Source organism: Neobacillus terrisolis, assembly GCF_051233475.1.
Taxonomy (GTDB): Bacteria; Bacillota; Bacilli; order Bacillales; family Cytobacillaceae; genus Bacillus_BU.
In genome coordinates this window covers 1-230,686 of record NZ_JBKFGH010000004.1, presented here as the reverse complement: position 1 = coordinate 230,686, position 230,686 = coordinate 1, and the positions used below count along the sequence as shown (strand labels likewise).

The 230,686-nt window shown below is 37.8% G+C and carries 218 protein-coding genes and 1 riboswitch (1 of these 219 cut by a window edge); of the genes, 61 read left to right on the top strand and 157 right to left on the bottom strand.

Features of this window, described 5'->3' with window-relative positions:
* A protein-coding gene (locus ACI48O_RS03185; protein ID WP_435560262.1) for an alpha-amylase family glycosyl hydrolase crosses the window boundary here: on the bottom strand, positions 1-1,040 show its 5' portion. It extends 415 nt beyond the left edge of the window; 1,040 of the gene's 1,455 nt are visible here — the first part of the coding sequence; the start codon lies at positions 1,038-1,040; its stop codon lies off the left edge, out of view.
* 459 nt (positions 1,041-1,499) lie between these two features.
* Between ACI48O_RS03185 and ACI48O_RS03180 the strand changes: the two genes are divergently transcribed.
* The gene (locus tag ACI48O_RS03180; RefSeq protein WP_435560410.1) at positions 1,500-2,459 is read left to right on the top strand and encodes a nuclease-related domain-containing protein; all 960 of its coding nucleotides are present in this window, start codon (positions 1,500-1,502) and stop codon (positions 2,457-2,459) included.
* A gap of 265 nt (positions 2,460-2,724) precedes the next feature.
* Here the strand turns inward: ACI48O_RS03180 and asnB are convergent, their stop codons facing one another.
* Positions 2,725-4,578: an asparagine synthase (glutamine-hydrolyzing) gene (gene asnB, locus ACI48O_RS03175; RefSeq protein WP_435560261.1), complete on the bottom strand. Its 1,854-nt coding sequence runs from the start codon at positions 4,576-4,578 to the stop codon at positions 2,725-2,727.
* Positions 4,579-4,735: 157 nt separating this feature from the next.
* Between asnB and ACI48O_RS03170 the strand changes: the two genes are divergently transcribed.
* Complete coding sequence (locus ACI48O_RS03170; RefSeq protein WP_435560260.1) at positions 4,736-5,296, top strand: DUF2777 domain-containing protein; 561 nt, start codon at positions 4,736-4,738, stop codon at positions 5,294-5,296.
* Between the two features lie 59 nt (positions 5,297-5,355).
* Here the strand turns inward: ACI48O_RS03170 and ACI48O_RS03165 are convergent, their stop codons facing one another.
* From ACI48O_RS03165 to ACI48O_RS03150, 4 genes are all read right to left on the bottom strand, one after another.
* Positions 5,356-5,700, bottom strand: a complete 345-nt coding sequence (locus ACI48O_RS03165) for a YisL family protein (RefSeq protein WP_435560259.1) — start codon at positions 5,698-5,700, stop codon at positions 5,356-5,358.
* Between the two features lie 87 nt (positions 5,701-5,787).
* Complete coding sequence (locus ACI48O_RS03160; protein ID WP_435560258.1) at positions 5,788-6,690, bottom strand: fumarylacetoacetate hydrolase family protein; 903 nt, start codon at positions 6,688-6,690, stop codon at positions 5,788-5,790.
* An 85-nt stretch (positions 6,691-6,775) separates the two neighbouring features.
* On the bottom strand, positions 6,776-7,966 hold the full coding sequence (locus ACI48O_RS03155) for a DUF418 domain-containing protein (protein ID WP_435560257.1): 1,191 nt from the start codon (positions 7,964-7,966) through the stop codon (positions 6,776-6,778).
* A gap of 88 nt (positions 7,967-8,054) precedes the next feature.
* Positions 8,055-9,653: a long-chain-fatty-acid--CoA ligase gene (locus tag ACI48O_RS03150; RefSeq protein WP_435560256.1), complete on the bottom strand. Its 1,599-nt coding sequence runs from the start codon at positions 9,651-9,653 to the stop codon at positions 8,055-8,057.
* A gap of 271 nt (positions 9,654-9,924) precedes the next feature.
* On the opposite strand from ACI48O_RS03150, the gene ACI48O_RS03145 reads away from it, so the two are divergent.
* From ACI48O_RS03145 to ACI48O_RS03120, 6 genes are all read left to right on the top strand, one after another.
* Positions 9,925-10,146, top strand: a complete 222-nt coding sequence (locus tag ACI48O_RS03145) for a spore germination protein (RefSeq protein ID WP_435560255.1) — start codon at positions 9,925-9,927, stop codon at positions 10,144-10,146.
* Between the two features lie 8 nt (positions 10,147-10,154).
* A complete protein-coding gene (locus ACI48O_RS03140; protein ID WP_435560254.1) occupies positions 10,155-10,364 on the top strand; it encodes a spore germination protein GerPB in 210 nt (69 codons plus the stop codon).
* A gap of 57 nt (positions 10,365-10,421) precedes the next feature.
* Positions 10,422-11,045, top strand: coding sequence for a spore germination protein GerPC (gene gerPC, locus ACI48O_RS03135; protein ID WP_435560253.1), 624 nt, complete (start codon positions 10,422-10,424; stop codon positions 11,043-11,045).
* Positions 11,042-11,215, top strand: a complete 174-nt coding sequence (locus tag ACI48O_RS03130) for a spore gernimation protein GerPD (protein ID WP_435560252.1) — start codon at positions 11,042-11,044, stop codon at positions 11,213-11,215. The genes gerPC and ACI48O_RS03130 overlap by 4 nt, the downstream gene beginning before the upstream one ends.
* 10 nt (positions 11,216-11,225) lie before the next feature.
* Positions 11,226-11,615, top strand: a complete 390-nt coding sequence (locus ACI48O_RS03125; RefSeq protein ID WP_435560251.1) for a spore germination protein GerPE — start codon at positions 11,226-11,228, stop codon at positions 11,613-11,615.
* Positions 11,616-11,678: 63 nt separating this feature from the next.
* On the top strand, positions 11,679-11,897 hold the full coding sequence (locus ACI48O_RS03120; RefSeq protein WP_435560250.1) for a spore germination protein: 219 nt from the start codon (positions 11,679-11,681) through the stop codon (positions 11,895-11,897).
* Positions 11,898-12,075: 178 nt separating this feature from the next.
* Here ACI48O_RS03120 and addA read toward each other — a convergent pair whose 3' ends face one another.
* Entirely contained in the window at positions 12,076-15,873 is a 3,798-nt protein-coding gene (gene addA, locus ACI48O_RS03115; protein WP_435560249.1) for a helicase-exonuclease AddAB subunit AddA, read from the bottom strand.
* A complete protein-coding gene (gene addB / locus ACI48O_RS03110; protein WP_435560248.1) occupies positions 15,839-19,351 on the bottom strand; it encodes a helicase-exonuclease AddAB subunit AddB in 3,513 nt (1,170 codons plus the stop codon). The genes addA and addB overlap by 35 nt, the downstream gene beginning before the upstream one ends.
* Before the next feature lie 241 nt (positions 19,352-19,592).
* Between addB and ACI48O_RS03105 the strand changes: the two genes are divergently transcribed.
* A complete protein-coding gene (locus ACI48O_RS03105) occupies positions 19,593-19,718 on the top strand; it encodes a hypothetical protein (protein WP_435560247.1) in 126 nt (41 codons plus the stop codon).
* Positions 19,719-19,874: 156 nt separating this feature from the next.
* On the opposite strand, the gene ACI48O_RS03100 is transcribed toward ACI48O_RS03105, so the two are convergent.
* The 41 genes from ACI48O_RS03100 to menE all read right to left on the bottom strand — a co-directional run bounded on the left by ACI48O_RS03100 (position 19,875) and on the right by menE (position 63,911).
* The gene (locus ACI48O_RS03100; protein WP_435560246.1) at positions 19,875-20,498 is read right to left on the bottom strand and encodes an acetyltransferase; all 624 of its coding nucleotides are present in this window, start codon (positions 20,496-20,498) and stop codon (positions 19,875-19,877) included.
* A 39-nt stretch (positions 20,499-20,537) separates the two neighbouring features.
* Entirely contained in the window at positions 20,538-20,780 is a 243-nt protein-coding gene (locus ACI48O_RS03095) for a hypothetical protein (protein ID WP_435560245.1), read from the bottom strand.
* Positions 20,781-20,882: 102 nt separating this feature from the next.
* Entirely contained in the window at positions 20,883-21,983 is a 1,101-nt protein-coding gene (locus tag ACI48O_RS03090; RefSeq protein WP_435560244.1) for a lipid II:glycine glycyltransferase FemX, read from the bottom strand.
* Between the two features lie 38 nt (positions 21,984-22,021).
* Positions 22,022-23,005, bottom strand: coding sequence for an ATP-grasp domain-containing protein (locus ACI48O_RS03085; RefSeq protein ID WP_435560243.1), 984 nt, complete (start codon positions 23,003-23,005; stop codon positions 22,022-22,024).
* Positions 23,002-24,279, bottom strand: coding sequence for a type III PLP-dependent enzyme domain-containing protein (locus ACI48O_RS03080; protein ID WP_435560242.1), 1,278 nt, complete (start codon positions 24,277-24,279; stop codon positions 23,002-23,004). The genes ACI48O_RS03085 and ACI48O_RS03080 overlap by 4 nt, the downstream gene beginning before the upstream one ends.
* Before the next feature lie 17 nt (positions 24,280-24,296).
* The gene (locus ACI48O_RS03075; protein ID WP_435560241.1) at positions 24,297-25,238 is read right to left on the bottom strand and encodes a beta-1,6-N-acetylglucosaminyltransferase; all 942 of its coding nucleotides are present in this window, start codon (positions 25,236-25,238) and stop codon (positions 24,297-24,299) included.
* A 111-nt stretch (positions 25,239-25,349) separates the two neighbouring features.
* Positions 25,350-26,336: a metallophosphoesterase gene (locus ACI48O_RS03070; protein ID WP_435560240.1), complete on the bottom strand. Its 987-nt coding sequence runs from the start codon at positions 26,334-26,336 to the stop codon at positions 25,350-25,352.
* 62 nt (positions 26,337-26,398) lie between these two features.
* Complete coding sequence (locus tag ACI48O_RS03065) at positions 26,399-28,387, bottom strand: right-handed parallel beta-helix repeat-containing protein (RefSeq protein WP_435560239.1); 1,989 nt, start codon at positions 28,385-28,387, stop codon at positions 26,399-26,401.
* 57 nt (positions 28,388-28,444) lie between these two features.
* The gene (locus tag ACI48O_RS03060; protein ID WP_435560238.1) at positions 28,445-29,788 is read right to left on the bottom strand and encodes an ANL family adenylate-forming protein; all 1,344 of its coding nucleotides are present in this window, start codon (positions 29,786-29,788) and stop codon (positions 28,445-28,447) included.
* Positions 29,788-30,486 carry an SDR family NAD(P)-dependent oxidoreductase gene (locus tag ACI48O_RS03055; protein ID WP_435560237.1) on the bottom strand — a complete coding sequence of 233 codons (699 nt, stop codon included), beginning with the start codon at positions 30,484-30,486 and terminating at the stop codon, positions 29,788-29,790. The genes ACI48O_RS03060 and ACI48O_RS03055 overlap by 1 nt, the downstream gene beginning before the upstream one ends.
* Complete coding sequence (locus tag ACI48O_RS03050) at positions 30,471-30,785, bottom strand: acyl carrier protein (protein ID WP_435560236.1); 315 nt, start codon at positions 30,783-30,785, stop codon at positions 30,471-30,473. The genes ACI48O_RS03055 and ACI48O_RS03050 overlap by 16 nt, the downstream gene beginning before the upstream one ends.
* Before the next feature lie 27 nt (positions 30,786-30,812).
* A complete protein-coding gene (locus tag ACI48O_RS03045) occupies positions 30,813-31,865 on the bottom strand; it encodes a 3-oxoacyl-ACP synthase III family protein (protein ID WP_435560235.1) in 1,053 nt (350 codons plus the stop codon).
* A 145-nt stretch (positions 31,866-32,010) separates the two neighbouring features.
* Positions 32,011-32,559 (bottom strand): GNAT family N-acetyltransferase, encoded by a 549-nt coding sequence (locus ACI48O_RS03040; protein ID WP_435560234.1) that lies wholly within the window; start codon positions 32,557-32,559, stop codon positions 32,011-32,013.
* A gap of 65 nt (positions 32,560-32,624) precedes the next feature.
* Positions 32,625-33,674 (bottom strand): ATP-grasp domain-containing protein, encoded by a 1,050-nt coding sequence (locus tag ACI48O_RS03035; protein WP_435560233.1) that lies wholly within the window; start codon positions 33,672-33,674, stop codon positions 32,625-32,627.
* Between the two features lie 29 nt (positions 33,675-33,703).
* Entirely contained in the window at positions 33,704-34,861 is a 1,158-nt protein-coding gene (locus tag ACI48O_RS03030; protein ID WP_435560232.1) for a DegT/DnrJ/EryC1/StrS family aminotransferase, read from the bottom strand.
* A gap of 110 nt (positions 34,862-34,971) precedes the next feature.
* A complete protein-coding gene (locus tag ACI48O_RS03025; RefSeq protein ID WP_435560231.1) occupies positions 34,972-35,592 on the bottom strand; it encodes a sugar transferase in 621 nt (206 codons plus the stop codon).
* Positions 35,593-35,633: 41 nt separating this feature from the next.
* Positions 35,634-35,792, bottom strand: a complete 159-nt coding sequence (locus ACI48O_RS22765; protein ID WP_472850863.1) for a hypothetical protein — start codon at positions 35,790-35,792, stop codon at positions 35,634-35,636.
* Positions 35,793-35,810: 18 nt separating this feature from the next.
* Positions 35,811-36,842, bottom strand: a complete 1,032-nt coding sequence (gene galE, locus ACI48O_RS03020) for a UDP-glucose 4-epimerase GalE (RefSeq protein ID WP_435560230.1) — start codon at positions 36,840-36,842, stop codon at positions 35,811-35,813.
* An 88-nt stretch (positions 36,843-36,930) separates the two neighbouring features.
* Complete coding sequence (locus ACI48O_RS03015) at positions 36,931-38,481, bottom strand: lipopolysaccharide biosynthesis protein (protein ID WP_435560229.1); 1,551 nt, start codon at positions 38,479-38,481, stop codon at positions 36,931-36,933.
* Positions 38,482-38,522: 41 nt separating this feature from the next.
* Positions 38,523-39,626: a polysaccharide pyruvyl transferase family protein gene (locus ACI48O_RS03010; RefSeq protein ID WP_435560228.1), complete on the bottom strand. Its 1,104-nt coding sequence runs from the start codon at positions 39,624-39,626 to the stop codon at positions 38,523-38,525.
* Positions 39,627-39,756: 130 nt separating this feature from the next.
* A complete protein-coding gene (locus tag ACI48O_RS03005) occupies positions 39,757-40,767 on the bottom strand; it encodes a glycosyltransferase family 2 protein (RefSeq protein WP_435560227.1) in 1,011 nt (336 codons plus the stop codon).
* Between the two features lie 99 nt (positions 40,768-40,866).
* Entirely contained in the window at positions 40,867-41,889 is a 1,023-nt protein-coding gene (locus tag ACI48O_RS03000; RefSeq protein ID WP_435560225.1) for a glycosyltransferase family 2 protein, read from the bottom strand.
* Complete coding sequence (locus ACI48O_RS02995; RefSeq protein ID WP_435560223.1) at positions 41,846-42,994, bottom strand: glycosyltransferase; 1,149 nt, start codon at positions 42,992-42,994, stop codon at positions 41,846-41,848. Before ACI48O_RS02995 ends, ACI48O_RS03000 begins: the two co-directional genes overlap by 44 nt.
* Before the next feature lie 12 nt (positions 42,995-43,006).
* Positions 43,007-44,011 carry a glycosyltransferase family 2 protein gene (locus ACI48O_RS02990; protein ID WP_435560221.1) on the bottom strand — a complete coding sequence of 335 codons (1,005 nt, stop codon included), beginning with the start codon at positions 44,009-44,011 and terminating at the stop codon, positions 43,007-43,009.
* Complete coding sequence (locus tag ACI48O_RS02985; RefSeq protein WP_435560220.1) at positions 44,008-45,027, bottom strand: glycosyltransferase family 2 protein; 1,020 nt, start codon at positions 45,025-45,027, stop codon at positions 44,008-44,010. Before ACI48O_RS02985 ends, ACI48O_RS02990 begins: the two co-directional genes overlap by 4 nt.
* Positions 45,027-46,226, bottom strand: a complete 1,200-nt coding sequence (locus ACI48O_RS02980) for an O-antigen ligase family protein (RefSeq protein WP_435560218.1) — start codon at positions 46,224-46,226, stop codon at positions 45,027-45,029. The genes ACI48O_RS02985 and ACI48O_RS02980 overlap by 1 nt, the downstream gene beginning before the upstream one ends.
* Positions 46,227-46,304: 78 nt before the next feature.
* A complete protein-coding gene (locus ACI48O_RS02975; protein ID WP_435560217.1) occupies positions 46,305-47,411 on the bottom strand; it encodes a glycosyltransferase family 4 protein in 1,107 nt (368 codons plus the stop codon).
* A gap of 81 nt (positions 47,412-47,492) precedes the next feature.
* The gene (gene galU / locus ACI48O_RS02970; protein WP_435560215.1) at positions 47,493-48,395 is read right to left on the bottom strand and encodes a UTP--glucose-1-phosphate uridylyltransferase GalU; all 903 of its coding nucleotides are present in this window, start codon (positions 48,393-48,395) and stop codon (positions 47,493-47,495) included.
* A gap of 14 nt (positions 48,396-48,409) precedes the next feature.
* Positions 48,410-50,230 (bottom strand): polysaccharide biosynthesis protein, encoded by a 1,821-nt coding sequence (locus tag ACI48O_RS02965; RefSeq protein ID WP_435560409.1) that lies wholly within the window; start codon positions 50,228-50,230, stop codon positions 48,410-48,412.
* 428 nt (positions 50,231-50,658) lie between these two features.
* A complete protein-coding gene (locus ACI48O_RS02960) occupies positions 50,659-51,324 on the bottom strand; it encodes a YveK family protein (protein ID WP_435560214.1) in 666 nt (221 codons plus the stop codon).
* A 181-nt stretch (positions 51,325-51,505) separates the two neighbouring features.
* The gene (locus ACI48O_RS02955) at positions 51,506-51,847 is read right to left on the bottom strand and encodes a helix-turn-helix domain-containing protein (RefSeq protein WP_435560212.1); all 342 of its coding nucleotides are present in this window, start codon (positions 51,845-51,847) and stop codon (positions 51,506-51,508) included.
* 475 nt (positions 51,848-52,322) lie between these two features.
* Complete coding sequence (locus tag ACI48O_RS02950) at positions 52,323-53,015, bottom strand: ECF transporter S component (protein ID WP_435560210.1); 693 nt, start codon at positions 53,013-53,015, stop codon at positions 52,323-52,325.
* Positions 53,003-54,646, bottom strand: coding sequence for an ABC transporter ATP-binding protein (locus tag ACI48O_RS02945; protein ID WP_435560209.1), 1,644 nt, complete (start codon positions 54,644-54,646; stop codon positions 53,003-53,005). Before ACI48O_RS02945 ends, ACI48O_RS02950 begins: the two co-directional genes overlap by 13 nt.
* Positions 54,628-55,506, bottom strand: coding sequence for an energy-coupling factor transporter transmembrane component T (locus tag ACI48O_RS02940; protein ID WP_435560207.1), 879 nt, complete (start codon positions 55,504-55,506; stop codon positions 54,628-54,630). Before ACI48O_RS02940 ends, ACI48O_RS02945 begins: the two co-directional genes overlap by 19 nt.
* A 16-nt stretch (positions 55,507-55,522) precedes the next feature.
* The gene (locus ACI48O_RS02935) at positions 55,523-56,278 is read right to left on the bottom strand and encodes a DUF4430 domain-containing protein (RefSeq protein ID WP_435560206.1); all 756 of its coding nucleotides are present in this window, start codon (positions 56,276-56,278) and stop codon (positions 55,523-55,525) included.
* A gap of 99 nt (positions 56,279-56,377) precedes the next feature.
* Positions 56,378-57,625: a prenyltransferase/squalene oxidase repeat-containing protein gene (locus tag ACI48O_RS02930; RefSeq protein ID WP_435560205.1), complete on the bottom strand. Its 1,248-nt coding sequence runs from the start codon at positions 57,623-57,625 to the stop codon at positions 56,378-56,380.
* A 139-nt stretch (positions 57,626-57,764) separates the two neighbouring features.
* Positions 57,765-57,962, bottom strand: a riboswitch (cobalamin riboswitch).
* Between the two features lie 252 nt (positions 57,963-58,214).
* On the bottom strand, positions 58,215-59,087 hold the full coding sequence (locus tag ACI48O_RS02925; protein WP_435560204.1) for a transglutaminase family protein: 873 nt from the start codon (positions 59,085-59,087) through the stop codon (positions 58,215-58,217).
* A complete protein-coding gene (locus ACI48O_RS02920; protein ID WP_435560203.1) occupies positions 59,084-60,079 on the bottom strand; it encodes an alpha-E domain-containing protein in 996 nt (331 codons plus the stop codon). Before ACI48O_RS02920 ends, ACI48O_RS02925 begins: the two co-directional genes overlap by 4 nt.
* A gap of 23 nt (positions 60,080-60,102) precedes the next feature.
* Positions 60,103-61,539, bottom strand: a complete 1,437-nt coding sequence (locus tag ACI48O_RS02915) for a circularly permuted type 2 ATP-grasp protein (RefSeq protein WP_435560202.1) — start codon at positions 61,537-61,539, stop codon at positions 60,103-60,105.
* A gap of 375 nt (positions 61,540-61,914) precedes the next feature.
* Positions 61,915-62,277 carry a group I truncated hemoglobin gene (locus ACI48O_RS02910; protein WP_435560201.1) on the bottom strand — a complete coding sequence of 121 codons (363 nt, stop codon included), beginning with the start codon at positions 62,275-62,277 and terminating at the stop codon, positions 61,915-61,917.
* A gap of 104 nt (positions 62,278-62,381) precedes the next feature.
* Complete coding sequence (menE, locus tag ACI48O_RS02905; protein WP_435560200.1) at positions 62,382-63,911, bottom strand: o-succinylbenzoate--CoA ligase; 1,530 nt, start codon at positions 63,909-63,911, stop codon at positions 62,382-62,384.
* A 174-nt stretch (positions 63,912-64,085) separates the two neighbouring features.
* Between menE and ACI48O_RS02900 the strand changes: the two genes are divergently transcribed.
* The gene (locus tag ACI48O_RS02900) at positions 64,086-65,945 is read left to right on the top strand and encodes an electron transport protein (RefSeq protein WP_435560199.1); all 1,860 of its coding nucleotides are present in this window, start codon (positions 64,086-64,088) and stop codon (positions 65,943-65,945) included.
* A 38-nt stretch (positions 65,946-65,983) separates the two neighbouring features.
* Here ACI48O_RS02900 and alr read toward each other — a convergent pair whose 3' ends face one another.
* The 3 genes from alr to ACI48O_RS02885 form a co-directional block, all read right to left on the bottom strand.
* Positions 65,984-67,165, bottom strand: a complete 1,182-nt coding sequence (alr, locus tag ACI48O_RS02895) for an alanine racemase (protein ID WP_435560198.1) — start codon at positions 67,163-67,165, stop codon at positions 65,984-65,986.
* A 77-nt stretch (positions 67,166-67,242) separates the two neighbouring features.
* Positions 67,243-68,379, bottom strand: coding sequence for an alanine dehydrogenase (gene ald, locus ACI48O_RS02890; protein ID WP_435560197.1), 1,137 nt, complete (start codon positions 68,377-68,379; stop codon positions 67,243-67,245).
* Between the two features lie 147 nt (positions 68,380-68,526).
* Positions 68,527-69,486, bottom strand: a complete 960-nt coding sequence (locus ACI48O_RS02885) for a PucR family transcriptional regulator (RefSeq protein ID WP_435560408.1) — start codon at positions 69,484-69,486, stop codon at positions 68,527-68,529.
* A gap of 670 nt (positions 69,487-70,156) precedes the next feature.
* Here ACI48O_RS02885 and ACI48O_RS02880 point away from each other — a divergent pair.
* The 4 genes from ACI48O_RS02880 (at position 70,157) to ACI48O_RS02865 (ending at position 73,580) form a co-directional block, all read left to right on the top strand.
* Positions 70,157-71,542, top strand: a complete 1,386-nt coding sequence (locus ACI48O_RS02880) for an amino acid permease (RefSeq protein ID WP_435560195.1) — start codon at positions 70,157-70,159, stop codon at positions 71,540-71,542.
* Positions 71,543-71,691: 149 nt separating this feature from the next.
* Positions 71,692-71,922, top strand: a complete 231-nt coding sequence (locus ACI48O_RS02875; RefSeq protein ID WP_435560194.1) for a hypothetical protein — start codon at positions 71,692-71,694, stop codon at positions 71,920-71,922.
* A gap of 96 nt (positions 71,923-72,018) precedes the next feature.
* Positions 72,019-72,978, top strand: a complete 960-nt coding sequence (locus tag ACI48O_RS02870) for a processed acidic surface protein (protein ID WP_435560193.1) — start codon at positions 72,019-72,021, stop codon at positions 72,976-72,978.
* 8 nt (positions 72,979-72,986) lie between these two features.
* The gene (locus ACI48O_RS02865; protein WP_435560192.1) at positions 72,987-73,580 is read left to right on the top strand and encodes a class D sortase; all 594 of its coding nucleotides are present in this window, start codon (positions 72,987-72,989) and stop codon (positions 73,578-73,580) included.
* 83 nt (positions 73,581-73,663) lie between these two features.
* Here ACI48O_RS02865 and fabG read toward each other — a convergent pair whose 3' ends face one another.
* The 8 genes from fabG to ACI48O_RS02825 all read right to left on the bottom strand — a co-directional run bounded on the left by fabG (position 73,664) and on the right by ACI48O_RS02825 (position 81,174).
* On the bottom strand, positions 73,664-74,404 hold the full coding sequence (gene fabG, locus ACI48O_RS02860; protein ID WP_435560191.1) for a 3-oxoacyl-ACP reductase FabG: 741 nt from the start codon (positions 74,402-74,404) through the stop codon (positions 73,664-73,666).
* A gap of 11 nt (positions 74,405-74,415) precedes the next feature.
* Positions 74,416-75,312, bottom strand: coding sequence for an intracellular short-chain-length polyhydroxyalkanoate depolymerase (gene phaZ / locus ACI48O_RS02855; RefSeq protein ID WP_435560190.1), 897 nt, complete (start codon positions 75,310-75,312; stop codon positions 74,416-74,418).
* Positions 75,309-76,325 carry a 3-oxoacyl-ACP synthase gene (locus tag ACI48O_RS02850; protein ID WP_435560189.1) on the bottom strand — a complete coding sequence of 339 codons (1,017 nt, stop codon included), beginning with the start codon at positions 76,323-76,325 and terminating at the stop codon, positions 75,309-75,311. The genes phaZ and ACI48O_RS02850 overlap by 4 nt, the downstream gene beginning before the upstream one ends.
* A 31-nt stretch (positions 76,326-76,356) precedes the next feature.
* Positions 76,357-77,376 (bottom strand): branched-chain amino acid ABC transporter permease, encoded by a 1,020-nt coding sequence (locus ACI48O_RS02845; RefSeq protein ID WP_435560188.1) that lies wholly within the window; start codon positions 77,374-77,376, stop codon positions 76,357-76,359.
* A gap of 6 nt (positions 77,377-77,382) precedes the next feature.
* Positions 77,383-78,243 (bottom strand): branched-chain amino acid ABC transporter permease, encoded by an 861-nt coding sequence (locus ACI48O_RS02840; protein WP_435560187.1) that lies wholly within the window; start codon positions 78,241-78,243, stop codon positions 77,383-77,385.
* 16 nt (positions 78,244-78,259) lie between these two features.
* Positions 78,260-78,967 carry an ABC transporter ATP-binding protein gene (locus ACI48O_RS02835; RefSeq protein ID WP_435560186.1) on the bottom strand — a complete coding sequence of 236 codons (708 nt, stop codon included), beginning with the start codon at positions 78,965-78,967 and terminating at the stop codon, positions 78,260-78,262.
* Positions 78,942-79,718, bottom strand: a complete 777-nt coding sequence (locus ACI48O_RS02830) for an ABC transporter ATP-binding protein (protein ID WP_435560407.1) — start codon at positions 79,716-79,718, stop codon at positions 78,942-78,944. The genes ACI48O_RS02835 and ACI48O_RS02830 overlap by 26 nt, the downstream gene beginning before the upstream one ends.
* Before the next feature lie 256 nt (positions 79,719-79,974).
* Positions 79,975-81,174, bottom strand: coding sequence for a substrate-binding domain-containing protein (locus ACI48O_RS02825; RefSeq protein ID WP_435560406.1), 1,200 nt, complete (start codon positions 81,172-81,174; stop codon positions 79,975-79,977).
* Positions 81,175-81,363: 189 nt separating this feature from the next.
* On the opposite strand from ACI48O_RS02825, the gene ACI48O_RS02820 reads away from it, so the two are divergent.
* Positions 81,364-82,008: a spore coat protein gene (locus ACI48O_RS02820; RefSeq protein WP_435560405.1), complete on the top strand. Its 645-nt coding sequence runs from the start codon at positions 81,364-81,366 to the stop codon at positions 82,006-82,008.
* A 37-nt stretch (positions 82,009-82,045) separates the two neighbouring features.
* On the opposite strand, the gene ACI48O_RS02815 is transcribed toward ACI48O_RS02820, so the two are convergent.
* The 5 genes from ACI48O_RS02815 to ACI48O_RS02795 form a co-directional block, all read right to left on the bottom strand.
* Positions 82,046-85,279 carry a winged helix-turn-helix domain-containing protein gene (locus ACI48O_RS02815; RefSeq protein WP_435560185.1) on the bottom strand — a complete coding sequence of 1,078 codons (3,234 nt, stop codon included), beginning with the start codon at positions 85,277-85,279 and terminating at the stop codon, positions 82,046-82,048.
* Positions 85,280-85,467: 188 nt separating this feature from the next.
* Positions 85,468-86,517, bottom strand: coding sequence for a 3D domain-containing protein (locus ACI48O_RS02810; protein ID WP_435560184.1), 1,050 nt, complete (start codon positions 86,515-86,517; stop codon positions 85,468-85,470).
* Between the two features lie 175 nt (positions 86,518-86,692).
* On the bottom strand, positions 86,693-87,247 hold the full coding sequence (gene lepB / locus ACI48O_RS02805) for a signal peptidase I (protein WP_435560183.1): 555 nt from the start codon (positions 87,245-87,247) through the stop codon (positions 86,693-86,695).
* A 36-nt stretch (positions 87,248-87,283) separates the two neighbouring features.
* The gene (locus ACI48O_RS02800) at positions 87,284-87,901 is read right to left on the bottom strand and encodes a TVP38/TMEM64 family protein (RefSeq protein WP_435560182.1); all 618 of its coding nucleotides are present in this window, start codon (positions 87,899-87,901) and stop codon (positions 87,284-87,286) included.
* 123 nt (positions 87,902-88,024) lie between these two features.
* Positions 88,025-88,960 carry an LCP family protein gene (locus ACI48O_RS02795; protein ID WP_435560181.1) on the bottom strand — a complete coding sequence of 312 codons (936 nt, stop codon included), beginning with the start codon at positions 88,958-88,960 and terminating at the stop codon, positions 88,025-88,027.
* A 206-nt stretch (positions 88,961-89,166) separates the two neighbouring features.
* On the opposite strand from ACI48O_RS02795, the gene ACI48O_RS02790 reads away from it, so the two are divergent.
* On the top strand, positions 89,167-89,541 hold the full coding sequence (locus ACI48O_RS02790; protein ID WP_435560180.1) for a YhjD family protein: 375 nt from the start codon (positions 89,167-89,169) through the stop codon (positions 89,539-89,541).
* A gap of 67 nt (positions 89,542-89,608) precedes the next feature.
* Here ACI48O_RS02790 and ACI48O_RS02785 read toward each other — a convergent pair whose 3' ends face one another.
* Positions 89,609-90,175: a competence protein ComK gene (locus ACI48O_RS02785; RefSeq protein ID WP_435560178.1), complete on the bottom strand. Its 567-nt coding sequence runs from the start codon at positions 90,173-90,175 to the stop codon at positions 89,609-89,611.
* 186 nt (positions 90,176-90,361) lie between these two features.
* On the opposite strand from ACI48O_RS02785, the gene ACI48O_RS02780 reads away from it, so the two are divergent.
* On the top strand, positions 90,362-90,598 hold the full coding sequence (locus ACI48O_RS02780; protein WP_435560177.1) for an IDEAL domain-containing protein: 237 nt from the start codon (positions 90,362-90,364) through the stop codon (positions 90,596-90,598).
* Positions 90,599-90,638: 40 nt separating this feature from the next.
* Here the strand turns inward: ACI48O_RS02780 and ACI48O_RS02775 are convergent, their stop codons facing one another.
* From ACI48O_RS02775 to ACI48O_RS02765, 3 genes are all read right to left on the bottom strand, one after another.
* Positions 90,639-91,916, bottom strand: coding sequence for a M48 family metallopeptidase (locus ACI48O_RS02775; RefSeq protein ID WP_435560176.1), 1,278 nt, complete (start codon positions 91,914-91,916; stop codon positions 90,639-90,641).
* 178 nt (positions 91,917-92,094) lie between these two features.
* Positions 92,095-92,379, bottom strand: coding sequence for an AzlD domain-containing protein (locus ACI48O_RS02770; protein WP_435560404.1), 285 nt, complete (start codon positions 92,377-92,379; stop codon positions 92,095-92,097).
* Positions 92,380-92,392: 13 nt separating this feature from the next.
* Complete coding sequence (locus tag ACI48O_RS02765; protein ID WP_435560175.1) at positions 92,393-93,121, bottom strand: AzlC family ABC transporter permease; 729 nt, start codon at positions 93,119-93,121, stop codon at positions 92,393-92,395.
* A gap of 247 nt (positions 93,122-93,368) precedes the next feature.
* On the opposite strand from ACI48O_RS02765, the gene ACI48O_RS02760 reads away from it, so the two are divergent.
* Complete coding sequence (locus ACI48O_RS02760) at positions 93,369-94,271, top strand: DMT family transporter (protein WP_435560174.1); 903 nt, start codon at positions 93,369-93,371, stop codon at positions 94,269-94,271.
* Between the two features lie 33 nt (positions 94,272-94,304).
* Here ACI48O_RS02760 and ACI48O_RS02755 read toward each other — a convergent pair whose 3' ends face one another.
* Positions 94,305-95,012 (bottom strand): DNA alkylation repair protein, encoded by a 708-nt coding sequence (locus ACI48O_RS02755; RefSeq protein ID WP_435560173.1) that lies wholly within the window; start codon positions 95,010-95,012, stop codon positions 94,305-94,307.
* Between the two features lie 334 nt (positions 95,013-95,346).
* A complete protein-coding gene (locus tag ACI48O_RS02750) occupies positions 95,347-96,345 on the bottom strand; it encodes a zinc-binding dehydrogenase (protein WP_435560172.1) in 999 nt (332 codons plus the stop codon).
* Positions 96,346-96,558: 213 nt separating this feature from the next.
* Here ACI48O_RS02750 and ACI48O_RS02745 point away from each other — a divergent pair, with 213 nt between their 5' ends.
* The 4 genes from ACI48O_RS02745 to ACI48O_RS02730 are packed head-to-tail and all read left to right on the top strand — an operon-like array spanning position 96,559 to position 100,716.
* A complete protein-coding gene (locus tag ACI48O_RS02745) occupies positions 96,559-98,118 on the top strand; it encodes a spore germination protein (protein WP_435560171.1) in 1,560 nt (519 codons plus the stop codon).
* Entirely contained in the window at positions 98,115-99,368 is a 1,254-nt protein-coding gene (locus ACI48O_RS02740) for a Ger(x)C family spore germination protein (protein ID WP_435560170.1), read from the top strand. The genes ACI48O_RS02745 and ACI48O_RS02740 overlap by 4 nt, the downstream gene beginning before the upstream one ends.
* A 3-nt stretch (positions 99,369-99,371) precedes the next feature.
* Positions 99,372-99,587: a hypothetical protein gene (locus ACI48O_RS02735; RefSeq protein ID WP_435560169.1), complete on the top strand. Its 216-nt coding sequence runs from the start codon at positions 99,372-99,374 to the stop codon at positions 99,585-99,587.
* Between the two features lie 16 nt (positions 99,588-99,603).
* Positions 99,604-100,716: a GerAB/ArcD/ProY family transporter gene (locus ACI48O_RS02730; protein ID WP_435560168.1), complete on the top strand. Its 1,113-nt coding sequence runs from the start codon at positions 99,604-99,606 to the stop codon at positions 100,714-100,716.
* 49 nt (positions 100,717-100,765) lie between these two features.
* Here the strand turns inward: ACI48O_RS02730 and ACI48O_RS02725 are convergent, their stop codons facing one another.
* The 3 genes from ACI48O_RS02725 to garR all read right to left on the bottom strand — a co-directional run bounded on the left by ACI48O_RS02725 (position 100,766) and on the right by garR (position 104,524).
* Positions 100,766-102,130, bottom strand: coding sequence for a GntP family permease (locus ACI48O_RS02725; protein WP_435560167.1), 1,365 nt, complete (start codon positions 102,128-102,130; stop codon positions 100,766-100,768).
* A 66-nt stretch (positions 102,131-102,196) separates the two neighbouring features.
* Positions 102,197-103,630 carry a four-carbon acid sugar kinase family protein gene (locus ACI48O_RS02720; protein WP_435560166.1) on the bottom strand — a complete coding sequence of 478 codons (1,434 nt, stop codon included), beginning with the start codon at positions 103,628-103,630 and terminating at the stop codon, positions 102,197-102,199.
* A gap of 3 nt (positions 103,631-103,633) precedes the next feature.
* Positions 103,634-104,524, bottom strand: coding sequence for a 2-hydroxy-3-oxopropionate reductase (gene garR / locus ACI48O_RS02715; RefSeq protein ID WP_435560165.1), 891 nt, complete (start codon positions 104,522-104,524; stop codon positions 103,634-103,636).
* Positions 104,525-104,807: 283 nt separating this feature from the next.
* Between garR and ACI48O_RS02710 the strand changes: the two genes are divergently transcribed.
* Positions 104,808-105,443: a GntR family transcriptional regulator gene (locus ACI48O_RS02710; RefSeq protein ID WP_435560164.1), complete on the top strand. Its 636-nt coding sequence runs from the start codon at positions 104,808-104,810 to the stop codon at positions 105,441-105,443.
* Between the two features lie 108 nt (positions 105,444-105,551).
* Positions 105,552-105,962, top strand: a complete 411-nt coding sequence (locus ACI48O_RS02705; protein WP_435560163.1) for a DUF1259 domain-containing protein — start codon at positions 105,552-105,554, stop codon at positions 105,960-105,962.
* 53 nt (positions 105,963-106,015) lie between these two features.
* On the opposite strand, the gene ACI48O_RS02700 is transcribed toward ACI48O_RS02705, so the two are convergent.
* The 6 genes from ACI48O_RS02700 to ACI48O_RS02675 all read right to left on the bottom strand — a co-directional run bounded on the left by ACI48O_RS02700 (position 106,016) and on the right by ACI48O_RS02675 (position 113,253).
* Entirely contained in the window at positions 106,016-106,810 is a 795-nt protein-coding gene (locus ACI48O_RS02700) for an ABC transporter ATP-binding protein (protein WP_435560162.1), read from the bottom strand.
* Complete coding sequence (locus ACI48O_RS02695) at positions 106,785-107,813, bottom strand: ABC transporter permease (RefSeq protein WP_435560161.1); 1,029 nt, start codon at positions 107,811-107,813, stop codon at positions 106,785-106,787. The genes ACI48O_RS02700 and ACI48O_RS02695 overlap by 26 nt, the downstream gene beginning before the upstream one ends.
* 126 nt (positions 107,814-107,939) lie before the next feature.
* Positions 107,940-108,941 (bottom strand): ABC transporter substrate-binding protein, encoded by a 1,002-nt coding sequence (locus ACI48O_RS02690; RefSeq protein WP_435560160.1) that lies wholly within the window; start codon positions 108,939-108,941, stop codon positions 107,940-107,942.
* Between the two features lie 261 nt (positions 108,942-109,202).
* Positions 109,203-110,738, bottom strand: coding sequence for a fatty acid--CoA ligase family protein (locus tag ACI48O_RS02685; RefSeq protein ID WP_435560159.1), 1,536 nt, complete (start codon positions 110,736-110,738; stop codon positions 109,203-109,205).
* A gap of 760 nt (positions 110,739-111,498) precedes the next feature.
* Positions 111,499-112,488, bottom strand: a complete 990-nt coding sequence (locus ACI48O_RS02680) for a lipoate--protein ligase (protein WP_435560158.1) — start codon at positions 112,486-112,488, stop codon at positions 111,499-111,501.
* Positions 112,489-112,515: 27 nt separating this feature from the next.
* Positions 112,516-113,253: an MBL fold metallo-hydrolase gene (locus tag ACI48O_RS02675; RefSeq protein WP_435560157.1), complete on the bottom strand. Its 738-nt coding sequence runs from the start codon at positions 113,251-113,253 to the stop codon at positions 112,516-112,518.
* 178 nt (positions 113,254-113,431) lie between these two features.
* On the opposite strand from ACI48O_RS02675, the gene yhfH reads away from it, so the two are divergent.
* The gene (yhfH, locus tag ACI48O_RS02670) at positions 113,432-113,566 is read left to right on the top strand and encodes a protein YhfH (protein ID WP_435560156.1); all 135 of its coding nucleotides are present in this window, start codon (positions 113,432-113,434) and stop codon (positions 113,564-113,566) included.
* Positions 113,567-113,633: 67 nt separating this feature from the next.
* Here yhfH and ACI48O_RS02665 read toward each other — a convergent pair whose 3' ends face one another.
* The 5 genes from ACI48O_RS02665 to hemE all read right to left on the bottom strand — a co-directional run bounded on the left by ACI48O_RS02665 (position 113,634) and on the right by hemE (position 120,244).
* Positions 113,634-115,832 carry a YhgE/Pip family protein gene (locus tag ACI48O_RS02665; RefSeq protein ID WP_435560155.1) on the bottom strand — a complete coding sequence of 733 codons (2,199 nt, stop codon included), beginning with the start codon at positions 115,830-115,832 and terminating at the stop codon, positions 113,634-113,636.
* A 70-nt stretch (positions 115,833-115,902) separates the two neighbouring features.
* Positions 115,903-116,475: a TetR/AcrR family transcriptional regulator gene (locus ACI48O_RS02660; protein WP_435560154.1), complete on the bottom strand. Its 573-nt coding sequence runs from the start codon at positions 116,473-116,475 to the stop codon at positions 115,903-115,905.
* 157 nt (positions 116,476-116,632) lie between these two features.
* Positions 116,633-118,048 carry a protoporphyrinogen oxidase gene (gene hemY / locus ACI48O_RS02655; protein ID WP_435560153.1) on the bottom strand — a complete coding sequence of 472 codons (1,416 nt, stop codon included), beginning with the start codon at positions 118,046-118,048 and terminating at the stop codon, positions 116,633-116,635.
* A 29-nt stretch (positions 118,049-118,077) separates the two neighbouring features.
* Entirely contained in the window at positions 118,078-119,013 is a 936-nt protein-coding gene (gene hemH / locus ACI48O_RS02650; protein WP_435560152.1) for a ferrochelatase, read from the bottom strand.
* A gap of 184 nt (positions 119,014-119,197) precedes the next feature.
* Complete coding sequence (hemE, locus tag ACI48O_RS02645; RefSeq protein ID WP_435560151.1) at positions 119,198-120,244, bottom strand: uroporphyrinogen decarboxylase; 1,047 nt, start codon at positions 120,242-120,244, stop codon at positions 119,198-119,200.
* A gap of 469 nt (positions 120,245-120,713) precedes the next feature.
* On the opposite strand from hemE, the gene ACI48O_RS02640 reads away from it, so the two are divergent.
* From ACI48O_RS02640 to ACI48O_RS02620, 5 genes are all read left to right on the top strand, one after another.
* Positions 120,714-121,232 carry an antibiotic biosynthesis monooxygenase family protein gene (locus tag ACI48O_RS02640; protein ID WP_435560150.1) on the top strand — a complete coding sequence of 173 codons (519 nt, stop codon included), beginning with the start codon at positions 120,714-120,716 and terminating at the stop codon, positions 121,230-121,232.
* A 150-nt stretch (positions 121,233-121,382) separates the two neighbouring features.
* A complete protein-coding gene (locus ACI48O_RS02635) occupies positions 121,383-122,783 on the top strand; it encodes a hypothetical protein (protein WP_435560149.1) in 1,401 nt (466 codons plus the stop codon).
* Positions 122,784-123,037: 254 nt separating this feature from the next.
* A complete protein-coding gene (locus ACI48O_RS02630) occupies positions 123,038-124,033 on the top strand; it encodes a LysM peptidoglycan-binding domain-containing protein (RefSeq protein WP_435560148.1) in 996 nt (331 codons plus the stop codon).
* Positions 124,034-124,775: 742 nt separating this feature from the next.
* A complete protein-coding gene (locus tag ACI48O_RS02625; protein ID WP_435560147.1) occupies positions 124,776-125,507 on the top strand; it encodes a response regulator in 732 nt (243 codons plus the stop codon).
* Positions 125,485-126,858, top strand: a complete 1,374-nt coding sequence (locus ACI48O_RS02620) for a HAMP domain-containing sensor histidine kinase (RefSeq protein WP_435560146.1) — start codon at positions 125,485-125,487, stop codon at positions 126,856-126,858. Before ACI48O_RS02625 ends, ACI48O_RS02620 begins: the two co-directional genes overlap by 23 nt.
* 116 nt (positions 126,859-126,974) lie before the next feature.
* Here the strand turns inward: ACI48O_RS02620 and ACI48O_RS02615 are convergent, their stop codons facing one another.
* From ACI48O_RS02615 to ACI48O_RS02590, 6 genes are all read right to left on the bottom strand, one after another.
* Complete coding sequence (locus ACI48O_RS02615) at positions 126,975-127,799, bottom strand: GNAT family N-acetyltransferase (protein ID WP_435560145.1); 825 nt, start codon at positions 127,797-127,799, stop codon at positions 126,975-126,977.
* Between the two features lie 77 nt (positions 127,800-127,876).
* Positions 127,877-128,773, bottom strand: coding sequence for an ABC transporter permease (locus ACI48O_RS02610; protein ID WP_435560144.1), 897 nt, complete (start codon positions 128,771-128,773; stop codon positions 127,877-127,879).
* Positions 128,774-128,786: 13 nt separating this feature from the next.
* On the bottom strand, positions 128,787-129,794 hold the full coding sequence (locus ACI48O_RS02605; RefSeq protein WP_435560143.1) for an ABC transporter permease: 1,008 nt from the start codon (positions 129,792-129,794) through the stop codon (positions 128,787-128,789).
* Between the two features lie 171 nt (positions 129,795-129,965).
* Positions 129,966-131,576: an ABC transporter substrate-binding protein gene (locus ACI48O_RS02600; RefSeq protein ID WP_435560142.1), complete on the bottom strand. Its 1,611-nt coding sequence runs from the start codon at positions 131,574-131,576 to the stop codon at positions 129,966-129,968.
* 48 nt (positions 131,577-131,624) lie between these two features.
* On the bottom strand, positions 131,625-132,593 hold the full coding sequence (locus ACI48O_RS02595; protein WP_435560141.1) for an ABC transporter ATP-binding protein: 969 nt from the start codon (positions 132,591-132,593) through the stop codon (positions 131,625-131,627).
* Positions 132,574-133,587 carry an ABC transporter ATP-binding protein gene (locus ACI48O_RS02590; RefSeq protein WP_435560140.1) on the bottom strand — a complete coding sequence of 338 codons (1,014 nt, stop codon included), beginning with the start codon at positions 133,585-133,587 and terminating at the stop codon, positions 132,574-132,576. Before ACI48O_RS02590 ends, ACI48O_RS02595 begins: the two co-directional genes overlap by 20 nt.
* A 354-nt stretch (positions 133,588-133,941) precedes the next feature.
* Here ACI48O_RS02590 and ACI48O_RS02585 point away from each other — a divergent pair, with 354 nt between their 5' ends.
* Positions 133,942-135,105 carry a M20 family metallopeptidase gene (locus tag ACI48O_RS02585; RefSeq protein ID WP_435560139.1) on the top strand — a complete coding sequence of 388 codons (1,164 nt, stop codon included), beginning with the start codon at positions 133,942-133,944 and terminating at the stop codon, positions 135,103-135,105.
* 26 nt (positions 135,106-135,131) lie between these two features.
* Here ACI48O_RS02585 and ACI48O_RS02580 read toward each other — a convergent pair whose 3' ends face one another.
* From ACI48O_RS02580 to ACI48O_RS02570, 3 genes are all read right to left on the bottom strand, one after another.
* A complete protein-coding gene (locus ACI48O_RS02580) occupies positions 135,132-135,857 on the bottom strand; it encodes an EcsC family protein (protein WP_435560138.1) in 726 nt (241 codons plus the stop codon).
* Between the two features lie 86 nt (positions 135,858-135,943).
* The gene (locus ACI48O_RS02575; protein ID WP_435560137.1) at positions 135,944-137,155 is read right to left on the bottom strand and encodes an ABC transporter permease; all 1,212 of its coding nucleotides are present in this window, start codon (positions 137,153-137,155) and stop codon (positions 135,944-135,946) included.
* Complete coding sequence (locus ACI48O_RS02570; RefSeq protein ID WP_435560136.1) at positions 137,148-137,888, bottom strand: ABC transporter ATP-binding protein; 741 nt, start codon at positions 137,886-137,888, stop codon at positions 137,148-137,150. Before ACI48O_RS02570 ends, ACI48O_RS02575 begins: the two co-directional genes overlap by 8 nt.
* 622 nt (positions 137,889-138,510) lie before the next feature.
* On the opposite strand from ACI48O_RS02570, the gene ACI48O_RS02565 reads away from it, so the two are divergent.
* The 4 genes from ACI48O_RS02565 (at position 138,511) to ACI48O_RS02550 (ending at position 141,761) form a co-directional block, all read left to right on the top strand.
* Complete coding sequence (locus tag ACI48O_RS02565) at positions 138,511-138,930, top strand: HIT family protein (protein ID WP_435560135.1); 420 nt, start codon at positions 138,511-138,513, stop codon at positions 138,928-138,930.
* A 200-nt stretch (positions 138,931-139,130) separates the two neighbouring features.
* Positions 139,131-140,213: a 3-phosphoserine/phosphohydroxythreonine transaminase gene (gene serC, locus ACI48O_RS02560; protein ID WP_435560134.1), complete on the top strand. Its 1,083-nt coding sequence runs from the start codon at positions 139,131-139,133 to the stop codon at positions 140,211-140,213.
* 134 nt (positions 140,214-140,347) lie between these two features.
* Positions 140,348-140,878 carry a tryptophan transporter gene (locus ACI48O_RS02555; protein ID WP_435560133.1) on the top strand — a complete coding sequence of 177 codons (531 nt, stop codon included), beginning with the start codon at positions 140,348-140,350 and terminating at the stop codon, positions 140,876-140,878.
* A gap of 304 nt (positions 140,879-141,182) precedes the next feature.
* On the top strand, positions 141,183-141,761 hold the full coding sequence (locus ACI48O_RS02550; RefSeq protein WP_435560132.1) for an HTH-type transcriptional regulator Hpr: 579 nt from the start codon (positions 141,183-141,185) through the stop codon (positions 141,759-141,761).
* On the opposite strand, the gene ACI48O_RS02545 is transcribed toward ACI48O_RS02550, so the two are convergent.
* Positions 141,758-142,096 carry a DUF1878 family protein gene (locus ACI48O_RS02545; protein WP_435560131.1) on the bottom strand — a complete coding sequence of 113 codons (339 nt, stop codon included), beginning with the start codon at positions 142,094-142,096 and terminating at the stop codon, positions 141,758-141,760. The genes ACI48O_RS02550 and ACI48O_RS02545 overlap by 4 nt on opposite strands.
* 213 nt (positions 142,097-142,309) lie before the next feature.
* Here ACI48O_RS02545 and ACI48O_RS02540 point away from each other — a divergent pair, with 213 nt between their 5' ends.
* Positions 142,310-142,489, top strand: coding sequence for a hypothetical protein (locus ACI48O_RS02540; RefSeq protein WP_435560130.1), 180 nt, complete (start codon positions 142,310-142,312; stop codon positions 142,487-142,489).
* 59 nt (positions 142,490-142,548) lie between these two features.
* Here ACI48O_RS02540 and ACI48O_RS02535 read toward each other — a convergent pair whose 3' ends face one another.
* Positions 142,549-142,641, bottom strand: coding sequence for a YjcZ family sporulation protein (locus tag ACI48O_RS02535; RefSeq protein WP_435560129.1), 93 nt, complete (start codon positions 142,639-142,641; stop codon positions 142,549-142,551).
* Positions 142,642-142,702: 61 nt separating this feature from the next.
* Positions 142,703-142,786 carry a YjcZ family sporulation protein gene (locus ACI48O_RS02530; RefSeq protein WP_435560403.1) on the bottom strand — a complete coding sequence of 28 codons (84 nt, stop codon included), beginning with the start codon at positions 142,784-142,786 and terminating at the stop codon, positions 142,703-142,705.
* Between the two features lie 347 nt (positions 142,787-143,133).
* On the opposite strand from ACI48O_RS02530, the gene ACI48O_RS02525 reads away from it, so the two are divergent.
* Positions 143,134-144,000, top strand: a complete 867-nt coding sequence (locus tag ACI48O_RS02525) for a peptidylprolyl isomerase (protein WP_435560128.1) — start codon at positions 143,134-143,136, stop codon at positions 143,998-144,000.
* Between the two features lie 43 nt (positions 144,001-144,043).
* On the opposite strand, the gene ACI48O_RS02520 is transcribed toward ACI48O_RS02525, so the two are convergent.
* From ACI48O_RS02520 to ACI48O_RS02495, 6 genes are all read right to left on the bottom strand, one after another.
* Positions 144,044-144,235 carry a sporulation YhaL family protein gene (locus ACI48O_RS02520; protein WP_435560127.1) on the bottom strand — a complete coding sequence of 64 codons (192 nt, stop codon included), beginning with the start codon at positions 144,233-144,235 and terminating at the stop codon, positions 144,044-144,046.
* 101 nt (positions 144,236-144,336) lie between these two features.
* Positions 144,337-145,281, bottom strand: coding sequence for a 3'-5' exoribonuclease YhaM (yhaM, locus tag ACI48O_RS02515; protein ID WP_435560402.1), 945 nt, complete (start codon positions 145,279-145,281; stop codon positions 144,337-144,339).
* A gap of 22 nt (positions 145,282-145,303) precedes the next feature.
* Complete coding sequence (locus tag ACI48O_RS02510) at positions 145,304-148,288, bottom strand: ATP-binding protein (RefSeq protein ID WP_435560401.1); 2,985 nt, start codon at positions 148,286-148,288, stop codon at positions 145,304-145,306.
* Between the two features lie 216 nt (positions 148,289-148,504).
* Positions 148,505-149,722, bottom strand: coding sequence for a metallophosphoesterase family protein (locus tag ACI48O_RS02505; protein WP_435560126.1), 1,218 nt, complete (start codon positions 149,720-149,722; stop codon positions 148,505-148,507).
* 159 nt (positions 149,723-149,881) lie between these two features.
* A complete protein-coding gene (locus tag ACI48O_RS02500) occupies positions 149,882-151,135 on the bottom strand; it encodes an ABC transporter permease (protein WP_435560125.1) in 1,254 nt (417 codons plus the stop codon).
* The gene (locus ACI48O_RS02495) at positions 151,128-152,027 is read right to left on the bottom strand and encodes an ABC transporter ATP-binding protein (RefSeq protein ID WP_435560124.1); all 900 of its coding nucleotides are present in this window, start codon (positions 152,025-152,027) and stop codon (positions 151,128-151,130) included. The genes ACI48O_RS02500 and ACI48O_RS02495 overlap by 8 nt, the downstream gene beginning before the upstream one ends.
* Positions 152,028-152,167: 140 nt before the next feature.
* Here ACI48O_RS02495 and ACI48O_RS02490 point away from each other — a divergent pair, with 140 nt between their 5' ends.
* Positions 152,168-152,353 (top strand): YhzD family protein, encoded by a 186-nt coding sequence (locus ACI48O_RS02490; protein ID WP_435560123.1) that lies wholly within the window; start codon positions 152,168-152,170, stop codon positions 152,351-152,353.
* A 32-nt stretch (positions 152,354-152,385) separates the two neighbouring features.
* On the opposite strand, the gene ACI48O_RS02485 is transcribed toward ACI48O_RS02490, so the two are convergent.
* The 4 genes from ACI48O_RS02485 to ACI48O_RS02470 all read right to left on the bottom strand — a co-directional run bounded on the left by ACI48O_RS02485 (position 152,386) and on the right by ACI48O_RS02470 (position 156,283).
* On the bottom strand, positions 152,386-153,177 hold the full coding sequence (locus tag ACI48O_RS02485) for an enoyl-CoA hydratase (protein ID WP_435560122.1): 792 nt from the start codon (positions 153,175-153,177) through the stop codon (positions 152,386-152,388).
* Positions 153,178-153,289: 112 nt separating this feature from the next.
* Positions 153,290-154,798, bottom strand: coding sequence for a coproporphyrinogen III oxidase (locus ACI48O_RS02480; protein ID WP_435560121.1), 1,509 nt, complete (start codon positions 154,796-154,798; stop codon positions 153,290-153,292).
* Positions 154,799-154,942: 144 nt separating this feature from the next.
* Complete coding sequence (locus ACI48O_RS02475) at positions 154,943-155,809, bottom strand: Cof-type HAD-IIB family hydrolase (RefSeq protein WP_435560120.1); 867 nt, start codon at positions 155,807-155,809, stop codon at positions 154,943-154,945.
* Between the two features lie 123 nt (positions 155,810-155,932).
* Positions 155,933-156,283, bottom strand: coding sequence for a YlbF/YmcA family competence regulator (locus ACI48O_RS02470; RefSeq protein ID WP_435560119.1), 351 nt, complete (start codon positions 156,281-156,283; stop codon positions 155,933-155,935).
* 183 nt (positions 156,284-156,466) lie between these two features.
* Between ACI48O_RS02470 and ACI48O_RS02465 the strand changes: the two genes are divergently transcribed.
* On the top strand, positions 156,467-156,679 hold the full coding sequence (locus ACI48O_RS02465) for a YheE family protein (protein WP_435560118.1): 213 nt from the start codon (positions 156,467-156,469) through the stop codon (positions 156,677-156,679).
* Between the two features lie 81 nt (positions 156,680-156,760).
* Positions 156,761-157,855: an ABC transporter ATP-binding protein gene (locus ACI48O_RS02460; protein ID WP_435560117.1), complete on the top strand. Its 1,095-nt coding sequence runs from the start codon at positions 156,761-156,763 to the stop codon at positions 157,853-157,855.
* A gap of 83 nt (positions 157,856-157,938) precedes the next feature.
* On the opposite strand, the gene ACI48O_RS02455 is transcribed toward ACI48O_RS02460, so the two are convergent.
* On the bottom strand, positions 157,939-158,112 hold the full coding sequence (locus ACI48O_RS02455) for a hypothetical protein (RefSeq protein WP_435560116.1): 174 nt from the start codon (positions 158,110-158,112) through the stop codon (positions 157,939-157,941).
* Positions 158,113-158,445: 333 nt separating this feature from the next.
* On the opposite strand from ACI48O_RS02455, the gene ACI48O_RS02450 reads away from it, so the two are divergent.
* Positions 158,446-158,646, top strand: a complete 201-nt coding sequence (locus ACI48O_RS02450; RefSeq protein WP_435560115.1) for a small, acid-soluble spore protein, alpha/beta type — start codon at positions 158,446-158,448, stop codon at positions 158,644-158,646.
* 303 nt (positions 158,647-158,949) lie between these two features.
* Entirely contained in the window at positions 158,950-159,570 is a 621-nt protein-coding gene (locus ACI48O_RS02445) for an NAD(P)-dependent oxidoreductase (protein ID WP_435560114.1), read from the top strand.
* A 42-nt stretch (positions 159,571-159,612) separates the two neighbouring features.
* Here the strand turns inward: ACI48O_RS02445 and ACI48O_RS02440 are convergent, their stop codons facing one another.
* From ACI48O_RS02440 to ACI48O_RS02425, 4 genes are all read right to left on the bottom strand, one after another.
* Entirely contained in the window at positions 159,613-160,065 is a 453-nt protein-coding gene (locus tag ACI48O_RS02440) for a helix-turn-helix transcriptional regulator (protein ID WP_435560113.1), read from the bottom strand.
* A 102-nt stretch (positions 160,066-160,167) separates the two neighbouring features.
* Entirely contained in the window at positions 160,168-160,317 is a 150-nt protein-coding gene (locus ACI48O_RS02435) for a FeoB-associated Cys-rich membrane protein (protein ID WP_435560112.1), read from the bottom strand.
* A 60-nt stretch (positions 160,318-160,377) separates the two neighbouring features.
* Complete coding sequence (feoB, locus tag ACI48O_RS02430) at positions 160,378-162,369, bottom strand: ferrous iron transport protein B (RefSeq protein ID WP_435560111.1); 1,992 nt, start codon at positions 162,367-162,369, stop codon at positions 160,378-160,380.
* A complete protein-coding gene (locus tag ACI48O_RS02425; protein ID WP_435560110.1) occupies positions 162,370-162,597 on the bottom strand; it encodes a FeoA family protein in 228 nt (75 codons plus the stop codon).
* Positions 162,598-162,905: 308 nt separating this feature from the next.
* Between ACI48O_RS02425 and ACI48O_RS02420 the strand changes: the two genes are divergently transcribed.
* The 4 genes from ACI48O_RS02420 (at position 162,906) to ACI48O_RS02405 (ending at position 166,670) form a co-directional block, all read left to right on the top strand.
* On the top strand, positions 162,906-164,036 hold the full coding sequence (locus ACI48O_RS02420; RefSeq protein ID WP_435560109.1) for a histidine kinase N-terminal domain-containing protein: 1,131 nt from the start codon (positions 162,906-162,908) through the stop codon (positions 164,034-164,036).
* Between the two features lie 59 nt (positions 164,037-164,095).
* On the top strand, positions 164,096-164,653 hold the full coding sequence (locus ACI48O_RS02415) for a GNAT family N-acetyltransferase (RefSeq protein ID WP_435560108.1): 558 nt from the start codon (positions 164,096-164,098) through the stop codon (positions 164,651-164,653).
* Positions 164,654-164,857: 204 nt separating this feature from the next.
* The gene (locus ACI48O_RS02410) at positions 164,858-165,259 is read left to right on the top strand and encodes a MerR family transcriptional regulator (protein WP_435560400.1); all 402 of its coding nucleotides are present in this window, start codon (positions 164,858-164,860) and stop codon (positions 165,257-165,259) included.
* A 61-nt stretch (positions 165,260-165,320) separates the two neighbouring features.
* Complete coding sequence (locus ACI48O_RS02405) at positions 165,321-166,670, top strand: hemolysin family protein (protein ID WP_435560107.1); 1,350 nt, start codon at positions 165,321-165,323, stop codon at positions 166,668-166,670.
* A 43-nt stretch (positions 166,671-166,713) separates the two neighbouring features.
* Here ACI48O_RS02405 and ACI48O_RS02400 read toward each other — a convergent pair whose 3' ends face one another.
* Genes ACI48O_RS02400 through ACI48O_RS02385 form a run of 4 tightly spaced genes read right to left on the bottom strand, consistent with a single transcriptional unit; the run spans position 166,714 to position 169,132 of the window.
* Entirely contained in the window at positions 166,714-167,529 is an 816-nt protein-coding gene (locus tag ACI48O_RS02400; RefSeq protein WP_435560106.1) for an energy-coupling factor ABC transporter ATP-binding protein, read from the bottom strand.
* A 1-nt stretch (position 167,530) separates the two neighbouring features.
* Positions 167,531-168,232: an energy-coupling factor transporter transmembrane component T family protein gene (locus ACI48O_RS02395; protein ID WP_435560105.1), complete on the bottom strand. Its 702-nt coding sequence runs from the start codon at positions 168,230-168,232 to the stop codon at positions 167,531-167,533.
* A complete protein-coding gene (locus ACI48O_RS02390; RefSeq protein WP_435560104.1) occupies positions 168,229-168,504 on the bottom strand; it encodes a PDGLE domain-containing protein in 276 nt (91 codons plus the stop codon). Before ACI48O_RS02390 ends, ACI48O_RS02395 begins: the two co-directional genes overlap by 4 nt.
* Entirely contained in the window at positions 168,488-169,132 is a 645-nt protein-coding gene (locus ACI48O_RS02385; RefSeq protein ID WP_435560103.1) for an energy-coupling factor ABC transporter permease, read from the bottom strand. Before ACI48O_RS02385 ends, ACI48O_RS02390 begins: the two co-directional genes overlap by 17 nt.
* Positions 169,133-169,362: 230 nt before the next feature.
* On the opposite strand from ACI48O_RS02385, the gene ACI48O_RS02380 reads away from it, so the two are divergent.
* Positions 169,363-169,986, top strand: a complete 624-nt coding sequence (locus tag ACI48O_RS02380) for a sensor histidine kinase (protein WP_435560102.1) — start codon at positions 169,363-169,365, stop codon at positions 169,984-169,986.
* A 64-nt stretch (positions 169,987-170,050) separates the two neighbouring features.
* On the opposite strand, the gene uptA is transcribed toward ACI48O_RS02380, so the two are convergent.
* From uptA to ACI48O_RS02355, 5 genes are all read right to left on the bottom strand, one after another.
* Positions 170,051-170,665: an undecaprenyl phosphate transporter UptA gene (gene uptA, locus ACI48O_RS02375; RefSeq protein ID WP_435560101.1), complete on the bottom strand. Its 615-nt coding sequence runs from the start codon at positions 170,663-170,665 to the stop codon at positions 170,051-170,053.
* A gap of 326 nt (positions 170,666-170,991) precedes the next feature.
* Positions 170,992-173,130 (bottom strand): heavy metal translocating P-type ATPase, encoded by a 2,139-nt coding sequence (locus ACI48O_RS02370; RefSeq protein WP_435560100.1) that lies wholly within the window; start codon positions 173,128-173,130, stop codon positions 170,992-170,994.
* Complete coding sequence (locus ACI48O_RS02365; protein WP_435560099.1) at positions 173,123-173,491, bottom strand: ArsR/SmtB family transcription factor; 369 nt, start codon at positions 173,489-173,491, stop codon at positions 173,123-173,125. The genes ACI48O_RS02370 and ACI48O_RS02365 overlap by 8 nt, the downstream gene beginning before the upstream one ends.
* 219 nt (positions 173,492-173,710) lie before the next feature.
* Positions 173,711-175,126, bottom strand: a complete 1,416-nt coding sequence (locus ACI48O_RS02360; RefSeq protein ID WP_435560098.1) for a SpoVR family protein — start codon at positions 175,124-175,126, stop codon at positions 173,711-173,713.
* A 114-nt stretch (positions 175,127-175,240) separates the two neighbouring features.
* Positions 175,241-176,245 (bottom strand): M14 family zinc carboxypeptidase, encoded by a 1,005-nt coding sequence (locus tag ACI48O_RS02355; RefSeq protein WP_435560097.1) that lies wholly within the window; start codon positions 176,243-176,245, stop codon positions 175,241-175,243.
* Between the two features lie 149 nt (positions 176,246-176,394).
* On the opposite strand from ACI48O_RS02355, the gene ACI48O_RS02350 reads away from it, so the two are divergent.
* Entirely contained in the window at positions 176,395-176,649 is a 255-nt protein-coding gene (locus ACI48O_RS02350) for a YhdB family protein (RefSeq protein ID WP_435560096.1), read from the top strand.
* Positions 176,650-176,723: 74 nt separating this feature from the next.
* On the opposite strand, the gene ACI48O_RS02345 is transcribed toward ACI48O_RS02350, so the two are convergent.
* Positions 176,724-178,469 carry a phospho-sugar mutase gene (locus tag ACI48O_RS02345; protein ID WP_435560095.1) on the bottom strand — a complete coding sequence of 582 codons (1,746 nt, stop codon included), beginning with the start codon at positions 178,467-178,469 and terminating at the stop codon, positions 176,724-176,726.
* 270 nt (positions 178,470-178,739) lie between these two features.
* Between ACI48O_RS02345 and ACI48O_RS02340 the strand changes: the two genes are divergently transcribed.
* Complete coding sequence (locus ACI48O_RS02340; protein WP_435560094.1) at positions 178,740-179,171, top strand: disulfide oxidoreductase; 432 nt, start codon at positions 178,740-178,742, stop codon at positions 179,169-179,171.
* Between the two features lie 7 nt (positions 179,172-179,178).
* Positions 179,179-179,649, top strand: a complete 471-nt coding sequence (locus tag ACI48O_RS02335; RefSeq protein WP_435560093.1) for a thioredoxin family protein — start codon at positions 179,179-179,181, stop codon at positions 179,647-179,649.
* A 216-nt stretch (positions 179,650-179,865) separates the two neighbouring features.
* Here ACI48O_RS02335 and ACI48O_RS02330 read toward each other — a convergent pair whose 3' ends face one another.
* Positions 179,866-180,261, bottom strand: coding sequence for a YhcU family protein (locus tag ACI48O_RS02330; RefSeq protein WP_435560092.1), 396 nt, complete (start codon positions 180,259-180,261; stop codon positions 179,866-179,868).
* Positions 180,262-180,407: 146 nt separating this feature from the next.
* Here ACI48O_RS02330 and ACI48O_RS02325 point away from each other — a divergent pair, with 146 nt between their 5' ends.
* A complete protein-coding gene (locus tag ACI48O_RS02325) occupies positions 180,408-181,331 on the top strand; it encodes an RluA family pseudouridine synthase (RefSeq protein WP_435560091.1) in 924 nt (307 codons plus the stop codon).
* A 105-nt stretch (positions 181,332-181,436) separates the two neighbouring features.
* Here the strand turns inward: ACI48O_RS02325 and ACI48O_RS02320 are convergent, their stop codons facing one another.
* Entirely contained in the window at positions 181,437-182,264 is an 828-nt protein-coding gene (locus tag ACI48O_RS02320; RefSeq protein WP_435560090.1) for an aldo/keto reductase, read from the bottom strand.
* 273 nt (positions 182,265-182,537) lie between these two features.
* Here ACI48O_RS02320 and ACI48O_RS02315 point away from each other — a divergent pair, with 273 nt between their 5' ends.
* Positions 182,538-183,155 carry a DUF47 domain-containing protein gene (locus ACI48O_RS02315; protein ID WP_435560089.1) on the top strand — a complete coding sequence of 206 codons (618 nt, stop codon included), beginning with the start codon at positions 182,538-182,540 and terminating at the stop codon, positions 183,153-183,155.
* A gap of 13 nt (positions 183,156-183,168) precedes the next feature.
* Positions 183,169-184,167: an inorganic phosphate transporter gene (locus tag ACI48O_RS02310; RefSeq protein WP_435560088.1), complete on the top strand. Its 999-nt coding sequence runs from the start codon at positions 183,169-183,171 to the stop codon at positions 184,165-184,167.
* A gap of 41 nt (positions 184,168-184,208) precedes the next feature.
* Here ACI48O_RS02310 and ACI48O_RS02305 read toward each other — a convergent pair whose 3' ends face one another.
* Positions 184,209-184,772: an FAD-dependent oxidoreductase gene (locus ACI48O_RS02305; RefSeq protein ID WP_435560399.1), complete on the bottom strand. Its 564-nt coding sequence runs from the start codon at positions 184,770-184,772 to the stop codon at positions 184,209-184,211.
* 149 nt (positions 184,773-184,921) lie between these two features.
* Between ACI48O_RS02305 and ACI48O_RS02300 the strand changes: the two genes are divergently transcribed.
* A complete protein-coding gene (locus ACI48O_RS02300) occupies positions 184,922-185,506 on the top strand; it encodes a YitT family protein (protein ID WP_435560087.1) in 585 nt (194 codons plus the stop codon).
* A 72-nt stretch (positions 185,507-185,578) separates the two neighbouring features.
* On the opposite strand, the gene ytvI is transcribed toward ACI48O_RS02300, so the two are convergent.
* Positions 185,579-186,610 (bottom strand): sporulation integral membrane protein YtvI, encoded by a 1,032-nt coding sequence (gene ytvI, locus ACI48O_RS02295; RefSeq protein ID WP_435560398.1) that lies wholly within the window; start codon positions 186,608-186,610, stop codon positions 185,579-185,581.
* Between the two features lie 339 nt (positions 186,611-186,949).
* On the opposite strand from ytvI, the gene ACI48O_RS02290 reads away from it, so the two are divergent.
* From ACI48O_RS02290 to ACI48O_RS02275, 4 genes are all read left to right on the top strand, one after another.
* Entirely contained in the window at positions 186,950-188,806 is a 1,857-nt protein-coding gene (locus tag ACI48O_RS02290; RefSeq protein ID WP_435560086.1) for an MASE3 domain-containing protein, read from the top strand.
* Positions 188,807-189,405: 599 nt separating this feature from the next.
* The gene (locus tag ACI48O_RS02285; protein ID WP_435560085.1) at positions 189,406-191,091 is read left to right on the top strand and encodes a spore germination protein; all 1,686 of its coding nucleotides are present in this window, start codon (positions 189,406-189,408) and stop codon (positions 191,089-191,091) included.
* The gene (locus tag ACI48O_RS02280) at positions 191,081-192,277 is read left to right on the top strand and encodes a Ger(x)C family spore germination protein (RefSeq protein WP_435560084.1); all 1,197 of its coding nucleotides are present in this window, start codon (positions 191,081-191,083) and stop codon (positions 192,275-192,277) included. The genes ACI48O_RS02285 and ACI48O_RS02280 overlap by 11 nt, the downstream gene beginning before the upstream one ends.
* Positions 192,278-192,288: 11 nt before the next feature.
* Entirely contained in the window at positions 192,289-193,401 is a 1,113-nt protein-coding gene (locus tag ACI48O_RS02275) for a GerAB/ArcD/ProY family transporter (RefSeq protein WP_435560083.1), read from the top strand.
* Positions 193,402-193,449: 48 nt separating this feature from the next.
* On the opposite strand, the gene ACI48O_RS02270 is transcribed toward ACI48O_RS02275, so the two are convergent.
* From ACI48O_RS02270 to yhbH, 25 genes are all read right to left on the bottom strand, one after another.
* Entirely contained in the window at positions 193,450-194,208 is a 759-nt protein-coding gene (locus ACI48O_RS02270; protein WP_435560082.1) for a sensor histidine kinase, read from the bottom strand.
* 82 nt (positions 194,209-194,290) lie between these two features.
* Positions 194,291-194,740: a GAF domain-containing protein gene (locus ACI48O_RS02265; RefSeq protein WP_435560081.1), complete on the bottom strand. Its 450-nt coding sequence runs from the start codon at positions 194,738-194,740 to the stop codon at positions 194,291-194,293.
* A gap of 15 nt (positions 194,741-194,755) precedes the next feature.
* The gene (locus ACI48O_RS02260; protein WP_435560080.1) at positions 194,756-195,409 is read right to left on the bottom strand and encodes a response regulator; all 654 of its coding nucleotides are present in this window, start codon (positions 195,407-195,409) and stop codon (positions 194,756-194,758) included.
* A gap of 41 nt (positions 195,410-195,450) precedes the next feature.
* Positions 195,451-196,095, bottom strand: a complete 645-nt coding sequence (locus ACI48O_RS02255) for a sensor histidine kinase (protein ID WP_435560079.1) — start codon at positions 196,093-196,095, stop codon at positions 195,451-195,453.
* A 100-nt stretch (positions 196,096-196,195) separates the two neighbouring features.
* Complete coding sequence (locus ACI48O_RS02250; RefSeq protein WP_435560078.1) at positions 196,196-197,497, bottom strand: NarK family nitrate/nitrite MFS transporter; 1,302 nt, start codon at positions 197,495-197,497, stop codon at positions 196,196-196,198.
* A complete protein-coding gene (locus ACI48O_RS02245) occupies positions 197,490-197,774 on the bottom strand; it encodes a hypothetical protein (RefSeq protein WP_435560077.1) in 285 nt (94 codons plus the stop codon). Before ACI48O_RS02245 ends, ACI48O_RS02250 begins: the two co-directional genes overlap by 8 nt.
* Positions 197,761-198,075: a hypothetical protein gene (locus ACI48O_RS02240; protein ID WP_435560076.1), complete on the bottom strand. Its 315-nt coding sequence runs from the start codon at positions 198,073-198,075 to the stop codon at positions 197,761-197,763. Before ACI48O_RS02240 ends, ACI48O_RS02245 begins: the two co-directional genes overlap by 14 nt.
* A 6-nt stretch (positions 198,076-198,081) precedes the next feature.
* Positions 198,082-198,273 carry a hypothetical protein gene (locus ACI48O_RS02235; protein WP_435560075.1) on the bottom strand — a complete coding sequence of 64 codons (192 nt, stop codon included), beginning with the start codon at positions 198,271-198,273 and terminating at the stop codon, positions 198,082-198,084.
* Positions 198,263-198,787 (bottom strand): Rieske (2Fe-2S) protein, encoded by a 525-nt coding sequence (locus tag ACI48O_RS02230; protein ID WP_435560074.1) that lies wholly within the window; start codon positions 198,785-198,787, stop codon positions 198,263-198,265. The genes ACI48O_RS02235 and ACI48O_RS02230 overlap by 11 nt, the downstream gene beginning before the upstream one ends.
* Positions 198,788-198,798: 11 nt before the next feature.
* Complete coding sequence (locus ACI48O_RS02225; protein WP_435560073.1) at positions 198,799-199,359, bottom strand: 4Fe-4S dicluster domain-containing protein; 561 nt, start codon at positions 199,357-199,359, stop codon at positions 198,799-198,801.
* Positions 199,360-201,528, bottom strand: a complete 2,169-nt coding sequence (locus tag ACI48O_RS02220; protein WP_435560072.1) for a molybdopterin oxidoreductase family protein — start codon at positions 201,526-201,528, stop codon at positions 199,360-199,362. It lies immediately after the preceding gene.
* A complete protein-coding gene (locus ACI48O_RS02215; RefSeq protein WP_435560071.1) occupies positions 201,515-202,597 on the bottom strand; it encodes a hypothetical protein in 1,083 nt (360 codons plus the stop codon). Before ACI48O_RS02215 ends, ACI48O_RS02220 begins: the two co-directional genes overlap by 14 nt.
* A gap of 480 nt (positions 202,598-203,077) precedes the next feature.
* Positions 203,078-206,188: an MMPL family transporter gene (locus tag ACI48O_RS02210; RefSeq protein ID WP_435560070.1), complete on the bottom strand. Its 3,111-nt coding sequence runs from the start codon at positions 206,186-206,188 to the stop codon at positions 203,078-203,080.
* On the bottom strand, positions 206,185-206,652 hold the full coding sequence (locus tag ACI48O_RS02205) for a MarR family winged helix-turn-helix transcriptional regulator (protein WP_435560069.1): 468 nt from the start codon (positions 206,650-206,652) through the stop codon (positions 206,185-206,187). The genes ACI48O_RS02210 and ACI48O_RS02205 overlap by 4 nt, the downstream gene beginning before the upstream one ends.
* A gap of 224 nt (positions 206,653-206,876) precedes the next feature.
* Entirely contained in the window at positions 206,877-207,584 is a 708-nt protein-coding gene (locus tag ACI48O_RS02200) for an ABC transporter ATP-binding protein (RefSeq protein WP_435560068.1), read from the bottom strand.
* Positions 207,577-208,359 (bottom strand): ABC transporter ATP-binding protein, encoded by a 783-nt coding sequence (locus ACI48O_RS02195; protein ID WP_435560067.1) that lies wholly within the window; start codon positions 208,357-208,359, stop codon positions 207,577-207,579. The genes ACI48O_RS02200 and ACI48O_RS02195 overlap by 8 nt, the downstream gene beginning before the upstream one ends.
* Complete coding sequence (locus ACI48O_RS02190; RefSeq protein WP_435560066.1) at positions 208,356-209,309, bottom strand: branched-chain amino acid ABC transporter permease; 954 nt, start codon at positions 209,307-209,309, stop codon at positions 208,356-208,358. The genes ACI48O_RS02195 and ACI48O_RS02190 overlap by 4 nt, the downstream gene beginning before the upstream one ends.
* 15 nt (positions 209,310-209,324) lie before the next feature.
* Complete coding sequence (locus ACI48O_RS02185; protein WP_435560065.1) at positions 209,325-210,203, bottom strand: branched-chain amino acid ABC transporter permease; 879 nt, start codon at positions 210,201-210,203, stop codon at positions 209,325-209,327.
* Positions 210,204-210,288: 85 nt separating this feature from the next.
* The gene (locus ACI48O_RS02180) at positions 210,289-211,482 is read right to left on the bottom strand and encodes an ABC transporter substrate-binding protein (RefSeq protein ID WP_435560064.1); all 1,194 of its coding nucleotides are present in this window, start codon (positions 211,480-211,482) and stop codon (positions 210,289-210,291) included.
* 911 nt (positions 211,483-212,393) lie between these two features.
* On the bottom strand, positions 212,394-216,320 hold the full coding sequence (locus ACI48O_RS02175) for a cytochrome c3 family protein (RefSeq protein WP_435560063.1): 3,927 nt from the start codon (positions 216,318-216,320) through the stop codon (positions 212,394-212,396).
* Between the two features lies 1 nt (position 216,321).
* On the bottom strand, positions 216,322-217,200 hold the full coding sequence (locus ACI48O_RS02170; protein ID WP_435560062.1) for an NHL repeat-containing protein: 879 nt from the start codon (positions 217,198-217,200) through the stop codon (positions 216,322-216,324).
* A 9-nt stretch (positions 217,201-217,209) separates the two neighbouring features.
* Positions 217,210-218,499 carry a cytochrome c3 family protein gene (locus ACI48O_RS02165; protein WP_435560061.1) on the bottom strand — a complete coding sequence of 430 codons (1,290 nt, stop codon included), beginning with the start codon at positions 218,497-218,499 and terminating at the stop codon, positions 217,210-217,212.
* 34 nt (positions 218,500-218,533) lie between these two features.
* A complete protein-coding gene (locus ACI48O_RS02160) occupies positions 218,534-219,460 on the bottom strand; it encodes an NHL repeat-containing protein (protein WP_435560060.1) in 927 nt (308 codons plus the stop codon).
* A 3-nt stretch (positions 219,461-219,463) separates the two neighbouring features.
* Complete coding sequence (locus tag ACI48O_RS02155) at positions 219,464-220,102, bottom strand: tetratricopeptide repeat protein (RefSeq protein ID WP_435560059.1); 639 nt, start codon at positions 220,100-220,102, stop codon at positions 219,464-219,466.
* A gap of 239 nt (positions 220,103-220,341) precedes the next feature.
* Positions 220,342-221,517 carry a sporulation protein YhbH gene (gene yhbH, locus ACI48O_RS02150; protein ID WP_435560058.1) on the bottom strand — a complete coding sequence of 392 codons (1,176 nt, stop codon included), beginning with the start codon at positions 221,515-221,517 and terminating at the stop codon, positions 220,342-220,344.
* Positions 221,518-221,833: 316 nt separating this feature from the next.
* On the opposite strand from yhbH, the gene ACI48O_RS02145 reads away from it, so the two are divergent.
* Positions 221,834-222,454, top strand: a complete 621-nt coding sequence (locus tag ACI48O_RS02145; RefSeq protein WP_435560057.1) for a YitT family protein — start codon at positions 221,834-221,836, stop codon at positions 222,452-222,454.
* A 22-nt stretch (positions 222,455-222,476) separates the two neighbouring features.
* On the opposite strand, the gene cysC is transcribed toward ACI48O_RS02145, so the two are convergent.
* From cysC to ACI48O_RS02120, 5 genes are read right to left on the bottom strand one after another with little or no spacing between them, the layout of a single operon-like run.
* Entirely contained in the window at positions 222,477-223,076 is a 600-nt protein-coding gene (gene cysC, locus ACI48O_RS02140; protein WP_435560056.1) for an adenylyl-sulfate kinase, read from the bottom strand.
* Between the two features lie 3 nt (positions 223,077-223,079).
* On the bottom strand, positions 223,080-224,237 hold the full coding sequence (sat, locus tag ACI48O_RS02135) for a sulfate adenylyltransferase (RefSeq protein ID WP_435560055.1): 1,158 nt from the start codon (positions 224,235-224,237) through the stop codon (positions 223,080-223,082).
* Between the two features lie 35 nt (positions 224,238-224,272).
* Entirely contained in the window at positions 224,273-224,989 is a 717-nt protein-coding gene (locus tag ACI48O_RS02130) for a phosphoadenylyl-sulfate reductase (RefSeq protein WP_435560054.1), read from the bottom strand.
* Positions 224,990-225,026: 37 nt separating this feature from the next.
* Positions 225,027-225,554, bottom strand: coding sequence for a histidine phosphatase family protein (locus ACI48O_RS02125; RefSeq protein WP_435560053.1), 528 nt, complete (start codon positions 225,552-225,554; stop codon positions 225,027-225,029).
* Positions 225,539-226,306 (bottom strand): phosphosulfolactate synthase, encoded by a 768-nt coding sequence (locus tag ACI48O_RS02120; RefSeq protein WP_435560052.1) that lies wholly within the window; start codon positions 226,304-226,306, stop codon positions 225,539-225,541. The genes ACI48O_RS02125 and ACI48O_RS02120 overlap by 16 nt, the downstream gene beginning before the upstream one ends.
* Before the next feature lie 220 nt (positions 226,307-226,526).
* On the opposite strand from ACI48O_RS02120, the gene ACI48O_RS02115 reads away from it, so the two are divergent.
* A complete protein-coding gene (locus ACI48O_RS02115) occupies positions 226,527-227,717 on the top strand; it encodes an MFS transporter (RefSeq protein WP_435560397.1) in 1,191 nt (396 codons plus the stop codon).
* A gap of 14 nt (positions 227,718-227,731) precedes the next feature.
* Positions 227,732-228,010 (top strand): hypothetical protein, encoded by a 279-nt coding sequence (locus ACI48O_RS02110; RefSeq protein ID WP_435560051.1) that lies wholly within the window; start codon positions 227,732-227,734, stop codon positions 228,008-228,010.
* A gap of 51 nt (positions 228,011-228,061) precedes the next feature.
* On the opposite strand, the gene ACI48O_RS02105 is transcribed toward ACI48O_RS02110, so the two are convergent.
* Positions 228,062-229,957 (bottom strand): PrkA family serine protein kinase, encoded by a 1,896-nt coding sequence (locus tag ACI48O_RS02105; protein ID WP_435560050.1) that lies wholly within the window; start codon positions 229,955-229,957, stop codon positions 228,062-228,064.
* Positions 229,958-230,686 lie beyond the last annotated feature (729 nt).

Sequence of the window (230,686 nt, the reverse complement as noted above, 5' to 3'; positions counted from 1 at the left end):
TCCTTGTCGGTCCGAAAATCCATTTGCTTATGATTTTCTTCCCCTTCACCACCCTCAAGCGCAATTTCGGTGCCATAATAGACCATTGGAATTCCAGGTGTGGTGTACAGGTAGGTCAAAGCCAACTTCCAGCGTGAGCCTGGGTGAAGATTGTTTACCACTGCCTCATGAGTAAACCTTTTAACGAGCGGATGGTCCATGAACGTTACTCGTGGGAAGTCTTCAGTGCTTACGAGCGGGAAAAGTTTATCGGTCGGTTGGTCAGGCTTGGCAAAAGCTGATCGCAGGGCATTTGCAGCAGGATAATTAAGGTAAGCATTGATCCCTGTGTTTTTGGTTTCGTTCGTGTATGCGCCTTCATCATCACCAAGTAAGAAAATGTCCGCTTTCGTCTCGTTTAACTGTTTTGAAAATTGGCTCCAAAAGTTAGTGGACGCTTGATTTATTTGATTGACCTTATAGCCATCGATATTTGTTTCTTTGACCCACCATTTTGCAGCATCGATTAAGTAAGCTTGTACCTCGGGATTTTCAAGGTTTAAGGTTGCTTCTTCGTTTCGGGTAATCCAGTTTTGTTTATTTGTATCCTCGAGCCATGGATGGTTAGGCCCGATTGAGCTGGCCGGGAATTCGACGATAATTTTCATATCGCGTTTATGTGCTTCCTTAACCAAATTTTTAAAATCTGCTTCGGAGCCAAAATGCTCATCTAATTTATTGAAATCCTTCGTCCAATAGCCATGATAGCCATTTTCTTCATTATCAAAAATCGGTGTTAGAAGAATGGTTGAAAATCCCATGTCCTTTAAGTAATCAAGCTGCAGTGTTACCCCTTTAAAATCACCGCCATGATATGCTTTCGGATCATTGGCATCTACATCAAAATCATTGCTGGAATCCCCATTATTAAAACGGTCGATCATCAAGTAATAAATCGATTCATCCTGCCAGCTCTTGTCTTTTTGTTCTGCAGCCGCAACATTTAGGCCTGATACGAAAAGAAACAAGATGGTTATGAATGGTAATAATTTTTTTATCAATATTCCGCTCCCCCTTGCGATGAGCCGATCCCTTTTTTGGATTCCAACTGTCATATTTCAACAAAATTTACCCAAAACAGAGAATCTTCTCACTTTTTTGCATATGCTTTAAGATTATCTGTTTGTCGTAAGAAGGTCAAACAAGATGCAATGGATTGGATGTTCACTATTTTTATAAAAAAAATGACAATTTTGTGGAAAGGCAGGGAGCGCGGCCATTAATGGAGAAACTTTTAAAAATAAGGCTGTGTTAAAGACGAATGTTGATTTTGAGCACTCTGTTGATTGGAGCGGAAGGTGCGAGACTCCTGCGGGAGAAGGTGTCACGGGAGACCCCACAGGCGCTATGGCGCCGAGGAGGCTCCCGGACTCCCCCGCGGAAAGCGAGCACCTGGAGCGGAAATCAACAGCAAAATTTAACACAGCCAAAAATAAAGAAAGGAGTTGTTGCGCTTGATTATGTTAAAAAGACTGAGGCCCAGGAAACTGGAATTTAATGAGGCCTTGTTAAGCAGGATTTGTGCCAATCACCCGAAAATCCCTGTAATTGAAGCAGATAGCAGGAAAAGAGAAGCTGGCTACTATGGCGAGGTTATTCTTGATTCCTACCTCAACTATCTCCCCGAAAAAGATTACTTCATTTTTCAAGGCATCCGCTTAGCCAACGATCGAGGCACCCATTTTCAAATTGATTGTCTTATCCTTCACTCAACCCATATCCCGTTTATTGAATCCAAGAATCTATCAGGCAGTGTTGAAATTGATGAGCACCGTGATCAGCTTATCCAAAATGAGGACATAGTCTTCGAAAACCCCATGCTTCAAGCTCAGTTTCAGTATGGCGAGCTAAGAAATTGGCTGAGGCGACATAAATTTCCTTGTAGAAATCTAGAGTATTTGGTTGGAATGATGAACAAAAATTGTTTGTTGAAAGTCGAGCCGGGTTCTGAAGCTGCGTTCCGGGTGTGCCGCGGTCGTCGCGTCATTTATCGACTTACTGGTTTTCGTGAAAAATATAGGGAGGTTGTTTACCCGCCTGATGTGTTACGGAAGCTGTGTAAGCTTTTGATAAAAAGTCATGTTGAGCCTAGTTATGACCTTCAAAAATGTTATGGGATTTCTAGACCTGAGATTTTGCCAGGGGTCCATTGTCCACCATGCGGGCGTCTTGGCATGAAATATCGGGGCGGTTCGTGGCATTGTGACGGGTGCGGGTGCAAATCGAAGGATGCCCATCTAAAAGCGTTAAAAGATTATTACCTTCTTTTTGGTCCAGAGATCACTAATCAGCAGTTTCGGGAGTTTTTACAGATAGATTCCAGTGATATTGCAAATAAAATGTTACGAAAACTTAAATTGGCTTATTCAGGGGTAAATAGACATCGAGTTTACCTGCTTTCATTAGAAAAATTAAGGTAGATCGGCATCCTATCCGCCAAAATATGGGGTCTATCCGCCAAAAAGATGAGTCTATCCGCCGGAATAGGATTCTATCCGCTACTTTTCGCAGTCTATCCGCCAAAATCACCATCCTATCCGCCAAAACGTCTTCCCACGCACCCAAATGACCAAAAATCCCAAACAAAAAGTGCTCCAATACAAATTCAATGAAACCAAACCACCTCATGACAACACAATAAAGGGGCCCGCGAGTACAAACACTACAGCGGACCCATCCAACAACTCAACTTTCCACAATATTAATCTGATAATCTCGGAACCACACATGAATTTGATACAGATGAGCCAAAAGTTGGGGTCCTGTCATGAGCTGGCCATACCATGGAACGGTGAAAGCAGCGCCACCTGAATCAATAATCCGCCCAAGCTCGCCCGCATCAAAAAACTCATGCAAAGCGGAATTCTTATCACGCAGTACATCCGCAAGCAACCCGATAACACGCTTCGTATACTCGGGATTATGCGTTTTCGGATACGGGCTCTTTTTCCGGTACAACACTTCATCCGGAAGCACCCCTTCCAGCGCCTTCCGCAAGATTCCCTTTTCACGATGCCCGTAAATTTTCAAATCCCACGGAATATTCCATACATACTCAACTAAGCGGTGGTCAGCAAACGGAACACGAACCTCGAGGCTCGCTCCCATACTCATCCGGTCTTTCCGATCCAAGAGTGTTGACATAAACCAAACCTGGTTTAAATAAAACAATTCGCGCCGTCGTGCTGCATCTCCAGACTCTCCATCCAACCTTGGTGTTTCAGCAATCGTATCGGAATAACGATCCATAATATACTCCGGCAAACGTAACCGCGACGCCCAATGGTCCTTTAAAATTCCCTGCCTAGCATCCACCGATCGCATCCACGGGAATCCAACACGATTTAAATCGTCCTCGCGGTAAAACCATGGATAGCCGCCAAAAATTTCATCGGCACACTCCCCACTCAAACTCACTACAAAATCCTTTTTAATTTCCCGGCAAAACCACAACAAAGATGAATCCACATCGGCCATCCCCGGCAAATCGCGGACATGAACTGCCTCCGTCAAATGATCGGCCAAATCCGCCTGGGTAATTTCACAACTGTGATGCACCGTATTAAATTCGGAAACCATCTTCTGAATAAATGCCCCATCCGCATTCGGCTGAAACTCATTTTCCTTGAAGTATTGAGCATTCCCCTCATAATCAATCGAATACGTATGCAGTTGCCCCTTGCCCTCACGCTCAAACTCTCGTGCCGCGATCGCCGTGATCGCACTTGAATCGACCCCGCCTGATAAAAACGTACACAATGGCACATCCGATACAAGCTGCCTCTTCACCGCATCCGTCACCAAAAACCGAACCTTATCAATCGTATCCTCCACACTATCGCGATGCTCTTCACTCTTCACATTCCAATAGCGCCAAATCTTCAGTCCACCGCTTGCATTCAAACGCAGCGCATGCCCCGGCCGCAACTCCTTCACACCCTTAAACACTCCAATACCCGGAGAACGTGATGGGCCTAAACCGAATACCTCAGAAAGCCCCTCCCGGTCTACCTCAACGGCAACGTCAGGATGAGCCAACACCGCCTTTAACTCCGAACCAAACACAAGCCCGCTGCCAACTTCCGTATAAAACAGCGGTTTTACCCCTAACCGGTCCCGCCCAATAAACAATTGCTCCTTAGCATGATCCCATACCGCAAACGCAAAGATTCCGTTTAAGTATTTAACACACTCTTCCTGCCATTCAATATAAGAAGTCAGCAAAACTTCTGTATCGGAATGACCGTTAAAAGAATATCCTTTTATAAGAAGCTCTTTCCGGATATCCTCTGTATTGTACAACTCTCCGTTATAGCAAATCGTATACTGGTTTCCGGGCTGCCCTTTGGTCATTGGCTGTCTTCCGCCCACAGGATCGACGACAACTAATCTTTTATGACCAAAGCCTACATGGGTATCGGTCCATACATTCGTATCATCTGGGCCACGTAATGCAAGCGTTTCAGCCATTTTCGAAATGGTTTTTGCTTCATTTCGAAGATTTTTTTGATAGTCAATCCAACCTGAAATTCCGCACATCTGCCTATCTCCTCTCTATCGCTAAATCGTTTTGGGAATGTTTTATCTTATGCAAACCTAGAAAAATGGTTATTTTTCTAAAAATAAAATGGATGGTTATAAAAAGTGGGTAAAGTGTCTAGAAAGAAAAGTGAGGGACTATCCACGGAGGTAAATCATGAATCGACAACATCGGATGCGTTTATTAGAAAGCCAAGTTCGGGCTTTTACAACAGGAAATATTGAATATATAAATAACCAGTGGGTTTTCTTTGATGATGAAACAGAGGAAGCCGCTTCACTTGACGAATATCTTCACCATGAAATTGAAGTATTCCAAAATAAAAGCTGGAAAAAAGGAATTCTATTTGAGGACGGCAAGCTCGGTTTTGCCGATGACATTTATTTTTTAAAAAATCAAGATTTGATCCGAATCCGGAGACATCTTGTCTACTCTTTAGAAAGATTGATTGAGGACCTTCAAGATGATGCTTTAATCCATTTCATCACAACCTTAAATTCACTAAAATTCTCTATTTATGATTGTATTTATTGCTACAACCATTTGACCTTTCTTAATAAAAATCAGCCAAACAGCGGTGTGAACTTTATTGTGTTTGATAATCAGGAGTTAATCTGTACCGTCCAGCACCATTTTACTTACTACGAAAAAAATAGTGATCGATTTGAATTCACCTTAAACAGCGGCAAACGATTAATAATCGAAAAGATATCATAATGGAAAAGAGGAGGCGCCCAAACCATTCGGGCTGCCTCCTCTTTTTGTCGTGATGGTGATTAAAACCAATCGAAACCAAGGGGTAAAGAAAATCCTAGGTACAAAACAAGAAGTAATGAAATCACTAACTGAATCCAAGCTCCGGTTGCATTTTTTTGCTTGGCTGCCTTGATAAGGACTTGCTCCATGGATCCAATAACCCAAAGCCCTACTGCGGCTTTAAGTAAGTGCATGCTGTACATCGTTAAAATCATGCCACCTGTCAATAAAACAAGAATATAGAACAATCTTAATGCCATATGGACAATTTTTGCACCCTTTTGGTTTCCCTTTTTATAAAGCGCTGCTGCAATAAAAAATAAAACTATGGCCAAAAACCATGCTGTAATATGTGCGTGAATCAATTATGTTGCCCCCTTACTACAATTTATGACAACATAATATCACATAAAAAACAAAAACACTAAAAATAAGTTGCCAAACTTAAAAATCTATAACTCTACCTTATTACGTAGGGTGCCAATTCCTTCTATTACAATTTCAATTTCATCCCCAGGATGGAGGAGCCGTGGTGGCTTAAACCCTTTGCCAACTCCTGCTGGAGTACCTGTTGCAATAATATCGCCGGGCTCTAATGTCATTCCCTTTGAAAGGACCGAAATAACTTCTTCAATCGGGAAGATAAAGTTTTCGGTATTAGAGTTTTGTCTTAACTCACCGTTTACTCGCGTTTGAATCTGTAGATGATTAGGATTTTCCATTGCTGAGGAATGGACGATCCACGGACCGATTGGGCACGTGTTATCCAAGCTTTTTCCTAAGAAAAATTGTTTATGGCGGGATTGTAAGTCCCGTGCTGTCATATCATTTAGAATCGTATAGCCAAACACATAATCAAAAGCTTGTTCCTTAGGAATTCCCTTTCCTTTTTTCCCAATGATGACAGCCAGTTCTCCTTCATAATCGAGTTCAGAAGTCACATCTTGATAGTTTGGAACGACAGCATTTGGCGCTGTAACGGTCGTTGGCGCTTTCGTGAAAACCATGACGTGCTCTGGAATATCATCCTTGCTCCCCAATTCGATAGCGTGCTCAACATAATTTTTTCCAACACAAAAAATATTCTTCTTTGGCCGGGGAATGGGAGCCAACAAGGTAAGCTCTTCGATTGGTATGTATAATTCGTCTTCAAGCTGGGCGTTCTCGACCCAAGTAGCGAGCGATTGGGCTGTTTCAATAAACTTTTCACCGAGCTCAATACATTCCAGCATCGTTTCAGGAATATTCACTTCCTGTGATTTCTTCTGCTCAGCTCTTCTCAATGGAAGAACTTTTGAATTGGTGACAAGACCTACAAATACTTCTTGGTTGTCTGTAGCAGTAACAAATTTCATCCAAAACACCCCTCTATTCTTTTTTTAGGATCCGTCTGTTGATTTCAGCTCCAGGTGCTCCAATCAACACAGCTTTTTTAAATCATTATACTCCAGGTTTCCGCAGCTTTACCGGCTTCATATAGGTAAGTACGCGCCAGAGCCACTCAACAGGCCCATACGAAAATCGGCTTAACCATAATCGGCTCACCAATATTTGAAACGAAAAGATCACAAAGACGAGAATCGTTCCCGTAAAAAGTGATACGTTCCCATAAAGACCCAAACCATATTGATAAAAAATAAAACTTGATAACAGCGATTGAAATAAATAATTGCTAATCGACATTCTACCAACAGCAGCTAGGGGGCTTAGCCATTTTTTCAGCCTAGGCCTCTCGATTATTTTAACGATAAACGCCCCGAAAAAAATAGCCAAGCAAACTCCCCCAATACTGTCTTGAACGTATTGGGCAAATAAAGCTCCCTTCAATAAATAAGGCATACTTTTTAAAAATAGACCAAGGACGAACATTATGATTACAAGCAGTGTCAATCGGTGGCGATGCTTGTCTGGTTGTTCGAGCCACTTAAGCTTGGCAATCCCAGCACCGATTAAAAACAAAGGAAAAATCGAAATAAACAAAAACGGCACATTTCCAAGATCATTGGTAGATTGCCAATCGTTGACTCGTTGCTCTGTTATGTCCATAAACGTACCTTGTGAGTATACATGTATGGACTGTTTTGCAGCTTCATTATCGAAAACTGCCAATTCCTCACTTGGGATCCCGGTAGCCATAATAAATAATATTAGGCTGAGAAAAACAACTGGAATTACGTATAAACTCAGACCGATAGCCATCAAATTTCGTCCTGACAAAGCCAAAAAGAACAGCAAAATAAACCCTAACATCGCATATTGAATTAAAATATCCCCATGCCAAACGAAAAAAGCGTGAATGAGTCCGAAAATGAGCAGGACAATCAACCTTCGAACTACCAGCATCGTTTGGTTTAAGCCACGACTTTTTACTTTTTCCAGTAACAAAACGATACTAAAACCAAACATAATTGAAAACAAAGGATAAAAACTTGCTTGAGCCATTAGGTCGATTACGATATATGTGGTATGGTCGAGTGGATTCGACCACCACGTTAATGGTTCTACATATAACAGCGGAGAGTGAAAGTCCATCATATTTACCAGGAAGATCCCGAATATGGAAAAACCTCTGATGATATCAATCGAGATGATCCTCTCGGTTCCCTTCCCAGCTCCTTCTTCTTGAGCCATATCCATCATCCTTGTTGGAATTGACATAACAATTTGATTATAACAAAAAAGAATGGAACAGCGTACGCCGCTCCATTCTCTATTAAGATTAGTTTACAAAGCGTGTCGGACTTTCATTACCGCTCTTTTTCCAATAATCATTTCTTAAATGAACCTTTTGGATTTTACCTGAAGCAGTTTTAGGCAATTCCTCTACAAAAGTAACGCCTGTAACGGCTTTAAAGTGAGCAAGCTTTTCTCTTGAGAAGGCAATAACCTCTTGTTCTGTTAAACTTTGACCCTCTTTTGTCACAACAAAAGCATGAGGTGTTTCGCCCCATTTCTCATGTGGGACTGCCACTACTGCAGCTTCTAGAATAGCAGGATGCTCATAAAGAACACCTTCCACTTCAATAGAAGAAATATTTTCACCACCGCTGATGATAATGTCTTTCTTTCGGTCGACGATATCAATATAACCATATTCATCAATGGTTCCCATGTCACCAGTATGAAGATAGCCGTTCTTGATTGTTTTCATCGTTTCCTCTTCATTCCGCCAATACCCAAGCATGACTCCATGGCTTTTTACGACCACTTCGCCTATTTCCTGACCATCATGGGACACTTCTTCACCCATATCATTGACCACTTTCACCTCGACACCTATTTGTGGATATCCAGCCTTCGCTTTTAAACGATAGCGATCTTTCTTTGGAAGATTCTCCAGATGTGAATGAACGGTGGATACAGAAACAAACGGTGAAAGCTCCGTCATCCCATACACTTGGATGAATTCCCAGCCAAGCTCTTCTTCTACTCTTGTCACGAAAGCAGGTGGTGGTGCAGAGCCTGCAATCACAACACGAACATCCTGTTCCACTTCCGGCACATTTTTTTCATAGTATTGCATTAATGCGTTAAGAACAGTTGGAGCCATGTGCATAACGGTTACTTTATGTTTAAGCAATTCACCCCAGATGGAATCAGCTGTTGCCTTTTTCAAGAATACTTGAGTTGCCCCATTGCCTGTGTAATAAAAAGGAGATCCCCATCCATTTACATGGAACATCGGCAAAATATGTAAGAGAACATCATTGTCATAAACACGCAAATGATGCTGAGCGCTTAATGCATGTAAATAATTGTTACGGTGAGTTAGCATAACCCCTTTTGGATTACCTGTCGTACCGCTTGTGTATAGTAAGCTGCATACATCGTTTTCATCCAATTCTTCTCTTTCAAACGGAAGCTCTGATTGATTAGCCAACCATGCGTCATAATCAAGCTCAGGCGTATCTTTTTCTTTGTACTGAACAACGATGGCTTCAACCGATGTAAGCTTGTCCTTAATAGGAACAATTAGCGGATAAAGGTCTTGGTCGACAAATAGCACTTTAGACTCACTGTGATTTAAAATAAATAAATAGTCTTCAGGCTTTAGACGGGTATTTAATGGAACCATGATCGCTCCTAATTGAAAAACTCCGTAAAACCCTTCAAACATTTCAACCGTATTCGGCGCTAAATAAGCAACACGATCTCCTTTTTTAACTCCTAAATCTTTTAGTCCGTGTGATAAACGATTTACCCTTCCGTTGATTTCTTCATATGTAAATACGCGATCATCACATATTATCGCTGGTTTTTTTCCGTATAAAAAAACAGCACGATCAAGGAATTGTGTTAATACTAATGGTACATTCATCCGTTTCACCTCTAAATTGATTTGAATTTTCAAAATATAATTTATCTTAACATAATTCTGTCTTTATCCGACAAAATGATTTACGTTAAATTTCACTGTTATACATCAATATTCGACAGGTTTAGTAGGTTTTCGTGCTGAAAAACAAGGTCTGTAGAATTTGGCTGTTGAGTTCCGCTTCAGGTGCTCCAGTCAACAAATTGGGCTTTTTAATCACCTTTTCTTGCCTCGCACATACGATATAAAAGAAAAATAATGAGGGGGTTTATTTATGCCAGCAATCGTTGGAGTTGTTCAAGTGATCTCAATCGGAAGCAGTTCCGTATTAAATATTGGCGATGTCTATAAAATTATGCCGTTAGCTAATGCAAAAACCTTCTCAGGCGCCGGCTCTTTTAATACAGGTGATGGCCTTTATGTCAACAATCATTACAGTTCTACTAATACGTACGATCAGGATTACCTTGACCAGGGTAATTTCTTGAATGTTTAGGTGATAACATGAACTTCTACATTCAACAGTCCATTCATATTAATCTGTTAAAAGTAAATTCCGTTTCCAACTCCTCTGTCCTGCAAATTGGCAGCTCGGGGATTATTAAACCAGCTTCGTATCTATACAATACTGGCGGCTTCACTGGGCCGGCTCCGCAAGTCTCAAAGGCTGGGGGAACTACTTTTGAAGGCCCCTCAGTCCCATTAAGTTCTTAGTTCAATAGCACGCTCATTTTGCCGAAACGATGAATTTGGTAAATGCGAGGTGGTTACATGTATCACGATTTCCAATATTATTTAGGTGAACTCCATGCAAATATGATGAGACAGGAACAAAGAATTCAGACCCTTGAAAAATTGGTCTCACAGCTAACAACTGAATTAGATGAATTGAAGAAAAAACCGCCGATTAATGTGGAAAAAATCGAATATAAATTCGATCAATTAAAAGTAGAAACATTGGACGGAACGTTAAATATTGGCTTAAATCCTTCTGATTTACAAGGCATTGATAGTCTAGAAGTGAATAACTCCGGGGCTGGACCACATGTTGATCCCGTCGATCCTAAAGGTATTTTTCGGAATACTATGGAGATAGAAGAAGAAGTATTTGCCCACTTAGAGACAGACTTGCCCCAGCTCATAAACAATGCAGAAGCAAGGGTAAACCAAAAGCTGGATGATCAATATCTGGATTTTATTAAGGAAGATATAAAAATGCAGGTTCCTTCCAGGGTCCAACATCATTTACAACAAACTCCTTTTCAAGGCAGCGATCATGATAGAGAAGGCTGGAAACAAAGCATTATCCAAAAGCTTCTTAAGGAAATGGAAAATGGGATTTGTACGTTTATTACTAACATGCCTAACCATATGAAAGGAATGAAAGGTGAATGAACTTTCACGTATACAACCGAGACATTTGTGTTGGACAAATTAGAATCATCGGGGTCTCAAGTTCTTCCCTGTTAATGATTGGCGATACTGAAACAATTCAGTTAGCCTCAACCTTCGATACCCCAGCGGAATCCCTGATCGTCGGACCCCTAGTTCCGCTCGCGCCTTAAGGTGAATAAAATGTTAAAACGGACATCATTCGTTGATTCAATTAAGGTTGATTCTGTGCTATTCTCCTCAATAATACAGCTTGGCGATTCCACATATATCCAAGGGGGCAACCGAGCAATAGCGGTCCAACGCCAGCAAGAAATTTTTTGGGGACAAGAAGGAAACTTCAGGCAATTTCGTGTATTCTCCGAACCGATCCCACTACCTTTGATTACCGAGTCATTTGCGATGCAAATCGTTAATCCCCCTGTGGTGTGCATAAAGGTGAGAAATATTGATATTATCGGGGTTTCCTCTTCTTCTATCGTTCATGTAGGGAACAACAAAAGCATTCAAATGGAAGCGCGGATTAAGCATATTAGGCAATTGTCAGATGTGGATAAAAGTGAAAACAAGTAAAAGTGATATTCATTATCATCGATTTTTTAAAAGATTTATGTTTTTTGATTAAGGAGGTTGGGTATGCCATCTTTCGTTGGACCAGTACACATTGTTAATGTAAGTGGAGGGGTTGTTCAATTTGGGGATACAGCGTTTATTTCTCCGAAAAGTAGTTCTAAATCGTTTTCCGGCTCTGGTGGAGGAAACACGGGCGGGGCGATTATTACCAATAATGGAGTAAGCGGTACAAACGTCCTCGATTCAAACCTAGTTGATCAGCCGACAATTGGGAATTCCTAAAATAAAGCTGATAACCTTGGTGTTAATATACCACGTTGTTTTCGGATAAACTGCCATCAATAGCCCTTATTGGTATCAATTTAACTCGATGTTCTCAGAGAAACTGTAACCAATAACCCTTAACCTAAAAAAGAGGACGATCCACAATCTGGATTCGTCCTCTTTGCCAATTAAACTACTACTCCATTTTTAACATATGCCCGCCGTCAAAGAAGAACAAGTACTTCTCATTTACAGGCTTCTTCAATATTCGTTCAATCGCCTTAGCATAAAGATCGATTTGAACTTTATACCGTTCTTCAAGGGTCGGCATGGCTTCCTCAAAGCCACCTTTAAAACGTTCCGTGATCGAATCCGTTTTATAATCAAGTAAAACCGTACCGTTCCCATCCTCAAACAGACAGTCAATGATCCCTTGTACGAGGACAGGTTCATCCTCACCGTTCCAATCCGCATATACTTCCTTAGCGGAAAGGGACACACTGAACGGAACCTCACGGCTGATTTTATCAGCAGAAAGTAATCGTCTTCCCAATTCTGAATCGAAAAAAGCAACGATAGGTTCTGCAGCAATCACTTCCCTCTGCTCGTTTGACAGAAGTTCTTTTTCCACCATTTCACCTAATAAAGTATCGAGATATACCTCATTAATATTTCTCGTTAAATCCACATGCTGCATGACCATGTGCATGGCTGTCCCACGTTCAGCAGGAGTTAATGCTTTTTCCTGCATAAACCTTGGCCGTTTGAACAGTGGTTTCGTAAATTTTTGCTTTAATTCAGTACCGCCGCTTTCTGGATCAAACAACTCCAGCTGCCGCTTAATTTCTGATACTGATTGTTTCGAGCGATGCATAGAAGCTTCAAAATTTCCATATTGCCATGACAGCTGGTCCTTAACGATTTCCGCAGCATCCGTCGAAATAGGTGCTGGAATTCCTTGTTGTACATAATCCATTACAGCCAATTCTGTTTCGGCAGATTCTTCTGCAAAAGTAGCAACTTCATCAGCCGAAACAGTTAACACTCTCCAATTAGAAGGATGCATGCTAATCTCCTCCGGAACTCGGCCCACACAGCTTTCTTTCCCCGCCGAAAGTGCCTCACAGCAGTCATGATGGCGGACAAGTGCTGGTCCGACCCAGTCTAAGAAGGTTGAGGCAGATGCCCGGTCATATTCAGGCAAAAGCCAGCTCTGGTACTGGGCTACCCGCGACCATTTATCGAAAGATTTTTGCAATTCCTTGGCTGAACCGAGCAAATACAGCTTTTCCTTCGCCCGCGTCAATGCAACATAAAGAACGCGCATTTCCTCAGCGAGCATTTCCTTTTTCTTTTTCCGCTTAAAAGCAAGCTGGGGCAGGGATGGATACGTTATTCGCTTTTCTGCATTCACATATTTAGCGGCAAAACCAAATTCTTTATCCAGCATATACGGTTTTCTTACATCCATTAAGTTAAAATTTCGATTTAAGCCGGCCATGAACACAACCGGAAACTCAAGGCCTTTACTGCTATGGATCGTCATAATCCGGACTACATCCTCTTGTTCACCAAGGGCTCGTGCAGCGCCTAAATCATCGCCACGCTCCCTCATTCGCTCGACAAAGCGCAAAAATCGAAATAGCCCCCTAAATGTGGTTGCCTCATAGGCTCGAGCCCGATCAAATAAAGCCCGAAGATTGGCTTGACGCTGTTTCCCGCCCGGCATGCCACCGACAAACTCATAGAATCTCGTTTCCCGCAGCAGCTGCCAAATGAATGCAGACAGCGAGCCTTGTCGTGCCCGGGTCCGCCAATCAGTCAGCTGATCGTAGAATACCCGCACCTTTTCGTACATGCTTTCATGGTTCGCAGCTGGTGCTTGCTTACAAAACGAAGCTAGCGCTTCATAAAATGTTCCGCTCTTTTGCTGAATTCGGATTTGTGCTAATTCCGCTTCCGTTAAGGCAACGATTGGTGAACGTAATACTGCAGCTAGCGGTATATCCTGATATGGATTGTCAATGACCTTTAAAAGCGAAAGGATGATGGCCACTTCGGTTGCTTCAAAATATCCTGATGACAGATTGGCATAAACCGGAATCCCTTGTTGTTTAAACTCTTCGATGATTTGCGGTGCCCAAGTCATCGAACGCAGCAAAATTACAATGTCACGGTACTTGATTGGGCTTGAACTTTTCAGCTTAGGATTGAATACCTGCTTTCGCTCCTCAATCATCTCCTTAATTTTTCGCGCCATCAGCCTTGCCTCAAGCTGGGATTGCTGCAAATCATTAAGGTCAAACATCGCTTCTGCAGAATCCGCCTCTTCTGTTGTCTCCGAAGTCCCTTCATCTTCTTCTGCAGCTTTGTGATCTGCTTGATCAATTAAGATCACATCAACAGGATAGCCATCTTCAAGTGGGTAACTTGCCCCAAGCTTCAGCTCAGCTGCTTCATCATACTGGATTTCGCCTACTCGTTCACCCATGATCTGTTTGAATAAATAGTTCGTTCCATCAAGAATTTCCTTTCGGCTTCGGAAGTTTTGCGAAAGATCAATTCGGAACCCGGAAGCTTCCCCGTCCGTAGCAAAGCGTTGATATTTACCAAGGAATAAATTCGGTTCTGCTAACCGGAAGCGGTAAATCGATTGCTTCACATCGCCAACCATAAATAAATTACCGGTTTCTTCATCCCCGCTTTTCACGAGCTGCAAAATCGCTTCCTGGACCATGTTCGTATCCTGATACTCGTCGACCAGTACCTCTTTAAACTTCTTTTGGAAAAATAAAGCAGCTTCAGAGGGGAGAAGTCTCCCAGCTTCCTCCACCTTTTCAGTCAGAATTTGCAAGCAATAATGCTCCAAATCAGAAAAATCAACGAGACCCTTCTCTTTTTTTACATTAGAAAACCGGATTGAAAATTCACTTACAAGCTTTACAATGGTTTCGATATGAGGGTTTAATTCTTTCATATCGTTCAAAAAGCTTTGCGGTTTTCTTGAAAAGAGCTCTTTTTGAATATCGGTAATAATCTTCTTCGCTCGATCCCGTAATTTCTTTGCCTTCTCGATGAGCTCTGGGTCGTATTCATCACCTTTACACGTCTTCGCGCGCGAAAAAGGAACGGTTTGAATTAGTTCGTAAAGAGTGTCCCAAGAATCCCTTGCCGAAAGCAGAGCCTCAACATACTGAAGGTCGCCAATAAAATTTTCCGCCCTTGGCGCAGGTCCCCCCGGTTGCTTCGTTAACTCCAGTCCTTCTTCAAGCAATTGTTTTGCCCCCTCAAGCTGCAACTCAATATCCTCGAGCAGCAGTTGGGCAAATGGAAGCTCAGCAATCACGGTATCATCATTCACATCATACATGTCGAGCATCGAGTTTAAGTAAACTTTAGGTGATGGATTGGCAACCGCAAAATTGTATACATCACGAATAATCGTCTGTAAGGCATCATCACTTCGGTCATTGGTAAACGAATCGACTAGAGCAAAGAACGGCTCATTGTTGGTTTTGGCATACTCTTCCTCAAATAATTCATCAATCACTTCATCACGAAGCAATTGTACTTCCGTTTCATCACCAATTCTGAACCCGGGATCTATGTCAATTAAATAGTAATATTTGCGGATGACCTCTAAACAAAAGGAATGCAGGGTTGAAATAGAAGCCCGATTCAGTAATGTTAATTGTTTTCTGAGATTGATTGATTTAGGATCCGCTTGAATCGCTTTTTCTAGAGCTTCCCCAATTCGATGTCTCATCTCAGCTGCGGAGGCATTTGTAAACGTCACGACCAGTAACTCGTCGACATTTATTGGGTCCTCTACAGCGAGAATTCGTTGAATCATCCGCTCTACTAAGACGGCTGTTTTCCCGGAGCCAGCTGCTGCGGCTACGAGGATATCCTGGTTTTTTGCATAAATTGCATTCCACTGGTCTTTTGTCCAGTTAACATCATTCGGTTTTGGAGGTATGATCGAACGAACCAATTGATGAATCCTCCTTTTGAATCGATTCGAGAATTTCTTCTTTCGATAAGATCGGCAAATTTCGATACTCATTATTTTTTAATGATGGGTCAAACTGACAAATCGACTTAAATGAACAAAACGTGCAAGACGTTTTATTTTTCATTTTATATGGTGAAATATCAACGACCCCATCTAACATGCGGTTCCCAGTTTTGACATACGTGTCTCTAACGTAATGAGTGAACTGGGCAAACTCATCCTTCGTCACAACCCTCGACCTTTTTTTCAAGCTGCCATCTTTATTGATCCCGGCAGGAATCAATTGTGAATCCCCTGTTTCTAATGTTTTGTCCATTAATTGAATCACGCTCTGTTCGCCGAGGATCAAACCATTCATCTTAAATTGCTTTAATATGGCTTGCTCAATTTCATCTAGTGAGAGCATTTTCGTCGCTTGAATAATCGGGTTATGGACATGGAAATACAAAACCCCGGCCGGATCGGCATTACGCCCTACTAACGCTTTTGAATGAGTAATAATAATATCAAGGTATGTTAGCATTTGCAGCGACAAGCCATAATACACTTCACTCAAATTTAAATCCCGTTCACTCGATTTATAATCAATGACTCTTAGGAAAACGTTGTCGCCTTCCTCCGCTTTATCGACACGGTCAATTCGACCCACTAACTCCATCCTCGTTCCGTTTTTTAATGAAAACTGGATTGGAGGGAGTTCTGCTTTTGGTCCGAAGCCGAGTTCAAGCCCAATTGGTGAAAAGCCGCTCGCTTTGGCATGTTCACTCAATACATAAGTAGCCCGACTGATAATCTTCTCTAGCTTCCGTTTTAAATAAGCGTGTCGATTAGAGCTAAGCAAGATTTCATTTTGCAGTCTTGGTGCGAGTATTTCTACAGCTTTTCCGGCTAACATTTCACATTGTTCCCTGGACATTTTCGCCCACGACAAGTTTTGCTCGTTGACCGTATCAGCAATTTGCTTTAATGCAGCATGAAACAGCTCCCCAATATCGGGTGCTTCCAAGCGGAATATTTGCCGGTCACGCAGCTTTAATCCATGATGGGCAAAGTGCGAAAATGGACAGCTATGAAACAATTCCATCCGCGACACGCTGGCCTGTATGCTATCACCGTATAGCTCCTGACTAACCTCTTCAGGTAGCATTTTCGTCTTATTTTCATAAAAAAGGCTTGATAACACCTTTGCTGCAATCCCGTGCCATTTATCACTTTCCATATAGTAGTTATAAACATCCCACCAAAAATCATAAATCGGGTAACGCTGCTTCTTAAGCTGAAGCTGTGCTGTCAAATAAGCAAGCGTTGTATTGTCATTGCAGACATATTCGAGCTGCTCTTCTTCTGTCAAATCGGCAGGGTCCGCTACAAATGTATGCTCCTGTGCATGTGGAAACAGCTCCTGCATCCTTTTGACAAAAGGAGATGGAATCAATGCCTTTCCTTCTTCATTTGCTAACGGATAGGTTAAAAACAACATCTCTGAAGGGATCGTAAAGGCCTTATAGGCAAGAAAATTCTCATCAAGCAGTCGCGTCCGGCTAGATGGAGCCATTTTCAACCCCTTCGCAAGTAATGACTCACGGTCCTCGTCTGCAAAAATTCCTTCATCACTCAGCTTTGCTGGCATAACCCCTTCATTTAAACCGATCACAAATGCCACCTTGATTTCCTCAAGTCTGGATTTCTCTAAATCAGCTGCGACAACTTGGTCCATGGCAGGTGGAACGAGAGAAAAGCGGAGTGATTCAATTCCTGATTCCATAATCGTCGCAAATTGTTTCACTTGGATTTTTTCTGCCCCCAGCATCTCTTCAAATTGATCAAGGAGGTCAATGACCCCATCCCATACTTGGTCATGCTCACGGGCTTTAACTAGGTTCCCTTTCTCCTCTTCTATTTGTTTCCAACGCTCAAGCTTTCTTGGAATCTCTAATTCTTCTAAAAATAAATAGAGGGCTTCGGCAAGCTCCTGACCATTCCCCGCTTTTTTCATTCGACGTGCAAAGCGAAGCAGCGGTGCTGTGATCATTTGCCTTAATTCATTTAGCTCTTCCTCCACCCTCTTTTCAGAATCAGTTTGTGGGAGGCTTTCAAGTTCTAATCCTCTTATTCTTCGATAAACCCAAGGCTGTTTTCTCGTCCATTTGTCCCCCTGAATTCCGAAGGCTAAAACATAATTCTCCAATCGATCCATCTGCTCACGAAGCTTAAGTGGATTGCTGTCATGAGGAAAAAGAAGCTCTGTTTTTACCGCACGAAAGATTGGTTCATAACGCCAATTTCCATTAATGATTTCCAAGCTTGACCGCAGCAACTCGATTAGTGGATGATGCTGCATCGACGACTTTTGATCAATATAAAATGGAATTTGATAGTCTTCAAAAACGGCCTCGAGAACATCTCGATACTCATGGCTGTTTCTTGATAAAATCGCGATCTCGCGATATCGATAACCGTCTTTCCGAACTAGAGCTGTTATAGATCGTGCAATCCCTTCGATTTCCGCTCTGCGATTGGCCGCTTGAGCAATATGGATCGCTGTCGTTTCATCATGAAAGGGTTGCACAGGCAAAAAGTCAAAGAATTTTTCAAGATGGAGAAAAGAAGGATTTGTCCATCTAAATGCCTCACCTAATACAAGAGGTTCTTCCAAGGAAATTCCTTCTGAATGAATCATGTCATTCAGAGTCTGGCATGTATCCCCTGTCATTCGGAAAAGATGAAGCTCCTCTGGACTTGTATTGGTAAAAGGCTGATCGAGAGTTAATGAGAGGGTGACCCGCTTGCAATGCTTCATTAATTGCTGAATTACCAGATACTCAATCGGGGTAAAACTATAAAATCCATCTATATACACTTCCGCTTCTTTCAAAAAGGAAGAAGCTGCTGCCTTTTCGGCTAAGAGGCGAAAGTAATCTTCAGAATCAATATATTTATCATGTAAAGCTTCTTCAAATCGTTGATAAATGAGTTCAAGATCGTGGAGTTTATCATGAAGCGATTTTTGATTGGTTGTTTGTTTCGATTTTTCAGCTAGTTCCTCCGGATGAATACAATATCGCTTAAATTCAGTTAATACTTGCTCCATTTGTTCGATAAAGCCATTTTTATCTGCTGCTCTTTTAAATAGTGTAAGCTCGTCCTTTTGATCCTCGATAATTTTCCGAATCAGCATGCTGATCCCGGTGCTGTTTAAGTGATAGCGGTTGAATCCACCAGTTTCTTGGAGAACGCGCCAGGCCAAACGAGTGAAGCTATAGACTTGTGCACGGATCATTCCACCAAGTCCGGGTGTTGTTGCAAGTCTTTGTTCGGATAGAAACGTCATTTGCTCTGGCACCAAGTAAATAATTGGGGCCCCGCCGGGATTTTCTATAAGCCTTTCCCGTATTTCGTTTAGGCAGTTTTGAGTCTTTCCGCTTCCAGACCGCCCAATGATGAATCGAACAGACATGTTTTGTACCTCCTTGTCTGAGCGGAATTTTTGCATATCCATACTATTTTATCATAATCTGACTCGAGTTTTGCCGAGGATCATTGAGTTGCTGGCGTTAAATATTTACAAATAGAACTTGGTAAAGTATAAATTGCGAAGATACTGAACTTGTCTCAAAAGTGGCTATTCTTTTAATGGATTTATTTATTTATTTATTTATTTCATTGCTAATGAAAGGGGAAGGAAGGGGGAATTTGGGATGAACAGTATAAAACCAATACCTAATATTGGATTGTTTTTAAAAAAATTGAAAGTAGAAAAATCAAGCCTTGAAAACAAAATAAAAGTAGGCAATGAGGCATTAAGAAAAAACGAAAACCAATGAATCATAGTTACACACTCCTTATAGTTTACCTTCCGAAAATTGGATAGGCTATCTTCTGAGTCTTAATTCTTGTTAGTTTTAAAGTAACTACCTACCAAATTAACCGTCGTGTAATAAAAGAATATTAATTATAAATCATTGGTTCTTCAAATAAAATCATACTTGCTTAGCTGGGATTCCAAATACCGTTGTAGCAGAGCTTACTTGTTTAATAACAACACTTCCAGCACCAATCTTTGCGAAATCCTTCACCTTTACACCTGGCATTACTACTGCGTGACTACCTAGAAATACCCCTGTACTAAGTTTCGCACTTCCCGTTACATCTGAATGGGAATTAATTGTGCAACCATCACCTATTTGGACATCATGACCAATTGTTACACCTAAATTAAGCAAAACGTAGTCGCCTATTTTTATATCACATGTCAAAATGGCACGTGGACAAACTACACTTCCTTTACCAATTTCAACATTTTTACCTACTAAAGCAGTGGGATGAATTAAACTTTTAAAACTAGCTCCTCGGTCCTCAAGATCTTTTGCGATTTCTAGCTTATCTATCGGATTAGCGATTGCCATCACTAAAACATGATCATCTTGCGGTTGATACTCCTTTATTGTACTCAATATGGGAATGTCATAGTTATAACCTTCAAGAAGATCTAATCTGTCACTAATAAACCCAATAGGCTCTAAATCTTCATCTGAAAAATCTGGAAGCCAACTATATATCATTCTTCCAAGTCCACCAGCACCAACTATAATCACTTTTTTCATTTTTTATCTTCCTTTATTATTCAATGGTTGAAAAGGATACTAAATTTCTGTTAACTGCAATTTGTCATTTACAAGTTTTAATAAATCTCCTACTACAATGCACTCCCTTATTGCCTCATTTGAAACTGTTTGTTGAAAATGCTCATCAAACATTACAATAACCGAAATAAGAGCTAAGGAATCCCAGTTCTCATTATCTTCTAAATAATAGTTATTGGTTAACTCTGCCCTCTCTACTTCCAATAAATGGCCTAATTCTTCTAAAAATTTTTCTTTTTTCACTTTGATCATCCTCTCTAAAATGTATAAACAACTATACATTCACATGAATAATTACACCTAATCAATTCTTTATAAAGAACGATGAACTAAAAAAAATATTCCTTACCCCTGTACTAGTTCAGTTTTCTTTGGTTTGTTACGATATATTGGAAAGAAATTTTTTTGAGACTCTTGATCATAATATTCTTCCCATTTATCAACTAACTTTTTGTATTTCTGCGGATTATGAACTTTTTTACCAATATAAAAATCAAGGGTTCCATAAGGATTGAAACGATATTTGAATTGAAACAAAGAATCTCTTCCTACATGCCCCCCTCCTAAATGAAATACATTTAAGCCGTTTTGTTTTCCCCAAATAGCAATATTATGAAGTAGAAAAACATTCCCACCTAAGTGTAAATATTCTTTCTTAGAACAACCAAGGTGATAATGTAATAGACCTCCTTCGTACATACACAAAGCAGCTCCAATAATCTTGTTATTAAAAAAGACTGCTCCTATCATTGATTTATCGTATAAACTTGACAACAAATTTTTCAAATAATCTGTTGAAAAATATGAATGGGCGGAAGCATTTAATTTATCCATTGTTTCTTTGTAAAGCTGATAAAACTCTTCAATTCTTTGAAAAGCTTCTTCCTTCATAAAAACCTTAAACTCTAGTTGGTTTTTTATTCCTTTATTTACATTTCTTTTATGATTTTTATGATAACTTTTAAAAATATCTTCTTCACTTTTTGTCAAATCAATATAAATAGTCTCCCTATCATATGAAACTTCCATTAAATCCTCCATAAATTTAGCATTTTGGAGTAAGGGATGAAATCTTATAAATTCACAAATAACATTTTCTTTTTGACAATATTCCTCAAATTCCTGTCTGAATTGTTTTATCACCAGTTTATCTTCTACATCGGAAATAGGACCTCCATAGCCATAGGTTGGAGTAATAATGTCATAAAAGTTTTCTTCCATCACGTCATCTCGAAGGAACGACAAAAGATTTATTTTTCTTTTAAAAAATGAATAGCAAATTTTATTCCCTCTTTCATCTTCATAAAAAAACAAATGAGGGTCACCATCTCCCAAACTTTGATACAAATGGTTATAAGAGTGCTCATAAAAGATATCTTTTTTCGTAAGTTGATTTAATACTTCTTCCCATCGGTTCCTCTGCTGATAAGAAATTACCTCATACAAATTACCCACTCCTTTTTACAGTAATATATAAAGTCCAACTATCGCTTAAGCTTACCCAACGAGTTAAGTACCATAACCTCATCAAACTTTATCATTACCGACCCTTCAGAATAATTCCCTATATCTCTTTGATTAGAAAAACCTGATAGATTATTAATTATATTTCTAACGAAGTTTTGTCCCATTTCGTGAGCATGTAAATATCCTCCACCAAATCTTGGGTTTATTTCTGAAATGATAAATCCTCCATCAGTTTTAAAACAATCAATATCAATCGGACCGATTGGATTAAGCACTTGAATTACTTTATCAATTAATTCGAATAGCATCGGATTATACACAGCTACAGACTTGTCAGTCTCTCCAGCCCGCATCTTAATTTTTCTTTTACAAAAAATATTAGTGGTCTTATAATTTATCAAATCAATATAACAATCAACACCATATTCTTCTCCCTCAATAAATGGTTGCATAATTAATTCATTATTATCTTTCCAAATAGCATAAAGTTCTTCAACTGAATTAATAATTGAAATTCCAATGCTAGCACTGCCATTTCTTGGTTTAACAATGATTGGGAACTTAATCCAATTCCTTTCAATATCAGTTATTATTTCATTAATGTTTTTATATGTTGGGACTACAGGTAAGTCATATTCGTGTAAATATTTATAGGTTAAGTATTTATCAAAGCAAATATTTACCACTTCTCTGTTGGACACAATGATTTTAATATTATTTTTTTCAAATTCTTCTTTATGTTCTGCAAATAAACTTAATTCAGGGTCAATCAGACTCAACACTGCGGTTATTTTGTATTTTTCACATAATTGCATAATATGCTTTATATAGTTTGGGTTAGTAATAGGGGGAACTATCTCTGATTTATCTGCCAGATATAAAGCTGGTGCTGAAGAATCACAATCTACTGCGATAACTTCTCCCCCAATTTTACTTAACTCCTCTTTAAAATATTGAATTAACTTCGCTCGTCTACCTACACTGCATACTAAAATATTCATACAAATTTTCCCTCAAATTCATTATTGAACACGTAAAGATTTTCATTAAAAAATTCAGTAAGGCTTTCTTTTTTTCTAACTAAGAAAATTTCTTTATCATCTAAAGCAATAATACTTGGTCTTTCTTTAATAAATGGCGGGTTAAATACAATCGTGTAGGCGCCAACATTATCGAAAATAACGTAATCATTTTTATTTGGTAATTCCCCCTCCACTCCATAAGCTAAGTAATCTTTTTCCATACATGTGTATCCAACAATGTTGTACGAGACATATTTTTGGGTTTCACTTCGTTCTCTCATAACTTTCATTGGTAGATTTTTTTTATGCATTGTAGGCTTAATATTATGTACACTACCATCAATAAGCACAAAATATTGATCTTGAATTTTTTTGGCTTCAATAACCTTTGCAAAAAATGAAAATACATTCGCTACCATGGAGATACCAGGTTCTAATATTAAATAAGGTCTTTTATCTTTATGGCTAAATTCAGAATTCATAATATAACAAACCTCTTCTGCATAATCATCAAAATTTGGGGTTTGAAGGTTAAAGGATGAAGGCACTTCACCATAAATTCCTCCTCCTATATCAATGTATTCTACTGAATCCCCAATATATTGCTTAGCTAACTCACATAGTTTTTTTGTAATCGTACCGTATGTTTTAACCTTTCTCTCACTGGTGGAGAAATGACCATGTAAACCAACAATTTTAACGTTATCTAACTTTTTGAGTTCATTAACTGCGTATTGAAAATTCCCGTTTGAAACACAAATTCCAAATCTGCTTATTTCAAATCCTTCTTGAAGAATACCTCTTTCATCATTTGAAATATCGAAATTAACTCTTATTCCAACTTTCACTTGTTTTTCATGGTTATTTATACAAAAAGTTGTTATATAATCTATTTCGTAAAGTGAATCAATATTTACAATACTATCTTTCTCCAAAGCAGTTTCTATATCATCTGATGTTTTTAATGGACCATTAAAAATAATTTTTCTAGGATCGACACCTATTTTTAAAGCTAAATCATATTCTAATCTTGATACTACTTCTGCATAGGCACCTAACCTGGACATCTCCTTACACAAATAAGGTAAATAGTTGGTTTTATATGAATAACCTATAATAAAATTTGTATATCTGTTTTTAAATGCATTATTAATTTTTTGGTAATTTAATCTTAATTTATTAACATCTAGTAAATAAAATGAAGTTCCAAACTTCCGTTCTAATTCATTAATTTTATGAAAATTTATATTCATTGCTAAGATCATCTCACTTAAATATTAATTAATTGATGGTTATTTTTTTTCATAATTGAACTACTACAAAATCTTACCTTGTTAGCAAAATATTCAATCACATCATTATCGATATCCTCATCAAATTTTCTTGCAAAATACTGGTTTGATTCCTCAATTATCTGAATATCGTTAACAGTTAAATTCTGTGGAGAATTTCGATCATTAAAATTTTCTCCCCACTTTAAAAACAATAAGTTATTATCCATCACATTGGATTTATATGGTGAATTCATGATTAATGTATGAAAAAACCATTCATCAGGGGTATAGGTATTTTCAAAAAAATTTTTATACCATTTATTTTCTTCTAGAAACTTAATAATGTATCTTGCTACATCAAAAGGTAAAGTAAACCACTGTGAACCACTATAAAATGTATAATCTTGAGGCCAATATTTTAAATTAGGAAAAATATTAATACCATTATGAAATAAATCTTGGATTAATCTCCTAAAAACTCTATAAGGGTGTGCAGTAGTAAATCTTCTACGCGTAATTTTAGGCCAATTAATTTTCATTAATCCTAGATCTTGACTGCTTATATCTTTAAATGACATAAATATTTTCCCTGTATTCTCAACCAAAAAGTCTTTAAAACCATCTTTAACTAGTAAATCTTGACCACTTCTAAAACAAACAAAATCATAATTTTGCTTTGAAGCTACCACTTCTTGCAACAGAAGAATCGTTGTAGTTACCTGGCTTACATCACCCCAGTCGCAGATAATACTTTTTTCTAAAATTTTCACATTTGGGCTTTTAACTATTTTCTCTTGTACTTTTTCATAACTTCTTTTATCAATATGAACATAAATATCTGCTTGTTCTTCTGAAATTAGCTGATTAATAAACAGGTTTACCTGATCCGGATTTTTATGAATTTGTAAAATATACGCAGTCCTAAGATTAGAATCCATCTTTATTTCCCCTTTTTAAAAATAGTGGCAAAAAACAGTTCACTATAAAGAACACTTAACCTAAAAAAATTTTTGTATTAATTTAACCCTGACCTTGGTTTCATTTAATGTTTATTTAGCATCCCTTAATGTTAACAAATTAATTTCAGGGGTATTAAATAACCTAAATTTTAATAATGGAAGTGCCTCACTACTACCTAATCCAGTACTTACGTATTGTTTTATATCTTTATATCCCCATAAACCTTTTACCCTGTCCTGCGGAGGAAGTAGCCCTTTTCGAGGGTACCAGCCTTCAGGAATAAAAATTGCACCCAAAAAGGGAAGTCGAATTTGTCCACCATGGTAATGCCCTGCTATGACCAGATCGTAATCTCTGATTATAAAATTCGAATTTGAAATTAAGTAATCAAGTCTTTCATCAACAATTGGGAAATGAGTCAATCCAATTAAAACATCTGAATCAAACTTGTGATCAAGTGATGAAAACTCATCAAATAATTGTTTTTGGTGGTTTAAATATTTAGTTGAGCTATTTTCTGTTTCCAAAGTATCTTCAATTGATTTTATGGCACTATCCTTATCCTGGATAGAAAACTCAAAATCAATGAAATGTACTTTTGTACTGCCTTTCCTTATTGTATGCAAAGATTCAAGAAGCTTAACTCCTCTTTTCTCCATACCTGAAATAAGATCCGTTTCCTTATAGAGCGTATCTTTATTTAATGAGTAAATATCTGGATCGGAATTACCAGGCACAAACAAAGCCTCATCTTTATTATCAATCCCTTCCAACAAAGTGAAAAAAGGTTTATAATTAGTACTTTCACTGTTTACTAACATATCCCCTGTAAACACAATTACATCGAATGATATTGAATTTATCTTCTCAATTAATCTAACTTGATTTTGACCAAATTCTTTTTCATGTAAATCTGTAACCTGAAGAATCGTAAATCCTTTCAACTCATCTGGTAAATTGTCAATCCTCACTTCTTGTTCAACTATCTTAATTCGATTATTGTCAAGTATTGTGTAAATAACTAGTATAGATATTATTAGTATTGTAATAATTAGGATCGTTTTATTTTTTTCCATTGGTCAATTCCTTTTTTTCATTTTATCACCCCCTGGATAATAAATTTCTTCGATCCCGCGAACTACCTCCCAACAATATTATTTTGAACAGACCTTGATAGTGAATCAGGTACAGTTATAAAGTTTTGTGCGTTATCCGTTAACACATTATTTCTTATTAAAACATTTGTAGGTGGTTCAGAATTACGATCTAATTCAATTGCAGCACCTGTTAAATAATTATCACCTTTATCGGTTGTATTTGAAATCTTATTTTCTGAAATAATTAATCCTTTCAAAGCACCATTACTGTATTGTCTTTGAATAATCCCCCTTTTTCCTCCTAAAATTATGTTATTAGTTATCTTAATATTAGACATTAGACGATCCTCTACAGAAATATATACACCCGAAGCTTTTTTTACAATATTGTTATCAAAGGTAATATTCCGAGTAGTTCCCTTTATGAAAAGCGCGTATTCTCTTAGGTTTGTAAATTTATTCCCCCGAATCAATAAACCATTAATACGCATATCATTATATACATCGTAGTCCGTAAAAACACCGTACTCAAAATTATTAAACGTATTATCCGCTACTGTAGTATTGGTAATATCCTTAACTGATGCAAAGAATGAGATCCCATTAACTCCAGAACCGGTAAATTTATTTCGAATAATCTTAGTATCCCGCGCACCAGCTATAATGTGAACGCCATAACCTGAAGTGTTGATAATATTATCAGAAATATGGGTTCTTTTAGAAAGCATCCCCCATGTCCCTTCAATTACAATGCCATTTTTTGAGTCTATCTTATTTTTACTAATTTTAAGGTCTTCATTTTTAATCCAAACAAATACGGATGAAACATCAAGCGTATTATGATGAATATTTGCATCTTTTGTTTCCATAACAAGAAATTGGCCATTAGGACAGTTTACCGTATTGTCATAAAAATCAACATTATGGTAGAAATTCCCTGAATCCTTTCCACCTTCAAGTTGAACACAATATCCCTCTGTATTAGAAATAAACGAATTATCATGAATTTCTGCGTTATAGAAAGACATTTCTTCCCATGGCTCAAAATGCAGGGCCGGACGTCCTATATTTGATGTGCTAATATTATTAAAGATTTCAAGATTATTAACTTGTTCCAACACAATATTTGAGCGCCGATTATTTTTTAAAATATTGTTTGAAATTATGACGTAATTACTTGTTTTTGATGATCCTGAAATAGAGATTCCGTCCCCGACAGCATTAATTAGTCGATTATTATCAATTAATATCTTTTTGCTATCCCAAGCAAAGATACAGTGCATGTGTTCTATTCCATTAGGATGGTTTTTATTATTCCCATCACATGTTATGTTCTGAATCTTTGTATTACTTGTATTTATCAAGTTTATGACACGAGTATAGTCATCTGGTGCATGATCAGATAGTTTTATAATGACGTTATCACGATTTTCACCTACAAGATTAACCTTGGATTTAAGGAAGATAGGTTGTAAAATATAGGTTCCTATCGGAATAATGACATCCCCTCCACCTTTTTTCGATAAATTGTCTATTGCATCTTGGAAGGCATCCGTATCATCATGAATTCCGTCCCCCTTAGCACCAAAATCTTTTACATTTACCTGTTTACCATTCCTGGATACTGACACAGGAATTGTTTTGGTTTCACCTTCATATTTGACTGTAATACTAGCAAATCCTGAACCTACTGCAGAAATTACACCAGAAGTATTTACCATAGCAACTTTCTTGTTTGATGTAGAAAAAAGGCTTTCATTTGTGACTTTTTTACTAGATCCATTTGAATAATTAGCAGTTACAACTAACCGATAGTTTTCCTTAGGTTTTAAGTCATAACTTGTTCCATTTAAAGTTAACGAAGAAGGAGATCCAGATGGGGTTTCACCTTCCAAATTTTGTAGTAAAAAATCAAATACATGTTGATTCGGTATTTTTATTATTTTGTTGAACCCCCAATAAATAAGGATAGTAATAATAAATAATTTCAAAATGAAAACGATCCATCGACTATTATTACCTTTTTCCAAAAAATCACCTCCATATTCCACCCTATATGGCCTCGTCGTCCATTTTGCTTTTAAATATTAAACAGTCCTCGTTTTTTTAAATCGATCATTATGCATCCATTTATCAACTAATATAAGTTTCTGAGGAATTTTATATCTAGGCAATTTATCATTACAAAAATTAAGTAAACGTACTCTGAAATCCTTTATACTTTCAGATGTTGATAGTTTGATAGAAGCTTTAACCATTTGACCCGTGATTGGGTTAGCTTCACAGCTAACAACAACCTCCTGAACACCTTCCATCAACTGGATAATACTCTCCACCTCCGCCGGAAATACCTTTTCCCCACCTACATTAATGATTTCAGATGTCCTGCCTAGAATTTTAATATATTCCCCGTCAACTTCTACTTGATCTTGGGTCATAAACCAACCGTCCTCTGAGTAAGGAGATGGTGCATTTAAATATCCAAGCATAGCAGATTTCGCCTTTATTTCTAACATTCCATTCCTGACTCGAGTTTGGAACTCCTCACCGCCAACTTTTACCCATAGAGAATCGGAGGATTTTGATTTTGAACGGAGTATTCCAACCTCTGAAAGACCGTAAGTCTGCTGAAGACGAATATTTGGAAATAAAGAGTGAAACTTCTTTAATGTTGTTTCTGGCATAACTTCTGTTCCATAAGTCACTAATTCAAGATTTTCAAAATTATGACCCTTGTAGGATTCACTTAACATAATCAAATTGATAAAGGTAGGTGATGTTGGCAAGATCTGAACCTGATATTTTTCGATTGCAGAGCAAACGGCATCTGGTGACCGATCTTGAACTGTTACTAGGCAGCCGCCATTAGAAAATGTATAAAACATCGTATTAAGCCCGCCTATATGATCGAATAGTAAAAATGCAATCGTACGCTTGGAATGTCTTTTAGTTTTAAACTTTTCTAATAATGGTACAAAGTCATGGACTGCTGCTTTACTTTTACCCGTTGATCCCGAAGAAAAGAGAATAACTCCAGGGTGTCCTAATTTGCGAAGCTTAGCATGAATTTCATGCCCTGCTTTCGTTTCTTGTTTAATGACCGAAACATTATCATCAGAACTAAATGAAATTATATATTCTGCTTCTGCAATTTCACAAAATTCCTTTTTCTTTTCCTTTACAGCTTTACTTAACAAAGCAATAATGCATTTAGATTCAATTAATGCGAGCAACAAACCAATAGACGCCGGGGAAAAGTCCGCATCTAATGCAACCACGCTTCCCACAGGAAGTTTTTCATTTTCTAATTTCATTTTCCAGTTCCGATAGAGTTCAAGGATTTCCAGGTATGTATAGGTCTCATCTTGCCAAATGATAGCCTCTTTACCTGAATTTCCTTCAAATTGTTCCAATAAAAAATCGATAAACATTATACCCCTCCTAGAAATAGTGTTTGCCCTGTTATAAATGAGCTCTCCTTCTGAAGGAAGAAATCTATTGCATTTGCCACATCTTCTACCGTTCCGTACCTTTTTATTGCTTGCCTATCGATAAGTGCTTCTAATTTTTCCTTAGGAACTGAACGAATTAGGTCCGTTTCGATAGGAGTAGGTCCGATCGAATTTACAGTTATTCCATAAGAAGCTAACTCCCTTGCAATAACTTCCGTAAATGAAATAACAGCCGCTTTCGATGCTATATATATTGATTCACCATCAAGCTTTAGAGGAGCAGCTACTGTTGTGAAATTGACAATCCTGCCGTATCTTCTTTTTTGCATAAGCTTTGATGCTTCTCTACAAAAGAGGAAAGTTCCGATAACATTGGTATTCAAAATCTTATTTACTGTTGATACAGGAGTCAGAATAAAATGATTCATGGATGCTACACCAGCGTTGTTGATCAAATGGTCTAATCTTCCATATTTTTTTTTAATCGTTGAAAATAATACTTTTACCCCTGCCTCATCTGTAACATCTACTTCGTAGTGCTCATACCCTTCTAGGCTCCAATTCAATTCATTTCTGCTGCATCCAATAACAAGATGCCCTTTCCGTACATAATGTTCAGCTAAATACTTGCCGATTCCTTTCCGGGTTCCAGTTATTAAGGTTATCGGTCTGTCCACGCTGCCATCTCCTCTTCCATTAAACTATTAATATAATCAACTAGTAGACCGATATTCAAAAACGGACTGGTTTTTTGAGACATAGCCTTCTCATCTGCCAAAATTAGTGACACATTGAGTTCATCTTCAATTGCCTGTTCAATCATGACAATTAAGGAAACCAGGCCTAATGAATCTAAAACTCCTTCTTTTCCATATAAAGGCGTATCATTGCCAAATTGGACTGGTATGTTTTTATTAAAAATATCATTAAATTCCTCAATTTCCGAAAGAACTAAATTGTAGATTTTATCACGCATTTTATATTCCTCTTTCCTTTAAATTAATTACACTTCAATTGGATCTAAAATGTAAGTTGAAGATAAGTCCAGTGAACAAGATGCCCATGATAACCCTACTCCAAAGCCACAACAAACCACTTTTTGAAGTTGATTACTCTCAGATAGTTCCTTGTGTTTTATCGATAACATTAAAGGTATAGAAGCAGGACCAGTATTGCCTACATTTGATACAGCTATTGGCACTGAATTCTTTTGTAGTTTCATTTTTTTTCTCAAATAATCCAACATAAACTTATTCGCTTGATGGAGTGCAAACGTTCCTACATCTTCTTTCTTCCATCCCGAACTATCAAGCAACTCATCTATCATAAGTGGAACTTCTCTTAAAGCGAAAGTCATTATTTCCATCCCATTCATCCGAACAGTTTCTTCATTTCGAATATTCCCATCCTCTGCTTCAAAAGGAATCGATGTTTCTTCACTAAGTGGCTTTCGTGATCCACCTGCAGGTATTATCAAATATTCTGCACCAGCTCCATCTGATTTTAATATGAAATGTGAGGTAGATTCTCCTTTTTCAATAAGTGTTGCACTGCCTCCATCACCGAAAACCATTCTTACGGAACGGTCACCTGGATGAACCATTTTTGTGGAAGTATCACCCACACAAAGTAATACTCTTTCACAGCCACCTGCTTCAACCATCATAAACGCTTGATATAGACCATATACAAAGCCAGAACAACCGTAATTTATATCAATTGCAACAGCTGTTTTAGGCAAACCAAGTCGATGCTGCAATAAAACACTTGTAGCAGGCATCTTATAATCAGGGGTTTGAGAAACAAAAACAATCCCATCTATTGTTGAAGGCTCTATTTCAAGTTTTGAAAACAACTCTTTAGCTGCTGCAGCACATAAATCTGATGTACACTGGTCATTTCGAGCTACTCGAACTTGCTCAACGCCAGTACTTGCTATGATTCTCTTAACCTCTTCATTTCCGTATTGTGAACCTAATGAGATGAGACCAAGAATATCTTTTGGGATTGCTGCAGCTATTCCCTTAATTATTGAGGTAGTAAACTTTGCCTTCACTTTTTTATCACCCGTCCTTTTTGATAAATCTTGAAGTTATTAACTCCTTTAAGTAATCTATCTAATGAATATTCAAGTTAAAATCCCTCCTTAAAAAGAACACGAATGCCCAAAAATTGTTGTATCTTATTTAGTAAGACATATGCTAGCTTAGTTGATACTTTTTTAAAGTCATCTTACAGCCTCTTATGAATCGGTGTTCTTTCCTGAATTTGAAACCTACTTTAGTAATTCCATTAATAGATGAAACGTTTGTTTTATCTACAGCAATATAAAACTTTCTTATTCCGTATTCTTTATTGATAATAGTCATTATTTCTTTTATTATGCTTGGATAAATATTTAAGCCTCTATAGTCCGGTGAGACAAAAAAACGGCACAGGTAACAATTGTTTATAATATAAAAATAGTCTTTTGAGTTTTTTAACTTCGCCCAACCATAGCCCACAGGTTCCTCATTAACATATACATACAGTCCAAAATCATTCAAATTCAACATTTCTTTGAATTCTTTAATATATTCATCACCCCGAAATGTCTTTACAAGAGAATAGTTTTCATCGTTAATTGGTTTAAATGATATATTAATTTTCGGATTGATATTCTTTTCATCCCCAAAGTGTATTGAATAAAGTCTTGATCTATATACATGAAATAATTTTTTGAACAGCAAACCAAGTTTTCCTGCTACCACTTTTTCTCTTCCCCCCTCTTTTTGGGAGACACAGTAAATGCATTGCTAATTTCATATCCTTACAATCATTTGTTATTAATAACGAAGTCCAACTCATAAATAGGATCACTAAAGAAGTATTTAGCTTGGATAAATATTGATTTAATATCCTTACTTGTTATAGAGAGATCTTTTAAGTTATTCATAAGTGAAATTTTGTTTAAAGAAACAGTACCAGGTTCAATTTTATTAAATGTACTATTTTGAGAATTAACCGCTAACTCCAAAAAGTTTACACCCGCATAAACTGAATGAAGAATGCTTCCCCAAACTCTTGGATTACATTCAATGACTTTAATTATTCCATCTTGTTTATTTATCCTTAAATCAAAGTGAATTAATCCTGTAAAATTTAAAATTTCTACTATCGCTTCTCCAATTTGTAGGATTTCTTTATTTTCCTCAAATACTAACCCCTTATCTGTTCTACTATTAATAGTCCAAGCGTTAATTTTTCCATTTATGCTGAAGATACACAAGTTTACATCGTAACCTGGGATAAATTCTTGAACCAATAATTGAGTATTAGTTCTTCTTGTAACTTCAAATAATTCCTCATAGTTGTCTGACCGTATAACATTTTGTGAATTTTCACTATCGAGCGGCTTGGTAATAACCGGAAAAAATAAGTCGTTATTTTTTATTTGTGTTTCTTCGGTTTCTAATAGTTTTGTCATCGGTGTGGCGATATTATGCTTCATTAGGAAGGAATAGAAATCCCATTTATTATTTAGCATTTTCAATATATTGTAATCTGAAATAGGAAAGCAATTTTCGATATCATCAATTACTCTTGCATACTTGCTGACATACAATGTAGAACGAATACCAGTAGGTATAATAAAATTTTTCTCTTTAGTACTCATTTTTGTCTTGATAATCTCAATAAGGGTGATACTATCAATATGTAAATCTTTTTCTTCTATCTCATGACATGATTTACAAAACTTGGATAGTGCCACTGATTTAGTTAGCTCATTGGTACCGATAAATAAAAATTTCATTCTAGTATTTTTAAGACTTTTTATAACACATCTAGTTAGCCCCCTATGACACCCTATTATTATTATGTTCATAATTACCTTCCTTATTAGGAGTTTTGTTTTTATACCCTTACTTTTATGATATTAAGAATAAAATTTATTACCCGCTCTTGCTGTTCCTTTGTCATTCCAGAGCCAGACGGGAGACATATTCCTTTTTCAAATAATAATTCAGCAACATTTTCATTTTCACTATGTGAATAATATGCAGTACCTTTAAATAAAGGCTGCAAATGTAGTGGCTTCCATACATGTCGAGCCTCAATATTTTCTTCTGAAAGGTTCTTTAATAAAGACTCACAAGAGATTCCTGCATCTTTTTCTTCTACTAAAATAGTGGTTAACCAGCGATTAGATTGTGTATCTTTGAGCTCATTCATAAAAGTTATTCCTGGTAAGTTAGATAATTTTTGATAATAATAATCAAAAATTGCCCTCCTATCTCTCACTCTTTCATTTAATACTTCTAATTGAGCTCTACCAATTCCAGCTAAAATATTGCTCATCCGATAATTAAAACCCATTATGCTGTGTTGATAATATGGGGCTGAATCTTTTGCCTGAGTTGCCAAGAAACGTGCTTTTTCTATCGCATCCCTATTGTTGGATACCAGCATTCCACCGCCAGATGTAGTTATGATTTTATTGCCGTTGAAGGAATATATTCCGAATGTGCCCATTGTTCCACTTGCTTTTCCTTTATAAGTGGAGCCCAGGGATTCAGCAGCATCTTCAATTATTGGAATGTTATATTTATTACATAAATACGAAATTTCATCCATTTTTGCACTTTGACCATATAAGTGAACAACGATTACTGCTTTAGGTAGCTTACCTTCTATAGCAGCTTCCTTTAAAGCACGTTCTAATGCTTGCGGAGACATATTCCACGTTTCAGGTTCTGAATCTATAAATACAGGTTCTGCACCTTGATACAATATTGGATTTGCACTAGCCACAAAAGTAAGAGTTGAACAAAACACTCTATCGTCAGGACCAACATCCAATAATTGAAGGGCCAAGTGAATGGCCGCAGTTCCTGAACTTACTGCAACGGCTGCTTTCACTCCAACAAATGACGCCGTTTCTATTTCAAAAGCATCGACATTTGGACCTAAGGGAGTGATCCAGTTGGTTTCAAACGCCTCATTTATATATTTTTGTTCATTTCCACTCATATGAGCCAATGAAAGGTATATTTTTTCTTTATCTATCAACATATTAAACACTCCTTTAATTTTCCTAATAACGCAAAAAAACTATCAAACCAATGGGCGGTCGATAGTTTTTCATATCGTAAAGCTAATTAAAGAAAATACAGCAACGGTATTTACATTGATGTGTTATTTTGTTGATTTTTAGAAGAATGTTCACCAAATTTCGGCATAGTAACATGATTGTGGCTACTAATTCCATCTGAAATGAGGACTTTTTTAATTGTTAATATTAAGATTTTTATATCTAGGATGAAACTTTGATTTTCAACATACCAAACGTCTAGTTTGAATTTCTCCTCCCACGTGATTGCATTTCTTCCATTTATCTGCGCCCAACCTGTAATTCCTGGCCGAACATGATGACGTTTAGCTTGTTCTTCCGTATATATTAATAAATATTCTTTTAGTAATGGCCTTGGCCCTATTAAACTCATATCTCCTTTGATAACATTAAAGAGCTGCGGAAACTCATCTAGACTTAATTTTCTTACCAGTTTACCAAATGAAGTTAGTCGTAAATAATCTGGTAATAACTCTCCATTTTGATCTCGCTGATCTGTCATTGTACGAAATTTATAAAGAGCAAAAAGCTTCCCATTTAAACCGGGGCGTTGTTGTTTAAAGAGAATTGGTGCACCAAGTTTTATTCTTATTAAGAAAGAAGTCAATAACAATACTGGTAAAAAAATAATTATACACAGAATAGAAAAAATTAAGTCAAATATTCTTTTCATTATAAGTCCCATACTCCTCCCTAAATTACGATAATGTTACCTTAGGACCTATTAGAACTATTTATTGTGGAAATAATTAGATGTTTAATATCATTTATTAGGTCATTTACCTCTAAATTTTCTGCTCCTTCCCCCTTTTCAAGAGCATATAATAATATTTCCTTAAACTGATTCTTTGTAATTTTCTTGGAAATATCCATAATTTACTTCCTTAATTACTAATCAAATATGATTGCTTTTTCCTTATATCCATTTGGGTTGTTTGATTGCCATCGCCACGAATCCTCGCACATTTCTTCAATTCCTCGACTCGCAACCCATCCGAGATCATTTTTTGCCTTAAACGGATTTGCATAACATATTGCTATATCACCGGGACGGCGTTCAGCAATTTGGTAAGGGATTTTCTTTCCAGATACCTTTTCAAATGCATCAACCACTTCTAAAACACTAAGACCTTTTCCTGTACCAAGATTATAGGCTTCAACACCTTTCGACCCTAATACTCTTTCTAGTGCTTTTAAATGCCCAAGAGCAAGATCTACAACATGTATATAGTCTCTAACACCAGTTCCATCCTTTGTGGGATAGTCGTTTCCAAAAACCTTTAGTTCACGAAGCTTCCCCACAGCTACTTGTGAGATATATGGAAGTAAATTGTTTGGAATTCCATTTGGATCTTCGCCGATCAGTCCGCTTTTATGAGCTCCTATTGGATTGAAATATCGCAAAAGAGCAACACTCCACTCTGGGTCAGACATATTCAGATCACGGAAGATTTCTTCAATAATCTGTTTAGTACGCCCATATGGATTTGTTGCTCCTAGTAAAAAATCTTCAGATATAGGTACAGATTCAGGTTTTCCATATACTGTAGCAGAAGAACTAAATACAATTTTTTTGACACCATATTTTCTCGTTACTTCACATAATTTTAAGGTGCCTGTAATGTTTTGTTTGTAATATAAAAGTGGTAAGGTTACAGACTCACCTACTGCTTTTAATCCTGCAAAGTGGATTACAGCATCTATTTGATTTTCCACAAATATTTCTTCTAAAGAATCTTGATTTAGTAAATCTACTTTATAAAATTTAAAATCCTTACCTGTTATTTGACTAATTCGATTCAACGTTTCATATTTACTATGCATAAGATTATCCACTACAATTATTTCATATCCTGAATTTAATAATTCCACACAAGTATGACTTCCAATGTAACCTGCTCCACCTGTAATTAAGATTTTCATAACTTCATCCCCTCTTAGTTTTTCCTTAATTTATATTCATAGTTAAGAAGACTTGATTATTTTTTGTGTTAAAAGAAAAAACATCCCATTAGCCAACCAAATGAGATGTTTTCTTATTCTTTTTATAGATTGAAATTAAATTTTTTAAGATATTTTTTACATATTGAAGTTCAGTTTTTTTATAAAAAACACCTAAATAAATAACATTTGGTAATATTAAACAAATAACACCTTTAACAACAAGTGATAAAAGGTTGGTTTCTGTCACAAGAAAATTACATATTTTAGTTGTTATATAGCATGTTATTAAAGTTAACAAAGCATATAAAAAATATTTTTCAAAATATGTTCTCACACTGGTTTTAAATACATGCCTAAAAACCAAACGAGGTGCATTCCAAAATACAGTGCTTAATGAACTAATGGTTGTTCCTATAAAGATTCCTGCTAATCCAAAGTATTTCACTAATAATAATGATGTTCCTAAATTTATTGCCGCTTCAAGTAAAGGCATATACTTATCCTGAACAAAAATCCCTCCCGTTTGCTTAAAAGTTATAATAGATGCTCTCATTCCTGTTATATAAAAATTAATCAATATTATGGTAAAAGTAAGTGAATCTAATAAGTATCCTGAACCAAGCCACCAATTAATAAATGGTTCTAAAATGTTATATAAAAAAATTACACCAACTGAATAAAACCAAAAGTTCAGTAAATAAATTACTTTAAAAACAGAAAATTTTTTTTCGGTATCTTCCAAAGAAATTAAATTTCCAATACTCGCAGTAATTCCTCCCAATATTGGAGATATAAGAGACCCGAGCTGGCCAATGATCATTATATAATTAGAGTAAAGCCCTACAATAACAACTCCTACAAAGGATGATATCAGAAGATTGTCTGTTCCAAAAACAGCATAATAACCTATATTGTGCAAAAATAATGCTTTTACATTATGGACTAGACTTTCCTTTTCTTTTTTATCAATGGAATACCGATCTTTTGTTTTTATATAACTATATCTTTTTTCTACTATCCTACTGTTGAATAAAGATTGTATAAAAACTGTTACTAATTCTATTAATAAGAAGAGTAAATAGTTTTTTGTTAATACAAGTAACGTTATTTTGACAATAGTGGATATTAGATGAAAGAGAATATTTATTCGAGTTAATACATATTCCTTTTGGTCAGCTACTATTAATGCTACTTTGTGTGCGAAAAAATAGGAAATCATACTTTTAGTTACAAAAATAAAGTATGCTGCGCTAATATATGATATCGCTTCTCCGCCCTTCATTACATTATCTAAGAAAGGATAAAAGCCTAAACTCAAGATGAGAATAGCAACTGCCAATATTCTATAAGCTTTTTTATATAGTTGTATTAGTGCGATTATTTTATGCTTATCATTTGCTGCTAATGGTTTATATAAAAAATAAGTGATACTCGCTCCTATGCCACTTTCTATTAATGCAAGCATAGATAAAATATTAGTAAGGACTCCATTTAACCCCAGATACTCAGTCCCTAAGCTATCTAAAAATACTTTCCTGGATATGAAACCAAGTAAAATGATAATTAATTGTGTTCCGATACTAATGGATATATTTTTAATTGAATTAACGCTTCTCATTTTTTGTCCCTTTTACCTTTAACAGTATTTACTTAACAAATTCAACTTATTTCCTTTATCTTTTCGGAATAAGCTAAGTTGTTTATTAAACGTATCAGAGTTGAAAAATTCCCAGAATTTATTCCTTCTGTTAAATTCAAATTACCTTTGCACTTTAGTGATTCAATTAAGTCGATTATATAGTCGATATTGTCACTTTGAGTAAACTTGATATAATCTAAATGACTTAACCAGTTCTTGTAACTATATTCAATTTTATGATTAAAATTATTAAACACGATACATGGAGTCCCAGTAATTGCACAAAAAATCATGCCATGTAATCTATCTGTTAATACAACCTCTGCATTTCTGAATGTTTCCCATATTATTTGTAGCTCTTCATTTCTTTGACTTATAAATATTCTATAGTCTACTCTTGTATCTGAAACTTTAACATTTTGATACTTTTCTTTAAGATGTTTTAACAAATCATTTTTAAAACTATTATCAATCTTTTGTTCTACATCATTCCTTAAACAAGTAACAATTCCTTTCCTATCATTTTCTCCCCTTTTATTTAAAGAAAGTACTATATCAGGTGTCATTAACACTTTTTCTTCCCCAAATTCTTTTTTCATTATTTCGTATGATTTAGATTCTCTTGCAACAATAAAAAAATTTTTGTTTTTTCTGTAAACTCTCTTAGAACCCAGTAATGCAATCTTTCCAAGAAGAGTGTTACTAAAGCTTATCGTTTGTGGGAAAGAAATAATTCTAACGTTTTTAAAGTAACTAACAATAAACCTTCTGGTTAACTCTTCATATAGATACATATCACCAATGTTTCCCCCACCATGTATCACTATTAAGTCTTCAGAAGTTATCATTTTCTTTATAGTTCTCGCCTTTTTAAATACTTCTTCAAAGGGAATTTCTATATACTCAAAATCATTGATGTTCTTTAGTAAAAAATCCTTTTGAGCATATGCTATACCATGATCCCCCAAATTCCCATGTTGAGGAGTCTGCATTACAAAAATTCTCTTTATATTATGATTTTTTTTCAACTTGTTTAGATTTTTTTCATTTGAAATATATTGTAAAAAAGGTCCAAGAAAACCATACTTTATATAATGTTTTATGTGTCTAATTAATGTATTCATAATATCCCCCTTATAATTATTTGAATAATCAATATTTATCTAATATTCAGAAAAATCATTTCGCAGGTGCGGTTCCTACTAATTATTAAAAGGAATTCTTGGATTAATTTTGTTTAGAAAAAGGTCTATATTAGAACCCCTTTGCTGTATTACGTATTTTAAATGCTATGTAATATAATATACTTTGCTTATTCTTCAAACAGAATGCTACAAATCGATTATACATTGAAAGATCAAGCGAATTTGATAATAGCTCTCTAGTTTCTTTTCCATTCATGCATTTTTTTATTTCTTTAAGTTTTTCAATTAAGTTTTCATTGTAACCATGCCTTGTGGTTTCATACATAGCTCTTAACAGACCCGTTAGATATTCACTATGTATCTTGTTTAAATACTTTTCTTCTTTAATATTATACTTATTAAGTAACTTCAAGGATTCCTTATAAACCGTCAAAGCAATATAATACTTGTTGTATAGAACTCTAGTTGTTACACTATTTTCATGTTTTATATAATGATATAAAGGAGAATTAATACTAATTCCTTTCTCTATTGTATCAATGTATTGAATGTTGAATAGATAATCCTCTGCCATAAAAAAATCCTCATTGAAGGATATACTGTTTTTCTTAATAACATCTAACTTATATATTTTGTTCCACGTAGAAGCTAACATTTCTTCATCAAGCCAAATTTTTTCTAAAAACCTAGCCTTACTAAACGGATCTTTAAAATAACATTCACTAAGCTCTCTTTTTTCTATTTCATTCAGCTTTATTTTATAAAAAGAATATATAACCAAATCCACATTATTTTTTTCCATTATATTTAAAGCTATTTTAAAAGTGTTCTGATCAACATAATCATCAGAATCAATAAACATTATATATTTACCCGATGCTTCTTTTAGACCTTTATTTCTTGCTTTTCCTGGTCCAGAGTTACTTGTATGAAAAACTTTTACTCTCTTATCGATTTGTGCGTAATGTTCACATATATTAGCAGAATTATCTGTTGAACCATCATTTATAAGTAAAACTTCAAAATCACCCATTGTTTGTTCTAAAACAGACTTTAGGCAAATACTTAAATATTTTTCAACATTATACACTGGGATAATAACTGAAATAACTGTTGGCATCTATTCTGCCTCCAATACCTTTTTTGAATTTATGTGAAAGAGTATTGTTCTTCACCATTAGTCATTAAGAATGAGAAAATAAAAAACCTCTAATATGAATTATTTCATAAATAGAGGTCTAGTTAATTTATTGTGAAAATAGAGAATTAGCAATAGTACTGGCTCACATTTAAGTTTGCATAGTACTAATACAACACGTTGAATTAAACTATAAGGATAATTATTTTTTTTCACAGCTTTAAATTCAGGACTATTTATGAGTCTCTTAGTATCTTTAACTTTTTGGGTAAAATCTTCAATATTTTTTATCCCTATACTATTTTGATATATGACATAACTAAACTCCATAAGATAATATGCATTTACTTCTTTAATAATATTTGCGTCTATCTCTTTACCAAAAAATTCCATTAATTTATTGTATAATAATATCTGTATTCTTTCTTTTTCATTATTATATTTATTTGTCAAACTGGACGTTCGTTGAAAATAGATATATAAAGGCTTTTCGAAGATGTAAACTTTATTGGCCTTAGAAAAATAATCAATATTAAATAGCGCATCTTCACCTAAACGTAATTCATTATTAAATTTTATTTTGTATTTATCGATAATCTCTTTTTTATATAATTTATTCCACGGTGCAAAAGCAAGACCCATCTTAAGCAATTTAATGAAATCTTTTTTAATATCCCTATCTAATGAGACTCGTGTAGATAAGGAGTGGATTGTTTCTTGTTTCAAAAAATTCATTTTCTTTACGCCACAAACTACAATATCGGAGGGTTCATTAGTTATACAATTTATCAGTTGCTCCAGCATATCCCTTGCTAATTCATCGTCACTGTCAACAAACTGTATATATTCACCCTTTGCTAAGGAAATACCATAATTTCTTGCATTGCCGGGTCCGTTATTTTCAATATGAAATACTCTTATTCGAGTATCTTTTTTTGAGTATTCATCACAAATTTGACCACTTCGATCCACCGATCCATCGTTTACTAATATTACTTCAAAATTATTAAATGATTGATTTAGGATACTATTAATAGTTTCACAAACATATTTCTCTGCATTATATATCGGCATAATGATGCTGATCAATGGTCTTACTGACATTATCAAATAGCTCCTCTATATTCGATATCATTGCTTGAACACTGAAGTCTTTACTTCTTTGCGCTCCTTTATCTGAATAAAGATTTTTGATTTGAATTTCTCTTTCAATAAACTGTTTCATTCCGTTATATATACCTTCAACACTATTTTCTACAAGGACTCCGAATTCAGATTCTCCTAACACTTCTTCAGGACCTCCGCATTTTGTTGAAATGACTGGAACTTTTAATGTCATAGCTTCAATAATCGCAATGCATAAGGCCTCTGTTCTTGAAGCAAGAATAAATGCATCAGTTTCTGGTAGATATTTATACGGGTTATGTTTAGCACCAAGTAAAAATATATGATTGTTCAAATTTTTCTCATGGATCATTTCTTGGAGCTGTTTATTCATACTTCCACCGCCAATAATATAAACCTCAAAATTATTTATCGACTCATTTACAAGTTTTTCTACTGCCAGAACTAACCTATCAATACCTTTTTCATAGCTTAACCTTGAAATGGTTGAAAAGGTAATTTTCTCGGGATTATACGGTATGTCTTTATTTTCTCTTGAAAGTAACTTTACCTTCTCCAAATCTACACCGTTATATATCAAATGAAAATTATAAAAATCCCCAACTACCTTTTTAAAGCTATTCTCACATTTTTGCGAATCCATAATAATCTTGTTAAACTTCGAATAACACCTAAATTGCAGCTCTTTAGTTCTATGACTTTCTAAACCATAATTTTGGTACTCCATATCTCCATGGATCCATGCAATTTTAATTGAGCTTTTATTCGGTGAAGCTGCCACTATTTTTTCTGGCATACCTGTTTTAAACGAGATTTCTATATCAAATTTTTCTTTTATATTTCTTTTATATATTTCCTCAGGGTTAAAATATCTAATTACTCTGTAAATACCTTTATGTTGTTTTTTTAGCCAGCTAATTTGCTTTACATTTTTATTTATTAGTTTGTCAAGTTCTCCTCCGTTAAATAATTTAAAAACAGTTATTTCATATTTATCTTTTGAAAGATTATTTACAATATCAATTAGTAGTTTTTCAGCACCACCCAAAGTCATTTTATCAATAACAAATAGGATTTTTTTCATACTCTCACCCTCCTATAATAGCTCCGTCGACCTTTTCAATATCTTACTTTTTATAAAAGGTGTTTTAAACAATGTCCGCATAAAAGGGTAACCTCCAAAAGTAAAGACAGCTAGAATTCTATAAATCATTGGAATGTTAGCACTCTTAAGATAAAAAAGACTATTTTTTCTTATTTCTTTCGTTAATATTGAACCCATTTCATTAAATTCACAGTTTCTATATAATGACTCAGACTTTAACATATCTAATAAAGAATTAATTAATGATAAATTTAATCGCCATAATAATTGTCCACTGAGTTCAGGAAAGGTAGCGTCTACATATACTTTAAACTCTCTAAAAGCTTGGAGACAATCCAATTTCCTTATATTAAATTTTGACCTCAATATACTCCCTTGTCTTTGAGTATAGTAATAACCAATTTTATTAGAGTAAGCTATTTTATTTGCTCCAGCAAAAAGTTTATAGGTGGTAAATATATCCTCATACAATCTTCCCTCTGGATATCTTACATTTTTAAATAGTTGAGCTTGATAAAGTTTGTTTACTGCATAATGTTTGATGTACTTTTCTTCAATTAAAGCCTTAATGGCTTCTCTCCTATTAAGAACTGTTGAATCAACTACTAAACCATCATGCTCTGAATAATCGTAATAAACTTTAAGTACAGCACACATTGCAATCTGACATTTATTATTTAATATTTCTCCCAAAAGATTCTCATACAGATCTTCAGTTATATAATCATCACCATCAATAAAACCAATATAATCTCCAGTAGCTTTATCTAAGCCTGCATTTCTAGCGGAGCTAAGTCCCCCATTGGGTTTATTAATAATCACGATTCTTTTATCAGTTAATGCAATATTATTTATTATCTCTTGGGTACTATCGATGGAGCCATCATTCACTACAATAATTTCTAATTCTTTAAAGGTTTGAGAAGTGATCGATTTAAGACATTTCTCAATATATTTTTCAACATTATAAGCTGCTACTATTATACTTATTTTCATTTTATTACCCGCTTTATGCTTAAAATTTTCGCAGCTAATAATATTAATTTGGCATTATTAGTTCTTAAAATAAGCTCTAAAACTCTGGTCGAAATATCATCATAATGATTCTTATTTAATACATCTCTGATATCTTTTCTTAATATGATATTGTTAATTTTGTTAAGTTTTTCATTATACGTTAACGAACAGCTACTTTTATAAAAATCCATAAAATAAGCCATAATATCACGGATTACCATCCGGTTTATCATGGCTTGATTTTCAAAAATTTTATCCCAATAGGTTAATAACTCTTTTAATTCCATCAGAAGGCTATATCTTAATTCAAACCGATTTTTCCGAAATTTTGAAACTAACCCCTCGCCTTTTTTAACCGTATAATTAACCAATGGTTTATTTGAGATTTTTACATTTTGTATATCTCTTATAACAGACAAATTAAATTTTAAATCTTCTCCAATATTTAAATCTGGTGGGAATATTATCTTATTTTCTTTTATATACCTTGTTAAGTAAATTTTGTTCCAGGGAGCATTGATCATCTCATTACTAATTAATGAAACGGCAAAATCCCGAAAATTTTTCTTGTTATTAAATTCTAAATTTTTATAGTCCGGTAATACACTTTTTGAATACTCTTTTCCATATTGAATGATATAACCAAAAATTACCAATTGAGTCCCTTCATCAAGCTCAGGTATTATTGTTTCAAAGGCATTTTCCACATAATAGTCGTCTGCATCTAGAAATAATATATACTTGCCATTAGCATGCGTTATCCCCTTGTTTCGTGCAGAACTAACCCCAGAATTTTTTTCATTATAAAGTTTGATACGTGAATCCTCATTAGCAAACAATTCAATTATTTGCCTACTATTATCATGAGATCCATCATTAATAAGCAATAGTTCAAAATCTGAGAAATTTTGATTTTGAATACTTTTAATTGCTCGTTCAATAGTTTTTTCAGCATTATAAACTGGTATTATAATTGATATTAATGGTAGATCCATCAATTTTTTACCCCTCTACTTGTTAAACATAGAAAATAAAATAAGATATAATAAAACCATAAAACAGATCTTCGTAAATCATTAATCCCTAAGCCGTACATTAATAAAGAAACAACTGCACATAAAATAAAAGTATTCATATATGTAGCTTTTGTCATTTTTAAAACTAAAAAGAGGTAGGCGATGCCAGCTACTGCCCCACCTTGGGTCAATATTTGCAGGAAAGTATTATGAGCCTCAAATCCCCCAAATACCTGGGTACCGCTATAAGAACCTGGACCCAATCCAAATATTGGTGAATGCTGCCAAGCTTTAATTGCATTCCCCCATATAATAAGTCTATTTTCACCATTTGTATCTCCTTCAAAAAAATCATTGACTAACGCTAATACCTTTTCAAAGTTGAAAAAAGCAATAAAAATGATAACGCAAATTAATACAACATTGATACTTAGAGATTTATTTTGTTTATTTAAGAATTGAGAAATTTTTAAAAAACAAAATAAAACAGCTGAAATTCCCCATGCTGAAACTAAGGTGGAAGAAGTAGTAGCTAAACCAATATTTATACATAAAACAATACCCAACACCGATAAAATTTTATTGGTAATCTTCATTTCTTTTGACAATATATATAGTCCTATAAATGGTAATGGAGTTACAAAATAAGCAAACTGGTGATAATCATTGGCAAATGGTGAAAAAATACTGGATCCAGCGTATGTTAAACTAAAACCAAATAAACTTCTTGCCCCCTGTAAATACAAAAAATACAAGATTCCAATTACAAATAATCCCCCAAAATAAATAAACCGTAATAAACTATATAGATTTGTAAAACTATTCCTTTTAAAGAATAACTCAAACGAAAAACATAAAAATAATATTACAATATATGCTCTATAATCAAACTTAACCGATTGAGGTGCTATATCCAATAGAGTATTTACGGCATATCCAAACGTGATGATCGCAATATAAAAAATCCAAAATGTTGAAAAGATATGTTTATTCAAAGATACTAGAATAGTGTTTCGACCGAATACTTGTAACACGCAAAAACACAATAGAATCAGTTCACCAATTCCGAACATTCCAAACCTTAGTGATGTAAAACCAAAAAATAAAATCATAACCAAAATTAGTATGTTTTGAATACTAAATGTAGCAAATTTCTCCTGCTCTATAATATTCTCCATAAATATCAATACCCTTAAATGTGTTAATATTTTTTATTTACTTCTTTCCTCGCTTCAAATTGGGCCATGTAATTATAACTAAACATAAACCTCAACCAAATTTTCTATAACTCGGTCTACATCATAATTTTTTATGAATTCATGTGCATTGGAACCCAGTTTCTCTAAGAGCATCCTATTATTAATAAGTTCTTCTATCTTTTCTGCAGTAATTCTTGAATCATTTACATTGACTAAGAACCCATTAACTCCATCCACTACAAGATCTCTGATCCCTCGTATATTTGTTCCTATTACAGGTTTTTTACATGCCATCAACTCCATAATATTTCTCGGAAGTCCCTCGCGATAAGACATCAGTATTCCAATGTCACACGCTGTGATTAACTCATTAATATCACTTCTTGTCCCCAACATCTGTATGTTTTTATCCAGCCCTCTACCCACTATATCCTTTTTTATCTCTTCCAAAAGTGGGCCATCACCCGCACAAATCACTTTTACATTAATACCTTTCTTGTGAAGAATTTCAATGGCATTTATCATTTGTTTATGATTCTTATTTTTATTCACTTCAGCAATCATTATAATTACAAAGTCATCTTCCCTTAGCTTTAGCTTCTTTCTGATCTCACATTTATTAAATAAATTAACATTAAAAGAAGATAAATTTACACCTACACCATTTACCTTGTATACCTTCTTGACATTAAACCTCTGAGCTCTCTCATAATCTTCAAGATTCATTGTTATTAGGGTGTCAGTAAAATTAGCCATCATTTTTTCTAAGGGATAATAGATACCCCAATTTAAAATTGGAGCTCCTTTATAAAAGTGAAATCCGTGTACTGTATAGATCGTTTTTAGTTTTGGGAACTTAAGCTTTAAAAGTCTCCCATACAACGCTGCAATGGGAGTATGCACATGAACGATATCATAGTTATTTTTAGCCTGTAGCTTCAGCAAATCCTTATATGCTTTTAAATTTATCGGATGAAATGGGTTCCTAGTAAAAGGAACATGAAAAAACCTTACGCTTTTACCTGTAAGGTTTTGGTCTATTTGAGTATCGATAGAGCATGCACAGTCAACTTTGTTGCCGTCAAATATGAGTTTTTCTATATGGGGAATTAAAAATGCATTAATTGTTCTATTCAAGGTCGTTATATATAGGATTTTTTTCACTATTTTTCACCACCTTTAAGGAACAGATTTTCTTAACTCTCACTAATACAGTATGAGTCGAATTGAAGATAAATAGTGTAGCTAAGATTTTTTGGGGAAATCAGTTAACATATACTTGTTTTTTTCAACAAGGTTTACCAAATATTCAGACAATTCATTTTTTAAATCCTCTCGTTTCAATGCAAATTCAATCATAGTTTTAATGAATCCCATTTTTTCACCAACATCATAACGAATTCCTTCAAAAGCATAAGCATAAACAGCTTCATATTGGTTTAAGGAGGCGATCGCATCAGTAAGCTGTATTTCTCCTCCAGCTCCAGGTTCCTGATGACTTAATATTTTAAAAATTTTCGGACTAAGAATATATCTACCCATTATTGCAATATTGGATGGTGCCTCTTCTTGGTTAGGTTTTTCGACTAGATTACTAACTGTATATATACGATCGCCTATTTTACTCCCATTAATAATTCCATATCGAGATACTTCTTCATTGGGTATTTCCTGAACGCCCAAAACTGAGGCATTATATCGATCGTATTGTTCAATCATTTGCTTTAAACAAGGTTTTTCACCATTCACAATATCATCTCCTAACAACACTGCAAATGGTTCGTTCCCAATAAATTTTCGAGCACACCAAATCGCATGTCCAAGCCCTTTTGGTTCTTTTTGACGTATGTAATGAATGTCAACAAGTTTTGAAGCCTTTTGAACCTCATTTAGCAAGTCATATTTTCCCTTATCATATAAATTTTGCTCTAATTCTAATGAATTATCAAAATGATCTTCGATTGCTCGTTTTCCTTTGCCCGTCACAATTATAATATCTTCAATTCCTGACTCTACTGCCTCTTCAATAATGTATTGAATTGTTGGTTTATCTACAATTGGAAGCATTTCTTTTGGCATCGCTTTTGTTGCTGGTAGAAATCTTGTTCCTAGGCCAGCTGCTGGAATAATCGCCTTCTTTACCTTCATGTAGCACACTCCTATTAAATTGATAATACCGATTGGAAATCTTCTTTTCTGTTTGCAATCATTAATAGTCTTTCTCTAAGTTCATCTTTATCCATCTTTTCAAAAGTATTAAGTAATGTTTCTATTTCTTCGATATATAGCTTAGATGTTTTACCAATATAGATTTTCGGATATATTTGTTGTTCATGGATCTCTTCTTCTTTTAAAAGTTCCTCAAATAGTTTCTCACCTGGTCTTATTCCAGTAAATTCTATATCGATTTCTTCAATAGAATTTCCTGATAGCTTAATTAAGTTTTTTGCAAGATCAACTATCTTAACCGGATTCCCCATATCTAAGATAAAAATTTCCCCACCTTTTGCAAGAGCTCCTGCCTGAATCACTAATCTAGAGGCCTCAGGTATCGTCATAAAATAACGGACCATTTCTGGGTGAGTAACAGTAACGGGACCACCCTTTTCAATTTGCTTTTTAAATAAAGGAATAACACTACCACGGCTCCCAAGTACATTTCCAAACCTTACAGCCACAAATTTTGTATGACTATCCTTATCCATTTGCTGAATTGTCATTTCAGCGAGCCGTTTCGTTGATCCCATCACACTAGTTGGATTTACTGCTTTATCTGTAGATATCATTACAAAGGTTTTTACTCCATTCCAACTGGCTGCCTGAGCAACATTCTTAGTTCCTATCACATTATTTTTTACTGCTTCCTCAGGATTACGCTCCATCAGTGGAACATGCTTATGAGCCGCAGCATGATAAACTACATCAGGGTGGTAGGTCCTCATGATTAGGTCTATTTTTCTCGCATCCTGTAAATCGGCAATTTCCGGGATAAACTCGATATGAGATTCACAGAAACTCTCCTTTAATTCCATTTCAATCGAATAAATACTGTTTTCACCGTGCCCTAACAGAATAAGACGGGAAGGACAAAATGAGGAAATTTGCCGACAAATTTCTGAACCGATTGATCCACCAGCACCCGTTACAAGAACTGTTTTTCCTGTTAGATATTCCGAAATACTTTCAATATCTAGTTGGATAGGCTCTCTTCCTAACAAATCCTCAACCTGGACATCACGAAATTGATTGACAACAATCTTCCCAGTTACTAAATCTTCAAGCATCGGAAGAATTTGCGTTTTTGCTTTTGTATGAGCACATTCTTGGAATATAAAGTTCAACTCTTTTTTCTTGAGAGAAGGAATTGCAATCACAATATTATCAACATCGAATTTTTTTACAATCCATTGAATCTTATTAATCCCCCCGACTACCGGGACTCCCAATATGTCGAGATTATGCTTTTTTTCGTCATCATCAACGAATGCAACCGGTATGAGGTCTGATTGCTGATTTTTTAAAAGCTGCCTGGCAACCATCGTACCAGCAGAGCCAGCCCCCACTATCAAAGTTTTCTTTTTGTTCTTATTCAAACTCATAAAAGAATTTCGAGACAATCTCCACCAAAACCTTGAGCCACCAATAAGTATCATATGTAAAATCCATGTAACTACAAGTAGCCTGATAAAGGTCTCTTGTACAGTAATTTTCTGTACAATTGCAGCTACCACAATAGAACCGGTAACTACCTTAAAAATTATCAATAATTCCCCAATACTTGCATATTCCCATGATTTCTTATATAAATTTAACTTAAATGATAAAAGATGATGACTTAACAAGATAGTAACCGCTGTTATAATAATAGGTAATGTAATAACGCTTAGAGTTGCATTTACCAAAAACCTACTAAAGAAAACAGCTGCGATAACTATGCAAGTATCAACAAAAACAAATAATGACAACCTTTGTCTATATGTCATTTCTTCTCTCCTTTCAAGTAGTAATTTATTTACTATTTTTTTGAAGACTGATGGTTCTTTATCGATTACATAAGCAAAAAGCTCTCCAACATTGTTAAAATTAAAATCTTCCATTATTAGACCTTTCAAGATCAAATAATGGAAAATTTCAATAAAAATTTGGGGCATTTAACCCCCCCTCACATCACGCTCTTGACGACCCGCGTCTAAGGACTATTTCAACCCACAGCATGACCGAGTGCCTTCATTGATAGTGGTAAGAAGACATCACCGAAACCCTTTATTCGCTTTTTTGTTCTCAATAGAGAACATTCAGGTCAAAAAATTTTCTTCCATCTTATGTAACGTTCCTTATTCTTATATGGAAGATAATAGACTTGTTCTTTCCTTAAAATACGAGGATTTTTTATTCAAAGTTCCAAGTGACCCTAGCTTTTACTTTTAGCCTTTTTTTTAATAGTCGAATTATTTGTGTTTATTTTGGAAACTCTACTTAAAACAGGAGCCATTTCTATTTGTTCCGCGTTTTGTTCTGACCTTATTGTCTCGTTAAAAAAGTCTAATAAAAATATAATTCCAATACCAGCAACGATTCCTACCACAAAACCTATCAATATCTTTTTCTGATGGTCTATGTTTATGGGATTAGAACTAACTTTTGCTTTGGAAAATACTCTGATATCATTAAAATCTAAAATGTTTGGTATTTCCTTTTTAAAAACAGCAGCAGTTGTATTAGCTATTTTTGCTGCCATCTCAGGATTTGTATCGACAACAGATATTTTCACTATAGATGAACCACCTATGCTCTCAGCTGAAACTTGTCTACTTAAATCATCAGGATTTCTATTTACATTTAACTTCTCAATTACATATTCTAAAAATGCAGGTTCTTTTATCATAACCAAAAGGGTATTCATCAATTCAGGTTCTGCATTTATGATCACTCGTGAAGATGATTCGTAAAGGGGCTTAGTAAAAAACAAACTATAAATACCCGCAAATACTGAAAATAAAAAGGCAAATACAACAACTAACCAAAAACGTTTCTTTATGACATAAAAAAACCTTTTGATGTTAATTTCTTTTTCCATGTTTATCCCCACGTTTCTTCTCTATGTATTTAGAAATTTTCCCCTTTTTAATCTATACTCAAAGTTTATAAAAATATAAACATCCTATTAGAAATTTTTTAAACTATAGTGATTTTCTTTTCTAAGTTAAAGGGATAACACTTTTATTTTTGTTTTCCTTAAAAAAAATTGCCATTCACTTTCACCCTCCGTTTTGATTTTTCCATTTTATATAATCAACAATGGTTTTGAATTCTTTAATTTGTTCCTTCTCAATTTCTAAATCTTTTATCTCTTTTATGAAATCAAGCCATTCATTGTCAAAATGTGTTTCTGACTGAGTGCATTCACCAGTTATAAGCAACGTTTTAAGATCAACATCAAGAACCTTTCCAATTTTTTTTATTACCTTAATAGAGGGATTTTGATTTAAGTTTCTTTCTATGTTACTTAAATAAGATTTTGAAATTTGAGCTCTATCAGCAAGTTCAGATAGGGTAAGCCCCTTTTTTTTTCGAAACTCATTTATATTTTTTCCAATCATTCAATCTACCTCGTTTGAATTATTTTATAAATCTCAAGTATTTATAATTTTCACAAGGATTTGTAATAGGTCGTGTATTTTTGATTTTTTATACGAATTAGATTAGTGATGTAACAAATCAAATCATCAAAGACTTAATTGATTATTTCGAAAAAGAAATTAAATCTGCAGAGGAAATCAGAAGGGATTCGTTCTCTTTTGAGAACGTTTTTTCAAAAAAAAAAAAAAAAAGACAATTTCCTTTAAGGAGATTAGCTATTTTCTCTCCTTTCATCATTATTGTCATACCACTTTTTTAAATAATTCACATTGAACACCGTTTCTATATAAAGAACAATTTGTACTTATAAAGTATCACCTAATTAAGGGGGTGTCAATTCAATCTAAGACTTTAAAAATCTAAAAATTATTACATAAACTGCAGGGTTGTCGAGATCCCCCGACAACCCTGCAGTTTAATCTGACTATTTTCGTGTTATTCCATCAATCCATATTTCCTCTTAAAACGGCTTAAAACAGCAATCCACTTTTTCCCAAATAAGACAAAAAAGACTGTATTGGAAACCGCATGCATGAAATCAAATAGAGCACTACCAGCAAAATATGTGAGTACGGCATTCATATCAATTACGTTTCCATATTGACTTAATGAGAGAATTCCCCACACGTTCATAATCCAACCAAACAAAAATCCCCACACTACACCGAAAACAATTTTTCCCCATGTAGACTTCAAGAATTTCGTTCTTCCCAGCAAACCGGCACTGAATCCGACCAAGCCCCAAGCTACCATCTGCCAAGGAGTCCAAGGACCTTGACCGAGGATCATGTTTGATGCAAGTGCTGCAACAGCTCCAATGATAAAGCCACTTTCAGCACCAAACACGAGGCCTGAGATCATAATGATAAACGTGGTTGGCTGGACACTTGGAAGGCTGGCAAACGGAATGCGCCCGACCGCGGCAATCGAAGCCAAAACTGCTATGAGGACTAGCTCTCTCGCTTCGATTTTTCTATTTTCAAAGCGGGTAAGAATCAAAAGAATAGCTGAAGCAATTATTCCAATGCTAATTAAAAAATAGTTTTCTCCCCACCATATTGTAAGACCAAGTAGGATTAACGCAACAATTGGCAGACCTATTTTTCCTAATGCCCTTATGTGTTGCATACACGAACGGCCTCCTCAAGCGTCATAATACTACTATTAGGTACATGGTGAAATAATCTTTGAATCATTGTTGTATAAAAGAAGTTCCCTTTAAAAAATTGGTTCGGCAGCCCTTCTGATGTAATTTGCCCCTGAAACATCATGCCACACTTCGTGGCGTGCTTTGCTGCAAATTCAATATCATGGGTGGACATGACGATGGTAACTCCGTCAGCTTGTAGATTTAAAAGAATAGAGCCCAAATTTGCTTTAGACACCGGATCAAGTCCCTTAGTTGGTTCATCAAGCAATAGAACTTCGGGTTTTCTCAACAACAAACAGGCTAATGCTGCCTTTTGAAGTTCTCCGCCGCTAAGATCATAAGGATGCTGATGTTGGAGGTGCAAAATTCCAAGTGATTTTAAAAGATCATCAACTAGATGCTGATCCGTTATGCCCCATTGTTTCATCGTATCGTGAATTTCTTTTTCTACTGAATCCTGTATAAAAAAGAGTTTAGGATTTTGTGGGAGATAGCCAATTCTTTTTACTAATTCGTTTTTCCCCCAAGCTTTTAATGGCTTTTCATGAAAAAATACTTTTCCAGCTGCTGGCTTGAGCATTCCACAAATCAACTTTAAGAGTGTCGATTTCCCTGAGCCATTTCCTCCTAATAATGCATATGTTTCTCCTTTATTTAAGGAGAATTCCAAGTCCTTTATAACCATGTCATCATCTCTGTTATATAAAAAAGAAAGATTTTTGATATGGAATAATATTTCATTGTGATTTTTAACCAACGGTGAAGATGTGGCTTTTGGTTCAATAAGATTGATTTGCTGAATCCAACGTTTTCCTTCCTTAACTGTTAACGGTGGAAAAGCATGGTCCCCTGTGTTTTCTGCACTTAAATAGAGTGCAGGAATGCTTGGAACAAAAACACGATTAGGAGAATCCCATAGCATTTTCATAATCTGCTTCGGCTCCCCAACGTGCGTGATCTCTCCCTGATCCAGCATTACAATTTTATCGGAAATTGTAAAAAATTCTTCTAATCTATGTTCAGCAACAATAATGGTAATGCCAAACTCTTCGTTTAGTCTGACAAGCATATCCAACAATTCTCTTGAACTGACAGGATCGAGCTGTGCCGTGGGTTCATCGAGCAATAGGATATCCGGCTGCATTAATAAAACCGAGGCTAAATTTATTTGTTGCTTCTTTCCACCTGAAAGCTCATAGGTTTTCCGCTCTAATAACGACTCAGCTCCGAAGAAATGGACCATTTCTGCCACTCTACTTCTCATTTCTGTCGTTGAAAGTCCCATGTTTTCAAGGCCAAAGACAATTTCCTGCAGGACGTTTTCAGCTACTACCTGATTTTCCGGATCTTGAAAAACGAAGCCAATTTCACTAGCGGGTCCATCCGATTCTGAAATGGAGCGATGATTTATTACTATATCACCAGTAAATTTACCATGGGGTCTAATTTCCTTTTTCAATAAACGCAACAAGGTACTCTTTCCGCTTCCTGACGATCCAAAAAGTACAACAAACTGCCCTTTTTCAATTTGGAGGGATAAATTGTTAAGTGCAGGATGAAGTGCATCCGGGTAGGAGTATGTGACATTTTTCAGTTCAATTTGCGCCATTTTAACATCCCTCCAATTTCAACAAAAAGTGGGAATCCTAAAAATAGAAGGAATTCCCCAAACACCGCTGTGTCCATGACGGATAATTTCAGCGTTTCAATTAACGGATAAATCGTTAAAAACCCATACCCTAAAAACCGGCCATATAAAGCTAATATCATGAAAAGAACTAAATAGATGATAGCTGTTAAATCAGCCTTTTTAAATCGAAAATAATCATAAGTAGAACGAGTTCCCAGGCCGTAGCCTCTAGCCTTCATCGAATCTGCCGTTTGGATCGCTTCTTCAAGTGAGTACGTTAGGAGAACTTGTACATATAACAAGCCTGATTTTACTCTACTGTTCCATGAACCAGACCTAACAGATAGCCCTTTACTTGTTTGAACCGCTGAGATTTCCTCCAGTCGTCTTTTCATCAGCGGAATAAAGCGCAGCGTTAACATCAATAAAACTGCAAATTGCGGGAGGAGCTTTGAAAACAAATAGAAAATTTTATTGGGGGTCATGACCTCATTATAGGAAACAAAGATGGCAATTACCCCCATTATCGATAAGGCGGTTGTTACCCCGAACATAGTTGCTTCAAGAGTAAACTGCCGTTTAAAAATATTAAACAGAACATGACTTCCATTTTGATTGAACAATGGGTTCAGTATAATAATGATAACTCCTGTTGATACCATTAAAAAAAACCATCGCCGCAAGCTTCTGCAGCGATCTTGTATAAAATGAAAGATAACAATAATTACTAATCCAACTACTAAAACAATTGGATGAAACAATAGCATAAGTAAAGCTAATACACCCACATAATAACTAAACAAAACGAGCGGATGAAAACGCTCAAAGCGCTTTTTCATGACCTCTCCCCTCCAATTAGTTATTTGTGTAGCTCCATACAATATGGTCACCGTTCTTGACCTTGACGGCTCCAGCTCCCTGCATGACTAAAGTGCCATTTAATTTATAGATCCAACCGTTAGATCCTTTAGCTTCAATATTGTTTATTCCAATCACGTAGGCTCTCGAACCACTCCCACTATATTTTACATAAATATCGTTCTTTTTTGTAACTTGAAGAAGAACATCAAAAACCGTCGCACCTTCATCAATCGTTTCCTTCGTTTCACCGATAATGGTCCCATGACCACTTGGACCAATAATAGAGATTGTTACGATTGGTTTAACTGGCTCAGGGTTTGTTGGTTCCACGGGTTGTGCTGGAGCAACTGTTCCACTGTTTGTATTGGATGTTTGCTGGTTCGTAGTTGTATTATCGGTAACATTACTTGAATTACTAGTTCTATTATCAGAGGTTGTTGTTGGTGCTTTATTTACCACGGCTGAAGCTGATTGTTTGCTTTCTACATTTGCTTCTGACTGCGTTTGTTCATTTGCGCCATTTTCTATATCCATATTACTCTCATTGACTGTGGATTGTTCGTCTGATTCTTCCTTTGAATCTTCTTTTGATTCTTCTGATTTCTTCTCTTTACTATCTTTCTTGGACTGCTCAAATTTTTCTACCTTTGGACTATCCACCTTATTTGTTTCAGAATTCCCACATCCAAAGAGACTGAAGGTAAGTATTATTACCAACATTAATTTTGTATATATCCATAGCTGGGGCATGTTACTTCCCTCCTAATGTTCATTAATAAAATCTAACATAAAAAATATTCATTGAAAAAAGGAACCCTCCTGTTAGAAACAAGAGGATTCATCTTGATGTTATGCCCGTTTACGTTTTCCAATCATATAAATTCCCAACCCTAAGAACATAATCAATAATCCCAGTGATAATGTATTGTACCCATTTGTTGCAGTATTTGGAAGGAGCTGACCTTCTGCTGTATTTTTCGCGGCATCCGCTGTAGTTGGTGTTTGATTCACTACTGTGTTTGGTGTTTCAGTTTGTTGATTACTTTGCTGTGGTTGTTCTGGTGTTGTTGGTTGCTCTGGTGTTGCTGGTTGTTCCGGTGTTGTTGGTTGCTCTGGTGTTGTTGGTTGTTCTGGATCCATACCAGGTACCAGTAAATTATACAATGAACCTCTATTGTTTAAATATAGCTGGTAAGCAACAAGTCCAGGGAAAGCAAATTTCGTTGAAATGGAATCACTTTCTTCACTCCACCCGCCATCTTTAATAAATCCCCAGAAAAATCCACCATCATCATTTTGAAATGTCATTAAATATTCTACTAAACCTACCCCATCAACAGCATAATCAGCGCTATTTGCATCAATGCCTAATGCTGAAAGTGCCACAATAACAGCCGATGCAGAACCACTATTTTTCAACAATTCACGATGATTTTTAATAAATAATAATCCCTTGTCTACCGCAGCTTTAACTTTATCTTGATCCTGATAAGGAGCCAATGCTGTTAATGCTTGAGCAGTGGTATCAATATCGAACCAACTATTTTTTTGATAATTATAACTCCAACTTCCGTCCTCAAATTGATTGTCAACTAATTCATTGATAAGCTTTTCTCGATTCCAAGCCGCATCTTCAGGAATAGCAAAATTTCCACTATCTAGTGCAAGAAGTGCAGAATAAACACCATTTAATAACTGTCCTCCACTAGTTACATCCCCTTCATAAATTGATTGGGTAAGGTTATAACCAGAGATGTTTGTTGGATCGCCTCCAGCAGCTAAAATTCCCATTGAGTATCCTTCATAATCGGTAATACTGTTTAGTTCCCCTTTTTTATCCACTACTTCTTGAGTTACAGTTGACAAATATGTATCCGGAACTTTTTTACCAGCTTTTTTTAAAGCAACAATTACATCCCATTCAAATACTTTATTATTTATCAAGTATTCTGAACCAATATTAACAGATTTTTGAAGATTTTCTTTTATTAGGTTTCCTTGTTCAGCTGCATGCGCTGTCGTCTGAAACCCTCCTTTAAAAATGGACAACAACATTAATAAAACAAGGAAAATTTTCGTATTTCTTTTCACTTTCATTTCTCCGACTCTCCATTCCCTAAAGTATTAAAAATTACCACACAAAAAAACCCCCCTAAATTACTAGGAGGAGGTCTTTGCAAGTTAAGCAGTAACAAAAAATATGTCCCTGTCTTAACACCCTCCTATCCACGTAGGCATTTGGTGAAAAAAACAGGCAGGTTTCCTGGCTCATGATCATTGCTCCCTATGCCTTCCCATCTTTAACGACAGTGGCAAATTATAGGTTGCTCCCATTTACAGTGGCGGGACCGCGTTGGCTTGCACCAAACTTCCCTATTAAGCTTTAAATCTGTAATCTATAGAAGATTTTAGCACCTGTTTATGAATCTAATTTTAATATCATTTTTCATTATACAAATTATCGACTTCATTGTATATCTTTTTTAACTTTTTGTGTAGTATTTTCTGATTTTTTAAAAAATATGTTGAATCAACTCGACATTTAATGTTAACCGTCGAATGAAACAAGTTGACGTACTTCAACATCCCAAGTATGCTTAATGTATCCCACTATTATTCATAAATAAAACAAACCGCATTAATCTCAATGCGGTTTGTTTTTTTTCCATAGCTGTGCACAACTTAGTTATTCATCTTTTACCACTTTCACATCCACTTCCACTGACAATGTTTGTTTCGCGGTCCCTTTGTATATCCCTTTTACTGGAACAATATCTCGATAATCACGGCCATGGCCAACCTTCACATATCGCCAATCAATCAGACCGTTATTGGTTGGATCAAAACCTACCCAGCCGATTCCAGGTACATATGCTTCAACCCATGCATGTGAGGCTTGGTTATAATCAGCGTGCCCCCCTTGAAGATCTCCGATAAAATGATATCCACTTATGTATCGAGACGGTATCCCTTTAATCCGACAAACAGCACTCATTAAGTGCGCAAAGTCCTGGCAAACGCCCCTTCTAAGCTTTACCGTTTCCTCTACTGTCGTATGAACATGTGTTGCATTAGGGTCATATATAAACGATGAATAAATCGTTTCTGAAATATCTCTTAATAGCTGGTAGACACTCCCAGAAGATTCTACATCAGGGAGTGTCGCTGCATATTTTTTAATTTCCTCGGTGATAAATGTATAAGAAGTCCCATTTAAATATTCTGCAAAGGTATTCTGAAACGGTTCACTCTTGATAATTTCTTTTTCTTTTTTTAAAGGCAAAAGATTATACACATTTTGGTCTGTCTCATGGGTAACAACCAAAGAGTGAGATTTTATGACAAGCTCTCGGTGTGGTTTGTTAACAGTAAAGGCATGAGCAACATTTCCAAAATAGTCCTGATAAGAAAATAACTCGGTATCCGGGGCAATCGTAAGCAAATGCTTTACACATGATTGCCGGGAATCTGTTCGGGGTGTCAAACGGATTTCATTGACACTGTCCTCCACGGATTCTTTGTAGGTGTAAATTGTCTGATGAAAAATCTCCAATTTCATACCATTTCAGCCAGCTTCCGGGGTAAGTTCTCTATTACTTCTTCCTCTCTGTCATAAACAAAACACTTCTCTATTTCTTGGCCGATTTGGTTACAACCAGTAACAATATTCGCAAGGAAGTCACGATGCTGTTCACACGTCTTTCCTTTTAAATCAAGACATTGATAAATTAACGCTCTCAAGCGATTAACCTGTCGAATTACCTTTGTTAAGTGATCCAATTGAAATTCAATTTGCAAACCTTTCAAATTTTCCTCCAGTTCATATAGCGAATAATAAACAGAACCCGGGAAAACTGGATTTAGAAAAAGAAACTCAATCACCTTATCCAGCTTCACTTCATCTTTATGGACTCTTCTAAACGTTTCAAAGCCATCTACACTTTCCAATAACGTGATCAAGCGATGATAATCACCATAAATATCCTTCAAAGTATCCCCATTAATAGAATATAGAAACATCTGCATCATTCGTACAGCGTTTTCGGTTCTTTCTAATTGCTCACCAGCTTGCATAAATCTCCATTCAATTTCATGAAGCATGGAAGAATCTGCAATACTTTGAAACAACAAAACCTCATTGCGAATTTTTTCAAAGAAAAGAAATGGGGTTTGCTCTGTACCTTTTTGACCTAATAACCATAAATAAAAAGTATTAATCTTATCCCACATTCTATTAGTAGCATATTGTCTGACGGACCTGACATTATCTCTTGCCATACTAAGACAATTTAATATTGAGTTTCGATAATTACGATCAAATGTCATATATTTAAGAAGATTACTTGGCTGTAAATCTATTTTCCCTCGTGCTTCAGAAGGGATATTTGATAAAACACCAGCCATTCTTCCCTCAAGATCAATAGCATGATTCTGCTTATCTAACAATCTATGATGAGCATATAAATTAACATCAACCAAACGAGCAGTATAATCAATTCTCTCTGTGTAACGTCCTATCCAATAAAATGATTCAGCTACACGATTTAGCATACTATCCACTTCTTTCTATAAATTTAATATAGTACCCAAGTATCTTTACTTCCTCCGCCTTGTGATGAATTAACAACAAGACTGCCTTCTTTTAATGCCACTCTTGTTAATCCTCCTGGAAGAACATCAATTTGTTTATCTCCCATAAAGGCGAAAGGCCTTAGATCGACGTGTCTTCCTTCAATATTGTTTTTTACCAATGAAGGAACACATGATAGATTAATAGTTGGTTGTGCAATATATTTTTCAGGAGATTTTATTATTTTTTCTTTAAAATCTGCGATTTCCTTTTCGGTGGAGCTTGGACCAATCAACATCCCGTACCCGCCTGATAATGAAGTTTCTTTTACAACCATTTCAGACAAATGCGATAACACATAATCATAGTCATCTTTTCTAGATAATATATAAGTAGGAATATTACTTAAAATAGGTTCTTCATTAAGATAAAAACGAATCATGTCAGGAACATAGGTGTAGATTGCTTTGTCATCTGCAATACCTGTACCTGGTGCATTAGTAATCGCCACATTGCCTGCACGATAAGCATTCATTATCCCCGGAACCCCTAAGACAGAATCCGAACGAAAGCTTAACGGGTCAAGAAAATCATCATCAACACGCCGATATACAACATCTACTTGCTGAAGTCCTTTCATCGTCCTCATATAAACCTTCTGATTCATTACCTTTAAATCCTTACCTTCAACAAGGGGAATTCCCATTTGCTGCGCTAAAAATGTATGTTCAAAATAAGCGGAGTTATAACTGCCAGGTGTCAATAGTACAACCACTGGATCTTTTTTATTATTTGGAGAGAGGCTTCTCAATACAGATAAAAATGTATTTAAACTATGTTCAATTGGGCGAACTTTATGTTGAAAAAATAAATCCTTAACAAGACGGCGCATCCAAAAGCGATTTTTAAATACATATGACAAACCGGAAGGAGTTCTCAAGTTATCCTCTAAGACAAAATATTGTCCTGACTCATCTCTAATTAAATCTATTCCGGAAAGGGGAATATATATATCTCCTGGAACACTGACCCCCATCATTTCTGGAAGAAAATATGGATTGGATATGACCATTTTTCGAGGAATGATCCCCTCACGGAGGATGACTTGTTCATGGTAAATATCTCGAATAAATTGATTCATTGCCGTCACTCGTTGTTTTATTCCTTTTTCGATCATATTCCATTCATCTGCAGGGATGATCCTGGGAATGATATCTACAGGAATGGTCCGTTCTAATGAATCGCCTTCCTCACCATTATATAAAGTAAAGGTTACACCTTGTTTCATCATGTAAGATTGCATCGATTGTTGTAATTCTTCTAATTCTTTTCCTTTCATCTTGCTAATCAAGTCATGAACATGTTCATAATGAGTTCGTATTTCCCCTTCCTCATTAATCATTTCATCAAAGGTGTGTTCAAATTCATAGTTTGAAAACATGATGTTCCTCCTTCATCCTTTTTTCTAAAGTAAACCAATGGAAATAATCAGGATTTGTCATAAAAACTCGAATTATGTCAGAAATACTATCACATAAAACAAAAAAAGTTTTTTTATATCAATTGGTTACAGAATAGATTGTTATGCGTTACATCATTTTACTTAATATGTAAGTTTTTCTAACATGAGGATACCACTCGCCAACAGGTGTTGTCAATGTCTCAAATTTAAATATTCTGTAAATTTATTGTTTTTTTACTATTCTGCTATCTGTTGAGCTCTTTGTGATCTTTTGGCCTTTTACCTTAAAAACAATAAAAAAACGGCCTGGAACTCAATCCAAAGCCGCATTTTATGTATTTTTATTTATAAAAATTATTTATATAAAATGTCATCCCGTAATGAAGCTACTTTCGTTAAAGCTTGATCAATGTCAGCTTCACTTACTCCATAATGCGCCAAGGCGTCATGCAAATGATTAGCAATGGCATTAAAGTGTTCTGGCTGGAGGTTCATTCCTTCATGTGCCTTTGCCATCGATTGTCCAGTGTATTGATTGGGTCCACCTAAGGCAAAGCTAATAAATTTAGCTTGGTGTCTTCGTTGTTTTTCCATATCAGTTTGTTCAAAGAATTGATTAACTCTGTCATCCTTTAACACGAGGTCATTGTAAAAATAGTCTACCACCTTTTGAATAGATTCTTCCCCACCTAGCTTTTCGTAAAGATTCTCTTCCATTTTTTATCCCCCTTCTAAATGGTTACAATTTTAAGATTTCCACACAAATCTGGTTTTTATTCTCAATTATACTATTTTCCATTATTAAAGAAATCAGTCTATTTTCATGTATTGTTATTCTTGGTAGAATTCATATTTAAAAATTTAATTCCTATTTCTTTTAGTCTCTTTTTATCAATTTTCCCAACATGAGTTTTCGGCAATTCAGGAAGAAAAATAAATTTCCTCGGGATTTTATATTTGCCAAGCTTATATTCACAGAAAGAAACTAATTGTTCCGCTGTGATTGTCGTTGAGTTAGCAACAACAAAAGCTGTTACAACCTCTCCCCATTTTTCGTCAGGTATTCCGATAATTGCCGCCTCGATGATATCTGAATGGGATCCCAGCCAATTCTCTATTTCGAGAGGATACACGTTTTCTCCACCAGTAATAATCATATCTTTTTTTCGACCGACAATATAAAAAAATCCTTCCTCGTCTTTTCTTGCTAAATCCCCTGTATGGAGCCACCCATCTTGAAATACTTCCTCCGTTGCCAGGGTATTGTTCCAATAATGATCAAACACATGCTTTCCTTTTATTATAATTTCACCTACTTCATTCGGTTCCGCTTCACGACCATCATCCGTAACCAACTTAATAGTATTCAAAAGCATCGGCTTGCCCACTGAACCTCTTTTTTGATTGGCTACGACAGGATCAATGAAGAAGTTATTTGGTCCTGCCTCTGTTAATCCGTATCCTTCTTTAAAGGCAATTCCCTTTCTGTTAAAAACCTCATAAACCTCCAATGGACAAGGTGCTCCTCCAGAAAGGAAGGTTTTAATGGAAGGGAAAAAACTATTTTGAAACTCTTTTGTTTCAAAAAGCATATGGTACATCGTCGGCACAAAGATAACAATTGTACACTTGTATTCATTAATAAATTCAATCGATTTAACCGGACTGAACGCTTCTGTGATAACCACCTTCCCCCCCATCAATAAAAGTGGAAGGGACAGGACATTTAGCCCTCCAGTGTGAAACATAGGCATGCTCGTTAACGTACAATCTCGATCGGTTAAACTCCAACTCAGGATCGTATTGATCGCATTAAACAGAATAGAGCGGTGGGCAAGGACTACCCCTTTCGGCTTCCCCGTCGTTCCCCCCGTATAAATAATTAGCGCTGCATCCTCTTCAGCAACCAAAGTATCTACTGTTAAACAATATTGTCCATTTACAATTTCATTAAATTCACTATTGTTTATGCAAAATATCTTGTCTTTATCTGTATATAATTCATCTATTTTATCTTGAAATTTAGAATGGTAACCCATTAGGATCGGTGAACTATCAGCCAAAATATAGTTGAGCTCGTCTACTGATAATCTCCAATTAAGCGGAACAAATACGGCACCTATTTTGGTACAAGCAAACAATAAATCAAAATAGGCAATATGATTAGGGGACAAAAGGGCGATACGGTCTCCTTTTCGGACTCCCCTTTTGACAAGCCACGCAGCAATAGCCCTTGCTCTAGAATTTATCTGAGCATAGGTGAAGATTTGATTTTGATCCGCATCAATAACCGCTGTTTGATCCGGCGATAAACTTGCTCTATTTTCAATCCAATCTATCTCCCGCCACATCGTGATCTCTCCCTCTTTCTTAATATTCCAATCTTAAGAAAAAGAAGTTACATCCAAGTTACACGTTATTTAAAAGAAATAAATGATTAAAGCACAAAAAAGGAAAATAAGTGCTTAAAATTTATACTTATGTGGAAAATAAAAAGGAATTAAGCTCTTAAGGTGGGTAATTAAATGAACAGACTAGTACGTACATTAGTCATTTTCTTGGCATTAATCGGACTCGGCTTTGGAGTTTTTAGGTTTACAACGTTTGAATATGCCTATACACCTCCTAATGAAAAAATAGTGAATAAAAACCAAGGGTCTGCAAAGGTGCAATCAATTTCTTCTGATGAAGAAGCTGGATCAGATGAGCAAATTCAACTAGGAAAGCAGATGTTTTTTGAAGAGTCTTTCGGAAACGAGGTATTTTTCACTGATATTTTAGGATTATTTGATGGGGCATTAACGATTCCAAATATTTCTAAAGCCATCTTAAGATTAAAGGGGGAAGGAACATCAAACCTGAAGGTCGAAGCGGCCCAATCATTTCAAGCAGGTAATAGATCGATTAAAAAAGGGGAGTTAATTAGTACCGGCCTAGACGTTGCCAAAGGGTCCATTCTTCCTTTAGGGATAAAGTTTGTTGTCGATCAAGGCAGAGTAAAAGCAGGAGTAAGCTGTGCCGCCTGTCATGCAACCGTAGATGATAACGGAAAGGTACTACCCGGTGTCCCTAATTCCGATGTCGATGTTGGTTTGGCACTTGCGATGGGTACCAATACAGCTGGTTACTTCACTCACACTGAAATGAAAAGCATTAAAGATTTTATTATTAAAACTAAGGAAAACACAGAAAACACCCAGAAAATTTCCTTACCCGACAAAGAGAAATTAGAGAAATATGTGGACGCTGAACTCGTTAAATGGCCAAAAGGAAGCAATGATACAACAATAGATTTTAATAACGACCCAGTTCAAATTCCCGATTCCTTTACATTGGGCGATCATCCCTACGGATGGAGCGGTCAAGGGCAAATCGGACCATTTACGGGATTAAGTGCTGCCATTAATAATGCCCATGGGCAAAACATGGATACTCTGTCACAAACGGAAATCTCTGAACCGGTGTTAAACATTGATAAAGAGCTCTATATTGGAACAATACTGCAAAATGCAGCCAACAAAAAGTTTAGATATGATCCCAACAGTAATCAAAAGCCTTCCAAGTTTTTCGAAAGCGTTGATCCTACTCCTGGCAATCCTGGCGTCAATACATTAGTCAAAGCGGTCACATTCCCGAAAATATCCTTTACCACAAGCACCGGAATGCTGCCGAGCTCAGAAGGATATAAGGTTTGGGAACAATTAAATGCCATTTCCGCTTATATGAACTCTTTAAAGACACCACAAACGGGTTTAGAGCGTGATGATGCAGTGTACGCGGAAGGTCAAAGAATTTTTTCAAGGGCCGGTTGCATTACATGCCATAGCGGAGAGTATTATACGAAAAACAGTTTGGTTAAGGTAGAAGAAATTGGGACAGAACCTTCAAGGGCAGGAGGATTTAAAAAAACAGAACTTTATTTTGCGGATCCCAAACTCTATTCCTCCGAGACTCCTGTACCCATACCAAAAAATCCAAAGGTTAAAAAGATTCCTTTAAGCGAGCAGCAGAGAAAATCTTTAGAACTAGGATGGGCACACGGCAAAAATAAAGGTGCCTATAAAATTCCAAGCCTTTATGGATTATATTGGAGCGCCCCTTATTTACATGATGGGGGAGTAGCGATTGGTGAAAATTTTGAAGTCGGAATCCCCAATACATTAATGAAAAATAAAAAAGCCGATCCCTACAATAGCTTACAAGCGCTAATTGATTCGGACATAAGAAAAATGGTCATTCAAGCAAACCAATCTGCCGAAGAAACGAGCACCGCCCACGTTTCCGGTATAGGACATGAGTTTTGGGTGGATGAGTCAACTGGGTTCACCGACGCTGAGCAAAGTGCACTTATTCACTTCTTGCTACGGCTGACGGATCAAAAATAATTGCAAAGCACAAAAAGACCGAAATGGTCTTTTTGTGCTTATATGGAAAAGGTAGCGCATGATGAGCTATTATGTAATTTACGATCTGAAAAATGATAAATTCGAGGCACTCTTTTACCAATTAAACAAACGGTCTCATAATTAATCGTCCCCATCAAATCTGCAATTTCATCTACAGATTGAAACGCCTCATTATCCGACCCAAAAATAGTGATTACATCACCAAGCTTGCATTCAGGTATTTCTGAAACATTCACCATCGTTTGGTCCATGCACACCCTTCCCATAACAGGAACCTTGTGTCCATCCAGCAAAAATTGTCCACAGTTTGAAAGAAGGCGTGAAAGTCCATCAGCATAACCGATTGGCAAAGTCGCGATTATTGAGTCTTTTTTTGGAGCATTTGTACATCCGTAACTAATTGGGCGGGCTGCTGGAACTATTTTCAAAGCCGCCACCTTTGTTTTTAGTGCCATCGCCTGCTTTAAAGTGATAACATGAGATTTTAAAGATGGGTCTGGATAAAGCCCATAGAGTCCAATTCCAACCCGCACCATATCGAGATGCATATCGGGAAAAATCATCGTTCCTGCAGTATTGCAGCAATGCTTCAGCGGGATGTGAATACCGCAATCTTCCAAGTGGGAAATCACCTTTTGAAATTGTCCATATTGTTCATATGTAAAAGAAGGATCATTACTATCAGCATTGGCAAAATGGGTAAAGATTCCCTTAAGATAAACAAAGGGATTTGTAATGATTTTCTCAGCAATAACTAGTGCATCCTCAGCGTTTTGGACTCCAATTCTTGACATCCCTGTATCCACTTTTAAATGTACGGAAACCGATTTATGTAGCTGCTCAGCTTGAAATATGATTTCGTCCAATGTTTCCTTAGAAAAAACGGTTAAATCAATATTTGCAACGATTGCCTCTTTGATTGAGCGTACGGGTGTATATCCCAATACTAAAATCGGTTGTTTTACACCGGCGTTTCGCAACTGCATTGCCTCATCCAAGAATGCTACGGCTAAATACTCTGCTCCTCCCCTGATAACGGTTTTCGCAACCTCCACTGCACCATGTCCATACCCATCGGCCTTCACCACCGCCATTAACTTGACATTGGCTCCTATAAAATCTTTATACTGCTCGGTATTTTGTTTAATTGCCGCAAGAGAAACCTCGACCCATGTATCTCGGAAACTATGTGAATTCATTGACATTCCTCCAGACCCACTTCACATCATTTTGATGAAAAATCCCTCAAGAAAACTCCTTGAGGGATTATATTGGTTTAATGAAGGGCTTCTACTTGCTGTGCTAGAGCTGCCTCAACTGTTACAAAGTCATAGCAAAGGTCCTTTGCCACTGCTTCATAAGTAATCTCACCATTGACCACATTAACACCTAGCTTTAAGGCAGGATTGTCGTGAATTGCTTTAACAATTCCTTTATTGGCAATTTGTAATGCATATGGCACGGTAACATTAGTTAACGCCATCGTTGAAGTCCTAGGTACAGCCCCTGGCATATTCGCAACAGCGTAATGTACAACTCCATGCTTAACATATGTTGGATTGTCATGTGTGGTAACATGATCACTTGTCTCAACGATGCCGCCTTGGTCGATTGCAACGTCCACAATGACGGAACCCGGCTTCATTGTTTTGACCATTTCTTCCGTTACAAGCTTTGGTGCTTTTGCACCAGGGATCAGTACAGCTCCGATTAACAAATCGGCTTCCACGACTGCATCAGCAATATTGAACGGGTTAGACATTAATGTCTTAATTTGATTTCCAAAGATATCATCTAACTGGCGAAGACGTTCTGCACTCAAGTCGATAATCGTAACGTCTGCACCTAAACCAATCGCCATTTTTGCTGCGTTTGTTCCGACGATTCCGCCCCCAATAATGGTGACTTTACCACGGTTAACCCCCGGAACCCCGGCTAATAGAATTCCCATGCCTCCGTTTGTCTTCTGCAAGAATTGAGCACCAGTTTGCGCAGCCATTCGACCGGCAACTTCACTCATTGGTGTAAGAAGCGGAAGGGTTCGGTTCACCTCAACCGTTTCATATGCAATGGCTGTTACTCCTTTTTCTTTAAGAGCTTTTGCTAAAAATGGCTCTGCTGCCAAATGAAGGTATGTGAATAAAAGTAATCCGGAACGGAAGTATTGATACTCGCTTTCAAGAGGTTCTTTCACCTTCATGATCATCTCTGCTTTTGCCCAAACATCTGCCGCTTGCTCAATGATTTCAGCACCTGCTGCTAGATAATCTTCATCTACAAAACTGCTTCCTAAGCCTGCATTTGTTTCAACTAAAACTCGATGCCCTGCATTGACAAAAGAAACAACCCCAGCTGGAGTGAGTGCTACCCGATTTTCATTATTTTTTATTTCTTTTGGCACACCAATGATCATTTCTTACTTCCCCCTTTTGATTACTTGTTTTAGAATCCTTGTGACTTAAGAATAAAAGATTCACAATGAAATTTCTTTGTTAAGAAAGGAGAAAGAAGAAAGCTCTTTTTGTGGAATTACACAAACGGGTGATAACCCTATTTTCTTTTATAAAAACTTCTCAAGCTTTAAATCTAGGTATAAGGTAAGTTTTTGATTGACATCTTTTAAATTAATTTCGCCGATTTCTGCTATTCGTTTTAGACGATAATTCAGTGTATTCGTATGAATGTTTAACGCTTTAGCTGCATCATTAACATTACTATCCTTGTTAAGAAACTCTTCAAGTGTTTCAACCAGCTCACTGTTACATTTTTGATCATACTCATGAAGCTTTTTCAAAGAATAATTTTCATATTTATCTTTTAGTCGTTTTTCCAGCAGCACATCAAAATATTGATAAATTCCCAAACTTTGATAACTATGAATGTTCTTTATTTCAGCAGGAAATTTTTCTTTCATTGATAGTACCGATAATGCTTCTTGATAGGCCTTTTCAATTTTTTGATAGTCACTGTAAATTCCGCTGAAACCTTGAACAATCGATTCAATTCCGAAACGTTCTTCCATCTTGCTTACAAATAGTTCGCAAAAATCATTTAACTTTTTGATTGGCTGATCGATTTGGTTAAGCGAGATGAATAAAACTAACTGAAAGTGATCGATTGTATATAACAAGAATTTAGGCTGCTGACTTGTCTTTAAAAGATAAGCGATTTGCTTTTCTTCCTCTCTCGTTATTTCCTGAGAAAATTGAAACACCATAACAACATATTGTGAAGGAGGTGTTATTTGCAGTGTATGAAACTGCGAAATAATCTCTTCATTTGAAGGCAAATGGCTGGTAAGCAGTTTCCAGAAAAACTCTTGGTATCTCTCTTCTTTCTTATTTTTGCGATTCTGTACTTGTAAAAGTTTATTTTTCGTGGCTGCCGCAGCACGTTTAAGTAAGATCAGATCCTCTTCCTGTAACGTCTTATCAACTTCCAATGCCCAAATAAATCCAAGTACTTCTACATTTTTCCAAATCGAAACCGCTACTCGATCGCCTAAGCCAATGTCGTCCATTGTTTTAACACGTATTGGCTCACGACTACTTAATAAGGATGGGATGACCCCTTCCTTCCATAAATTGTTGATCACCTTCTCGGGGACACGGCGACCGATAATGGTAGCAATTCTTGCTTTGTCCGTTCTCTCATCATGTGTGCTGTAGGCCAACAGTCGATGATTGGCATCTTCAATCGTAATCGGACATTGCAGTGCCTCACTAACGATATCCGCAAAATCTTCTAAACTATCAAAGCTGGCACGAAAAGGATCATTTACCATTTTATGAATCAAACCTTTCTGACACTTGTCAGTATTGAAACAGCCCTTAAAAGTTTGTGAATTTAATAACTTATTTGTAATACTAAACAAAAGTATATTAAAATATTTTTATATTTTCACAAAAGCAAATGTTCACTATTATGTTAAATTTATATCACAAAGTTGTAAATACTTTGTGTTTACAAAATGAAAGGTAAATTGTAAGCGTTACCACACTATACAAAGAAAGGGGATTCTTTTAAACTAGAATAGTTTAAATCTTTCCGAAACGTAATTAGGTAATTCTTATTTTAACTTTTAATGTGACAAAGAGAAATAACATATGTAGGCAAATACGCTTTTATGAGAAAATTTTTTTATGGATTTTTGCAACGAAATGAATGTCAATAAAAGGGGGCAGAACGCAATGCAAAAGAATCAACTACACAGAGGCTTGGAACAAAGACACATCACCCTTATGTCATTAGGTGCAGCAATTGGCGTCGGGCTATTTCTAGGATCGGCCTCTGCTATTAAACTGGCGGGACCAGGAATTATATTAGGCTATGCATTTGCTGGTATGATCATGTTTTTTATTATGAGAGCACTTGGTGAAATGGCGATTCAAAAACCGGTTGCAGGCTCATTCAGTCAGTATGCACGAGACTATTTAGGACCATTATCAGGATACATAACAGGTTGGAATTATTGGTTTTTATGGGTTGTTACTTGTATGGCCGAAATAACAGCAGCAGGTATTTATATGGAATATTGGTTTCCTGAAATTCCTCGCTGGATATGGGCGCTAGCCGCTTTAGTCATTATGTCAGCTGTCAATTTCATGGCGGTAAAAGCGTACGGTGAACTGGAATTCTGGTTTGCATTAATTAAAATAATAACGATTGTGTTTATGATTGTCGTAGGTCTCGGGATGATTATTTTTGGATTTGGAAATGGAGGCATGGCAACAGGTATCAGCAATCTTTGGAAGCACGGGGGTCTGCTTCCAAACGGAGTGACTGGTGTATTAATGTCATTGCAAATGGTTATGTTCGCCTTTTTAGGAATTGAGATGATCGGCATTACCGCCGGTGAGGTGAAAAATCCGGAGAAGACACTCTCAAAAGCAATTGATACAGTATTTTGGCGAATTCTTGTATTCTATGTTGGCGCATTGTTCGTGATCATGTCTATCTACCCATGGACAGAGATTGGTGTCAAAGGGAGTCCGTTCGTATTAACTTTTGACAAACTAGGCATTCCTGCCGCAGCGGGAATTATCAACTTTGTTGTCTTAACTGCAGCCCTTTCTTCTTGCAACGGTGGGATTTTCAGCACCGCTCGGATGCTGTATAACCTGGCCGAACATGGTGAAGCACCTCCAGCTTACGGGAAATTGAATAAAAACGGTGTTCCAAGCTTCGCGGTATTAGCAACAGCCGGTGCACTTTTAGTTGGAGTCGTTCTTAATTATCTAGTCCCAGCAAAGGTTTTTACGTGGGTAACAGCCATTTCTACCTTTGGTGCGCTTTGGACATGGTCAATGATTTTATTATCACAAATGCGTTATCGTAAAGGATTAACTGCTGATCAGGCAAAGGGTTTAAAATATAGAATGCCGCTTTATCCATTCACCTCATATTTTTCATTAGCCTTCTTAATATTAGTCGCAGGGTTAATGGCATATTTCCCTGATACAAGAATCGCTTTGATTGTTGGACCGCTATGGTTGGGTATTTTAGTCGTCTTTTATTATGGTAAAGGATTGCACAAAAGGGGAAAACAAGAAGATTTACAAGAACGAGTGGGTTAATAAAAGCAGCATTGGGTTGTGATCCCAATGCTGCTTTTTTTGAATTCGTGTATTCTTCACCAACAGGTCAGCTTCCACTTTTTCCACAAAAAAGTTTGACAATTTCGTGACAATTGATAGAATATTCAGTAAAGGGAGGTTGATCACCGATGATAAATGAACATGTTAAAACCTTAGAAAACTTTAAGAAGGCAGCAACCTTTGGAATCATACTTGGAATGGCTCTGTTTTTTACAGGAATTTTTGTAACCGTTTTCACAGGAGAGCCTTATCTATTATCAGCTGCTGGGATTGGGGTCATGATAGCCTCCATGGTGCTTTTCGGTTTTGGAATGTGCCTAAGTATAATGGAAGAATATAACGAAAAAACAGCTCCTTAAAAACTGATTGGCTCCCTTGAGGAGTCATTTTTATTTGCATAAAAATTCCACACCCTCCAAATAATACATCACAGACCTATTATTGGAGGGATAAAGATGAAATTTGTTTTAAAAACTCTATTAGCTATTTTCTTTACATTTATGGGTGCTAGTCACATGGTTTTTGCCCAAGTACCACAAGAAGAAGTTGATCAAATGTTAGCTGAAATGAACTGGACGATGGGTGAATTACAAGATTATTTAGCTTTCTATGAACTAACATTAGATGATTTTGAAACGATTGAAGATTTACGAGGAATGCTGGGTACACCGATTACCGATGAAAATCTTAATGAGCTTCTGCAAACGTATAATTTGACGAAAGAACAACTCCAAAGCTTGTTAGGTGAATTCGGGGAAAGCTTAGAAGATTATCATTTTATAGAAGACCTGACCATAGCAGTTGACTACTATTTAAATAATGACGAAGAATTGGCAGAAGTAGAGGAATTCCTTGCTAAAATAGGATTGACCGAAGAAGAAGTAGATAAGCTATTCACTCACCTAATGTCCTTAGATGAGCTTGTGTTGGAACAGGAAATGGAACGAATTATGGCAAAAATTGAACCCTTTATGGATATCGAGGACCCTGCTACACTTAGCGAGGAACAGCAGCAGCAATTGCTTAATATATGGGAAGAAATGCTTACAGCCTTCCATCTAAAAGCAAATTTCTACCTCATTGATGGGACAAAAACAGCCATCAGCTACGCTGAATTAGTAAAGCTTGAAACTCTAAATGGCAAAAGTCTGTTCATTGAACTCACTGATCTTGATGGCAATTTGTTAGTTGATATGCAGCTTTCAGAAGATATGCTGGGCTCTGACTTTGTCGTTGATGCAGGCGAAAATTTAGCACAAGTTGGCGATATGGCCGGGGAATTAACAACAAAATTACACGATGCAAAGTTGCCAGATACCGCTTCTCCGTTTGGGTTAAATATTATTCTTGGTTTATTGCTTATAGCAGGTGGTTTCGCGTACTTTCGGTTTAGTAAAAGGGTAGAAAGAGCGTAATAACAAATATGTGGAAGAAGAGAATTTCACTGGTTGTGATGTTGATTGGTGTGATAGTGGTAATCCATAATCTTTATTGGTTGAATAAAGGGATATCAACCCAGACCATACCTGAGATTTCACCTAATGACTTCAACCAAGCAACTAAACCGATTAAGCAAGACCAATTGTACAAGAAAAAGCCTGTTTCAGGTGAAAAAATAGGCACCCTAACCATTCCGAAATTAAACCGATCACTGCCGATCTTTGAGGGTACCAGTCAAGAGGTATTGAAACAAGGTGTTGGTCATTTTCAGGAAAGTGTTTTGCCCGGCGATCACAATAATTCGGTCTTGTCTGGGCATCGGGATACTGTGTTTCGCGGACTTGGGGATGTTGGAGTTAACGATGAGCTTATTGTCGAAACAGATATTGGTCAATTTTTATACAAAATCAAGAAAGTTAGAATCGTTGACCAACATGACCGGACTGTTATTGTTCCAAGGCCAAAAAGCACGTTAACCGTAACAACCTGCTATCCCTTTGGTTTCATTGGCAATGCCCCAAAACGGTACATTCTTGTTGCTGATTTAGTTTCACAAAACTTGGCTCAAATAAAATAGAGGCTGACACATCGTTAGCCTCTTTTTCATTCGGTTATTTATTTTTAATTCAGAATGCTGCTTTTGAAATTCTCCGTTGCTTTTTACATCATAATCCCACCGTCCACATGCAATGTTGTTCCATTTACATAATCCGATTCTCGTGAAGCAAGAAATAAATAAGCGTTGGCAATATCCTCTGGTTTTCCGAGATGTCCTAACGGAATGGTCGCTCGAATTGAATCTAATATTTTCTCTGGAACTGTCGCTGTCATACTTGTTTCGATAAACCCAGGGACAACCGCGTTGACATTGATTCCTTTACGACCAAGTTCCTTTGCCCATGTTTTCGTCATCCCAACAACGCCCGCCTTTGTCGCTGCATAGTTGGTTTGCCCAATATTTCCGTATACCCCGGAAACAGAAGAAGTACTAATAATCTTTCCGCTTCCCTGGGCCACCATCGTCGGAACCACAGCCTGTGTACAAAGGAAAACCCCTGTTAAATTTACATCGATAACTTTTTGAAAATTTTCGAGTGACATTTTTGCCAACATCGCATCCCTTGTGATTCCGGCATTATTAACGAGAATATCAATTCGGCCGAACATATCTAAAACATTCTTCACCATTGTATTTACACTGTCTTGATCGGCGACATTTACTTTGAAAAAGGCAACCCGATGCCCTTGATCGGTTAATTCTTGCGCACGTGTCTTCCCTATTTCTTCGTTGAAATCCGCGATCGCGACACTTGCTCCTTCTTTTGCAAAAATTTCAGCTGCCGCCGAACCAAGACCACTTGCTGCACCTGTAATGATCGCCACTTTTCCGGATAATCTCATTATTCCCACTCCTATTCATTTAGAAATTCTGAAATCACACTCAGTAACTGAACTAAATCATCAACTAACGGTGAATGTCCGCAATTTTTCAATTCCACAAACCTTGCATTCTGTCCAAGATCAACGAGAATCTCTTGTGCCATTTCCTTCGTGATAACTAAGTCATGCTCACCTCGTAGTACAAGAACCGGGATGGTAATCTCTTTCGCCTGATTTGTTCCGGTTGCTGCTTCATTATGAATAGCGCTAATATTAAACGTATTAAGTGAATAGTTTACTTCAGCATAGTTTCGCTGGGTTAGCATGTCATCAACATATTCCTCGTAACGTTCAGGTTCAGGCTGATTTCGGTCATAGATCACCCCATTCCAAATTGCTTTAAGGAGCTCCCGATTCTCTTGAATGTATGCGGCCTGGATCGGAATCGCCCTTAGCGGATCGGCTTTAATTTGTTCATACGTGGTTAACCGTTTGTTTGGATCTGGAAGGCCTAAATCATTTGCGGCGTAAATGGGATAACCCCTAGTAGAAACTGAATCAAGAAGCACCAGTTTTTTTGTATATCCAGGATAATCTGCAACAAATTGCATGCCCACCCCTCCACCAGTTGACCAGCCTACCAGTGAAAAGTCTGTCAACTTAATCGCATCAACAAACAGCTTTACATCATCTGCAAAATCCTTCAGCGACCATATTGGCTGGCGATAACTGGATTCACCAAACCCACGCAAATCCAGCGCAATAAGTTTATAATCAGAATCCATATTCTCTAAAATTAAATCCCAATGTTTTGAAGAGGTCATATTTCCGTGGATCAACAGGACTTTTTTCACGCCCCCCTCTCGTTCCCGATAGGCTATTGTTTCTCCATTCGGTAATGGTACTTTTTTTAGGCTAATTTTAGTCAATCGGTTCCACCCATCCTTCCCCAACGAAGCGTTGTTGCTCCCCAGGCATAGCCGATTCCGGCACTTACGAGGACTACCACATCACCGTCTTTAATTTTCCCTTCCCTTTCAGCAAGTTCTAAAGATAGAATTTGGTCAATTTGGCCAATATGCCCATAATCCTCCAAATAAATCGATTGTTCCAAGGATAAGCCGAGCTCCGACAGTACATACTCATGAGCTGAACGTTTCATATGAAGTAGTCCAACATAGGAAATATCCTGCTCCCGGTACCCACTTCTTTGCAATGAGGTTCGAATTACCTTCAAAAAATTATCCATCGATTTTTGTTCAAGCCTCTGCTTCATTCCTTCGGGATCTGTTACATCCAACCTATAAAGGTCTAAATTTTCCTTTGAAAGCGGAATTTTGGTTCCACCAACAGGAACAACTACATCCTCGGAAAAAGAACCGTCGGTAATAATTTCCGTTTCTAAAACAATATTAGAATCATAGCCCTTTTTTAATAAAATAGCGCCGCCACCAGCACCGAGGTTAAACATAAACCTAGTCCGTTTATTTTCATAATTAATAAAATCTACATTTCGATAGCCACCAGCAAGTAAAACAGTATTAATGGCTGGATCACCATTCATCAATGATTTGGCGAGCTTTAGCGCCATGATCGTCGTTCCACAACGAAGGGCCACATCAAATGCCCAAGCGTGTACAGCACCTACTTCCTCTTGAAGCTTGATAGCTGCTGTCCAGAGCGGATATTCTTTATGCTCCTCACCAATGTAAATAACTACATTGATTTCTGCTGGATCTATTCCACTACGTTCAATAGCTATTTTTGCAGCTTCAATACCCATTCCGCACGTATGGTCTTCAAGGCCAGGTACAAACTTTTGTCTTATCCCCATTTTATTTACGACAACATCCACTGGAATACCGGCCTTTTCCGCAATTTTCTTTGCCGTCATCGTCCGTTTCGGCAAATAAATTCCCGTACTGACAATCCCTATTGTCATCGGCTTCCACCTCACCCTATTGTCTTTATCATCACCCTTGTAAATCCTCCACTGATACCTTTTGATCTTGTTTAAGTGGAGTACGTCTCTTACTCTTGAACTTTATCCTTCTCATCCGAAGCGTCCCAACAATCCCTAGTGGGAAAAACATAACAACTAAGATGTAAATAATTCCGAAAAAGATAATCCATCTTTCAAAAATCAAGTGAGTTTTTGCTAACTCCGTCAACCAATGGTGGGCAAACTCGATTAATCCTGCCCCGATTATTGCGCCGATAAGCGTTCCAACACCTCCGATGATCGTCATTAACAAAGCATCAAGCGTAATGTCCATCGCAAAAACGCTTGTATTCACAAATCGGAGTGACACTGCGTAAAGAATCCCTGAAAGACCGGCAATGACACCAGCTACTATACTTGCGATGATTTTATAATGGATAACATGAAAACCCAGTGATTCCGTCCTTTTTTCATTTTCGCGAATGGCTTGAAGAACTCTGCCAACCGGAGAATTCGTAAACCGTTTTAATAATGAAAAAACAAGCAACACACCCATTAAGCAAAGGAAATAAAAATCGGTACGATCCTTTAATAAATCAGGGACTCGAAAGGTAAAGCCATCATTTCCAAATGTCAACGTGCGCCATTTTTCCGCAGCTACTAAAAACAAACCAGATAAGGCAAGCGTCAGCATCGCATAATAATGACTTTTCAGCCTTAGCGATAATATGCCAACGATCCAGCTTACAACAGCTGACAAGATCATCGTAATGACAATGGCTAAGACCAAATAGAAAACCGTCGGTTCGAATTTCTTCATTAAAATCCCAACCGTATAAGCACCGATCCCAAAATACATCGCATGCCCAAATGAGACAATTCCGGTATATCCAAGCAATAAATCGTAGCTCATTGCAAAAATAGAAAATATAAAAATTTGCGAGAGTAAAATGAGCATGCTACGGGATTCATAAATAAATGGAAGAATGAGAAGAGCGATCCCACAAATGAGGAGAAACAAGCTGGAACGATTATTTTTGATTAGCTGCAAGCGATATCACCCCCTCAATCCGAACAAACCTTGTGGTTTAAAAATTAATACAATCGCCATTAGCAGCATATTGACTGCTAGTGCTAAATCCGGTAGAAAATAAGCCATAAATGAACCGGACAATCCTACAAGAGCCGCGGCCAAAATAGAGCCAGAAAAACTGCCCATCCCACCAATGACGACTACAATGAAAGCAAGAATCGCAAACTCCATCCCCATATCAGCATAAATAACTCCGGAATATGGGGCGAATAACATGCCACCTAAGGCCGCCATCCCTGCACCGACCATAAAAACAAACATAAACACCCTTTGAATATTAATTCCTAATGCCTGCACCATTTCTTTATTCATAACACCGGCTCTGACAACTAAACCAATCTTTGTATTTTTCAGAGTGTATTGAACAAGACCGTAAATCAGTAGACCCACCAATATGATAAAAACCCTATATTTGATAATGACAATTTCCCCAATTTCCCAGCTCCCAACTAAATAATCGGGCGGAGCAGCTGAAATCTGGTTAGGTCCCCAAACCACCTTCAGCATTTCTGATAAAACCAGCATTAATCCAAGCGTAATCAAAATTTGCTGCACATGGTTCCCATACACCGGCTTAATGATCCATTTTTCCGTTATAAAACCTAAAACAAATCCGGTAAAAATGGCACCGATTATTCCAACCATAAAGCTTCCTGTAGCAGAATAAACCCAGATTCCGCTATAGGCCCCCCATGCAAACAATCCGCCGTGAGCAAAATTCAGAACATCCATAAGGCCAAAGATTAAGGTTAACCCCGCCGCTAATAAAAAGATCAGCATTCCGGTTGCCAAACCGTTCAGAGTGAGATTAACGAATACCTCCATTCCTTCTCCTCCTTCCTTAGGCAATCCCGAGGTATTTTTGTCTTAAATGAGCATCTTCTTTAAGCAAATCCATTTTGCCATCAAGGACCGTTCGGCCATCGTCTAGAATATAAAAACGATCCCCAACATTACTTGCCATCATATAATTTTGTTCGACAAGAATAATCGTCGAGGTTTCCTTTAGCTTAATGAGTGATTCCATGACCTTTTCAACCACTATAGGAGCTAATCCTTTACTAGGTTCATCAATAAGAAGCAGATCGTTTTCATTCACGTAGGCTCTGGCAATTGACAGCATTTGTTTCTGACCTCCACTTAGCAAACCGCCTTGCTTTCGCCAAAACTTTTTCAAGTCAGGAAAGAGTTCCAAAATAGAAAACAATCGTTTTTTCGTTTCATCGGTTTCATTTCGCATTGCTACCCTCATATTTTCTTCTACAGTTAGATTTGCAAAAATTCCTTGATCCTCCGGAACATAACCGATCCCTTTCTGAGCAATTGAATAAGTTGCCAGCCGCCCGATTTCTTCATTCTTATATAAAATAGACCCTTTAGAGGCTGTATTTAAACCCATGATGGTTCTTAAGGTAGTGGTTTTTCCAGCACCATTTCGTCCCAACAGTACCGTTACTTCTCCTTTATTCACCTTAAATGAAACTCCCTGTAAAATATGAAATTGTCCGATGTAGGTTTCTACTTTATCTAGCTTTAAGAGGACGCTCATCGTGTAACCCTCCTAAATAAGCTGATTGGACTGTTTGATTTTCAATTATTTCCATCGGAGTTCCATCCGCGAGTAATCGGCCATTAAACAAAACCATGACCGAATCTGATAGTTCCAAGATCATATCCATCTTGTGCTCAATTAAAATGACCGTTCGATTCCCGTCTTGTTTTATTTTTTTGATCACTTCAAGAATGACCGGTACTTCTTCTAACGACATCCCAGCGGTTGGTTCGTCAAGAAGCAATACCTCCGTGTTTAATGCAAGCAACATAGCAATTTCAAGCTTGCGTTTTTCACCATGGGCCAAGTTGCTCGCAATTGAATCTTTTTTGCTCGAAAGCAGTACCAGCTCTAACCATTGAATAGCTTGTTCCTCAAATTGCTTATATTTTTTGTAGTGATGAATCACGTTGTAGCGAATCCCCGCCTGTGATTGAACCGCAAGGCGTACATTTTCAAGGACGGTTAAATTAGGAAATACGTTTGTAATTTGAAAGGAGCGGCCGATACCAAGACGCGTTCGTTCAGTCGTTGACATTTTTGTAATTTCCTTGCCGTGATATAATATTTTTCCTTTTGTCGGTTGAAGCTGCCCACTTAACAGATTAAAAAACGTTGTTTTTCCTGCGCCGTTTGGTCCAATAATGGATTTGAAGTGATTTTGGGGGACTTTGATCGAAACTTCATCTACTGCTGTATGGCCCCCGAAGGAGATTGATAAATCCTTTGTTTCAATGATGGTCTTCAGAGTAATCACTTCCTTCCTGAAAAAAATAGACGAATGAACTTCGGCATTGCAACTGCCGAAGTTCACTTTAAATAAAAGGCCCTGTTATATTGGGCTGTTGATTTCCGCTCTAGGTGCTCCCTTTCCGCGGGGGAGTCCGGGAGCCTCCTCGGCGCCATAGCGCCTGTGGGGTCTCCCGTGACACCTTCTCCCGCAGGAGTCTCGCACCTTCCGCTCCAATCAACATTGTTCTTAAACGTAGCCCAATAAAAATGCCTTATTTGTTGCGAATCGGTGGTTCTGTTTCATCTGGTGATAATTCGCGGATTAGCACTGGTACGGGATAAGGCACACCATCTTTTTTCTCTAACTTAATCGCGTATAGAGCTTGCAGGGCTTGATGATCCTCAGGACGAAATGTCATTTTGCCCTTTGGTGTATCGAAGCTCATTCCTTCCATCGTTTCAATCAATTTGTCAGAATCTGTATCCCCCTCTGTTTTCTTTAACGCCTCAACTATGGCAAGCGCTGCGCTCATCCCCCCAGGAGTAAATAGATCAGGAACATCACCGTTAAACCGTTTTTTGTGCTCATCTACCAACCACTTGTTAATATCATTTTTAGGAAGATCATGATAGTAAACCGTAAATCCTTCCATGCCAATTAATGGCTCCATCGTTGCTAAAGCAGCAATATCAGGTGCACCTGTTGAAATTTTTATCCCTTTTTCCTGTACCTTCATATCAGCAATTTGATTCCATGGTGAATTCGCTCCAGCCCATACAACAAATAAATAGTCGGGCTTTGCATCGATGATTTTTTGAATATTTGATGTAAAATCAGTTGCAGCCGGATCGGCATATTCCTCATGGACAATTTCCGCTCCAAGCTTTACTGCTGCTTCTTTAAATGCCGCTACCCCATCACGTCCAAACGAATAATCAGGTGCAAGCGTGGCAATTTTTATTCCTTTTTTGGCAATGGCAGCAGCCCCGGCAGCCGCGTCCTGTGAAGAGTTACGGGCTGTTCGGAAAATATATGGATTAAACTCTGAACCGGTAATACTATCCGCTACGGCCGGTTCAACAATCATTATTTTTTCGTATTCTTCAGCCAGTGGTAATACAGCAAGCGTATCACCTGAACTTGATGAACCAACTAGAAAATCTACTTCGTCCTCTTCTAATAGCCTTGTCGCTTTTTGAACAGCTACCTCAGGTTTTGTTTCGGTATCTTCTGTAATAAATTCAATTTTGCGTCCGGCAACCTCCATCTTTCCATCGGTTGCATAATCAAGCCCTAATTCAAACCCTCGAAGCGTTTGTTTTCCGTATGATTCCAATCCTCCCGTTAGCGAAGCAAGAACACCGATCTTAATCGGTTCCTTGTTAGCTCCCTTATTATTGGAATCAATCCCAGTTTTATTTGAGCTACATGCACTGGTGAAAATCATTAAAACGGCTAGTAAACTGACCATTGCTAGACTGCGGGATTTTGCTTTCAATTTTCTCTTCCCCCTTGATATTTAGTTCACCAAGTCGATCCAAGCTGTACGTTAATCATAAAAAAGGGGAGTTACAATTCAGTTACATCCACGCATAACTTTTTTCAAACAAAACATAATAAGACGTGTGTTAATGATTTTTTTCAGGAGGGATAGTTGATGATGCAAAATAATCCGAACCAAACACATATGAATATGCATACGGGGAATATTCCTCAACAGTTGAATCATGGTGGACATGAAGTAATCGATGTGCATGAAGTTTTATCCGGTACAATTGGGGCTTTAAATCAATACTCTTTATTACGAAAATATGTTAAAGATTCAGAACTCCTTGATATAATTGATCGTCAATACCAATTTACCCAAAACGAATACAATATTACGTTAGATTGCTTTAAATCAGGACAGGATCCAGCTCAACCAACGCAAAGCTACAAAATGAATCAAAACAATGATTTTATATATGGATTAACTCCTACACAACCGAAAAAGCCGATCCAGTCCGAGATGGAAATGTCTGAGGAAATTGTAGCTGGTTGTTTGCTATCCTCTTGCAAAAGTCTGGCATCTGCTAAAACAATGGCATCGTTAGAAACGACTAATCCGGTTGTTCGTCGTGTCTTGGCTGACTCCATTCCAAATTGCATTGAAATGGCGTATGAACTTTCCATCTACCAAAACAAGCACCACAACTATCAAGTTCCACAGTTCTCACAGCAAGACATGATGCAAATCGTTAATTCTTTTGCACCAGCCCAAGGAAGCCCACAAATACAAGCCAATAATTACAATATGCCTCATTAAAAAATCAGCTCCGGGTTTAAAAACCCGGAGCTTTAGGTTAATCCAAATTGGCACTCATAATCATTTCATACATATTTACAGTCGGTTCAAGCGGTGCCACTCCGAGTTCATCCTCAAGCGTTTCACAACATTTTTGATACCACTTGATCGCTTGTGGTCGGTTATTTTTCCGATAATAACAGTACATTAACAAACGGTAGGCCTCTTCCCACGTTCGGTCCTTACTTACAATTTTCAAACACCAATCAATCGCAGCGTCATAATTTTCCTTCCGAACACTTAATTGGGCAAGCTTTTCCGCTCCTCGTAAAAAAAACCTTAATAACCTTTCTCGCTCTTGAATGCACCAGTCATCATAGCGGCGGTCAGGTAGGAAATCGCCTGTATAATAATTGAGACCCTTTTTTAAATATTCCATGGCTTTATCGATGTCTTTTTCCTCTAATCCCATAATCAAGAACTGCTCAAAGAATACCGTATCTATTTCTAAACCAGCATTCGGATTCATTCCATATGAAGAGCCCTCTCTAATAATGAAGAATGAATTTGCCCTTGCCTTACGATTTGGTTCAAGCACGTGATTCAAAGCATTTAAGGCAACTTTAAAATCTCGAGCAGCATTTTTTTCTTGTTGGCCCGGCCAAAGTTGCTGAAAGATTTCTTCCTTCGGTAAAAGTTGTCGCTTATTCGTAATCAATAGCTGAAGAAGTTCTTTCGCTTTTCCTCTTTGCCAACCTCGTTCCTCTACTTCCTTTTCACCAATCCAAACCCGGAAATTTCCGAGGGCTTGAACTCTTAATGTATAACCAGGATGCGATTCGGTTTGGATAAGATTCATATCTTGAAACAGCCTTACAATAATATGAGGAGCAAGCTGATTTTTTTGCGCTTCAATTAATAATGGCGCAAACACTTGCATGTCACGTGGGCCAAATATCGTCCGGTTAAGCAGAAAAAATTGGTATCCCTCTCGTTCAACTGTTTTTAAAAAATGAGAAAAATGAACGAGAAAGAGTTGTTGTTGTCCTAAATGAAAGTGAAGATAGGCGAGCCAAAAATGACTGAGCATGCCCCCGTAATCATCTCCACATTGTTGAAACAATATGTCGGCCTTTTCAAAAAACTGAAGCGCTTCAGATGAACGTCCGCTATAAAAAGAAGCAATGCCCATACAAATCGTGATAAGAGACGATAACCAAACATCCTTTACTCTATCAGTTTCCTGCAAAGCTAATTTTCCGGTTTGGTGTGCTCGATCATAGTCCCCCTTACTTCCATATAAATAACAGAGTCCCATTAATGCTTCTGCTTTCCCCTTTTCAACATGAAGCTGGTCCATTATCTCTAGTGCTGTTTCGTAACAATTTATCGCTAAAGCCAAATCGTATTTATGAATGAGTTGGACCGCATGTCCCATCCTAATCCATCCACATGCTTCAACAAATGGAGCTTTCTTACTTAAACCATGGCGAATCCCTGCTTGTGCCAATTTTTTTGCTTTTTCTCCATTTCCGGTTAAAGCTGCTATTAAAGACAGGAGAAGCTCGGTTTCACGATGAGACTGAGGCAAGAAGGATTTTTCATTGTTCTCCTCCCTTTCAGTAGACAACAATATCTTTCTAGCTGCTTCAAATCTTCCGGTCCGCAAGTACAATCTTGCCTCCAAATTTCCGTCATCAATCGGAACATTGAGGGTTTTGGCCCTGTGCAGCCATTTTTCAGCTTTTGCACCATGTCCAAGATTGATTAAATTTTCAGCAAGTAAGTGATATAATTTAGCCATTTCCAGTTCAGAACCTTGATCATTCATTTCATGTAATTGGATCGCCTCATATAAAATACGTTCAGCATGATAGGGCTGAATCGTATCTAAATATATTCGCGCTTTTCCCTCGAGTGCCTTGCTTTTCCCGATGATATCGTTCTGGTTTTCTGCTATCAAAATGGCCCGCTGATAGCAATGCTCAGCTTCTTTATAATTCGAACGGTAGCGGTGAATTTCTCCCTGTAAAAACCAGAGTATCCAAGATAAATCTTTTTCAGGATTAGGAATTCGGACTAACCGTTCAAGCAAGCTTTCAAGCTTCCCGCTTTCGAGCAATAACATCCCTTTTTCCCTTAAAACCCGGGCAATTTCAGGTGTATTATTTATTTTTTCATAATGCAACAGGGCTTCCTCGAACAAATCGTACTCCTCAAAAAATCGAGCGGCCCGCTTATTTAAAGAGTGAAAGCAATAGCCCGGATTTGCTAAAAGCCGCTCTTCTAAAAATTCCTTAAATAGAGTATGATAACGATACTTTTCTTCCGATATTTTTTGGATAAACAGATTTTGATGATGCAACTCGGAAAGTATTTTTTTTGAATGATTGATTTGTAGAACTGCATTACATATTTCTTCTGTCATATCCTCTAGAATAGAAGTTTGAACAAGAAATTCCTGTATAGTTTCCTCCTGAGCTTCGAAAACCTCCAAAGCTAAATATTGAAACAAATCCTTCAAAGATCGAGAATGCTGCCCAATCTCACCACTTAATGACTGGTAATGCTCACTTTGACCTGCAATCATTCCTAAAGCTATAACCCAGCCTTCCGTCAGTTGATAAATCCGACTTAACTCCGTTTGTGGCAATGTCATTCCGTAATTTTCATTTAACAACAACTCTACTTCTTCTTGGGAAAGCACTAAGTCATCCTTCGTTACTTCTAAAACAGCCCCATTAGCCTTCATCCTCATGAGCGGCTTCCACGGGGGACGGCTTCTTGAAATGATCACCAGATGGAGATTGACTGGGATGTGGTCCAATAAAATTTCCATCCAACGATTTACGGTATTGGAATGACCAATTTGCTGAAAGTCATCAAGAATAACGATCATATCCTGTTTTATAGAAAGTACCTCATTAATAAACATCGAACCTAAAAGATTTAATTCTTGCTCGCGAATGTAACGGTCCATTTCACTTATATATTTTTCTAATTCAATTCCAAATTCAGGAATGTTTGTCCGAATCGACGCAAGCAAATAAGATAAAAACGGCAGAATATCATCATCCATTGCCGAAATCGAATACCAGCAGCTTTTCATTTTTTCATCTGTAACATATAGAGCCAATGCAGTGCTTTTTCCATATCCTGCTCCAGCATGAACAATTGTTAACGGGTATTTATTGATTGCTTTTAATTTTTTTGTCAGCTTTGCTCTACGAAGATCGGTGTTTTTTATGGCAGGAATTATGATCTTTGTTTGAATAAGCGGAATAGAATTCAATCCTTACCCTTCTTTCAACTATCGAAATATTCCTATTATCGTAACATATAGCCCATAAAAAATTGCTCGAAATAGGAGATGGGTAATTGTAATATATTGTAAAATTATTTTTCTGTCCCCTTAGCCAAGTTCATAAAAAGTTATTAATAAATACAAAAGAGCTTGAGGAAATTCCCCAAGCCCTATTGCTATTCTAAAATGACTATTTTAACTGTTCTTCTGCCCCATGATAAGGCGTCGGCATGCGTAGGCATTAACACATCAATTTTATGCCCTTTAATTGCAGATCCTGTATCCCCTGCAATGGCAACGCCATATCCTTCGACCCATACTTTTTTTCCTAATGGAATAACCGAAGGATCAACCGCTATTAATTTCATATATGGGTTTGCTTTAATATTATAGCCAAGTGCAGTGAACGCCCCAGACTCTTCCGGACTGTATGCTGTTGAAGTGACATACAATTCTTGACCTACTGGTGCAGCCGTGTTTTGTACATTACCCGCTCCAATTGCCCGATTGTTGGCCTCTTGTTCGATTCGAATCGCTTCTTGAGCCGCGTTTAACTGTGCCTGGATATCCGTTGTTTCCTCATTAATTTGACTGTATTTTTCTTGCATCGCTGCTAGGGATGCTTGTCTTTTTTGCAAGTTAGACTCAAGCTCAGCCTGTTGTTTAGCCAGAACCTTCTGTTCCTCTGCTAACACCTTTTGCTGCTGATCGATCTCTTTCTTGGTTTCTTCAATTTTTTTAAGATCTTCCTGCTGTGCTTCTAAAATATTATTATCAGCATTTAGCAGAACTGTTACCGCATTAGCCCGTTGAACGAAGTCATCAAAGTTTTCCGCTTCTATTAAAACTTTAAAAACTAAACTTAAATTATTATCATTTTGAAGAGCTACAAGTCTTTTCTTCATAACCTCTTTACGGTTAAGAATCTTATCCTCGAGAATGACGATCTCCTCTTTTTTCTTTTCAATCAGCTCATTCATAGCGGTAATTTTACTTTGAGTAGCAGCCATCGCTTCCTTATTTTCCGATATAAACGAAGTAAGCGATTCCATTTCTTTTTGGATCGTTTCAATTTCTTTATTTACAGTCTGCTTTTCATTAGCCTTTTGTTCAAGCTCTTGTTGTAAATTTTGTAAGGTATTTGTTTGTGCATAAGTAACGAGAGTACCCGAAATGCACAACATTGATGTAAATGTTACGAGAATCATACGCTTAATCAGATGCATACACTCTCCTCCTATACATCTAGTTATATCAAAAATATGTACCAGTAATGTTACAGAAGGATTAAAAATACGTCTTATTTTGTCATAAAACAGGAAAATAACACCAATTTTGGGTGAGAAGGGCTGTTTTTTGTAAAAAAATAGGACAGCCTCAGCTGCCCTGCTTTTTATATTTTTAAAATATCACTGCTACTTCCTCTAATGGCCAGTAACGGAGATCAACTTTTCCTACTACTTGTTCAACCGAAATAAATCCGAAATGGCGACTATCCCAACTGCCAAGACGGTTATCCCCTAACACAAACAATTTCCCCTTTGGAACGGTTTTCTCTCCCGTGATCTCTGTTAATGTAAAATCTCCGGTTAAGCGTCCCCCGAGGGCTTCACTTCTATATATGTCCAAAAATGGTTCATCTATTTTTTTATCATTTATATATAATTGATCGTCTCTGTATTCTATTTTATCTCCAGGAAGACCAATGATCCGCTTCACATAATCCTCTTTTTCATTAGCATGAAACACAATCACATCGAAGCGATCTAAGTCGCCAATTTGGTAACCAATTTTATTCACTACAAGCTTATTACCATCTTCAAGAGTCGGCATCATCGACTCACCTTCAACTACGTAATTAGAAAAGAAAAAAGTTCGAATGAAGGCAAAAATGATAATTCCAATCGCTAATGCTTTAATCCACTCCAAACTTTCTTTTTTAATCTCTTCCTTCATTAAATCTCCTCCATCCATTACGATCTGCCTTTTTTTCTATCCGCCAGTATGCTCTCTTTTTATGCTCTTATTCAATCTTACTTCAATTCTTTTACCGACATACCAAAGAATAAAAATGACCAAGGTAACAACGATGGTTCGCACAGGCTGTTTAATCAGAGCGTTAAGATCGTAACCTACAAAGCTAATCGTAAAGATCATCACCATCTTACCGGTAAACACCGCCAGCATGTATTGCGCTATACTAACATTTGAAAGACCGGCAACGATATTTACTAACGCTGAAGGAGTAAACGGAAAACAAAGAAGAAGAAAAATCGGACCAAAACCATGCTGATCGATCCAGTTCATCAGCTTCTCCACTTTAGGATGCCGATGTAAAAATTGCAAGATTCTTCGTTGTCCAAACTTCCTAAAAAATAAAAACACTAGGACAGCACCTGCACAGGCACCAATCCAAGATAATAAAAAACCTAACCAAAGTCCAAAAGCATTGGCATTCGCCATCACAAATATCACTAACGGTAAAAACGGAAGGAAGGCCTCAAGCATAGGGAGCAAAATCCCCGGCAGCGGGCCAAATGATCGGTATTCGTTTATTAGCGTCATAATATTTTCCATCGTAAACCATTCTTTAAATGTTTCAAAATCCATTGAAAGTATCTCCTTGTTCACCAAAGCTGAGTAAATTATGAGGATTTATTTCGGTTTCATCTTCCATTTACCTTTATTCTACACTTATTTATGACGAATAGAAAATCCTTCTCTTGGCAGAGGCTACTCCTTTAGAAATTCATGTAATGCTTGTTTATTTTTCTCAAAATCAATATTTAAAACCAAACCAATTCCTGATACGCGCATATCGGTATAGGATCCATCAATCGGAACCCGCATTGTCTCTATTGTCCCATGTTTTGTCATGTAATCTGTTCCAATTGAGATCAGATCACCTTTCCCTAAGTTGGTATTTACAAAAGGAGTAACAACACCAATTAGTTTCGGTAGCTTTGGGATTGTGCCGATGCTAGCAAACTGATTGGCCAGCTCTTTTACGACCTTTTGTTGCCGCTGAACCCGACCGAAATCACCAACCGCATCATGACGAAATCTTACATAGCCAAGCAAATGCTCTCCGTCAAGCCTTTGAGCCCCTGGTTCAAGCGTTACATCAATATATTCTTCCATTCTTTTTTCAACATCTACCTCTACGCCTTTTGGAAATGCCTCATCAATTAAACGAACAAACCCTTGAAAGTCAACAAGCGAATAATATTGTAAATCAAGATCGAAGTTTTCCTTTATCGTCTGTCTCAATAGTTCCGGTCCGCCATAAGCAAACGCTGTATTTATCTTATTCTTACCATGCCCAGGAATATCAACATATGAATCTCTCATAATCGAAGTCAATTTGAAGATCTTCTTTTCAGGGTGATAATGAACAATCATGATTGTATCTGCTCTCGAATTTTCCTTTTCGCGTGCATCACTTCCGATTAAGAGAATGTTCGCCCCTCCATATTGATCTCGTTTTCCATTAAAATGGTATTCCTTGTTTTTTCCCCTATCCCTATCTCCCGAGACTAATAGCCCTTGTTTATACTGATAATAAGAATAAATGGTTCCAACTAAGATTAGAAGTAAAAATAAGTAAAGGACCCTTTTCCATTTTTTCTTCAGCCTTCTCTTTTTAAATTTGTTTTTCTCATACCTCATGGTCATAGCCCTTTCGTATTATTTTTTCTTTAGTTATGACTTCTTTGTTTTAGCAACGGTTTCCTGTTTTTTTCAGAATTTTTTAATAAAATTTAGAAAATTGCCCATTTGGAAAAAATAAAGTCATATCTTGATTTCATCTTCGTTTTTTTGTATGATAAAAACGAACAAATGTTCTATTTTTCTAAAAGGAGAAGAATGGGATTATGACAAGAATACCTGAGGAAGAAAGGGATTTGATGGAAAAAGCCATTTATTTGCCAATGGTGATTACCGTTTTGAATCGTGACCTTACTGTCATTGATAAAAGTCCATTCAAACTAAAAAAACCCTACTCAGCATTAGTAGAGGAAACGTTGAAGGTGATCCAAAGAGAGATGGCTGAAGTTAAGCGGCTAATGAAGCAAAAGCAACTAAAAGTGGAAGAAATTCACCGTGACGAGGCCTTCACAATGTTTATGTTCCTTTACAAAGGCTACGAGGAGCATCATAACTATTTCAACCCGCGAATCCGTAATAAGGTGCAAGAGTTGCTTGAGTATTACTTATACCGGCGCCATACTTTAGGAGCTTCAAAATAAAATTCCCACCAATAAAGAGAAGCATGTCCTTTGTCGGTCCATGCTTCTTGAATCATTCTTATAATGCCTAATGCTTTCCGTACTCACCGTTGCCTTCGGATGCTTCAAAATACCGCTGCTTACGGTAAAGATAAAAGGAATTGCGCTCCGTTTCTTCAATTCGTTGCATTAATTTTGTCCGTAGTAAGGCTGTTCGCAACAGCTGGTTTTCAAAGGAACTATACGAAACAGGAATTATATAGGATTCCTTGTTTCGGAAAGTAACGAGAGTCGTATTTGGCTCTAATCGTTTATGTGACACTACGTGTTCATGGGAGATCCATATGCATTGTATGTTTAATGGTGATGTTGTTGGAAAAAAATAGATGGAGTTTGTGGGGTCAATGGTGATTGGTACTTTGTGGGTGATTCCGACCAGCTGCTTGGTTCCAGTTATCCGACCTTCATAGCTAGACCCGAAATATTGACAACTCTTCTTAATAATATCTATCGGTCGAAAGGGAGAAAGAAATTCATCCTTTAGCTCGACAATTTGCGAATATGTTTTACTTCCATACATGGTAGGTATAATCATCATCGTACACGGATTAATTTCATATTCATCGATCATCGTCCTCTTTTTTTCTCTATTCATTTTTTCATCTCCTTTTTACAGTCTGATTTCATATTACCATCTCATTCTCGTTTATAAGTTAAATTTTATAAAAATTGCTAATTTATTCATAATTTGGATAAAATATTTTTTAAATTTTCAAAATTTTTTATTGATTCTTTCCCTAAAACTCCATATAATAGTAAAAAGGTTGCAGGGGTGATTACGATGAAAGAGAGATCCTATTCAGAGTTAATGAAGTCCGGTGCCATGAGTAAGCAAAAGTCTGGCGAGTCCTTTGTTTTGGAACTGTACATTGAAATGTTACTGTCCGAGGTGCTTTTAACTTCACAAAAGGAAAAGTTGTTAACCCGTATCGATCAAGCCATTGATGACCGCAACCAAGAAGCATTCATTCATTTATCAACCCAATATCGCGAACTTAATAAACAATTTGGAACTTAATACGAAAAGCTCGAGCGCCTTAACGAGGCGCTCGAGCTTTTTACTGTTGTCTGTTTTTTTGTTGAATTTCGTATTCCTCAAGTCTGGAAATACGCTCCAGCATAGTTGGATGACCATAACGGAAAATTTTCACCAACAATGGCGGATTTACTTGACTAAGCCCAGCCTTGGTAAGCTCTTGGAAAGAGTCAATAGCTGCCTCACTGTTCTGAGTCATTTCAATTGCATAACGATCCGCTCTCGATTCTTGATAACGGGAAACAAGATTGTTTAGTGGACTTGCGGCAAACATTAGCATCGATAAAATCAATAAAAAAAGTGGAAAACTGCGAATATCACTTACAGACTCTATTTTTAATATATTTCCCCATTTGGGTATTATCCAGTTCATAATTCGATGCACTAAATACAAACCAATAAGACTCATAAGCAAATACCCAGCGATCCCTATATAAATATGTTTTTCAACATAGTGAGCCATTTCATGTGCCATGATAAATAAAATTTGATCATCATTCAAACGGTTCAAGGTTGTATCCCACAGGACAATCCTTGAATTGGAGCCAATCCCCGTTACATAAGCATTTAATGCATTGGTTTTTTCGGCCATGTTCACTTCAAATACATGCTCTGCTGGAATCTTTGCTTTGCTGGCCAAATCTAAAATTTTGTCTTCGAGCTGTTTGTCCTTTAAAGGATAAAAATCATTGTAGAGCGGGTCAATTAATACAGGCTGCACAAACATCAAGAACAAAGTAAAAGGAATGGATAATAACCAGCTATATAACCACCATCGTTTTGTGCTTTTTTTCATTAGCCAATACAAAACGACGACAATGACAAACATCGTGACATAATTGATCCAGAAATCAATTAACTCATCTTTCATCCAAGCCGGAAAGGATTGGGTTGAGATATTGTATGATTTCGATAAGGAAAAACTAATGAACCCCAGCGGGAAAGTAGCAAGATAAGCAAAAAGGGATAACCAAAAAAGATAAATGGCTTTTTGAAATACTAAATAATTGCTTGAAGTTTCTGCCCAGCCTTTAAACGCTTTCGATAACCCAAACAAGAGGATCAGGAAATAAATGAGCCATTCAAGCGGGGTTGACAGGAAAAATAGCAAGTTGCGCGTCCTCGAATATTCCTCTGTCAGCATAAGTTCTCTTCCATTTAAGAATGTAGCCGGGTCGGCTTTTGTTCCTTCATATTCGAACGGCAGGCTTGTATCCGCGAAATAAAACAAATATAAATAAACTAGCAATCCATATATGGCATATAGTAATACGGAAAAAAACCCCAGCTTCCGCACCATAAGCAACTCCCCCTTTTTGTACAACCTTTTATTACTATATTTAGTAAGAAATAAATATAAATAGAACAGTATGTTAGAACAAATCACAAATCAAAACTTGTCTATAATAGATTGAACGAATAATGGGGTTCATATGATAAAAATCAAAAACTGCAAGGAGACGTTCCCCTGCAGTTTTTTAAAAGAAATAAGCATAAATGGATAAGACGGTAATCGAGCCTAAAACAACGATGATTACATTGGCTCCTAAAAATGCAGCAAGGAAAGCAGCTGCCGCCCCTAGCAGACCGTACCAAATATCTTCTTGAATAAATAATATTCCTGGAAAAATAAGCGCCCCTAGAGTGGCATACGGAACATTACGTAAAACACCTTGAATAAACGGAGGCAGTTTTCGCCCCTTAAATAAAACAAATGGCAGCATTCTTGGGATATAGGTTGCAAGCCCCATTCCAAGAATCATTAGGATTACGCTATTACTCAAGTCCCCTGCCCCCTTGTCTTAATTTAAGCGAATTGACCAACTCGATGATAAAGGCAGATAAAAGAGTTGAAACAACAATAGCCCACCCCGTAGACAGCCATTCCCCAACTGTAAAAATTGTATTAAAGCAAGCCGCCAAAGCAGCTAACAGGACGACTTTTACACTCTTCTTTAAAGATGGAACAAGAAGGCCAATAAACATAGCATAGAGCGCAACTGACATGCTATCTTGGAGTGTTTGCGGTAAATTTGCTCCAATTACATAGCCAACTCCGGAGTTAATCACCCAGCTTAAGTATGCAATTAAAGTTAAGCCAAACAAATACCCCGTAGTTACAGTCCCTTTATTTGTTGCAGCTACCGAGAAGGTTTCATCGGTGATTCCAAAAGAATACACCATTTTCTTACTTGTCCGATCATCCTCACACATTTCATTAAGTGAAGCTGACATAAGGAAATGGCGAATATTTACAATAAAGGTTGTTAAAATGATTTCGAAGACTCCGGTGCCCAAAGTGATTAAACTCAAAGCTATGTATTGAGAGGCACCTGCGTAAACAATAACACTCATTAAGACGGTTTCTATAAGTGTTAAACCGGTTGTTTTAGAAAGAAGACCAAACGTAAGAGCAATCGGGAAATAGCCGATAGCAATACTGAGTCCTGATTGGAGTCCTTTTTTAAACTCCGAAGATTGCTTATTAAGTACCATTTCCACCATTATCTTGTCTCACCACCTAACAATATTTCAATATATTAACTAAACATCGTGGAATTGAATGAAAAAACAGTTAACTTGCGTTATTATATTATACACAAGCTATTCCTATTTTTGTCTAGGAAAAAATTTTTATATAAGATACTCATCTTACATTATTCTATTAAAACTATTTTCTTTTCTGCCCGTAAAATTGATAGAAGGATTTGCTTAATGATAAAATAATAGGCTTTAGAAAGAGGACGATTGAATGAAATTAAAAGAAATTGGGGCTTTGTTTGCTTTGGCTGCACTCTGGGGGGCATCCTTTCTGTTTATCAGAATAGCCTCGCCTGAAATCGGCCCTCTCCTCACCATCGAGGCACGGGTAACGATTGCCGGTTTAGCCTTATTCCTGTTTATCTTGGCAACTAAACGCTCAGCTAATTTTAAGCAGTGGTGGAAGCAATATTTAATTATTGGTGCATTAAATGCCGCAATCCCCTTTACTCTCATTGCTATTGCTGCCATCCACTTAAATGCTTCTATAATGGCTATTGTAAATGCGTTAACCCCAATTTGTACTGCCTTAGCAGTGTGGATTGGGATGAAAGAAAAACTGACCGTAAGAAAAGGATTAGGGATGGTCATAGGTTTGGCAGGCGTAGTCATTCTAGTTGGCTGGAGCCCGATTTCGCCTACGAAGGAAGTATATATTGCGATTGGCTGCAGCATTTTATCGACTGTCTCTTACGGGTTTGCGGGGGTTTATATTAAAAAGACGTTTACAAAGGTTTCTCCTCTATCGCTGGCAACAGGACAGCAAATTGGTGCAGCTATCGTTTTGCTGCCTATCACTCTATTATTTTCACCCCCACCGACAGCTTCATTTTCGCTAGTCGTTATTCTATCTGTAGTCGGGCTGGCACTGTTTTGCACATCAGTTGCATATCTTTTCTACTTTTACTTAATCGATAGCGTCGGACCAACGAAAACGTTAAGTGTCACTTTCTTGGTTCCGATTTTCGGAATGATTTGGGGCTTTGTTTTTTTGCAGGAGAAGATCACCTATGGAATGATGATCGGTCTGTTAATAATATTAAGCAGTGTATTATTAATTTCAGATATATCATTCGGACCGAAAGTGAAAACAGCCAAAACTTCACCACAGTAAAGCAGTGGGGGACTGTCCCCCACTGCTAGTTTTTTAACAAATACATGTTTTCTTTTTGACACCGATAGTTGATCTTGCTTCAATCTTTTTAATATAGTCGGTTGCTAAAGGCACTTTACATGCCGTCTTCCCAACATCTACGTGAACTTTTCCAATTATTTCTGCCGCTTTTACCGCTTCTTCATGTAATGGAAGTATATAGGCTCCGACACAAATAACAAACGTATTAATATTATAGCGAACTCGATTTTTTTCTTGATGAATAGTGCCTGTTACTTGGTCCAATAGTGTTTTGATTTCTTCAAGGTTAAGCTTTTCATCAGGAGTAATCGAAATATAGTTGGCATATGTACTCCAACCGCAACAGGTAATCAGTTCCTCCTCTGAACTCATCCATTCCAGTGCCAACTCATGAGCATAATTGCTTTCTGCAGCCACACTCGCTACTGTATACTCTGCAAGCATATACCAATTCGCTTTCTTTGCCCATTCCTGTAAAGTTTCTTTTGTTATCTGTTTTGGATTAACGGAAAGGCCGGCTAAATACATTGCATCTGAGTTTCCAGTATCGAATAATGCTAACGCCAATTCATGATTCTTTTTCACATACTTCACAAGCTTTTTCAAATCGCCAACCTTTACACCAAACAGCGGTTCTTTTGCGCCGTGCCGAATAAAGGTTTTTTTCGTTTGCTCAGAACCTAGTTCTTTAAGCTTTATCATGATTTCAGCTAAATCCATTTATTATACCTCATTTAGGAGACGGTGATTTTCTTTCAGGAGTTATACCGAACAAATATGTCACCTACATTTTGATTGCAATTATTTTGTGGCGGACACCTGTTCCGTTATTTTCACAAAAAGTGTTGTTTTGATCGGCTAAACGGACAACCGATTCCTTATTTGATCATAAATTAGCATTATTTAGTGGTTTTTACTTGAATAAGGTATCCTGTGTCCTCTTAAGTCTAAAAAAAGGTAATTTTATCAAAATAAGGTCCTCTATGTCCGTTCAAAAACCTAGCTTTGTAATTATATGCTAGATTAAGACCAATCTGACTGGGCTTTTTCCATACTATAAAGTTTCAATAACAAATCCAATTTTACCCAATTGATCCGCTTTTTCCATCCGTTCAAAAGCTTTCGCAAATTGATCGAGTGGATACATATTATCGAGGACAGGCCTAATTTGATGGGTTTCGATAAACTGAAGCATTTCAGTATATTCCTCACCACTCCCCATTGTTGAACCGAGGAGGTTAAGCTGACCGTAGAAGAAACTGCGGAGATTAATTTGCACATTATCACCAGCAGACGCTCCAAACGTCACAATCGTGCCGCCAGGACGTAATTGTTCAAGCGATTTATTAAATGTAGCTGCTCCAACACATTCAATCACAAGATCCATCTTTTCTCCATCAAGTGCTTGGTTCCAATCCTCATTACTATCAAACGCTTTATCTGCTCCTAGCTTAAGCGCTGTTGCGCACTTCTCCTTCGACCGGGAAGTAACGTAAACAATCGCTCCCGCTGCTTTAGCAAATTGCAATAATAACGTGGCAACTCCACTGCCGATTCCTGGAATCAAAACTTTCATACCTGCTTTAAGTTTCCCGCGTGTAAACAAAGCCCGGTAAGCTGTAAGTGCCCCCAATGACAGCACCCCTGCTTCCTCCCAAGTTAAATATTCCGGTTTTTTAAATGCGTTTTCTGCTGGAACAACAACCTTTTCTGCAAATGTTCCATGAAAAGGCAAACCAAGTATTTCAAAACCGCTTGGCGGTGCATCACTGTTTTCCTTCCAGCCAAGGCCTGGGTTAATGATCACTTGATCACCTACTTGAACATTAGTGACACCCTCACCAACCGCATCAATAATTCCAGCTCCGTCAGAGCCAATAATTAATGGGGGATCGGTTGGCTGATGGCGGGACAACACAAATAAATCCCGATGATTCAAGCCTGCTGTTTTTAATTTTATTCTTACCTCGCCGGCTCCCGGCTCCATTTCTTCGATTTCTCGATATGTAAGTCCTTCTAAACCTGTTTTTTCGGCATGAACTACAGCTTTCATCTAACCACTCCATTACCCTTTAATATTCTTTCAGCTATTAGATTAGTACAGTGCATTCTTTAATTATATAGTCTTACATCTTTTTATACTGTTATTTTTTTCTCATTAAAAAATTTAATTTAAAAACCATCTCATTCCAATATTTAAAGTTTTCCCATAACGAATAATAAGTTAATTACCAGGAAAAATTATCGATTAGGAGGTGTATGGCAAATGGTAGAACAGGTTCCTGTTAATGGAACAAAAAAGCATGTACACGAGGAGAACGAATCACCACCATTATCTTCATCCCTTCAGAAAAATATTCACAACATCCAAGCCATTTTTGAAACATGTGACGATATTATTTTTCATCAAACCGAATTCAATGACGTAGCTGGCTGTTTTATTTATTTAGAAGATATGGTTAACAACGAAGCATTGTATGAGATTGAACAAGGAATTTCTTCGTGTTATGAAACAACGAATATGAAGCAGGATCTACCATCAGCTATTAGAAAACGCTTCTCTATTAGCAGAATTATGGAAGTTTCCGATATCCAAACTGTTTCGGAACAAATTCTCGCTGGTAATACCGTGCTAATTATTAATGAGAGCAATAGAGGATTAGTATTTCGTTCAAGCAATTTAACGGGACGCTCGATTAGTGAACCAAGTACCGAAAGAACGGTAAGAGGCCCCCAAGAAGGATTCGTCGAAGATATTCATAAAAACGTGATGCTGATCCGCAGAAAAATAAAAACTCCAGCCTTAAAGGTTGAAAACTTTACAATAGGCGAGAAAACGAAAACACAAATAAGCGTGGTCTATATAAAAGGGATTGCTAGTGATGAGATTGTCAAAGAAGTTCAGCAGCGATTATCACGTATTGCCATTGATGGTATTTTAGATAGTCAGTATGTAGAAGCGATGATTAAGGATTCCCCGCGCTCACCGATACCAACCGTTTTAAGCACAGAACGACCGGATCGTGTATGCGGCGGTCTACTGGAAGGAAAAGTAGCCATCCTCGTTGACGGGACTCCCTTTGTACTAACCGTTCCGGCATTGTTTATCGAATTTCTCCATTCCAGTGAGGACTACTATGACGGATCATTAGCGGCAACCTTGATTCGCTGGATTCGCTTTCTTGGTTTGCTTGTTACGATCATTTTACCCGCCTTTTTTATTGGATTAGTCAATTTCCATCCAGATTTATTGCAAGATCCTTTTATCATCCGAATTGCAGCAAACCGAGAATCACTCCCTTATCCTGCAGTAATAGAAGCACTCTTTATGCTAATAACCTTCGAACTTCTTCGCGAAGCAGGTTTAAGGATGCCTAAAACATTAGGAGGGGCGATTGTTAGTATTTTAGGGCTCGTTTTGATTGGCCAAGCAGCAGTTCATGCCGGAATTGTCGGACCCGTTTTATCGGTTGTTATTTCAGTAACAGCGTTAACCTCATTTATCATACCGAATTATTCCTTTCATCAAATTGCCCGCTTTGCCAGTATCCCTCTTTTAATACTGTCTGGTTTATTCGGTTTTATGGGGATTATTATCGGACTAATGTTTGGGTTAGCCTATTTTGTGAGTTTACGTTCATTTGGTGTACCGTATCTTTCTCCTGTGACTCCGGCACGAAAAGAAGGTTGGAAAGACGTATTTATTCGTGCACCTTGGTGGGCAATGGATAGTCGTCCTGTAGGGCTTGGTGTTGAAAATAACCATCGAGCTAGTTCTTCAAATCACACGAAACCTCCATATAAAAAGGAGGACAAAGAAAAATGAGCATATCGAATTCAAAAAAGTGGAAACAAAGACTTATGTTGATCCAGTTGTTCCTTTCACCATTTATTCTATCCGGCTGTTGGAGCTCAGTTGAAATTCATGATATGGCGATTACCAATATTATGGGGATTGATCTTAATGATGCTGGGGAATTTGAGGTTACAGCAGTTATCGTCAAACCTTCAGCCCTTTTCACCCCTATAAGTAATGATAAAGTCATGAATCGCAGCCATAGTAAATTTTTGGTTGAAACTGGAACAGGAAAAACTATTTTTGATGCAATGAATCAACTAACCCATTCAATCTCTGAAAAAATCTATTTGGGTCATATGGATGTTGTTATTTTTGGGGAAAAAGCAGCAAAGGAAAAGTTGCAAAATTCTTTAGATTTCTTTCATCGAGAAAATCAATTTCGCCCCAATATAAAGTTACTAGTTGCTAAGGGGAAAGCAGCCGATGTTGTCAAAACTGCCCCTGAATTTAATACAACCCTTGGGCTTGAGATTAAGGATTTCTCAAAATCCAATCGAAATGTAGCCACCAGCCTGGTAAAGGATATTAGTCAATTCATGAAAATCTTTTCTAGAAATACATCTGATCCAGTAACAGGTGTATTAACAACGTCTGAAAAACTGGGGATCTCTTCTGAGGGGGAGATTCAAAAACAGGAGCAAGATCAACAAAGTAACAATCAAGTGATTAGCTTAAATGGAGCGGCAGTTTTTAAGGATGGAACATTAAAAGGGTTCTTAAATGAAAAAGAAACCCGGGGAATATTATGGCTACAAGGTAATGTAAACAACGAGGTAATGATATTAGGCTGTGGGAAAAACACAAGTGGGAATATAAGCGTAATCGTAAGGGAAACGAACACACAAATGATCCCCTTTTTGAAAGATAACAGCCTGGAAATGGCCGTAAAAACGAATGTGCAAGCGGATATCGGTGAAGTGACATGTTCAAATCTAACATTAAACAGCAAAAAAATCGATCAACTTAATCAACAATTAGCGAAACAGATTAAATCAGAAGCAACCAATGTATTAAATAAAGTGCAAAAACAATGGCAAACAGATATCTTCGGTTTCGGAGAAGTCATTTACCGACTGGAACCTTTAGAATGGGAGCAACTTGCTCCTAGTTGGCGGACAGGTGGTTTAAAAGAATTAACTGTAAATGTAGATGTTGAAGCAAATATATCGCGCTTTGGTTTGAAAAAAAATCCTAGCGCAGCGAACGAATCGAGGTAATCTATGGATATTTTATTTAGTCTTTTTTTCATTGGATTAGTACTCCTTTCCTCCGGGATTCACGCCTACTTTGTATGGAAAAAGGAAGATTATAAAACATTAAAGGTTCAAGTTGGAATTATAAGTCTAGCGATCTTAGGCGGGATATTTTTAATTTTCAATTACAATGACGCTTCTATCGCTAGTCTTTTAAATGGATTGAGTCCGCTCGAAGAATGAATTGGAGGTTCACATTATGATTGAACGTGGCAGAATAAGCAATATTCAAGCAGCCATGCTGGCCATCACATCCTTAACGATTATTGGCCACTTAGTAATTTTAACCGTGATTTTCTCCCAAAGTCGACAGGACGGATGGATCGCTGCCATCGTCGGAACCTTCCTGGGTCTAATTGGTATTTTGGCTTTAGTAAAATTGTCCCAAACATTTCCTGGGTTAACCTTGATTGAAATCTTATTTCAACATTTCTCTTGGCTTGGAAAACTGATTGGAATTCTTTATCTTCTGTATTTTTATATCATGGTTATATTAGGCACAAGATTATTTGCAGAAGCGTATAAAAGAATTATGCCGGAAACACCGACATGGGCATTTGTTGCCGTCATTCTCCTTCTAACGGCTTTTATTGTTTATCTTGGATTAGAGACGCTTGGAAGGTTAAATCAAATCATGCTACCTGTCCTAGTTATTTTCGCCATTGCAGTAGTACTGTTAACCATGGGTCAAAATAAAGATTACTCGAATCTGTTACCTATATTAGGGAATGGATTGCGCCCTGTTGCCATTGGCTCCCTAACAGTGATGGCTTGGTTTGGTGAATTTGTGATCTTGGGAATGATCCTTCCTTATGTAGAACGTCCAAAAAAACTAGTAAAAACCGGAATATGGACGGCAATGATAACGCTGCTTTTTCTTCTTGGTCCGATTACAGGTCCGATTGCACTGTTTGGACCTGTCGAAGCGGCAAAAATGGCCTTTCCAACTTTCTCAGAAGTTCGTTATATTGCCGCTGGAGAGGTCATTAATCGCTTTGATACGATTGCAATTCTGTTTTGGACGGTAGGATCGATGATTCGAATATCACTATTTTTTTACGGACTAAGCCTCGGAATTGGACAGGTCCTAAAGCTATCGTCGTACCAACCGTTGGTTATTCCATTGTCATGGCTGATTGGTGTTGGCGCGTTATTATTTGCTAATAATTATGCCGAATTTAACGAGTTTCTATTTCAATCCTACGTTCCGTTAAACCTACTAATGGGAGCCTTTATTCCATTAGTATTCATGCTGCTTGTTATGATTTTCTTACGCGATAAAAAAGTGAATACAACTAAGTCAACCGACTAAAGGTAAAAAGTCCTGATGCAATCGCATCAGGACTTCAAAAGCCATCCATTTACATAAATAAATCGAGTAATAAAACCATGCCGAATGCGACAAACGAAAGGATTGTTTCCATAACCGTCCATGTCTTTAATGTGTCAGGTACTGACATATTAAAGAACTCTTTAATTAGCCAAAATCCTGAATCGTTCACATGGGAAAGCATAATCGAGCCTGCACCTACTGAAAGAACTAATAATTCCGGGCTTACTCCAGGCATGGTCGCTGCTATTGGTGCCACTATGCCTGCTGCTGTAGTCATTGCAACAGTTGCTGAGCCTACAGCAGCTCGAATCAAACCAGCAATCAAAAACGCTAATACAATTGGAGAAAGATGGGCATCTGAAGCAAATTGAGCAATTGCATCGCCTACCCCACTAGCTGTTAAAACCTTGTTAAATCCACCGCCCGCACCGATAAGAAGTACAATCGATGCAACAGGTCCAAGGCAATCATTTGTAAATTTCAAAATGTCTTTTCCATTAAAACCTCGGGCAAATCCGAATGAGTAAAATGAAAAGATAAGAGATAATAAAAGAGCAACTACTGGACTACCGATAAAATCAACTACTTGGCGGAATGTATTTTCTGCCGGATAGTTTAAATCTACGATTGTTGCCGTTAACATTAATAAAACAGGAAGTAATATTGTAAAAATAGTGATACCAAATCCAGGTAGATCTTCTTCTTTTCGTTGTGTCTTAGTAAACTGATCAACAAGATCGCCTGATGGCTCCACTTTTATTTTTTTGGAAATATAAGAGCCGTAAATTGGACCCGCTACTGCAGCTGCAGGTAATGCTACGAGCATTGCTAAGAAAATCGTTTTACCTAAGTCAGCTTCAAATATGCCAACCGCTAACATTGCTGCAGGGTGTGGAGGTACAAGACTGTGTACTACTGCAAGCCCTGCCACGAGTGAAAGACCAATTTTAAGTAACGATGTACCTGTATGTTTTGCAATTACAAATACTAATGGTATTAATAGAACAACCCCAACTTGGAAAAATACAGGAATACCACATATCAAGGCTACAACCATCATCGCCCAATGGACATTTTTTTCCCCAAACACTTTAACTAACGTACGGGCAACTCGCTCTGCTCCGCCTGATTCTGCCATCATTTTCCCAAGCATTGTTCCGAGCCCGAGTACAATCGAGATAAATCCTAATACACCGGCAACTCCCTCTTGAAAGGAAGTAACAATATCAGGTAGCTTCATTCCGGAAATTAACCCCATAAATAATGCGGCTACGATTAGTGCTACGAAAGGATTCGTATTAAACTTAGCAATTAAGACGATTAAACCTACAATTGCAAGGACAGCATAGATAAGCAGACTTGTTTCATGTGACAATCCAAACAATGACTCCATTACTCTTCCCCCTAGATGTATGTGTATTGCTTATTTATAAATTTTAGTGTTCAATAGTTTATTTTCTTACGCATTTAGGATTTCTGCAACTTCACGCAGGGTATCTTTCGTTCCTACATTTCCTGGGAATATGATATAGGCTATTTGCGGGAATTTGCTTTCATCTCCGGTAACCCATACTGGGATACCTGGTTTAATTTGTCCTGCTACATTTGCTCTTTTTACTGAAAGTCCCTTAGTACCAATATCACTTGAGGTTATACCACCTTTAGCAATAATATACTTTGGTCTTACTGTTAATTTTTGAACAATACTTGTAACAGCATCTGATATTTTTACTGAAAGCTTTAATTCCTCCTCTTTCATTCCTTCTCCAAGATCAAGCCTCTCCCTCTTTGTGTAAACGGCTACATTTTTCCCCGAGCGAATTAGGCTTTCACATGTTTCGATAATTCTATTAACTTCTGTTTGGAATTTTTCAGGCTCCAACACAAGATGAACATTAAATTCAATAAATTCAATAGAATCACAGTTCATTAATTCTTCCAGCTGCTCAGTAGTCTTTTTAACATGAGAACCAACAATGATAAGGCCACCATGATTGGATTCTTCCTTTATGAGCTCAGCTTTGGTAAGCAAGCCCCTGTCACTTACTCCCCCGATGACTTTTGTTAACGCGGCTGCACTTCTAAACATAAAGTTTTTACCCTTTTTTATCGCATTTATTAGCGCTATGGTAAAGATCTTTACATCCACATAGTCGACTGCATTAACAACAACTTTATTAAAATGATTTACTTCCAACAATTGGTTCGTAATTTTGTCAATTTCTAAAGATCTAATGTCCTCTAGGGAAATATAGATTGTGTTGTCGGCTTTATACTCACCGTTGGATTTTTCCTCCACCCACTCACCTAAATGGGATTTTGTATATCCAAAAGTCCGGTCCTTTGCAAATTCCGTTTCTCCAGCCGGCACTAATTCATTATCATATTGCACGTAATGAATATTATTAATCGTGAATCTGCCACCTTCTTTAAAAAATGGTAGAATCACTTCTCCATCAAACACCATCTCAGAATTTGATTCGATGGTTTCCTTTAACACCTTTGTTTCAAGAGGATAATGTCCTCTTAAAGTCGAGTCGCCACGGCTAATCATAATAAATTCCTTATTATGCTTTTTGGCGACCTCCACTGCATTTGCAGCAATTTCTTGATGAACCGCTTCAGTTTCTGCTGCTGTAAATCCTCGTGAATTGGTTAACAGGAAGAACATCGAGTTCTCTTCTAAAAAGCCCTTTTCAAGGCTATCGACTGTCCAATCCGTGTAAACTGAAATATTATGAACTGTTTGAACACCAGTTGGATCATCATCCAGAACAATGATTTTTTTATTTAGGTCTGTTAATTGAAGGTTAAGCAACTCACTTATAGCGCTTTCATTTACTTCCGGAATGTTGGCAAAAACATCCTTTACTAATACTTGGCCATTTGTCATAGCTTAAGATCCCCTTACTTCAACATTTGCTAACTTTTCATAATATTGCACAATTCCACCATGATCATCGCCGGCTTTTCCATCTACCTTTAGTGCATGGAAAATTTCTAAAAGCTGGCTGGATAATGGAAGCGGAACGCCAATTTCATGGGCCGTTTCCATAACATTTGTTATATCCTTAAGGTTTATATCAATTCTTCCACCTGGAACGAAATTTCTTTCAAGAATTAATGGAACCTTTGCATCAAGAACCGTACTTCCAGCTAGTCCGCTCCTAATGGCTTGATACATTTTGTTAATATCAATTCCTGCTTTCGCTGCTAATACTAGGGCTTCAGACATCGCGGCAATATTTAAATTAACAATTACCTGGTTTGCTAGTTTCGCTGTTGTTCCACAGCCGTTCCCGCCAACCAAAGTCACATCTTTTCCCATTCCATAAAGAACGTCTTTCACACTTTCAAAGACTTCTTCCTTCCCACCAACCATAATCGCTAATGTACCATCTATTGCTTTAGGTTCTCCCCCACTAACCGGTGCATCGAGCATTTCGATGCCCTGTTTTGCAAGTTCATTGGCAATTTCTTTAGATACAACTGGTGTAATGGAACTCATATCGATTACGACTGTACCTTCTTTTGCACTATGAATAATTCCATTCTCACCTAGTACTACTTCTTTTACGTGCTTATTTGCCGGAAGCATGGTGATAATAATCTCACTGTTTTCGGCCACTTCCTTCGGTGATGTCGCAGCTACTGCACTAGCATTCACTAAAGTTTTTACAGCGTCTTGATTAATATCGAATACAGTTAAACTATGTCCAGCATTAATTAAATTTAATGCCATCGGTTTCCCCATGATTCCTAAGCCAATAAATCCAATTTTTCTCATCTTTCTTTCCCCCTAATAATTTTGTAATGGTCCATCATCTTGGATGTATGCGCTTACAGACTACTTTTTAAAAAAAGGGGCTGTATTTCATCAATCAAATGGATCATTGAAATAGATTACCTAAAAACATTGTATACGGTAATTTAATTTTTGTATACAATTTTTTATTTTTTGTATACGTTTTTTCTTTTCCTTTTTTTCTTGAATGGCCAACCTGTATTTTTTTAATATAAAATTTGGTATGATTAAACCTAGTAATAGTGGGAATGACGAGGTGAATAACTTGAAACGAGATACTGAGAAAGCAGGACCCGCTTACCATCAATCATACGAAATTATTCGGGACAGAATTTTAAATGGAGAACTTCAGGGTGGAACAAAGATCGTTGAGGAAAAACTTGCAAAAGAGCTAGGGGTTAGTCGAACCCCCATTCGTGAATCAATTAGAAGGTTAGAAAACGAGGGACTTATCGTAAAAAAAATCGTTGTAAAGCCTACAGAAACTGACTTACGCAACTTATTTCAGGTTCGTATCCTGTTAGAAGGATTTTCTGCCAAGTGTGCAGCATCCTATTTACCTGATAACGAGCTCGACAATCTAAAAGAATGTGTGGAAATTGGGAAAACGGGAACGTTTGAAGAAATTATGAAAGCGAACGAGAGGTTTCATGAAATCATTGTAAACGCCAGTAACAATCCGGTTATGATTGATATGATCGATCGAATGCAATCGATCATTTACCTGTTTCGCAAAACAGTTGTTTTCTATAACCGTCCCTTCTTAATTGAAGAGCATGAGCATATTTATGAAGCCATCAAGGCAAGAGATGGTCAAACCGCTGAACAGCTCATGCAACAGCATCTTCAACTTGATTTAGATTTTTGTTTACATTTATTAAACGATAACCAAAGGGCTTAAGTTTCTAATCGAAACTGAGCCTTTTTTATTTGAACTATATTCCAACCTATACAAGCCCTTCCCTACTTTCATATGTTATTGCAAACAGCTTGAAAGGGGGGATTATAAATGTCATCCTCATCCTCATCCTCATCTTCATCCTGTCGACGACTTGCTAATATTATTGGAGGCGTTGTTGTTACTACTGATCCTGTTTGCGTGGTTCAGCGCCTTCGCGACATTGAAGCTACCATTTTAGGCCGCGAAACTCAATCTCCTTTAGCCTTACCGTTTGCCCTATCTTTTGAAGATAGCAGAAGGGGTGAAACTCTTAACCTTGGTGAAACGGTTATCCTGCAAGAAGAAATTAATCGTTTCCTAACCGCGCTGCGGAGAAGAGGAATTATCGTTACAGCTCTTCACAATCACTGGCTCTTTGATAACCCAAGATTAATGTATATGCACTGGGAGAATGTCGGCGATCCGTTCGAGTTTGCTAGAAACAGCATTGCTGCTGCAAGAGAAGCTCGCTTGTTCTAATAAAAAAAAGCATGTCCGCCAATTATAACCTGGACATGCTTTTTTGATTATTCTTAAATTAACACTGCACGGTCGCTGTTCATTTTTTCACCGCGAATGCGTTGGAATTCCTCTAGTAATCGATCAATGGTTAAGTCTTTCTTCTTTTCTTCATCTGCTTCAAAAATGATTTGACCCTTATCCATCATGATTAACCTGTTACCAAGGTCAAGAGCTTGCTGCATATTGTGCGTAACCATAAGTGTCGTCAAATGGTATTCATTAACAATTTCCTTTGTTAATTGGGTGACCAATTCAGCCCGTGATGGGTCAAGAGCTGCGGTATGCTCATCAAGCAGTAAAATTTTCGGCTCGGTGAAAGTAGCCATTAATAGTGACAAAGCTTGACGCTCCCCACCAGATAATAAGCCTGCTTTCGCCTGAAGGCGGTTTTCAAGACCCAAATGAAGCATCTCTAGCTTTTCCTTGAAAAAATCTCGTCGTTTTTTGGATAATCCGCTCCGCAAACCTCGGACACCTACCCTTGAGTAGGCGATCGCTAAATTTTCTTCTATCGTCATATGGGGAGCCGTACCTGCCATGGGATCTTGGAAGACCCGTCCAATTAATTTAGCCCGTCTATGTTCTTTCACAGTTGTTACATTTTTTCCATCAATTGAGACTGAACCAACATCGGTAATCAATTTTCCGGAAATGATATTCATTAAGGTTGATTTCCCGGCACCATTACTGCCGATAACCGTGACAAAATCACCTTTTTTTAACTTTAGGCTAACATGGTCCAAAGCAATTTTCTCATCCGGTGTCCCTTCATTGAAGACTTTAAAAATCTGATTTAATTGCAGCAAGGTGCTCACCACTTTTCTCTACTGAACTTTGACTCTTTTTTGCTTCCATCAGACGCTTACGCTTGCGTTTTCTGTCACGCTGAGAATCTAATAGTTTTGGAATTACAAGGGCAATAATAACGATACAAGCGGTAATTAATTTCATATCACCTGTTTCCAAAAATTGAACCCGGAGTGCCAGTGTCACGATGATCCGATAAAGAATCGCCCCACCAACCACTGCTAGGGTTGCTCTCATAATACTCTTTGTACCGAAAACCGCTTCCCCAATAATAACAGAGGCGAGGCCGATGACAATCATTCCGATTCCCATTCCCACATCGCTAAATCCGCCATATTGAGCGATTAACGCACCAGATAACGCAACGAGACCGTTTGATAAACCTAGTCCTAATGTTTTTAAAAAATCAGTATTCGCAGAAAAACTGCGGATCATCGTTTCATTATCACCCGTTGCACGAATCGCCAAGCCTAAATCAGTTTTCATAAACCAATCGATTGCGAGCTTCACAAATAGCGTCAACGCCAACATGACAATTAAAATCCCCCACGTTCTTGGAACAAAACCAGACAAGCCAATTGTATTAAACAAAGACTCAATTCCAGCATCAATTCCAAGCTTACTCCAAAAATCATTAATTTGGGTCATCACCGTATCCTCTTGCAAAAGCGGAACATTGGATTTCCCCATAATTCGGAGATTAATAGAGTAAAGAGCAATCATCATTAAAATTCCCGATAAAAGAGGATTAATTTTCCCCTTAGTATGCAGGATTCCTGTTAATAATCCGGCCAAAACACCAGCAAATAATGCTGCAATGGTGGCTATTACCGGATTAAATCCTTTTACAATCAGAACGGCAGCGACAGCAGCCCCTGTAACGAAGCTGCCGTCCACCGTTAAGTCTGGAAAGTCTAATATTCTAAAAGAGAGATATACTCCTAAAGCCATCAGTGCGTAAATTACACCTGCTTCAACAGAGCCAAAAATGGCGGTAAACATATGATTCTTCCTTTCTATCCTGGCTGTATTCAAAGCATGCTGCACATGATATGTGTTCAAGATTCATCCTTAGGGATGTATGTTAAACCCCTAAGGACGAAAATTTTCTCTGAATCACTTTGAATTTTACTCAGTAAATTCAGCCATCTTATTCCATGCTTCTTTAATTTCAACGTTCTGTTCTTTTGCTGCCTTCTTATTAATTAACAGCTTTAATTTTTGAGGATATTGGACTGGTAAATCGCTAGCCTTTTTCTCCCCTTTTAAAATTTGCGCTGCCATGACACCTGCTTCATAGCCGATATCATAGTAGTCAAAGCCGTATGCTGCAAAACCACCCCGAGCAACGGAATCAAGTTCCCCAACAAATAACGGAATATCATTTTCATTTGCTACACTTATAACGGATTCTAATGCAGAGACAACTGTATTATCTGTAATAATGTAAATCATATCAGCTGCACCAACAAGCGATTCAGCAGCTTGTTTAACTTCAGAAGAAGTGGCAACCGTTGCTTCAACTAATTTTAAATCCGTATCTTTCATGGCATTTTTAACAAGGTCAATTTGAGCAACAGAGTTTTGTTCACCAGCATTGTAGATGACCCCTACTTTTTTACCATCAAATTGTTCGCTCATAAATTTTACTGTATTTGGAATCGCATCTGGATGAGTATCCGTTGTTCCAGTAATGTTATCACCCGGCTTATCCATTGCCTTTACTAAACCTGCGCCCACCGGATCGGTTACAGATGTAAAAATGATTGGAATATCCTTTGTTGCGTTTAAAGCACCAAGGGCACTTGGCGTTGAGTTAGCGAAGATTAAATCGACGCCATCACCGACAAAATTGTTAGCGATCGTTTGGTTATTATTCTGATCTCCTTGAGCGATTTGAACATCAAAATCGACTTTAAGTCCCTTATCTTCTAATGCCTTTTTAAACCCATCATATGCAGCATCTAAAGATGGATGCTCAACGATTTGAGTAACCCCTACTTTATACGTCTTTTCAGAGCTTTTATTATCTTCCCCAGAATTATCACTTGTTTCCTTACTACCGCAGCCACTTAGTAAAACACTGCCGATCAAACCAGCTGCAACAAGACTTTTCCAGCTTTTCTTCATTTTACTTCCCCTCTCATATATGTACTTCTTCACTTTTATGCTTTTATGCACTAAATTATATCGCAAAACTATTTTTAATAGCAAGTATTTTTAGATATTTTAAAAATTTTCCTATTTATATGTGACATGTCGCGGTAGCGCTTTACTGTATTACCACATTAAAATATAGGATACCGTTCGATATAAGAAAAAACCTCAATGGACTATCAAGGCCATTTCTTTTCGAGACGGTATCCTATTCATCTGCTTGTTTTATTTTTCTTATAAAACTTTCGTTTTTAAAGCTCGTCTTAAAATTTTCCCTGTTGTATTTTTAGGCAGCTCTTCTAAAAATTCAATTGATCTCGGGATTTTATATTTAGCTAAATGTGCCTGACAATATTCGAGCAGTTCTTCCTTGGTTAGAGATGGATTTTTGCTGACAACGAAGCATTTTACCGCTTCTCCAAAATGTGGATCCGGAACACCTAGAACGGTAGCTTCGACAACGTCCTGGTGGTTGTAAATCACTTCTTCAACCTCACGAGGATAAACATTATAGCCTCCTACAATAATTAAATCCTTCTTACGATCCACTATATAAAAATATCCATCCTCATCTAATCTGGCTAAATCACCAGTATAAAGCCAGCCATCACGAATAGCTGCTTCCGTTTCCTCTGGCATCTTATAATACCCTTTCATTACATTCGGGCCGCGAACAATTAACTCGCCGACTTCTCCCACGGGTACTTCTTCCCCTAGCGGGTTCACCACTTTATTTTCAACATTAACGATCGATGTTCCAATCGAGCCTGGTTTTCGAGGACGATCCATCGGATTAAAACACGTAACCGGAGATGCTTCTGATAGCCCATAACCCTCAGAAATTCTCACCTGAAACTTTCTCTCGAAATTTTGAAGCAAAGCGACCGGCATAGAAGCTCCTCCAGAAATACATAAACGAAGGGAGTGAAGATCTGCTGGGTCAGAGTCGGGATATTGATATAAAAAATTATACATAGTTGGGACCCCTGCAAACACAGTAGGTTTATACTGCTTGGCTAAGGAAAAAATCTCCTTTGGACTAAATTTCGGCACGATTAATAATGTGCCGCCCTTCATTAACGGAGCATTTAGAGCAACGGTTAAGCAAAAAACATGAAACATTGGCAATGCAGTAATCACACAATCATCAGCGTTAATCCGCAGGTAATTACCGATATCCTTTGCATTGCTGTATAAATTGCGATGGGTCAGCATCGCCCCTTTTGGTTTTCCCGTTGTGCCCGACGTATAGAGAATAACGGCTGTATCGTCATTTTGAAGCTTAGGGCCTTTAAAATGGTCGCTGCCACGGGCCAAAACATCTGAAAACGTTTTCATTTTATTGCTTAGTTGAAGAGTCTCACTAGATACAGATTCATCTGTACTGCAAATAATAAAATGAGTTACATTCGGAAGCAGCATTTGCATTTTTTCAGCTAATGGAAGTAATAAATCTAAGGCAATCACTACTTTAACATCACCATTTACAAGGATATATCCAATTTCGTCAGGAGTATAAATTGGATTGATAGGAATCACCGTTGCTCCAAGACGCAACGCCCCATATAGACTAACAATAAAATGTGGGGAATTCCCTACTATCAAGGCAATATGGTCTCCTTTTTTTACCCCTAACTCGCTAAGCCCAGCCGCGAATTTGGATACGGCTGTGTCTAGCTCTTCATAAGAACATGGACTGTCATTAAAAATATAGGCTGTTTTTTGAGGTAGTTCCTTTGCAATTTTTTGCAATTGCCAGCTTAGATTCAACTTCCATCTCCCCTTTGTCCAAGAATGAATGATTACTCATTCATGAAATATTTTAAATTTTCTAAAATTATTATAATGGATGCCGTTTTCTTAATCAAGCAAAGCCGTCCGGATTTTTTTATTTAAATCACCAATTATAGTCTTTACGCTTTATTTCTTCTGCCTTAAACATTTATATAAAGTTCTTCAACTAGTCTGTTGATTTACGCTCCAGGCGCTTCGCTTTCCGCGGGGCTAGTTGGGAGCCTCCTCGGCGCATTCGCGCCTGTGGGGTCTCCCATACCAGCTACTCCCGCAGGAGTCTTCGCGCCTTCCGCTCCAATCAACAGGTGGTATCATAAAGACCTTCATCCCAATTAATAAATAATAAAAATAAGTGGTAAAATCAATGTTTAAACCAAAAGGAGAAAGAGTTTTACGGATTCAACTCATTAAAAAGCGAACACCAATAAAAGAGATTCAAAAGCACTTAGCAAGGCTTAAAAAAGTGTGTTAAAATACTATATTTACCTCCCTGTTGATTGGAGCGGAGGGCACTCGACTCCTGCGGGAAAGAGAGGTCACTGGAGACCCCGCAAGCGCTCCAAGCGCTGAGGAGGCTCCAGGACCTCCCCGCGGAAAGCGAGTGCCCGGAGCGGAAATCAACAGGCCCCTTTGCATGTACTTCAAATAAATTCGGTATTTTGGTTGTGACAAATAAAAAATGCCGAGAAAATGCCATTTTCTCGACAATCTGACGGTGCAAGGCACCGTTTAAGATTTAATATAATAAATTGATAAATTCGTTAAGGGTGATATTCCCAAAGTAATGTTGAATCTGTATTGATTCAAGAGCATCCTCAATCGCTCCACGTTCGTAGCGAATCCCTTCGAGAATTCTTTCTATTTCACTTACATCCCCGACTCCAAAGAAATCCCCAAAAATTTTGCAGTGTTCTATTTGGCCTTTGTTTACTTCTAATCTTATATCAATTTGCCCGACCGGAAAGCGATGTGAATGCTGTAAATTGAATTTAGGAGATTTCCCGTAATTCCAGTCCCAGTTTTGATAACGTTCCTTTGAAAGTTGGTGAATCTTCTCCCAATCATTCTCAGTTAGTACATACTCTGGTATTTCCTTCGCTTCCCCGAAAATACTTTGTAACAGCATGGATCGGAAATCCTCAATCGAAACTTCTTCTGATAAAAATTCAGAAATATTAGCAACACGGCTTCGAATCGATTTGATCCCTTTTGATTCAATTTTATCTTTCTTCACCTTTAGAGCAGAAACAACACTGTCAATTTCCGAATTTAACAGGAGTGTTCCATGGCTGAACATTCTTCCCTTCGTCGAAAACTGAGCGTTTCCTGATATTTTTCTTCCCTCCACAACAATATCATTTCTCCCGCTCAGCTCGGCCTTTACACCAAGCTTATTTAATGCCGCAATGACAGGCTTTGTAAATTTTAAGAAATTATGAAAGCTCTCGCCATCATCCTTTGTAATAAAACTAAAATTTAAATTCCCTAAATCATGGTAGACAGCCCCGCCCCCTGATAGCCTTCTTACAACATGGATTCCGTGGGCTTCAACATAATCTGTGTTTATTTCTTCAATTGTATTTTGATTCTTCCCGATTATGATAGATGGTTCATTTATATAAAACAACAGATAGGTTTCGTTAATATCCAGGTTCTTTAAGGCGTACTCCTCAATCGCTAAATTAATGCGCGGATCGGTAATTCCTTTATTATCAATAAACAGCATGATCTCACTCCTTATGTAGTTTCTAACCTATATGATCTCAATTGTCATATCCTGAGCAGCTAATTTAATAGGGCCGCTATAATACTGAGAAGCTTCTTTCACAAGCTGGTTTAACTCACCAAAATGCGGCAGGTGGGTTAGAATCAGTTCTTTTACATTTGCTTGGCTTGCCAATTTTCCAGCGTCAAAGCTGGTCATATGCCCTGCACCTTTACCATCTAAATTTCCATAAAGATTACATTCACACAAAAGTAAATCTGCACCAGCACTAAATGGAATAAACTCATCTTTAAACGAAGTGTCTGCGGTATAAACTAATACCCTTTGCCCAGCTTCTATTCTCATTGCATAACATGGTACAGGGTGTTCCGTTTTCATAAACCGAATCAAAAAAGGTCCGATCGTTAACGTACGATGTGGGTCATAAGCAATCCCCTTTGTAATTTCCTTATAGGTAAGCTTGGCAAATTCCTGCTCATTAAATGAATGGCCGTATAAAGGTAAAGTGGGGACATGCTTACCTAAAAAACCTTGAATGAGCCGGGCATGCTGCAATACTCCGATATCAGCAATATGATCAGAATGGTAGTGAGATAATAGAACTGCGTCTATTTCTTCCGGGTTAATCAAATTTTGCAGTTTTGATAATACCCCGCTGCCACAATCAATTAACAATCGAAAACCCTCATGTTCAAGAAGATACCCTGAACTAGCCTCATTTGCTTTTGGATATCCGCCCCAACAGCCAACAATCGATAATCGCATGTATACGCCTCCCGTAAAAAGTCTGAACCAATATTATTACTATACTCGATTTAGCCCGTTTTTTACATTTTTGCATATTGTTTTAAAACAGCCATTGACTGAATAATCGTGTTATAATACAATAAGTTCAAACATTTAAAATTTTCTTACATTTCAAACAAGAAGGGGGACGCACACCATGTTAGAGAACGCTTTAGAGTTTTTCAGAAATTTGCCACCAAAGAATTGTACGGACTGTGGGAATCCAATCGAAGAACAACATGAATGCTATGGTAATCAATGTGAAAAATGTTTAAGTGTTACGATTATTTAATGAGTTATGACAACGATTCGTTTTTATTTCATACAAAAGGCTGACCCCTATGGAGTCAGCCTTTGTTCTATTCTGCTATCCCAGAAAAACGACGTTTATGAACAGTAGTAAAGTACATGATGGTTCCACCAACAAACAGAAGGATAAATACAAAAAGGACCCCGATATTATGCCACATAAATAATAAGTCACCACTTGAAATTACTGACTTAAATCCCTGAACCGTATAAGTCATTGGCAAGAATGTATTAAAGCCTTGCAGGAATTTAGGAATTAATTCAAGCGGGAATGTTCCTGCACTTGTAGTCAATTGCAATATCAAAATGACGATCGCTACAAATCGGCCAGCGTCCCCCATCGTGGTTACTAATACTTGAATTAAGGCAAGAAATGTTAGGCTTGTTACAACCGAAAACAAAACAAACAAAGGAACGTTTTGGACGTCGATGCCAAGACCAAAAATTAGCACACTTACAGCAACCAAGGCTTGAATAATGCCCACACCTGAAAGAATGACAAATTTACTAGCAAACCAGCTAAGTGCATTTCTTGGCACTCCAGCAGGCTCTCTTAACGGAAAAACAATCGACAGCAATAACGCACCGACAAATAATCCAAGCGATAGGAAATATGGTGCAAATCCGGTACCATAATTAGGTACTTCATTGATTTTTTCATTCTTCACGTTTACTGGTGCGGCAAACATATTGTACGTTTTTTCATTTCCGTTAACTGCAGAAGCTGCCTGTGCTCCATCTGCCAATTTATCCGCTAATTCGTGAGTGCCACTTTCTAGCTCAGAATTTCCAGAGGAAAGTTGTTCCGCTCCATCAGTTAATTTCCCCGCACCATCGACAATTTTCGATGCTCCCTCGGTCAGCATGGTTAACCCATTAGATAATTCCGAAGAGCCTTGAGTAAGTTTGACCGAACCTGCACTAGCTTCGGCAAATTTTTCACCAAAAAGCTTCATTCCTGAATTAAATTTTTCGTGTCCAGTAATGATTTCCCTAGCTCCGTCATCAAGCTGCACACTGCCGTTTGCAAGCTGATGGACGCCGGCCTGAAGCTGCTTTTGCCCTTCATTCAGAACACCGAGCTTTCCTGATATGGTATCTGCTCCATTGGCCAACTCCCCTGCATAGCCAGCTAACGTTGCATTACCGGCAGATAATTGTTTACTTCCAGCTGCTAATTGTGAGAATGTTGCTTTTAGCATTTCTTGTTGTTCTGGCGGTAATTGACTTAACATCGGACTTAATTGCTGCTGTAAACTGGTGATACCCTCGTTAAGTTGATTAGCTGAATTAGCAGCTTTTTCCGCTCCTGCTTGCCAATTTTGCAAAGAGGTTGACAAATTTTGCGAACCTTTTTGAAGCTCTGCTGTACCTAGGACCATTTCAGGGAGTTTACCTTCAACTTGCTGCAAACCGGATTTTGTTTGGGCAATCCCGACCGCCAGCTCTTTTTCCCCGGTTAATAGTTGGTCTGAGGCGGTTTCAAGCATCATGTGCTTCTCTTGTAATTGCCCTAAACCGTTGGAAAGGGTTTGTGACCCTGCTGCAATTTCTTTTATGCCTGAATCAGCTTTCACCATTCCCTCATTAAATTCAACCGATTTATTGGCGAGCACCGATAACGAATCATATAGAGTTTTTGACCCATCTTTTAATTGAATCGCGCCATCGTCTATTTTTTTTGCACCATCACTGGCTGCTTCCATTCCATCTGCGAGTTCTTCCACTTTTGAAAACATCGTTTCAGCGTAAGTTTCGGAAACCTTTTGTGACAATGATGCTTTAATTTTTTCAATCGCTGTTCCACCAATTTGAGCAGAAAGAAAATTATAGCTCTCATTTGGAACATAAACTAAATCAAGCTTTTGAGGATCTTTATCTAATAAGGTAGTAGCATTTTTTGAAAAATCACTCGGTATTTCAATTAACATGTAGTATTTTTGTTTTTCTAAATCTTTCATTGCTTGTTGCTTGTTATCAACAATATCAAACTGAAAATCCTGACTATCTTTGAGCTTTGCAACAAGCTCATTTCCTAGTTTAATCTCTTCTCCGTCCAAAGTTGCGCCCTTATCCTCATTAACAACAACAACCGGAAGATCGTCTAAGCGATCGTACGGATCCCAAAATGCCCACAGAAACATTCCTGTGTACAATACGGGGATGAAAAGAATGGCTATGATCGGGATCAGAAGTTTTTTGTTTCGAATGATAAAATTCCATTCTTCTCTTATTAAATTTTTTCTCACAGTAATGCCTCCTAAAACATTATGACTAATTTGTTCATTTGGTCACAAAAGGGTTAAAAGCAAGGATCGTCTATCCAGACAATCCTTTAAAAATGTAGCGTTCAAATAGTTTGGCAATCTGTTCTTTTGATAGAGGTTCGTGTTTTTTTTCCCAATCAAAAATCAAGGCAATGTAAAACTTAATTATAATAAACGCAGTGATTTCAGGATCACATACCTGAATTTCTCCACGTTTTACACCATTCTCCAGCTTTTCCTTGATATAATTAATGATGGTTGACTCTACTTTTTGAATCACTTCCTCCACTGCCGGAGTGCCCATCTCTCTTTCCTCTTGAAAGAGTTTAATCATTAATTGATGCTTATTACGAAACTCAATCATTTTAAAGAGGGCACGATGAACCACTTCATGGAAAGTAAGTGATGGGTCAAATGATTCATCAGCAGCTGCTCTCATTTCATTTATTAAGCCCGTAATGATTTCATCAAACAACTCTTCTTTATTTTTAAAAAAAGTATAGATGGTTCCCTTGCCAACATTGGCTAGCTTTGCAACCTGATCCATTGTCGTGGCTTTATATCCAAATAAAGAAAATGATTTTGTTGCAGCATCAATAATCATTTGCCTACGGTCTACAACCATCGGAACACCTCTTTCTAATAAAATGACCAAATGAACAAAACGGTCATTTAGTACAAAACTAATGTATCAAAAATAAATAAAAAATACAAGTAGGAATAAAATAAAAATATAAAAATCAAAAAAAGCAGCTGTTTCAATCAATCCAGCTGCTCCATCGTTATTTTTTTAGGAATTCAATTACTTTCTTAACAGCAGCTTCTGCTTGATCAATGCAATCTGGAACCCCGATTCCTTGATACGAGCTCCCTGCCAAAAAGACTCCCGGAAGCTCTTCTGACATTTTTTCTGTAACATCATTGATTCTATCTTTATGACCGACAGTATACTGGGGCATCGAATCTTTCCAGCGGGTTACGACCGACAATTCTGGTTTAGCCGTGATATTCATGATTTTGTTTAAATCATCTAATACGATATTGATAATCTCATCATCTGATAAATCAACAATCGTTTCATCACCCGGTCTGCCGACATAACAGCGAAGCAAAACCTTCCCTTCCGGTGTACTGTGGGGCCATTTTTTATGGGTCCATGTGCAAGCCGTAATGGAAAAATCACTGTTTCTCGATACAACAAATCCGGTTCCATCGATGTCCTTTTTAATCGCTTCCTTTGGAAAAGCAAGGGCGACGGTTGCAACTGAAGTTGCCGGAACGTGTTTGAACACTGAGAAATATTCATATTGAGAAAAAATAGAAGCAGCAGTATGGTGCGGAACGGCAACAATAATGCTGTCAGCTAGTATTCTCTCCTTGCTGTTTAGCTCCATTTCATAGCCTTCTCCAAGCTTCTTGATCGATTCCACTCTGTATCCTTTCATAACGGAATGCGGCTGAAGTTTGGCCTCAATTGCCTCGATGAATGATTGCAGTCCGGTCGAAACGGTTAGAAAAATACCCTTTTTAGAACTTGAAGTAGGGTTATTTGATTGCTGAGGTGTCTTCCCTTTTCTCATCCCAAGAATTAAGCTTCGATGATTTTTCTCGACTTGGTAAAACTGAGGAAAAGTAGACATTAGGCTTAATTGGTCAATATCTCCGGCATAAATTCCCGATAATAACGGCTCAATTAAATTCTCTAATACTTCATCCCCCACTCTCCGTCGAAAAAAATGACCAAGTGACTGATCACCCTTCATGTTTGAACGGGGAATAATTAAATCTGCGGCTGCTCTTACTTTGCCGGCAACTGAAAACAATCTTGTTGTAATAAATGGAACTAATTCGGTGGGAATGCCCATGATCGAACCCCCGGGCATCGGGTATAATTGTTGATTAGCCACTACAAAAGACTGTCCTGCAGAATTATTAATTAATCGGTCCGCTATTCCTACTTCCTTCGCTAAACGTACCGCACTTTGCTTTCTCTCGAGGAAAGAATCCGGCCCTCTTTCAATAACATACCCGTCCTGGACAAATGTTTGCAATTTCCCCCCCAGTCGATGGGATGCTTCAATCAGTTTCACTTCAAAAGGTAGATTTTGCAATAAGGCTTCTTTTTGCAAGTAATATGCTGCCGTAAGCCCCGTAATTCCGCCCCCGATAATCACTACCTTTTGTTTTCTCTCCAACATCGTATAACCCTTCTTTTCAGTAAAATTCATTAAAGAACTGACAATCTATTTAATACAACTGATGCCAGTGCATCAATAAATTCTGGCTGGGAGTTCGGCATTTCCGGACGATAATAACTTGCACCAACCTTGTCAGTCACTGCTTTACATTCAATATCATTGTCATATAACACTTCTAAATGGTCAGCGACAAAGCCGACTGGTATATAAACGAACGCTTTGTAACTAGCTGTCTCGAATAATTCAGCCGTTAAGTCCTGAACATCCGGTCCGAGCCATGGCTCTGGAGTTTTACCTGCACTTTGCCAACCAACGGAATAATTTTTAATATTGGCAGCCTCAGCAATTAAATCAGCTGTTTCTTGAATTTGCTGCGGATATGGGTCACCCATTTGAACAATTTTTTCTGGCAAACTATGAGCAGAAACAATCAACATAGCATGTTGCCGTTCTATTTCTGGCATTTGCTCAAACGTGTTCCGAACCTTGTCGGCCCAATAATTAATAAACTTCGGTTCCTTATACCAGCTTTCAACCGAAAGAATGCTAAGGCCTCCGAGCTTCTCCGCTTCTTCCTGTGCACGACCGTTATAGGATTTTACGCTAAAGGTTGAAAAATGTGGAGCAAGAACGATACTAACTGCTTCACGAATTCCATCCTCATGCATTTGCTTCACCGCATCCTCGATGAATGGTTCAACATGCTTTAATCCTAAGTACATCTTAAATTCTATTTCATTCTGGATCTTGTTCAAATGTTCTTCGAGAGTTTGAGCCTGTTCCAATGTTATTTTACCTAATGGAGAAATTCCTCCGATCGCTTCATAACGTTCCCTTAAATCTTCCAGCAATTCAGGTGAGGGCTTACGTCCGTGGCGAATATGTGTATAATACTTTTCTAGGTCTTCTTCTTTGTTCGGGGTTCCATAGGCCATAACAAGAAGACCCATTTTCTTTTTTGTCATATGTCTCCACCTATTCTCTACTTTTATCTACTAGAGTATTTTCCCAAAAAAGCATAAACTTTACCACAAAAAAACACTGTAGTTAGAAAAGAAGCCCCAGAAAAGTAGCTAGCGATCCTTCAATAGAAGAGATTCACATAGGAACTTTAGGGGCTGTAGTCTTCAAAAGAGCTTAATTTGGAAATTAACCTCTTAATTTTTCAGCTGAATACTCATGAATAAAGGTGGTTAATCTCTTTAATGTATCTGGGTTCACGGAAGGGAATACACCATGACCAAGGTTGAAAATATATCCAGGTTGAGCCATTCCTTGATCTAAAATAGCCTTTGCTTTTTCTTCAATAACTTCCCATGGAGCTAGGAGAATGGCTGGGTCTAAGTTCCCTTGAACTGTTTTCTGAATGCCCATAGCTCGAGCTTGTTCGATTGGCAAGCGCCAGTCCAGACCAACTACATCTAGTGGTAAGTCATTCCATTCTAATGCTAAATGGCTTGCCCCAACACCGAACATGATTAATGGTACTCCTTCTTCTTTAAGAGCCGAGAAGATACGAGTCATGACCGGTTTAATGAAATAACGATAATCTTGAACATTCAAAGCGCCAACCCATGAATCGAAAATTTGCACGGCTTTAGCACCAGCTTTAATCTGTGCTTTTACATAAGTAATCGTCGTTTCACCCAGCTTGTCCATTAGAGCAAACCATGCTTCTGGATTGGTATACATAAACGCTTTCGTTTTGTTATAGTTTTTAGATGGACCGCCTTCAATCATGTAGCTCGCCATCGTAAACGGCGCTCCGGCAAAACCAATTAACGGAACCGATAATTGTTCTTGTGTTAAAATGCGAATCGTTTCAAAAACATATGGAAGATCGGCTTCTGGATTAATTTCGCCAAGTTTTTGAACGTCAGCTAAAGAAGTGATTGGATTTGAAATAACTGGTCCGATTCCTGCTTTAATATCTACGTCTACCCCGATAGCAGGTAGCGGTGTCATAATATCTTTATAAAGAATAGCTGCATCAACATTATATTGTTCAACCGGTAATCTTGTTACATAAGCACATAATTCCGGTTGATGCGTAATTTCAAATAATGAATATTTTTCTTTAATCGCTCTGTATTCGGGTTGGGAACGCCCTGCTTGACGCATATACCAAACTGGAACATAATCTGTTTTTTCGCCTCTAGCTGCTTTTAAAAATGTTTCGTTGATCACTTTCGACATTAATTTTTATCCACCTTTCAAGACTGTCTGATTCTCCTAATAGTATATATTACCATAAAGTAAAACTTATAAAAAATACCGTTGCCATAACTGTTTCCAATATATCCTTTAAAATAATAGTTGTATAGGTTGCGTTTTCAAATGTCGATAAATTGACGTTTTTCATGTGTTATTTTTTATAAAATAATTCATTTTTATGAAGGTAGGAAAGATGATTTTGCTGAATTTATATATATAAGTAATATTTGGTGATTTTTTCTAAAGGCTCTGTTAAATCTGGCTGTTGATTTCCGCTGCAGGTGCTCGCTTTCCGCGGGGGAGTCCGGGAGCCTCCTCGGCGCATAGCGCCTGTGGGGTCTCCCGTGACACCTTCTCCCGCAGGAGTCTCGCACCTTCCTCTCCAATCAACAAAGTGTTCAAAATCAACATTATTCTTTAACACAGCATTTCTAAAAAAGAGGTGAGTTTGATGAATGTTTTTATGACGTCAGGGACGTTTGACTACTTGTTAAAAATAAAGACTATGCACAGTCAGGAAACGATGCTTCTCATGATGTATGAAGATACAGCCGTGCTTCTTCATGAAACAAATGGAGAAACCGTGTTTAAAGAACCAAGAAGCTACGAAGTCATTGAATCTGTTGGACAGATGGATTTTGCACGATTTGTTGTTATGAACCATATACCGGTTACAGATGATGGGCGTCCATTGTTTGAACACCGCTTTAAAAACAGGGATCGCGCTATTGATCAACGGCCAGGTTTTGTTGGTATCCAGGTACTCCGTCCACTTTCATCCGATACCTACATTATTTTAACTTTATGGGAAGATGAATCCCATTTCGAAGAGTGGAAGAAATCCGAAGCTTTTGGTAAGTCACATCAAAAATCTGCGAAAGGGTCCTCGGGCGAAAAGCCTCCAATAAAGATCTTTTCGGGTGCATCATACGTGACCAAATACTATATTCCTGAAAATGAGGATAATTAAGAAAGGATAGGGACTATGCATTTGCTGGCGTCCCTATCCTTTCTTAATTTTTGAATCCTTTGGCGCTCACATCTTCTCCTAGATTTCATATTCTGTATTACATCCGGGACCGACAAACTAACACCGCGGATGAAGAGAGGAGAGTAATATATGGGCGTTGAATTAACAGCCCTTCATTGGATATATGTTGCGTTTATTTTCCTAATCATTGGGTTTATGGTCATGAGGCGGGACACAACCCTTGTTTGTATTATCGGGATCTTTTTAATTGCAATCACCGCAACTGGCTCACTGAGTGCTTCTGTCAGCAGTATTTTCAGTAGTTTTATATTTGCCATCACAGAGCTTCTGTCAACGATTCTAGTCATTTCCATTATTGTCGCGATGAGTAAAACATTGACGACAACAGGGATTAATGATGTGATGATCTCACCTTTTACTAAATTAATTCGAACCCCGGCCCTAGCCTTTTGGACGATTGGAATTTTAATGATGGTTATTTCTTGGTTTTTTTGGCCATCACCAGCAGTTGCGCTATTAGGAGCTGTCTTACTGCCGGTTGCCGTAAGGGTTGGACTCCCGGCATTGGGGGTAGCAATGGCAATGAATTTATTTGGCCATGGTATTGCCTTGTCCGGTGATTTTATTATACAGGCCGCCCCAAAGCTTACAGCAGATGCAGCTGGGCTCCCCGTTGGCGAAGTAATCGATGCAAGTATCCCGCTAGTATTTGTGATGGGACTCGTGACAACGATTGCTGCTTTTTATTTTTTGAAAAGGGATATGAAATTAGGAAGGTTAACTGCCACTCCTCAAGAAGCAATCTCCTCACCCCTTACATCACAAGACGGAGAACAAAGTTTATTATCTTTAAAACAAAAACGGTTGTTCGCATTAATGATTCCTTTATTATTTGCTTTAGATGTCGCCGCTATGTTCATGCTTGACTTACAGGGCGGCGATGCGACGGCACTAGTTGGCGGTACTTCCATCTTTATTTTGCTCATAATTACCTTAGTAAGTCACCGCAATAGCGGGCTTGAGAAAACAACGGAATATTTGATCGATGGATTTCAATTTGGCTTTAAAGTGTTTGGTCCAGTCATCCCGATCGCAGCATTTTTTTACTTAGGGGATTCTGGGTTTGCAACAATTATTGGAGACTTTCTTCCTAAGGAATCACACGGTATCGTCAATGACCTTGGTGTGGCACTAGCAAGTGTCGTTCCATTAAGCAAGGAGGTCGGCGCTGTCACACTTACGGTTGTTGGTGCGATAACCGGCTTGGATGGTTCGGGTTTTTCCGGTATTTCGTTGGCCGGCTCAATTGCAAACTTATTTGCAACCGCGATTGGAGCAGGCGCAGCAACCCTTACTGCATTAGGGCAAATTGCCGCCATTTGGGTTGGAGGCGGGACTCTGGTCCCATGGGCACTTATTCCTGCTGCAGCCATTTGTAATGTCGATGCCTTTGAACTAGCACGTCGAAACTTGAAACCCGTCACAATCGGCCTCGTCGTCACCACCATCGTCGCCATGTTTTTAATCTAGCACCGCATCACCTCAACGGGGGACTGTCCCTCATTGCTTTAAAGCAATGAGGGACTGTCCCCCGCTCGTTTACTGCGTTGAAGTATCAACGCTGCTCATTAATTTTGTGGTATATATTCCCAATAAATAATAATTAAGGTTTATGAGGAAAAATTTATATAATTACGGTCAAAAAATGTAGAACTCCGTCGAATACCTATAAAGGAATTTTTATAGGTATTTTTATTTATTTTTTTAGACTGGGGGATTAGGAGTTGGGTACTATTTTAAAAACTAGAAAACAAAGACTAGCCGATTTACGCAAAGACAAAATTCGAGTGCGTAATCAAAAAGTAACAGCCACCTCATTGGCGGGAGCCATTACCGTTCTTACACTTATGGGTACAAAAGTGAGCGCGTGTAGTACGGATTACACTGTAAAAAAAGGAGATACTCTTTACAGCCTTTCCAAAAAATATCAGGTTAGTATCAACCAGTTAATGGAGGTAAACGGTCTAACATCGGAAAAAATCTATGTAAATCAGCAGCTTTTAGTCCCGGATCAGCATATAGAACATTCAGAAGCAGAAGAGTCCTTAGGTCGTTATGCAGTAAAAAAAGGAGATACTCTTTACAGCCTTTCCAAAAAATATCAAATCAGCGTAAACCTTCTTATGGTTGGGAACGGTTTAACATCAGATAAAATTAAGGTCGGACAGCAACTACTAGTGCCATATGAAACACCAGAAATCCATCCAAAACCTACAGTAGCATTAGACGATATCTCAGGAACTTATACGGTTAAAAAAGGGGACACTCTTTACTCCATAGCTAAAAAATATCATATTAGTGTTAATGAATTAGTAAAGGAAAATAACCTTCGAAATGAAAAAATCCTGATTGGGCAAAAGCTATCCGTTCCCACTGAATACCATAGCAAAGAAAAAGAAGAAGTATATACCGTTGCCGCTGGTGATACTTTATGGGGAATTGCCAATCGATTTGGAGTTACAGTTGAAAATCTAAAAGAAGCAAATGGCCTAAATCGAGATATGGTTATTATTGGCCAAAATTTACATATTCCAGGAGTAGCATTATATACAGATGCAACCGTTATCGGGGCGTCAGACTCTTATAGTGTAGAGTTTGATAAAAACGGAGAACAACTCATGTTAAAAGTACCATATGGCACTGCCTCAAAATACCAAAAAATGTCCGGAAAAACTGGCACATTAATTCATAAAAACGGAGCCGTTATCTCTTTTTTCTAATAACACTACTTAATAAAAAGACTGTGTTAAAGCTCAGTTTTGATTTTTTACACAATGTTGATTAGAGCGGAAGGCGCTTGACTCCTGCGGGAGCAGCGGGACAGGCGAGACCCCACAGGAGCTTTAGCTCCGAGGAGAAGGAAAAGAGGAAGCGGCTTGCCCAGGGGCGACAGGCATAAGCCAATCCGTCAAGAAGGTCGTTCTTTGACCTTCTTGACGGATTGGCTGTAGACCTGCGAGCCCCTAGCCGCTGCAGCTAGACAGGCTCACCGCCCGCCCCGCGGAAAGCAAGCGCCTGGAGCGGAAATCAACAGTCAAGTTTAACAAAGCCAATAAAAAAAGGAAGCTAGCCAAATGGCTAGCTTTTTGATTTTTTAAGGGAGTTTAAAATTTTAACGCAATTTATAAAATAAAAGGGAGGTTTTTAAAACTTTAAAATCTTTTTGCTTAGTGCATTTCCACGCCCCTAAGCACGCTTAGAAAATCGAGGTTCCTAAAATTTATCGATTTTCGAGTTTGGGTTTTTCCGAACCCTGTTATATCAAAATAATTGTTAACGGATTATAATCGGTCGACTTCGTTGTTCGCTAATTTTTGCTTTTTTAGCAACCCCTTGTCTTCCTCTTGACTTTATAATAAAAGTTGAGTATGTAGATCTTATGGGGAAGTTATGTGGAAGTTATGAAGATTATTAAATAATTACTATATAATGATAAGATAAGTTACACAAGGAGAGATCATCATGGAAAAGACCATCTTACTAGTCGATGACGAGAGAATGATCACCGAGGTTCTTGAAGCCTATTTAATTAAAGAAGGATACAATGTTGTAACCTCCGATAATGGCCTTGACGCTTTAAGAAAAGCAGATTCGGTTAAACCAGACCTCATTGTTTTAGATTTAATGCTGCCAGATATATCGGGTGAAGAAATTTGCCGCCTGCTTAGAAAAGAATCCGATGTTCCAATTCTTATGCTGACTGCAAAATCAGGCGAAGAGGAAAGAATCAATGGCATCGTTATTGGAGCCGACGATTATGTTACCAAGCCATTTAGCCCTAAAGAAGTAGTCGTAAGGATTCAAGCTATTTTAAGAAGAACGGGTAAACAGGCCCCGCAAACCGATGATCAAGGTGAAATACTCACCTATAATGATAATGAACTTATCCTCGATCTGACAAAAAAGGAAATTGTTTATCGCGATGAAATTGTCAGTGTAACACCGATTGAGTATAAGCTCCTATCCAATATGGCTAAATATCCTGGACGGGTTTATAGCAGAATGGATTTATTGGAAAAAATACAAGAAGACGGTATTTCGTATGAAGGTTATGAAAGAAGTATTGATACACATATCAAAAACCTTCGAAAAAAGATTGAATCGGACCCACGCGAACCGAAGTATATCCTGACCGTATTCGGCATGGGTTATAAATTTGGAGGAGTACCGGATGCTAAAAACGCTTCGCGCTAAAATTCTCTTTTACTTTCTCTTAGTTTCATTATCCGGAATCTTAATCGTTAGCTTCAGTATTCAATGGGGATTTGAAGCAAGTTTTAATCATTATATAAATGAAGATCGCACAGAAAGAATTAACCAGCTTGTAAAGGCATTAAAGCTAGAATACAAAGAAAATAAAACATTTACCGGTGAACGAGTTACTCAACTCCTCTACCAACAAGCAGCAACCGATAGTCTGTATTATAAAATATATACACCTGATCAAATTCTGCTCATAGACTCCACTTCGATTAGTTCCGATATCATTCCAACAGCAGATGATTTACGAACCAATCCGTATCAAGATGATAACTGGCAAACATCAATGGAATTAATCAAAGTAGATGGAAATACCATTGGAATTCTTAAAGTTTATTATCCAAAAGGGTTTGTCGATAGCGAATCCGTGTTTCTGCAAACGATTCAAAAATACATTGTCATTGCCGTTGTCATTACGGTTATCCTTGCACTAGCATTTAGTATGTTGTTTTCCAGCAGACTAACGGCCGGGCTAAAAAGTTTATCTGCAGCAGTGGTAGAATTGACAAAGCATAAACAAAATGTTCGCGTTCCACTCGATAATCTATCGGAAGAAATGAAACAATTAGGAATCGCCTTTAATGAACTGGCTATTTCTCTAGAAAAAGAAGAAAGACTGAGAAAAGAATTTACCGGAGACCTCGCTCATGAACTTAGAACTCCGCTCGCCACTTTACGCAGTCAAATCGAAGCTTTTCAAGATGGAATTTGGGAGCCGACACCTGCTCGTCTTGGACAAAGTCACAGCGAATTAATGAGATTGGTTAGATTGGTTAATGAGCTTGAAAAATTATTGGCAGCTGAAAATCCGCAAATCCGACTTAATAAAACAGAACTGGAAGCAGGAAAGCTGCTAGCTTCTATTCAAAACTTACAAACGCCTATTTTTAAACAAAAAGGAGTTAATCTTGTCGTCAAATCTACTGAACAAGATATATTCTTTAAAGGTGACCTCGATAAAGTTACGCAAATCCTCACCAATGTGGTGAACAACGCATTAAAATACACACCTGAAGGCGGCACCGTTAAGATTTCTTCAGTAATTGAAGACGAAATGGGTGGTTTTCAAATTAAAGATGAGGGTATCGGAATTGCCAGTCAAGATCTTCCTCATATCTTTGAGCGATTTTATCGAGGGGATAAATCACGGGCAAGAAAAACAGGTGGTGTCGGCGTTGGTCTTTCCATTGTAAAGGCCTTAGTTGATGCCCATAAGGGAATAATTAAAGTTGAAAGTCAACTAGATAAGGGAACAACATTTACTATTCTATTCCCATTTGATTAATTTTTGCCCCCCATTAACACAAGTTCTCTTAGTTCATATAAGAAAAGCTGACTAGCTGGGTTTTTAATAACCCACAAGCTTGGTCAGCTTTTTTCTACGTTTTCCTTTACGATGTGCTATAGCTCCAAATGATAATAATCTTGAGAGTGATAGGCTTTAAAACCGCAAGTTTCATAAAGCCTCAGTGCTTGGTTATTTTTCGCTTCCACTTCAAGAAAAATCGGATAGCCTTGCTGTTGTTCCTTTAAAATAACTTTTGATAAAGCCTTTCTGCCAATTCCGATTCCTTGAGAGTCAGGAAAAACACAAAATCCATATATCCATGCCTCGCCATCAGTATGGGACACGCGAATTTTCCCCACCGCTTCCCCACCAACCTCAATCATATAAAACTGCTGATTTGCTTCCTGTTTAATTTGACGGTTAAAATTGCTTGCTTCGTCCATTTCAAATCCAAAGCATTCAACATCCAGTATAATCTCCGTTTCAAAATCATTAGGCGTTGCTACTCTCACCAAAACATCGTCTGTGTCACTAAGCTTCGTTTCATGCCATTTCATTTGGTATTCGGTAAAAGCATATTTACAAGGAATACTTTGAAGAAATCCTTTTCCAGAAGCTGAGTTTCCAGGTGCGTTAAGGAGGATCTCAGTGATATCCCGAGACTTTATTACCATTAGTGCCTTCGTGACGAGGGATGAGAAAATACCTCTTCTGCGAAATTCAGGTGCAACCATTCCGCAAGCTTCTATTTTATGGCCAAACCCGTAAAGTCCTAAAAATCCAACCAGCTTGCCATTTTCATAAAAAAAGAAATCATTTTCTTCCTTGCTATTTCTGGTTTCAAGCATATCCCAATTCAATTTTAATTCAATCGATTCCTCCGCTTCACACACTAACTGAAGCTCTTTAATATCTTGAAGCTGTTTTTCAGTCAACACCCATATCCCTCCTCAAGATAATTGACCCCCAGCACGTTAACGCATTAACGCACCGGGGGTCAGGCACCAGGCAATGTCTATTGTTTCATTTTTGGATCGAGGACGTCTCGAAGTCCATCACCCATTAGATTGAAGCCGAGGACTGTTAACATTATAGCGAGCCCCGGGAAAAATAATGTCCATGGCGCTTGAACAAGATATTGCTTAGAATCAGCCAACATCTTTCCCCATTCTGGCGTTGGTGCTTGGGCACCTAATCCAAGAAATCCTAAAGCAGCAGCCTCGATTATTGCCGTGGCAATGGCCAAAGTCCCTTGAACAATAATAGGCGTAATACTATTTGGCAAAATATGGTGAAGTAAAATTCGTGAATCTTTCATTCCAACTGCTCTTGCTGCCATAATATATTCCTCTTGCTTCACACTTAGAACCTTTGAACGAACGAGCCGACCAAAGTTCGGAATATTGATTACTGCAATGGCAATAAGCGCATTTTGCAGGGACGGCCCTAAAATCGCCACAACCGCAATCGCTAATAATATGCTAGGAAAGGCTAACATAATATCAAACGTTCTGGAAATAATCGTATCCACCCATTTCCCATAGTAGCCAGCGAGAATTCCCAGCAGTGAACCAATCACGGCCGAACCTAAAACAGAGAAAAAGCCGACCCATAATGAGATTCTAGCCCCATATAATATTCTTGAAAAAATATCACGTCCAAAATCGTCTGTCCCAAATAAATGTTCACTCGAAGGTGCTAATAATCTGTTCGTTAACTCCTGTTCCTTAAAACTATATGGTGCAATGAGCGGAGCGATGATGGCCAGAATAATGAAGAAAATAACGATTACCAAGCCAGCTAAGGCAAGTCGATTTCTACAAAAAGATTGCCATGCTTCTTTCCAAGGTGATATAACAACCTCTTCTTGACTCTCTAGGTCCATCATATGTTTGTTAGCTAGTTCTGCCAATTCTCTCCCTCCCCTATTGATTGTATTTAATTCGTGGGTCAACAAAAGCATACATAAGATCAACAAATAAATTGATTAACACAAACATTGCTGCAATAATCAGGATTCCTGACTGAATAACCGGATAATCACGATAACCGATTGCTTCATATAAGTACCTGCCGATTCCTGGCCAGCCAAAAATGGTTTCTGTCAAAATGGCTCCGCCCAGTAATAACCCGGTTTGCAACCCAATAACCGTAATAACTGGAATAATTGCATTTTTCAAGGAATGCTTATAGACAACCCAGAACATCTTCATCCCTTTTGCCCTTGCTGTTCGAATATAATCTGATTGCAAAACCTCCAGCATGGTTGAGCGGGTCATCCGGGCAATAATGGCCATCGGAATCGTTGCAAGAGCCATACTAGGTAAAATAAGATGTTTAATAACTTGAATAAATTGATCGGTCCGACCTTGAAGCAATGTATCAATTAAATAGAGATTCGTAATGGCTGTAATCGGATCCCTTACTTCTTCACGCCCTGTTGTCGGCAGCCAGCCCAATTCAATCGAAAAGGCCCATTGCTCCATTAAGCCAAGCCAAAAAATCGGCATGGAAACGCCAATTAATGCAAGGATCATCGCCACATAGTCAAACCAAGATTTTGAAAACCAAGCACTAATAATTCCGGCATTTACCCCAATAAAAGTAGCAATAAACATTGCTACTACAGTCAACTCAATGGTGGCAGCTAAATACGGCCAAATTTCATCATTGATCGGCCCTCTTGTTCTTAAGGATGTCCCCAGGTCCCCCGAAAGCAGAGCCTTTATGTAGTCTACATATTGTATATACCAAGGACGATCCAACCCTAATTCTCTCGTTAGTGTTTCAATCGCTTCTTTTGTTGCCTTTTGGCCAAGAATAACCTGAGCTGGATCCCCTGGAATCGCATGAATGATCGCAAAAACCACTAACGTCATTCCAAATAAAACTGGTATAAGCGAAAAGACGCGACGAACTGTATATGCAAACATGTTGTTCACCTCGTTTTTGTTAAAACTATATGCCCCACACCTTTAACGAGACATTTGAAAGTACCTATCCATTATTCAGCTAACAAAAGGGGAGTCCAAGCTCCCCTTTCAATCAAGTTTAGAAACTATTAAATTTGGTTGTCTGTGAAGCTATGTTCGGTCCTTCAAAGCTTATTTAAATTCAACCTTTGTTAACGCTTCAGACCCGGTTGGATGAGGTAAGTAATTTACAACATCTTTTCCAGCTGCTAAAAGTGGTGTGGAATGAACAAGCGGTACCCAAGGAGCATCCTCTTTAATGATAACTTGAGCTTGTTTGTAAAGCTCATTCCGTTTTGCTTGATCTGCTTCGGTTTGTGCTTTTATTAATACATCATGTAATTCGTCATTGCTGTAGTAGGAGTAGTTGTTGCTGCCGATGCTGTCCTTATCAAGTAAAGTGTATAAGAAGTTATCTGCATCACCATTGTCACCAGTCCAACCTAACATATAGGCAGGGAATTCTCCTTTGGCTGCTTTATCTAAATAGGTAGCCCAGTCTACCGATTGGATTTTCGCTTTAACACCAATTTTGCTAAAGCTTTCCTGAATGACCTCAGCAATTTTCATACCTTCAGGCATATATGGACGCGCAACTGGCATAGCCCATAAATCCATTTCAAAACCATTTGGATAGCCCGCTTCTTTTAATAATTCTTTCGCTTTTTCTAAATCATATGGATAATCCTTAACTGCATCATTGTAGCCCTCAATCGATGATGGCATTGGATTAATAGCGGCAACAGCTTGACCGCCATAAAACGCATCAATAATCGCTTTTTTATCAACAGCATAATTCAACGCTTGGCGAACAAGCTTATTATCAAAAGGTTTTACAGTTGTTTGGAAACCTAAGTAGCCAACATTCATTGAAGGACGCTTGATAACTTGTAAATTGGCATCACTCTTAACAGACTCTTCATCCGAATTATTTAAACCATCCATCACGTCAATCTCGCCATTTTTTAACGCGTTCAAACGAGCTGAGTTTTCTGGAATAACGCGGAAGATCAATTTATTTAGCTTAGGATATCCGTCCAGCCAGTAATCGTTATTTTTCTCAAGAACGATACGGTCGTTTTGTTTCCATTCAACAAATTTAAACGGACCAGTACCAACTGGATTTTCTCTAAATTTATCTCCGTATTTTTCAATCGCCGCTGGACTGGCGATACCGAAACAAGACATGGCCAAGTTCTTTAAGAATGGAGCTTGAGGTCTGGTTAGTACGAATTGCACAGTGTGTTCATCGACTGCCTTTACCTCCTTAATAACATGACCTTCCTCCCCTTTATAGCCGCCAAACATTGTGTAGTAAGGGAAATCGTCAGCATTCCCACTCATCCAACGCTCAAAGTTGAAAACAACCGCCTCTGCATTAAAGTCGGTTCCATCATGGAATTTAACGCCCTTCCGCAGATTGAAAGTATAGGTAAGCCCATCTTCAGACACAACCCACTTTTCAGCAAGTGCCGGGTGAAGCGTTGTATCCTGGTCTCCGTACTGGACAAGGTTTTCAAAAATATTAATGGTAATTTTGAAGGTTTCACCTTCTGTTGAGGTAATCGGGTCTAACGATGTTGAATCTCCACCGCGGCCATATACAAGTTCGGTTTTGTTACTGCCGCTATCCGAGGATTTTGAATCATCGCTGCTTGTCTCTTTAGACTTACTGCAGCCTACGAGAAGCATACTTATTGCGAGCATTGCTACTAGCATTAGCTTAAATGTTTTCTTTTTCATTTGCATTTAAACCCCCGTTTTCTATTTTTCTATCATAAATGCGTCATGCTACTCATTGTATAAGTGACATGCAACAGAATGACCATTGAGATTAACGCTTTCAGGTCTTGCAATCTTGCAAATATCGATGCATAAAGAGCATCTAGTATGAAAAGCACACCCGCTAGGCGGGTTAGCGGGACTTGGTAACTCTCCAGTCAGTGTAATCCTGTCCCTTTTCATGGCAGGGTCCGGCACAGGAACGGCGGAGAGAAGTGCTTTCGTATATGGGTGCTTAGGTTGATCATAAAGTAGTTCAGCGTCTGACAATTCTATTAACCTGCCTAAATACATGACCCCAACCCGATCACTTATATGGCGAACAACCCCTAAATCATGCGCGATGAATATGTAGGTTAGCTGAAACTCATGTTGAATATCTCTCATTAGATTGAGGACCTGAGCTTGAATCGATACATCTAAAGCCGATACAGGCTCATCCGCAATAATCAGCTTCGGCTTTGTCATCAACGCTTTTGCAATTCCGATACGCTGACGCTGACCACCGCTAAACTGATGGGGATACCGTCTGGCATGGTAACTGCTCAAACCAACAACCTCTAACATCTCTCGAACTCGCTTCCTTCTTTCCTCTTTCGTACCTATTCCATGTACAATTAACGGTTCCTCTAGTATCGTTTCAACCGTATGCCGTGGATTTAATGAGGCGTAGGGGTCTTGGAAAACCATTTGAATATCACGACGAACTTTTCGTAATTCGCTTTTTGACATTCTGGTAATCTCTTGATCTTCAAAAACTACCTTCCCTTCACTTGCCTCTATCAACCGCATTAATAATCTTCCTGTTGTGGATTTCCCACAGCCACTTTCCCCAACAATTCCTAGAGTCTCCCCTTTTTTTACATAAAAAGAAACATCGTCTACCGCTTTTACTTCACCGATTTTCCGGCCAAATATCCCTCCCGCAATCGGAAAATATTTCTTTAACCCTTGTACTTCAAGGAGCCATTCCGACATTTGAACGGACCCCTCCTTCCTGCTCATGCAAAAAGCAGCGAACCTCATGGCCAGCCGATTCCATCGCATATAAACTTGGTAAAACGTCAAGACAGTGTGCTATCCTTTCATCACATCTAGGTGCAAACGGACAACCTTGTTTAATACTTCCCGGTCTTGGTACATTACCGGGAATGCTATAAAGGCGGTCCTTCTTCCCTAATAAATCCGGCACTGATTTAAGCAGACCCTTTGTATAAGGATGCTTTGGTTCTTTTAAAATCGTATGAACATCACCGTGCTCAACAATTTGTCCACAATACATCACAAGAACCCTGTCACAAATTTCCGCCACTACTCCTAAATCATGGGTGATTAAGATAATTGATGTATTCGTTTGCTCATTCAAATTTTTCATTAAGTCAAGAATTTGAGCTTGAATCGTTACATCCAGGGCAGTAGTAGGCTCGTCTGCAATTAGGATCCTAGGATTACAAGCCATTGCCATAGCAATCATGACACGTTGACGCATTCCGCCTGAAAGTTGATGTGGATATTCATTTACAATCGCTTCCGACCTAGGGATCCCAACTAATTTTAGAAGCTCAATTGCTTTAAGCTTTGCTTCTGCTTTGGGCATTTTTGTATGTAGGCGCAGTGCTTCAACAATTTGATCACCAATTGTAAAGAGAGGATTTAAAGACGTCATGGGTTCTTGGAAAATCATTGAAATCTGATTCCCGCGGATCTTTCTCATTTCTTTTTCAGAATAAGTTAATAAATCCTTTCCTTCGAAAAGGATCTCACCTTTTTCTATTTTTCCAGGTGGCATCGGGATTAACCCCATTACGGCAAGAGATGTAACACTTTTACCGCTACCTGACTCCCCAACGATTCCAAGGATTTCCCCTTCCTTTAACTCAAAACTTATACCATCAACGGCTGGAAGAAGCTTTTTATTTGCAAAAAATGAGACTGTTAAATCTTGTATTTTCAAAATCGTCTTAGCGGTCATTCTATCACCTGCCATTTAAACTGATTTTATAATTATTAAAATATAATGAAATTACAAATGATTATGACATATTTTTGGGATTTATTTCATCTATTAATGTCGAAAATTCCAAACATTTTATGACAATATCACCAATTTTTGCAACACTTTAAAGCAACAAAGAAAGCTTCCCTTTATTCAAAACAAAAACTGACCTAATCAATTCAGGTCAGCTTTTGTTTTATTTGTATAATTTTACCGGATCAATTCACCACATATCTCTTATTCCACCATGTTATCTTAGTAAATAATGTTATAATTATCAAAAAATCTGATTCAAACTTAAACAGCTCTTTACATAAAGGGGAGAATAGAATGCTTGAAAAATTGTATGCCCAATTACAACAGAACTATCAAGATATGGTATCGATTCGGCGTTATCTTCACCAGCATCCAGAACTTTCTTTCCAAGAAGTAAACACAGCAAGATATATTAAATCCTACTATGAAAAGCTTGGGATTTCTGTAACAGGGAATGTTGGCGGAAACGGAGTTGTCGCAAAAATTATCGGTTCAAAGCCGGGTAAAACAGTGGCATTGCGCGCTGATTTTGATGCACTGCCGATTCAGGACGAAAAGGATGTTCCTTATAAATCTCTTGTTCCAGGGGTGATGCATGCATGTGGACACGATGCGCATACGGCCACCTTATTAATACTGGCTAAGGTTCTTAATGAAATGCGCAATGAACTGAATGGAACGATTGTCCTTATTCACCAGCATGCAGAAGAATACGCTCCAGGTGGGGCAAAATCGATGATTGAAGCTGGGTGTTTAGATGGCGTTGATGCCATTTTTGGAACTCATTTATGGGCAACACTGCCTACCGGAACCATTCATACAAAAGTCGGGCCTATTATGGCAGCTGCTGATCGATTTGAAATTACCATTAATGGCCGGGGCGGACATGGGGCCCATCCACATACAACGAAAGACGCGATTGTCACCGCTTCACAACTCGTTGTAAACCTTCAGCAAATTGTAAGCCGTAAAGTAAATCCACTCGAGTCAGCAGTGGTCTCAATTGGATCCTTTATAGCTGATAATGCCTTTAATGTAATTGCCGATAAAGCAAAGCTAATTGGGACCGTTCGTACCTTTAATGAGGAAATTCGTTCTCTTATCGAGGAAGAAATTGAAAAGATTGTAAAAGGGACTTGTCTAACCAATGACTGCACTTATGAGCATGTATTTACAAGAGGTTACCCTGCAGTAGTAAACCACCGAGAGGAAACACAATTCTTAATGTCATGTGCTTCTGCTGCACCTGGAGTTGAGGAAGTATTGGATACCCCTCCGCAAATGGCGGGAGAAGACTTCGCCTACTACCTGCAGCATGTAAAAGGCACCTTCTTTTTTACCGGGGCTGGCTCAAAAGACGCCTACCCACATCACCATCCGAAATTTGATATTGATGAAAAAGCGATGCTCATTGCTGCTAATACGCTTGGAACTGCTGTACTTTTGTACCAGAAATAAGAAAAGCAAAGAACCCCCACTTGATTTCACATTGTCGGTGGGGGTTCTTTCAATAATCGTAAACGAAAAGCATTCATGGCTGTTTCTCCCAATTGATCAAGAAGACGATAATTTGCTACAGCACCGACTACCAACCCAATCCCTGGGACAAGCTGAAGCATTTTAACAAAATCGATATAATCACGGTATTCCTGCTGAAATTGACGCCAGTCCAGTTCACTTAACCTCTCCTTTTCACGGTCCCAGTTATCGATAATATCAAGCGTTTCTTTTCTTGTTTCATCACTTGAAAAGGCAAGTTGAAATACATAAAGAAGAAACATTCTTTCTTCATATTTACTCGTATCGAACCCATAAATAGCAGCCGCTTCAAATAAAAATTTCATTTTGATTGAAAGCAATAAAGGAAAATCTGCCAAACCTAAGAGAATACCTCCTGCTCCGGTTCCTGCTCCTTCAATCATCGCTGTTTTTCGGAACATTTCAAGCTTCTGCTTCATTTCAAGATCCATTTCCGCTAGGGACAAACCGGCCTTTCTCCCTTTTCTTGTTGTAAAATCAGATCCAACTAATGTAGCCTTAACCAAGTTTTTTATGCTTTCTGTTATTATGTTGTGAGCCTTCTCGGGAATCCATTCATTTACTTTTGTTTGGGCTCTTTTTGACATTCGATTTAATAAAGAAGATCGCTTTGTGAGCTTTCGTTTCCAATTTTCCACTTCATCATATATTTTTAATTCGTATTCTTTCATACCCATCACCTAATTTTATATACGGTTCTTGAACGAAAATGTTTCAAAATACCCCCTTCACCATTTCGGCGAAGGGGGATGATTATTTATATTCTTTTTAACTTGATTTTACTATAGCTAAAAACAAAGTAGCTACTGAAGGCAATTCCACTAAGTAAAGCAACTATGCTGATAAGGAACGCTCCTTTTAAAAGAAGGACTAATGACAGAATAACACTTTCAAATAATAATATTCCTAGCAAAAGCTTTCGGAACGCTTTCTCCTTCCATTGGTCCTCGATCGGATACAATGAAATCCAGACTTTATTCTGGTGATGGTTAGCAAGCGGCAGCAGCTGGAACCCCGTTAAATAAAGGAACAGCAAAATAAATAATATTTGACCTAGTCCAAATGAAACCAAATAAATGGCTCCCGCCCCAATAGCAGTAAGTCTTATAACAAGACCAAAATAATCCCCAGCACGAATAAATGCCCTCGTATATAAAAATAAATACGTATCTTCGCTTCGAAAGGAAACCCTTCCTAACAGCCAGTCAAGCCATTTTCGGCGTTTAACCCTATCTTTTAATTTTGGCACATCCGTAAATAAATTAGCGATACGATAAAAGGATGTCATCCTTTTTTCCTCTTGATCAATTAAATACTCCCATTTCAGCCCTTTTTCAATGGTTTGCTTCCACCAATATACGTAGAGGATAATCATTATTACGATCACGATTGTCATTAAAACAAATGAGTTCATAAATAAAAAATATAAAAACAAAGCATTCAAGCCGTAACGAATAAACGAATCAAGTAAATGAACAGTCGCTTGAACAAAAAATTGAACATGCCAGCGAATTAACAGGTTCCAAACCTTCATTACAGCAATAATCAGTAAAAATGTGAAGAACGACTTAAATTCGCCATGATAAACTTGGACATACATAGGCATAAAAACGGCCAGGACCATTAAAAGTAGATAAAGCTGCAAGAAAAAGCTAACAGCTAAAGATTTTTTAAAGTACCCAGAAAGCTTGCTTTCAAGTGGCAATAAAAATATCCGGTCAGCCTCAAGCAGAAACGTGTATATGGGACTGTAAGTTAAAAAAACGCCTATGATCACAGCCATTATGAGAGCTGCTGGAAAATCAGGAGTAAGTGTTTTAACATATTCCTGATAATAGTAAGCAGCAGTACCTAATAAAAACAAAAAAACAATGACTAGATGCCCATTAAAAATATAACGGAGATATCGGCTTAATTCCTTGCTGGTATGGGCAAATCTTTCCTTCCATAACTTCCCTTCATCAAACATAGTCTTCTTCCTTTGTCAGTTGGATATAAAGATCATCAAGAGTTGCATTGGGCATTTTAAATTGCTCCCTTAATTCCGCCAATGTCCCTTGGGCCTTAACAGATCCATTATGTAAAATGATAAACCGGTCACAATAGCGTTCCGCGGTTGCCAAAATATGTGTTGACATCAAAATTCCAGCGCCATTTTCCTTCATTTTCTTCATTAAATCAAGCAAAGACTGGATTCCAAGCGGATCTAAACCAACAAATGGTTCATCGACAATATACAGATCGGGCTGGACAAGAAAGGCACACATAATCATAACCTTTTGCTTCATTCCTTTTGAAAAATGGGCTGGAAACCATTTCAGCCTTTTTTTCATCCGAAACTCTTCAAGTAAATAATCCACTCTTTCCTTATAAATTGACTCTTCTAAACCATATGCCATGGCTGTCAGCTTCAAATGCTCCTCAAGTGTCAGTTCATCATAAAGAATGGGCGTTTCCGGAACAAAGCTAAATTGTCTTCGATAATTGGTCTTATCATGTTTAAATGTTCTTCCATTTATCGTTATTTCCCCGCTTTGAGGTTCCATTAGTCCAATAACATGCTTAATGGTCGTGCTTTTTCCTGCGCCATTTAAGCCAATTAAACCAACTAGTTCTTGTTTTTTAACCTCAAATGAGACATTTTTTAAAACAGGATTTCGGGTATACCCCCCTGTTATATTTTCAATTTTGAGTAAAGACATCGCCAACGTCCTTCCCTTCGTTAGATACATTTATTTTACCAAAGATTGTCCTCAATCCAAACTATCATGAATAAGGTTCTTTTTTAAAAAGATCGCATATTCTTTTTCATTATGGACATTCTAATTTATGAAGGGGAAACATTCATTATGGTTTTAAAAAATTCCATAAATCGAATGAGGTGGTTGTTAAAGACCCGTTCATTAATTATCGTTAACATCAGGAGTTTTCAGTACAGGGGATGGTTAGATTGCACTATTGTGCAGGGTTTACGTTTAAACACCAAATGATATTAGTGCTTTAAAACTCACTTATTAAATGAGGTGTTTGTTAAAGATACGATCATCATTCCACTTTAAAAGTTGCGAATACCTATAAAGATTAGGGGATGGTCACTTTGAATAACGTAAAAGAAAATCACTCCGAACACTAATCATTTTATTTTAATATATAAATGAGGTGTTTATCGCAGAAACGAACCTGAATTAGACGATTAATGATTACCCCCTTCAGGAGGCAGGATTCCTAGCGAATCCTGTCTTTCCTTTTGGGTATAGGAAAATTTTGTGGTATCATACATAGAAAAGAGGCATAGCCATTCAGCAATAAGAAAGGGTGTAAATGATGAGCGACTGTATTTTTTGTAAAATTGTAAATGGTGATATCCCAACAGCAAAGGTTTATGAAGATGAGCATGTTTTTGCATTCCTTGATATCAGTCAAGTAACAAAGGGGCACACTCTAGTCATACCAAAGGTACATAAAAAGGATGTCTTTGAACTAACTCCGGAAATCGCCAAAAATCTCTTTGCAGCTGTACCCGAGATTGCGAATGCAATTAAAACCGAATTTAATCCTATCGGCTTGAATGTATTAAATAATAACGGGGAACACGCTGGTCAATCAGTTTTCCATTTTCACATGCATTTAATTCCCCGATATGGGAAAGGTGACGGGTTTGGAGCAGTATGGAAAACGCACGATGATGAATACACTTCACAAGACCTTCGCACCATAGCTGAAAACATTGGAAAACATTTGTAAATTACTTCATAGACTTCTATTGCTAAGGAAGTCTATTTTTTATGTTAGAGGTTGGAGGAATGGTAAAAATTATTTAAAAACAGCCTTTTCGAGAAAAATGTTTAAAAGATTTGTAATTTTCTAATGACGAATAATCTTTTTATTTGGTACGATAAGACCATGAAAATTGTCAAAAAAACAAACATTAGGAGGAATTTCAGATGAAACGCGCTTACAACTTTAATGCGGGTCCAGCCGCTTTACCTCTAGAAGTATTAAAAAAGGCACAGGAGGAATGGCTGGATTTTAACGGTACTGGCATGAACGTGATGGAATTAAGCCATCGCAGCAAGGATTACGAAGCTGTTCATAATAAAGCGATTGCTCTACTTCGTAAGCTTCTTAGTATTTCAGATGATTACGAAATTTTATTTTTACAAGGTGGCGCAAGCACACAGTTTTCCATGATCCCAATGAATCTCCTTAATAAAGATAAAGTGGGTCACTATGTATTAACAGGTTCATGGTCTGAAAAGGCTTTGAAAGAAGCGAAAAAAGTAGGTCAAACAGCAGTATTGGCTTCTGGCAAAGAGAACAATTATCAAACTATCCCAACACTTGATAAAATTGAACTTCAAGATGATGCTGCCTACCTTCACATTACTAGCAATAACACAATCTTTGGAACCCAGTGGAAAACCTTCCCTGAGGTAAGCGGCGCACCATTAATCGCAGATATGTCCAGTGATATCTTATGCAAGCCAATTGATGTAAACAAATTTGGCTTGATCTATGCTGGTGCTCAGAAAAACTTAGGTCCTTCAGGTGTAACTGTTGTTATTATTCGTAAAGACTTAATTGGTCAAGCTCCAGAAGCAATTCCAACTATGTTGGACTACAAAACACATTCAGGTAACAATTCACTTTATAATACACCACCGACCCTGGCGATTTATTTATTATCATTAGTGTTGGAACATGTAGATTCCTTAGGCGGACTATCTGTCATGGAAAAAATGAACGAGGAAAAGGCAAATGTCCTTTATGATGTAATTGACGGAAGCAACGGCTTTTATAAAGGTCATGCTACTCCAGACAGCCGTTCTACAATGAACGTTACCTTTACATTACAATCTGACGAAGCAACTGCTGCCTTCCTGGCACAAGCAAAAGAACTTGGCTTTATCGGGCTGGCAGGACATCGTTCAGTTGGAGGCTGCCGTGCATCGATCTATAATGCTGTTCCATTAGAGCACGTTCAAAAATTAGCTGAATTTATGAAATCGTTCCAATCAAGCTATTAACATTATTTTTTTCAGCTTTAGTTTTTTTATGATAATATGCTATAATAGCATAAAGCTTTTCGCTGCAGGCAAAGAGTGCACTGCAGGAGAGGTTAATAGGTAGACTAGTTCAGATAAGTTGAGGAGAGATGAGAATGAATACGAAAACCCTTGTATCACTGTCACTTTTAGTTGGGATTGGTGCCGTATTGCACACTGTTGTTCCTGGATTTTTTCTTGGAATGAAGCCAGATATGATGTTAACGATGATGTTTTTGGGAATTATTTTATTTCCAGACAAAAAAAGCGTACTCTTATTAGGACTTGTGACAGGAATTATTTCTGGATTAACGACGACATTTCCAAGTGGCTTGATTCCAAATATTATTGATAAAGCCGTAACTTCCTTTATCGTTTTTGGATTATTTTTAGCGTTAAGGAATTTCAAACAATCACTGGTCAGCATCGGAATTTTAACTGCCATTGGTACGATTATTTCTGGAATCGTATTTCTTGGCGCAGCAAATTTTATTGCAGAATTACCGGGACCTTTTACCGCTTTATTTGTTGCAGTTGTCCTTCCAGCCGCAGCCTTTAATACGGTAACAATGATTGTTCTATATCCAATTGCCATGTCTATTGTAAAAAGGACAAAGATTGCAACACCAACCACAATCAACTCATAATAAGTTTAGAACCCGTATTGTCTACGGGTTCTTTTTTATTATTAAATCCTATTTATTTATGTTTCAGATTACTATTTTTCTAATTATTTTATTAAATTCATTTTAAAAAACATAATAAAAGCAGGAATTTTCTCTTTAAAGAACGAAATTCAATATAGTGCGAATATTTAAAATCTTTAATGTTAAATAAAAACTAATTAATAAGTAAGAATAATATTTCTAAAAATTGAGAAATTTACTTTATTAATTTTTGTTTTATTGGCATAATATCATTAGAGAAATAAAAAAGTAGGTGAAAATGGGGATGGCAGAAAAACAGTATTCAATTAAAGAAGCGTTGCTTTTTAGTCAAAGGATTGCCCAATTAAGCAAGGCATTGTGGAAATCTGTTGAAAAGGATTGGCAGCAATGGATTAAACCTTTTGACTTAAACATCAACGAGCACCATATTTTATGGATTGCTTACCATTTACATGGGGCTTCTATCTCAGATGTAGCAAAATTTGGGGTGATGCACGTTTCAACAGCATTTAACTTTTCGAAGAAACTTGAAGAAAGGGGATTATTAAAGTTTTCAAAAAAGGAGACAGACAAACGGAATACGTATATTGAGTTAACTCCTGAAGGGGAAGAAATATTACTCCAGTTAATGGAAACGTATGACCCTTCACAAAATGCAACCTATACTGGAGCAATGCCGTTAAAAGAGCTTTATGGTAAATTCCCAGACATCATTGAAATGATGGCGATCGTTCGTAATATTTACGGAGATGATTTTATGGAGATTTTTGAGAAGTCCTTTCATAATGTTGAAATGGATTACATCGAAGAAGATGGGAAACTCAAAAAAAAGGATTCTACAACTGAGAAAGAATACGTCTAATTCATATATTTTCTAAGTTCTGCCATTAAAGGGGTAAATAATTGTTGAGCGAGACAAGACTTAATCACTTCTTCAGCACGGAGGTTAGGATGTAAGCCTTCTTTAAATTTGTCGAAAAGCGGATGAAAATGTACAAAACCTTCCGCTTTCTGCTCTTCTAAATCAATGCTCAATTGATCACAATGATTAAAGAAGGCCACAACATCCTCTTCCCTCAGCGATTTTTCGATAACCATGGTATAGAATGGTTGTTTAGCATCCCCTATCATCTTTAGTAAAAGCTTTTGGTGATACTCTAACAATATTATTTTCTCAACTAAAGCATCATAATTCATAAACTATTTACCTCTTTCCCGCCGATTTAATCCTCTAAAAAACTATGGTCACTATATTTATACCACATTATTCCCAGCATTTTCATTATGTACTATTGTATAAGGAATCCTCAAGCTTTATCTTTTTACTATTAATACCTTAATGACTATCTTTTTTTTGTTCAATCATGTAAAATACATTCAGACTAGACTTAATTGGGGAGGGATTAAGCGGTGATCTCCATTTTTATTTTGCTTTCGGTTTTTATTCTTTTCTACATAAACACACTTACAAACTCACTATGTTTACAAAGGGAAATTCCAATGGAAAGGCAACCATCAGTCTTTCGAACCATTAATATATTAATTACAATTTTATTAATCACATCCTATATTGAGATTTTATACTCATAAGAAAAGAGGCTGACCTCCAAAATAGGGGTGCCTCTTTATTGTTTACAATATATTTACATTTACAGCCAAGCTGCACCAATAATGATTAAAAGAATGAATAGCACTACTAAAAGTGCAAACCCTCCACCATACCATCCAGGTCCTCCGGACATGTTAATTCCTCCTTTTTAAGTAAAACATGGGGCTCTATGTCCCCATGCTATCTCAATTCAATTAAAACCAAGCTGCGCCAACAATAATTAATAAAATGAACAACACAACGATCAAAGCGAAACCGCCGCCGTATCCTGCACCCATTTTAACACCCCCTTCTAGGTTGCTACCTTATACTATTCAACTTTGGACCATTTCGTTTAGGCACGTGTCCCGATAAGGCTAATTTTCTAATATGAACTCGATTGCAGTTGGCCCATTACACCTCAAGAACATTAATACAGCCATGAGTTCCTTATGGACCGAAACCATACTTTCCTTTTCTTCAATATCATATGAAGAACTGTAAATTTTGGGTAAGATTATCACCCATTTTTGACCAATAATTTCACAGAGTTTTCCTATAAACATTTTTTTCTAAATTGGATTTATGTTATAGTAAAAGCTGTGGTCTAAAAATCACAGAATTAACTATTTAGGAGTTGTTCAACATGAAAAAATGGATTATGTCCCTTTCCTTGGCCGCAGGGGTTATTGGATTAACAGCATGCAGCGGTGGCGGCTCTGATGTAATCGTAAAATCAGACGCAGGGAATATTACAAAGGACGAGTTGTATGAGGCAATGAAGGATCAATACGGTGAACAAGCTCTTCAAGAGCTGCTATACACTAAAGTCCTCGCTAAAAAATACAAAGTGACTGATGAAGAACTCGACAAAAAGGTTAAAGAAATTAAAGACCAAGCAGGAGCAAGCTTTGAAATGCTGTTGGCTCAAAATGGAATTAAAGATGAAAAAGAGCTTAAAGAAGTATTAAAGCCGCAGCTTTTAATTGAAAAAGCTGGATTAAAGGAAGTTAAGGCAACTGATAAGGAACTAAAGGATTATTATAATAACGTTAAGCCGGAAATTAAGGCCAGACACATTCTTGTTGCTGATGAGAACACTGCAAAGGAAGTAAAGGCAAAGCTTGATGGCGGTGCTAAATTTGAAGATCTAGCTAAAGAATATTCCACTGACCCTGGTTCAAAAGATAAAGGCGGTGACTTAGGCTGGTTTGGTGCTGGAGCAATGGTTCCAGAATTTGAAAATGCTGCCTATGCACTAAAAGTGAATGAAATTAGCGCACCAGTTAAATCAGAACATGGTTGGCATGTTATCCAGTTAACTGACAAAAAAGAGAAAAAGTCATTTGAAGAAATGAAGGAAGAAATTGAGTACGAAGTTAAAGTTGCAAAGTTAGATACAACCACAATCCAAAAAGTGATTGATAAAGAATTAAAAGCAGCAAACGTAAAGATTCAGGATAAGGATCTAGAGGGCGTTACATCTCACGGTACAACAACAGAGAAGAAATAACAAAACAGGGCCAATTAGGCCCTGTTTTTTATTTTACAAAATGTTAAAATCCAGTTGGATGAGCGCTTTGATTTCGCTGTTCCTTTTCCTTTTCAAGTCGCTCCATATAAATTTCACCTTCACGCTCGATGAATTCTTGCTCTAGTTTTCGTTCTTCTTTACCGGTTTTGATAGCCATGTATGCACTTATCATAATTCCTGCTACAACAAAATAAACCCAAACGGGAATGACCACCCTTCTCACCTCACTAAAATATGGTTGTCCAATGTTTTCTACCATCATATGCTCAAGAAGGGGGATTATTCCTTATATTAACTATCTTTCTATCAATATCTTTATTTATGAAATAGTGGCTTATAAAAGGAGCGGTTATCTAGTGCAAAAATGCGTTCCGAAAACTCCCCTGGTTTCACTCGTTCCAATGCTCGATCGAGCATATTCATTTTCGCATCCAAATTATCTATATAATGAAGAATCTCTGCCTCTTTTATTAATGGTGGCTTCGGACTTCCCCATTCCGCTTTCCCGTGATGAGATAAGACTAAGTGCTGGAGAATCAAGACTTCTTCCCCAGTGATCTGAAGTTCATCGGCAGCTTTGCCGATTTCATTGACCATAATCGTAATATGTCCTAATAAATTTCCTTCAACCGTATAGGTGGTCGAAATTGGACCAGACAGCTCGACAACTTTTCCTAAATCATGAAGAATAACACCCGCATAGAGAAGGTCTTTGTCAAGGCTGGGATATAGACCCGCAATGACCTTGGCTAAATCAAGCATGCAACAAACATGATAGGCTAAGCCTGAAACAAATTCATGATGATTTTTTGTTGCAGCTGGATATTTCATAAAATCTTGTTGATGTTTTTTCAGTAAATGCCTCGTAATACGCTGGATGTTTGGATTTTTCATTTCAAAAATATACTGAGTCAGTTTACCCGACATTTCATCAACTTCAAGTGGGGCCGTTTCCAGAAAATCAGCAAGTTTTACAGAATCAGTTGGTGATGAAGGACGTATTTGGCGTATTCTTAATTGATTTCTGCCTCGATAGCTTAATATATCGCCAGTTACCTTAACAATGCTTTCAGAGGAATAATTTTTCTCATCCATTTCCGATGCATCCCAAAGTTTTGCTTCAATTTCCCCGCTTTGATCCTGAAGGATTAATGTCAAAAAAGGCTTACCATTACTCGCCATACCTTTCGTAACATGTTTTATTAATAAAAACACTTCTACTTGTTCACCAACATCATAATGCAGTATCCCTTTTGTCATAAATCTATCGACACTCCCCTCTTTAAAGTAGTATATCATGCTCTCCCATCCTAATGATTTTTCCTTTAGTAAAGTAAGGTAATAAATGTTGATGGCAGGTAAAAAATAGGATTTGATGACCTGGTAATTCACATAATAACTGAATGACTTTGCTCGTTCTAATATGATCAAAATTTACAAAGCTATCATCAATGATAATAGGAAATTGATATTTTTCATAAAGCGTTGTTGCCAATGCTAATCTTAATGCAACATAGATTTGCTCGGATGTAGCTTGACTTAATTCCCTCGGTTCATATAGGATATGATCTCGATTTTCAATCAGAAGGCTGCTTCCTTCCGTTTGGGTATGAATTCGGATATAATTTTCTCCGGTTAAAAAACGTAAATAGCTTTCAGCTTTTTCAATCATTTTTGGGAGCCGCTGATTTTTATATTGTTCCACCGCTCGATAAAGGAGATCTTTGGCAATCGTAGACTTCGCCCACCCCTTTGCCTCCTCATTTAATTCAGAATGTTTCAGTCTATATCGGTGTAAGAGTTCCGCATATGTTCCCCCATCTTCCAGCAGGCCAATCTGATATTTGACCTCAGCTAACCGTTCCTGAATTGCCCTTAGATTGTCTTCTGCTTCATCTTGTTCTGCTTGAAGGAGACTAAGCTGTAGATCAAGCTCCTCCATTTCAATAAACGCCTGCTTATCTGCTAATCTGATAGTGGATACAGACAATTGGCGCTCAATTTCCTTTAACCGCTCAAATACAATTTCTTTTCTAGCAGTCAAAGCACCTTTTTCACGAAAATCATTTTCTGATGTAGAGTCGGCAAGTTGGTACAGTTGATTTATCTCCTTGGTAATCTCCTGTTTTTCAAGCTGATATTGTTGAATTTCCTCTTGAATTTCAATAAGCTTTTTACATTTCTCTTGGTGAAAAATCTGTAGTTGCTGCTGTTTTTTTAACTCCTGCTTTAATAGAAACGCCATATTATGGAGCTGTTTAGGAACGGTTGGTAAAAATCGATTGGCTAAGCTGATAATCCGCTCTTCAATAAGCGTTATTTCATGACAAACCAATTCATAGCGATTGGATAATTTTCTCAGCGTCAAATATAGGTTTTTTAATTTTTCAATTAATAAAAACGCATCATGAATAAAAATTAATGAAATTTCTTTAGGAAGACCCAGTTCCTTTCCGAGCTCCACGAGTATCTTTTGATGCTGCCTTGATTCCTGTTCCCACTTTTCATAAGCATTTAAAATTTGTTCATACTGTTCATTTTTTTGTTCCCATTTGATTTTAAGAATACTTTGTTGCTCTCTTTGCTGTTTGTCCTGCTCTAGTTGGTAGTCTAATCCATCGGAGCTTTTTAATTTTAATCTATTCAGTTGGCCTTCTAACATTTTTTCTTTACCGGTAAGTGCTTCTAATTCTAATTTAAATTGATTTTTTCTTGAAGTTGGTTTCTTTCGATAAAAAAATAATAAATAAAACAAACCAACACCAGCAACAGTAAAAATTCCCCATTGTTGATTAAAAAAGCCCCAACCAGCCAAGATTACAAAAAAGGTACAGAATACACTAAATTGAATCATATGTTGTCGTTGCTGAACTTTCTCTTGTTGCACCTCATTGTCCTGCAAATTCTTGAGCAAGCGGATTTGTTCTCGAGTGTCGGCCAATTCCCGAATAAGTGAGGCCTGGTTTTCAACTAGATTTTTTTGAGCAATCAATTCTTGTCGCTCTACCTCAGATAATAGCAATTTGCTTCCTCGGTTTAACTGTTCTTCTAGTTCTTCAAGATTCTGTTTTGTCTGATGAAATTGCTCATCTAGATCTTGTTTTTTCTCTTTTAAACGGTGTTCATTTTTTTGGGCATCAGCTGTTTTTCCCTTCATAAAAACGCTGGTATTGCTAGTCAATACTTGGTCTTCATTGATGTTGAGATGTAGCTTTTGCTGCCATTCGACTATTTCTTGCCGTACCTCTTCTAGCTCCAAGCTTAATTGATTTTTTTCCTGAACTAATTGTTCATATAAAGGTAGATTTTCAACAGCCGTTACAATTTCCATTTCGTTCGCTAATAATTCTGCATTAGGGACGGTGGTTTTGACTTCTTCTTCTAGTCCCTTCATCCGTACATTCATACTGCTGATTTTACTTTCGTATGAATGTACATCGCGGTTAAGTTCATCCAAGCGGGAAATGCCTTCCCTTGGAAATTCTAGATGGTGAATGTGAGACCATTCTTCCTTCAATATTTGCTCTTCTTTTAGTAATGGCGAAAATCGTTTCCATTCCTGAAGTCTAGCAGTGTTACTTTGTATATTACGCAACTCCTGATGAAGAAGTTGTGTTCTTTCCTCCAATTCTGTTTTTTTCTCTATATACTGCCAATACTGATCATTCCATTGCTCTGCTTTTTTTAATTCTTGATACAGCTGCTTTAGTTCCGTTATTTTTTCATTGATGGATGGTTTTTTCCCATTAGGTTTATATTGAGAATCTAGCTGCTTTTGTAGTGTATTTTCGGCAAGCAGCAATCTATCCGTCCCTAATGTGCCTGTTGAAAATAAAAACTTCCCTAGGTCTGCATTTTTCATTTGTTGAACATTTTGCAGTCCGTGAAGGTTGAAGGAGAAAATGGATTGGTAGAGATTTTTGTCCATCTTGGAGAGGATCTGTTGCAATAATTCTTCTCCGCCCTGGGCTCCATCCTCCAGTAGTACTTTTACATCACCTGCAGCTTTTCCTTTTACTCTCTCAATGACAGCTTTTCCGCTCGGGAGGGTAACAATTATTTGTCCACCATATTTAGTGAATGTTTTTGGCTCATACCGTAATTCTGTTTGTAGCTTTGTTGGAAACCCAAACAATATACTATGGATAAATGACATGATTGTAGATTTCCCAGCTTCATTTTCACCATAGAAAATTGTCATGTTATCTATATTTTTAACTTTGTAATTTTCTAATTTCCCATATCCATATATATGAAGTTCATCGATTTTCAGAAGAATACCCTCCTTTCTTTATTCTTTGGCAGTGTTTACCTTGACTGTTGATTTCCCCTCCAGGTGCTCGCGCACCTTAGGGGGAGTCCGGGAGCCTCCTCGGCGTTATAACGCCTGTGGGGTCTCCCGAGACACCTTCTCCCGCAGGAGTCTCGCACCTTCCGCTCCAATCAACAGAGTTATCAAAATCATTACTGATCATTAACATAGCTATTCTTCTATTAACATTTTCAGTAATTGATTTTCAGCTTCGTGAAGTAATTGTTGTTTTTCAGTTTCGGTTAATTGGGTCAAAAATCTGCGGACCCCAGGGTGATGATATAAAGGGGCAAGACACTCATCCCAATTTTGATATGTATCACTTGTTTTAAAGAGTTCTTCGAAGAAATCTGCTTCGCCTGCAAGCTGTTCACGACTTAAAAGTTTCGACCCCTTTATAACTAGATCGACAAACCAAACAAAAGACTCTTCTTCTTTCTCCTCTTCCCGTAATGTTTCTAATAACTCTCCGACATCAGAAAGTTCATTTTGCTGTTCCTCAAAGTTTACTCCCTCTATAGTTAAGGTTAATAGGATTCCAACCCCTTCTCGTCGAATAGCTTCGATTGTATTACGGCAAAGTTGGTAAAGATCAGATAAATTTTTCGCATTAGACCCGTCTACAATCATTTCCTCCCAAATGACATCACATGTGGAAAGAAACTCAAGACGGTGGTCCGATTCTGTTAAAGTCACTAGAAAACAACCTTTTTCACCAGATTCTTTTCTGTGTCTGCCTTGAATATTTCCAGGGTAGACGATTGGAGGGTCGATCGATAACTGAGCTCTTTTATGAATATGTCCTAAAGCCCAATAATCGAATTGCTTATCGAGTAAATCGTGTAGCGTAAATGGAGCATAGTTCCCATGCTCTAGATTCCCCTCCAGTTGTCCATGTAATATACCAATATGGAAATCTGCATCTCCTGTTTTCTCATAATCGTTTATGATTTTCTCCGTTACATTCCTTTTTGGATAACTAAACCCATATAGAGACACTGTTGGGCTATCTTGTTTCAAAAAATGCATCTTTACTTCCACTGGAAAAATAACCGCATTTTCGGGCAAGGCAATATTCGCCCATTTTCCATCAAGATGATCATGATTCCCATGAATGATATATACGGGAATTTGATAAGAGTTAAGCCTCTCCATTTGTTTTCGAAAACGAGCTTGTGCACGAATGCTTCTGTCTTCCCCGTCAAATAAATCCCCTGCTAATATGACAAAGTCGACTTTATGTTTGATGGCAGCATCAACTATTTTAGTAAATGAAGTAAATGTGCTCTCTTGGAGCCTTTTAAAAACTGTTTGGGGCAAATGACTTAACCCCAACATTGGGCTGTCCAAATGAAGGTCAGCAGCATGGATAAAGGTTACTTGCTTCATTTTTATCCTCCAATGATGGATTTTACCATCTTGTTTATTAAATCAAATTCTTTCCTCCATTTTAGCATCTAACAAAGGCGAATGCACGTTCTATAATTTTTCAGAAAAAGAAGCTGCCATGTTAAATGACAGCCTCGGTAAAAAATAACTACTAACCTTCTATTTATCGTTTTTTGTTAACTGTAATGCCTGTTTAATATCCTTAAAGGAATTAGACTTCCCATACATCAATACTCCGCCGCGGTAAACGCGTGCACCAAAAATCGCTAATAAAATAATGGTGATCACCAATAACCCTATTCCAATCGAAGCCTCCCAAATGGGAATATTCAACATTCCGACCCTAAGAAACATCAGCATTGGTGTAAAGAAGGGAATAAACGAAGTGACTTTTACAAAAGTTGCTTCCGGTTCTCCAAGTCCAAACATGGCCATCATGAATCCAGCTACCACTAATAGCGTCATTGGTGTAATCATTTGCTGGACATCTTCTATTCTACTAACTAGTGATCCTAAAAAAGCAGCCATCGTTGCATAAAGAAAATAACCTAATAGAAAGAAAATAACCGCATAAATGATCGTACTAATTGGAATATCACCAAATCCAAAGGAATCAAAGAATCCCCCTTGTAATTGATCAAGATTTTGCTTCACTGATACATAACCAACCACTAACATCAGCACTAGTTGAGTTAGACTTAGCAAGCCAATCCCCAAAATTTTTGCAAACATTTGTTTAATGGGTGAAACACTTGAAATTAAGATTTCCATTACCCTTGATGATTTTTCGGTAGCAACCTCCATTGCAATCATATTCGCATACATAACGACAGCAAAATAAATGATAAATAATAGGAAATAGACTAATCCTCTAGCCTGATTAAGTTCCTGCTCTGTTTTTGCATTTTTCTCCAATGCCACCTGGTTAAAGGATACTGGTTCATACAGCTTTGCAAGCTGATCAGGGCTCAAATTAATTTGTGATGCTGCCATCGTAATCTTCATCTGTTGTATGTAGCTTTGAAGCTCCGATACGGTCGTTGAATCTGTTATACTCATTGCTTTATAGGTTGCCTCTGGTAGCATTCCTTCATTTAAGCTAAGCTGTAACACTCCTTTATATGTCCCTTTTTCAACCTCTTTTTCAGCTTTAGAGATGGATCCTTTAAATTTAATTAGCTTTAACTTGCTATTTACGGAATCAGCCTGTTGTTTTAAAGGAATATAAAGCTGGCCAGTTTCATCGACGACAGCAATCTGATCTTGATCATTTTTATTAAAATAATCGATAATGTTTGGCATATTAGTTAAACCAATAATGATTGCCACTGTTAGCGCTGATGTAACCAAAAAGGATTTAGTTTTGAATTTAGTTAAGTAAGTATGCACCATAATGATAAAAAAGCTATTCATAGGAGGCACCTACTTTCTCGATAAAAATATCATTCAAAGAGGGCTCTTCAAGTTCGAATTTACGAATAAACCCTTTACTTACAATTTCTTTTAAAATACGATGGGCGACTTCTTCTCCCTCCACGTGTAAACGAACCCCTTCGGTTGTGCGATAAAGTTTTGTAACACCTGAAAAGTCAGATAAAAAATCTAGCTTTATGTCAGAATGAATAACGAGATTTTTCTTCCCAAATTCCCGCTTTATTTCTTTTAAGTTTCCTTGAACAACCGGACGCCCCTTTTGCAGAATACAAAGGTGCTCACACATTTCCTCAACGTGATCCATTCGATGACTCGAGAATACAATCGATGTTCCGGATTCCTTCAAGTCGATTACAGCCCGTTTCAAAAGTTCTACATTAACAGGGTCCAAACCGCTGAACGGCTCATCTAAAATTAATAGTTTAGGCTTATGTAATACCGCTGCGATAAATTGTATTTTCTGCTGATTTCCCTTAGAAAGCTCTTCAACTTTCTTATCAGCGTAGTCAGGAATCTTAAAACGCCCGAGCCAATACAATAATTGTTTTTCTGCTTCCCGCTTGGCCATTCCCTTCAATCTAGCTAAATAGATGAGCTGTTCACTGACTTTTAGCTTAGGATATAGCCCCCTTTCTTCCGGTAAATAGCCAATTGCACTGCTTAATGAGTAATTAATTGATTGGCCTCCCCAAAGAATGTCACCCTCGCTTGGATCAAGCAAACCCAAAATCATTCTGAATGTAGTCGTTTTTCCTGCACCATTTGCTCCAAGAAAGCCAAACATTTCATTTTCTGGAATTGTCAATGATAAATCGTCCACTGCAGTAAAATTGCCAAATCGCTTTGTAATATGCTGAAGTTGTAAAGCCATTCTGCTCCCTCCTTCCAATTATTTCAATTATACGACTTAGATTGTGAAAAAGTTTCAAATTCACAAAACTTTTGCCAAATGTTTAGAAATGTGTAAAAATATATATAATCATCTGAATATTCTAAAAAGGAGCGCACAAAATGGTAGCATACAAACTAACCGCCTTTGATCCAAGTGGTCATAAGCTAATCGATGAAACTTTTCAGGCGAACAATGATGAAGAGGCAAAAGTGCAAGGGGAGCAACTCCTTAAGGAGAAGGGATTATCTGAAAAAACCCACCGTTGCACATCTCCATTAGGAAAATTAATTCTTTTTCACCCATAATAAAAAGCAAAGAGCAGGACGCTCTTTGCTTTTTATCTACCAGTAAATTTTGGCTGGCGTTTTTCAAGAAATGCCTGAATACCTTCCTTGTGGTCGCTTGTCTCCCACATTTTAATTTGGGCAATCTTTTCTAATTCCAACACTTTTAATAATTGTGGTCGATTATTCTCAGCAAATATTTTTTTCGTTTTGATCATAGCTTGAAGCGGACGGTTCAACCATTCATTAATTTTATTGTCCAGAGCTATTTGTAAATTACTATCAACTACTTCATTAACCAGACCCTGTTTTTGCGCCTCCACAGCGGTCATCGTTTCACCTTTCCAAATAATCTGCTTAGCCTGCGATTCGCCAACAAGCTTCTCTAAAAAGAAATGTGCCCCACCATCTGGAATCAGTCCAAGATTAATAAAATTCATGGCTATTTTGCTTGAACTTTCAGCCAAAATATAATCTGTTGCAAGCGCTAAACTCATTCCTAAACCAGCTGCTGCACCCCTAATTGCAGAAATCGTAACCTTTGGTAAGCAATAAAGCGTAATGACTAATTCGCTTATTATCTCCATCACCGAAAGGAAATCGCTTTCATCAATGCCCTTTAGCATTGTTTTAATATCTCCACCCGCAGAAAAGACATTGCCTGCCCCAGTTAATACGACAATATCTATATCGTCCGAAATGCTAATTTCTTTCAATTTTACTGCCAAGCATTTTAAAATGTCCTTGTTTAATGCATTTAAAGCTTCTGGCCGGTTTAGTTCAATAGTTGCAACCCGACCTTCAACCCTAACATTTACTGTTTCTGCCACAATATTTTCCCCCATAATTTCTCCTCCTTTATTCTCCATCTACCATTATAAAACGAAAATATTACAATGGTAAGATTTTTCTAAAAACTTTGTAAAATTTCATTTTTCGTGAAAAAAAGCCCTATTTTCATAAGGCTTTATCTTTATTAAATATCTTGTTTAATATTTCAAGTTTTTTATCGGCATATTCCTTAAAGCTTTCGTTATAAGATTTAGGATCCTTTGGATTGGCAAAATGGGTGATTTTACCATCGATTGGGTCAATGAATTTACTAGATGCCCCACACCCTAAGCCAATAATCGTCTGCATCTCTTCCATAATGATAATATTATACAAACTTTCTTTTCCAGGTAACGCGTACCCCACGTTTTCCAGATTTCCAAGAATATTTTTTTGACGATATAAATAATATGGAGAATAATCATGAGATTTTGTCCACTTCTCTGCCAGTCCCATCATGTCTTCAACCTCAGACCGATCCGCCACTTTATATCTGTTTCTGTTTTGGGTCATTTCAGAAGCGCGTTTAAATGATAATGTGTGAACGGTCAAAGATTCTGGTACAAGTTTTTCCGTTTCATTCAAAGTGTGGGTAAATTCTGGAATCCCCTCACCAGGTAGACCAATAATTAAGTCCATATTAATATTGGACATTCCCATCTCCCTTGCAAGATGAAACTTTTTAATGGTTTCTTCGACAGTATGGTGGCGGCCAATTGCCTTAAGCGTTTCCTGAATATACGATTGTGGGTTAATACTGATCCGGCCAATATTCCACTTCTTCAAAATATTAATTTTTTCCACCGTGATCGTATCTGGTCTTCCAGCCTCCACCGTAACTTCACGGATTTTTTCTACATTCGGAAACGATCGATACATTTCCTCATAAAGCAGGTCCATTTCCTCTGCGGTTATACTAGTAGGAGTTCCACCACCGAAGTATACGGTGGTAATGCGAATATTATTTTCCCTTAGCCATTGGCCTATCTGTTCAATCTCATAATGAAGTCCACCTAAAAACGAATGCACGGAACCTTGTCGCCCGTTAATTGCATAAGCCGGGAATGTACAATAAGCGCATTTAGTGGGACAAAATGGGATCCCAATATAAATGCTGACCTCATTTTTTAACTCATACAAATCAGGGATCACGGCTAACTGCCTGCTAACAATCTCCTTCATTAGTTCAATTTTATCATCAGTAATTAAGAATTCTTCCTTCAACTGCTGATGAGCGATCGACATTGGAATGTGATCGATATTTTTTCGATGAAGTAGCTTCGTCGGCCGAACTCCCGTTAATATCCCCCATTTTTGAGTAATACCTGTCCAATCTTGAAGAACTGTCAATAAAACACGAGAAACAGCTTGTTTTACTCGTTTGAACTTTTCTTTATCAGTTGTTTCCTGTAGTCTTTTTTCAAACGAAGCATGAAAAGTCTTCCTGTTCTTATCGGTTAATTGGGTATGCACACTTACCTTTTGATGATCGATATTCAATTGAAAATTTATTGTTACATCTTCATCATTGGACGGCCGGAACAAAAGTTCAGCGTCTTCGAAAAATAAATTAGCAATTAATTGAATTGGACGATGAAGCCGCTCATCCTCCACACCTAAAATATATATTTTCATCCCATCACCTTCTATTCTAAAGTGAAACCTCTATTAGTCTAAGTAATATGATCCTTACAAGTGATCGAGTTAATTTAAGTGTACTGATCCCGAAAAATATGTCAAATAATAAAAAGGACTCCCCATTTACGGAGAGCCCTATAATTATTTGATTATATTCATTTTGCGAAGAAAAGCAATTGGCTGTTGTTTTCGAAAATGCTCTTTGACCATATATGCAACACCTTGCTCGTTTTGCGATCTCGTTACCCAGTCGGCCGCTTGTTTAACGGCAACAGGTGCATTTCCCATCGCGACCCCTAAGCCAGCAGCTTCAATCATCGGAATGTCATCAATATCTGCACCAATGACCACCATTTCTTTTCTATTTATTCCTAAACACTCGCCTAAATAAATAAGACCATTTTCTTTTGAAACACCTGCAGGAACAAACTCAAGTCCCGATGCTCCTGCTACCATAATCTCAATCTCGGTAAACATCCTTGCTATAGCTTCTTTTGCATCCTTGAGGTCTTCTTTATGCTCAAACTTGACCTCAATTTTTGGAGGAGCGATCTTCTGTGTCGCCAAAGCTTCACTGATGCTGTCAACAAACTGGTGAGCATACAATACCGGTTCCCCTGAGCTAAATACGGTTTTAGCTAAAAGATTATGATTTGTCTTGGTTTTATTAATTAACGAGAAACGTTCATGCTGAACCCGAATTTGACATTGAAACCCTTCGAGTAAACGAACGAGATCATAGGTAATATCCTCAGGAATTCGTTTAGCAAGAAGTTGTTTATCAATTGTATTTCCAATATAAGCGCCACGATGTGTGACGAGCATGGACGGTATTTTTAACGCGTTGGCCACTTTACTAGCGGACGGGAAGCTTCGGGAAGTAACAAGTGTGACGTAGATTCCTTTTTGTTGTACATATTCGATGGCCTCTTTAGTTGAACGATGAAGTTTTCCGTTTGACTGTAGAAGTGTCCCATCAATATTTAAGGCAAGCAAACGATAAATCATTGATTGGCCCCCTATTCAAAGATGTAAGTGTCTTATACAGGTGTATGAATAGGAAAGCCTAATTAGAACATTGTATCTTTGTTTTCACAGTAAAGTCCTGCTTTTTAATAACAGCATTATCTACTATTGTTGTGAAGTATATAATTCCTCAAGCGGTTTCATAATGACCTGATTTAATTCTGCAATCACTCGACTCATCAGTTGTTCTGCTTCCATAAGTTGAGCAATTTTTAAGTTCTGCTGAACCACTTCAACTGTCTTTTGTGCCTGTTCAACCTCTGCTTGTGTGATTTCCTGACCCATCATTTGTTTTTGTTGTAAGTTTAATTGGAGTTCTCGAAACCCTTCAAACATTTTTCGAGCTGCTTCGTCTGCATAAACATCTTTGTACATTTTTTGCAAACGAGCATATTCATCACTCTGACGAATGGCTCTTTCTAATTCATAAGCTGCATCATACATATTAACTGCCATTTCAATCTCTCCTTTTGTCGATTCAACAATCCATTTCACTATACCAAAGTATGTATATGATTGAAAGAAGTTCACTTTAAAAACAACATGATTAACCAACGCCAGCAAATGTTCAACAAAAAAAGGCAATAGCATTTGCGAGGTTTCTTCCAGCAAAATATAATGAGGGAGGGAGGAGATATCATGTTACAACATTTTCAATTTCAATCACTGTTTGAAAACAGTCAAATTCCGGGCTGGAAATTTTCCTTTTATTATAATAAACAATTATTTTCAGGGATCTATCATCAATCCGGAAAAATCGAGTGGACCTCCACAGAACCTGATGAACTAGATAAAGGAAAGTTAACTGCACAAATACACGAACTCATGCTTTTTCATGTATATGAAAAATAAATACAACCTTTTTTACGATTAGAAACATCAGTCATTTACCAAATTTGATAATGCAATCATATAAATTTGGAGGAAAAACAGTTGGCAGAATTAAAATTAGAGCATATATACAAAAATTTTGATCATCATATAACAGCAGTAAAAGATTTTAATCTCCAAATAAAAGATAAGGAATTTATCGTACTTGTCGGACCTTCTGGGTGTGGCAAATCCACTGTATTAAGAATGATTGCTGGTCTTGAGGAAATCACAATCGGAGATTTTTTTATGGACGGTAAGAAGGTAAACGGTGTTCCGCCAAAAGATCGTGATATTGCAATGGTATTCCAAAACTACGCTTTATACCCGCATTTGACTGTTTATGATAATATGGCGTTTGGGCTTAAGCTTCGTAAATATCCAAAAGCTGAAATAGATAGACGCGTGCGCGAAACAGCCCATATTCTCGGATTAGAATCTCTTCTAACTCGTAAGCCTAAAGTTCTTTCTGGCGGGCAGCGGCAACGGGTTGCATTAGGACGTGCTATTGTTCGAGATGCAAAAGTATTTTTAATGGATGAACCTTTATCAAATCTTGACGCTAAGCTTCGAGTTCAAATGCGCTCGGAAATTGTTAAGCTTCATCAAAGTCTGCAAACCACAACCGTTTACGTAACACATGATCAGACCGAAGCAATGACAATGGCAACTAGACTAGTCGTAATGAACGATGGGGTAATCCAACAGGTTGGAGCTCCTAAAAATGTTTATGAGTATCCAGAAAATTTATTTGTTGCAGGTTTTATTGGTTCCCCTGCAATGAATTTTTTCAAAGGGAAAATTGTTAAAGATTATTTCGTCTTCGAGCATATTAAAATTTCAATTCCTAAAGAAAAAATATCGATACTCCACAACAAAGGCTATGATGGTAAAGACGTCTTTCTCGGTATTCGCCCGGAAGATATCCATGATAATCCTTTGATTGTTGCTGGGGCTCAGAATAAATTTACCACTACAATTGAAGTAGTAGAATCCACCGGTGCAGAAACAAACATCTATGCCCATTTAGCTGGACAGGAAATTATTGCACGACTTGATTCAAGAAATGACCCAAGACCTGGAGAAATTTTAGATATAGCGTTTGATATGAATAAAATTCATTTCTTCGATGTTCAAACGGAACAACGTATTCGCTAACATAAGCAAGACCCTATATAGAAGCAGACTAATCAGAGTTTGGACTATTATTTATTCTCCATTCTGTTATTTGAGCCTGCTTCTTATTCTTGAATAAATTTCACTTCATTTCGACCACATTGTGGACAACTCATTAAATGCGGACATTTTCCCTTTGCATAAGTTTCAGTATATCCATCCTCAAGTTTTAAATCATCTATTTCCATATAAGCGCTATAATCGTCATAAAAGTCCATTATTCTACCACTGTCATCCATAACATTCCCGCAAGAAGGACACTGGAATTTTACAAGTTCAAATCCATTACAATTTGGACACATCCCCATTTTTGTCAACCTTCCCAATTAGATTTGATACAGTAGTTTTCCTCCCTTTAATAGCGTATATGTATGAAAAAATAATAAACTGGGATAAATTAGCAAGTTGGAGAATGAATGATTTTCTCTGAAACCAACATAATAACAGTAAACACCGAAAAAAGTTCTTTCTTGAATGGGTTAACCATAGTTTGGTGCAGATTCATTTCTGCCGCTGGTGCAATTCCGGCTTGACCCAACCATTTTAAAAATTTCATGAGGAGATGATACTTTATGCCAAACGGATCAAATAGTAACAATCTACTTGTACCTGGAGTAGCACAAGCTCTTGACCAAATGAAATTAGAAATTGCATCAGAATTCGGTGTTCAATTAGGTGCTGACACCACTTCCCGTGCTAACGGTTCAGTTGGAGGAGAAATTACAAAACGTTTAGTATCTATGGCTGAACAACAACTTGGCGGCTCATTTTAAGCATATTAAATCTAATTAATTGAATAAAAATGGCTAAGGCCCCATTCCAAAAGAATGGGGCCTTTCATTTAAACCATATGTTCCGTTCCAGCAAGCAGTTGTTTTATGAAGGTTTTTTAATAAGTGCAGTACCAATAAAATATCCTAACACCATAATACTAGCAATCGCAAGTGTAATTGTAAAATCTTCCACTTTCGCCCCTCCTAACCTTTTACTGACAAAATAACAATTTAAATATATCATATAGATATAGTTAGCAAAGGTATATTTAGTAAAATTTGTGACATGGATGTGAACACTTTGTGAACGTATGTATATTTGGTGCATCAGGAAGAGTCGGTTCAATAATATTGAGAAAGGCCCTTGAGGACGGCCATCAAGTTCAAGCACTTATTCGTAACAGTTCAAATATTCCTTTTTCTCACGCTAATCTCCGTTGGGTAGTCGGTAATGCCTTAAATGAAACTGATATAAACGAAGCCATCGGAGGGACGAGCATGGTTATTTGTTCCTTAAATACTGATGGAAACTCAACATTATCCACCAGTATGCCATTAATCATTAATGCAATGAAACAGCATAACATTACTCGAATCGTAACGATTGGAACTGCCGGAATTCTACAATCCCGGCTTGAACCTAAGCTGTACCGCTTTCAGTCTTCGGAGTCAAGGAATCGATCGACTAAGGCGGCTGAGGACCATCTCAATGCCTTTCTTCAATTACGAAAATCTAATCTAAATTGGACTATTGTTTGCCCAACCTACTTACCAGATGGAGAGCCTACTGGGGTATACCGAATTGAAAAAGATTTGCTCCCTTTAAATGGACTATCAATTTCCACCGCTGACACAGCTGATTTTGCCTACAAGCAATTGTGTTCAGACGAATTTAGCCAATGCAGAGTAGGCTTAGCCTACTAATAATAAAAAACCAGCTTAGCTGGTTTTTTATGTTCACTCATATCATTTTTTAGATAAATCAGCGAAACATTCCCTTGCCTCTTTTTCATCAAAGCTGCTAAAAATTCTGTAGTAGTCCTGATCAAGAATTCGATAATGTGAACTAAGGATATTTTGCTGTAATATATACCCATTCTCTCTTGTAATTTCACGCCACCAAACTTTACCACCCAGTGTTTTTTCTTTGCGAAGATCAATTCCTTCTCGAGCAACCGTTTCTAATACCTCGAGTGGATCGTCCCCAAATAAAAATTGAACGGTTTCGGTATCACGGAAAAGAGCACATACTGTTACAATCGTTGACCAATTAGCCAGTACTCTCCCTTTTTCGATTTGCACCAAAGTTTTTTTGGAAAGGCCAATAATTTCAGCCATTTTGTCTTGGGTATATCCTGCTTCGGTCCGTATTAAGCGGATTTTTTCTGACACTCTTTGGATTATTTCTTCCCTTGTCACAGCTAGGTCATCCCTTTTTATATCTTTTAGTGTAATTTTACACCAACCTGTGCTGTTAATAAACATTTTTAATCAATTTATTATTTCTTTCCATCCATTTAATTATTTGGTTTGACAATTTGATTCACTTGAACAACTGCTTTGAGCATGACAAGCGGCACATTTTCCTTGCTTGGACCGATTGATAAACCGTACAAAAGCCCATGTCGCATATCCAAAAATAGCTCCACCAATAAGTAAGTTTATTAGCATAATTTATTCTCTCCCTAATATGTTTAAGAAAAAGCGCAAGCTGTTGCTTGCGCTAAATCTTTAAAATCCGAGCAATTTTCCACCTTGATAAATGATTAAACATAAAATATAAGCGATCACTAAAGCATAACCGATTGAAAAAGCTGTCCATTTTGTTGAGCCAGTTTCTTTATAAATAGTCGCTGCAGTAGCAAGACAAGGAATATACAATAATATAAATGCCATAAAACTGTACGCAGCAAGTGGAGAAAAAGTATCAACAAGAAGTCCTTGTAGACTTGCTTCATCTGGAACAAAATAAATAATGTTCATAGTCGAGATAATTGCCTCTTTTGCCAAGAAGCCTGTCATTAGTGCAGCACCTGCCTGCCAAGTCCCAAAGCCGATTGGTGCAAGCAACGGGGCAAAAATTCCACCGATTACAGCTAAGAAGCTATCATCCATCTCTACATTCAAGCCGTTTGGACCAGCATAGGCTAGAATCCAAATTAATACGGAACCGGCAAAGATAAATGTTCCAGCCTTTTTTACAAAGTTTTTTCCCTTATCCCACGTACTTCTTAGTAACGCCTGGAACTGAGGTTTTCGATAAGGTGGTAATTCGATAACAAATAAAGAAGTCTCACCTTTTAAGATTGTCGATGAAAAAAGTTTTGCAAGTATTAATGATACAACGATACCTAATACGTATAAAGATAATACTACAAATGCCTTATTTTTCAAGAAAAATGCTCCAACAAACAACGCATAAACCGGGAGACGTGCAGAGCATGACATTAATGGTGTTAATAAAATGGTTAGCAAGCGTTCTTTCGGTGTTTCGATCGTTCTGGCTGCCATAATCCCAGGAACATTACAGCCAAATCCAATAATCATTGGAATAAATGCCTTTCCATTTAAACCAACGGATTCCATAATACGATCCATGACCAGGGCAACACGAGCCATATATCCTGAGTCTTCCAAAATCGAAATGAATAGGAACAAAATAAAGATTTGCGGTACAAATACTAGGACACCGCCGACACCGGCAACAATTCCATCAATCACTAGCGCCTGAATAAAGTCAGATGCTCCTACAGCATTTAACGTATTCTCAATTCCTGATGTAATTGGACCCGCAATTAAAGCGTCCAACGCATCGGATAATGGGAAACCAAGCCAATCAAAGGTCAACATAAACAAAACATACATAACCACTAAAAATATTGGAATTCCCAAAAATTTGTTTGTGACAATTTTATCGACGCGTTCACTTAATGGTGTAATTGCCTTCTCTTCTTTTTTCACAGCCTTTTTGACAATGTTATCAATCGTTCCCCGTCTCATTCGATGGACAAAATGTTCGAGTGTTTCTTCTCCAACGATTTTCTGAACAGAGGCAACAAAACGTTCTACTTTTTCTGCTTCAGTAATAGTAGTTAAATACTGCTTAACTTTAATATTACCTTCTAACAGTTGAAGAGCTAACCATCTTGGTGAATGGACCGTTTTCTCTTGTATGGTTTGTACAAAATCACCGATTAAATTCTCTACATTATTTCCATAGTTTACAATATTCATATTGACGTCGATATCAGTCTGTCCAGTAAGAAGGTCGGCTAATTGATCGCAGCCTTTACCACTTCTTGCAATAACCGAAACAACTGGAACACCTAAATACTTTGCTAAAGGCTCAGTGTCTACATGAATACCGCGGCCTTTAGCAACATCTCCCATATTTAAACCAACTACAAGAGGTTTGCCGTACTCCAAAAGCTGAATAGTTAAATGCAAATTACGTTCAAGCTGTGAAGCATCAAGAATATTTAGTAATTTATCGCCTTCCCCTGACAACAAAAAGTCTGTTACGACACCCTCGTCTCGGGAAAGCGGACTTAACGTATAAATTCCGGGTAAATCGATTAATTTATCAAGACTATTTTTAAACTTTCCAACTTTCTTTTCAACTGTTACACCGCTCCAGTTCCCAACATACTCATAGGAACCGGTCAAGTTGTTAAACAGAGATGTTTTTCCTGTATTTGGGTTTCCTAACAGTCCAATTTCCATTTAAATTACTCTCTCCACTTTAATTTGACATGCTTCCTTGCGGCGAATTCCAACACATTGCCCACAAGACTCCACCATTAACGGACCACCAAACGGCATGATACATTTAATACTCACTTCACTGCCATTTGTTATACCAAGATCCATCAGCCGTCTTCTTACTAAATGATCCGCGCCTGAAAGGTCCTTAATTTTTCCTTTTTCACCTGTTTTTAAAAATCCGAGCATGTAATCACCCCATAGTATATATGAAAAAAATGGAATTCATGATAACTATTCTCATTATAACGCACAAATTTATAATTGAGAATGATTATCTTTATTTAATCAAGAAATGTTCAAATTTACTATGCTAAATCTCACTTCTAAATAAATTTCATTGGATTTTCATACTTTCTATTGCCCTAAATTCCTGAACAATTTTTCCTATTTTTTAAATTTTCTTAAAAATTTCAAAGGATTTTGTCTTTTTAAATCGAATACTTCTATAAATATATAAACATAGGATTTACAGGAAGAATGGGTGAGACAATAAAATGATAGCTGCACCAAAAAAAAGACTACTCGACTTTTTAGTCGATCAAAAGAATAATATTTTTAATGAATGGGAAAATAGAATTCTTGTTTCAACCGGAGATTCCTTTAAAGAGATTGTTCGAAAGAACCGGGAAGTCATTTATCATATCATTGTTAATATGCTCACCAAGTCGGGGGAAGACCTTGATTGCTACATGCGCATGGTTGCCACCAAGGTTGGCGAAGAACGAGTTCGAGTAAACAGCAATATCGGAGATTTTGTTTATAATGTAAATGTTGGTAGATCCGTTTTATTTCAATTTATTATGAAAATGCAATTGGAATGGGATGAGCTATCAAAAATTATAAATGAAGTAAACGATTTTTTTGATGTTTTCACTTATTATGCCGTATCCTATTACACCGAGGAAAAGGATAAGATAATCGAGGAAAAAAATCAGTTTATCGATTCCACTCACCAAGATCGTCTTACACTGCTTGGACAAATGACTTCAAGCTTTGTTCATGAATTCCGCAATCCTCTTACATCCATTCAAGGTTTTATCCAGCTTTTAAAGTCAGAATATCAGGATATGAAATACCTGGATATTATCTCAAGTGAATTGGAGCAATTGAACTTTAGAATTTCTCAGTTTCTACTACTCTCAAAAAAAGAAGTCATTGGAAAGGAAAAAACAATCTTTTCCCTAAATGAACTAGTTGAGGAAGTATTAACTTTTCTGTATCCAAGTATATTGGACAGTAAAGTAAAGGTCCTCAATAATTTAAATTTGGAGGGAGAAATCGAGCTTTACGGATATTGCGATGAAATACGACAAGTATTCATCAATATTATTTTTAATGCATTGGATGTACTCAGCCAATATCGCAGCGATCCTACCATCCAAATAAAATGCTCAAAATTGGATAATAACCAAGTCAAAATACTTGTTTCAAATAATGGACCGATGATTCCTGAACCACAACTAAACACTATTTTCGAGCCATTTGTCACCACAAAAAAACTCGGTACAGGTCTTGGGCTATTTGTTTGCCGTGAAATTATTGAAAAGCATAAAGGGGCACTCACATGCCAATCCATCCCAGATCAAACAAACTTCATTATTACTTTACCTATTGCAAATAATTAACACAATCCCATAGTGGTTTATTCCTTTTTAACTTCTAATCTGAGAAAAAGGAGCTGCTTATGTTTACTTTAAAAGTTGACCAGGAGATTGAACTCCAGTTGTTTCAAATCCAGCATGCGGAAGAATTATTTTATTTGGTGGATCAAAATCGTGACCATTTAAAAATGTGGCTTCCTTGGGTTAATAATATGACCTCCCCCATTCAATACCATACCATCATCCCTATGTGGCTAAAACAATTTGCAGAGAATGATGGTTTTAATGCAGGTATTCGCTATAAGGGGGCGTTGGTGGGGTCAATCGGATTTCATCAAATGGATTGGCACAATTCTCAAACTAGTTTAGGATATTATTTGGCTCGTAACGCACAAGGCCATGGGATTATGACAAGATCCGTCCATGCCCTTATCAACTACGCTTTTTATGAGCTCGGTTTAAATCGAATTGAAATACGATGTGGTCAAAAAAACCATAAAAGCAGGGCGATTCCTGAAAGGCTTGGATTTACAAAAGAAGGAATTATCAGGGATGGGGAGCGATTATATTATTCCTTTCACAATTTAATTGTATATAGCATGCTAGCTAAGGAATGGTCTAAAGCAATTAACACAATATAAACAAATGTGGCGAGCATCGGGCAACACACCGGTGCTTTTTCATATACTTTTTTTAAAACCTGAAATCATATTCATTTCTTATTATCATAAACTATAGATAACCACCATTTTACCAAGTATAACGTTTGACTGTATGGTTTATCTTCTACTATAATATAAAATAATTTACTTTTATTGGGGTGATATGATGGGACATTCTATCGTATCGGCGAACTAGCGCTTCTCGCGAATGTTTCTAAACGAACAATTGATTATTATACAAGTCTTGGAATCTTAAAAGCAGAGCGTTCGAAATCAAATTATCGAATGTATAGTGATCAGGCATTAACTGATTTAAAGTTTATTGAAGAATGCAAAAGAATACATCTTCCCTTGGAAGAGATTAAGAGAAAACTAGACTTAAATAAATCAAAAGTGATCGAAAGCTCCGAGGTTGAAAAGCATATAAGCGAGGTTACGAAACAAATTCAACAGCTTCGTACGGAAATATCGGCCATATTACCGTTAATCGAGCAGCTGGAGGAGCACCAAAAAAATGACTTATCGAAAAAACTCACCGTCGAGGGTTCAGCTTTAATGAAATCCCTTTTGAGTTTAACAAGTTAATTTTTTTACTAACTGGGAGGTGACACCTTACTCGTAATATAAACGAGCTAAGGGAAATTATTTGGACATATTAAACTTGGTTTTAATAGCCATTTTAATTGCTTTAACGGCATTTTTTGTGGCAAGTGAATTTGCCATAATAAGGATTAGGAGTTCTCGAATTGACCAATTGATTGATGAAGGAAACAAGAATGCAATTGTTGCTAAGAAAATCATCTCCAATTTAGATGAGTATTTATCTGCCTGTCAGCTCGGGATAACGATTACGGCTCTCGGACTTGGTTGGCTTGGAGAGCCGACAGTTGAGCACCTAATTAAACCATTATTACAGGGTATCAATATTCCTAGCTCTATTACTCAGGTAATCTCACTCGTTATTGCCTTTGCAGTAGTAACGTTTCTACATGTTGTCGTTGGAGAGTTAGCCCCTAAAACATTAGCCATTCAAAAAGCCGAATTTGTCAGCTTAGCTACCGCAAGACCCCTCATCATGTTCTATAAAGTGATGTATCCGTTTATTTGGGCTCTTAACGGTGCAGCTCGAATCACAACAAATATGTTCGGCTTGAAACAGGTTTCTGAACATGAATTGGCTCATACCGAAGAAGAACTTCGTATTATTTTGTCGGAAAGCTATAAAAGTGGTGAAATTAACCAATCAGAGTTTAAGTATGTAAATAAAATATTTGAATTTGACAACCGCATTGCCAAGGAAATAATGGTCCCTAGAACGGAAATTATTTCACTATCAAAAAATGATACGCTCGAAACGTTTTTGAAGGTTGCTCAAATTGAAAAATTTACTCGATATCCGATTATCGATGGTGACAAAGACCATATTATTGGGATGGTTAATATAAAAGAAATTATGACCGATATTATTTCAAATCAGGAAAGCTCAATCCGTACTCTTGAATCCTATATCCGTCCTATTATTAGGGTTATCGACTCCATACCAATTCATGATTTACTTGTAAAAATGCAGAAAGAGCGTATCCATTTAGCCATTTTAATGGATGAATATGGAGGAACGTCCGGTCTCGTTACAGTTGAAGATATCCTAGAGGAAATAGTTGGAGAGATTCGGGATGAATTTGATATGGATGAAGTACCGATGGTTCGCAAAATTAAAGATGATCACTATATTATCGATGCTAAAGTGCTAGTAAGTGAAGTCAACGATTTATTAGGACTTGAAATTAACGATGAGGATGTCGATACAATCGGGGGCTGGATCCTTACAGAAAACTATGAAGCCAAGGAAGGCGATAGTGTACAGTTTGAGCAATATTCATTCAAAATACAGGAAATGGAAGAACATCATATTAAGTATGTAGAAGTTTCAAAAATAGTTCCTGTTGAAGAAATGATTCATTCACTGCCAATAACCAAATCCGAAGTTATATACTAAAGCAAAAGGCTGACACTAAGTCAGCCTTTTTATTACCATTATTTTATAGATTTTCCTTCAGCCACGCTTTAGCATCTTCAAGTTTGATTGGAATTTCGGCCAGTTTCCCTTTCCAAATATCCTTCATTATTTGGAATACGATTGGTAGTGTTAAGCGCGCTTTTTGAATAATATCCTCATTTAGAAACAATTCATTTGGAGTAAAACACCCTAAACATTCACCCTCATGAATCACAATTACTTCATCTGCCCATTCCGCTACAAATTGCATGTCATGCGATGCGACAACAACCGTTTTCCCTTCAGTTTGTAAAACTTGTAAAATAGAGTGCATTTGCTCTTTTCCTTTCGGGTCAAGAAATGCCATTGGCTCGTCTAAAATAAAAACCTCTGTCTCCATCGCAAGGACCCCGGCAATCGCAACATGCTTTTTTTGACCATAGCTCAGCTCAGACGGATTTCGCTCTGCTAAATGTTCAATATTCAATAGTTTTAGATACTTATCGACCTTCTGCTTCACCGCTTCACTGTTAAAGCCCATTTGGTATGGCCCAAATTCAATATCTTCTCTTACCGTTAATGAAAGAATTTGATCATCTGGATCTTGAAAAACCACACCTACGTTTCGGACCATTTCTTTTTGAATCCGGCGATTCACGATTTGCCCATTGAAGGCGATCTCCCCTGAATTAGCTGTATACAAGCCATTTAAATGAAACAAAATTGTTGATTTCCCCGCTCCATTTGCTCCAACGATTGCCGTCTTTTTTCCTTTTTTTATATCAAAGGAAAGGTTTTTTAAGATTGGGTTTTCAGGATCATATCCATATGTAATGTTACGTAAAGTAAATATATTCAATTCAGCCTTTCCCCCAAATCTTAGTCAAAATCTGAATCACTACCATCGTGATAAACCATGGTGCTGTATGTAACCAATACCTAACTGAAATCTGTTCATGTTCATACTGAATGATGCTTTCAGTGAATCCCCTGCTTCGCATACCTAAATAAATACGCTCAGATCGTTGGATTGAACGCCTCAGCATACTTCCTAATAAACTCCCAAGCACTGCATATTTTTTATAATTAAACCATTTTCCTATAAAGAACCCTTTACTCTTCAAGCTTAACTTCATTCTTTTTATTTCGGCGACAAACACATCCATAAACCTTAACGTAAAGTGGATCATTTCAATGAAAATTGTTGGAATCTTTAATTGATAAAGAGAACGAAGAAACTCTTGATTTGAAGTTTTATAAAGAATATATGCTAGTATTTGAGCGACAAAAATCAATCTTCCACTATAAATAGCTGCTTTTAAAAACCCTTGAAATCCCATTGTTAGCGGAAAAAAAATACCGACAAATAGGAAAAAAAACAACAGAGGTTTGAGCTTTTCCCATTGAAAACGATACGGGATATGATAAACACGAAGAAGGATCTGTGCCAATAAAAAATTGATCAGAATGACTGTAATGTTTTCAACTGTCACCGCGGCACAAATCATCAGAAAACCTACCACAAAACGCACCTTTGTTGGTGGAAGGGATATTACCATCATTTCTTTTTCCCCAATAAGCTGCCAATTCCAATAAAGATCAAAAAGGTAAGCAAAACGCCGAGTACTCCACTTATACTTCCTGAAAGCCCTCCACTCATCCCCGGAAGCTGATAATCAGGAAATGGCGCTCTAAAAAAAGTAGTAGCTTTTTCAATATACCCAAGCTGCTCTCCCGCTTTTTCATAACCATCAGGTAAACTTGATGCAAATAAAGAAAAGACTCCGGCAACAATAAGTGAAATGATCATCCAAATTTTAACAGGTTTCATCATTTGCATACTCCCTTCTTTTTAAATCAAAAGAGGAACGTAATACAAATGGCATAATTGAAGCGGTGATTAACCCTTCTCCGATTCCAATAAATGCATGCCAAAACATTAACGTTTTTAGCGCTAATCCATAGTCTACTACACCTGAAATTCCAAGTTGAAGCGCTGCGACAATGGCTGTGACCATTACGGATACCCAAGAACTTAAAAATATTGAAATGTTATTTTTTATCGGAAGCTTTCGGAGCAGCTTATATGTAATCCATGCAGCAAAAGGGGCAAGGATGGCCATATTTAAAATATTGACTCCTAAAGCTGTGATTCCCCCATCCTGAAATAAAAATGCTTGAATCGAGACGACCGTCGTCATCACGATTGTTGCAGGCCAAAATCCAAACAAGATAGCCGCCAAAGCCCCTCCGATTAGGTGACCTGAAGCAGCAGCTCCCAGTAGTGGAAAGTTCACCATTTGTGATGCAAAAATAAACGCAGCCAATACTCCCATCACTGGTATAGCTGATTGTGCCAATGAATGCTTTACCTTCTTCACTCCAACACTTAAAACTGTTACAGAAACGATTGCCGACGAACCTAAGACCATTGGGCTTAATATTCCATCAGGAATATGCATGCGATCTCCCCCATAGATGAAATTCAATTTTTTTATGTAAACATTCCCTAAGAAAAAATTAATTAACGGATAGACAATCTTTTTTGTGGGTATCTAATAAAAAAATCTTAATCCTATGAACTTTTTTGGTAATTTATTTAACAACTTTGTGACAAAGTTGACAGACAAACTGTTTTCTTTTCCCTATAATATTTTTATCAACTCCAAATTTATAAAGGAGGTTATGATAATTGACTGGAAATATTTATTTGAGAATAGGTGTTTCCCTCTCTATCTTAACACTCATATACCGATTAATAATAGGGGGAATCGGGGTTTATTTAGTAGCAAGTGTTTCGATTTTTATTAGTATGTTTTATTTTTTATTGAAAAAGTTTATTCCCACAAACAAAAGTGAACATAGCTTATTGGACGTTAATGAGGAACTGAATTTTTTAATTGCGTCGCTCTATTCCTTTGCGAAAAATTATAATATTGAAATCAATTATTTTTCTACTTTAGAAAACCAAGTTTTCATAAAGGCTGATAAAAATAATTTTCAAAAGGCATTAACCAATCTTGTAAAAAATGGTTTTGAATCATCGCAAAAAGGGTCTATTGAAATTGCCGTCCATGAAATGTTGTCCTCCATTTTAATTGTCATTGAGGACAATGGAAAAGGTTTAACAAAAGACCAATTAAAGCTGCTTGGGAAACCTATTCACACCACAAAAAATAATGTAGAGGAGCCCGATATCGCGGTTTCTTATAATTTAATCGGATCAATGAGCGGAAAAATTGAAGTGGCCAGCGAATTAGGAAGAGGAACGATATTTTCAGTGATCATCCCAAAAGCAGCCGAATTAAAAGTTTAATCGAGAAACGATAGAAGAGGCAGATTCATTCGAATCTGCCTCTTTTTATCTGTAGAAAAAAGCTTTAGGAATTTTCATTAATTGTATCGGGATTTACTGAACCCCTTCTCTTTATAAAGTAATAAACAACCCCTAGTAATAAAGCTGCCACGATCGCTGGCATAATATACGGTTGAGCAAATTCTTTAATATCCGCCCAGTTTTCTCCCAAAACAGTCCCAAGATATAAAAATAGAATTGTCCAAGGAATAATTGCGGCCACTGTATATACGGTAAATTTAACAGGTGACATCTTAGCAATACCTGCAGGAATAGAGATAGCATGGCGAACAACCGGAATGAACCGGGCTGAAAATATGACTCCTGTTCCATATTTCTCAAACCATTGTTCAGATAAATCGATTTGCTTTTTTTTAATCAAAATATACTTGCCGTATTTTTCAAGAAACGGTCTCCCACCGTAATAGCCTAGCCAATAAAGAAATAATTGTGCTAAGGTACCACCAATCGTACCTGCTATTACAGCCCCAAACCAGGATATCTTCCCTAATGAAATCATATACCCGCCATACCCTAGTACGATTTCACTTGGTATGACCTCAATCATTAAGCCAATGGCTATCCCAAGATAACCTAAATCTGTTAATGCCATTAAAATAGCTAAAACAAAGTCTTTCATTCCATCACCTGTTATTTTTCTTTATGATTAAATTCCAATATGTTCAGTTTACAACTCGAATAACGTAACTGCAACTTAAGAATGAAAAATTAAGGCTTTATTACATTTGGCTGTTGATTTCCGTTCCAGGTGCTCCCGCACCTTAGGGGGAGTCCTGGAGCCTCCTCGGCGCATAGCGCCTGTGGGGTCTCCCGTGACACCTTCTCCCGCAGGAGTCTCGCACCTTCCTCTCCAATCAACAGAGTGCTGAAAATCAACATTGTTCTTTAACACAGCCAAAAATTAAAAGTAATCAGGCTTCCCATTGTTAGCGGGAAGCCCACAGTTTATTCATCTTTTACGCTTAGAAGACGTAGACCATTTAACGTGACAATCAGTGTTGCTCCCATGTCAGCAATAATCGCAATCCAAAGCGTCAGCCATCCGGGAATGACTAATAGGAGGGCAAGGAGCTTGATTCCCAAGGAAAAAGTTATGTTCTGCTTAATAATCATTAACGCTTTTCGGCTAAGCTTAACGGTAAACGGGAGTTTGTGCAAATCATCGCCCATTAGAGCAATATCAGCTGTTTCTAACGCGGTGTCTGTGCCCGCTCCCCCCATTGCTACACCGACTGATGCGGCAGCTAACGCCGGTGCATCGTTCACTCCATCACCAACCATTGCTACCTTTCCGTAATCTGCTCTAAGCTTATTTATATAAACTAACTTATCCTGAGGGAGTAGTTCTGCTGCTACATCCATTACGCCGACCGCTTCGCCAATCGCCTTTCCCGTTGCCCTGTTGTCACCGGTAAGCATAATCGTTTTCTTAATCCCAAGTGAGTGTAATTTCTGAATGATTTCGCGGCTGCTTTCTCGTACCTCATCCGCAACAGCTACAATTCCTAGTATGTGTGAAGCATCTCCAATGACCATGACGGTTTTCCCCTGGTTTTGGAACGTTTCAATTTCAGCCTTTATATTCTCTGAAATAGCTTTTTCATATAATTCTTCAAATAGTTTTGGACTGCCTACATAATAGGTAATACCTTCAATCATTCCCTTAATTCCTTTTCCTGTTAAAGAAACAAACTCATCAACCTGAATATTCTTAAACTCAATTTCCTGTTGTTCGGCTTTTGTTACAATTGCCGAAGCGAGAGGGTGATGGGACTGGTATTCTAGAGTAGCCAGAAGAGAAAACAATGTGCGCTCATCCATATCAGTATACCCTTTAAAATCAGTGACCACAGGAACTCCTTTTGTCAACGTTCCAGTCTTATCAAAAGCAATTGCTTTCAGTGCCCCAGTTTCCTCTAAGAAGATACCGCCCTTTATCAAAACTCCGTTCCTGGCTGCGTTGCCGATTGCCGTTACAATCGATACTGGGGTTGATATCACGAGTGCACAAGGACAGCCCACCACTAATACAGATAATCCTTGATAAATCGATTTCACCCAATCAGCCTCAGTCAATAATGGTGGAAGTACAGCAACTGCTAATGCCACCAAGATAATCACCGGAGTGTAATATTTTGCAAATAGATCAACAAATGCTTGAGATGGAGCACGTTTTGCCTGTGCTTCCTCTACTAAATGAATGATTTTAGCAATGGTCGTGTCGTCAACATGCTTCGTGACCTCGACTTCGAGGATTCCTTCTTCATTCAGCGTTCCAGCAAATACTTCATCAGCGATTGTTTTAGATACCGGAACAGATTCACCGGTAATGGTCGCCTGATTAACCGTAGAAATTCCTTTGACAACCACTCCATCCATTGCGATTTTCTGACCAGGCCTAATAATCATAATATCGCCAATCTCAATATCCTCAACGCCTATTAGCATTTCCACGCCATCTCGGCGTATAGAAGCTTCCTTTGGAGCAATATCCATTAAAGAGCGGATTGAAGCCCGGGCTTTGTCCATCGAATATCGTTCCAACGCCTCACTGATCGCAAACAAGATGACGACAACGGCCCCTTCACTCCACTCACCGATGAATGCTGCACCAATTATAGCTATGGTCATCAAGGTACGCATATCAAATTCAAAGCGGAACAAGTTTTGAAGTCCTGATTTAAATAAGGAGTAACCACCAATGACTATCGCAATCAAAAAAGATAAGATCGTTTGAGTGCTATCCTCGCCACTAATCATTTGCGAAGTATACCCAATCATGATGAACAGGAGCGAAGCAATTATTTTAGAATAAACTTTAAAAAAAGGTTCTTTCTTTTGCTCGATGTGAACCTGTTTTTCAGGCATGATTTTTAAATTCTCAAAAGCGCCAGCTTTCTCAAGTTCTTCAAGCGAAGTATGTCCATACACTGTAAGCTTGGCAGCGGCAAAATTTACACTTGCATCAGAAACACCATCCAGGTGTTTAACGTTCTTTTCGAACTTTGCAGCACAGCTTGCTCAAGAAAAACCTTGAACGCGATAGACAGTTTTTGGTGATTGTTGCTCCACAGTATCAGCCACGATCCGCCACCTCCTGTTGATGTGCAAATGCTAAATGAATCAATTGCTTGACATGGTCATCATCTATGGAATAGAAGACCAATTTCCCTTTTTTACGATATTTTGCAATCCCTAAGTCTCGTAGCAGACGCAGGTGATGTGAAGCAGTCGCAACCGATGAACCAATTATATTTGCCACATCACACACACAAAGTTCATCTTCACTAGACAATGCAGCAGCAATTTTTATTCTTGTTTCATCGGAAAGGGCTTTGAAAATTTTAGCCACCGCAGGGGTATTTTGCTCACTTAATGCAGTACGAACACGGTTTACTTTCTCTTCATCAACACATGTTATTTCACAAATATCATGTTCTCGCAATGATTCCACCCCATTACTTATTCAAATACTCATTTGAGTATATGATATTCAAAGAAACGTTTGATTGTCAATTATATCTTATTTCTTTTCGCCGATTATCTTTTTTATTTACTGATTTTTGCAAACAACACAAAAAGTGACCCTTCTATATTTGGGTCACTTTGCTTTACGCTTTGTCTCACTCGTCCTAACGCGTAATTTTATATCGAATTCTGAGCCTTATAAATACTTCCGGTGAATTCCTTTCCCATCATAGGAATAAAGCATCACTCTTCCCTCAATCATCGTTTCCATATGAACCGGCCTTCCCCATAACTGTTGAATGTATGGCAATACCTTTTCCAAGTATTTTACATCCAGTTCAATATCTTCAAACCAATGCTTTAAGTAAAGCTCGCCGTTTCTTAAGTAATCCCCATCATTAACCGTAATATATGGGAATCCACCATTCACCCGCATATTCACAAGCTGATCACGAACATTTTCCCATTGTTTATCAACAATTTTATAATCCTTGCCCTGCTTCTGGAATAAATACATATCTTCCCTTGTAACAAGATCCTTCGTTAAATAATTGCGAAGAAAAGAAATATCAGACTCAATTTCCCTCACTTCAAACAATTTTTCCCTTCCTGATCCAGGTTTCACCCCACGTCTCATCATTTCTTCATCAGGGTTATTGTACCGTTCCTCTATATCCTCGAGGATCTTCAAACCCAAATAATATGGATTAATCCCAGTACGCGAAGGCTGTACAACTCCGGCATTCAGCTTGGCAAATTCAATCGCCTCACCAGGAGTTAGATCCATTTCCCTAAGAATTCGTTGATGCCAGTAGGAAGCCCAGCCCTCATTCATAATTTTCGTTTCAAGCTGCGGCCAGAAGTAGAGCATTTCCTCGCGCATCATTGTTAGAATGTCACGTTGCCAATCCGTTAACTCTCTGCTGTAGCTTTCAATAAACAACAGCAAATCCTTTTCTGGCTTTGGTGGGAATTTCCGATTCTTTTTTGGAGTTTCTTCATTTTTTAGCCCACTTTTATCCAAATTCCACAAATCATCATATGGACTAACCTGAGGTTTAGCATTATCCTCATTGGTATCCTCATTTAATGACCACGCAAGCTTCGGCCTCATTAGCGATGGATCAATATGTTCTTCGATCGCCAAAACCGCATCAAGAAATGTTTCTACTTCTAACTTTCCATATTGAATCTCATATTTACGGATTCGATCCGCAGTTGCTGCCATACTTTCAACCATGTCCCGTTTTGTATTTTGAAAGCGAATATTATTTTTGAAAAAATCACAATGGGCAAGAACGTGTGCCACAATCAATTTGTTTTGAATTAAGGAATTGGAATCGAGTAAGAACGCATAACATGGATCCGAATTGATTACCAGTTCATAAATTTTTGATAATCCAAAATCATAATGAAGCTTCATTTTATAAAATTGTTTTCCAAAGCTCCAATGCGAAAATCTAGTTGGCATCCCGTATGCACCAAAAGTATAAATAATATCTGAAGGGCAAATTTCATAGCGCATCGGGTAATAGTCCAGACCAAAACCTTTAGCGATTTCGGTTATTTCTCCTATCGCATTCTCTAATGCCTTGCGATCCGTCTCGTTCAAATATCTCTCCCCCTTCTTCGTCCTTATCACAATGTATGAACGAGAGTTTGGAAAGATGAAATCCTTTTAGAATGATTCTTTCGAAAAATAATGTATCCAGCTGTTTTTAGATCGCTAATGATTATTTACTGGTGTTATCTCCATTTTTTGAGCTTCCGCTGCCAGTAGTATTCCAACTAATTCATTCCGCTTCCATTCTTCAGAAAAAACAGAAACAGGCGGATTGGTTTCTTCGACCAACGGACTAATCTCAATCGTCATTCCCGGCTGATGATAGGTAGTAATAAACCAATCGGTAAAGCCACCCCCGACTGCATTTTTCAACGGGGTACTTAGAGAATAGCCGGTAAGTAAGGATACTTTTTTCGCTAATAGCTTATCGCGCTTTTTATGAACTCCATTTTTATATTTCCAAAATATTTCCCTGCCTGATGTGTGATAGGAAATGGCAATAGAAGGTTTAAGTTGTTCAGTAAATGTGGTAAGTGCCTTAACCTCGTTCGCTTGAATTGGTTTTTCTCCTTTATTAAATTGGTACCAAGGAATTGGGATTTTATTAAGTTTATTCCAGCCTGCCGGGTACTGCCGATTTAGATCAATGCCCACCCCATTTGCTTTCCACTTTGAAAAATCAAGCGAGTAACCGTTCATTTCAAATAACTCATCTTCCATTCCTACAGGTGCTGCAGCCAATCCACTTTGCTGTATGGTAACCCCATCAGGGTTTAACATTGGAACAAACCAAATCGATACATTATCTAGAACTTTTATTGAAAACGGGCCATATTCTGAAGATTCCCGATAGCTGTGAACATATTGCTCAAGCATAGCCATTAACAGGGTAGAGGTTAACCATTCTCGACCATGGTGAGAACCAATTAGCAGAATATTTTTTTCCCCTTTTCCCAGTTTTACTGCCCATATCTCTCGCCCAAAATGACTCTGCCCAATCGTTTTTATTGATAACTCATTTGGATAAATTTGTTTCAATAATTGCAAATCTTCTTCCATTTGCTCATAAGTATAAACTTGATGAGGATTTACCACTTGTGCAAAACAACCAATCGGATTTATTAACAACATCCAGCCCAATAACGATAATGTGATTCTTTTTCTCATCTGCTACCCCTTTTTATGTTAAATTTCCACGAAGCTTTTATTTTATTCGGGTATATACCAATTGTCCCAACTACTCCAACATTTACAGTGAGAATTCTGGAGCGAAATTTCACACACTATAATTAACTCCTGATAAGGAGGAGAAAAAGTTGAATAAAGTGGATTATGACCGTGCGTTATATTATACCCACCGATCACAATGGGATAACTTATTAATATTAATGGTGCGGACAAAGGATCAGTTCTTGTCGAAAAAAATAGAGCATTTCTTACATGCTTACCATTTTGAACATGACTATGCCTCTATAGAGAAAAAGTTACACTCATTACTTCGATACATTGATCATGCCAATGAAACAGCAGCTGAATACGTTTTAGAAACTCAAGTTTATAGTTTAAATTAACCTGAATTCCACCAAAAAACACGGCATCCCACTGGGTGCCGTGTTAAATGTAAATGACTTCTCACTAATTAAATTTATTGTACTGCAACCTCGTTCATTTTCTTCTCAACAAGCTCCATAAAATCTTCTTCAACCTTTTTGAGCTTTTCTACACTTGCATCAAGAGAAGTATCATTAATACCAAAATAAAATTTTATTTTCGGTTCGGTACCAGATGGTCGTAGACAAACCCAAGATCCATCATCAAAAAGGTATTTAATAACATTTGATTTAGGTAGGTCAATCGTTTCTTGACTTCCATCGGCATTTTTTCTAATACTAAGCAAATAATCTTCAGCTGTTTCAACGTTTAGATTACCTAGGCTTTGTAATGGATTAGAACGGAATGCAGCAAGTGTCTGTTGAATTTGTTCAGTACCTTCTTTTCCTTTTAATGTTAACGAACGAAGGCCTTCTCGATAATAGCCATACTTATCAAATATAGATAGTAACGCCTCATATAAAGACATTCCCTTTTGCTTATAATACGCACAAACCTCAGCCGCTAATAAAACAGCTTGAATCGCATCCTTATCACGAGCAAATTCACTGATTAAGTAGCCGTAGCTTTCCTCGTAGCCAAACAAGAATGTATATTGACCAGTTGTTTCATACTCATTTATTTTTTCAGCAATGAACTTAAATCCAGTGAGAACATCAACAGTGGTAAGACCAAAAGATGACGCAATCGTTTTACCAATTTCAGAGGTAACAATCGTTTTAAGAACAATACCATTAGCTGGAAGAGTTCCTTTTTCTTGTTTTTGTGAAAGGATATAATCGAGAAAAAGGGCACCCGTTTGATTACCTGTCAGGACAATATACTGGCCTTGATCATTTTTCACGGCAATTCCAAGACGGTCAGCGTCTGGGTCCGTAGCAATTAAAAGATCAGCCCCAATTTTTTCTCCTTCTTTTATCGCCAATGCAAAAGCAGCATGCTCTTCTGGGTTTGGACTGGCTACTGTAGAAAATTCCGGATCAGGCAGCTCCTGTTCTTTTACAATGGTTACATTCTTATAACCCATTGCCGCCAAAGCATTTCTTGCAGGCTTATTGGCCGTCCCATGAAGAGGTGTGAAGACGATTTTTACATCTGATTGAGCCGCAATGGTTGGATTCTCAGAAATGGTAACCAACTTTTCTAAATAGGCTTGGTCCACCTCTTCATTGATGATGACGATTAGCCCTTTATCTTTCAAGCTTTGTTCATCGGCAACTTCAATGGTTAGCTCATTTTCAATTTCATTTACTTTTGCAATGACTTGGTCAGCGCTATCAGGTGGAAGTTGTCCACCATCCGGACCATACACTTTATAGCCATTATATTCGGGCGGATTGTGGCTTGCCGTAATGACAATTCCACCATAGGCATTTAGATAACGTACTGCAAAGGACAACTCTGGTGTTGGTCTTAGTTCTGAAAAAACATACGTCTTAATGCCGCGTGTCGCAAGTGTCCGAGCAGCTTCCATCGCAAATTCCGGTGATTTATGCCGGGAATCGTAAGCAATCACAACACCACGATTCTTTGCTTCACTGCCTTGTAAGTCTATGTATGCAGCCAAACCTGCCGATGCTTTTCGGACTGTGTATAAGTTAATTCGGTTCGTTCCGGCACCTATCACGCCTCTCATACCACCCGTTCCGAATTCTAAGTCTTTATAAAAAGCGTCCTCTAGAGTTTTTTCATCATTTTGGATTTTCTCAAGTTGACCTCTTAGTTCTTGGTCCAATTCCTTAAAATTCAACCACTTTTCCGCTTTCTCTTTCCACTCCATTACACGACCTCCAATTTATGTATTACACGTATAATGTTCGCTACAAACCATCTGACTCCTTTAAATTCCTTCCGAGTAATTGTGACAATTCTCGAGTGCCAGCACGTATTCATTATAGTAACCCGTCTGTAATGAAACAACCATTTCATTTAAAAAACTAAACCCTTATTTCACTATGAATATATTTGAATTCAAGACAAGTTATTTTACAATTAATAGCGATTGGACCTATAATTTAGTGAAAATGTATATGGACAGGAGAAATTTCACATGACAAAGGGAGAAAAAAACAGTAGTGAATCGCTATTATTTATAGCTTGGGGAACCTCTGTTATCGCCATGTTCGGCAGTCTTTTTTTTTCAGAGATTCAAAAATTTGAACCATGCGAACTTTGCTGGTACCAAAGAATTCTTATGTACCCGATGGTGATTATTTTAGGAGCGGCTGTCATTAGAAAGGATTACAAGATTTCCTTTTATACGATGATGTTATCAGCAATCGGTGCATGTATTTCTTTGTATCATTATTCTCTCCAAAAAATTCCGTTCATGGCGGATCATGCCGTAAGCTGTGGCAGGATACCTTGCACTGGTCAATATATTAATTGGTTTGGGTTCGTGACGATCCCATTTTTGGCACTAGTTGGATTTGTGATAATTTTCTCATGCAGTTTTCTTATTTGGAAAAAAACAAGGGGGTAAGAGTAGTTTGAAGAAAGTAATTATTTTTCTAGCTGTGATCATCGTTTTATTTGGAGCCATTTCCTTCCTGACCAATGCAAAGAACAAAGAAAAGTCTGAAGATAATCCATATAATAAAGAAACTTTAGATGCACAGACGATCGCACAGCTTGACGATCCTAATTATCAAAATCTAATTTTACCTGAAGAACTACAAGAAAAGCTGGACAATAAGGAAGATGTTACCGTTTATTTTTACAGTCCGGCCTGTACGCATTGCCAACGAACAACACCAGAGCTTGCTCCATTAGCAAAGGAAATGGACATTGATATGCTCCAATACAATCTGCTTGAATTTGAACAAGGCTGGGATGATTATCAAATTGAATCGACACCAACGCTTGTTCAATACAAAAACGGAAAAGAAGTAGCCAGAATTGTTGGGTACAATGAACCAGAAGTTTTTCGAGCATGGTTTAATGAAAATACGAAAAAATAGAGGCTGACCAAGTCAGCCTCTATTTTTTAAATAATGTTAAAGATGAATGTTGCTTTTGTGCACTCTGTTGATCTTCGCTGCAGGTGCGAGACTCCTGCGGGAGAAGGTGTCACGGGAGACCCCACAGGCGCTATAGCGCCGAGGAGGCTCCCGGACTCCCCCGCTGGGTCGCTGAGCACCTGGAGTGGAAATCAACAGCCAAATTTAACAAAGCATTTAAATTAAATATTGGTTTGCAGCGGAACTATAGATACTTAGCATTTCTACTTTCATCCCGCGGGCATCGTTGAATTGAGCAAACGAAAACGGAAAATGCATTCCCATTTCCATTAGCATACTAACATTTTTATCAAAAATGGATTTATACTCACATTGGGGCTCGATTGACTCTAATATCGAAATAACAGTTTGCAAGCAGGCAATAACCTGATAGGCATCTCTTAACGTATCAAAGCCTTCAAAATCTCCAGATAGCTTTAATACGCCTTCGCGTTCAAACTGCTTAATTTCATCATCTGAAAAATAACGAGGAAAGATATTGGAGTAAAAATATTGAACAAGCTCCTGTACCTTTACTTCTTGTCCGGGAGTTGAAGCAAATACAATCTTCACGTAATAACCACCTTTAAAAAACCTTTTCTTCAGTTAAAATAAGAATAGCATAAAAAACTAGGATTTTACGGTGGTAATTATAGCCACGATTTCGGTTTATACATGAACATTTGAGGTCAAACCGTAATAATACAGGAGGCAATATAATGAACATAATCCGGAAAGGGGAACTGCTTGAGGTCATAATCCCTGCCAAATGGAATCAAATTACAATAGATCAACTTCTCAGGGAAGTTTGGAGCGGACCCAAAAAGCAAATCCATCAGTTAAGAACCGATAAAGCTGTCCTTCTAAACGGCGAACAAGCGAATTGGCATTTTCCTATGTCCACCGGTGACCGTCTGCAAATTAAATTCTTTTTAGAGAAGGATTTCGGGGTAATTCCTTCCTTCCATAATATCGACATTCTCTACGAGGATGATCACTTGCTTGTGGTCAATAAACCAGCCGGGATGGATACTCACCCTAATGAACCAACCGAAGTAAATACATTGGCAAACGCCGTTGCATTCTATCTTCAAGCAAACGGGGAATTTAGAAAAGTTCAGCATATCCATCGGCTAGACCAAAATACCACTGGCGCTATTTTGTTTGCTAAGTATCCTTTCATTGCGGCGATATTAGACAGAATGTTAGAACAACGCGAAATTAGTCGGATCTATCTTGCCATCATAGATGGGATGATAAAAGGAAAGAAGGGTACAATTCAAAAGCCGATTGGCCGGGACCGCCACCACCCGACAAAACGAAGAGTATCCCCTACAGGGCAAAATGCAGTTACCCATTATCAAGTTTTAAAAACCTTTCCAAATCAAAACCGTACTCTCATTCAATGTAAGTTGGACACTGGCCGCACTCACCAGATTCGGGTCCATCTTAGCAGTATTGGCCATCCGTTGACCGGTGATTTATTATATGGCGGAAAACCAGGATATTCAAGGCAAGCTCTTCATGCAGCAATGCTTACCTTTATTCATCCGCTAACGAACGAAAAAATTGAATGCCGTGCACCATTTTTAGACGAACCGCCCATTTTTCCAGATCAAAGTCTAGAATGGATTAAACGATAATAGAAAAATAAAGCCGTCTAATTAAGAAGTGCTGTAATGAATAAAGGACCAAAAACGTAAGGCTCTACTGCTTCCGTTTTGGTCCTTTTGTTCTAATTAGTTTATTTAAAAATCTACATGATCTGGATCCGCTCCAAATCGTTTATTTTCATTTAAAAGATTGATGTTTTCCATTTCAGCTAAACTAAGTTCAAAATCAAAAATATCAGCATTTTCCTTCAACCGAGCTTCTGTAATCGATTTCGGAATAATGATCACATAATTTTGTAAATGCCAGCGCAAAATAACTTGTGCTGCTGTTTTGCCGTGTTTTTCAGCAAGTTCCATTAAAACAGGTTCGTCTAAATATCGTCCTCTGGCTATCGGGGACCATGCTTCAACAAAAATTCCATGCTTCTTACAAAATGCACGTAATTCCGGTTGTGCTAATTTTGGATGAAGTTCGATTTGATTGATGGCAGGCCTAACTTGGAAATGATCAAAGATATCTTGTAAATGATGAATTTGGAAATTGCTAACCCCTATCGCTCTTACCTTTCCCTGCTGATAAAGGGTTTCAAGTGCTCTCCACGTTTCAAGATACTTACCGATAACGGGCCAATGCACTAAATAAAGATCAAGGTATTCAAGATTAAGTTTTCTCATACTCTTCTCAAAGGCATCTATCGTCGAGTCATAGCCTTGATCACTGTTCCAAACCTTTGTAGTGATAAATAACTTTTCTCTAGGAATTCCACTTTCCTTAACAGCTTTTCCAACGCCCTCTTCATTCTGATAAAAAGCTGCGGTATCGATCGAACGGTAGCCTAATTCAAGCGCTTTTCTCACGGTATTTTCCGTTTGCTGACCTTCCTCTACTTTATACACGCCAAGACCAAACTTAGGCATTTCAACCCCATTATTTAGCCGAACTGTATCTTGAATACTACTCATACTAATGACCTCCTTTGGAAAAGATAAAATTAATTTTATTTTATCATGAAAGGAAATCTTATATGGCTGTAGTCCAGTATATTTAGAAAAATATACCTATTTACAACTTTTTTCACCTTATCTCGACATTTTTCTTAATAATTTCTTTACAAAAAAGGTCTAATATTAAGATTTTGTAAATTTTATTTACATTCTCTTTTCATTTACGACAATTTTCGGATACAATATTTCGGTTGAGATTTTTATTTCTGTAAAAATAATGGAGGTTCAACAATGGCTTTTAAAAAGAAGGATAAATTCGCAATCATTTTAAGTAATATTTCGGCAAATTTAAAAGAAAGCGCTGATTTTTTTGCTGATTATAAGCTTAAAAACGTGAGTGATTTGAAAATTTTCTCTGAAAAAATGAAAGAATTTGAAACTAAAGGTGATTCATTCATTCATGAAGTAACAGTTGATCTAAATAACGCCTTTATAACTCCAATTGAGCGTGAAGATATCCTGCATTTAGCAATGAGCATGGATGATGTTCTTGATGGAATTGAAGCTTGCGCTGCATTATTTGAAATGTATTCAATTACTGAAGCTGACGAGTATATGGTAAAGTTTGTGGATGCTATTCGCGGCGCTGCGATTGAAATCGATAAAGCAGTTGAGCTATTGTCATCAAAAAAACTGCTTAATATTCGTGATCATGCAATTAAAATTAAAGATTATGAGTCTAAATGTGATGGTATTCTACGTCAATCCATTAAACATTTATTCACAACGGAGAAAGATCCTATCCGTATTATTCAATATAAAGAAATTTATGAAAACCTTGAGGATATTGCAGACTATTGCCAAGGTGTTGCAAATACGCTTGAAACCATTATTATGAAAAATGCGTAAGGAGCCTTAATCTATGGATTCAATGTTTATTTTAACGATCTTAATTGTGATAGGTGCTCTCGCATTTGATTTTATCAATGGATTTCACGATACAGCTAATGCTATTGCCACCTCAGTTTCTACCAAGGCACTTAAGCCTCGGCACGCGATCATTTTAGCTGCAGTAATGAATTTCCTTGGTGCCATTTCGTTCACCGGGGTTGCTAAAACCATCTCGAAGGATATTGTGGATCCATTTACGCTTGAGAATGGTTCACTTGTGATTTTGGCAGCATTAATTGCAGCGATATTTTGGAATTTATTAACATGGTATTATGGAATCCCTAGTAGCTCATCCCATGCGATTATTGGTTCGATTGCAGGGGCAGCCATTGCCGCTGCTGGGTTTACTTCCTTGAACTACGAAGGATTTTTAAAGATTCTTCAAGCGCTGATCTTCTCACCAATTTTAGCATTTGCTGCCGGATACCTTGTTTATAGCATTTTCAAAATTGCTTTTAAAAATCTAAACCTGACTAAGACAAACCGAAATTTCCGGCTTTTCCAAATCGGAACGGCTGCATTACAAGCTTATACACATGGAACAAATGATGCCCAAAAAGCAATGGGGATCATAACTATGGCATTGATTGCTAATAATTATCAAACCAGTGATGACATTCAAACTTGGGTACAAATTTCTTGTGCTTTAGCGATGGGGATTGGGACATCTGTTGGTGGTTGGAAAATTATTAAAACCGTTGGCGGAAAAATTATGAAAATCCGTCCAGTTAACGGGGTAGCAGCTGACTTAACAGGTGCGATGATCATCTTTGGGGCAACTTATATCCATTTGCCTGTAAGTACAACACACGTTATCTCTTCTTCCATTCTTGGGGTTGGTGCATCCCACCGCATTAAAGGGGTTAAATGGGGAACAGCGCAGCGGATGTTGATTACTTGGGTTATTACCCTGCCAATTTCAGCTCTTATTGCTGCAATCAGCTATTATGTATTAGATTTGTTTTTTTAAATAGGAAAAGGAGGTTCCAATTGGGAACCTCCTTTTTTATCTTATTTTTTTAGAACATCATGGTCGACATAGCGTGTTCCGTTTAATTCGCTAATGACATTAATCGCGACACGGGCTCCGTCTCCTGCCGTAATAATTGTATGGACACTTACACCAGCAATCGTTCCTGCGGCCCAAATTCCACTTTTATTCGTTTTTCCTTGTGGATCTACCGCAACAACTGTTTTAATTCTAGGTTCAGTTCCTTCCTTCGTTACAACACCGATTTTTTCAGCCAACTCAGTTAAAACACCCGTTGCTAAAATCACATGCTGTGCTTCGTAGTCGCCCTGTTCCGTTTTAATTATATATTTTCCATTATCTTCAATAATATCAATAACTTCCTCTTTCTTGTAATCTGCCCCAAATTTAATTGCTTGCTTCTGGCCAACTTCAAGCAGGTCCGGACCACTAATTGCTTCAACCCCATAGTGATTTTCCATCCAAGCCCTTGCTGTCATGCTTTTCCCATGATCCAATAAGAGTGTCTTCTTGCCAGCCTTTGCTGCAAACAAGGCTGCACTTCCACCAGCTGGACCCGCACCAATGATCGCAATTTCAAACATATTTACCACCGTCCTCATATTATTTATTCCATAAGTTAAATTTAGATTAACTAAATAAAATTGTAAAACCATCTGCTCACGTAAGTTTCACTTCTATTTTATCCTTCCACTCATACTTTTTATTAGAGGACAAGTAAGGGTGATGTTTCATGATAGAAAAAACGTTTGCTGTTATTTTGGGAAGTTTTTTAATTGGACTTGGTATTAATGGGTTTTTAATTCCGCATCATCTTTTAGACGGCGGCATTATTGGAATTGGTTTAATCATTCATTACTACTCTGGTTTTCCAACTGGACTGAGTATGCTTATATTAAGCATCCCACTTTATTGTTTAGCTTGGGTTTATGAGCGGCAATTTTTTTATAACAGCTTAAATGGTTTGATCGTTTCCTCACTTTTTATCGATGTTCTAAGTTTTGTAAATGATCAGTTCCATTTAAGTATGCTTTGGAGCTCTATTTTCGGTGGGATTTTTGTGGGCACTGGGATCGGATTGATGCTTCGTTATAAAACAAGTACAGGTGGTACAGACTTATTAGCCCAGTTAATAGGGAAAATCATTTCTATTAATGTCGGAATTTTAATCTTTTTTATAGATGGACTAGTAATCATTAGTGGAATGAAAATTGTAGGATTTGAAAAATTTTGCTATTCCTTTATTACCATTATTTTTGTTGGAATCATGACTACCCTAACCGTAATCAACACAACGCCAACACTTGAAATAAAATAATTCACCCACACATAAAAGAAATGCATAAAAAAACTGAGATCTAGATGGTGAAGTAGACCTCAGTTTTTTTCATCAAATTTTAAAATTTAGTTTTATAACATTTGCTTTCTTCAGTGTTTCATAAATGATGACCATGATCGGCCCAATGAATACGCCTGCTATACCTAGTAATTTGAAGCCAATATATAAGCTTATTAACGCTGCTAGTGGTGAAATTCCTAAACTGCTTGAATACACCTTCGGCTCGATAATCCTTCTTACTACAGTAATCACCACAAAAAGGATAATTAATCCTATTCCTAAAAAATGATTTTCTTGAAGTATCGCCACAACGGCCCAAGGAACCAACACTGAGCCTGTTCCGAGTATCGGCAAAATATCAACAACGACAATTAACAGTGACAATAACGCTGTATAGGAAACCTTTAAAAAAGTTAACCCCACAAACGCCATGATAAAGGTCATTAAGCTTAAGATAATTTGCGCCTTTATAAATCCGATTCCAGCCTTACTTAATTCCGTCGTAACTAAGTATACTTTCTTCTTCGTTTGGTCTGTTAAGTATTGTTCCATTTTTTCTCTAAGCTTAGGTAGTTCCAAGCTAATCATAAATAATGCAACTAAATAGATTAGTGCCTCAATTAAAAAACCTGGAATAATCGTTAAGAAATTAATGATGGTTTGAACAAAACTTTGTAAAAAAGAATCTAACGTATTGATTGAATTCTCAACTGTTTTTTCAATTGAGTAAATAACATCTTTTGGAAGACTCTGTGAATAAAACTCCCACTTTTTAATCAACGGCAGAATACCTGTCCGGTAAAAGTCTTTAACAAACGTTGGTGTTTTTTCTGACAGTGCAATGGTCTGCGTGGTAATAATAGCAATCGTATTATAGCCAATCACTGTTATCAGAAGAACATAGCCAGAAAACACCGCAATAACCGATTGCAATCTACTAAACCGTAATTTATTCATAAACCATTTAACCAATCCCTCTAGTAAAATGGCTGTAAGAAGTGCAAATATTAATGGCAAGCTATACGGCAAAATAATCGCTGCCAGTACAACCCCTACTACTACATAAATCCATTTTCTCCACATCAACACTTTAACTCTCCTTATATTATCCTCTCAAGAGGTTCTATTCTTAGTTGTGCTATACAGGAAAAAATGAATTTTCCCTTTTATTCTATTTACTGCTTTTATTTTACTACACTTTGCCAGGGTATGCCCTATTTCAATATGAAAAACTTCACAAATGATTTTCTTTATCCAACATTACTATTTAACAATAATTTCAAAAAAATTCATTATTGACCGGGATGTTTTGCAAATATATTATAAAAATTGAAACAATTTAAAAAATTCGTCAAAAGGCTTCATGGATTAAATACTAAATAAAAAATTTCTATTTAAATCACATGAAAGAGTTGGTCAAAATTGAAAAGCCTTAAAGCTTTTGAAAGAAAAATAATCCTATATGCCCTGGTAGGGACTCTATTATTTGGATTAATTCATTACTATTCACAAGAACTTTTCCCATTTTTCAATCAAAAATACTATACAAGTTTACATATCATTCTTGAGTTTTTTAGTATTTCGATTTCAATTGCCATATTCACATATGGTTGGAAAGTTTTTTCCTATTCCAAGTCTAGTCGATTATTATTTTTATCGTTTATATTTGTAACCATTGGGATACTGGACCTCATTCACACTTTAACATTTAAAAACATGCCGTTCTTTATTTCCGAAGGGGCAGTTCATAAATCCATTTGGTTTTGGTTAATCAGCAGACTTACCGGCTCCATTATGGTGATTGTCGTATTTCTGCTACCTGAAAAAAGACTAAAAAAAGACCCAAGGGTACTATTAACTTTCATTACATTCTTCTATATTTATATCGTATCGTTTTTAATCTTTCATTTTGAAGACCGTCTTCCAGCCGTTGTTATAGAAGGGCTCGGCACAACGCCATTAAAGAAAGGAATCGAATACTTTGTCAGCTTTCTTTATTTAATCTCAATGTTGCTCAATTTTATAGTTTACAAACGTTCAAAGAAACCGGCTGCTTTATATATCTTTTTATCGTTTTATTTTTTACTAATCTCAGAGTTAATTTTTACGATCTATCGAGATATTCATGATATTGATAATATTACTGGACATCTATTTAAAGTAATTGGCTATTTCTTTATCATGAAAGGTTTTTATTTTTCGGCGATAAGTGAGGATAAGATTGCCGAAGAAAAAATAAATCGGGCAAGACAAGAGCTTGACGAAATAATCCGCGAACAACAGGGAATTATTTTTAAATTTAAAAAACACGGTAATGATTTTATTCACACTTTATGTAATGGTGAACTTCTTTACAAGCTGGGAATTGACCCAATTGAAGTTAGGAAAAGGAAACTAGAAGAGCTTATTCCGGAAAGTGCTGACTTTCTTTTATACCATTATCAACTCGCTTGGAATTCTGGTCAAAAAGTTACCTTTGAAATGGATATTAAAGACGTTTCAATGTTAATCTCATTAAAGCCGATGATTGATGATGGTCATGTAACCGAAGTGATTGGTTCTGCGACTGATATATCAAGGTTAAGGCATATGGAGGATATGATTCAAAGCACTGAGAAATTAGGTGTTCTCGGTGAGCTGGCTGCAGGAATTGCTCACGAGGTTCGGAACCCCCTAACAACCCTTAAAGGTTTCTTACAATTAATCCGAAACGATGCTGACCAGCAAAATCAGACATATATCAAGCTGATGCTGGAAGAAGTTGATCGGATTGAACAGATTACAAACGAATTTATGGCCGTTGCAAAACCTCAAGCATTATTATACAGACCAGAAAATATCACAACGATTATTCATCAGGTTGTTGCCCTTCTTCAGCCACAAGCTATTTTGCAGGACGTTCAAATTAACGTTAATGAAACAGGCCAAACCTTACCAGTTTTCTGTGAAAAGAACCATCTTAAGCAAGTATTCATGAATCTCATGAAAAATGCATTTGAAGCTATGCCAAATGGCGGAACTTTAAATATAACCATTACTCCACAAAACCATGAATATATGAATATTAGTTTTAACGATACGGGTAGCGGAATTCCAGAAGATGCGCTAAAAAAAATAGGCGAACCTTTCTTTACATTAAAAGAAAAAGGAAATGGACTAGGCCTAATGATGTGCAAAAAGATTATTCAACAACATCGCGGTCAGATCGAGGTAGAAAGTAAGCTAAATAAAGGGACAACCTTCAAAATAACACTACCAATTTATCAAGAATTGGATTAATCAGCCACTCTCTTAATCCAAAAGCTTTGTTAAAGAACAATGTTGATTTTGAGCACTCTGTTGATTGGAGCGGAAGGTGCGAGACTCCTGCGGGAGAAGGTGTCTCGGGAGACCCCACAGGCGCAATGGCGCCGAGGAGGCTCCCGGACTCCCCCCGCGGAAAGCGAGCACCTGCAGCGGAAATCAACAGCCAAATTAACAGAGCCATAACAAAAAAACAAACGCAAAACAAAGGAATCGAATTAACCTTGTTTTGCGTTTTTACTTTTCATTAAACTACTGAGATTCCTCGGTATTTGCATTTTCTTTCTGGTGATTTCTATCCTTTTTCAATTTTGAAATAAACGGAAGTGGTTTACTATTTATCCGAAACCAGACCACGACGGGACCCAGGAAGTTAAAACCAAACACAATAATGACCATTGTCCAAATAAACCACTGGGTATTTAAAACATATTCGTAAATCCACCAATGATAAAAATCCATACCTTCACCTATCAATTTTCGTTTTTACCATTTTTCCCTTCTCATTTTTATTCATACATTTAACAAAAATAGGCAATCCTAATAATGAAATATTTACATTAGGAGTTTTTCCGATGGATGACAAGCTTACACAAATCCTTGAAAGTAATATTGATATAAGGTTAGAAAAAAACATCTCTATGGTAAGGGACATTCTGGAAAACAGTTTGGATCTGGCCCAGCGGGATTTTGTTTTTCATACAAAGAAAAAGATCAGCGCTGCCTGCTTTTATACGGATGGATTAGCTAACACAGAATCAGTTGAAAAACTAATAAAGGACTTGTTATACAAAACGGATAAAATCCATCCCGTTTTGAATGAAGTTCATGAACATTCACAGTTTACTGATATTCTCAAAGAAACAGTAATGGAAACCGCGTCTCTTAAAGTCGTATCGAAGATTTCCGAAGGAATTGATGCCATTCTTGCTGGAGACACTTGTCTTTTCATTAATAACAGTAATCATGCTTTTATTGCTTCAACACGTGGCTGGGATACCCGGTCAGTTGATGAACCCCAAACAGAACAGGTTGTCCGTGGCCCAAGGGATGGGTTTACTGAGAGTATCCGCACGAATACAGCTTTAGTGAGAAGAAGAATCCGAGATCCCTTATTTCGGATTGAAGGAATGAAAATTGGCACTAAATCAAAAACCGATATCAACATTGCTTACCTAAAAGGAACGGTAAAAGAGGGCTTAGTAGACGAAGTTAAAGCGCGATTACAAAAAATAAAAATTGACGCTATTCTTGAAAGTGGCTACATTGAAGAATTTATCGAGGATGCCCCATTTTCACCTTTTTCCACAATCCAAAGCACAGAACGCCCTGACAAGGTGGCTTCAGCTATTTATGAAGGCAGAGTAGCTATTTTCACGGATAATACACCCTTTGTCCTTATTGTCCCGACCTACTTTTGGCAGTTCCTGCAGGGCAGCGATGATTATTACACAAAGTACTTATCTGGAAGTTTTTTTAGAATCGTGAGATACATAGCTTTTATTATTAGTTTAATACTTCCATCTGTTTTCGTTCTATTAGTCAGTTTTCATCAAGAAATGATCCCGACACCATTAGCGCTTACAATTGCTTCCGGACGAGATGTCATTCCCTTTCCAGTTCTTCTTGAAGCACTAGTAATGGAAGTATCCTTTGAATTGATGAAAGAGGCCGGTCTCAGAATGCCAAAACCAATTGGCCAAGCCGTTAGTATTGTCGGATCACTTGTTATTGGTCAAGCGGCTGTTCAAGCTGGTATTGTTTCCCCAACAATGGTTATTATTGTTGCAGTTACCGGAATTGCTTCTTTCGCAATCCCTAATTCTTCCGCTTCCTTCTCAATCCGACTGATCCGTTTTCCACTTTTGATCGCATCGGGAACATTAGGACTACTCGGATTTGCGGTCGTATTTTCCCTTTTGGCACTGCATGCGATGTCGCTACGATCCTTTGGAGAATCCTACTTAGCTCCAGCAACTCCGTTCAAGCCGTCAGACCAAAAGGATTCCATTATCCGTTTTCCGTGGTGGAGCATGAGAAGTCTGCCTCAGCTTGCATCCGGTGAGGGTAATTCAAGAATTGGGGAAGACCAGGTTCCTAAGCCTCCTAATTCAGGAAAACCTGGTCCTGTAAATGAAAATAATAAGAATGACGAAACTGAAGGGAAACAGGAACAGAAGGAAATACCAAGAAAAAACAATCTCTTTAAACATAGAAAGAAAAAGACGAAAAAAAATTGGAGAAATAAGGATGAAAACTAAACACTTGTTTTTGTTAATATCCCTTACCCTCACTATTTTTTTAAATGGATGTATTGGAAAAAGAGAAATTAACGAGCTGGCCCTTGTAATGGCAGTTGGTCTTGATAAAGGAAAGGATGGCAAAGTGGTGGTATCAGTGCAAATAGCAAGACCAGCGGATGCAAGAGGGCAAACAGGTGCTCCGGCCGGGAATACTGGTGATCCAATTTGGTCTGCAAAAGCTGAAGGTAAGACCATTTTTGAAGCAATTCGAAGTCTATCAACCTTTTCAACACGACGAGTTTTTTGGGCTCATAATTACATCATTATCATCAATGAGGATTTAGCAAGGGATGGAATTAGCGACATCATCGACTTTTTTACAAGAAACCCCGAACTTAGAATGAGAACTTGGGTTGTCGTTACCCCAAATAAAGCCAGCAATATTTTATCAACGATGACAGGTCTAGAAGTGATTTCTGGTGAGGCAATGGATAAATTATTCCGTTACAGTAGCATTTCTGCCCAAGCACCACGGACGCAAATGATTGACTTGCAATCAGCATATTTAAGCGAAAGCTCAGAACCTGTCTTAGCAAGAGTGAAGCTCATCAAACGAGGTATATCTAATAAGAAGCCTGGACAGGAAGGCAGCTATAAGCAGATTGATCTATCCGGAGCAGGAGTTTTTAAAGGAGATAAGCTTGTTGGGATTTTAGGTCAGAAAGAGACAAGGGGACTTCTTCCTTTCATTGAAAAAGTGGAGTCTGGTGTAATGGCTGTTAGCTGCCCAAAGGAACCAGAGCAAAAAATCAGTCTTGAGCTCAAGCACTATAAATTTAAGGTTACTCCCTTATATAGAAATGGAGAAATCAGCTTCCACATAAAATATGATACGGATTTTAGTATGGTAGAAGCAGGATGCCCCCTCTCGCTTGAGGATAGAGCTCAAATAACTAAACTAGAAAAACAGGTAGCAAACGAACTAAAAGGAAATGTTAACAATATTGTTTCTAAGGCCCAAAAGGATTTTAAAGCCGATATATTAGAACTCGGAAAGATATTTAACAACAAATATCCTAAAGAATGGCAACAAATAAAAAACCGCTGGGATGAAGAATTCCAAACCGCAGCTGTAAAAATAGATGTTACGGTTAACATTGAAGATACTGCTCTCCTTTTCAAACCTACTAAAACAGGAAAATGAGGGAAAATGAAATGAAAGTACAAATAACGAATGGAATGTTCATGGCGCTTATCATTAACATGATTTATGCAAAAGCCATAGGCTTAACACAAGGATCGATTTCCCGTGAGGTTGGTAATGATATGTGGATATCCACAAGCTTTTCAATCCTTCAGGGCGTATTGATCATGTTCATAACAATCACCGTCATCAAGAGAATGCCCAATGGGGACCTTATTCGTCAAAGCGGGGTCATGTTTGGGAAAGTTGTGGAGAAAATGGTTGCCACAATCTTTTTTCTGTTTTTTTTATTAGCCTATAGCATCGTCATGATTACTTTCGTATATCATTTAAAAGATTATTTCCTCCCCGAGGCTCCAACGATCCTCTTTCTTTTAGCTGCAATGATTGTTGGCTCTGTCGGGATTCATTACGGATTAGAAGTCATCGGCAGAATGGCTCTGTTAGGGATCTTTTCAATCCTATCCTTAAATATTTTGATACTACTAGGCTCATTAACGCAATTTGATATTCTCGAACTTCTTCCTACCTTTCAATCTGGGCTTCCGAAGATTCTTTGGGCGAGTCGCCATCATAACGGGGATTGGGCCCTTGCAACGATGATGACCGCACTTATACTTCCATATGTGAAGGATCCAAATACTTGGAGAAGAGGTGGGGTCTCAGGGAGTGCCTTTAGCGGAATGTTTATATTGATGTGGCCAATCTTAGAGGCAGGAGTGTTAACCTCTGAAGTTGCCGGGCAATACATCATTTCATGCATGCAAATGGCGAGAAGCGCTAGTATTGGCCTATTTCTACACCGTTATGAATTGGTCATGGTTGCTTTATTTGCTCTGTCAAGCTTAACCCAAATTATGATGGCGCTGTTTTGTGCCTCGATCTCCTTGCAAAGGGTTATTGGTCTAAAGGACTATCGAAAGCTGATTTTTCCTGTTGCCCTAATTCTCAACGGATTCGGGTATTATATTGTTAGTGATCATCGTCGGGCTTTGTATTTTTTAGAAACAAATTGGATTACCATTTCCGTTTCAACTGCTATCTTACTTCCAATGTTGATTTGGCTATTTGGATTTTTCTTTAGAAATAAACTGAACAAACATGGACAACTTAAAAATACATAGAAAAATGGTCAGCTTTTTGCGAAAAAAGAATTTTTGCAATGCTGACCATTATTTTAGAGGTATTTCTAAACATATTTTCGTTCCTTTTCCAGGGATGGACTCTATTTTGAATATCCCACCAACAGCATGGGCTCTCTCTTCCATACTAAAGATTCCCACTCCCCTTGAGACTAGTTTGAGATCGAAACCTTTTCCATAATCCTTTATGATAACGTTAACAACGTTTTCCTTTTCAGTTAAATTAATGCACACCTTGTCTGTATCTGCATATTTGCGAACGTTCGTTAGTGCTTCTTGAATAATTCGATAAATAGTTAAATCAATTGTGATATTGTATCGTTTATGTATTTGGCTTTCAAACTGAACGTCAATTCCGTAATATTCACTGAACCTTGCTAAATAGGAACGTATGGCAGGTACAAGTCCAAGATCATCCAGAACCGCCGGGCGTAATTCCCAGGAAATTTCGCGAACCTCTTCAATTAATTGTGCAGCTTCACGGTGCATTTGCTCGATCAACGGATGTTCCATTTGCGATTTAAGTAAATTTATCGTTATCAAATGGCTGTAAAGATTCTGACCCAGCCCATCATGCAAATTCCTTGAAATTTTTTTTCGTTCTTCTTCCTGAACATCAATGATTCTTGAGGCCATTTTTTGAAGTTCTTCTTGATAAGATTTTATGATCTTTTCTAAAGAATTTTTTAACTCGGCATTAATATTTCCATCCTCTAACAACGCGGAAATTTCATTTGAACTAGGACCGTTTTTATTCATATTTTGTTGCAAAATCAAACCGTCGTCCATCTCAAACCTCCTGCTTCGAGCCTTTTTTATTGATACTGAAGTTAAGTCACTAGTAACCGCTTTAATAAACTAAGTTTACTGATTACGAAAGAATCTCGGACAGCATTTCTTCCATAAAGCTTGCAACTTCTTGGACCATTTGCTGCTCTTTTTCTAAAAAAGTATAAGGAGATCTCTTTCCAACTAACAGTACCCCTTTAGGAGCATTTTTATAAAAAATGGGGACCGCAAAGGAAGATATTAATTTCTCAGCAAGCATGATTGGATATTCAATCGCTTTTCCATTTATTTGATCTGGAAAATGAACAATGCTCATCGGGCTTCCAGTTAAAATAACCTTTCCTGCTATCCCTTTACCGTATCGAACTGTTATCCGTTTATACTTATCATTTAAATTCCCCACTGCGTAATGCCATCTAATATCAGGTCCATTTTGGTTTTGGATTGCCAGACCAACAAAATCACAGTTAATTTGCTCCTTAAGCCCATTACAAGCTTTGATAACCAATTGATTATCGTTTAAATTTATCATACCGGATCGAATCCTTTACATGCCATACCCAAGCAGCCCCTTTTTTAAAGCATATGCGACCAACTCCGGCCTTGACTTCATATGCAACTTCTCCATCAAATTCCCTTTATGAGTTTCAACGGTTTTTACACTAATCGTTAATTGTTCAGCTATTTCTTTATTGGAAAATCCTTTAGCAACCAGTGTTAATACTTCCTTTTCACGATCAGAAAGGAGGCTATAGGTATCGGTATTTCCTTGCTTAACGGTCTCCATATATTCGGTAATGAGTTTTTTTATAGCTGAAGGATGAAGGTAAGCATTTCCATCTGCAACAGACTGAATAGCCGCCACAAGTTCATCCTGAGGAGCACTTTTTAAAATGCATCCCGATGCTCCTGCTTGAATGGCTCTAAACAAATATTCTTCGTCATCATGCATCGTTAAGATTAAGATCGCAACGTGAGGCATCTGTTTTTTTAATTCGGAGGTAGCAGATAAACCATCTTTGCCATGTGGCATACTTAAATCCATTATCACCACATCAGGCTTCAATAATAGTGCCTTCTTGATTCCTTCATTTCCTTCCGATGCTTCACCTACAACTTGCATATCAGGATAATTATTGAGCAGCATCGTTAATCCCATTCGAACAACAGCATGATCATCCACGAGCAGTATTTTTATCATATTCCTTCCCCCATATATTTCTATTTGTTTTTCCTGAAAGATTAAATGGGTAATAAGATATGAACAGTGGTTCCCTCTCCAATGCTTGAAGTGATCGTACAATCTCCGCCTGCTAACCCCATCCTTTCTTTCATAGCAGCCAAGCCTGAAGCGGAATTCTCATTATCATATAAGTTAAAACCTTTTCCAAAATCAGTGATCATAATCGCTAATTGATTAGTGGTCCAGGTAAAAGTAATCTTTGCTTTCGAGGTATCAGCGTATTTGGCAATATTGGCAAAAGCCTCCTGACAAACTCTAAAAATGGTAATGTTTTTCTCCTCAGCAATTGAAACTTCTGAACCGATACTCTCTACTTCAACTTCAATTCCAAATGTCGATGTATATAGTTGCGTATAGTTTTTTATCGCCGCGAGTAAACCAAATGTCGTTAAGGCTGGAGGATATAATTCTACTGAAAATAGTCGAATTTCTTGAATCGTTTTTTCTAGTAGTTCAGCCATTTCTTTAACATACTGTTTCGTTTGCGGTTCACTTACTCCCGTTTCAATAAACTGCAGTCCAGTATAAATACTGTATAAAGTTTGGCCGACTCCTTCATGAAGTTCCATTGCAACACGCTTTATCTCTTCTTCCTGCGACCTGATGATATACGAAGAAATATTATTTGATGATATGGTCTTCATTCGAATTCACCTCCATTACCTTAAGAAACATAAGGGGATGTCTCTGATAAATTCCTCTAATATATTATTATAAAATAAACCAGAGACGAATACTAAAAAATTATGAGGCCTCAGTAAGTACCTCTTTCTTTACCGTGTTCCGTTGATAATAAAACCAGTTTAATCCAATTGAAATGATATAAAATGCAATAAAGAAATAAAATGCTGTGGCATAGGTACCTGTTGCATTAATGGACCAACCAAACAACTTTGGAATTAAGAAGGAACCGTATGCTGCAAATGCTGCTGTAAAACCAATAACCGGAGCAGCTTCCTTAGGCGGAAAGATAGTAGGAATCATTTGGAATGTTGAACCTGAACCTAAACCAGCCGCTATAAATAATATTAAGAATGAGGTAAGGAAGCCAGCAAATTGTTTGTCGCCTAAGAAGTAGATTACCCCACTTGCACCAATCCCCATTACTACTAAAACATAAGCGGTTAAACGTGCACCGCCAATTTTATCGGAAATCCATCCGCCGACAGGGCGGGAAGCTGCTGCAAGAAATGCACCGAGAAATGCCAATGAGATATGTTGTGGAAACTGCGATTTTAATAATAATGGAAATGCAGCAGAATAACCGATAAAAGAGCCGAATGTGGCCACATATAACCAAGTCATAATCCATGTATGCTTTCGTTTTACAATTACAAATTGTTCGGAGAAAGATTGTTTTGTTCCTGGTAAGTTATCCATTCCGAAATATGCAGCTAGTGACACGATAATGATTGGAATAACCCATATGAATGCAGCATTATGGAGCCAAAGCTTGTCCCCATTTGCCAAAACTTGTGCATCTCCTAAAAACGCAAATGTGCCGGTTGTAATAATTAGCGGAGTAACAAATTGGACCACTGAAACGCCCATATTTCCAAGTCCACCATTAATACCAAGCGCTGTCCCTTTTTCCTTTTTCGGAAAAAAGAAACTAATATTAGCTGAAGAAGAAGAAAAGTTTCCGCCACCAAGACCACATAAAGCAGCTAACAGAAGCATAATCGAATATGGAGTATCTGGATTTTGAACAGCTAGTCCAATTCCAATCGCAGGTATTAATAAAACCACTGTCGAGAAGGCAGTCCAGTTTCGTCCTCCAAATTTTCCTACTCCAAATGTATAGAAAAATCGCATCGTCGCTCCAACTAAACCTGGTATTGCAGCTAGGGTAAATAATTGACTTTCCGTAAATGTAAAGCCAATATCATTTAATCTGATCGCGACAACAGACCATATTTGCCATACAATAAATGCAAGCATCAAACTTGGAACAGAAATCCATAAATTTCTTGTGGCATGCTTTTTTCCTTCAGATTTCCAAAACTGCTCATCCTCGGGATTCCAATTGGTTATTCGATTACTCATTCTCTCTCACCTTCCTGATTTTATAATGCAGGTTTCCCCCTGCATCAATCGCTGACCATTCTAAATTGGTTTTTCGAACTTTTGAATCTAACGGAACTGCCAGAAAGTAAACATCATCAAAGTAGATTCTTAAATGGGTTTGATCTGGACAGAGCCCCAATCTTTTTATTGTTTTTATGACAAACGGCGCTTTTTCTCCGCCATGCTCGTCTAATATGGCAACCTCAACCGGAACAGAAACAAAATCCTGAAGATCCTCCATGTTAATGTGTCCCACAGCTAGAACATCCTCTCATCGTTACCGGATAAATAAACATTTTGTATCCTTGTAAATATTGCCAAAATTGTTTATTTCCGTTTTCCTCTAAAAAATGAAGGGTCTCTTCTTCCGAACGCCACTTACTCATCCCTTTAACTTCTGCGATAACCATTTCTGCGCCCTCTAATGTTTTTTCTTCTAGGTACCAATTCAATCGTACTTCTGCAAACAGATTTGTTAAAATTTCATTAATCTCCACCGCGAAATTTCCGGTTTTTTCGCGAATAAAGCAAAAATCCAGATAGGTCTCATTGTTCATTAACCATCACGCCTTCCGCTTTTGATCCCATCTATAAACGTAAAATGCCACTGGGAATAAAAGAACATTGATGATACAAGCCGTTAGTGCATTGAAAAAATTTTGGTAAAAGTACTGGTGAACCATGTATTGAGTAAAAATAATATTTAGAAATAAGATGGCACAAAGTAAGGAAACACCAACATAGTTATGCTTCATAACGTTTCACCTTTACTGCGTAAACCGCGCCCTTTTCTACTTTTACTTGAATTTCCGGCAATGGCCGACGAGGCGGACCAGCTGTAGGTGCACCCGTTTCAACATCAAATTTCCCGTGATGACACGGACAAACCATTTCCCCCTCTTCCTTTACCCAAAAAACAGGGCAGCGAAGATGGGTACAGGCATTTTGATAAGCTACAAATTTCTCCTCACCTAAACGGATTAGAATAGCGTCATCGTGCTCACCCGGAAATTTGAAGTCTACAGCACTGCCAATTTCCAATGCATTTAAATCGGTTATTTTTTTATGTGGATATTCCTTTTCACCGAGACCTGTCAGCTCTTTGGCTGCAAGCGCTCCCCACGGCAGGGAGGATACTGCAAAAACACCTGCTGCTCCTACTAATGTTTTCATGAATCCTCGACGATCAAGTTTCCGTTCATTGTTTCGATTTATATTGTGAGTGTAATTATCTTCATTGAATGGGATTTTATTATTTTTTTCTGTCATGCTAATCCCTCCTAAAACAACTTAGTAATTCCCTGGATAATTCCAGGAAGATTGACTCTGACATTTGTTTCATTCTCAAGATAAGGGGCACTGGTTACCCATTTACCATTATCCATATTGTAAGCTTGTCTCTTATTTTCTATTTCTTCATCTGTTAACCATTGTAATGTATTGGTTGGGCAAACACTTGCACACATCGGCGGAATCCCATCTTTACTCCGGTCGATACAAAGATCACATTTGTACATTAAGTTTTCCTCAGTATCAAATTTCGGGATGCCATACGGGCAAGCAATCGTACAGTTTTGACAGCCAATGCATTTTTCAACAAGTGCAGATAAAACGGCACCTGTTTCATGTATTTGTATCGCTTGGGCAGGACAGCTTCTCGCACAGGCTGGATTCACACAGTGAAGGCACATAAGCGGCATGGTCTGTCTGTTCACAAGCGGGTTTACGTCATAAACATAGTTTCGATTGCGCTGTTCATGACCTCCGCACTGTGTACAAGCAGCGAGGCAAGAGCGGCATCCTATACAATTTTCCAGTTCAATATAGAGCCTCTTTTTCATTTATTGCACCACTTTCGTTTCTAGTTTTTCAATCTGTGCTGCGCATGCTTTAAATTCCGGCATTCTTGAGATCGGATCAAGAGCAGGAATAGTAAGCAAATTAATCGATTGGTCATGTCCAAAATGATATGGAACAAACACAGTATCTTTACGAATCGCTTCAGTAATTTTTACTTTATAATCCGCTTCCCCGCGGCGGGTGTATAAACGAACAACCTCTTCATGTTCAATGTTATATTTAGCAGCAAGCTCAGGATGCACCTCTACGAATGGTTCAGGACACATGTCTCGCAGGAATGGAATTCTCCTAGTTTGGTTCCCTGATAAATAGTGGTAAACAACACGGCCGGTCGTTAAGCGAATCGGATACTCCTGATCAGGCTCTTCTGCAGGAGGACGATATGGTAAGGCGCAAATTTTTGCTTTTCCATCCGGATGATAAAACTTCTTATCAAGGAACATATGTGGTGTCCCCTTATCTTCTTCATCTTTACAAGGCCAGAATACTCCATCTTGTTTTTCGATTTTATCCCAGGTTGCCCCGTAATAATCAGCGTAACCGCCTTTAGACGCTAAGCGGAATTCTTCTGCTACCTTTTCAGCTGTTTTTAGATGAGAGAAATGTTTTCCTTTGCCTAAACGCTCAGATAGTTCAACTTGGATTAACCAATCTGGCTTTGATTCTCCAACAGGCTCTTGAGCTTTATTGATTTTAATAATCCGGCCTTCTAGATTGGTAACCGTTCCTTCGTCCTCAGACCAGGTGGTTGTAGGAAGGACCACATCCGCAAATTCCGCCGATTCTGATAAATAGAAATCAACACACACCATGAAATCTAAATTTTTCATTTGTTCGCGAACATAGTTTAAGTTAGGTGCTGAGACGGCAGGGTTTGAACATAATAAGTACAACCCGCGAATCGTTTTTTGCTCCATTAACTCAAACATTTCATAAGCTGAGACACCTGCTTTTGGCATTTCTTCCGGTGTGATTCCCCAAACCTTACATACTTCTTCTACATGTTTTGGATTGGCAATTTTACGATAGCCTGGAAGGGCATCTGCTTTTTGACCATGCTCACGTCCGCCTTGACCATTTCCTTGGCCTGTGAAAGTTGCCACTCCTGCTTTAGGACGGCCAATTTTCCCCGTTACGAGCGCCAAATTAACATAGCCTGAAACATTGTCTACCCCTTTATGCTGTTGTTCAATTCCCCGTGCAAATAGCACGACTGCATTGGGAGCTTTCCCGTAAATTTCAGCTGCACGGATAATCTTTTCAGGCGCGACCCCGGTTAACTGACTCGTATATTCTGGAGTGAATTCCTTTACTAATTCTTTTGTTTCTTCAAACCCATTTGTATGATTATTGATAAAATCTTCATCAGCATGACCGTTTTGAATAAGCAGGTTTAAAATTCCGTTTGCAAGGGCAAGGTCTGTACCCGGTTTTAAATCCAGGTGGACATCTGCTCTGCGGGCGATTGGGGTTTCACGAGGGTCAGCAACAATCAAGTAACCGCCTCGCTCTTGAACCGCCCAAACACGGAACATCGAAGTAGGATGACACTCTGCTGTATTGCTTCCAGCAATAAACAAACAATCAGTTTCATGAATATCTGTCCAAGGCAATGTTGACCCGCGGTCCACTCCAAAGGAACGCATAAATCCGCCGGCAGCACTAGACATACAAAAACGTCCGTTATAATCAATATAGCGAGTTTGAAGTCCAACACGGGCAAACTTACCAGTTAGGTAACATTTTTCATTTGTCATGGATACGCCGCTATAAACACTTAACGTATCCTTTCCGTATTCACGTTGCAGCTGCTGGAACTTATTGGCGATTAAATCGTACGCCTCTTCCCATGTTGCCTCACGGAACCCTTGCTTTGTTCCCTTTAATGCGGCATTATCACGAATTAATGGCTTTAAAATACGATCTGGATGATTGGTTTGTTGATAGGCAGTAACCCCTTTAGGACACATTTTCCCAACCGTTACCGGCCATTCATATCTAGGTTCAACACCAATAATTTTATTTGTCGCAATATCAATCCTTAAATTCATTCCACACTGCATCCCACAATAGCTGCAGTGAGTTTTTACCAGCTTTTCGCCAGGATGAACTACGTTTTCAATTTCTTTAAAAAACTTATCCCTTTGCATTTTGGTTTGCCTCCTTAACCTTCACTTCATGGGTAGGAAATCCTGAGAACTGTGCAATCCGATATTTCCGACGACATGGTAAGCAAAGTTCCGCTAAATGAGCTCCTTCTGTTGACCTGAACTCCATTTCATTTACACCTAAAACTTGAATAACATCCTGGGATTGCTCATTTGACACAAACTCGTTTCCGCAAACTTTACACTCCTTCATTCCTTGTTCAGCGTAGTGTTCTCGGTAGTTACGGGCCAAAACACTCATTGGACGGAACGGAATATGTGCAAGTTTTCCAAATGGCAAATAGATGAGTGTAATAATAACTGAAAACTGGTGAATCAATGACATTACCGGTTGACCCCAGCCATGTAGAAATACGTTCATAAAAGTTAGGGCTAAACCAGTAACTGAGATAAATAGCAAAAGATATAGCGGTAAGAAATCATAAATGAAATTTTGTTCTGCACGTGCCTGCATATTTTTCAAGCGACGGTAAAGCGCCATGGATACCCCTGTAATTACCATCATTGCTGAGAAATTCAAAGCATTGTATGATAGGAAACCAATTATCCCATCTGCTTTAATTACGATAAGATCTAATCCCATTAGAACAATCGTATAGTAGCCGTTCTCTCCCATTGTGAAATACATCCAACCGAAAACAAGCGGGAACGTAACCATACAGGATATAACGCAGCCCCAACCAATTAGAACGTGCTGAGTCCAACGGTATATTCCACGATTCCAAATAAAATTGTAAGTGGCCAAATGCTCAACGGAAGTTTTTGGGGTTGATTTCCGTGTTAGCAGCTTTAGACCTTTTTTAATAATGATCTTTGTCGGTGGTCTTTCACCCCAAGCTATGAAACGATAAAAGAAGCCACCAATAAAAACGATCGTTCCAACCATATATCCATATAAATTAAGGTCGATGTGGGTAAACATTCTTGTTCCAATAAACACTAAAATAATAAGTCCAATTACGGTTAAAAACATTGATTTTGCAAATTTAGATGCAAAGGCATTTTCGAAGGTTTGCCCATTTGCTTTTGTAGTTGAAAGTTTTGCTTCCATACTAAGTCCTCCCCTATTTACAAATTAGAACCTTTCAATTGACTCTAATTGTAAGATTTGGGGGGTGTTTAAAATATCAGGGAACTTCCCCATCCTCTCAGGGAAATCCCCCTATTTCGACTAGATTTGTTCAACTTTTGGACATAAAAAGAGTAAATGGGGATTTATCGTTGTGGAAAGGTTGCAAATTCCCTATAAAACACTGTGGAGTTGTGCGGACATACAATCCGTTATTTACATCAAAAATGGAGATTTCCCTTATTTATCGGACATAGGTTCCTTTATTTAGCTTAAATGTCCCTTATTTGCTTGATGTATTAACAAATAGCGAACTTCATGTCCGGAAATATTTGAAAAACAGCGTTTTTTATTAAAATAAGGAACTTCATGTCCGCAAAAAAATATCCTAATGAAATCGTGTCGACCAATATAAAAAAACGCATGGGGGCCCCCTGCGTTTTTTTTAATATTTATTGCAAGCTATTTTATAAATGGCCACCAGTTTGCTTTGCCAAAGATTTTGGCCATAACCGGGACAAATAAAGGTAAAATCACTAATGCATAAAGGAACAATCCAATTAAAACAAGCGTGGCGATTTGCAGCAAGGAAAGTACACCTGCCGGCATCATTGCCGCGAACGTTCCGCCAAGAATAATCGCAGCCGATATAATGACTGTCCCCATCTTCTTCATCGACAGAAGCATTGCCTCACTAACAGACAAATCGCTGTACTCTTTGAATCGATCCATTAAGAAAATACTATAATCAATTCCTAGTGCAACCAGAATGACAAAGGCAAAGAATGGTACAGCCCAACTTATTCCGTCATACCCAAGGATATTCACATAAATCATCTCCGTAATCCCCATTGAAGTAAAGTAAGTGATGATTAAAGAAGCAATTAAATAGATCGGCATGACAAACGAACGAAGCATAATAATCAAAATAATCGCGATTCCAACAAGCATCAGGACAACCGTCCGTGAATAATCAGCTTTTGACATCGCACTTAAATCTGCATTCGTACTTGTAATCCCGCCCACAGCAACAGTGGCATTCTCAAGCTTTGTATCCTTCGTTGCTTTTTCTACTGATTGTTTAATCTCATCCACTTGGTTTATCGCTTCATTTGAATACGGATTTTCCTTGAAAACGACATCAATGGTCATTACTTTTCGGTTTTCTGACATGTAAGTATCAAGAACTTTTTCAAAATCCTTACTTGCTAATACTTCTTCAGGAATATACATACCCGTTAAACTTTGATCAGATTCCGATAAATCCACTAAATAATCCTGTGCAGAGTTTAAACCATCATGCACCTGATTTAATCCCGTTACTCCTTTTTCAAGACCATCCGTTAATTGAGTCATTTGTCCACCCAAATTAGAGAACCCGTCAAGGAGCTGTTGCTGACCTGAATTTATCGAAGTTAAGCCTTCCGTAACCTTGGAAACATTACCAACAACCTGCCCTTGACCATCCGCTGTAGCAGTCATCCCTTTTTGCAGTTCATCAAGTCCGGTAATTAGCTGAACCATTCCTGCGTTAAGGGCTTGCTGTCCAGCTAGTATTTTAGCAAACTGCTGATTTGCCCCAGTTATTCCTGTTGATGCTTCTTTTAAATTGATATTTAGTATGGTTAAACCGTCATATAAGGTTTTAATCACACCTTGACTATAAAGGACTGTTCCTTTTAACGCTTGATAGTCCTCCATGTCTCCTTGTATTTGAGGATACTTTTGTTCCAGATTAGTAAAGTGTTGATTTACTGATGCCAGCCCTTCAGAAAGCCCCTTTAGACCGCCCTCTATTTTTTGGTACTCACCATGTAAAGTAGAAATCCCTGCACCAGCCTGCTCATAACCAGCTAACAACTGCTGACTTCCTGCAGCCAGCATTTCCGCATTCGCCTTTATCTCCTGCAAGCCTTTTTTAATTTCGCCTGAGCCCAATGACCCCTTACGGATACCATCTTCAATTTGAGTTAATCCACTTTGAAGCTTTACTACTCCTGTTTTTAATTCATCGGTACCAGATACTAAACTGCTGATTCCGTCAGTTGCATCCTCAAGCTTTGGCTGAGAATTAGCTAACTCACTGCTTGCTTCGTGTAAGCCATCACTAATTTGCTTGATTCCGTCATTTCCTTCACCAATTCCTTTTCCAAGTGCAACAGCCTGCTTTGAAACAAATAAATCCTCAAGCTGCTCTCCCATTGGCCTTGATACCGACCGAATCGTATCGACTCCGTCAATTTTTTCTAAATCCTGACTTATTTTCTCTGCTAAGCCAATATATTCTGCGGAGTCCATTTTTTCATCATTTTTAATAACGATCTGAGCAGGCATTGATTGACCTGGTCCAAATCCATCAGCGATCATGTTAAACGCTTTAATCGAGTCCGCTTTGTCTCCCACTTCGTCTAAAGAATTGTAGGAGAGCGTTCCATCATAGGTTACTAAAAATGGCACCGTCACCGCTGCAACAATTAATAGGGAAACGACAGGCTTAGCCAAGGCAAACCGGCCGACGATTTCCCAAAGCTTACTGTCCTTATGCTCAAGAGTCCCTTTTGCCGGCCAAAATAGTTTTCGACCAAGCACAACCATAAAAAATGGAACAATGGTTGATAGTGCAACCAATAATAACGCAACACCGACCGCAACTGCTGCCGCTGATTGATACAATTTAAACGTCGATAATCCAATTGCCGAAAATCCAACCATAACTGCAAGACCGCTAAAATAGACTGTCTTACCGGCAGTTCGGTAGGTTTCAAGGATTGCGTAGGTAATATTTTCCTGTATTGCCATCTCTTCTTTAAATCTACTTAATAGTAAAATACTATAGTCCGTACCAATCCCAAACATTACAGCAACTAAGAAAATCTGTGTATAGGACGAAATAGGAAAATTCCAATTATCAACTAAAAAGGTAACGATTGATTGAGATGCCAAGTACGCAAAGCCCACGGTTACTAGTGGGACTAATGGGGCGACAATAGAACGGAACACAAGCAGAAGAACGACAAGGATAAAGACAACGGTAATTCCCTCTGTCTTCTTTAAACCTTCCTGAGCATTCGTATTTAAGTCCTGATTCACAAGCCAGCTGCTAGTATAGTAGTGTTCAAGTTCAATATTTTCCAGGACACTATAAAGTTGCTTGGACACTTCCTTATCTTCGCGCTCTCCCATATCTACTTTCAAGGCGGTCAGAATGGTTGCTCCATCCTTTGATACAAGTTGTTCCTTAAGCGATTTTTCCTTAAAATGGGAGGTGATTTCCTTAATGCCCAATTTTTCTTTGTTTTTTTCTAATAAATTAATAGCTCTTTTAGCCTCTTGGATTTCATCATCTGTAAGCTTTTTTTCACTTTGAAATACGAGGGCAACGGTTGATTCATTTCCATCCTTAATTTCATCGATTATTTCGTTTGCTAAAGATGAGGAATACCCCTCAGGTACTACAAGATCGCCTTTTTGACGAACTAAATTTGCCATATTAGGCGCAGACATCATCAACACGGTTACAACCGCAATCCATGTTAGTAAGACGAACCATTTTCCTTTTATAATCCCTCTCATATTCCCTCTCCCTGCCTATCTTCCTTGATGTTAATTAGTAATTGTTCAAGCTTTTCATAGGTTTTTATAAAAGAATTAATTTCATCGTCATTAAACTTTGTAATAAATTCTTCAACAAGGTGATGCACCCGCTGTTCACATTCGTTGAACAGAGCTTCTCCTTTTTCCGTTAAAGCTAAATATACAACACGCCGATCATTTTCATCTCGTGTTCTTACAATTAGACCTTTATCTGCTAATCTCGTAATAATAGCTGTAATAGCACTTTTATTGACCGCAAACACTTCTGCTAATTCCGAAGAGGTGCAATGACTTCTTTGTTTGATATACCTTAGAGTGTAATGTTGGTCTGTGGTTATATCCGCACCAATTTGATCCTTAATAAGTACTTCTGCTTTTTTCGTCACCGAAAAAGAAACCCTAACGTAGCGGTCAATTAATTCTTGAATTTTTTCCTGGTTCATTGAATCACATCCAATTAGTTAAATGATTGAACTATTCACTTGTTTAACTATATTATATGCTTCTTTCGTAAGTCAATATGCTTTATATGGTTAAAATCAGTCAATTTCCAATAAATTATTCAATAAATAAAAAACAAAAAGGACAGCAATTTAGCTGACCTTTTTGTGTTTATTCATTACCCTTTTCACGTTTTACGCCTAGACTACACTGATATACGCTGTTCTTAATGCCCGCCCAAATAAGCAGATTTTATTTGGTCACTTGCATTTAACTCTTCTGCCGTTCCAGACAACACGACGCGGCCTGTCTCAATAACATACGCTCGGTTCGCGATCGATAATGCCATATTCGCATTTTGCTCAACAAGCAAAATAGTTGTTCCATCTTTATTGATTTGCTTAATGATATTAAAAATCGTTTTAACTAAAATAGGTGCTAGCCCCATCGAAGGCTCGTCTAGTAGTAAAAGCTTCGGTCGCGCCATCATCGCACGCCCCATCGCTAACATTTGTTGCTCACCACCAGAAAGAGTACCTGCCTGCTGCTTGCTGCGCTCTTTAAGACGAGGGAACAAGTGAAACACTTTTTCAAAATCCTCTTGGATTCCTGCTTTATCATTTCTTAAGAAAGCACCCAATTCGAGGTTCTCTTCAACACTCATATTAGCAAAGACGCGGCGCCCCTCTGGAACATGGGAAATCCCGCGTTTTACCACAGTTTGTGCTGGCTTCCCACCAAGCGAAACGTTCTCATAGAGGATCTCCCCCTGCTTTGGCTTTAATAATCCAGAAATGGTTTTTAATAAGGTGCTTTTCCCGGCGCCATTTGCACCGATTAAGGTGACGATTTCACCTTGATTAATTTCCAAAGAAACTCCCTTAAGAGCTTGGATATTTCCGTAATATACATTAATGTTGTCGACTTTAAGCATCAGCTGGAACCTCCTCTCCTAAATATGCCTCGATGACTTTTGGATTATTACGTATCTCTTCAGGCGTACCATGAGCAATTAATTGTCCGTGATCCAGCACATAAATACGTTCGCAAACGCCCATAACAAGCTGCATATCATGCTCGATTAACAAAACAGTTAAGTTGAATTTTTCTCTGATAAAAGAAATAAGCTTCATTAATTCATGAGTTTCCTGAGGATTCATTCCCGCCGCAGGTTCATCTAGCAACAATAGCTGAGGTTGTGCAGCTAAAGCTCTAGCAATTTCCAGCCGCCGCTGCTGTCCGTACGGTAAATTTTTTGCTTTTTCATCTTTATAACCCTCAAGATTAAAGATCTTTAAAAACTCAATTGCCTTTTCTTCCATTTCCATCTCACCCTTAAAATGGGCTGGCAAGCGGAAAACAGAGCTAAAAATACCATGCTTAGCATTAGAATGGTAAGCCACTTTTACATTATCTAAAACGGAAAGCTCATTAAAGAGCCTAATATTTTGAAACGTTCGGCTGATTCCTTTTCGAGTAATTTGGAAGGGCTTTAGGCCGTTTAGTCGCTCCCCATTAAACGTAATGGCTCCTTCAGTTGGAACATAAACTCCCGTCAGCAAGTTAAAGAAGGTGGTTTTCCCGGCACCGTTAGGTCCGATCAGACCAACCAGTTCTCCCTTATTTAACTCTGCGTTTGTTTCGGAGACCGCTTTTAAGCCTCCAAATTGAATACCGACTCGATCTACTTTTAGCAATGGTGTACTCACTGTTTAGCCCCTCCTTCTGCTGCTTTCTGTTTTTTAAAGAATGAGGTTAACTCTCTTGTTCCTAGTAAACCTTGTGGGCGATATAACATCGTAATAATTAAAACAATACTATAAATAATCATACGGGTCTCTGGATACTCTTGAAGGAAAGTAGAGACAAATGTTAATAGAATCGCGGCAATAACCGAGCCAGACATACTGCCCAAGCCCCCTAAAACGACAAATATTAAAATATCAAAAGATTTCAAGAATCCAAAGTTTGTCGGCTGAATGATATAAAAGTTATGGGCATAAAGTCCTCCTGCAACTCCAGCAAAAAAAGCACCTAATGCAAAAGCAATAACTTTATAATAGGTCGTATTGATTCCCATTGCATCTGCCGCAATTTCATTTTCACGGATAGAAATACACGCACGCCCATGGGTTGAATTAGTAAAGTTAGTAATGACGACAAGTGTTACCAATACACAAATAAACACCCAAGTCCAATCGGTTAAATGGGACACCTGCATACCACTAGCACCGCCAACATACGGAATATTTAACATCGTAATCCGCACAATTTCACCGAAGCCAAGTGTTGCAATTGCTAGGTAATCTCCCTTAAGACGTAAGCTAGGAATCCCGATAATAAGACCAGCTACCGCTGCTGCCAATCCTCCAACAAGCAACGCCAACGGAAATGGAAGCCCGAGCTTCATTGTGATAATCGCGGAAGCATAAGCCCCAACTGCTAAAAATCCAGCATGTCCAATTGAAAACTGTCCAGTAATCCCGATAATAAGATGCAAGCTAACTGCAAGCATTATATTGATCGCTATGGTATACAGAGTATTTATATGAAATGAATTTAGGACCGCTCCGTTAATTAAGAATTGGACCGTAAAATAGACAGCCACAGCTAGTACCATCGACAGCCAAAAGCCTTTAGTATGTTTAATTGATTTCATTTATTCTCCTCCTCCCTAAACTTTCTCTCTTACATTTTTGCCAAATAGCCCAGATGGACGGAAAATTAAGATGAGAATGAGAACAATAAATGCCACACCATCACGCCATAATGAATAGCCTAGTGCACTTACTAGCGATTCAATAACCCCTAGTACTAAACCACCGACCATAGCACCTGGAATAATTCCGATACCGCCTAGTACAGCAGCAACGAAGGCCTTTAACCCTGGAATAATTCCCATCAATGGCTCAATTTTAATATAGTACGTTCCAAAAATAACACCGGCGGCACCGGCAAGAGCCGATCCAATCGCAAATGTAGCTGATATTGTTTTATTTACATCTATGCCCATTAATTGCGCAGCCTCAGCATCATAAGAAACTGCCCGCATTGCTTTCCCGATTTTTGTCTTATGCACTACAAATTGAAGCAGTATCATTAAACCAAGTGAAATTCCTAAAATAAATAAAGATTGACTGCTGATAGAAGCTCCAAATATATCGATATTTTTAGCAGGTAATACATCGCCCGGATAGGCTTCTGGTTGTGCACCCCGAATATAAATCATTCCGTATTCAATTAATAATGAGACCCCAATCGCTGTAATTAATGCTGCAATTCTCGTTGCATTCCGCAATGGTTTATAAGCTATTTTTTCAATAAGAACTCCAAATATTGCACATGCTGCCATCGTCAATAGTAAAGCAGGGAAAAAGCCTAGGTCTAATACAGTAATAGAATAAAAGCCTATAAATGCACCTACCATAAATACATCACCATGAGCAAAGTTAATTAATTTAACAATGCCATATACCATTGTATAGCCGAGCGCGATTAGGGCGTATATACTTCCGAGGGAAATCCCGTTTACTAGCTGTTGAAAAAGTTCCATTTTCGCACTTTCCTTTCATTTATCTTCCAAAATAAACTCAGAATAGGAGGACATGCCCCCTATTCCGAATCAAAATCTATTCAGGTTACGGATTAACTTTAGCCTTAAACTGTTGCTCTCCGTCGACATAACTTAGAATAGCTGCTGATTTTACTGGATTATGTTTCTCATCTAATGTCATTGTTCCTGAAACTAACGCTAAACCATCTGTTTCTTCTAGTGCTTTTTGAATCTTGGCAGGATCCGCATCTCCAGCCCGCTTGATTGCATCAGCAAGGAAATAAGCAGTATCATAGCCAAGGGCGTTAAAAGCATCCGGAGATTTTCCATTGTATTTTGCTTCAAATGCTTTTACAAAATCTTGAATTTTCTCATCAGGGTCCCCAGAGGAATAGTGATTTGTGATATACGTATTATTGGTTGCTTCCTTCCCACCAATTTCTACAAGCTTTGGAGAATCCCAGCCATCTCCGCCCATAAATGGTACATCAAGACCAAGCTCGCGTGCCTGCTTCAGGATCAAACCAACCTCTTCATAATAACCTGGCAAGAAAACAAATTCCGGATTTTTCGCTTTGATGCGGGTTAACGTTGCCCGGAAATCTGTATCTTTTGCAACATACGCTTCTTCAGCAACAATTTTTCCGCCATTCTTCTCATATGATTCTTTGAAAGCATCAGCCAGCCCTTTTGCATAGTCACTGGAACTATCAATTAAAACTGCTGCTGTTTTTACATTTAACTCTTTTGTTGCGAAATTAGCTGCAACTGTGCCTTGGAACGGATCAATAAAACATGTTCTAAAGACATAGTCATTTAATTTTCCCTTGTCGTATGTAACCGCAGGGTTTGTACCAGTTGGGGTGATTAACGGAATTTTATTATCTTGAGCCACTTGAACTTGAGCAAGAGTATTCGTACTTGTTGCAGCACCGATAATTGCGACTACTTTATCCTGGCTTGCCAATTTAATAGCGCCGCTTGTAGCTTCGGCAGCCTCAGATTTATTATCCACTTTGACAAGCTTTAGCTTTTTGCCATTGATTCCATCTTTATTAATTTCTTCAAGTGCAAGTTCCAAGCCTTCCTCAATCGACTGCCCATAAGAAGCAACACCGCCGGATAATTCTAAGTTCGCACCGATTTTAATTGTTCCCCCGTCTTTTTCACCGTCAGAACTAGAATTATTGGCCTTTTCTCCCCCACCGCTACAACCAGCAATCAAACCCGTTGATAACAAAAGTGACATGAAAATTCCTGTTAACCTTTTTTTGTTCATTCAAAAACCCCCCCATTTCATATATTTTCTATATAATCTGAATATTCTGTATATTTTGACTGATTACCGACCTCCTATAAAATTATTTCAAAACAGCAACCGATATAAATAATATTCTGAAAACATTGTACAAAATTATAATCTTTAAGTCTAGTTATTCTAGTTAATTTATTTTTGAAAATTCATTTTTTAGACAATTTTTCAGCATTTATGGGATTTCTCCCTATTTAAAACAATCTAAATTTATCAATAAAAACTTAACCTTCACTAGTAAAATCCAATTTATTTCCTTATATTAATAAAATGTTTATGGTTTTAATCTATCAAAATCACTCTTTTGTGTTGATGAATTTTTTGACGAATCATGAAAGGACGTATCGATTCATGATAGAAAGACTCACATTTAACGTAAAGAGGATATCATTTTAACTGTTGCTATAGTTTTAAAAATAGATTTAATATTTTGCTTGGAAAATTTTGAATTACTCTATATTTAAAAGAAATGACCGGAATAAGTCAGATCCACATAGAGCCTTCTATTGGCCATTTTCATGTTTTCGAAGATGACTTTTGGCCAATAGAGCCCTCCTATTGACCATTTTCATGCTTTCCAAGAGAAATTTTGGTCAATAGAGCTCTCCTATTGACCATTTTCATGCTTTCCAAGAGAAATTTTGGTCGATAGAGCCCTTCTATTGGCCATTTTCATGATTTCGAAGATGACTTTTGGCCAATAGAGCTCTCCTATTGACCATTTTTACGATTTCCAAGATACTTTTGGCCAATAGAACCCTCCTATTGGCCATTTTCATGATTTCCAAGAGATATTTTGGTCGATAGAGCCCCCCTATTGGCCATTTTTTAGATTTCAAAGAGTACTTTTGGCCAATAGAGCTTAGAAAAACACAAACTTATTTTCTAATATATCCGTCACCTTTAATATTGCCATTTGTGTCGCCATCTCGAAAATGAGTTTTTGACCCGCTGGCGTCCACTCCGTTGCGATAATCAATTTTATAATCACCAAAATCATAAACACCTAGACCAGTTCCATCAGGTCGGGTATTTAAAAGAATTGATGTTGTTTTCCAGTTATCTTTTAACATATAGGCATTATTCAAATTAAAATTCGTAATGTCACTGCCGTTACGGAAAGAACCATCGTAATTACTGCCATTATGTTCTTTCCCATGGCAGCTTAAGCTGCAGCTTCCACTGCCTCCTTGAATAGAATTAGCTGCTGTTGCATCACGGTTGTAGAGTTTAGCACCGGAGGCTGTTGAGCCTACTTGCGAGCTTGGGAAGCCTATACGATGACTTAACTTCGTCTTATCTCCATTTTCAGACTCAATCGTTCCATGTGGGCGATGACAGTCTTTACATTGGGATTGGCCTGAAGTGGAGAGATGTGAACTGTGAAGCGAGCCTTCAGCCTGATTCCCACTTAATGCCGCCCCTTTAGAAACAAGTTTTGCCTGATCATGACAATCAAAACAAAGTTCTGCATCCTTCACCTCAAATGGCTTTTGTACCGAAGTATCCACATTGTAGTTAAGTCTTAAATAATTTGGATAAGGACTTCCATGTGGATTATGGCAAACCTGACAGTCAAACTGTGAGTGACCCCTATCTTCATTTATTACTTGCCCGTCATAGCTTTTCGTAGCAGCATTTGAATTATCTGCATTCGCTAAATCGAGTTGATCCCGATGACATTGGTAACAAAATTCTTTACCGTTCACAATATTTCCATCAGGTACATTATTGACAATATTATTCCGTAACAATGGCTTTACATCCGACCCATGCTTTTCATGGCAGGCTGTACACTTAATATTAGTCCCGGAATTTGCATCCGCTTGTCCTTTTTTCGAATCCATTTTTTCAGAACTATGACCCTTATTAGTTGGAAAATAGGACTGATGATCTGTGCGATAATCATAAGCTGAACCCGAATATGGTGGATTGATGATTTTTCCCCCAGATAAATATCCGAAAGAAAGTTGTGTACCTCCCTCATTGCCGTGACAAGTCCAGCATACCGCATTTCCCTGACTAGCCTGAGTCGGTAATATCGGAGGATTCGCCGTCATGTCCCCTTTATTAAAAGGAGTCAATAATCTAGGCAAATGATTGGATAAACCGGTATCCAAATCCTTCCCTCCATCATGAGGGTTATGGCAGCTGGTACAGGTTTGCTGAATATTCTCTTCCTTACTCGGTGTATTTTCTAAGACAGGATGAAGACTCCCTTTTACATTATTTTCATTAAATAACTGTGTTTTTACATTAAATGAACTTCCCATCCCATTATGACAGGAGAAACACACATTCTCCGGTGTGTCATTTAATAATCTTGGTCTTTCTGATGTATGGGTATTATGGCAAGAACTGCAAAATGCAGTGGTTTCCGTATAGTCTCCATGTGGTTGATTGAACTCTGTTGTTCCAGTTGTAAATGTATAGGTGACGCCCTCAATAGATGTCCCGGATTGGTTCTCCACATCGGTCACCATAACTTGGTAAGTCGTTTCAGGCTGTAGCGATTCAGCTGGCACAAATTGAACTTCTGTTGGATTCGTTTCAGAGTTAAATTGATATGTTCCATCAATCGTTTCTCCCGGTACATAGGCTAGAGCTGCTGTGGGAGGATTGTAAATAACCTTAAAGGTTGTCGCATTTACTGTTTCTTTATTGATAACGTCATCAAAGCGAATAATGATTGCTTCCTTCGTACCAACAGCTTTACTCCCTTTTGCCGGTCTAGTAAAGGTCATTTTCGGAGGAGAGGTATCAACAATTGTTTTAGCAGCAGCAGGATTCACTAAGCTAGTAATAATCGATGCATTATTCGAAGTATCGACTGCTTTTATTCTAAACTGATAAGACGTTCCTGGAAGTAGACCTTGAATAGTACCTGTAGTTGCAGGCGGATAAAATACACCTTTTTGAACCCAGTCATTCTCAAATTGTTCAATAATATATCGATCGACTCGGTCATTATCCGTTGCCGCACTCCATTGAAATTTCACATAAGTTTCTCCAGTAAAATCCACCGAAAAATTCTGTGGTGCTGAAGGTGGTTCCGTATCGGCCTGCTTCGTTTTGATTTTTAACAAGTTGCTTGGTGCCGAAGGATTTCCGGCTGAATCGACTCCAATTATCCGATAAAAATATTCCGTATTAGCGGTCAGTAATTTATCAATCGTGGTTAGAGTGGTCATATTTTTTACGATTGAATAATCCACTCCATTTGTACTTCTTAACAGAAGATATCCTTTAAGATCACTTGAAGAAGATGGTAACCACGTCAACTCAGCAGACGCTGCCCCTACTTGGCTTAATTTCAAATCTCTCAGTTGCTCAGGAGGAGTCACATCTTTATTAATTGTAGTCTCCGGTGTTTTAATAGCTGCAGTTTCGATCCCCTGTGATTCAAGATTTCGGTCATCCACCGCAACAATTTTATAACGATAAGATTGTCCCTTTTGTACGGTTGGATCTACATAATTGGTTGCATTTTTGGTTGCAATTGGCAAAGAGGGATAATTGGGTTCTGCATCTGTTTTTCGATAAATTTTATAGCCGACTATATCCGAATCAGATGAAGCAGTCCAGCTTAGATTAATAAGATTAGAGCTTACAGCTTGCCCCTTAATTGAAGTGGGAGGCACAGGCACAACATTTGGAACTAATTGTTTAATGACAACATTATCAACTGTTGCCTCCAACGTAGTATGATTCCTAATATTTTTCAAAACGGCCCGAAAGCGGATCAAGTATTGCCCAGGTACATTGCCAATTTTTACTGTTGAATTTCCGGAGATAACCACCGACTGTCTATCCGACCATTTTTCCGTCCATGTACCACCAATTAACGGTTTAGCTTCCATGATTAGCTCGATTGTCCCATCGTTTCTACTGGAGTTACTAAGCCATGCCTTAGTCCAACTAAAAGATACTTCCGCTTCATTTGGGGAAGTTCGAATACTAAATGGGTAGGAACTGGACAATTCTGCGGCAACTTCGGTCCTAGTTTGATTCTTTAATTCTACTCGCCACAAAGCTTTATCGCTTAAGGTGAGAGCTGCCGAGTCCGGATTTTCTACCCACTGACCGGCAAAATTCTCTGTTAACAAGGTAACATTTTGCATCGCCTGTCCTTCAGGTGGGGCTAATGTAGTTACCGCTATTTGGGTATAGAAATCCGATTTTAAACCGTCCTGGTCGACTGCCTTTACAGAATAAGTGTAGTAAGTAGCGGCATTAATCCCCAAATCTCTATATAGTAAATTAGCAGTTGACCCAACCAATGCCCCATTCCGGAAAATCTCGTAATAGGCTACATCTGAGGAAAGAGATGGACTAAATGCCAAATCAACATAGTTCGATCCTGGTGTAGCACTTATCGGTAATGAACTTTTAATGGGCGGCGTTTGTGAATAAATGGCCTGAGCATTACTAAATACTTCCACGCCATTCACAATGGCGGAAACTTCATACTGATAAAGAACGCCATCTTTAATATTATTGCTATCATTAAAAGTTAATATATTAGCAGGTAGTGGCGTTGTACCTGTCAGCCGAATCATGCCCTGATTGGTTGTCCGATAAACATGGTAGCCTGTTGCATTCGGGTCTGCGGTCCAATTCAAGCTAATTTGCACACCTGATTGAGTTAGCGAACTTAATGTATGGGTTGCGGCTTTTACAGTTATCATCTTAAGTCCTTGTTGAGTTGTCGGGGCATATATACCAAATAAAACGGTAATTAGGATAAAGAGAATGAACGATTTATTCTGAAGTGATTTCCAAGGCCGTTTATCAAGCGTTATCATTCTAATCACCATCCCTCTTTAAGACAATGACCTGGTTCGCTCCATTGTCTGTAATTACATAAATGTCATTTGTTAAATAGATATCAGTAGGAAACTGTAATCCCGATTTTGGTTTAAGCTCGTTCACTAACTTTCCTTTTTGATTAAAGACATACACCTTTTGATTCTGGGAGTCTGTCAAATATATTTTATCTTCTAAAATACTGATTCCTTTGGGGATGCTAAGCTGGATGTCATTCTCTAAAACCTCTTTAAAATCTCCGTTTTCTGTAAAGGTTTGAACGCGCTGATTTTGCGAATCAGAAACGACAACTTCTCCATTATCGAAAACAGCCAAACCGTTGGCATAGTTCAGTTGACCCACTTCAGTCCCGTACGCAGCAAAATCCTTCAACAATTCACCTGTCAAAGAGTAAACTTTTATTTTATGAGCGAAAATATCCGAGACATACACCTGATTATCTTTAATCGAGATCGCTGCCGGTTTTATATTTTGTTCTCTTGGAAAAAGATCAAGAAACTGCCCATCCTTAGAAAAAATTTGAATTCGGTTATTCCCCAAATCTGCTACATAAATCTTCCCTTTATAAACTTCAACATCGACCGGGAACTGAAGTTGGCCATCATTTTGCCCATTGCTCCCAATTGGATATTGAAATTCTCCTTTTAAATTAAAAACAGATATTAGATTCTTATTACTGTTTGCGATATATACAAATTTACCATCCGTTGCTGCTCCCATTGGAGAATCTAATTGCTGAACATTCTCCCCCTTGATGATGATTTCATCCTGGACGTTATTGGAATGTAAAAAAACAAACATGATCAATCCAATTGACACGGCAATAAGAGCAGCGATGACTACTATTCTTATTTTCATAACATCCCTCTATCTCTTATGGCAGTTTTGACAAACACCAGCGTTGTCTTTTCTTATTAATTTAGTACTTTCGGTTGAGTTAATCGTTTTGGAAGTTCCATGAGCAAAGTGACAAGTAATACAAACCACTTGCGCGGTAACATCGGTGTTATCGAGAGGATTAACCTGAGAATTTATGTCAGGTGGTGTCCCCTGCCCAACCTGATAGTTTATGTCTTTAAATACAAAGGTACCTTCCTCTTCATTAGCTGTATAGACGAATTTCTCTCGATCAGCCTCAGTCGTAGCAACTAGCTTATAATCGGTTAAAGAAGGTTCTCCTTGGGTTGGTTTTGTTGCACGATAAATTTTATAACCCGTTGCATTCGTGATTCCAGCCCACTCTAAAACAACACTGCTATTAGTTAAATCTGATGTAACATTGACTTTCTTAATATAGCCTTGGTGTGATTCTCCCAAGCTATTAACAGCAGTAACAATATAATAGTAAACTCCTATCGCCATCGAGCCTGAACCATCCTGAATTACTTTTGAGCTAGGTAAAGGATATGCTCCTGATGGGACCCCTTCGGTTGGAAGGGTGGTAAACAGAGTTGGCGAAAAGGTAAGCGGATTTGGAACATAAGCATTAATGTCTCTTGTTTTTCCTCCCGTCAACCAAGTATTAATCGGGTGCCGATAATGGCCCTCTTCGTTCACAGGGTTTTCATTATAATAGGTAAGATAATCCTCATGACAAGAAATACAAAAATTTGTGATTCCACTTTTATATGAAACGACTTCTTTATTTGAATATGGACTAACAGAAACGGATGCTTCGACGATGATTCCCGATTTTCCATTTACGGTTGTTTGTAAGTTTCGATGATTTGAAGACCCGTGTGGATTATGGCAGGTCGTACAAACCATTTGTATCGAAACACCACTTCCTCCTTCAGCAGCATGACTGCTTTCGACGTCATGAGCAGAGGAAGCACCGTTAAATGGACCTGATACGCTCTCTGTAATGGTCCCTGATACCGGGTCAACAACCTTTCCATTTTTTGCGTCGTACTTACTTCCTCGTCCATCATGACAAAGATAACAAGTCTGTTCTTGAGATTGCTCATTTAATAGCTTTGCTGATTTACCTCGATGAGTAGAGTGACATTTCGAGCACATATTGGTATTATTTTGAAAAATATAGTGAGGGGTTTCCACAAGTTCTTCAGCGGCCATTTTGGAAGGCACGAGAAAAAGGAAGTATAACGCACTGACAAAAAGCAAAAAAACTTTAAATTTATTTAAGCTGCCTCTCATTCCCTCGTCTCCCTTCTTCATCAAAATTTCATGTCTATTCGAGTGGATAAATAATGATTTGATTGTTTCCCTTATCCGTCATGAATAGCTCTTTCCCTTTGATTTCAATTCCTTCTGGGAAAAATAATCCATCCTGATTAAGCTCCTCCGTACTGATCAGCACTTTCGGACTCTTTTCATTGTCAACAGTTTGAACTTGACCATTGGTAGGTTCTGTGAAAAAAATATCTGAATTGGAATCTACTGTAATCCCGCTAGGCGGTCCGATCGGAACCTTGATGATTTGTTCGAGATTCCCTTTATCGTTAAACACTTGAATTCGATTATTTCCTGTATCCGAAACGAATATTTTCCCATTCTTATCGACCGCTATTCCGAGCGGATATTGAAACTTGGCATCATCATTCCCTAATCCACCAAAGCTTAACAACACCTTTCCTTGCCGAGTCAATTTCTTCACGGTGTTATCACTTTTGTCAATAATATATAAATGCCCGCTTTGATCGATTGCAATTGCACTTGGAATGGCATTATCTGCATAAATATAAAATTTAAACTTTCCATCAGGACCAAACACGGAAATACGTTGATTATAGAGGTCTGCAATATAAAGATTATTTTCACTATCTGCAACAATCCCGACCGGGTAATTAAATTGTTGTTCACCCGCTCCGTAACCCCCGAAGCTGGTGATAAATTTCCCGTTACGGTCAAAAGCCTGAATCCGATGGTTATCTGAATCAGTAATAAAGATATTCCCATCGCTAGTTACAGCCAAATCAATCGGATTTCGCAGCGGCTCTTTGGTTAGCGGCGTAATAATGGAAATAGCCGCTTTTTTTGAATCAACAATCGGAATGCGGACATCATCAGAGTCCTTAGATAAGATAAAAACAATTAGCCCAATCCCAAATACGAGCGTTATTAAAAACAAGGAATCAATTAATTTTCTGATTTTCATATTTTAGTCCTCAATTAACTGGTTAAGTTTTTTATCCACTTCCGTAAAAAGGGGATCATATTTTTTAGTCTGGGCGTACATAAGAGAGGCGTTTTGTTGATCGTTCATTTTTTCATAAATTTCCCCAAGCTCAAAATACACGTCTGCAGCAGTTGGTTCTATTTCAAGACAGTTTTTAAAATGAACAATCGCTTGATCATAATTCTTGTTTTTTCCATAATAAAGAGCTAATTCATAATTAGCCTGTAAATTTAACGGGTCTTGTTTCAAAACTTGTTTGTATTGTTTCATTGCTGATTGATCCTTTAACAACGCTAAAGTGTCTGCAAGATATAACCGATACTCGGTATTGTTTGGCGAAAGTTTTAAAGCCTTCCAAAATAGTTGTTTTGCCTTATTCAAATAGCTTTTTTCTTGGGTCTGTTCAAACATTTGCAAGTACTCTTTTCCTAATTGGCTAAGCTTGTCTGGATTTTCCGGATCTTCCTTGACAAGGTTTTTATACTCCTGAACCAATGCCAATTGGGGATTTCTTTGAATAAAATATTGATTCAATGCAATCCACACAAAAAAAAGGATGATTACATAACCACCCATGATTAAAAAAGCATGTTTCTTGGAAATAACCCTTCGTCTACTCATGTTGGTTCCTCAGGTCATTAAAAATTTTTAATTGCAAAAATTTCGGCAAACCTAATTTTACCAAAAACATTTTTATAAAATAATATTTTCCGTCTAGATAAATTAACATTTTTACTTAAAATTGCCGTTTGTTCACAGATTGTTCATTTTATCATCTAAACGATTGCGTTGCTATGGTCGATATAAACATACCGCTTTTGGTCATAAAGAAATCGACAGGAGGATACCTGTCGATTTTTTCAAGCATACATTTTTCCGTTTTCTTCTTCTTTCTTAAAGAAGCTCTTCATCGCATGGAAAACATCAGCTTTCTGCTTAAGAATATAATAACGAAATTCATCTGCTTTAATATTCTTGTAAGCTGTCATAAGTGTTGAATGGCGATTATACTGATTTACTTCACCGTACCCAAACATATTTGATACCTTCATGAGCTCCTCTACTAATTTAACACAACGGGCATTATCTGATGTTAGATTATCACCGTCAGAAAAATGAAAAGGATAAATATTATAGCGTTTTGGATTATACTTTTCGTTCACCAATTCTAATGCCTTCCGATAAGCCGACGAGCAAATCGTCCCTCCGCTTTCCCCTCTTGTGAAGAAATCCTCTTCGGTTACGACCTTCGCCTCGGTATGATGGGCGATAAATTCAATTTCGACGGTCTCGTATTTGGTTCGCAAAAAGCGCGTCATCCAAAAGAAAAAGCTGCGCGCCATATATTTTTCCCATATTCCCATTGAGCCGCTTGTATCCATCATCGCCAGAACCACAGCCTTTGATTCCGGTTTAACTATTTCATTCCAAGTTTTAAATTTCAAATCTTCTCGATAAATTGGATGGAATCCCGGTGTCCCTTGCATGGCGTTCCGCTTAAAAGCACTCATCATCGTCCGTTTTTTATCAATATTGCCCATTAAACCTGTTTTGCGAATATCATTGAACTCAATATTTTCGACAAGCTCCTCATTTTGTTCCTTCCGCTGCAGGTTTGGAAGCTCCAACTGTTTAAACAAAGCTTCCTCAAGCTCCATTAAAGAGACCTCTGCTTCAAAATAGTCCTCACCCGCCTGATCTCCAGCACCCTGGCCCTTGCCCGGACCTTTCTGGGTACCTGATCCATCGCGGGCGATTACATCTCCTATTTGGCTATCACCATCGCCTTGCCCAACATGTTTGTTTTTATCATAGTTATAGCGAATTTTGTACTCATCCAGCGACCTGATCGGAATTTTCACCACTTCACGACCATTGGACATGATAATACTCTCTTCAGTAATTAAATCAGGGAGGTTATTACGAATTGCTTCTTGAACCTTCTCTTGGTGACGTTGCTGATCATCATGGCCTTTTCGATGGAGGGACCAATCTTCTTTGGAAATGATATACGGTTGGTTATTTTCTTCGGTCAACTTTACCCCTCCTTTAAATTTTAATTCACCAATTTCCTAGCATTCACATACAATATCCAGAGTGTTCTTTTAATAAAAATAGAAATGTGGATTACTTTATCCTATGCGAAAAAACAAAATAATTTACTAATTATTACGATATTGATTTGAATACCTAACACGTTGGACAGGCAGAGTTTTTATAAATATTTGCATCAAGGAAAATATGCTCTCCTGATTCAACATAATCTTTTCTCGTTACTCATAAAATGGACAAGGAGGGAGCTGATACTATGGGGGGCCAATTTCAAATCGAAAAGGATTGGTTCAGTACTTTATGAAACGATCTTTTCTTATTTATTTTAGTTTATTATTTGGAGCAATTTTACAAGGCTTATCGATGTCCTTATTTTTATTTCCACATTCGATCCCCTCAGGTGGAGCAGCGGGTATTGCCATTTTAATGAATCATCTGTTAGGATTGCCGCTCGGCTTTTCTTTATGGCTTGCTAACATCGTCTTTTTGCTGTTTGCAGTGAACTACTTTGGATATACGTGGACATTACGAACTATTTTTTCCGTTGCAACGACCTCAACCACTGTCAGTCTGATTACCTCTTATGTTCCTCATGTCCATGTACATATGCTGTTTGATTTAATCGCTGGAAGTATTTTTTTCGGGATCGGAGTCGGTTTACTTATAAGAGCGGGAGCATCGAGTGGTGGAATGGTGATCCCCGCACTATTGATTGCTTCCTATAAAAATTGGAGACCAGGTAAAGTCATGATGTGGATTAATTTCTTTATTTTCCTCCTAACAGCGCTGGTGATTAATTATAAAATCGTTATATTTGCTATCATCTGTCAGTATTTTTCAACGAACATCATTGATTATATATATAAGCTGAGGTTTCAAAAATTGCAAATTCTTTCCCTTAATTGGCGAAAAAGCAAATAATGAAGGAAAGAAAATCCCCTTGCTAGAGGATCTTCTTTCCTTTTAAATAGGATAAAATTTGTTTGACAGAATGCTCAATCGTCATATTATTTGTTTCGATGATGATTTCTGGACTGTCTGGAATCTCATATGGGGAAGATATTCCGGTAAAATCCTCGATTTTGCCCTGTCGTGCTTTTTTGTATAGTCCTTTCGGATCGCGGTATTCGCAAATTTGGATAGGGCAGTTTAAATAAATTTCAATAAATTCATCCGCTGCAAACATCTTCCGGACCAGTTCACGATCCTCTCGGAACGGAGAAATAAACGCTGAAGAAACAATTATACCGCTATCAACAAACAGCTTTGCTACCTCGCCGATTCTCCGTATGTTTTCCTTGCGATCCGCTTTCCCAAAACTCAAGTCACGGTTCAAGCCATGGCGAATGTTGTCCCCATCTAATACATAACTATGATAACCTTGGCTAAATAGTTCATGATCTACTGCATTTGCCAAAGTAGACTTTCCTGATCCTGACAATCCGGTAAACCATAGGACACAGCTCTTATGTCCATTTAAGTGGTGGCGGTCTTTCTTTGCAACAGTCGTTTTGTGCCAAGTAATATTGTTCTGAGTCCCCATCTGCTACACCCTTAAATCTTTAATATAAACTTCTTGCATTCCCTCAATCAGTATTTCGATGACTTCAGGGCGGCTAAACTCCTTTGGCGGAAGCTCACCGTTTTTCAACATGCCTCGTACCTTCGTTCCCGATAAAATGACGTGATGCTGCTTGTCATGTGGACAGGTTTTTTCTGATGCCATGTTCTCACACTTTTTACAATAGAAGCTATGCTCAAAGAACAGCGGTTGAATTCCTAACTCATCTTTACTGTAATAACTAAAAATCGTTTGTGCATCATACGTTCCATAATAATTTCCTACCCCAGCATGATCACGCCCAACGATAAAATGAGTACAGCCAAAATTCTTTCGAACAATCGCATGAAAAATCGCTTCTCTTGGCCCTGCATATCGCATCGCTGCTGGAAAAACGGACATGAATACACGGTGCTTCGGATAATAATTTTCAAGCAATACTTGATAACTCTTCATCCGGATCTCACTCGGTATATCATCTGACTTTGTTTCCCCCACCAGCGGATTCAAAAATAAACCGTCAACCAATTCCAAAGCCGATTTTTGAATGTATTCGTGGGCCCGATGAACGGGATTCCGTGTTTGAAAGCCAACAACCGTCTTCCACCCCATCTCAGAGAAAATCTTCCTCGTTTGTTTTGGTGTTAAATGATATGCCTCAAACTGCCCTTTTTCCGGAAGATTAATTAATGTGATTGGACCGCCGATATAGACTGGATTTCGGTCAAAAAGTTTTTTTACCCCAGGGTGAGCAAGGTCTGTAGTACGATAAACCATTTCTGCTTCAAGTTTTTTATCAGGGATATACATATCCTCTACCTTCATAACCCCATAAACAGTCCCATTAGAAACAAGGTTAATCTTCTCTCCTATGGCCAGCTCGGTTGCTTTCACTTTATCAATTGCCAAAGTGATTGGGATCGACCAAGGTATCCCATTTGCCAGCCGCATTTTCATCACGACAGAGTCATAATCTGCCTTACCCATAAACCCTTGTAAAGGGCTGTATCCTCCGTTAGCGATTAATTCCAAATCACTCAATTCCAAATTATCCAGTTCAACATTTTTTAGTGAAAGATCTGCTGTTTGTAACAGGTCAATACGTTGAATAAGTTTGCCTCCATGTGGTTGATTGACACTCACCGTTCTTTCCTCCCATTGTATACCCGATTCTTCGTTTATTTGTCATTTACATGCAGTCCGCATTCTGTCTTATTATGACCTGCCCACCTCCCGGCACGACCATCCTCGGTTTTGGATACAGGCGTAGTACAGGGGTGACAGCCTATGCTAGGATACCCTCGATCATGTAAAGGATTATAAGGAAGCTGATTTAAATGGATGTAATTTAATACATCATCCCAAGTCCAATGAATCAAAGGACAAATTTTTACTTTTTGGAATTTAGTATCTTTGTTAATATAAGCTGTTTTACTTCTAGATGGTGATTGTTCCCGCCTTAATCCGGAGATCCAGGCCTTTGCCCCTTCTAAAGCTTCTGTTAACGGAACGATTTTCCGCATGTGACAACACAAATTGGGGTTATCTTTCCAGAGCTCATCACCATACCATTTTGACTGTTCATCTAAACCCATCTTAGGTTTTACGATTTTTATTTGCAGGGTGGGGTAAACAGCCCTCACTTTCTCGATAAGCTCATACGTTTCCGGAAAATGTAGCCCTGTATCAAGGAATACAATCTTTGCATCCTTGGAAATTTTAGAAATCAAATCAATTAATACGATTCCTTCTGCACCAAAGCTGCAGGAATAAATGATATCCTCTTTATATTCTTGAAACGCCCATTTCAATATATCGAAATAATCCTGATTCTCGTTAAGAACTTCCGTAACCTTCTGTTCATTCCAATTCTCATATGTTAATACCCCGGACAAACGAACCCTCCCCCTCACTCATCTTTCTCTGTAAAAATCAAAAATGTATAGTAATACATTGATTGTTTTCCACGATGATTTTATTCATCATGTTAATGTCACCATAATGGAAGTAAGATACAATTGCCCTAATCCAGGCTCCATGCCCGAATGCTAATATGCTAGAAAAATCGGCATATTTATCTATAAATGAGGTAATGCGACCTTCAAGGTTGATAAGGCTCTCACCTAAAGTAAGTTCTTTCGGGTTTTCAATCCACTTATCTCCATAAACCTCAATTAGTTTTTTCTTTGCTGCCCCTTCAAATGGCCCAAAATCGAGTTCATCCAATAATTGCTCTGTTTCCGGTTTATATCCATATATGTGTGCTGTTTGATGAGTCCGCTTTAAAGTGCTCGCCAACACAAGATCAAAAGGGGCCAGTTTCACTAATTGTTGCTTATTTTCACGAATTTTTTTTTCGTAGTCTTCGGTTAGATTTGCAATAACAATGTCCTTTCTGCCCTGAAGTTTCTCCTTTATATTCCATTCAGTCGGGAGATGGCGTATCAAAGTAATGTGCATTCACGATCCTCCAAATAAAAGGTTTCACTTCTTAGCCCTTGCCGCTGTGCCTCCAGTACTAAAACATCCTGAAGCTTTACATTGCCTAAATTGACATTTGGACCAATTTGTTGAATAAAATACATTTGATGTTTTGCCGTTGGCGCTTCAAAGATAATCTTTTTATAATCTATATCTTGGACCAAATCCTTAATTAGATCATTTTTAATGTCACCATTTTTTTCATATATTCCCGAAGTTCCGGAATCTCTTCCTTCTGTTATGACATATTCACAACCTGCTTCAAGGAGCGCAGAAACTTCTTCCTTCCATTTAGAAATCGGGATATCTTTATTACAATCTTTTGAACCAACCTCTGCAATTACATGAAATTCTTTTTTAAATAGAGAAATAAGGGAGAGGCGCTCTGCGAGGGAAATATCTAATGTACCGTTCGATACTTCGACCCATTCAATTCCTAAAGACTTTAAGAACTGAATATATTCCGTGATTTTTTGCTGAAGGACGCATTTTTCAAAAAGGGTACCGCCACAATAAGGTTTAATTTCGTATTTCTTATATAGAGCTATTTTGTCTTGAATATTCGGTGTTACATAGGCCGTTCCAATGCCAATTTTTGCGATATCAATCATGGTGGAATAATCATCCAATATATACTTAAGCTCTCCCATCGGAGTACCAAAATCTACAATCGAAGTTAATCCAAAATCTCTTTGACCTGAAGTTCTTTTTGGCAAGTCTAAAAAATCCATTAGGGAAAACGCCTCCTCAATATTCTAGGATAGAGTATTCAGAAAGTGGGTAAATGTGTAATTTTTGGGCTCTCTCCACCCAAATTAGGCAACTGACCATGAATAATCTGTCTGCCCCTTTCAAACAATAGAAAAGCTTTCATTTTTCAGTTAGGGGTGACTTTCCTTGTCAAAGCAAAAACCAAATGGGTTGACGATATTAGCAATAGGTTCCATTCCCATGATTCTCGTTTTGGGAAATTCAATGTTAATACCCATTCTCCCAAAAATGAAAACAGTGCTGGATGTCTCCCAATTTAAAGTAAGTCTGGTAATTTCGGTTTTTTCTATTGCAGCCGCAGTCTCGATCCCAATACTAGGGTATTTATCTGACCGTTTTTCACGAAAAGCCATTATTATTCCCGCCCTTATTTTATATGGGAGCGGTGGGCTTCTGGCAGGTGCAGCTGCTGCGTGGTTTTCTAATTCATACATGTGGATTTTGGCAGGGAGAATTATGCAGGGAATTGGCGCAGCCGGCACCGCTCCAATTGCAATGGCCTTAACTGGGGATTTATTCAAAGGGGCCGAGCAAAGCCGCGTTCTGGGACTAGTTGAAGCTTCAAACGGTTTCGGCAAGGTCATAAGCCCAATTCTTGGCTCATTATTTGCTCTTTTATTTTGGTACGCTGCATTTTTTGCGTTTCCAATCTTCTGTCTTGCTTCTATTTTATTAACGATCTTTTTTATTAAAGAAAAGAAAGCAAAAAAAGAGCCCCCTCCATTAGGTAAGTACGTCAAAGGGCTAGTTTCTGTTTTTAAAAATGAAGGTCGTTGGCTTTTTGCCGCCTATTTCACGGGGGCAACTTGCCTGTTTACACTGTTCGGGATCCTCTTTTACATCTCCGACATTCTTGAAAAAGATTATCAAATTGATGGAATCCCTAAAGGGGGTATTTTAGCGATACCATTGCTGTTCATGACAACAACATCTTATATCACCGGAAGTAAAATTGGAAAGAAAATGGGCCTAATGAAATCGCTCATCGTATTAGGGTTGTTGCTAATGACAGCATCCTTTGCATCGCTAATTTTCTTCAAAAAATTAGTTCCGTTCTTTTCAGTCCTTGTCATAAGCAGTATTGGTACTGGTTTAGTGCTTCCGTGCATTAATAGCTTTATCACTGGCTCTGTTCCCACCGATCGGCGTGGGTTCGTTACCTCGCTTTATGGATCAGTTCGGTTTCTGGGAGTGGCAATTGGTCCGCCAATATTCAGTAAATTAATGGACTGGTCCAGAACCGGCATGTTTCTAACCACTGCAGGTCTGACACTTTTTGCCGGGCTATTATGTCTAACACTCATACATGTTAAAAAGAAAAAACCATCTGAAAATAGTGATACATTATTTGAAAAATTACAGTTCTCCTAAGGGGTTGATCGCAAATGCAAATTTATTTTTCACCTGAAGTAATTGCACCTACATTTCAAGTTTTAAATGTTGTGGACTCGTCCAATAAAGCCGTTGGTAATGTAGCTTTTCTTTTTGAGGAAAAAAAACTGTTTGTTTATGGGATTTTAGAGGAAGAAGGAGTGGGAGAGGATTTTAAGGATTTAGTTTCTCCCTATTTAAAGGGTCTAGCGAAAGCAAAGCAAGGTTTAGAAATTTACTCCTGTCTGTATGTGGGCTGCAAAAAGATAGATCTTAAGGAAAAAGAAAAATAAGCTAAGTGCAAAAAGGCTAGCTTTCAACAGCTAGCCTTTTTGCACAGGTGATTATCGGTTTAACAAGCTTCCAACATAACGCAGTAATTCATTTGCAGAAGTTGAATTATAGCCGTGTTCATCAACTAATCTTGCGACCACTTCATTAATTTTCTTTAATTGCTGCTCATCTGGGGTCTTAGAAGATGTAGTAATTTTCACAACATCTTTTAAATCAGCAAACAGTTTCTTCTGGATCGCTTCCCGGAGACGATCATGCGAATTATAATCAAACCGTTTTCCTTTACGAGCATACGCAGAAATTCGAATTAAAATTTCCTCTCGGAACGCTTTCTTCGCATTTTCAGAAATGCCAATCTGTTCTTCAATAGAACGCATTAATTTTTCATCAGGATTGATTTCTTCACCGGTCAAAGCATCACGAAGCTTCGCTTTATTACAATAAGCTTCAACATTGTCTAAATAATTATCCATTAACGTCTTGGCTGATTCTTCATAAGAATACACAAAAGCTTTCTGAACTTCCTTCTTAGCAATATCATCATATTCCTTGCGAGCTAAAGAAATAAAGTTTAAATACCGTTCCTTTAATTCGGCGGTAATTGAAGGATGCTGATCAAGCCCCTCTTTTAATGAACGTAAAACATCCAGAGCATTAATCGAAGGAATTTCTTTTCGAATGATCGTAGAGGAAATTCGATTAATGACATAGCGCGGATCAATTCCGCTCATCCCTTCATCAGGAAACTCCTTCTTTAATTCTGCCAAATCCGCTGAATTAAAGCCTTCGACATTCTCACCATCATATAGGCGCATCTTCTTTATTAAATCAATATCGCCTTTTTTCGGCTCTTTCAACCGGGTTAAAATCGTAAACATCGCAGCAACCTTTAATGTATGTGGCGCGATATGAACATCGGCTACATCACTTTCATGGATCATCTTTTCATAAATTTTCTCTTCCTGGGTGACTTTAAGATTATATGGAATCGGCATAACAATAATCCTCGAATGAAGGGCCTCATTCTTTTTATTGGATATGAAGGAGCGATACTCCGTTTCGTTCGTGTGGGCAACAATTAATTCATCAGCACTGATGAGCGCAAATCTTCCGGCCTTGAAATTTCCTTCTTGGGTTAACGAAAGCAAATGCCAAAGGAACTTTTCATCACACTTTAGCATCTCCTGAAATTCCATCATTCCGCGATTAGCTTTGTTAAGCTCTCCGTCAAACCGATAGGCTCTCGGGTCTGACTCAGAACCAAATTCAGCGATTGTTGAAAAATCAATGCTTCCTGTTAAGTCGGCGATATCTTGTGACTTTGGATCAGATGGACTAAATGTTCCTATCCCCACCCGCTTATCTTCTGAGAAGAAAATTCGTTCAACCAGAACATCCTCAATGCGTCCGCCATACTCTTTCTCTAAACGCATCATATTTAATGGGGATAAATTACCTTCAATTCGAATTCCATATTCTTCATGGAAGTCATCCCGTAAATGATGTGGAATTAAATGAAGCGGGTCTTCATGCATCGGGCATCCTTTAATCGCAAATAACGCCCCTCGATCTGTGCGTGCATATTTTTCTAGTCCCCGCTTTAGCATTGTAACTAAGGTAGATTTTCCGCCACTGACTGGTCCCATTAATAACAAAATTCGTTTCCTAACGTCCAAACGCTTTGCTGCAGGATGAAAATACTCCTCAACCAGCCTTTCCAAAGGCTCCTCGAGTCCAAACAACTGATTGCTGAAAAATTGATACTGTTTGCGGTTGCGGATCTCTTCAACCCCTGCATCTTTAATCATATTATAAACTCTGGAATGGGCAGATTGAGCAACCCATGGTTTTTCCTTAACGAGCTCCAAATACTCCCCAAACGTCCCTTCCCACTTTAACTTCTCTTCCTCTACACGATAATTCTCAATTTTTTTTAATATATCCATAAGGACCTCCCCCACTAGCATTTTCAGAGACGACTAATATAATCCTATGCCGAGTAACAAATGAACATGCCTAACACAAGAAAAGGGATGGGATACTTTTTCTTTTTTTTCCATTAAAACTAACAATAATGCACTTTCTAAAGTCCATACTAATGACTAAGAAGGGACAAACTATTGTATGGAATATTTATTATTATGAAATATTTGAACATTTCATTCACACTTTGATTGGAATAGGCTATAATAGGGCTTGATGAAAACTGCTTTATTGGATGGGAGGGTCATTTTAGAATGGGTACTATTTTAATCATTGGGGTAACACTTGCATTCTTATCTGCCATTTTTACAGCTGGTTATAATGACAAACCGGGGATTAATAAGTAAGAAAAGTGGAAGCGCCCGGGTAGCGCACGACAGGACTGGAGCACATCGACTGAGATAAAGGAAACACGAAGAGCGATAGCGATTCGATGTTGACTTATCGTAGGGAGGTGGGCGAAGTCCACTAGGCGCTGGGCGCTGGAGCTGGACAGTAAGACAAAGAAAAAAGCTGCTTTTTGAGCAGCTTTTTTCTTTTGACCATGTTAAATCTGGCTGTTGATTTCCGTTCCAGGTGCTTAGCGACCCAGCGGGGGAGTCCGGGAGCCTCCTGATATGAACGAAACTGTCAAGGCTCCCACTCCAAATTTGTATTGTATTAATTTTGGGCAACTCTAAGTAGAGAAGCTG

Excerpts from the sequence above, each read along its gene's own strand:
- ACI48O_RS02960 (WP_435560214.1), bottom strand. The coding sequence starts at position 51,324 with ATGGAAAAAGAAATTAACATCAAAAGGTTTTTTTATGTCATAAAGAAA.
- ACI48O_RS02870 (WP_435560193.1), top strand. The coding sequence starts at position 72,019 with ATGAAATTTGTTTTAAAAACTCTATTAGCTATTTTCTTTACATTTATG.
- cysC (WP_435560056.1), bottom strand. The coding sequence starts at position 223,076 with ATGGGGACTCAGAACAATATTACTTGGCACAAAACGACTGTTGCAAAG.
- ACI48O_RS02385 (WP_435560103.1), bottom strand. The coding sequence starts at position 169,132 with ATGCATATTCCTGATGGAATATTAAGCCCAATGGTCTTAGGTTCGTCG.
- ACI48O_RS02640 (WP_435560150.1), top strand. The coding sequence starts at position 120,714 with ATGAATGTTTTTATGACGTCAGGGACGTTTGACTACTTGTTAAAAATA.
- ACI48O_RS02305 (WP_435560399.1), bottom strand. The coding sequence starts at position 184,772 with ATGTTTGAAATTGCGATCATTGGTGCGGGTCCAGCTGGTGGAAGTGCA.
- ACI48O_RS02220 (WP_435560072.1), bottom strand. The coding sequence starts at position 201,528 with ATGCAAAGGGATAAGTTTTTTAAAGAAATTGAAAACGTAGTTCATCCT.
- ACI48O_RS02155 (WP_435560059.1), bottom strand. The coding sequence starts at position 220,102 with ATGAGTAGACGAAGGGTTATTTCCAAGAAACATGCTTTTTTAATCATG.
- ACI48O_RS02280 (WP_435560084.1), top strand. The coding sequence starts at position 191,081 with ATGAAAACTAAACACTTGTTTTTGTTAATATCCCTTACCCTCACTATT.
- ACI48O_RS02725 (WP_435560167.1), bottom strand. The coding sequence starts at position 102,130 with ATGGAGTCATTGTTTGGATTGTCACATGAAACAAGTCTGCTTATCTAT.
- ACI48O_RS02595 (WP_435560141.1), bottom strand. The coding sequence starts at position 132,593 with ATGTCGGAATGGCTCCTTGAAGTACAAGGGTTAAAGAAATATTTTCCG.
- ACI48O_RS02770 (WP_435560404.1), bottom strand. The coding sequence starts at position 92,379 with ATGATTCTTGGAATGGGGCTTGCAACCTATATCCCAAGAATGCTGCCA.
- ACI48O_RS02420 (WP_435560109.1), top strand. The coding sequence starts at position 162,906 with ATGATAGCTGCACCAAAAAAAAGACTACTCGACTTTTTAGTCGATCAA.
- ACI48O_RS03100 (WP_435560246.1), bottom strand. The coding sequence starts at position 20,498 with ATGAAAAAAGTGATTATAGTTGGTGCTGGTGGACTTGGAAGAATGATA.
- ACI48O_RS03180 (WP_435560410.1), top strand. The coding sequence starts at position 1,500 with ATGTTAAAAAGACTGAGGCCCAGGAAACTGGAATTTAATGAGGCCTTG.
- ACI48O_RS02990 (WP_435560221.1), bottom strand. The coding sequence starts at position 44,011 with ATGAAAATAAGTATAATAGTAGCAGCTTATAATGTTGAAAAATATATT.
- ACI48O_RS02500 (WP_435560125.1), bottom strand. The coding sequence starts at position 151,135 with ATGAATAGCTTTTTTATCATTATGGTGCATACTTACTTAACTAAATTC.
- ACI48O_RS02680 (WP_435560158.1), bottom strand. The coding sequence starts at position 112,488 with ATGCTGTTTATTGATAATAAAGGAATTACCGATCCGCGCATTAATTTA.
- ACI48O_RS02915 (WP_435560202.1), bottom strand. The coding sequence starts at position 61,539 with ATGTTTTCAAACTATGAATTTGAACACACCTTTGATGAAATGATTAAT.
- ACI48O_RS02115 (WP_435560397.1), top strand. The coding sequence starts at position 226,527 with ATGATTCTCGTTTTGGGAAATTCAATGTTAATACCCATTCTCCCAAAA.
- hemY (WP_435560153.1), bottom strand. The coding sequence starts at position 118,048 with ATGTTGGAGAGAAAACAAAAGGTAGTGATTATCGGGGGCGGAATTACG.
- ACI48O_RS02980 (WP_435560218.1), bottom strand. The coding sequence starts at position 46,226 with ATGGAGAATATTATAGAGCAGGAGAAATTTGCTACATTTAGTATTCAA.
- ACI48O_RS02250 (WP_435560078.1), bottom strand. The coding sequence starts at position 197,497 with ATGAGTAATCGAATAACCAATTGGAATCCCGAGGATGAGCAGTTTTGG.
- ACI48O_RS02800 (WP_435560182.1), bottom strand. The coding sequence starts at position 87,901 with ATGGATTTTGAAACATTTAAAGAATGGTTTACGATGGAAAATATTATG.
- ACI48O_RS02355 (WP_435560097.1), bottom strand. The coding sequence starts at position 176,245 with ATGAGAAAAAGAATCACATTATCGTTATTGGGCTGGATGTTGTTAATA.
- ACI48O_RS02270 (WP_435560082.1), bottom strand. The coding sequence starts at position 194,208 with ATGGACGACGGTTTGATTTTGCAACAAAATATGAATAAAAACGGTCCT.
- ACI48O_RS02180 (WP_435560064.1), bottom strand. The coding sequence starts at position 211,482 with ATGAACAAAAAAAGGTTAACAGGAATTTTCATGTCACTTTTGTTATCA.
- ACI48O_RS02575 (WP_435560137.1), bottom strand. The coding sequence starts at position 137,155 with ATGTTTGATGAAGGGAAGTTATGGAAGGAAAGATTTGCCCATACCAGC.
- ACI48O_RS02545 (WP_435560131.1), bottom strand. The coding sequence starts at position 142,096 with ATGAATTATGATGCTTTAGTTGAGAAAATAATATTGTTAGAGTATCAC.
- asnB (WP_435560261.1), bottom strand. The coding sequence starts at position 4,578 with ATGTGCGGAATTTCAGGTTGGATTGACTATCAAAAAAATCTTCGAAAT.
- ACI48O_RS03150 (WP_435560256.1), bottom strand. The coding sequence starts at position 9,653 with ATGAATGTACCATTAGTATTAACACAATTCCTTGATCGTGCTGTTTTT.
- ACI48O_RS02215 (WP_435560071.1), bottom strand. The coding sequence starts at position 202,597 with ATGGAAGCAAAACTTTCAACTACAAAAGCAAATGGGCAAACCTTCGAA.
- ACI48O_RS02425 (WP_435560110.1), bottom strand. The coding sequence starts at position 162,597 with ATGCTCGGATTTTTAAAAACAGGTGAAAAAGGAAAAATTAAGGACCTT.
- alr (WP_435560198.1), bottom strand. The coding sequence starts at position 67,165 with ATGAATTCACATAGTTTCCGAGATACATGGGTCGAGGTTTCTCTTGCG.
- ACI48O_RS02765 (WP_435560175.1), bottom strand. The coding sequence starts at position 93,121 with ATGGTGGAAATGGTACTTAATAAGCAATCTTCGGAGTTTAAAAAAGGA.
- ACI48O_RS02635 (WP_435560149.1), top strand. The coding sequence starts at position 121,383 with ATGGGCGTTGAATTAACAGCCCTTCATTGGATATATGTTGCGTTTATT.
- menE (WP_435560200.1), bottom strand. The coding sequence starts at position 63,911 with ATGTGGCGGGAGATAGATTGGATTGAAAATAGAGCAAGTTTATCGCCG.
- ACI48O_RS02740 (WP_435560170.1), top strand. The coding sequence starts at position 98,115 with ATGAGCATATCGAATTCAAAAAAGTGGAAACAAAGACTTATGTTGATC.
- ACI48O_RS02950 (WP_435560210.1), bottom strand. The coding sequence starts at position 53,015 with ATGCAACACATAAGGGCATTAGGAAAAATAGGTCTGCCAATTGTTGCG.
- ACI48O_RS02585 (WP_435560139.1), top strand. The coding sequence starts at position 133,942 with ATGCTTGAAAAATTGTATGCCCAATTACAACAGAACTATCAAGATATG.
- galE (WP_435560230.1), bottom strand. The coding sequence starts at position 36,842 with ATGAAAATCTTAATTACAGGTGGAGCAGGTTACATTGGAAGTCATACT.
- ACI48O_RS02200 (WP_435560068.1), bottom strand. The coding sequence starts at position 207,584 with ATGCTTAAAGTCGACAACATTAATGTATATTACGGAAATATCCAAGCT.
- ACI48O_RS02795 (WP_435560181.1), bottom strand. The coding sequence starts at position 88,960 with ATGAGGTATGAGAAAAACAAATTTAAAAAGAGAAGGCTGAAGAAAAAA.
- ACI48O_RS03070 (WP_435560240.1), bottom strand. The coding sequence starts at position 26,336 with ATGGAAAAAAATAAAACGATCCTAATTATTACAATACTAATAATATCT.
- ACI48O_RS02240 (WP_435560076.1), bottom strand. The coding sequence starts at position 198,075 with ATGAACAATGAGACCTATCTGGATTTTTGCTTTATTCGCGAAAAAACC.
- ACI48O_RS02345 (WP_435560095.1), bottom strand. The coding sequence starts at position 178,469 with ATGGAGTGGAAAGAGAAAGCGGAAAAGTGGTTGAATTTTAAGGAATTG.
- ACI48O_RS02485 (WP_435560122.1), bottom strand. The coding sequence starts at position 153,177 with ATGGGGGAAAATATTGTGGCAGAAACAGTAAATGTTAGGGTTGAAGGT.
- ytvI (WP_435560398.1), bottom strand. The coding sequence starts at position 186,610 with ATGTGGAGAAAATGGATTTATGTAGTAGTAGGGGTTGTACTGGCAGCG.
- ACI48O_RS02985 (WP_435560220.1), bottom strand. The coding sequence starts at position 45,027 with ATGGATCTACCATTAATATCAATTATAATACCAGTTTATAATGCTGAA.
- garR (WP_435560165.1), bottom strand. The coding sequence starts at position 104,524 with ATGAGAAAAATTGGATTTATTGGCTTAGGAATCATGGGGAAACCGATG.
- ACI48O_RS02415 (WP_435560108.1), top strand. The coding sequence starts at position 164,096 with ATGTTTACTTTAAAAGTTGACCAGGAGATTGAACTCCAGTTGTTTCAA.
- ACI48O_RS03075 (WP_435560241.1), bottom strand. The coding sequence starts at position 25,238 with ATGGATTCTAATCTTAGGACTGCGTATATTTTACAAATTCATAAAAAT.
- ACI48O_RS02955 (WP_435560212.1), bottom strand. The coding sequence starts at position 51,847 with ATGATTGGAAAAAATATAAATGAGTTTCGAAAAAAAAAGGGGCTTACC.
- ACI48O_RS02705 (WP_435560163.1), top strand. The coding sequence starts at position 105,552 with ATGTCATCCTCATCCTCATCCTCATCTTCATCCTGTCGACGACTTGCT.
- ACI48O_RS02930 (WP_435560205.1), bottom strand. The coding sequence starts at position 57,625 with ATGAAAGTGAAAAGAAATACGAAAATTTTCCTTGTTTTATTAATGTTG.
- ACI48O_RS02660 (WP_435560154.1), bottom strand. The coding sequence starts at position 116,475 with ATGGTTGTAGACCGTAGGCAAATGATTATTGATGCTGCAACAAAATCA.
- ACI48O_RS02235 (WP_435560075.1), bottom strand. The coding sequence starts at position 198,273 with ATGAAGCATAACTATGTTGGTGTTTCCTTACTTTGTGCCATCTTATTT.
- ACI48O_RS02760 (WP_435560174.1), top strand. The coding sequence starts at position 93,369 with ATGAAATTAAAAGAAATTGGGGCTTTGTTTGCTTTGGCTGCACTCTGG.
- ACI48O_RS02260 (WP_435560080.1), bottom strand. The coding sequence starts at position 195,409 with ATGATAAAAATACTGCTCGTGGATGATCATGCTGTTGTTCGAATGGGA.
- ACI48O_RS02880 (WP_435560195.1), top strand. The coding sequence starts at position 70,157 with ATGCAAAAGAATCAACTACACAGAGGCTTGGAACAAAGACACATCACC.
- ACI48O_RS02205 (WP_435560069.1), bottom strand. The coding sequence starts at position 206,652 with ATGAACCAGGAAAAAATTCAAGAATTAATTGACCGCTACGTTAGGGTT.
- ACI48O_RS02285 (WP_435560085.1), top strand. The coding sequence starts at position 189,406 with ATGGATGACAAGCTTACACAAATCCTTGAAAGTAATATTGATATAAGG.
- ACI48O_RS02600 (WP_435560142.1), bottom strand. The coding sequence starts at position 131,576 with ATGAAAAAGAAAACATTTAAGCTAATGCTAGTAGCAATGCTCGCAATA.
- ACI48O_RS02550 (WP_435560132.1), top strand. The coding sequence starts at position 141,183 with ATGGCAGAAAAACAGTATTCAATTAAAGAAGCGTTGCTTTTTAGTCAA.
- ACI48O_RS02580 (WP_435560138.1), bottom strand. The coding sequence starts at position 135,857 with ATGAAAGAATACGAATTAAAAATATATGATGAAGTGGAAAATTGGAAA.
- ACI48O_RS02275 (WP_435560083.1), top strand. The coding sequence starts at position 192,289 with ATGAAAGTACAAATAACGAATGGAATGTTCATGGCGCTTATCATTAAC.
- ACI48O_RS03170 (WP_435560260.1), top strand. The coding sequence starts at position 4,736 with ATGAATCGACAACATCGGATGCGTTTATTAGAAAGCCAAGTTCGGGCT.
- gerPC (WP_435560253.1), top strand. The coding sequence starts at position 10,422 with ATGTATCACGATTTCCAATATTATTTAGGTGAACTCCATGCAAATATG.
- ACI48O_RS03140 (WP_435560254.1), top strand. The coding sequence starts at position 10,155 with ATGAACTTCTACATTCAACAGTCCATTCATATTAATCTGTTAAAAGTA.
- ACI48O_RS02850 (WP_435560189.1), bottom strand. The coding sequence starts at position 76,325 with ATGACAATAGGGATTGTCAGTACGGGAATTTATTTGCCGAAACGGACG.
- ACI48O_RS02865 (WP_435560192.1), top strand. The coding sequence starts at position 72,987 with ATGTGGAAGAAGAGAATTTCACTGGTTGTGATGTTGATTGGTGTGATA.
- ACI48O_RS02790 (WP_435560180.1), top strand. The coding sequence starts at position 89,167 with ATGACAAGAATACCTGAGGAAGAAAGGGATTTGATGGAAAAAGCCATT.
- ACI48O_RS02210 (WP_435560070.1), bottom strand. The coding sequence starts at position 206,188 with ATGAGAGGGATTATAAAAGGAAAATGGTTCGTCTTACTAACATGGATT.
- yhfH (WP_435560156.1), top strand. The coding sequence starts at position 113,432 with ATGTTAGAGAACGCTTTAGAGTTTTTCAGAAATTTGCCACCAAAGAAT.
- ACI48O_RS02570 (WP_435560136.1), bottom strand. The coding sequence starts at position 137,888 with ATGTCTTTACTCAAAATTGAAAATATAACAGGGGGGTATACCCGAAAT.
- ACI48O_RS02555 (WP_435560133.1), top strand. The coding sequence starts at position 140,348 with ATGAATACGAAAACCCTTGTATCACTGTCACTTTTAGTTGGGATTGGT.
- ACI48O_RS02185 (WP_435560065.1), bottom strand. The coding sequence starts at position 210,203 with ATGGAACTTTTTCAACAGCTAGTAAACGGGATTTCCCTCGGAAGTATA.
- ACI48O_RS02125 (WP_435560053.1), bottom strand. The coding sequence starts at position 225,554 with ATGCACATTACTTTGATACGCCATCTCCCGACTGAATGGAATATAAAG.
- ACI48O_RS02935 (WP_435560206.1), bottom strand. The coding sequence starts at position 56,278 with ATGCCCCAGCTATGGATATATACAAAATTAATGTTGGTAATAATACTT.
- ACI48O_RS02840 (WP_435560187.1), bottom strand. The coding sequence starts at position 78,243 with ATGGAGGTATTCGTTAATCTCACTCTGAACGGTTTGGCAACCGGAATG.
- uptA (WP_435560101.1), bottom strand. The coding sequence starts at position 170,665 with ATGAAAGACTTTGTTTTAGCTATTTTAATGGCATTAACAGATTTAGGT.
- ACI48O_RS02465 (WP_435560118.1), top strand. The coding sequence starts at position 156,467 with ATGTTACAACATTTTCAATTTCAATCACTGTTTGAAAACAGTCAAATT.
- ACI48O_RS02775 (WP_435560176.1), bottom strand. The coding sequence starts at position 91,916 with ATGGTGCGGAAGCTGGGGTTTTTTTCCGTATTACTATATGCCATATAT.
- ACI48O_RS02825 (WP_435560406.1), bottom strand. The coding sequence starts at position 81,174 with ATGGTCAGTTTACTAGCCGTTTTAATGATTTTCACCAGTGCATGTAGC.
- ACI48O_RS03030 (WP_435560232.1), bottom strand. The coding sequence starts at position 34,861 with ATGTTGATAGATAAAGAAAAAATATACCTTTCATTGGCTCATATGAGT.
- ACI48O_RS02925 (WP_435560204.1), bottom strand. The coding sequence starts at position 59,087 with ATGAAATTGGAGATTTTTCATCAGACAATTTACACCTACAAAGAATCC.
- ACI48O_RS02735 (WP_435560169.1), top strand. The coding sequence starts at position 99,372 with ATGGATATTTTATTTAGTCTTTTTTTCATTGGATTAGTACTCCTTTCC.
- hemH (WP_435560152.1), bottom strand. The coding sequence starts at position 119,013 with ATGACAAAAAAGAAAATGGGTCTTCTTGTTATGGCCTATGGAACCCCG.
- ACI48O_RS02835 (WP_435560186.1), bottom strand. The coding sequence starts at position 78,967 with ATGAGCGTCCTCTTAAAGCTAGATAAAGTAGAAACCTACATCGGACAA.
- ACI48O_RS02395 (WP_435560105.1), bottom strand. The coding sequence starts at position 168,232 with ATGATGGTAATATCCCTTCCACCAACAAAGGTGCGTTTTGTGGTAGGT.
- ACI48O_RS02605 (WP_435560143.1), bottom strand. The coding sequence starts at position 129,794 with ATGTTTGCATATACAGTTCGTCGCGTCTTTTCGCTTATACCAGTTTTA.
- ACI48O_RS02785 (WP_435560178.1), bottom strand. The coding sequence starts at position 90,175 with ATGAATAGAGAAAAAAAGAGGACGATGATCGATGAATATGAAATTAAT.
- ACI48O_RS02300 (WP_435560087.1), top strand. The coding sequence starts at position 184,922 with ATGATAGAAAAAACGTTTGCTGTTATTTTGGGAAGTTTTTTAATTGGA.
- ACI48O_RS02490 (WP_435560123.1), top strand. The coding sequence starts at position 152,168 with ATGGTAGCATACAAACTAACCGCCTTTGATCCAAGTGGTCATAAGCTA.
- ACI48O_RS03060 (WP_435560238.1), bottom strand. The coding sequence starts at position 29,788 with ATGTTTATCGATTTTTTATTGGAACAATTTGAAGGAAATTCAGGTAAA.
- ACI48O_RS02230 (WP_435560074.1), bottom strand. The coding sequence starts at position 198,787 with ATGACAGAAAAAAATAATAAAATCCCATTCAATGAAGATAATTACACT.
- ACI48O_RS02965 (WP_435560409.1), bottom strand. The coding sequence starts at position 50,230 with ATGACATATAGACAAAGGTTGTCATTATTTGTTTTTGTTGATACTTGC.
- ACI48O_RS02315 (WP_435560089.1), top strand. The coding sequence starts at position 182,538 with ATGGCTTTTAAAAAGAAGGATAAATTCGCAATCATTTTAAGTAATATT.
- ACI48O_RS02720 (WP_435560166.1), bottom strand. The coding sequence starts at position 103,630 with ATGACAAATGGCCAAGTATTAGTAAAGGATGTTTTTGCCAACATTCCG.
- ACI48O_RS03015 (WP_435560229.1), bottom strand. The coding sequence starts at position 38,481 with ATGAGAAGCGTTAATTCAATTAAAAATATATCCATTAGTATCGGAACA.
- ACI48O_RS02565 (WP_435560135.1), top strand. The coding sequence starts at position 138,511 with ATGAGCGACTGTATTTTTTGTAAAATTGTAAATGGTGATATCCCAACA.
- hemE (WP_435560151.1), bottom strand. The coding sequence starts at position 120,244 with ATGTCGAAAGTGATCAACGAAACATTTTTAAAAGCAGCTAGAGGCGAA.
- ACI48O_RS02480 (WP_435560121.1), bottom strand. The coding sequence starts at position 154,798 with ATGAAAATATATATTTTAGGTGTGGAGGATGAGCGGCTTCATCGTCCA.
- ACI48O_RS02530 (WP_435560403.1), bottom strand. The coding sequence starts at position 142,786 with ATGGGTGCAGGATACGGCGGCGGTTTCGCTTTGATCGTTGTGTTGTTC.
- ACI48O_RS02625 (WP_435560147.1), top strand. The coding sequence starts at position 124,776 with ATGGAAAAGACCATCTTACTAGTCGATGACGAGAGAATGATCACCGAG.
- ACI48O_RS02265 (WP_435560081.1), bottom strand. The coding sequence starts at position 194,740 with ATGATAAATTTAAACGATAATCAATTGGTTATCAAAGCTTGTAATGGG.
- feoB (WP_435560111.1), bottom strand. The coding sequence starts at position 162,369 with ATGGAAATTGGACTGTTAGGAAACCCAAATACAGGAAAAACATCTCTG.
- ACI48O_RS02170 (WP_435560062.1), bottom strand. The coding sequence starts at position 217,200 with ATGAAAATAAGAATAGTAGTCATCGCTGCTCTTATTGCCGTGTCAATT.
- galU (WP_435560215.1), bottom strand. The coding sequence starts at position 48,395 with ATGAAGGTAAAGAAGGCGATTATTCCAGCAGCTGGCCTAGGAACAAGA.
- ACI48O_RS03155 (WP_435560257.1), bottom strand. The coding sequence starts at position 7,966 with ATGGCTCAAGAAGAAGGAGCTGGGAAGGGAACCGAGAGGATCATCTCG.
- ACI48O_RS02325 (WP_435560091.1), top strand. The coding sequence starts at position 180,408 with ATGAACATAATCCGGAAAGGGGAACTGCTTGAGGTCATAATCCCTGCC.
- serC (WP_435560134.1), top strand. The coding sequence starts at position 139,131 with ATGAAACGCGCTTACAACTTTAATGCGGGTCCAGCCGCTTTACCTCTA.
- ACI48O_RS02745 (WP_435560171.1), top strand. The coding sequence starts at position 96,559 with ATGGTAGAACAGGTTCCTGTTAATGGAACAAAAAAGCATGTACACGAG.
- ACI48O_RS02675 (WP_435560157.1), bottom strand. The coding sequence starts at position 113,253 with ATGCGATTATCGATTGTTGGCTGTTGGGGCGGATATCCAAAAGCAAAT.
- ald (WP_435560197.1), bottom strand. The coding sequence starts at position 68,379 with ATGATCATTGGTGTGCCAAAAGAAATAAAAAATAATGAAAATCGGGTA.
- ACI48O_RS03050 (WP_435560236.1), bottom strand. The coding sequence starts at position 30,785 with ATGCGTGATAAAATCTACAATTTAGTTCTTTCGGAAATTGAGGAATTT.
- ACI48O_RS02505 (WP_435560126.1), bottom strand. The coding sequence starts at position 149,722 with ATGAAGCAAGTAACCTTTATCCATGCTGCTGACCTTCATTTGGACAGC.
- ACI48O_RS02225 (WP_435560073.1), bottom strand. The coding sequence starts at position 199,359 with ATGAAAAAGAGGCTCTATATTGAACTGGAAAATTGTATAGGATGCCGC.
- ACI48O_RS02875 (WP_435560194.1), top strand. The coding sequence starts at position 71,692 with ATGATAAATGAACATGTTAAAACCTTAGAAAACTTTAAGAAGGCAGCA.
- ACI48O_RS03145 (WP_435560255.1), top strand. The coding sequence starts at position 9,925 with ATGCCAGCAATCGTTGGAGTTGTTCAAGTGATCTCAATCGGAAGCAGT.
- ACI48O_RS02820 (WP_435560405.1), top strand. The coding sequence starts at position 81,364 with ATGCAAAATAATCCGAACCAAACACATATGAATATGCATACGGGGAAT.
- ACI48O_RS02310 (WP_435560088.1), top strand. The coding sequence starts at position 183,169 with ATGGATTCAATGTTTATTTTAACGATCTTAATTGTGATAGGTGCTCTC.
- ACI48O_RS02120 (WP_435560052.1), bottom strand. The coding sequence starts at position 226,306 with ATGGATTTTTTAGACTTGCCAAAAAGAACTTCAGGTCAAAGAGATTTT.
- ACI48O_RS03010 (WP_435560228.1), bottom strand. The coding sequence starts at position 39,626 with ATGAATACATTAATTAGACACATAAAACATTATATAAAGTATGGTTTT.
- ACI48O_RS02525 (WP_435560128.1), top strand. The coding sequence starts at position 143,134 with ATGAAAAAATGGATTATGTCCCTTTCCTTGGCCGCAGGGGTTATTGGA.
- ACI48O_RS02690 (WP_435560160.1), bottom strand. The coding sequence starts at position 108,941 with ATGAAGAAAAGCTGGAAAAGTCTTGTTGCAGCTGGTTTGATCGGCAGT.
- ACI48O_RS03160 (WP_435560258.1), bottom strand. The coding sequence starts at position 6,690 with ATGAAATTTGTTACTGCTACAGACAACCAAGAAGTATTTGTAGGTCTT.
- ACI48O_RS02475 (WP_435560120.1), bottom strand. The coding sequence starts at position 155,809 with ATGATTTATCGTTTGCTTGCCTTAAATATTGATGGGACACTTCTACAG.
- fabG (WP_435560191.1), bottom strand. The coding sequence starts at position 74,404 with ATGAGATTATCCGGAAAAGTGGCGATCATTACAGGTGCAGCAAGTGGT.
- ACI48O_RS02455 (WP_435560116.1), bottom strand. The coding sequence starts at position 158,112 with ATGGATGACAGTGGTAGAATAATGGACTTTTATGACGATTATAGCGCT.
- ACI48O_RS02110 (WP_435560051.1), top strand. The coding sequence starts at position 227,732 with ATGCAAATTTATTTTTCACCTGAAGTAATTGCACCTACATTTCAAGTT.
- ACI48O_RS02105 (WP_435560050.1), bottom strand. The coding sequence starts at position 229,957 with ATGGATATATTAAAAAAAATTGAGAATTATCGTGTAGAGGAAGAGAAG.
- ACI48O_RS02435 (WP_435560112.1), bottom strand. The coding sequence starts at position 160,317 with ATGCTAATAAACTTACTTATTGGTGGAGCTATTTTTGGATATGCGACA.
- ACI48O_RS02175 (WP_435560063.1), bottom strand. The coding sequence starts at position 216,320 with ATGATAACGCTTGATAAACGGCCTTGGAAATCACTTCAGAATAAATCG.
- ACI48O_RS03000 (WP_435560225.1), bottom strand. The coding sequence starts at position 41,889 with ATGTCAGTAAGACCATTGATCAGCATCATTATGCCGATATATAATGCA.
- ACI48O_RS02450 (WP_435560115.1), top strand. The coding sequence starts at position 158,446 with ATGCCAAACGGATCAAATAGTAACAATCTACTTGTACCTGGAGTAGCA.
- ACI48O_RS02495 (WP_435560124.1), bottom strand. The coding sequence starts at position 152,027 with ATGGCTTTACAACTTCAGCATATTACAAAGCGATTTGGCAATTTTACT.
- lepB (WP_435560183.1), bottom strand. The coding sequence starts at position 87,247 with ATGAAGGAAGAGATTAAAAAAGAAAGTTTGGAGTGGATTAAAGCATTA.
- ACI48O_RS03035 (WP_435560233.1), bottom strand. The coding sequence starts at position 33,674 with ATGAACATAATAATAATAGGGTGTCATAGGGGGCTAACTAGATGTGTT.
- ACI48O_RS02165 (WP_435560061.1), bottom strand. The coding sequence starts at position 218,499 with ATGAGAGGCAGCTTAAATAAATTTAAAGTTTTTTTGCTTTTTGTCAGT.
- ACI48O_RS03025 (WP_435560231.1), bottom strand. The coding sequence starts at position 35,592 with ATGAAAAGAATATTTGACTTAATTTTTTCTATTCTGTGTATAATTATT.
- ACI48O_RS03080 (WP_435560242.1), bottom strand. The coding sequence starts at position 24,279 with ATGAATATAAATTTTCATAAAATTAATGAATTAGAACGGAAGTTTGGA.
- ACI48O_RS02340 (WP_435560094.1), top strand. The coding sequence starts at position 178,740 with ATGACAAAGGGAGAAAAAAACAGTAGTGAATCGCTATTATTTATAGCT.
- ACI48O_RS02590 (WP_435560140.1), bottom strand. The coding sequence starts at position 133,587 with ATGACCGCTAAGACGATTTTGAAAATACAAGATTTAACAGTCTCATTT.
- ACI48O_RS02535 (WP_435560129.1), bottom strand. The coding sequence starts at position 142,641 with ATGTCCGGAGGACCTGGATGGTATGGTGGAGGGTTTGCACTTTTAGTA.
- ACI48O_RS02730 (WP_435560168.1), top strand. The coding sequence starts at position 99,604 with ATGATTGAACGTGGCAGAATAAGCAATATTCAAGCAGCCATGCTGGCC.
- ACI48O_RS02995 (WP_435560223.1), bottom strand. The coding sequence starts at position 42,994 with ATGAAAAAAATCCTATTTGTTATTGATAAAATGACTTTGGGTGGTGCT.
- ACI48O_RS02190 (WP_435560066.1), bottom strand. The coding sequence starts at position 209,309 with ATGAAATCAATTAAACATACTAAAGGCTTTTGGCTGTCGATGGTACTA.
- ACI48O_RS02695 (WP_435560161.1), bottom strand. The coding sequence starts at position 107,813 with ATGTTTACCGCCATTTTTGGCTCTGTTGAAGCAGGTGTAATTTACGCA.
- ACI48O_RS22765 (WP_472850863.1), bottom strand. The coding sequence starts at position 35,792 with ATGGATATTTCCAAGAAAATTACAAAGAATCAGTTTAAGGAAATATTA.
- ACI48O_RS02900 (WP_435560199.1), top strand. The coding sequence starts at position 64,086 with ATGAACAGACTAGTACGTACATTAGTCATTTTCTTGGCATTAATCGGA.
- ACI48O_RS02945 (WP_435560209.1), bottom strand. The coding sequence starts at position 54,646 with ATGGCGCAAATTGAACTGAAAAATGTCACATACTCCTACCCGGATGCA.
- ACI48O_RS03120 (WP_435560250.1), top strand. The coding sequence starts at position 11,679 with ATGCCATCTTTCGTTGGACCAGTACACATTGTTAATGTAAGTGGAGGG.
- ACI48O_RS02390 (WP_435560104.1), bottom strand. The coding sequence starts at position 168,504 with ATGATGAAACCTGTTAAAATTTGGATGATCATTTCACTTATTGTTGCC.
- ACI48O_RS02910 (WP_435560201.1), bottom strand. The coding sequence starts at position 62,277 with ATGGAAGAGAATCTTTACGAAAAGCTAGGTGGGGAAGAATCTATTCAA.
- ACI48O_RS03105 (WP_435560247.1), top strand. The coding sequence starts at position 19,593 with ATGAACAGTATAAAACCAATACCTAATATTGGATTGTTTTTAAAAAAA.
- ACI48O_RS02145 (WP_435560057.1), top strand. The coding sequence starts at position 221,834 with ATGAAACGATCTTTTCTTATTTATTTTAGTTTATTATTTGGAGCAATT.
- ACI48O_RS03085 (WP_435560243.1), bottom strand. The coding sequence starts at position 23,005 with ATGAATATTTTAGTATGCAGTGTAGGTAGACGAGCGAAGTTAATTCAA.
- ACI48O_RS02255 (WP_435560079.1), bottom strand. The coding sequence starts at position 196,095 with ATGAAGACCATATCATCAAATAATATTTCTTCGTATATCATCAGGTCG.
- ACI48O_RS02160 (WP_435560060.1), bottom strand. The coding sequence starts at position 219,460 with ATGAAAATCAGAAAATTAATTGATTCCTTGTTTTTAATAACGCTCGTA.
- yhaM (WP_435560402.1), bottom strand. The coding sequence starts at position 145,281 with ATGACAAAAGGGATACTGCATTATGATGTTGGTGAACAAGTAGAAGTG.
- ACI48O_RS03005 (WP_435560227.1), bottom strand. The coding sequence starts at position 40,767 with ATGCCAACAGTTATTTCAGTTATTATCCCAGTGTATAATGTTGAAAAA.
- ACI48O_RS02810 (WP_435560184.1), bottom strand. The coding sequence starts at position 86,517 with ATGCATCTGATTAAGCGTATGATTCTCGTAACATTTACATCAATGTTG.
- ACI48O_RS02750 (WP_435560172.1), bottom strand. The coding sequence starts at position 96,345 with ATGAAAGCTGTAGTTCATGCCGAAAAAACAGGTTTAGAAGGACTTACA.
- ACI48O_RS03130 (WP_435560252.1), top strand. The coding sequence starts at position 11,042 with ATGAACTTTCACGTATACAACCGAGACATTTGTGTTGGACAAATTAGA.
- ACI48O_RS02620 (WP_435560146.1), top strand. The coding sequence starts at position 125,485 with ATGCTAAAAACGCTTCGCGCTAAAATTCTCTTTTACTTTCTCTTAGTT.
- addB (WP_435560248.1), bottom strand. The coding sequence starts at position 19,351 with ATGTCTGTTCGATTCATCATTGGGCGGTCTGGAAGCGGAAAGACTCAA.
- ACI48O_RS02920 (WP_435560203.1), bottom strand. The coding sequence starts at position 60,079 with ATGCTAAATCGTGTAGCTGAATCATTTTATTGGATAGGACGTTACACA.
- ACI48O_RS02940 (WP_435560207.1), bottom strand. The coding sequence starts at position 55,506 with ATGAAAAAGCGCTTTGAGCGTTTTCATCCGCTCGTTTTGTTTAGTTAT.
- ACI48O_RS02885 (WP_435560408.1), bottom strand. The coding sequence starts at position 69,486 with ATGGACGACATTGGCTTAGGCGATCGAGTAGCGGTTTCGATTTGGAAA.
- ACI48O_RS02780 (WP_435560177.1), top strand. The coding sequence starts at position 90,362 with ATGAAAGAGAGATCCTATTCAGAGTTAATGAAGTCCGGTGCCATGAGT.
- ACI48O_RS03125 (WP_435560251.1), top strand. The coding sequence starts at position 11,226 with ATGTTAAAACGGACATCATTCGTTGATTCAATTAAGGTTGATTCTGTG.
- ACI48O_RS02470 (WP_435560119.1), bottom strand. The coding sequence starts at position 156,283 with ATGGCAGTTAATATGTATGATGCAGCTTATGAATTAGAAAGAGCCATT.
- ACI48O_RS02320 (WP_435560090.1), bottom strand. The coding sequence starts at position 182,264 with ATGAGTAGTATTCAAGATACAGTTCGGCTAAATAATGGGGTTGAAATG.
- ACI48O_RS02755 (WP_435560173.1), bottom strand. The coding sequence starts at position 95,012 with ATGGATTTAGCTGAAATCATGATAAAGCTTAAAGAACTAGGTTCTGAG.